The organism is Nocardioides sp. CCNWLW216 (assembly GCF_037120545.1).
Classification (GTDB): domain Bacteria; phylum Actinomycetota; class Actinomycetes; order Propionibacteriales; family Nocardioidaceae; genus Nocardioides; species Nocardioides lianchengensis.
This window is the reverse complement of the sequence record NZ_JBBBBJ010000004.1, coordinates 87,334-313,618: the sequence shown is the minus strand read 5'-3', so window position 1 is coordinate 313,618 and position 226,285 is coordinate 87,334. Positions and strand designations below refer to the sequence as shown.

Annotated in this window: 219 protein-coding genes and 1 tRNA gene (2 of these 220 running past the window's edge); 82 read left to right on the top strand and 138 right to left on the bottom strand. The window is 72.7% G+C overall.

Annotation, left to right across the window (positions count from 1 at the left end; translation table 11 throughout):
* The 4 genes in view from V7S47_RS11680 to V7S47_RS11665 are tightly spaced (at most 20 nt apart) and all read right to left on the bottom strand, a layout consistent with a single transcriptional unit that may run on beyond the window.
* On the bottom strand, positions 1–357 hold the 5' portion of the coding sequence (locus V7S47_RS11680; RefSeq protein ID WP_336561701.1) for a hypothetical protein. It extends 186 nt beyond the left edge of the window; the window shows 357 of its 543 coding nt (coding positions 1–357); its start codon is at positions 355–357; its stop codon lies beyond the left edge, outside the window.
* Between the two features lie 20 nt (positions 358–377).
* Positions 378–743, bottom strand: coding sequence for a hypothetical protein (locus V7S47_RS11675; protein WP_336561700.1), 366 nt, complete (start codon positions 741–743; stop codon positions 378–380).
* Between the two features lie 14 nt (positions 744–757).
* Positions 758–1,327 (bottom strand): GNAT family N-acetyltransferase, encoded by a 570-nt coding sequence (locus V7S47_RS11670; protein WP_336561699.1) that lies wholly within the window; start codon positions 1,325–1,327, stop codon positions 758–760.
* 17 nt (positions 1,328–1,344) lie between these two features.
* Positions 1,345–1,752 carry a secondary thiamine-phosphate synthase enzyme YjbQ gene (locus tag V7S47_RS11665; RefSeq protein WP_336561698.1) on the bottom strand — a complete coding sequence of 136 codons (408 nt, stop codon included), beginning with the start codon at positions 1,750–1,752 and terminating at the stop codon, positions 1,345–1,347.
* A gap of 26 nt (positions 1,753–1,778) precedes the next feature.
* On the opposite strand from V7S47_RS11665, the gene V7S47_RS11660 reads away from it, so the two are divergent.
* Positions 1,779–2,570: a GNAT family N-acetyltransferase gene (locus tag V7S47_RS11660; protein ID WP_336561697.1), complete on the top strand. Its 792-nt coding sequence runs from the start codon at positions 1,779–1,781 to the stop codon at positions 2,568–2,570.
* 74 nt (positions 2,571–2,644) lie between these two features.
* Positions 2,645–3,022, top strand: coding sequence for a hypothetical protein (locus V7S47_RS11655; RefSeq protein ID WP_336561696.1), 378 nt, complete (start codon positions 2,645–2,647; stop codon positions 3,020–3,022).
* On the opposite strand, the gene V7S47_RS11650 is transcribed toward V7S47_RS11655, so the two are convergent.
* From V7S47_RS11650 to V7S47_RS11605, 10 genes are all read right to left on the bottom strand, one after another.
* On the bottom strand, positions 3,019–3,699 hold the full coding sequence (locus V7S47_RS11650) for a DUF3105 domain-containing protein (RefSeq protein WP_336561695.1): 681 nt from the start codon (positions 3,697–3,699) through the stop codon (positions 3,019–3,021). The genes V7S47_RS11655 and V7S47_RS11650 overlap by 4 nt on opposite strands.
* Complete coding sequence (locus V7S47_RS11645) at positions 3,699–3,998, bottom strand: thiamine-binding protein (protein WP_090855013.1); 300 nt, start codon at positions 3,996–3,998, stop codon at positions 3,699–3,701. Before V7S47_RS11645 ends, V7S47_RS11650 begins: the two co-directional genes overlap by 1 nt.
* On the bottom strand, positions 3,995–4,498 hold the full coding sequence (locus V7S47_RS11640) for a SigE family RNA polymerase sigma factor (RefSeq protein ID WP_336561694.1): 504 nt from the start codon (positions 4,496–4,498) through the stop codon (positions 3,995–3,997). The genes V7S47_RS11645 and V7S47_RS11640 overlap by 4 nt, the downstream gene beginning before the upstream one ends.
* Positions 4,485–5,792, bottom strand: coding sequence for a hypothetical protein (locus tag V7S47_RS11635; RefSeq protein WP_336561693.1), 1,308 nt, complete (start codon positions 5,790–5,792; stop codon positions 4,485–4,487). The genes V7S47_RS11640 and V7S47_RS11635 overlap by 14 nt, the downstream gene beginning before the upstream one ends.
* Positions 5,793–5,872: 80 nt before the next feature.
* Complete coding sequence (locus V7S47_RS11630; RefSeq protein WP_139175482.1) at positions 5,873–6,487, bottom strand: hypothetical protein; 615 nt, start codon at positions 6,485–6,487, stop codon at positions 5,873–5,875.
* A 60-nt stretch (positions 6,488–6,547) separates the two neighbouring features.
* On the bottom strand, positions 6,548–9,361 hold the full coding sequence (locus V7S47_RS11625; protein WP_090855000.1) for an aconitate hydratase: 2,814 nt from the start codon (positions 9,359–9,361) through the stop codon (positions 6,548–6,550).
* 200 nt (positions 9,362–9,561) lie between these two features.
* On the bottom strand, positions 9,562–10,131 hold the full coding sequence (locus tag V7S47_RS11620) for a hypothetical protein (protein WP_336561692.1): 570 nt from the start codon (positions 10,129–10,131) through the stop codon (positions 9,562–9,564).
* A gap of 85 nt (positions 10,132–10,216) precedes the next feature.
* Complete coding sequence (locus tag V7S47_RS11615) at positions 10,217–11,059, bottom strand: SDR family oxidoreductase (RefSeq protein WP_336561691.1); 843 nt, start codon at positions 11,057–11,059, stop codon at positions 10,217–10,219.
* 34 nt (positions 11,060–11,093) lie between these two features.
* Positions 11,094–12,197, bottom strand: coding sequence for a class I SAM-dependent RNA methyltransferase (locus V7S47_RS11610; RefSeq protein ID WP_336561690.1), 1,104 nt, complete (start codon positions 12,195–12,197; stop codon positions 11,094–11,096).
* The gene (locus tag V7S47_RS11605; RefSeq protein ID WP_336561689.1) at positions 12,194–14,239 is read right to left on the bottom strand and encodes an APC family permease; all 2,046 of its coding nucleotides are present in this window, start codon (positions 14,237–14,239) and stop codon (positions 12,194–12,196) included. The genes V7S47_RS11610 and V7S47_RS11605 overlap by 4 nt, the downstream gene beginning before the upstream one ends.
* 73 nt (positions 14,240–14,312) lie before the next feature.
* On the opposite strand from V7S47_RS11605, the gene V7S47_RS11600 reads away from it, so the two are divergent.
* Complete coding sequence (locus tag V7S47_RS11600) at positions 14,313–14,960, top strand: potassium channel family protein (RefSeq protein WP_218856499.1); 648 nt, start codon at positions 14,313–14,315, stop codon at positions 14,958–14,960.
* 9 nt (positions 14,961–14,969) lie between these two features.
* The gene (locus V7S47_RS11595; RefSeq protein WP_090854979.1) at positions 14,970–15,641 is read left to right on the top strand and encodes a potassium channel family protein; all 672 of its coding nucleotides are present in this window, start codon (positions 14,970–14,972) and stop codon (positions 15,639–15,641) included.
* 111 nt (positions 15,642–15,752) lie between these two features.
* Here the strand turns inward: V7S47_RS11595 and V7S47_RS11590 are convergent, their stop codons facing one another.
* The 4 genes from V7S47_RS11590 to dut are packed head-to-tail and all read right to left on the bottom strand — an operon-like array spanning position 15,753 to position 18,015.
* Complete coding sequence (locus V7S47_RS11590) at positions 15,753–16,499, bottom strand: DUF3159 domain-containing protein (protein ID WP_336561688.1); 747 nt, start codon at positions 16,497–16,499, stop codon at positions 15,753–15,755.
* Positions 16,496–16,858: an OB-fold nucleic acid binding domain-containing protein gene (locus V7S47_RS11585; RefSeq protein ID WP_090854976.1), complete on the bottom strand. Its 363-nt coding sequence runs from the start codon at positions 16,856–16,858 to the stop codon at positions 16,496–16,498. Before V7S47_RS11585 ends, V7S47_RS11590 begins: the two co-directional genes overlap by 4 nt.
* 7 nt (positions 16,859–16,865) lie before the next feature.
* Positions 16,866–17,507 carry a DUF3710 domain-containing protein gene (locus tag V7S47_RS11580; protein ID WP_336561687.1) on the bottom strand — a complete coding sequence of 214 codons (642 nt, stop codon included), beginning with the start codon at positions 17,505–17,507 and terminating at the stop codon, positions 16,866–16,868.
* 49 nt (positions 17,508–17,556) lie between these two features.
* A complete protein-coding gene (gene dut, locus V7S47_RS11575) occupies positions 17,557–18,015 on the bottom strand; it encodes a dUTP diphosphatase (RefSeq protein ID WP_336561686.1) in 459 nt (152 codons plus the stop codon).
* A 37-nt stretch (positions 18,016–18,052) separates the two neighbouring features.
* On the opposite strand from dut, the gene V7S47_RS11570 reads away from it, so the two are divergent.
* Together V7S47_RS11570 and V7S47_RS11565 are read left to right on the top strand one after the other, a co-directional pair.
* Positions 18,053–18,529, top strand: coding sequence for a DUF3093 domain-containing protein (locus V7S47_RS11570; RefSeq protein ID WP_336561685.1), 477 nt, complete (start codon positions 18,053–18,055; stop codon positions 18,527–18,529).
* 9 nt (positions 18,530–18,538) lie between these two features.
* Positions 18,539–18,829 (top strand): DUF4235 domain-containing protein, encoded by a 291-nt coding sequence (locus V7S47_RS11565; RefSeq protein WP_090854964.1) that lies wholly within the window; start codon positions 18,539–18,541, stop codon positions 18,827–18,829.
* Between the two features lie 78 nt (positions 18,830–18,907).
* Here the strand turns inward: V7S47_RS11565 and V7S47_RS11560 are convergent, their stop codons facing one another.
* From V7S47_RS11560 to V7S47_RS11550, 3 genes are all read right to left on the bottom strand, one after another.
* Entirely contained in the window at positions 18,908–19,198 is a 291-nt protein-coding gene (locus tag V7S47_RS11560) for a DUF4193 domain-containing protein (protein ID WP_090854961.1), read from the bottom strand.
* Positions 19,199–19,352: 154 nt separating this feature from the next.
* Positions 19,353–20,171, bottom strand: coding sequence for an inositol monophosphatase family protein (locus V7S47_RS11555; protein ID WP_336561684.1), 819 nt, complete (start codon positions 20,169–20,171; stop codon positions 19,353–19,355).
* Positions 20,168–21,268: a ferrochelatase gene (locus V7S47_RS11550; RefSeq protein ID WP_336561683.1), complete on the bottom strand. Its 1,101-nt coding sequence runs from the start codon at positions 21,266–21,268 to the stop codon at positions 20,168–20,170. Before V7S47_RS11550 ends, V7S47_RS11555 begins: the two co-directional genes overlap by 4 nt.
* A 66-nt stretch (positions 21,269–21,334) precedes the next feature.
* Here V7S47_RS11550 and V7S47_RS11545 point away from each other — a divergent pair, with 66 nt between their 5' ends.
* The 3 genes from V7S47_RS11545 to V7S47_RS11535 are packed head-to-tail and all read left to right on the top strand — an operon-like array spanning position 21,335 to position 25,532.
* Positions 21,335–22,525, top strand: coding sequence for an MFS transporter (locus V7S47_RS11545; protein ID WP_336561682.1), 1,191 nt, complete (start codon positions 21,335–21,337; stop codon positions 22,523–22,525).
* A 10-nt stretch (positions 22,526–22,535) separates the two neighbouring features.
* Positions 22,536–24,212, top strand: coding sequence for an AMP-binding protein (locus tag V7S47_RS11540; RefSeq protein WP_336561681.1), 1,677 nt, complete (start codon positions 22,536–22,538; stop codon positions 24,210–24,212).
* 18 nt (positions 24,213–24,230) lie between these two features.
* Positions 24,231–25,532: a D-arabinono-1,4-lactone oxidase gene (locus V7S47_RS11535; protein WP_336561680.1), complete on the top strand. Its 1,302-nt coding sequence runs from the start codon at positions 24,231–24,233 to the stop codon at positions 25,530–25,532.
* Between the two features lie 260 nt (positions 25,533–25,792).
* On the opposite strand, the gene V7S47_RS11530 is transcribed toward V7S47_RS11535, so the two are convergent.
* Together V7S47_RS11530 and V7S47_RS11525 are read right to left on the bottom strand one after the other, a co-directional pair.
* The gene (locus tag V7S47_RS11530; protein WP_336561679.1) at positions 25,793–26,629 is read right to left on the bottom strand and encodes an ABC transporter permease; all 837 of its coding nucleotides are present in this window, start codon (positions 26,627–26,629) and stop codon (positions 25,793–25,795) included.
* The gene (locus V7S47_RS11525) at positions 26,626–27,603 is read right to left on the bottom strand and encodes an ATP-binding cassette domain-containing protein (RefSeq protein ID WP_336561678.1); all 978 of its coding nucleotides are present in this window, start codon (positions 27,601–27,603) and stop codon (positions 26,626–26,628) included. The genes V7S47_RS11530 and V7S47_RS11525 overlap by 4 nt, the downstream gene beginning before the upstream one ends.
* 117 nt (positions 27,604–27,720) lie before the next feature.
* On the opposite strand from V7S47_RS11525, the gene V7S47_RS11520 reads away from it, so the two are divergent.
* The gene (locus V7S47_RS11520) at positions 27,721–28,248 is read left to right on the top strand and encodes a SigE family RNA polymerase sigma factor (protein ID WP_336561677.1); all 528 of its coding nucleotides are present in this window, start codon (positions 27,721–27,723) and stop codon (positions 28,246–28,248) included.
* A gap of 4 nt (positions 28,249–28,252) precedes the next feature.
* Positions 28,253–29,332 carry a hypothetical protein gene (locus tag V7S47_RS11515; protein ID WP_336561675.1) on the top strand — a complete coding sequence of 360 codons (1,080 nt, stop codon included), beginning with the start codon at positions 28,253–28,255 and terminating at the stop codon, positions 29,330–29,332.
* Here the strand turns inward: V7S47_RS11515 and V7S47_RS11510 are convergent, their stop codons facing one another.
* Positions 29,333–29,950, bottom strand: a complete 618-nt coding sequence (locus V7S47_RS11510) for a trimeric intracellular cation channel family protein (protein WP_090854929.1) — start codon at positions 29,948–29,950, stop codon at positions 29,333–29,335. It abuts the gene before it with no gap.
* Positions 29,951–30,038: 88 nt separating this feature from the next.
* On the opposite strand from V7S47_RS11510, the gene sepH reads away from it, so the two are divergent.
* Both sepH and V7S47_RS11500 read left to right on the top strand, forming a co-directional pair.
* Positions 30,039–31,058, top strand: a complete 1,020-nt coding sequence (gene sepH, locus V7S47_RS11505; RefSeq protein WP_336561674.1) for a septation protein SepH — start codon at positions 30,039–30,041, stop codon at positions 31,056–31,058.
* Positions 31,059–31,086: 28 nt separating this feature from the next.
* Positions 31,087–33,075 carry an SDR family oxidoreductase gene (locus V7S47_RS11500; RefSeq protein ID WP_336561673.1) on the top strand — a complete coding sequence of 663 codons (1,989 nt, stop codon included), beginning with the start codon at positions 31,087–31,089 and terminating at the stop codon, positions 33,073–33,075.
* Here the strand turns inward: V7S47_RS11500 and V7S47_RS11495 are convergent.
* Positions 33,056–33,880, bottom strand: a complete 825-nt coding sequence (locus V7S47_RS11495) for a sulfurtransferase (RefSeq protein ID WP_336561672.1) — start codon at positions 33,878–33,880, stop codon at positions 33,056–33,058. The two genes, V7S47_RS11500 and V7S47_RS11495, sit on opposite strands and share 20 nt — an antisense overlap.
* A 106-nt stretch (positions 33,881–33,986) precedes the next feature.
* On the opposite strand from V7S47_RS11495, the gene V7S47_RS11490 reads away from it, so the two are divergent.
* Positions 33,987–34,640 (top strand): thymidine kinase, encoded by a 654-nt coding sequence (locus V7S47_RS11490; RefSeq protein ID WP_336561671.1) that lies wholly within the window; start codon positions 33,987–33,989, stop codon positions 34,638–34,640.
* A 202-nt stretch (positions 34,641–34,842) separates the two neighbouring features.
* Here the strand turns inward: V7S47_RS11490 and V7S47_RS11485 are convergent, their stop codons facing one another.
* The 3 genes from V7S47_RS11485 to V7S47_RS11475 are packed head-to-tail and all read right to left on the bottom strand — an operon-like array spanning position 34,843 to position 39,272.
* Positions 34,843–35,961, bottom strand: a complete 1,119-nt coding sequence (locus V7S47_RS11485; protein ID WP_336561670.1) for an alkaline phosphatase family protein — start codon at positions 35,959–35,961, stop codon at positions 34,843–34,845.
* Positions 35,962–35,965: 4 nt separating this feature from the next.
* The gene (locus tag V7S47_RS11480) at positions 35,966–36,550 is read right to left on the bottom strand and encodes a DUF5998 family protein (protein ID WP_090854911.1); all 585 of its coding nucleotides are present in this window, start codon (positions 36,548–36,550) and stop codon (positions 35,966–35,968) included.
* A gap of 25 nt (positions 36,551–36,575) precedes the next feature.
* A complete protein-coding gene (locus V7S47_RS11475) occupies positions 36,576–39,272 on the bottom strand; it encodes a bifunctional acetate--CoA ligase family protein/GNAT family N-acetyltransferase (RefSeq protein ID WP_336561669.1) in 2,697 nt (898 codons plus the stop codon).
* A 67-nt stretch (positions 39,273–39,339) separates the two neighbouring features.
* Here V7S47_RS11475 and V7S47_RS11470 point away from each other — a divergent pair, with 67 nt between their 5' ends.
* From V7S47_RS11470 to V7S47_RS11455, 4 genes are all read left to right on the top strand, one after another.
* Entirely contained in the window at positions 39,340–41,811 is a 2,472-nt protein-coding gene (locus V7S47_RS11470; protein ID WP_336561668.1) for a DNA gyrase/topoisomerase IV subunit A, read from the top strand.
* Positions 41,812–41,816: 5 nt separating this feature from the next.
* Complete coding sequence (locus V7S47_RS11465; RefSeq protein ID WP_336561667.1) at positions 41,817–42,521, top strand: LppX_LprAFG lipoprotein; 705 nt, start codon at positions 41,817–41,819, stop codon at positions 42,519–42,521.
* Entirely contained in the window at positions 42,518–44,284 is a 1,767-nt protein-coding gene (locus V7S47_RS11460; RefSeq protein ID WP_336561666.1) for an MFS transporter, read from the top strand. Before V7S47_RS11465 ends, V7S47_RS11460 begins: the two co-directional genes overlap by 4 nt.
* Before the next feature lie 206 nt (positions 44,285–44,490).
* Entirely contained in the window at positions 44,491–44,982 is a 492-nt protein-coding gene (locus tag V7S47_RS11455; RefSeq protein WP_442945344.1) for a beta-class carbonic anhydrase, read from the top strand.
* A gap of 156 nt (positions 44,983–45,138) precedes the next feature.
* Here V7S47_RS11455 and V7S47_RS11450 read toward each other — a convergent pair whose 3' ends face one another.
* On the bottom strand, positions 45,139–47,202 hold the full coding sequence (locus V7S47_RS11450) for a DNA gyrase/topoisomerase IV subunit B (protein WP_336561884.1): 2,064 nt from the start codon (positions 47,200–47,202) through the stop codon (positions 45,139–45,141).
* A gap of 465 nt (positions 47,203–47,667) precedes the next feature.
* Between V7S47_RS11450 and V7S47_RS11445 the strand changes: the two genes are divergently transcribed.
* Entirely contained in the window at positions 47,668–47,913 is a 246-nt protein-coding gene (locus V7S47_RS11445) for a DUF7455 domain-containing protein (protein ID WP_211752860.1), read from the top strand.
* An 89-nt stretch (positions 47,914–48,002) separates the two neighbouring features.
* Positions 48,003–48,842, top strand: a complete 840-nt coding sequence (locus tag V7S47_RS11440) for a DMT family transporter (RefSeq protein ID WP_336561665.1) — start codon at positions 48,003–48,005, stop codon at positions 48,840–48,842.
* A gap of 18 nt (positions 48,843–48,860) precedes the next feature.
* Here V7S47_RS11440 and V7S47_RS11435 read toward each other — a convergent pair whose 3' ends face one another.
* From V7S47_RS11435 to V7S47_RS11420, 4 genes are read right to left on the bottom strand one after another with little or no spacing between them, the layout of a single operon-like run.
* Positions 48,861–49,415, bottom strand: a complete 555-nt coding sequence (locus V7S47_RS11435) for a hypothetical protein (RefSeq protein ID WP_336561664.1) — start codon at positions 49,413–49,415, stop codon at positions 48,861–48,863.
* A gap of 34 nt (positions 49,416–49,449) precedes the next feature.
* A complete protein-coding gene (locus V7S47_RS11430) occupies positions 49,450–50,718 on the bottom strand; it encodes a hypothetical protein (RefSeq protein ID WP_336561663.1) in 1,269 nt (422 codons plus the stop codon).
* A 47-nt stretch (positions 50,719–50,765) separates the two neighbouring features.
* A complete protein-coding gene (locus tag V7S47_RS11425; protein WP_336561662.1) occupies positions 50,766–50,954 on the bottom strand; it encodes a hypothetical protein in 189 nt (62 codons plus the stop codon).
* A 20-nt stretch (positions 50,955–50,974) separates the two neighbouring features.
* A complete protein-coding gene (locus V7S47_RS11420) occupies positions 50,975–52,393 on the bottom strand; it encodes an RNA polymerase sigma factor (RefSeq protein ID WP_336561661.1) in 1,419 nt (472 codons plus the stop codon).
* A 267-nt stretch (positions 52,394–52,660) separates the two neighbouring features.
* On the opposite strand from V7S47_RS11420, the gene V7S47_RS11415 reads away from it, so the two are divergent.
* On the top strand, positions 52,661–52,843 hold the full coding sequence (locus V7S47_RS11415; RefSeq protein WP_336561660.1) for a hypothetical protein: 183 nt from the start codon (positions 52,661–52,663) through the stop codon (positions 52,841–52,843).
* Positions 52,844–52,848: 5 nt separating this feature from the next.
* Here V7S47_RS11415 and V7S47_RS11410 read toward each other — a convergent pair whose 3' ends face one another.
* Positions 52,849–53,421, bottom strand: coding sequence for an HhH-GPD-type base excision DNA repair protein (locus tag V7S47_RS11410; protein WP_336561659.1), 573 nt, complete (start codon positions 53,419–53,421; stop codon positions 52,849–52,851).
* 71 nt (positions 53,422–53,492) lie between these two features.
* Here V7S47_RS11410 and V7S47_RS11405 point away from each other — a divergent pair, with 71 nt between their 5' ends.
* Positions 53,493–53,642 (top strand): hypothetical protein, encoded by a 150-nt coding sequence (locus V7S47_RS11405; RefSeq protein ID WP_336561658.1) that lies wholly within the window; start codon positions 53,493–53,495, stop codon positions 53,640–53,642.
* 277 nt (positions 53,643–53,919) lie between these two features.
* Here the strand turns inward: V7S47_RS11405 and V7S47_RS11400 are convergent, their stop codons facing one another.
* Positions 53,920–54,321, bottom strand: a complete 402-nt coding sequence (locus tag V7S47_RS11400; RefSeq protein WP_336561657.1) for a universal stress protein — start codon at positions 54,319–54,321, stop codon at positions 53,920–53,922.
* A 123-nt stretch (positions 54,322–54,444) separates the two neighbouring features.
* Here V7S47_RS11400 and V7S47_RS11395 point away from each other — a divergent pair, with 123 nt between their 5' ends.
* Positions 54,445–54,867, top strand: coding sequence for a hypothetical protein (locus tag V7S47_RS11395; RefSeq protein ID WP_336561656.1), 423 nt, complete (start codon positions 54,445–54,447; stop codon positions 54,865–54,867).
* A gap of 16 nt (positions 54,868–54,883) precedes the next feature.
* On the opposite strand, the gene V7S47_RS11390 is transcribed toward V7S47_RS11395, so the two are convergent.
* From V7S47_RS11390 to V7S47_RS11380, 3 genes are read right to left on the bottom strand one after another with little or no spacing between them, the layout of a single operon-like run.
* Positions 54,884–56,350, bottom strand: coding sequence for a glutamate--cysteine ligase (locus V7S47_RS11390; RefSeq protein WP_336561655.1), 1,467 nt, complete (start codon positions 56,348–56,350; stop codon positions 54,884–54,886).
* A 9-nt stretch (positions 56,351–56,359) separates the two neighbouring features.
* Complete coding sequence (locus tag V7S47_RS11385) at positions 56,360–57,493, bottom strand: carboxylate-amine ligase (RefSeq protein ID WP_336561654.1); 1,134 nt, start codon at positions 57,491–57,493, stop codon at positions 56,360–56,362.
* A gap of 28 nt (positions 57,494–57,521) precedes the next feature.
* Positions 57,522–58,478, bottom strand: coding sequence for a DUF4192 domain-containing protein (locus V7S47_RS11380; protein ID WP_336561653.1), 957 nt, complete (start codon positions 58,476–58,478; stop codon positions 57,522–57,524).
* A gap of 115 nt (positions 58,479–58,593) precedes the next feature.
* Between V7S47_RS11380 and V7S47_RS11375 the strand changes: the two genes are divergently transcribed.
* The 10 genes from V7S47_RS11375 (at position 58,594) to V7S47_RS11330 (ending at position 71,236) form a co-directional block, all read left to right on the top strand.
* On the top strand, positions 58,594–59,910 hold the full coding sequence (locus tag V7S47_RS11375) for a DNA polymerase IV (RefSeq protein WP_336561652.1): 1,317 nt from the start codon (positions 58,594–58,596) through the stop codon (positions 59,908–59,910).
* 530 nt (positions 59,911–60,440) lie between these two features.
* Positions 60,441–61,685: an ammonium transporter gene (locus V7S47_RS11370; RefSeq protein ID WP_336561651.1), complete on the top strand. Its 1,245-nt coding sequence runs from the start codon at positions 60,441–60,443 to the stop codon at positions 61,683–61,685.
* A 97-nt stretch (positions 61,686–61,782) separates the two neighbouring features.
* Positions 61,783–63,084, top strand: a complete 1,302-nt coding sequence (gene glnT, locus V7S47_RS11365) for a type III glutamate--ammonia ligase (RefSeq protein ID WP_336561650.1) — start codon at positions 61,783–61,785, stop codon at positions 63,082–63,084.
* The gene (locus tag V7S47_RS11360; RefSeq protein ID WP_336561649.1) at positions 63,084–63,980 is read left to right on the top strand and encodes a hypothetical protein; all 897 of its coding nucleotides are present in this window, start codon (positions 63,084–63,086) and stop codon (positions 63,978–63,980) included. Before glnT ends, V7S47_RS11360 begins: the two co-directional genes overlap by 1 nt.
* The gene (locus V7S47_RS11355) at positions 63,968–64,648 is read left to right on the top strand and encodes a hypothetical protein (RefSeq protein WP_336561648.1); all 681 of its coding nucleotides are present in this window, start codon (positions 63,968–63,970) and stop codon (positions 64,646–64,648) included. Before V7S47_RS11360 ends, V7S47_RS11355 begins: the two co-directional genes overlap by 13 nt.
* A gap of 11 nt (positions 64,649–64,659) precedes the next feature.
* A complete protein-coding gene (locus V7S47_RS11350) occupies positions 64,660–65,994 on the top strand; it encodes an FMN-binding glutamate synthase family protein (RefSeq protein WP_336561647.1) in 1,335 nt (444 codons plus the stop codon).
* A complete protein-coding gene (locus tag V7S47_RS11345; protein ID WP_336561646.1) occupies positions 65,984–67,129 on the top strand; it encodes an FAD-dependent oxidoreductase in 1,146 nt (381 codons plus the stop codon). The genes V7S47_RS11350 and V7S47_RS11345 overlap by 11 nt, the downstream gene beginning before the upstream one ends.
* Positions 67,126–67,773 carry a helix-turn-helix domain-containing protein gene (locus V7S47_RS11340; RefSeq protein ID WP_336561645.1) on the top strand — a complete coding sequence of 216 codons (648 nt, stop codon included), beginning with the start codon at positions 67,126–67,128 and terminating at the stop codon, positions 67,771–67,773. Before V7S47_RS11345 ends, V7S47_RS11340 begins: the two co-directional genes overlap by 4 nt.
* Before the next feature lie 178 nt (positions 67,774–67,951).
* Complete coding sequence (locus V7S47_RS11335; RefSeq protein WP_336561644.1) at positions 67,952–70,087, top strand: S9 family peptidase; 2,136 nt, start codon at positions 67,952–67,954, stop codon at positions 70,085–70,087.
* 192 nt (positions 70,088–70,279) lie between these two features.
* A complete protein-coding gene (locus tag V7S47_RS11330) occupies positions 70,280–71,236 on the top strand; it encodes a sigma-70 family RNA polymerase sigma factor (protein ID WP_090854828.1) in 957 nt (318 codons plus the stop codon).
* 63 nt (positions 71,237–71,299) lie between these two features.
* Here V7S47_RS11330 and V7S47_RS11325 read toward each other — a convergent pair whose 3' ends face one another.
* Positions 71,300–71,803, bottom strand: coding sequence for a hypothetical protein (locus tag V7S47_RS11325; protein WP_336561643.1), 504 nt, complete (start codon positions 71,801–71,803; stop codon positions 71,300–71,302).
* A complete protein-coding gene (locus tag V7S47_RS11320) occupies positions 71,796–72,101 on the bottom strand; it encodes a hypothetical protein (RefSeq protein ID WP_336561642.1) in 306 nt (101 codons plus the stop codon). The genes V7S47_RS11325 and V7S47_RS11320 overlap by 8 nt, the downstream gene beginning before the upstream one ends.
* Before the next feature lie 51 nt (positions 72,102–72,152).
* On the opposite strand from V7S47_RS11320, the gene V7S47_RS11315 reads away from it, so the two are divergent.
* Positions 72,153–72,608: a GNAT family N-acetyltransferase gene (locus V7S47_RS11315; protein ID WP_336561641.1), complete on the top strand. Its 456-nt coding sequence runs from the start codon at positions 72,153–72,155 to the stop codon at positions 72,606–72,608.
* Here the strand turns inward: V7S47_RS11315 and coaE are convergent.
* Positions 72,589–73,182: a dephospho-CoA kinase gene (gene coaE, locus V7S47_RS11310; protein ID WP_336561640.1), complete on the bottom strand. Its 594-nt coding sequence runs from the start codon at positions 73,180–73,182 to the stop codon at positions 72,589–72,591. The genes V7S47_RS11315 and coaE overlap by 20 nt on opposite strands.
* 9 nt (positions 73,183–73,191) lie before the next feature.
* Entirely contained in the window at positions 73,192–73,608 is a 417-nt protein-coding gene (locus V7S47_RS11305) for a MarR family winged helix-turn-helix transcriptional regulator (RefSeq protein WP_336561639.1), read from the bottom strand.
* A gap of 140 nt (positions 73,609–73,748) precedes the next feature.
* Here V7S47_RS11305 and V7S47_RS11300 point away from each other — a divergent pair, with 140 nt between their 5' ends.
* Positions 73,749–75,482, top strand: coding sequence for an ABC transporter ATP-binding protein (locus tag V7S47_RS11300; RefSeq protein WP_336561638.1), 1,734 nt, complete (start codon positions 73,749–73,751; stop codon positions 75,480–75,482).
* A 3-nt stretch (positions 75,483–75,485) separates the two neighbouring features.
* Here the strand turns inward: V7S47_RS11300 and V7S47_RS11295 are convergent, their stop codons facing one another.
* Positions 75,486–76,439, bottom strand: coding sequence for a GlxA family transcriptional regulator (locus V7S47_RS11295; RefSeq protein WP_336561637.1), 954 nt, complete (start codon positions 76,437–76,439; stop codon positions 75,486–75,488).
* A gap of 93 nt (positions 76,440–76,532) precedes the next feature.
* Between V7S47_RS11295 and V7S47_RS11290 the strand changes: the two genes are divergently transcribed.
* Positions 76,533–76,682, top strand: coding sequence for a hypothetical protein (locus V7S47_RS11290; RefSeq protein WP_170867015.1), 150 nt, complete (start codon positions 76,533–76,535; stop codon positions 76,680–76,682).
* Between the two features lie 93 nt (positions 76,683–76,775).
* Here V7S47_RS11290 and rpsA read toward each other — a convergent pair whose 3' ends face one another.
* On the bottom strand, positions 76,776–78,260 hold the full coding sequence (rpsA, locus tag V7S47_RS11285) for a 30S ribosomal protein S1 (RefSeq protein ID WP_090854810.1): 1,485 nt from the start codon (positions 78,258–78,260) through the stop codon (positions 76,776–76,778).
* Between the two features lie 390 nt (positions 78,261–78,650).
* Here rpsA and V7S47_RS11280 point away from each other — a divergent pair, with 390 nt between their 5' ends.
* Complete coding sequence (locus tag V7S47_RS11280; protein ID WP_336561636.1) at positions 78,651–81,881, top strand: hypothetical protein; 3,231 nt, start codon at positions 78,651–78,653, stop codon at positions 81,879–81,881.
* Between the two features lie 18 nt (positions 81,882–81,899).
* Here the strand turns inward: V7S47_RS11280 and V7S47_RS11275 are convergent, their stop codons facing one another.
* Positions 81,900–82,769, bottom strand: a complete 870-nt coding sequence (locus V7S47_RS11275) for a phosphotransferase family protein (RefSeq protein ID WP_336561635.1) — start codon at positions 82,767–82,769, stop codon at positions 81,900–81,902.
* 41 nt (positions 82,770–82,810) lie between these two features.
* Here V7S47_RS11275 and V7S47_RS11270 point away from each other — a divergent pair, with 41 nt between their 5' ends.
* Positions 82,811–83,377, top strand: a complete 567-nt coding sequence (locus V7S47_RS11270) for a hypothetical protein (RefSeq protein ID WP_336561634.1) — start codon at positions 82,811–82,813, stop codon at positions 83,375–83,377.
* Between the two features lie 5 nt (positions 83,378–83,382).
* Positions 83,383–84,258 carry a class I SAM-dependent methyltransferase gene (locus V7S47_RS11265; RefSeq protein WP_336561883.1) on the top strand — a complete coding sequence of 292 codons (876 nt, stop codon included), beginning with the start codon at positions 83,383–83,385 and terminating at the stop codon, positions 84,256–84,258.
* Here V7S47_RS11265 and V7S47_RS11260 read toward each other — a convergent pair.
* Genes V7S47_RS11260 through V7S47_RS11250 form a run of 3 tightly spaced genes read right to left on the bottom strand, consistent with a single transcriptional unit; the run spans position 84,169 to position 87,419 of the window.
* Complete coding sequence (locus V7S47_RS11260) at positions 84,169–85,317, bottom strand: acyltransferase family protein (protein ID WP_336561633.1); 1,149 nt, start codon at positions 85,315–85,317, stop codon at positions 84,169–84,171. The genes V7S47_RS11265 and V7S47_RS11260 overlap by 90 nt on opposite strands.
* A 17-nt stretch (positions 85,318–85,334) precedes the next feature.
* The gene (locus V7S47_RS11255; protein ID WP_336561632.1) at positions 85,335–86,486 is read right to left on the bottom strand and encodes an acyltransferase family protein; all 1,152 of its coding nucleotides are present in this window, start codon (positions 86,484–86,486) and stop codon (positions 85,335–85,337) included.
* Between the two features lie 15 nt (positions 86,487–86,501).
* Positions 86,502–87,419 carry a DUF3068 domain-containing protein gene (locus V7S47_RS11250; protein ID WP_336561631.1) on the bottom strand — a complete coding sequence of 306 codons (918 nt, stop codon included), beginning with the start codon at positions 87,417–87,419 and terminating at the stop codon, positions 86,502–86,504.
* A gap of 130 nt (positions 87,420–87,549) precedes the next feature.
* Between V7S47_RS11250 and V7S47_RS11245 the strand changes: the two genes are divergently transcribed.
* Positions 87,550–88,809 carry an acyltransferase family protein gene (locus tag V7S47_RS11245; protein ID WP_336561630.1) on the top strand — a complete coding sequence of 420 codons (1,260 nt, stop codon included), beginning with the start codon at positions 87,550–87,552 and terminating at the stop codon, positions 88,807–88,809.
* 8 nt (positions 88,810–88,817) lie between these two features.
* On the opposite strand, the gene V7S47_RS11240 is transcribed toward V7S47_RS11245, so the two are convergent.
* Entirely contained in the window at positions 88,818–89,666 is an 849-nt protein-coding gene (locus tag V7S47_RS11240; RefSeq protein ID WP_090854794.1) for a 2OG-Fe(II) oxygenase, read from the bottom strand.
* A 118-nt stretch (positions 89,667–89,784) separates the two neighbouring features.
* Here V7S47_RS11240 and V7S47_RS11235 point away from each other — a divergent pair, with 118 nt between their 5' ends.
* From V7S47_RS11235 to V7S47_RS11225, 3 genes are read left to right on the top strand one after another with little or no spacing between them, the layout of a single operon-like run.
* Complete coding sequence (locus V7S47_RS11235; RefSeq protein WP_336561629.1) at positions 89,785–91,317, top strand: bifunctional glycosyltransferase/class I SAM-dependent methyltransferase; 1,533 nt, start codon at positions 89,785–89,787, stop codon at positions 91,315–91,317.
* Positions 91,314–93,362, top strand: a complete 2,049-nt coding sequence (locus V7S47_RS11230; protein ID WP_336561628.1) for a hypothetical protein — start codon at positions 91,314–91,316, stop codon at positions 93,360–93,362. The genes V7S47_RS11235 and V7S47_RS11230 overlap by 4 nt, the downstream gene beginning before the upstream one ends.
* Positions 93,363–93,373: 11 nt before the next feature.
* Positions 93,374–94,492: a glycosyltransferase family 4 protein gene (locus V7S47_RS11225; RefSeq protein ID WP_336561627.1), complete on the top strand. Its 1,119-nt coding sequence runs from the start codon at positions 93,374–93,376 to the stop codon at positions 94,490–94,492.
* Here the strand turns inward: V7S47_RS11225 and V7S47_RS11220 are convergent.
* Both V7S47_RS11220 and V7S47_RS11215 read right to left on the bottom strand, forming a co-directional pair.
* Positions 94,470–94,619, bottom strand: a complete 150-nt coding sequence (locus tag V7S47_RS11220; RefSeq protein ID WP_170867011.1) for a hypothetical protein — start codon at positions 94,617–94,619, stop codon at positions 94,470–94,472. The genes V7S47_RS11225 and V7S47_RS11220 overlap by 23 nt on opposite strands.
* A gap of 48 nt (positions 94,620–94,667) precedes the next feature.
* Positions 94,668–96,392 (bottom strand): hypothetical protein, encoded by a 1,725-nt coding sequence (locus V7S47_RS11215; RefSeq protein WP_336561626.1) that lies wholly within the window; start codon positions 96,390–96,392, stop codon positions 94,668–94,670.
* A gap of 25 nt (positions 96,393–96,417) precedes the next feature.
* Between V7S47_RS11215 and V7S47_RS11210 the strand changes: the two genes are divergently transcribed.
* Positions 96,418–97,128 (top strand): class I SAM-dependent methyltransferase, encoded by a 711-nt coding sequence (locus V7S47_RS11210; RefSeq protein ID WP_336561625.1) that lies wholly within the window; start codon positions 96,418–96,420, stop codon positions 97,126–97,128.
* A gap of 24 nt (positions 97,129–97,152) precedes the next feature.
* Complete coding sequence (locus V7S47_RS11205) at positions 97,153–98,442, top strand: polysaccharide biosynthesis protein (RefSeq protein WP_336561624.1); 1,290 nt, start codon at positions 97,153–97,155, stop codon at positions 98,440–98,442.
* On the opposite strand, the gene V7S47_RS11200 is transcribed toward V7S47_RS11205, so the two are convergent.
* On the bottom strand, positions 98,426–99,820 hold the full coding sequence (locus V7S47_RS11200; protein WP_336561623.1) for a hypothetical protein: 1,395 nt from the start codon (positions 99,818–99,820) through the stop codon (positions 98,426–98,428). The genes V7S47_RS11205 and V7S47_RS11200 overlap by 17 nt on opposite strands.
* 91 nt (positions 99,821–99,911) lie before the next feature.
* The gene (polA, locus tag V7S47_RS11195; protein ID WP_336561622.1) at positions 99,912–102,602 is read right to left on the bottom strand and encodes a DNA polymerase I; all 2,691 of its coding nucleotides are present in this window, start codon (positions 102,600–102,602) and stop codon (positions 99,912–99,914) included.
* 42 nt (positions 102,603–102,644) lie between these two features.
* Between polA and V7S47_RS11190 the strand changes: the two genes are divergently transcribed.
* Positions 102,645–103,076, top strand: coding sequence for a PaaI family thioesterase (locus V7S47_RS11190; RefSeq protein WP_336561621.1), 432 nt, complete (start codon positions 102,645–102,647; stop codon positions 103,074–103,076).
* A gap of 7 nt (positions 103,077–103,083) precedes the next feature.
* On the opposite strand, the gene V7S47_RS11185 is transcribed toward V7S47_RS11190, so the two are convergent.
* Positions 103,084–103,662: a GNAT family N-acetyltransferase gene (locus V7S47_RS11185; RefSeq protein WP_336561620.1), complete on the bottom strand. Its 579-nt coding sequence runs from the start codon at positions 103,660–103,662 to the stop codon at positions 103,084–103,086.
* A 119-nt stretch (positions 103,663–103,781) separates the two neighbouring features.
* Between V7S47_RS11185 and V7S47_RS11180 the strand changes: the two genes are divergently transcribed.
* Together V7S47_RS11180 and V7S47_RS11175 are read left to right on the top strand one after the other, a co-directional pair.
* Complete coding sequence (locus V7S47_RS11180) at positions 103,782–104,528, top strand: DUF554 domain-containing protein (RefSeq protein WP_336561619.1); 747 nt, start codon at positions 103,782–103,784, stop codon at positions 104,526–104,528.
* Positions 104,529–104,684: 156 nt separating this feature from the next.
* Complete coding sequence (locus V7S47_RS11175) at positions 104,685–105,998, top strand: ABC transporter substrate-binding protein (protein ID WP_336561618.1); 1,314 nt, start codon at positions 104,685–104,687, stop codon at positions 105,996–105,998.
* Between the two features lie 420 nt (positions 105,999–106,418).
* Here the strand turns inward: V7S47_RS11175 and V7S47_RS11170 are convergent, their stop codons facing one another.
* The 6 genes from V7S47_RS11170 to V7S47_RS11145 form a co-directional block, all read right to left on the bottom strand.
* Positions 106,419–107,189, bottom strand: a complete 771-nt coding sequence (locus V7S47_RS11170) for an ABC transporter ATP-binding protein (protein ID WP_336561617.1) — start codon at positions 107,187–107,189, stop codon at positions 106,419–106,421.
* Positions 107,186–108,091, bottom strand: coding sequence for an ABC transporter ATP-binding protein (locus V7S47_RS11165; protein WP_336561616.1), 906 nt, complete (start codon positions 108,089–108,091; stop codon positions 107,186–107,188). Before V7S47_RS11165 ends, V7S47_RS11170 begins: the two co-directional genes overlap by 4 nt.
* Positions 108,081–109,076, bottom strand: coding sequence for a branched-chain amino acid ABC transporter permease (locus V7S47_RS11160; RefSeq protein ID WP_090854766.1), 996 nt, complete (start codon positions 109,074–109,076; stop codon positions 108,081–108,083). The genes V7S47_RS11165 and V7S47_RS11160 overlap by 11 nt, the downstream gene beginning before the upstream one ends.
* 13 nt (positions 109,077–109,089) lie before the next feature.
* A complete protein-coding gene (locus tag V7S47_RS11155) occupies positions 109,090–110,253 on the bottom strand; it encodes an ABC transporter permease subunit (RefSeq protein WP_442945347.1) in 1,164 nt (387 codons plus the stop codon).
* A 328-nt stretch (positions 110,254–110,581) separates the two neighbouring features.
* Positions 110,582–111,193, bottom strand: coding sequence for an ANTAR domain-containing response regulator (locus tag V7S47_RS11150; protein WP_336561614.1), 612 nt, complete (start codon positions 111,191–111,193; stop codon positions 110,582–110,584).
* Positions 111,194–111,231: 38 nt separating this feature from the next.
* Positions 111,232–111,417 (bottom strand): hypothetical protein, encoded by a 186-nt coding sequence (locus V7S47_RS11145; RefSeq protein WP_336561613.1) that lies wholly within the window; start codon positions 111,415–111,417, stop codon positions 111,232–111,234.
* 90 nt (positions 111,418–111,507) lie between these two features.
* Between V7S47_RS11145 and V7S47_RS11140 the strand changes: the two genes are divergently transcribed.
* Together V7S47_RS11140 and V7S47_RS11135 are read left to right on the top strand one after the other, a co-directional pair.
* Positions 111,508–111,580: transfer RNA gene (locus V7S47_RS11140), tRNA-Leu, on the top strand.
* Between the two features lie 40 nt (positions 111,581–111,620).
* Entirely contained in the window at positions 111,621–112,361 is a 741-nt protein-coding gene (locus V7S47_RS11135) for a helix-turn-helix domain-containing protein (RefSeq protein ID WP_336561612.1), read from the top strand.
* 3 nt (positions 112,362–112,364) lie between these two features.
* Here the strand turns inward: V7S47_RS11135 and pyk are convergent, their stop codons facing one another.
* The 8 genes from pyk to trpC all read right to left on the bottom strand — a co-directional run bounded on the left by pyk (position 112,365) and on the right by trpC (position 124,445).
* Complete coding sequence (gene pyk / locus V7S47_RS11130) at positions 112,365–113,837, bottom strand: pyruvate kinase (protein ID WP_090854761.1); 1,473 nt, start codon at positions 113,835–113,837, stop codon at positions 112,365–112,367.
* A gap of 71 nt (positions 113,838–113,908) precedes the next feature.
* On the bottom strand, positions 113,909–115,378 hold the full coding sequence (locus tag V7S47_RS11125) for a glutamate synthase subunit beta (RefSeq protein ID WP_090854758.1): 1,470 nt from the start codon (positions 115,376–115,378) through the stop codon (positions 113,909–113,911).
* Complete coding sequence (gene gltB, locus V7S47_RS11120; protein ID WP_336561611.1) at positions 115,371–119,915, bottom strand: glutamate synthase large subunit; 4,545 nt, start codon at positions 119,913–119,915, stop codon at positions 115,371–115,373. The genes V7S47_RS11125 and gltB overlap by 8 nt, the downstream gene beginning before the upstream one ends.
* Before the next feature lie 171 nt (positions 119,916–120,086).
* On the bottom strand, positions 120,087–121,007 hold the full coding sequence (gene lgt, locus V7S47_RS11115; protein WP_336561610.1) for a prolipoprotein diacylglyceryl transferase: 921 nt from the start codon (positions 121,005–121,007) through the stop codon (positions 120,087–120,089).
* Between the two features lies 1 nt (position 121,008).
* Positions 121,009–121,611, bottom strand: a complete 603-nt coding sequence (locus V7S47_RS11110) for an SCO family protein (protein ID WP_336561609.1) — start codon at positions 121,609–121,611, stop codon at positions 121,009–121,011.
* A complete protein-coding gene (gene trpA / locus V7S47_RS11105; RefSeq protein WP_336561608.1) occupies positions 121,604–122,401 on the bottom strand; it encodes a tryptophan synthase subunit alpha in 798 nt (265 codons plus the stop codon). The genes V7S47_RS11110 and trpA overlap by 8 nt, the downstream gene beginning before the upstream one ends.
* Entirely contained in the window at positions 122,398–123,666 is a 1,269-nt protein-coding gene (trpB, locus tag V7S47_RS11100; RefSeq protein WP_336561607.1) for a tryptophan synthase subunit beta, read from the bottom strand. Before trpB ends, trpA begins: the two co-directional genes overlap by 4 nt.
* Complete coding sequence (gene trpC, locus V7S47_RS11095) at positions 123,663–124,445, bottom strand: indole-3-glycerol phosphate synthase TrpC (RefSeq protein ID WP_336561606.1); 783 nt, start codon at positions 124,443–124,445, stop codon at positions 123,663–123,665. The genes trpB and trpC overlap by 4 nt, the downstream gene beginning before the upstream one ends.
* A gap of 145 nt (positions 124,446–124,590) precedes the next feature.
* Here trpC and V7S47_RS11090 point away from each other — a divergent pair, with 145 nt between their 5' ends.
* Complete coding sequence (locus tag V7S47_RS11090) at positions 124,591–124,902, top strand: DUF4190 domain-containing protein (RefSeq protein WP_336561605.1); 312 nt, start codon at positions 124,591–124,593, stop codon at positions 124,900–124,902.
* A 30-nt stretch (positions 124,903–124,932) separates the two neighbouring features.
* Here V7S47_RS11090 and V7S47_RS11085 read toward each other — a convergent pair whose 3' ends face one another.
* The 6 genes from V7S47_RS11085 to V7S47_RS11060 are packed head-to-tail and all read right to left on the bottom strand — an operon-like array spanning position 124,933 to position 130,169.
* Entirely contained in the window at positions 124,933–125,364 is a 432-nt protein-coding gene (locus tag V7S47_RS11085) for a DUF2752 domain-containing protein (protein WP_336561604.1), read from the bottom strand.
* A gap of 7 nt (positions 125,365–125,371) precedes the next feature.
* Positions 125,372–125,572, bottom strand: a complete 201-nt coding sequence (locus V7S47_RS11080) for an HGxxPAAW family protein (protein ID WP_090854736.1) — start codon at positions 125,570–125,572, stop codon at positions 125,372–125,374.
* Between the two features lie 44 nt (positions 125,573–125,616).
* The gene (locus V7S47_RS11075) at positions 125,617–126,240 is read right to left on the bottom strand and encodes a Trp biosynthesis-associated membrane protein (RefSeq protein WP_336561603.1); all 624 of its coding nucleotides are present in this window, start codon (positions 126,238–126,240) and stop codon (positions 125,617–125,619) included.
* Entirely contained in the window at positions 126,237–126,572 is a 336-nt protein-coding gene (hisI, locus tag V7S47_RS11070) for a phosphoribosyl-AMP cyclohydrolase (RefSeq protein ID WP_090854730.1), read from the bottom strand. Before hisI ends, V7S47_RS11075 begins: the two co-directional genes overlap by 4 nt.
* Positions 126,573–126,576: 4 nt before the next feature.
* The gene (locus V7S47_RS11065) at positions 126,577–128,376 is read right to left on the bottom strand and encodes an ABC transporter ATP-binding protein (RefSeq protein WP_336561602.1); all 1,800 of its coding nucleotides are present in this window, start codon (positions 128,374–128,376) and stop codon (positions 126,577–126,579) included.
* Positions 128,373–130,169: an ABC transporter ATP-binding protein gene (locus V7S47_RS11060; protein WP_336561601.1), complete on the bottom strand. Its 1,797-nt coding sequence runs from the start codon at positions 130,167–130,169 to the stop codon at positions 128,373–128,375. The genes V7S47_RS11065 and V7S47_RS11060 overlap by 4 nt, the downstream gene beginning before the upstream one ends.
* A 110-nt stretch (positions 130,170–130,279) precedes the next feature.
* Between V7S47_RS11060 and V7S47_RS11055 the strand changes: the two genes are divergently transcribed.
* A complete protein-coding gene (locus tag V7S47_RS11055) occupies positions 130,280–130,906 on the top strand; it encodes a TIGR03085 family metal-binding protein (protein ID WP_336561600.1) in 627 nt (208 codons plus the stop codon).
* An 11-nt stretch (positions 130,907–130,917) separates the two neighbouring features.
* Here the strand turns inward: V7S47_RS11055 and V7S47_RS11050 are convergent, their stop codons facing one another.
* Positions 130,918–131,805, bottom strand: coding sequence for a hypothetical protein (locus V7S47_RS11050; RefSeq protein WP_090854722.1), 888 nt, complete (start codon positions 131,803–131,805; stop codon positions 130,918–130,920).
* Between the two features lie 244 nt (positions 131,806–132,049).
* On the opposite strand from V7S47_RS11050, the gene V7S47_RS11045 reads away from it, so the two are divergent.
* Positions 132,050–132,496, top strand: a complete 447-nt coding sequence (locus tag V7S47_RS11045; RefSeq protein ID WP_336561599.1) for an SRPBCC family protein — start codon at positions 132,050–132,052, stop codon at positions 132,494–132,496.
* 7 nt (positions 132,497–132,503) lie between these two features.
* Here the strand turns inward: V7S47_RS11045 and V7S47_RS11040 are convergent, their stop codons facing one another.
* Genes V7S47_RS11040 through hisD form a run of 9 tightly spaced genes read right to left on the bottom strand, consistent with a single transcriptional unit; the run spans position 132,504 to position 138,883 of the window.
* Positions 132,504–132,872: a hypothetical protein gene (locus V7S47_RS11040; RefSeq protein WP_090854716.1), complete on the bottom strand. Its 369-nt coding sequence runs from the start codon at positions 132,870–132,872 to the stop codon at positions 132,504–132,506.
* Complete coding sequence (locus V7S47_RS11035; protein WP_179714431.1) at positions 132,869–133,408, bottom strand: MOSC domain-containing protein; 540 nt, start codon at positions 133,406–133,408, stop codon at positions 132,869–132,871. The genes V7S47_RS11040 and V7S47_RS11035 overlap by 4 nt, the downstream gene beginning before the upstream one ends.
* Positions 133,405–134,166 (bottom strand): imidazole glycerol phosphate synthase subunit HisF, encoded by a 762-nt coding sequence (hisF, locus tag V7S47_RS11030; RefSeq protein ID WP_090854713.1) that lies wholly within the window; start codon positions 134,164–134,166, stop codon positions 133,405–133,407. The genes V7S47_RS11035 and hisF overlap by 4 nt, the downstream gene beginning before the upstream one ends.
* Positions 134,163–134,897: a bifunctional 1-(5-phosphoribosyl)-5-((5-phosphoribosylamino)methylideneamino)imidazole-4-carboxamide isomerase/phosphoribosylanthranilate isomerase PriA gene (priA, locus tag V7S47_RS11025; protein WP_090854709.1), complete on the bottom strand. Its 735-nt coding sequence runs from the start codon at positions 134,895–134,897 to the stop codon at positions 134,163–134,165. The genes hisF and priA overlap by 4 nt, the downstream gene beginning before the upstream one ends.
* Positions 134,898–134,910: 13 nt before the next feature.
* Positions 134,911–135,243 carry a hypothetical protein gene (locus tag V7S47_RS11020; protein WP_336561598.1) on the bottom strand — a complete coding sequence of 111 codons (333 nt, stop codon included), beginning with the start codon at positions 135,241–135,243 and terminating at the stop codon, positions 134,911–134,913.
* 7 nt (positions 135,244–135,250) lie between these two features.
* Positions 135,251–135,889: an imidazole glycerol phosphate synthase subunit HisH gene (hisH, locus tag V7S47_RS11015; RefSeq protein ID WP_336561882.1), complete on the bottom strand. Its 639-nt coding sequence runs from the start codon at positions 135,887–135,889 to the stop codon at positions 135,251–135,253.
* On the bottom strand, positions 135,886–136,494 hold the full coding sequence (gene hisB / locus V7S47_RS11010) for an imidazoleglycerol-phosphate dehydratase HisB (protein ID WP_090854699.1): 609 nt from the start codon (positions 136,492–136,494) through the stop codon (positions 135,886–135,888). The genes hisH and hisB overlap by 4 nt, the downstream gene beginning before the upstream one ends.
* Positions 136,491–137,588: a histidinol-phosphate transaminase gene (locus V7S47_RS11005; RefSeq protein WP_442945346.1), complete on the bottom strand. Its 1,098-nt coding sequence runs from the start codon at positions 137,586–137,588 to the stop codon at positions 136,491–136,493. Before V7S47_RS11005 ends, hisB begins: the two co-directional genes overlap by 4 nt.
* Positions 137,579–138,883: a histidinol dehydrogenase gene (hisD, locus tag V7S47_RS11000; RefSeq protein WP_090854693.1), complete on the bottom strand. Its 1,305-nt coding sequence runs from the start codon at positions 138,881–138,883 to the stop codon at positions 137,579–137,581. Before hisD ends, V7S47_RS11005 begins: the two co-directional genes overlap by 10 nt.
* 69 nt (positions 138,884–138,952) lie before the next feature.
* Here hisD and V7S47_RS10995 point away from each other — a divergent pair, with 69 nt between their 5' ends.
* Positions 138,953–139,618 (top strand): LON peptidase substrate-binding domain-containing protein, encoded by a 666-nt coding sequence (locus V7S47_RS10995; protein ID WP_336561596.1) that lies wholly within the window; start codon positions 138,953–138,955, stop codon positions 139,616–139,618.
* A gap of 133 nt (positions 139,619–139,751) precedes the next feature.
* Positions 139,752–140,246 (top strand): Cys-tRNA(Pro) deacylase, encoded by a 495-nt coding sequence (gene ybaK / locus V7S47_RS10990; RefSeq protein WP_336561595.1) that lies wholly within the window; start codon positions 139,752–139,754, stop codon positions 140,244–140,246.
* Between the two features lie 7 nt (positions 140,247–140,253).
* Here the strand turns inward: ybaK and V7S47_RS10985 are convergent, their stop codons facing one another.
* Genes V7S47_RS10985 through dnaE form a run of 3 tightly spaced genes read right to left on the bottom strand, consistent with a single transcriptional unit; the run spans position 140,254 to position 146,303 of the window.
* Positions 140,254–142,182 carry a DUF3352 domain-containing protein gene (locus V7S47_RS10985; protein ID WP_336561594.1) on the bottom strand — a complete coding sequence of 643 codons (1,929 nt, stop codon included), beginning with the start codon at positions 142,180–142,182 and terminating at the stop codon, positions 140,254–140,256.
* Positions 142,183–142,191: 9 nt separating this feature from the next.
* On the bottom strand, positions 142,192–142,764 hold the full coding sequence (locus V7S47_RS10980; protein ID WP_336561593.1) for a hypothetical protein: 573 nt from the start codon (positions 142,762–142,764) through the stop codon (positions 142,192–142,194).
* Positions 142,749–146,303: a DNA polymerase III subunit alpha gene (dnaE, locus tag V7S47_RS10975; protein ID WP_336561592.1), complete on the bottom strand. Its 3,555-nt coding sequence runs from the start codon at positions 146,301–146,303 to the stop codon at positions 142,749–142,751. The genes V7S47_RS10980 and dnaE overlap by 16 nt, the downstream gene beginning before the upstream one ends.
* A gap of 159 nt (positions 146,304–146,462) precedes the next feature.
* Here dnaE and V7S47_RS10970 point away from each other — a divergent pair, with 159 nt between their 5' ends.
* Positions 146,463–147,167 carry a DUF6891 domain-containing protein gene (locus tag V7S47_RS10970; protein WP_336561591.1) on the top strand — a complete coding sequence of 235 codons (705 nt, stop codon included), beginning with the start codon at positions 146,463–146,465 and terminating at the stop codon, positions 147,165–147,167.
* A gap of 13 nt (positions 147,168–147,180) precedes the next feature.
* Here V7S47_RS10970 and V7S47_RS10965 read toward each other — a convergent pair whose 3' ends face one another.
* From V7S47_RS10965 to mraZ, 21 genes are all read right to left on the bottom strand, one after another.
* On the bottom strand, positions 147,181–147,888 hold the full coding sequence (locus tag V7S47_RS10965) for a GNAT family N-acetyltransferase (RefSeq protein ID WP_336561590.1): 708 nt from the start codon (positions 147,886–147,888) through the stop codon (positions 147,181–147,183).
* A complete protein-coding gene (locus V7S47_RS10960; RefSeq protein WP_280139634.1) occupies positions 147,878–148,813 on the bottom strand; it encodes an RluA family pseudouridine synthase in 936 nt (311 codons plus the stop codon). Before V7S47_RS10960 ends, V7S47_RS10965 begins: the two co-directional genes overlap by 11 nt.
* Complete coding sequence (gene lspA / locus V7S47_RS10955) at positions 148,810–149,370, bottom strand: signal peptidase II (protein WP_336561589.1); 561 nt, start codon at positions 149,368–149,370, stop codon at positions 148,810–148,812. The genes V7S47_RS10960 and lspA overlap by 4 nt, the downstream gene beginning before the upstream one ends.
* Positions 149,343–150,050: a TraR/DksA family transcriptional regulator gene (locus V7S47_RS10950; protein ID WP_336561588.1), complete on the bottom strand. Its 708-nt coding sequence runs from the start codon at positions 150,048–150,050 to the stop codon at positions 149,343–149,345. The genes lspA and V7S47_RS10950 overlap by 28 nt, the downstream gene beginning before the upstream one ends.
* Before the next feature lie 166 nt (positions 150,051–150,216).
* Positions 150,217–150,975, bottom strand: a complete 759-nt coding sequence (locus V7S47_RS10945) for a DivIVA domain-containing protein (RefSeq protein WP_336561587.1) — start codon at positions 150,973–150,975, stop codon at positions 150,217–150,219.
* A gap of 116 nt (positions 150,976–151,091) precedes the next feature.
* Positions 151,092–151,385, bottom strand: coding sequence for a YggT family protein (locus V7S47_RS10940; RefSeq protein ID WP_090854665.1), 294 nt, complete (start codon positions 151,383–151,385; stop codon positions 151,092–151,094).
* 42 nt (positions 151,386–151,427) lie between these two features.
* Positions 151,428–151,958 carry a cell division protein SepF gene (locus V7S47_RS10935; RefSeq protein ID WP_090854662.1) on the bottom strand — a complete coding sequence of 177 codons (531 nt, stop codon included), beginning with the start codon at positions 151,956–151,958 and terminating at the stop codon, positions 151,428–151,430.
* 61 nt (positions 151,959–152,019) lie between these two features.
* Positions 152,020–152,718: a YggS family pyridoxal phosphate-dependent enzyme gene (locus tag V7S47_RS10930; RefSeq protein WP_336561586.1), complete on the bottom strand. Its 699-nt coding sequence runs from the start codon at positions 152,716–152,718 to the stop codon at positions 152,020–152,022.
* Complete coding sequence (gene ftsZ / locus V7S47_RS10925; protein WP_090854655.1) at positions 152,715–153,896, bottom strand: cell division protein FtsZ; 1,182 nt, start codon at positions 153,894–153,896, stop codon at positions 152,715–152,717. Before ftsZ ends, V7S47_RS10930 begins: the two co-directional genes overlap by 4 nt.
* 129 nt (positions 153,897–154,025) lie before the next feature.
* Positions 154,026–154,787: a cell division protein FtsQ/DivIB gene (locus V7S47_RS10920; protein ID WP_336561585.1), complete on the bottom strand. Its 762-nt coding sequence runs from the start codon at positions 154,785–154,787 to the stop codon at positions 154,026–154,028.
* Positions 154,780–156,129 carry a UDP-N-acetylmuramate--L-alanine ligase gene (murC, locus tag V7S47_RS10915; RefSeq protein WP_336561584.1) on the bottom strand — a complete coding sequence of 450 codons (1,350 nt, stop codon included), beginning with the start codon at positions 156,127–156,129 and terminating at the stop codon, positions 154,780–154,782. Before murC ends, V7S47_RS10920 begins: the two co-directional genes overlap by 8 nt.
* Positions 156,126–157,211, bottom strand: a complete 1,086-nt coding sequence (locus V7S47_RS10910) for a UDP-N-acetylglucosamine--N-acetylmuramyl-(pentapeptide) pyrophosphoryl-undecaprenol N-acetylglucosamine transferase (protein WP_336561583.1) — start codon at positions 157,209–157,211, stop codon at positions 156,126–156,128. Before V7S47_RS10910 ends, murC begins: the two co-directional genes overlap by 4 nt.
* A 13-nt stretch (positions 157,212–157,224) precedes the next feature.
* Positions 157,225–158,457, bottom strand: coding sequence for a putative lipid II flippase FtsW (gene ftsW, locus V7S47_RS10905; RefSeq protein WP_090854644.1), 1,233 nt, complete (start codon positions 158,455–158,457; stop codon positions 157,225–157,227).
* A 40-nt stretch (positions 158,458–158,497) separates the two neighbouring features.
* Positions 158,498–159,454: a hypothetical protein gene (locus V7S47_RS10900; RefSeq protein WP_336561582.1), complete on the bottom strand. Its 957-nt coding sequence runs from the start codon at positions 159,452–159,454 to the stop codon at positions 158,498–158,500.
* A complete protein-coding gene (mraY, locus tag V7S47_RS10895; RefSeq protein WP_090854638.1) occupies positions 159,451–160,542 on the bottom strand; it encodes a phospho-N-acetylmuramoyl-pentapeptide-transferase in 1,092 nt (363 codons plus the stop codon). The genes V7S47_RS10900 and mraY overlap by 4 nt, the downstream gene beginning before the upstream one ends.
* Positions 160,539–162,044, bottom strand: coding sequence for a UDP-N-acetylmuramoyl-L-alanyl-D-glutamate--2,6-diaminopimelate ligase (locus tag V7S47_RS10890; protein ID WP_442945345.1), 1,506 nt, complete (start codon positions 162,042–162,044; stop codon positions 160,539–160,541). Before V7S47_RS10890 ends, mraY begins: the two co-directional genes overlap by 4 nt.
* Before the next feature lie 94 nt (positions 162,045–162,138).
* Positions 162,139–163,935, bottom strand: coding sequence for a peptidoglycan D,D-transpeptidase FtsI family protein (locus V7S47_RS10885; RefSeq protein ID WP_336561580.1), 1,797 nt, complete (start codon positions 163,933–163,935; stop codon positions 162,139–162,141).
* Positions 163,936–163,952: 17 nt separating this feature from the next.
* On the bottom strand, positions 163,953–164,507 hold the full coding sequence (locus V7S47_RS10880) for a hypothetical protein (protein ID WP_336561579.1): 555 nt from the start codon (positions 164,505–164,507) through the stop codon (positions 163,953–163,955).
* 10 nt (positions 164,508–164,517) lie between these two features.
* Positions 164,518–165,483 (bottom strand): 16S rRNA (cytosine(1402)-N(4))-methyltransferase RsmH, encoded by a 966-nt coding sequence (rsmH, locus tag V7S47_RS10875; protein WP_336561578.1) that lies wholly within the window; start codon positions 165,481–165,483, stop codon positions 164,518–164,520.
* A gap of 7 nt (positions 165,484–165,490) precedes the next feature.
* A complete protein-coding gene (locus V7S47_RS10870; protein ID WP_170867000.1) occupies positions 165,491–165,628 on the bottom strand; it encodes a hypothetical protein in 138 nt (45 codons plus the stop codon).
* A gap of 182 nt (positions 165,629–165,810) precedes the next feature.
* Positions 165,811–166,236 carry a division/cell wall cluster transcriptional repressor MraZ gene (gene mraZ / locus V7S47_RS10865; protein ID WP_090854621.1) on the bottom strand — a complete coding sequence of 142 codons (426 nt, stop codon included), beginning with the start codon at positions 166,234–166,236 and terminating at the stop codon, positions 165,811–165,813.
* Positions 166,237–166,617: 381 nt separating this feature from the next.
* Between mraZ and V7S47_RS10860 the strand changes: the two genes are divergently transcribed.
* The 3 genes from V7S47_RS10860 to V7S47_RS10850 are packed head-to-tail and all read left to right on the top strand — an operon-like array spanning position 166,618 to position 171,260.
* Complete coding sequence (locus V7S47_RS10860) at positions 166,618–167,601, top strand: AAA family ATPase (protein ID WP_336561577.1); 984 nt, start codon at positions 166,618–166,620, stop codon at positions 167,599–167,601.
* 3 nt (positions 167,602–167,604) lie between these two features.
* Positions 167,605–168,864, top strand: coding sequence for a DUF58 domain-containing protein (locus tag V7S47_RS10855; RefSeq protein WP_336561576.1), 1,260 nt, complete (start codon positions 167,605–167,607; stop codon positions 168,862–168,864).
* Positions 168,861–171,260, top strand: a complete 2,400-nt coding sequence (locus V7S47_RS10850) for a DUF3488 and transglutaminase-like domain-containing protein (RefSeq protein ID WP_336561575.1) — start codon at positions 168,861–168,863, stop codon at positions 171,258–171,260. The genes V7S47_RS10855 and V7S47_RS10850 overlap by 4 nt, the downstream gene beginning before the upstream one ends.
* 442 nt (positions 171,261–171,702) lie before the next feature.
* On the opposite strand, the gene V7S47_RS10845 is transcribed toward V7S47_RS10850, so the two are convergent.
* From V7S47_RS10845 to V7S47_RS10820, 6 genes are all read right to left on the bottom strand, one after another.
* A complete protein-coding gene (locus tag V7S47_RS10845; protein ID WP_336561574.1) occupies positions 171,703–172,146 on the bottom strand; it encodes a DUF3040 domain-containing protein in 444 nt (147 codons plus the stop codon).
* 129 nt (positions 172,147–172,275) lie between these two features.
* Complete coding sequence (gene dinB / locus V7S47_RS10840; RefSeq protein ID WP_336561573.1) at positions 172,276–173,499, bottom strand: DNA polymerase IV; 1,224 nt, start codon at positions 173,497–173,499, stop codon at positions 172,276–172,278.
* 24 nt (positions 173,500–173,523) lie between these two features.
* Positions 173,524–174,252, bottom strand: coding sequence for a methyltransferase (locus tag V7S47_RS10835; protein ID WP_336561572.1), 729 nt, complete (start codon positions 174,250–174,252; stop codon positions 173,524–173,526).
* A gap of 135 nt (positions 174,253–174,387) precedes the next feature.
* Positions 174,388–175,578, bottom strand: a complete 1,191-nt coding sequence (locus V7S47_RS10830; RefSeq protein WP_336561571.1) for an endonuclease — start codon at positions 175,576–175,578, stop codon at positions 174,388–174,390.
* Between the two features lie 110 nt (positions 175,579–175,688).
* Positions 175,689–176,147, bottom strand: a complete 459-nt coding sequence (locus V7S47_RS10825) for an SAV_6107 family HEPN domain-containing protein (RefSeq protein ID WP_336561570.1) — start codon at positions 176,145–176,147, stop codon at positions 175,689–175,691.
* A gap of 155 nt (positions 176,148–176,302) precedes the next feature.
* Positions 176,303–176,797, bottom strand: coding sequence for a hypothetical protein (locus V7S47_RS10820; protein WP_336561569.1), 495 nt, complete (start codon positions 176,795–176,797; stop codon positions 176,303–176,305).
* Between the two features lie 46 nt (positions 176,798–176,843).
* Here V7S47_RS10820 and V7S47_RS10815 point away from each other — a divergent pair, with 46 nt between their 5' ends.
* Genes V7S47_RS10815 through V7S47_RS10805 form a run of 3 tightly spaced genes read left to right on the top strand, consistent with a single transcriptional unit; the run spans position 176,844 to position 179,904 of the window.
* Complete coding sequence (locus V7S47_RS10815; protein ID WP_090854598.1) at positions 176,844–177,317, top strand: YbaK/EbsC family protein; 474 nt, start codon at positions 176,844–176,846, stop codon at positions 177,315–177,317.
* A 3-nt stretch (positions 177,318–177,320) separates the two neighbouring features.
* Positions 177,321–178,583, top strand: coding sequence for a hypothetical protein (locus tag V7S47_RS10810; RefSeq protein ID WP_336561567.1), 1,263 nt, complete (start codon positions 177,321–177,323; stop codon positions 178,581–178,583).
* Between the two features lie 10 nt (positions 178,584–178,593).
* On the top strand, positions 178,594–179,904 hold the full coding sequence (locus V7S47_RS10805) for a phytoene desaturase family protein (protein ID WP_336561566.1): 1,311 nt from the start codon (positions 178,594–178,596) through the stop codon (positions 179,902–179,904).
* On the opposite strand, the gene metF is transcribed toward V7S47_RS10805, so the two are convergent.
* Positions 179,901–180,791, bottom strand: a complete 891-nt coding sequence (gene metF / locus V7S47_RS10800) for a methylenetetrahydrofolate reductase [NAD(P)H] (protein ID WP_090854589.1) — start codon at positions 180,789–180,791, stop codon at positions 179,901–179,903. The genes V7S47_RS10805 and metF overlap by 4 nt on opposite strands.
* A 77-nt stretch (positions 180,792–180,868) precedes the next feature.
* Here metF and V7S47_RS10795 point away from each other — a divergent pair, with 77 nt between their 5' ends.
* Entirely contained in the window at positions 180,869–181,936 is a 1,068-nt protein-coding gene (locus V7S47_RS10795) for a polyprenyl synthetase family protein (RefSeq protein WP_336561565.1), read from the top strand.
* A 146-nt stretch (positions 181,937–182,082) separates the two neighbouring features.
* Here the strand turns inward: V7S47_RS10795 and V7S47_RS10790 are convergent, their stop codons facing one another.
* Together V7S47_RS10790 and V7S47_RS10785 are read right to left on the bottom strand one after the other, a co-directional pair.
* Complete coding sequence (locus V7S47_RS10790; RefSeq protein ID WP_336561564.1) at positions 182,083–182,340, bottom strand: hypothetical protein; 258 nt, start codon at positions 182,338–182,340, stop codon at positions 182,083–182,085.
* Positions 182,341–182,378: 38 nt separating this feature from the next.
* Entirely contained in the window at positions 182,379–182,747 is a 369-nt protein-coding gene (locus tag V7S47_RS10785; protein ID WP_090852226.1) for an Rv2175c family DNA-binding protein, read from the bottom strand.
* Positions 182,748–182,874: 127 nt separating this feature from the next.
* Between V7S47_RS10785 and pknB the strand changes: the two genes are divergently transcribed.
* From pknB to V7S47_RS10745, 8 genes are all read left to right on the top strand, one after another.
* Positions 182,875–184,914, top strand: coding sequence for a Stk1 family PASTA domain-containing Ser/Thr kinase (pknB, locus tag V7S47_RS10780; protein ID WP_336561563.1), 2,040 nt, complete (start codon positions 182,875–182,877; stop codon positions 184,912–184,914).
* A gap of 17 nt (positions 184,915–184,931) precedes the next feature.
* Positions 184,932–185,813, top strand: coding sequence for a deoxyribonuclease IV (locus tag V7S47_RS10775; protein WP_336561561.1), 882 nt, complete (start codon positions 184,932–184,934; stop codon positions 185,811–185,813).
* A complete protein-coding gene (locus V7S47_RS10770) occupies positions 185,810–186,700 on the top strand; it encodes a DMT family transporter (protein ID WP_336561560.1) in 891 nt (296 codons plus the stop codon). Before V7S47_RS10775 ends, V7S47_RS10770 begins: the two co-directional genes overlap by 4 nt.
* A gap of 83 nt (positions 186,701–186,783) precedes the next feature.
* A complete protein-coding gene (locus V7S47_RS10765; protein WP_336561559.1) occupies positions 186,784–187,452 on the top strand; it encodes a DUF6461 domain-containing protein in 669 nt (222 codons plus the stop codon).
* Between the two features lie 231 nt (positions 187,453–187,683).
* Positions 187,684–188,721: a 3-deoxy-7-phosphoheptulonate synthase gene (aroF, locus tag V7S47_RS10760; RefSeq protein WP_336561558.1), complete on the top strand. Its 1,038-nt coding sequence runs from the start codon at positions 187,684–187,686 to the stop codon at positions 188,719–188,721.
* A 58-nt stretch (positions 188,722–188,779) separates the two neighbouring features.
* Positions 188,780–189,808 (top strand): zinc ribbon domain-containing protein, encoded by a 1,029-nt coding sequence (locus tag V7S47_RS10755; protein ID WP_336561557.1) that lies wholly within the window; start codon positions 188,780–188,782, stop codon positions 189,806–189,808.
* Positions 189,805–190,971 carry a M48 family metalloprotease gene (locus V7S47_RS10750; protein ID WP_336561556.1) on the top strand — a complete coding sequence of 389 codons (1,167 nt, stop codon included), beginning with the start codon at positions 189,805–189,807 and terminating at the stop codon, positions 190,969–190,971. Before V7S47_RS10755 ends, V7S47_RS10750 begins: the two co-directional genes overlap by 4 nt.
* Complete coding sequence (locus V7S47_RS10745) at positions 190,971–195,923, top strand: AAA domain-containing protein (RefSeq protein WP_336561881.1); 4,953 nt, start codon at positions 190,971–190,973, stop codon at positions 195,921–195,923. Before V7S47_RS10750 ends, V7S47_RS10745 begins: the two co-directional genes overlap by 1 nt.
* Here V7S47_RS10745 and V7S47_RS10740 read toward each other — a convergent pair.
* From V7S47_RS10740 to V7S47_RS10710, 7 genes are all read right to left on the bottom strand, one after another.
* Complete coding sequence (locus V7S47_RS10740; protein WP_336561555.1) at positions 195,920–197,752, bottom strand: hybrid sensor histidine kinase/response regulator; 1,833 nt, start codon at positions 197,750–197,752, stop codon at positions 195,920–195,922. The genes V7S47_RS10745 and V7S47_RS10740 overlap by 4 nt on opposite strands.
* Before the next feature lie 163 nt (positions 197,753–197,915).
* Positions 197,916–198,653 carry a response regulator transcription factor gene (locus tag V7S47_RS10735; protein ID WP_090852249.1) on the bottom strand — a complete coding sequence of 246 codons (738 nt, stop codon included), beginning with the start codon at positions 198,651–198,653 and terminating at the stop codon, positions 197,916–197,918.
* 37 nt (positions 198,654–198,690) lie between these two features.
* The gene (locus tag V7S47_RS10730) at positions 198,691–199,935 is read right to left on the bottom strand and encodes an RNA polymerase sigma factor (RefSeq protein ID WP_336561554.1); all 1,245 of its coding nucleotides are present in this window, start codon (positions 199,933–199,935) and stop codon (positions 198,691–198,693) included.
* A gap of 7 nt (positions 199,936–199,942) precedes the next feature.
* Positions 199,943–200,362 carry a YciI family protein gene (locus V7S47_RS10725; RefSeq protein ID WP_336561553.1) on the bottom strand — a complete coding sequence of 140 codons (420 nt, stop codon included), beginning with the start codon at positions 200,360–200,362 and terminating at the stop codon, positions 199,943–199,945.
* 95 nt (positions 200,363–200,457) lie between these two features.
* A complete protein-coding gene (locus tag V7S47_RS10720) occupies positions 200,458–201,450 on the bottom strand; it encodes a threonine aldolase family protein (protein ID WP_336561552.1) in 993 nt (330 codons plus the stop codon).
* A 116-nt stretch (positions 201,451–201,566) separates the two neighbouring features.
* Entirely contained in the window at positions 201,567–202,910 is a 1,344-nt protein-coding gene (locus V7S47_RS10715; protein WP_336561551.1) for a class II 3-deoxy-7-phosphoheptulonate synthase, read from the bottom strand.
* A 148-nt stretch (positions 202,911–203,058) separates the two neighbouring features.
* On the bottom strand, positions 203,059–204,516 hold the full coding sequence (locus V7S47_RS10710; RefSeq protein ID WP_336561550.1) for an APC family permease: 1,458 nt from the start codon (positions 204,514–204,516) through the stop codon (positions 203,059–203,061).
* A gap of 113 nt (positions 204,517–204,629) precedes the next feature.
* Between V7S47_RS10710 and V7S47_RS10705 the strand changes: the two genes are divergently transcribed.
* Both V7S47_RS10705 and V7S47_RS10700 read left to right on the top strand, forming a co-directional pair.
* The gene (locus V7S47_RS10705; RefSeq protein WP_336561549.1) at positions 204,630–205,187 is read left to right on the top strand and encodes a TetR/AcrR family transcriptional regulator; all 558 of its coding nucleotides are present in this window, start codon (positions 204,630–204,632) and stop codon (positions 205,185–205,187) included.
* The gene (locus V7S47_RS10700) at positions 205,184–206,683 is read left to right on the top strand and encodes an MFS transporter (protein WP_336561548.1); all 1,500 of its coding nucleotides are present in this window, start codon (positions 205,184–205,186) and stop codon (positions 206,681–206,683) included. The genes V7S47_RS10705 and V7S47_RS10700 overlap by 4 nt, the downstream gene beginning before the upstream one ends.
* A gap of 3 nt (positions 206,684–206,686) precedes the next feature.
* Here the strand turns inward: V7S47_RS10700 and V7S47_RS10695 are convergent, their stop codons facing one another.
* Positions 206,687–207,715: a 6-phosphofructokinase gene (locus tag V7S47_RS10695; protein ID WP_336561547.1), complete on the bottom strand. Its 1,029-nt coding sequence runs from the start codon at positions 207,713–207,715 to the stop codon at positions 206,687–206,689.
* A 58-nt stretch (positions 207,716–207,773) separates the two neighbouring features.
* Entirely contained in the window at positions 207,774–208,451 is a 678-nt protein-coding gene (locus V7S47_RS10690) for a hypothetical protein (RefSeq protein ID WP_336561546.1), read from the bottom strand.
* A 43-nt stretch (positions 208,452–208,494) separates the two neighbouring features.
* Between V7S47_RS10690 and V7S47_RS10685 the strand changes: the two genes are divergently transcribed.
* A complete protein-coding gene (locus tag V7S47_RS10685) occupies positions 208,495–209,313 on the top strand; it encodes a DUF1028 domain-containing protein (RefSeq protein ID WP_336561545.1) in 819 nt (272 codons plus the stop codon).
* A 7-nt stretch (positions 209,314–209,320) separates the two neighbouring features.
* On the opposite strand, the gene V7S47_RS10680 is transcribed toward V7S47_RS10685, so the two are convergent.
* Positions 209,321–209,809 carry a hypothetical protein gene (locus V7S47_RS10680; protein ID WP_336561544.1) on the bottom strand — a complete coding sequence of 163 codons (489 nt, stop codon included), beginning with the start codon at positions 209,807–209,809 and terminating at the stop codon, positions 209,321–209,323.
* A gap of 35 nt (positions 209,810–209,844) precedes the next feature.
* Here V7S47_RS10680 and V7S47_RS10675 point away from each other — a divergent pair, with 35 nt between their 5' ends.
* Positions 209,845–210,447 carry a hypothetical protein gene (locus V7S47_RS10675; protein WP_336561543.1) on the top strand — a complete coding sequence of 201 codons (603 nt, stop codon included), beginning with the start codon at positions 209,845–209,847 and terminating at the stop codon, positions 210,445–210,447.
* Positions 210,448–210,544: 97 nt separating this feature from the next.
* Here V7S47_RS10675 and V7S47_RS10670 read toward each other — a convergent pair whose 3' ends face one another.
* From V7S47_RS10670 to V7S47_RS10645, 6 genes are all read right to left on the bottom strand, one after another.
* Positions 210,545–211,426, bottom strand: a complete 882-nt coding sequence (locus V7S47_RS10670) for a hypothetical protein (RefSeq protein ID WP_336561542.1) — start codon at positions 211,424–211,426, stop codon at positions 210,545–210,547.
* A gap of 7 nt (positions 211,427–211,433) precedes the next feature.
* Positions 211,434–212,285, bottom strand: coding sequence for an arylamine N-acetyltransferase family protein (locus V7S47_RS10665; RefSeq protein ID WP_336561541.1), 852 nt, complete (start codon positions 212,283–212,285; stop codon positions 211,434–211,436).
* A complete protein-coding gene (locus V7S47_RS10660; protein WP_090852294.1) occupies positions 212,272–212,934 on the bottom strand; it encodes a response regulator in 663 nt (220 codons plus the stop codon). The genes V7S47_RS10665 and V7S47_RS10660 overlap by 14 nt, the downstream gene beginning before the upstream one ends.
* A 9-nt stretch (positions 212,935–212,943) precedes the next feature.
* Positions 212,944–213,468, bottom strand: coding sequence for a flavin reductase family protein (locus V7S47_RS10655; protein WP_336561540.1), 525 nt, complete (start codon positions 213,466–213,468; stop codon positions 212,944–212,946).
* Entirely contained in the window at positions 213,465–214,529 is a 1,065-nt protein-coding gene (gene macS / locus V7S47_RS10650; RefSeq protein ID WP_442945343.1) for a MacS family sensor histidine kinase, read from the bottom strand. Before macS ends, V7S47_RS10655 begins: the two co-directional genes overlap by 4 nt.
* A gap of 80 nt (positions 214,530–214,609) precedes the next feature.
* On the bottom strand, positions 214,610–215,338 hold the full coding sequence (locus tag V7S47_RS10645) for a lysophospholipid acyltransferase family protein (RefSeq protein WP_336561539.1): 729 nt from the start codon (positions 215,336–215,338) through the stop codon (positions 214,610–214,612).
* Positions 215,339–215,406: 68 nt separating this feature from the next.
* Here V7S47_RS10645 and V7S47_RS10640 point away from each other — a divergent pair, with 68 nt between their 5' ends.
* Both V7S47_RS10640 and V7S47_RS10635 read left to right on the top strand, forming a co-directional pair.
* A complete protein-coding gene (locus V7S47_RS10640; protein ID WP_336561538.1) occupies positions 215,407–216,177 on the top strand; it encodes an alpha/beta hydrolase in 771 nt (256 codons plus the stop codon).
* A gap of 32 nt (positions 216,178–216,209) precedes the next feature.
* Entirely contained in the window at positions 216,210–216,626 is a 417-nt protein-coding gene (locus V7S47_RS10635; RefSeq protein WP_336561537.1) for a hypothetical protein, read from the top strand.
* Between the two features lie 40 nt (positions 216,627–216,666).
* On the opposite strand, the gene V7S47_RS10630 is transcribed toward V7S47_RS10635, so the two are convergent.
* Genes V7S47_RS10630 through V7S47_RS10610 form a run of 5 tightly spaced genes read right to left on the bottom strand, consistent with a single transcriptional unit; the run spans position 216,667 to position 220,600 of the window.
* Positions 216,667–217,692, bottom strand: coding sequence for an ROK family protein (locus tag V7S47_RS10630; protein WP_336561536.1), 1,026 nt, complete (start codon positions 217,690–217,692; stop codon positions 216,667–216,669).
* A 4-nt stretch (positions 217,693–217,696) separates the two neighbouring features.
* Positions 217,697–218,620, bottom strand: a complete 924-nt coding sequence (locus tag V7S47_RS10625; RefSeq protein ID WP_373366987.1) for an ROK family glucokinase — start codon at positions 218,618–218,620, stop codon at positions 217,697–217,699.
* Positions 218,621–218,634: 14 nt separating this feature from the next.
* Positions 218,635–218,967, bottom strand: a complete 333-nt coding sequence (locus V7S47_RS10620; RefSeq protein ID WP_336561535.1) for a hypothetical protein — start codon at positions 218,965–218,967, stop codon at positions 218,635–218,637.
* A complete protein-coding gene (locus V7S47_RS10615; protein WP_336561534.1) occupies positions 218,964–220,157 on the bottom strand; it encodes an ArsA family ATPase in 1,194 nt (397 codons plus the stop codon). The genes V7S47_RS10620 and V7S47_RS10615 overlap by 4 nt, the downstream gene beginning before the upstream one ends.
* Before the next feature lie 5 nt (positions 220,158–220,162).
* Positions 220,163–220,600: an SRPBCC family protein gene (locus tag V7S47_RS10610; RefSeq protein WP_090852322.1), complete on the bottom strand. Its 438-nt coding sequence runs from the start codon at positions 220,598–220,600 to the stop codon at positions 220,163–220,165.
* A gap of 111 nt (positions 220,601–220,711) precedes the next feature.
* Here V7S47_RS10610 and V7S47_RS10605 point away from each other — a divergent pair, with 111 nt between their 5' ends.
* From V7S47_RS10605 to V7S47_RS10585, 5 genes are all read left to right on the top strand, one after another.
* On the top strand, positions 220,712–222,499 hold the full coding sequence (locus V7S47_RS10605) for an AMP-dependent synthetase/ligase (RefSeq protein ID WP_336561533.1): 1,788 nt from the start codon (positions 220,712–220,714) through the stop codon (positions 222,497–222,499).
* Positions 222,500–222,706: 207 nt separating this feature from the next.
* Positions 222,707–223,429, top strand: a complete 723-nt coding sequence (gene cpaB, locus V7S47_RS10600) for a Flp pilus assembly protein CpaB (RefSeq protein ID WP_336561532.1) — start codon at positions 222,707–222,709, stop codon at positions 223,427–223,429.
* 6 nt (positions 223,430–223,435) lie between these two features.
* Entirely contained in the window at positions 223,436–224,608 is a 1,173-nt protein-coding gene (locus V7S47_RS10595; protein ID WP_336561531.1) for an AAA family ATPase, read from the top strand.
* A 3-nt stretch (positions 224,609–224,611) separates the two neighbouring features.
* Positions 224,612–225,985, top strand: a complete 1,374-nt coding sequence (locus tag V7S47_RS10590; RefSeq protein WP_336561530.1) for a CpaF family protein — start codon at positions 224,612–224,614, stop codon at positions 225,983–225,985.
* Positions 225,982–226,285, top strand: the beginning of a protein-coding gene (locus V7S47_RS10585; protein WP_336561529.1) for a type II secretion system F family protein. Its footprint extends 677 nt past the window's final position; only the first 304 of its 981 coding nucleotides appear in the window; its start codon is at positions 225,982–225,984; its stop codon lies off the right edge, out of view. The genes V7S47_RS10590 and V7S47_RS10585 overlap by 4 nt, the downstream gene beginning before the upstream one ends.

Sequence of the window (226,285 nt, the reverse complement as noted above, 5' to 3'; positions counted from 1 at the left end):
CGTGGCGTCGTCGATCGGCGCGCCGCCTCGACGGAGCAGCTGTCGGGCCTCGAGCCGGGCCAGCCGGACCTCGGGGTCGAGGGTCAGGAACACCACGCCGTCGCACCGCTCGACGATCTCGTCGCCCCACCCGAGCATCGAGCCCGACAGCACCCACGCGGGGCGCGGCACGAAGATCTCGTTCATCAACCGGAGCCGATCGGCCGGTTCGCGCTGCTCGACGTACGCCGGGCTGGTCGGGACCCAGAAGTAGTCGTCGGCGTCGGCGTGCGGGACGGACAGCGCACCGGCCACCGCCCGGCCCAGGGTCGTCGTGCCGGCACCGCTCGCGCCTGTCAGGTGGAGGCGGCAGGTCATGGTCCGACCCTAGGACGTCGTCACATCCGGGCCGCGAACCGCCGCCCGCGCAGCGCCTGTTCGACCAGCCCGACGGCCCGTCGTACGCCGGCGAGCCGCGCCTCCTCGGTGAGCCAGGCCTGGACCGCCGCGTCCACCACGTCCGGCGGGACGACGTCGCGGAGCTCGGCCCGGGCTTCGCTCAGCGCCCGCCGGGTGGTGGCTTGGCAGGCCTCGACGTGGAGCACGCCGAACCGGGCGAGCACGAGGGCGTGGCGGCGCAGCACGGCGTACGAGCGGTACTCGGGCGGGCACTGGTCGAGCAGCCAGTCGACGGCCGTCCGCTCCCAGTCGGGAGCATCGGGAGGGCGGACCCCGGCGGGCCAGCCGGGAGGAGCGACGGACATGCCCCCACCCTAGCTCACGAGTCGAACGCCTGTTCGAGATCGGCGAGGAGCGGATCGCGGAGGCCGACCGCGTCGAGCGCCCAGAACGGGTCGCAGTAGACGAGCTGCCCGACCATCCACGGCTCCCAGGCCTCGAACGTGATCACCTGGAACGCCGGCTCGGGGATCCGGGTCGAGGGCCGCACGAAGCCGAGGCCGCTGGCCCGGGCCCAGCCCCGGGGGCCGTAGTAGTCGGGCGAGCCCTCCAGGAACACGGCCGGTACGCCGGTCCCGCGCGCGGACGACACGGCGGCCTCCAGCAGGTCGGCCCCGATCCCCCGCCCCTGGTACGGCGGCTCCACGGCCAGCGGGCTGAGCACCAGCACCTCGACCAGCGCCTCCCGGGCGTCGACCCACGACTGGCTCAGCTGCACGTGCCCGACCACGACCCCGTCGGCCTCGGCGACCAGGCTGGCCCGGGTCCGACCCGCCGCGTCGAGCGCCCGCACCAGCTCCGCGACGTGCGCGCCGTCGTCACCGAACGCCTCGGCGACGATCCGCTCCACCTCGGCCCGGTCGTCGGCCGCCTCGGGCCGGATCTCCATGCCGCTCCGCTCGCCGTTCACGCCGACGCCAGGAAGCTCAGCCGCACGTCGCGGTCGTGGTTGTCGACGTTGAGGTCGACCAGGCAGATGCTCTGCCAGGTGCCGAGGGCCAGCTCGCCCTCGATCACCGGAACGGTCGCGTACGGCGGGATCAGCGCCGGCATCACGTGCGACCGGCCGTGGCCGGGCGTGCCGTGCCGGTGCCGCCACCGGTCGTCGGCGGGCAGCAGGTCGGCGAGCGCCGCGAGCAGGTCGTCGTCGCTCCCCGCCCCGGTCTCCAGGACGGCGATCCCGGCCGTGGCGTGCGGGACGAAGACGTGCAGGAGCCCGTCCCCCCGACCCGCCACCCACGACGCGCAGTCGCGCGTGATGTCGAGGACGGCGTCCCGGTTACCCGTGCGAAATCGCTTCGTCTCCGTGTGCATACCGCGATGCTAGATAGTGCGGTCCCATGGAGGTCCTGTCCCGCGCCTGGCGCACCGACCTGGCGCTGCTCGAGGGCTCGGGCAGCGTCGTCGAGCACCACGGCACGTACGTCGTCGTCCGCACCCCGGACAACCCGGGCTTCCGGTGGGGCAACTTCCTGCTGCTGCGGACCTCGCCGAAGCCGCGCCAGCTCGACCGCTGGCTGGAGGTCTTCGCCGACGTGCTCCCCGACGTCCGGCACCGCACCTTCGGCGTCGACGACCCCGCCGGCGGCCGGGCGGCCCTGAAGGTCTTCGCCGACCGGGGCTACCGGACCAGCGAGTCGACGGTGCTCACCGCCGACGACGTGCACCCGCCGCGCCACCCCAACCACGCCGTCGAGCTGCGACCGTTGGCGACCGACGACGACTGGGCGCAGCGGGTCGACCTGGCCATCGCCTGCAACACCGACAGCGCCGGGCCGGCGTTCGAGACGTTCGCGAGGCGCCAGGCCGAGGCCGAGCGCCGGCTGGCGGCGAGCGGCAGCGGCGCGTGGTTCGGGGCCTTCGACCGGGGCCGGATGCTGTCCGGCCTCGGCATCTTCCGCGCCGGCCCCGACCTGGCCCGCTTCCAGAACGTCGAGACCCATCCCGAGAACCGCGGTCGCGGCCTGGCCGGCACCCTCGTCCACCACGCCGGCCGGCACGCGCTCGACACCCTCGGGGTCTCGGCGCTGGTGATCGTCGCCGACCCCGACTACCACGCCCTGCGGATCTACCAGGGCGTCGGCTTCCGCGGCTCCGAGACCCAGCTGCAGGCCGAGCTCGACGCGGTGTGAAACCGCGGACATCCCTGCCCCGGGCGTCTATCGTCGTCCGCGACCACCCGGTACCGCCTGCGAGGAGCACCTCCGTGATCAAGGACGTCGTGATCAAGGACGGCGAGCTCCGGACCTGGGTCCTCATCGCGTCCTCCGCCCTGCTGGGCTGGGCGTTGCCACTCGGAGGATGGTCGACCACCCTGAGCGCCGTCGCCTACAGCGCCCTGCTCCACCTCGCGTCCGATGCCCTCATGCGGGCAGCGCGCCCCGGCTTCGACCTGGAGTCCGTCTCGGCCCACGCCGTCGGGATCGGCGCCATCTGCGGGCTGGCGGCCCACCAGCTGCCCTCGCCGGCGGTGGTCGGCGTCGGGGTGTCGACGCTCGTCGTGCTGGTGCTCGCTCTGGAGACCGTCTCCCGCCTGAGCAGCCGGCGCCGTCCCCGCGTGGTGCCGGTCCCGGCGAGCCGCTAGACCGCGGAGCCCGTCCCGCCGGTCGGGTTCGGCGTGCCCCCGGCGCAGGTCACGCCCTGCTCCGGTGCGGTGACACCGCCGCCGTACTCCTCCAGGAAGAGCGCGAGCCGGTCGTCGTCGGCGCCGTCGAGGCGCAGCTGGCGGCCCCACACCGTGACGACCACGGGCGCGGGCAGGTCGTCGTACGGCGAGAGGATGCCGTTCTGCGGCAGCACCTCGGCCAGCGCCGCCACGTCGTCGTCGGACAGCCCCGGTCGGTAGGTGATCCACACCGTGCCGTGCTCGAGGTCGTGGACGACGTTCTCGTCGCGGACCGGGACGTCGTACACGCCGCAGTCGAGCCAGACCTCGTCGTGCGGTCCGCCCATCGGCGGCGTCGTCGGATACGACTGGTCGCCCGTGACGTGGTCGGTCCGCAGGTCCTCGGCCACCACGACCTCGTCCAGGTTCGCCGGCCCACGCTCCGGGTCGTCGGCGAGCAGCGCCACCGGCAGCGCGACCGCGCCGACGACCAGCGCCACGGCGGCGACCAGCGCCACGACCAGCCGGCCGGTACGCCGGGGCGGCGGCGTCTCGCCCAGCGACTGGAGGAACACCTCCCCCGGCGGCGCCGGCGGCGGCGGCGCCGTCGGGAACGGCTGGTACGGCGGGGGCGGCGGGGGCCCGTCGTGCGACATCAGGCCTCGAGCGCCCGCTCGATGCGCTCGACCTTGGCCGTCAGCTGGCCGTCCCACCCGGGCCGGATGTCGGCCTTGAGCACCAGGCCGACCCGCGGGGAGACGGCCGCGACCACGTCGACGGCGCGCTTCACCACCGCCATCACCTCGTCCCACTCACCCTCGATGTTGGTGAACATCGCGTTGGTCTCGTGGGGCAGCCCGGACTCGCGGACGACGCGCACGGCCGCGGCGACGGCCTCGGTGACGCCGCCGGTCTCGTCGGCGGTGGTGGGGCTGATGCTGAAGGCCACGATCATGGCTCCACGGTAGCCAGCGCGTCGGCGGCGTCCGGCACCAGCGTCCGCAACCGGGCCAGGGCGTCGCGAGCCTGCGACTTGACCGTGCCCACCCCGATGCCGAGCACCTCGGCCGTCTGCCGCTCGGTGAGGTCCTCGTAGTAGCGCAGCACGAGCACCGCTCGCTGCCGCGGGGCCAGCCGCAGCAGCGCGGCCCGGAGCACCTCGCGGTCGTCGAGGTCGGGTCCGGCGACCGGCCGGTCGGGCAGCACGTCGGCCGAGTGCTCGCGCCACCGCCGCCCCCGCCAGCGGCTGACGTTCTCGTGGACCAGGATCCGGCGCACGTAGCGCTCCGGGTCGTCCGCGATACGCCGCCACTTCGGCACCGCCTTGACCAGCGCCACCTGGACCAGGTCCTCGGCGTCGGCGTGCTGACCCGTCAGGAGGTACGCCGTCCGCAGCAGCGCCCCGCGCCGGGCCGCGACGTACTCCTCGAACCCGCTGCGGTCAGGGGCGAACACGACGCCTCCACAGGAGGAGGGCGCCGGATCCGACGCCCAGTACCACGACCAGCCACACCAGGAGGTCGTGGCGCGGGCCGGGCACCACCGGAGGCTCGACCCCGTCCACGAGCGGCGCGGACCAGAGGTCCGCAGCGTAGACCGGGGCCATCCCCTGGTCGGGACCGGTCGACAGTCGCTCCTCGACGGACTCACCCGTGACGACGTCGACGATCCTGACCGCTCCCTGGAAGTCGTCGACCACGACGCGCCGCGAGTCCCGCCACCCGAGGATCCGACCGGGCTCGATGTCGATCTTGATCTGCCGTCCCGATGCCGCTGCCGGGGTGTGCCCCGCGTAGAGGAACCAGTCGGTCGCCACATCCGCGGCCACCTTGCGATGGCCGATGTAGGCGAACCCGCGACCATGCGGGGCGAACGACGCCTGAACCACCTCTTGGGGCACCACGACCCGCGACGTCGTGCGCGAGACGGGATCGAGCGTGAAGGTCGTCGTGCTGCGGGACCACACCACGCCGTGCGGTCCGGCGCCCATGTTCGGCAGCCAGTACTTGCCGGGTGCCTCCGCCTCCAGGGGCTCTCCCGTCTCGACGTCCCAGACGACCAGTGCGTCCGTGCGGTTCGTGACCGGGAGCTCCTTCGAGTAGCTCGTCGCCAGGAAGCGTGAGTCCCCGGTGAAACCGAGGTCGACACCTTCCGACTGCTGAGGAGCCGGCATCTCCGGATCCTCAAGCTTCCTCGCCCGGCCCGTGGTGTTGTCGTAGACCGCCCACCCCGCCACCGCGACCTCGCCGTCGGACCCGGCCACGAAGCGGGTGTAGCCGATCCTCGTGCCGTCCGGGGACAGGGTGAGACTTCCCGACCCCAAGCCCAGGCGGGCCTCCGGTGTGGTCAGGAAGGGCAGGTCGATCCAGCGCGCACTCCCGTCCACCGCGGACACCCCGAACACCGAGGGGGCCGTTCGCATCCCCGTCAGTCCGTCCCGCCACTTGCGCATCCCGACGGCGATCGCCGCCAGCGGACCGGGAGGTCCTACCTCGTCCGAGCCTGGCGCCCATCCGCTCGGGGCGTGCACCGTCCGCGGCAGATTGCGCTCGGTGCGGCCCAGGTCCACCGGATCCGGCCCCGCGAGGTGGCGCGGACCGAGCATCAACGCACCTGCCGCCACAGCCACGACGACGAGACACCAGGCCGCGGCCGCCTCCACCCGACGCCGGCGCCCGTAGCGCCGTCCCCGATCCCACAGCTCGGGCTCGGGGCCGCCCTCGGGGGCGGTGTCGGCCAGGTCGGCCAACCGGTCGTGCAGGGTGCTCATCGACGTCCTCCAGGAGTGGGTTCACCCCTCACACGCGACGAGGGCCCCGGACGGAGGGGTCAGAAGACGACGTACTCCTTCGGGCGGGCGAAGAAGCCCGCCTCCGAGGAGAGGCTGATGCAGAGGATGCCGCCGAGGTCGTTGAGGCACTGGACGTCGCCGGCGCGGGCGGCCTCGCCCGGGTTGAGCACGTCGGGCATGTCGCCGCGGATGGTGTCGGTGTTGCACACCGGCTGCACCCGGCCGTCCTGGAACTCCAGGCGGCCCACCTTGGTGGTCAGCGCCTCGCCGCAGACCTCCGGGTCCTCGGCGCCGTCGCGCTCGCCGAGCTCGCAGCCGGGGAACAGCTCCTTGTCGTCGAGCACGCAGTAGATGTCGGTGTCGGTCTGGAACCGGCGGTACGACGCGGGCTCCTGGCCGAGCGCGTCGAAGCGCTCCACCGCGTCGTCGTACGACTGCGGCACCTCGGTGGGCGCCGGCGGCTCCTCCGAGGGTTCCTCCGACGGCGTCTCGCTCGGCTCCTCGGACGGCGTGGGCTCCGGGGTGGGTGACGGGCTCGGCGTCTCCGTGACCGTCACCGTGGCCGACGGCTCCTCGGCCGTCGACGACGCGTCGTCCCCACACCCGGCGAGCGCGCCGCCCAGGAGAACGACCCCGCAAATGACCTGTGCCACCCTGCTCCGCTTCACAGAGAGCAAGGGTGGCACAGGTCAGAGGTGGATCAGCGGAGGCGCTCAGGCCTTCCGCAGGTTCCGCAGGACGTACTGCATGATGCCGCCGTTGCGGTAGTAGTTCGCCTCGCCGGGGGTGTCGATCCGGACCACGGCGTCGAACTCGACGTCGCCGGCCTTGACCTTGACGGTCTTCGGCGTGCGGCCCTCGTTGAGCTCGGTGATGCCGGTGATGGAGAACTCCTCCTCGCCGGTCAGACCCAGCGACTCGGCGCTCTCGCCCGCGGGGTACTGCAGCGGGATCACGCCCATGCCGATGAGGTTGGAGCGGTGGATCCGCTCGTACGACTCGGCGATGACCGCCTTGACGCCCAGCAGCGAGGTGCCCTTGGCCGCCCAGTCGCGCGACGAGCCGGAGCCGTACTCCTTGCCGGACAGCACGACCAGCGGGATGCCCGCGGCGATGTAGTTCTCCGAGGCCTCGAAGACCGAGGTGACCTCGCCGCCGTTGGTGAAGTCACGCGTGACGCCGCCCTCGGTGCCCGCCGCCAGCTGGTTGCGCAGCCGGATGTTGGCGAAGGTGCCGCGGATCATGACCTCGTGGTTGCCGCGGCGCGAGCCGTAGGAGTTGAAGTCGCGGTTCTCGACACCGTGCTCGGCCAGGTAGCGGCCCGCCGGGGAGTCCTTCTTGATCGCGCCGGCCGGGCTGATGTGGTCGGTGGTGACCGAGTCGCCCAGCTTCAGCAGCACCCGCGCACCCGCGATGTCGGAGACCGGCTCGGGGGTGTCGGGCATCCCGTCGAAGTAGGGAGGCTTCCGGACGTACGTCGACTCCGGGTCCCAGGCGAAGGTCTTGCCCTCGGGGGTCGGCAGCGACTGCCACTGCTCGTCGCCGGCGAAGACGTCCTGGTAGCTGTCGCCGAACATCTCCGAGTTGATCGCCTGCGCGATCGTCTCCTCGACCTCGGACGGCGACGGCCACACGTCCTTCAGGAAGACGTCGTTGCCGTCCTGGTCCTGGCCCAGCGGGTCGGTGAACAGGTCGACGTCCATCGAGCCGGCCAGCGCGTAGGCGACGACCAGCGGCGGCGACGCCAGGTAGTTCATCTTGATGTCGGGGTTGATCCGGCCCTCGAAGTTGCGGTTGCCGGAGAGCACCGAGACGACCGACAGGTCCTTCTCGTTGACCGCGGCGGAGACCTCGGGGATGAGCGGGCCGGAGTTGCCGATGCAGGTGGTGCAGCCGTAGCCGACCAGGTTGAAGCCGAGCTTGTCGAGGTACGGCGTGAGGCCGGACTTCTCGTAGTAGTCGGACACGACCTTGGAGCCGGGGGCCAGCGTCGTCTTGACCCACGGCTTGCGCTGCAGGCCCTTCTCGACCGCCTTCTTGGCCAGCAGGCCCGCGCCGATCATCACCGACGGGTTGGAGGTGTTGGTGCACGACGTGATCGCCGCGATCGTCACCGCCCCGTGGTCGAGGGTGAACTTCGTGCCGTCCTCCAGGGTGACGTCGACGGGGCTGCTCGGCCGGCCGCCGTCCTTCGCCGCCGCGGAGAGGTGGTTGCTCGGCGGCGCGGAGGTGCCGTGGCCGTTGCTGGTGGCCGGGTCGGACGCGGGGAAGGTCTCGGCGACGGACTCGTCGTACCCGTCCTCCTCCTCGCCGGCGACGTAGTCCTTCAGCGAGGCGCGGAAGGACTGCTTCGCGTCGGTGACCTGGATCCGGTCCTGCGGGCGCTTGGGGCCGGCGATGGACGGGACGACGGTCGCCAGGTCGAGCTCGAGCTTCTCGCTGAAGCGCGGCTCGGCCTGGGGGTCGTGCCACAGGCCCTGGGCCTTGGCGTAGGCCTCGACGAGCGCGAGCTGCTCGGGCGAGCGGCCGGTGAGCTCGAGGTACTTGGTGGTCTCCTCGTCGATCGGGAAGACCGCGATGGTCGAGCCGAACTCGGGGCTCATGTTGCCGATCGTGGCGCGGTTGGCCAGCGGCAGCGCGGAGACGCCCGGGCCGTAGAACTCGACGAACTTGCCGACGACGCCGTGCTTGCGCAGCATCTCGGTGATCGTGAGCACCAGGTCGGTGGCGGTCGAGCCCTCGGGCAGGTCGCCCGACAGCTTGAAGCCGACCACGCGCGGGATCAGCATGGAGACGGGCTGGCCGAGCATCGCGGCCTCGGCCTCGATGCCGCCGACGCCCCAGCCCACCACGCCGATGCCGTTGACCATCGTGGTGTGGGAGTCGGTGCCGACGCAGGTGTCGGGGTAGGCCTGCAGGGTGCCCTCGACCTCGCGGGTGAAGACCGTGCGGGCCAGGTGCTCGATGTTGACCTGGTGGACGATGCCGGTGCCCGGCGGGACCACCTTGAAGTCGTCGAAGGCGCCCTGGCCCCACCGCAGGAACTGGTAGCGCTCGCGGTTGCGCTCGTACTCGATCTCGACGTTGCGGCCGAAGGCCTCGGGCGAGCCGAACACGTCGGCGATGACGGAGTGGTCGATGACCATCTCGGCCGGCGCGAGCGGGTTGATCTTGGACGGGTCGCCGCCGAGGTCGGCCATCGCCTCACGCATGGTGGCGAGGTCGACGACGCAGGGGACGCCGGTGAAGTCCTGCATGATCACGCGCGCCGGCGTGAACTGGATCTCCTTGTCGGGCTCGGCCGTCTCGTCCCAGCCGGCCAGCGCCTTGATGTCGTCGGCGGTGATGTCGGCGCCGTCCTCGGTGCGCAGGAGGTTCTCCAGCAGCACCTTCAGGCTGAACGGGAGGCCCGCGACGTCCAGGCCCTCCCCCGTGACCGCGTCGAGGCGGAAGATCTCGTAGGACGTCCCGTCGACGTCCAGGGTGCTCTTCGCACCGAAGCTGTCCTTGCTGGCCAAGGCCTTCATCTCCTCATTCGGATCTGCACGTCTGCGGGTCTCTCCCGCCATCTTGCCGTCGCCGGTCGTCACGGAAAAAGGAAGGCTGACCTAACTTGGTCCGGCCTGAGCGACGGGGATATCTCTTGACGTCAAGATACACGACGTCGAGCAGAAATGCGGACAACCCCGGCGGTCGGTCCGGGGTTGTCCTGCTCGGGAGGGAGCGGTCAGCAGACGACGACCACCGAGAAGGAGCGCTGCGCGGCGGCGCCCGCGCTGTCGGTGGTGGTGACGAAGAGCCCGTTCGGCACGCCAAGGCGGCCGGTCACCGTGGCCTGCCCGTTCCCGGGGTCGCCCGCGCCGGGCGCGCTCATCGAGACCACCGCCGCGCAGTCGGTGATGTCGGTGTTGAAGCGCACCTCGTAGCCGAACAGGGCGGGACCCGACGACGTCGCACCCAGCGACTGCCCCGGCACCAGGCTGCCGTCGGCGTTGACCAGGGCGGCGAGCACGTTGCCCGCCCGGCCCGCGGTGGTGGCGAACGCCGCCGAGGGCACCTCGCCGAGGGTGGACTCCTTCACGTCCGCCCCGGTGAGGGAGTCGTTCTTGACCCTGGTGGACGTGACGGCGTTGCGGGCCAGGTCGGGGTTCTTCACCGCGCCCGCCCGGATCTGCTTGGACCCGACGGAGTTCTTGGCGAGGGCGCCGGCCGCGACGGCGGTGCCCCCACCGCCGAGCACGAGGACCAGGGCGAGGGTGGAGGCGACGTTGGCGTAGGTGAACCGGGAGGAGGTCATGGCCGTCAACCTAGGAACGCGGCCCCGGCCCCCGGCATGGCCCGCACGGGTCATGGCGCGGGGGCCGGGCGTCGTACTCGGGGGCTCAGCCCTGGGCGAGCTCCGCGACGTGCTGCCACTGCTCCCAGCCGGCCAGCCGGCCCTCATAGTCGGCCTTGGCGATCCCGAGCGGCGCGGCCCCGAAGAACACCCGCAGCGGCGGCTCGTCCGCGTCGACGACGGCCAGCACGGCCTTCGCGGAGGCGGTCGGGTCGCCCGGCCCCGCTCCGGCCGACGACTGCTGACGGCGCTGCTCGGCCCGGCGCTCGCGCGCGGCGTCGTACGCCGGCAGCGGGGTGGCGTGCTTCGCCGAGGGGCCGCTCCAGTCGGTCGAGAAGCCGCCCGGCTCGATGAGCGTGACGTGGATGCCGAACTCCCCCACCTCGGCGGCCAGCGACTGGCTGAAGCCCTCCAGGGCCCACTTGGACGCGTGGTAGGCCGACAGGTTGGGGAACGCCGAGATGCCGCCGATCGACGACACCTGCAGGACGTGGCCCGAGCCCTGCTCGCGCAGCAGCGGCAGCGCGGCCTGGGTGACCCACATGGCGCCGAAGACGTTGGTCTCGATCTGCGCGCGCAGCTCCTCCTCGCTGAGCTCCTCGACCATGCCGAACTGGCCGTAGCCGGCGTTGTTCACGACCACGTCGAGGCGACCGAAGTGGTCGTGGGCCCGCTGGACGGCGGCGAAGTCGGCCGCCCGGTCGGTGACGTCGAGCTCGAGGACGAGCAGCGCGTCGCCGTACTGCTGCACGAGGTCGTCGAGGGTGGTGGTGTCGCGGGCGGTGGCGGCGACGCGGTCGCCGCGGTCGAGGGCGGCGACGGTCCACTCGCGACCGAAGCCGCGGGACGCGCCGGTGATGAACCAGGTCTTGCCGGATGAGTCGGTCATGTCCTCGAACGTACGACCTGGAGCGCACTCACACTCAAGCCGGCACGAGCCGGGCGACGCACTCCACGTGATGGGTCATCGGGAACAGGTCGAAGGCGCGCAGCCCGGCGACCACGTAGCCGTGCTCGGCGAAGATCGCCACGTCGCGGGCCAGTGCGGCGGGGTCGCAGGCGACGTAGGCGACGGCTCGCGGGGACCGTGCGACGACCTGCTCCACGACGGCGCGCTTCGCCCCCTCGCGGGGCGGGTCCAGGACGACCAGGTCGAAGGGGTCGTCGTACGACGTGGCGAGCACCTCGCCGACGTCGCCGGCCCGCACTTCGGCGGTCGGGACGTTGCGGGTGGAGAGGGCCGAGGCCCGGGCGTCGCCCTCGACGGCCACCACCCGACCCTCGGGGCCGACGGCCTCGGCGAGGAAGCGGGCGAAGAGCCCGACCCCGGCGTACAGGTCGAGGCAGCGGTCCCCCGGCTGCGGCGCGAGCGCCTCCACGACGGCGGTGACCAGGGTGTCCGGCGCTCCGGGGTGAACCTGCCAGAAGCCGTCCTCGGCCACCGCGAAGGCGTGCCCGAGGGCGGTGTGGTCCGACGGCGCGGGCGCCTCGAGGAGGCACTCGTCGACGGCCACCAGCCGGTGCGAGCGGTGCTGGCGCATGGCCCGGCGACCGTCCGGGAGGGTCGCGTAGCGCTGGCGGGTGCGCCAGTGCAGGCCGGCGTCGTCGCCGGGGACCGCCTCCACCACGACGTCGAGCTCCAGGCGCGCCAGCCGCGAGAGCTGCTCGCGGACCACGTCGGCCTTCAGGGCGCGCTGCCGGTCGAGCGCGACGTGCTGGAAGTCGCAGCCCCCGCAGCGGCCGGGGCCGGCGTACGGGCACGGGGCCTCGACGCGGTCGGCGGACGCGTCGAGGACCTCGACCGCGTCGCCGCGCCAGAAGCGGTCGCCGTCGGTGCCCTCGGTGATCACCAGGACCACCCGCTCGCCCGGGACGGCGTGCCGGAGGAAGACCACGCGGCTCTCGGGCTCGGGGAGTCGGACGATGCAGTGGCCGCCGTGGGCGACCGGGCCGACCTCGGCCTCGAAGCGCTCGCCGACGCGGGAGCGCCCGCGGGCCTTACGGGCTCGGGGGTGACGCGGGCTCACCGCGGGACCTGGCCGTCGTCGCGCTTGTCGACCTGGCCGCGGCGCAGGTCACCGGGGCGGACTCGGAAGTCGTCGCGCAGCTCCCGCTCCTGGGCGATCCGGGACGAGCGCAGCTGGTAGGGCACCGAGATGACCATGACGCCGGGGGTGAACAGCAGGCGGCCCTTGAGCCGCAGGGCGGTCTGGTTGTGGAGCAGTTGCTCCCACCAACGGCCGACGACGTACTCGGGGATGTAGACCGCGACCACGCCGCGCGGGTTGGCGCGGCGGATCTCAGTGGCGTACTCGACCACCGGCCGGATCAGCTCCCGGTACGGCGAGTGCAGCACCTTCAGCGGCACGTCCATGCGCCGCTCGTCCCACTCGTCCAGCAGCCGGTTCGTCGCTGCCGGGTCGGCGGCGACGTAGATGCCCTCGAGGATGTTGGGCCGGGTGGCCTTGGCGAAGGCCAGGGCCCGCAGCGTCGGCTTGTGCAGCTTGGAGACCAGGACGATGGCGTGCACCCGGGTGGGCATCAGCTTGTCGTCCTCGTCGGCGGCGAGCTCCTCGGCGACCTGGTCGTAGTGGGTGCGGATGCCCCGCATCAGCAGGAAGAATCCGATCATCGCCAGGATGGTGATCCAGGCCCCGGCGAGGAACTTGGTGATCAGGATGATGACCAGCACGACCGCGGTCATGGCCAGGCCGATCGTGTTGATCACCCGCGAGCGGGCCATCTTGCGCCGTACGGCGGGGTCCTTCTCGGTCGCGAGGTGCCTCGTCCAGTGCCGGATCATGCCGAGCTGGCTGAGGTTGAACGACACGAAGACGCCGACGATGTAGAGCTGGATCAGCTTGGTGGTCTCGGCGTCGAAGGCCAGGATCAGCGCGATGGCCATCGCGGCCAGGAAGACGATGCCGTTGCTGTAGGCCAGCCGGTCGCCGCGGGACCCGAGCGCCCGCGGCGCGAAGCCGTCCTGGGCGAGGATCGAGCCGAGCACCGGGAAGCCGTTGAACGCCGTGTTGGCGGCCAGCACCAGGATCACGCCGGTGACCGTGACGACGAGGTAGAAGCCGGGCGAGAAGTCGCTGAAGACGGCTCGCGCGATCTGGGCGATCACGGCGTGCTGCTCGTAGTCGCTGCCGACCGGCGTGCCGTCGCCGTACGTCAGCCGGTCGAGGTCGTGCGGGTCGACGTACCGGATCCCCATCTGGCGGGCCAGCACGATGACGCTGACCATCATCGTGATCGCGATCATCCCGAGCAGCAGCAGCGTCGTCGCGGCGTTCTTGCTCTTCGGCCGCTTGAAGGCGGGGACGCCGTTGGAGATCGCCTCGACCCCGGTCAGGGCCGCGCACCCCGACGAGAACGCCCGGGCCAGCAGGAGCAGCAGGCCCAGCGTCGTGAGGGGCTCCTCGAGGCCCGGCTCGGGCTTGATGAGCAGGTCGGCGCTCTCCACCGCGGGCAGGTCGCCGAGCAGCATCCGCAGGAACCCGTACGCGCACATGCCGAGGATCGCCACCATGAACGCGTACGTCGGGACCGCGAAGACCCCGCCCGACTCGCGGATGCCGCGCAGGTTGATGGCCATCAGCAGCACCACCGCCACCGACGCGGCGGTCGCCTCGTGGCCCTGCAGCGCCGGGATCGCGGACGCGGCGTACTGGGCGCCGGAGGAGATCGACACCGCGACGGTCAGCACGTAGTCGACCAGCAGCGCGCTGGCCACCGTGGTGCCGGCCGTCCGGCCGAGGTTGACGGTCGCGACCTCGTAGTCGCCGCCCCCGCTCGGGTAGGCGTGCACGGTCTGGCGGTAGGAGGCGATCACGACCGCCATCACCAGGGCGACGGCGAGCCCGATCTTCCAGGAGAAGGAGTACGCCGACACGCCCGCGAGCGAGAGCATGATGAAGACCTCGTCGGGGGCGTAGGCCACCGAGGAGAGCGCGTCGCTGGCGAAGACCGGCAGCGCGATGCGCTTGGGGAGCAGCGTCTCGCCCAGCTGGGAGCTGCGCAGCTTGCGCCCCAGCAGGATCCGCTTGGAGACGTCGCCAGCACCCACGAGGCGGAACGCTACGGGACTCGGCGTGATTGCGGCGCCTTAGGGATACGGTTCATGCGTGCATGTCGTGATCATGGGCTGTGGCCGCGTCGGTTCGACGCTCGCCCGCAGCCTCGAGGACCGCAACCACACGGTGTCGATCATCGACAGCGAGCCCGACGCCTTCCGGCGCCTCGGACCCGGCTTCAACGGCGACAAGGTCACCGGCATCGGATTCGACCAGGAGGTCCTGGAGAAGGCCGGCATCCGCCGCGCCGACGCGTTCGCGGCCGTCTCCTCGGGCGACAACTCCAACATCATCGCCGCCCGCGTGGCCCGCGAGACGTTCGGCATCCAGCAGGTCGTGGCCCGGATCTACGACCCGGGCCGCGCCGAGGTCTACCAGCGCCTCGGCATCACGACGGTCGCCACCGTGAAGTGGACGGCCGACCAGGTGCTGCGCCGGCTGCTGCCGGCCGGTGCCGAGCCGGACTTCCGCGACCCGTCCGGCACCATCCGCCTCGACCAGGTCCCGGCCCCCGAGCCGTGGGTCGGCGAGCGCACCGTCGCGTTCCAGGAGCAGACCCGGAGCCGGATCGCGTGGATCGACCGGCTCGGCGAGGGCATGCTCCCGACCCGCGAGAGCGTGATCCAGGAGGGCGACCTGCTCCACCTGGTGATGCGCGAGGAGAACGCGGCCCACGCCTACCGCGTCGTCGAGCGCGGACCCGAGGAAAGCTGAGGCCCTGACATGCGCGTAGCCATCGCCGGAGCCGGCGCCGTCGGGCGCTCGATCGCCCGTGAGCTGATCCAGAACGGCCACCAGGTGCTGCTGGTCGACAAGAACCCGGACTCGATCAAGCCCGAGCGGGTCCCCGACGCCGAGTGGCTGCTGGCCGACTCCTGCGAGCTGTCCTCGCTGGAGGAGGCGCGGCTCGACAAGTGCGACGTCGTCATCGCCGCCACCGGCGACGACAAGGTCAACCTGGTGACCTCCCTGCTGGCCAAGACGGAGTTCGGGGTCCCCCGCACCGTCGGCCGGGTCAACCACCCCAACAACGAGTGGCTGTTCAGCGAGGCCTGGGGGGTCGACGTCAACGTCTCGACCCCGCGGATCATGTCGGCCCTGGTCGAGGAGGCCGTCACGGTCGGCGACCTGGTCCGGCTGTTCACGTTCCGCCAGGGCAAGGCCAACCTGGTCGAGATGACCCTCCCCGCGGACTCGCCGTACGTCGGGAAGCCGACCGGGCTGATCCCGCTCCCGGAGAACTGCGCCCTGGTCACCATCCTGCGCGACGGCCAGGTCTACGTGCCCGACCCGGAGCAGCCCGTCGAGTCCGGGGACGAGCTGCTGTTCGTCGTACCGGCCGAGGGTGAGGACGCGCTGGAGCGGCTGCTGGCTCCGGAGAGCCACCCCGGCTAGCGCCTCGGCAGATCGCGCTCGCGACCCGGAACGGGGTCCCGACACGCGACTTCGTTCCTCAGTCGCGCCGCTCGCTCGACCACCATCGGGAGGTCCGCTGGTGCGTCCCTCCTACTCCGCGGTGAGCCCATGGTGCGGCTGGTCCTCGATCGGCGTCGCGTCGCGGGCGAGCAGCCAGATCATCGCGCCCCAGGAGCCGATCCGCAGCGCCCAGCCCAGGCCGAGCCGGAGGATGCCCAACAGGGCCACGGCCAGGTCGACGTCGATGGTGTCGCTCCAGCCGAGCAGCCAGATCGGGCCCTGGATCGCGACGCCGACGGCGCCGGGCAGCAGGAACAGCCAGGTCAGCCGGGTGCACAGCCGGACGACCTGCTTGTCGGCGTGCCAGGCGGTCGGGTCGCCGGTGACGCTGCCGAGCATGAACCCGACGAACGGCCAGCCGACCAGGCAGGACGCGGTCATCACGACGGTGTAGCCGAGGCTGATCAGGATGCCGGGCAGGAAGAAGGCCAGCGCCTGGTCGGACTCCGAGCCGCCCGAGCTGGCGGCGATCCGGACGAAGACCCAGCCGATGGCGATCGCGAAGAAGGCGTTCAGGACGTACTGGACCGTGCTCCGCTGCACGAGCCGCAGGACGAGGCAGACCGCAGCCGCCGCGACGCTGACCACCAGCGCCAGCTGGAGCTCCTTGGTGGTGAGCCAGAGCAGCGTGAACAGGATGCCGGGGACGCCGGCCTCGAGCATCCCGCGGCGGCCGCCGAGGGCGCTGGCCATCTGGGCCCGGACCAGAGCCTCGACGGTGTCGACCGAGACCGTCGGCTTGGCCGCCGCCGAGGACGGCTGCTGCTCGGCGGTCACGGCATCAGCTCGTAGCGCGGGTTGTAGAGCACCCGGACCCCGTCGTGCTGGCCGATCCGGCCCTGCACCTGGATCGAGCGGCCCGGCGCGATGCCGGCGATCCGCCGCCGGCCGAGCCAGACCAGGGTGATCACGCCCGAGCCGTCGAACAGCTCCGCTTCGAGGGCGGGGACGCCGCCGCGGGGGCGCAGGGTGACGGTCCGCAGAGTGCCGCGCAGCTGGACCCGCTCGCGGTCCGGGGCGGTCGCGATCGTGTCGTGACCCGCGTCGGCGTAGGTCTCGCGCATGTCACGGGCGTGCTGGTCGCTGCTGTTGGCCCAGCGACTGATGCTGCGGCGCAGCCGGCTCTTCTCCGCCATCACCGGCTCACGGGGTGGGCGGCTGGGCCGCGGGCTGGTCGACCTTGCGCGCGTTGGCGGGCAGGACGACCGGCAGCGGCTCGCCGACCGGCATCGCACCGACACCGCGCTGCACGGCGACGCTGCGAACGGTCTCGATCCACTCCTCCGGCAGCGACTCCTCCAGGGCCGGGCGGCCCATCACGGTGGCGCGCAGCAGCCATCGGTCGCCGTTCACCCCGACGATCACGGACGGCTGGGTGGCGGTGCTGCCGTCGGGACGGCGTACCTGCAGCTGGCAGACCAGCTCGGTGCCGAACTCGCCCTCGCGCTCGGAGGCGGTGCCGCCGCGGCGGGCCATGTCGGCCGCCAGCTGGGGACGCACCTCGGACCACAGGTCGCCGTTGCGGGGCGCGGCGAAGGCCCGGAGCTCCACGGCGCCCTCGGGGGCGGCGAGCAGCACCGACTGGACCGTGCCCGAGGCCTCGTCGACCTGCAGGCGCAGCTCGCGGCCCTCCTGGGGCGCGACCAGCAGCGACCCGAGGTCGACCCGCTCCACCCCGTCCTCGGGGAGGTCGGCGGCGTCGAACGGCCCGACCGGGGCCGGGACGTCGGCGGCGTCGGTCGACGGCTCGGCCGGGGTGGTGTCGGACTTGCGACGGAACTTCACTTCGAGCTGCTCCTCGGTGCGGGGCCCTGCGACGGGTGGGTCGGGCGGCTCAGGATCTGCCGAACCCGCCGGTAGAACCGTAGCCCCCGTCGCCACGGACCGACGCGGGGAGTTCGGAGACCTCGACGAACCGGGCCCGTTCGAACCGCTGGACGACGAGCTGGGCGATCCGGTCGCCCCGCCGCAGCTCGATCGGCTCGGCCTGGTCGTGGTTGACCAGGAGCACCTTGATCTCGCCTCGGTAGCCGGCGTCGACGGTGCCCGGGGTGTTCACGATCGACAGCCCGTGCCGGGCCGCGAGGCCGGACCGCGGGTGCACGAGGGCGACGTACCCGTCCGGGAGGGCGAGGGCCACGCCGGTCGGGACCAGCGCCCGCTCCCCCGGCGCCAGCGTCACGTCGACGGTCGTGAGGAGGTCGGCGCCGGCGTCGCCGGGGTGGGCGTACGACGGCAGCGGGAGGTCGGGGTCGAGACGCAGCACCTGCACGTCGAGGTCGGGGTGGGGCACTCGCGGAGCGTACCGACCGGGATGGGAAACTCTCCTCGTGCCCGACTCCCCTGCCCCCGGCTACGACGAGCGCCTCGGCGTCCCGCTGCGCTGGTGGGTGCAGGGGTTCATGTTCACCGCGAGCCTCTGGCTGGCCGTCCTGGCGGCCCTCCCCGAGGCCGCCGCCTGGGCGGCCACCGGTGTCGTGGCCGCGCTCGTGTCGGCCCTGTTCCTGGCCTACGGGTCGGCCCGGATCAGCGTCCACGACGGTGTGCTGCGGGCCGGGCGGGCGCGGATCGAGGCCCGGCACCTCGGCGCGGTCGAGGCCCTGGACCCCGAGGAGGCCCACCGGGCGGCCGGTCGTGAGGCCGACGCCCGCGCCTACCTGCTCCTGCGGCCCTACCTGAAGCGCGCGGTCCGGGTCGCCATCACCGACCCGGCCGACCCGGCGCCGTACTGGCTGCTGAGCACCCGTCGTCCCGACGAGCTGGCCAAGGCCCTGGCCTCGCTGTCTGACGCTCCGACCGCTGGGTAATGTCCTGCCATGGCCAAGGACAGCTCCAAGATCTGGTCGGCCTTCTCCCTCGTCTCGGCCCTCGGGGCCGCGGCACTGGCGAAGAAGGCCGCTGACGCCACCTGGAAGGTGACGACCGGGAGGAAGCCCCCGGAGAACCCCGCCGACCCCGATGTCGAGATCTGGGAGGCGGTCGCCTGGGCGGTCACCAGCGGCGTGCTGGTCGGCCTGGCCCGGATGCTCGCCCAGCGGCGGGCGGCGTCGTACTACGCACGCTCCACGGGTCACCTGCCGCCCGAGCTGCGCCGCGACGGCGAGTAGCCCCCGGCAACAGACCCCGACACGACAGAAGGCCGCGACCCCCGAGGGGGTCGCGGCCTTCGGGCGTCGCGTCCTGGATCAGGCGCAATCGCGGCAGATCATCTTCTTCTCGTCGGCCAGCTGCGACCGGTGGTGGACCAGGAAGCAGCTCATGCAGGTGAACTCGTCATCCTGCTTCGGCTTCACCTCGACCGCGAGCTCCTCGTGGGACAGGTCAGCACCGGGGAGCTCGAAGGACTCGGCCGCCTCGGTCTCGTCCTCGTCGACCTTGCCGGAGTTCTTGTCGTGACGTCGCGCCTTGAGCTCTTCGATGCTCTCCTCGGACTGGTCTTCCTCGTTCTTGCGCGGTGCGTCGTAGTCGGTCGCCATAGCGTCACTCACTCCCCTCGTCTGTGCTGCCCCGTGTACCGGTCACCCGCGAGCCGCGTCGGCTCACGTCGTCGGCGCCAGATTGTGCACCATGCGCCCCCTCGAGCGCACACCGGTCGGGTGATGCGCCCCCACAACGCCGTCCGCTGAGCGGCTATTCCCCCTCCTCGGCGGCGAACCCTGCGGACACCACGGCCGTGTGGAGCTCGTCGTACGAAGGTGCCGGAGCACACACGATGAGGCTCAGTCCCCCGGCGCCGACCAGGAGCTCCCAGCGCGCCCCGGCGGCCTCGGCCACCAGGGCGCCGGCCGCGTGGTCCCACAGGTTGACGCCCTCCTCGACGTAGGCGTCGACGGTGCCGTCGGCCACCCCGCAGAGGTCGAGGGCGCAGGAGCCGAGCCGCCGGATGTCGCGGATCCGCGGCAGCAGGTCGAGCCAGGCGGTGACCTGCGCTCGTCGTACCTCGCGGTCGTAGGAGAACCCGGTGGCGATCAGCGTCTTGTCCAGGGGCACGGCGACGCGCGGCCGCACCGCCTCGCCGTCACGGGTCGCCAGCGGCCGGCCGTCCGGCTCGCGGTGGGCGACGTGCTCGGTGCCGGTGGCGACGTTGAGGACCACCCCCGCGACGACCGCTCCGTCGACCTCGGCGGCGATCGAGACGGCGTACTGCGGGATGCCGTAGAGGAAGTTCACGGTGCCGTCGATCGGGTCGACGATCCAGCGCACCCCCGAGGTGCCGGCGACGTCGTCGCCCTCCTCGCCCAGGAACGCGTCGTCGGGGCGCTGCTCGCGCAGCAGGGACCGGATCAGCTCCTCGCTGGCCCGGTCGGCCTCGGTCACGACGTCCACGTCGCTGGACTTGGTCGCGGCGACCGAGACCCCGGCGGCGCGTCGCGAGCGGACCAGCTCGGCGGCCCGCCGGGCCACGTCGAGCGCCAGGGCCGCGAGCTCCTGACCGGTCGGTGGCCTCATGCTCCGCACAGCGTCGGCTTGTCGGCCCGGGCGTTGGCGCAGCAGCCCACGGGGCAGGCGTCCCACATCGGGCCGATCGCCCCGGTCGACGCGCGGGCGACCTCCTGGCCCCGCTCGACCGCGGCCCGCTCCACGAGCAGGTCGCGCACGGCCGCGACGAAGCGCGGGTCCGTGCCGGCGGTCGCCGAGCGGCGGGCGGGCAGTCCGAGCTCCTCGGCCGTGGCCAGCGCCTCGGTGTCGAGGTCGTAGATGACCTCCATGTGGTCGGAGACGAAGCCCACCGGCACCATCACCACGGCCGGCGCACCGGCCTCGTGCAGCGACGTGAGGTGGTCGTTGACGTCGGGCTCCAGCCACGGGATGTGCGGAGCACCCGAGCGCGAGCAGTAGACCAGCTCGTGCGGGTGCTCGACCCCCGTCTCCTCGGCGACCCGGGCCACGACGGTCGCGGCGACGTCGAGGTGCTGCGTGACGTAGGCCCCGCCGCCCTGCTCCGGCGGGCCGGAGGCGTCGTTCATCGACAGCGGGATCGAGTGGGTGACGAAGGCGAGGTGGGCGCCGGCGCGGGCCTCCTCGGGCAGGTCGGCGAGCGCCGCCAGCACGCCGTCGACGACCGGCTCCACGAAGCCCGGGTGGTTGAAGTAGTGGCGCAGCTTGTCCAGCCGCGGCGCGCCGTCCAGACCGTCGACGGCGTCGAAGAGGTTCTCGCGGTACTGCCGGCACGAGGAGTACGACGAGTAGGCGCTGGTGACGAAGCAGGCGGCGCGGGTCACCCCGTCGGCGGCCATCTGCGCGAGCGTGTCGGTGAGGTAGGGGTCCCAGTTGCGGTTGCCCCAGTAGACCGGCAGGTCGATCCCGGCCGCGGCGAGGTCCGTGCGCAGCCCGGCCAGGAACTCCCGGTTCTGGTCGTTGATCGGCGACCTCCCCCCGAAGAGGAAGTAGTGCTCGCCGACCTCCTCGAGCCGCTCGCGCGGGATGCCCCGGCCGCGGGTCACGTTCTCGAGGAAGGGGACGACGTCCTCGGGCGCCTCGGGTCCGCCGAAGGAGACCAGGAGCAGGGCGTCGTACGGCGAGACGTCGGGGGCATCGGTTGGCATGTCGCCATCGTAGGGAGGCGTGCGAATTGGCTGGGCGGCGCTCCCGCGCTCTACCTTGCGACTGCCATGGCCGCTCTCACGTCGTACCGCCGGGTGCTCGCGCAACCCGGCACCGCCCGGTTCAGCCTCGCCGGGCTGGTCGGCCGCCTTCCCATCTCGATGGTCGGCCTCGGCATCGTGCTGCTCGTCGAGGACCAGTCCGGCTCGTACGGCGTCGCTGGCACCGTGACCGCCACCTACACGGTGGCCGGCGCCGGCCTGGCCATCGCCCAGGGCCGGCTGCTCGACCGCCTCGGTCAGCGCCTGGTGCTCACCGTGGCCGCCACGCTGTTCAGCGTCGCCATGGCGCTGCTCGTCTGGTCGGTGCAGGAGGACTGGCCGCGGGCGGCGACGTACGTCCTGGCCGCCGTGGCGGGCGCGACGCTCCCCCAAGTCGGCTCGTGCGTGCGCGCCCGCTGGTCGCACGTCCTCGACCGGTCCACCGACGTGCAGACCGCCTTCGCGCTCGAGGCGGTCCTCGACGAGGTCGTCTTCGTCGTCGGCCCGATCCTCGCGACCGTCCTCGCGACCACCGTCGACCCCGTGGTCGGTCTCGCGGTCGCCGTGGTGAGCGGGCTGGTCGGCTGCCTCGGGCTGGCCCGGCAGCACGCCACCGAGCCGCCGACCCACGTGCACGACCACGCCACCGGGACGCGCCCGGCGATGCCCTGGCGCACGGTGGCGCCGCTGACCGTGGTCAGCGTCGGGCTCGGGGTGCTGTTCGGCGCGGCCGAGGTTACGACCGTCGCGTTCTCGGAGGAGCGCGGCGCCGAGGCGTACGCCGGCGCGCTGCTGGCCGTCTGGGCGCTCGGAAGCCTGCTCTCGGGCGTCGTCACCGGGGCGGTCAGCTGGCGTCGCGGCCCGTCGTACCGGGTGCGGGTCGGGGCGCTCGCCATGGCGGTGTCGATGCTCCCGCTGTTCCTGGTCGACTCGATGTGGACGATGGGCGTGCTGCTGCTGGTCGGGGGCTCGGCCACCGCCCCGACCCTGGTGGCCACGCTCTCGATGGCAGAGCAGGTCCTGCCGCGGCCCCGGATGACCGAGGGCCTGGCCGTCCTGCACACCGGCTTGGTCGCCGGGGTGGCCCCGGGGGCGGCGCTCAGCGGCTTCGTGGTGGACCATCACGGGGCGTCGGCGGCGTACCTCGTCAGCGCCGGGGCGGGCGTGCTCGCCGCCCTGGCCGCGCTGGCCCTCCCGCGGCAGGGGCGCACGACGTAGGTTCGGCGGCGTGACGCAGACCACACTGCCGCCGATCGAGCACCCCACCCTGGCCGGGATCCTCCTCGCCCGCGCGACCGACGACGCGACCGCGCTGCTCTTCGAGGACCGGCGCTGGAGCTACCGCGAGCTGCTCGCCGAGGCCGCGGTCCGGGCCGGCATCCTCCGGGACCTGCGGCCCGAGGGCCGGCCCTGGCACGTCGGCGTCCTGCTCGACAACTCGCCCGAGTACCTCTTCCTCGTCGCGGGCGCCGCGCTCTGCGGGGCGAGTGTCGTCGGCATCAACCCCACGCGCCGCGGCGCCGAGCTGGCGACCGACATCCGCTCGACCGACGTCCACACGATCGTGTCCGCACCCGAGCACCTCTCCCTGCTCGCCGGCCTCGACCACGGGGCCGCTCGGGTCCTGGTCGCCGGCTCCGAGGAGTACGACGCCCTGCTGGCCGGCCGCGCCGACGCCGAGGTGACGGCGACACCGGAGGCCCTGGACCCGACCACCCGGCTGCTGCTGCTCTTCACGTCCGGCTCGACGGGCGCGCCGAAGGCGGTGGTCTGCTCGACCGGCCGGATGGCGATGATCGTCCAGCTCAACCCGCTCGTCCTCGAGCGCGACGATGTCGCCTACAACGCGATGCCGATGTTCCACGGCAACGCCCTGATGGCCTCGTGGGGGCCGTGCCTGCGCCGCGGCGCGGCCTTCGCCACCCGCCGCCGGTTCTCGGCCTCGGGCTTCCTCCCGGACCTGCAGCGCTTCGGTGCCACCTACGTCAACTACGTCGGTCGCTCCCTCGCCTACGTGCTGAGCCGGCCCGAGCACCCCGGCGAGCGGGACAACCGGCTGCGGGTCGCCTTCGGCACCGAGGCCTCGGCCCGCGACCGCGCGGAGTTCGAGCGCCGCTTCGGCTGCCCGGTCGTCGAGTCCTACGGCTCCTCGGAGGGCGCCGTCGCCATCCGTCCGGTCGAGGGGACTCCGCCGGGCGCGCTCGGACTCCCCCAGACCGGGTACGCCGCCGAGGTGCTGGCCCCCGACGGCTCGGTCTGCCCGCCGGCCCGGTTCTCCCCCGACGGCCGGCTGCTCAACGCCGACGAGGCGATCGGCGAGATCGTGGGGATCGACGCCGCCGCCCGGTTCGAGGGCTACTACCGCAACCCGGAGGCGGCCGCGGAGCGGGTGCGCGGTGGCGACTACTGGACCGGTGACCTCGCCTACCGCGATCAGGACGGGTGGTTCTGGTTCGCCGGCCGTACGGCGGACTGGCTGCGGGTCGACTCGGAGAACTTCGCCGCCGCCCCGGTCGAGCGGATCCTGGCCCGCCGGCCGGACGTCGCGGTGGCCGCGGTCTACGCCGTACCCGACCCGCGCACCGGGGACCAGGTGATGGCCACCCTCCAGGTCGCGGACGACCCGGCCGGATTCGACGTCGACGGCTTCGCGACCTTCCTCGACGCCCAGCGCGACCTCGGCACGAAGTGGGCACCCCGGTTCCTGCGCATCACCCGTGACCTCCCCACGACCGCGACCCGCAAGGTCGACAAGCCCGCGCTGCGCCGGCGGCTCTGGTCCGGCGACGACCCGGTCTTCGAGCGGGTCGACGGCGCCTACCGCCCGCTCACCGCCGACCGGACGGCCGCGCTGGCCACCGAGTTCGAGCGGCACGGCCGGGCGCACCTGCTCCACGGGAGCTGACTGACTACGCTGCGCGTCGTGGAGTGGAGCAACTGGTCGGGCCTGGAGTCCGCACGTCCCGCCCGGACGGTCACGCCGGGGACCGTCGCCGAGGTCGTCGCCGAGATCGAGCGGGCCCGCGAGGACCGGTCGACGGTCAAGATGGTCGGCACCGGCCACAGCTTCACCGCGATCTCGGCGCCCGAGCACACCATGCTGCGGCCCGGCGCGATGACCGGCATCGTCGGCGTCGACCGCGAGGCGATGACCGTCACCGCGCTCGCCGGCACCCAGCTCAAGGTCCTCAACGCCGGCCTCGAGCAGCTCGGGCTGAGCCTGCACAACATGGGCGACATCGCCGAGCAGACCCTGGCCGGCGCGACCTCGACCGGCACCCACGGCACCGGCGGGATCGCGGCGGGCCTGGCCGCGCAGCTGGCCGGGCTGGAGCTCGTGACCGGCACCGGCGAGGTGCTGCGGGCCAGCGAGAGCGAGAACCCCGACGTCTTCGCCGTCGCCCGGGTCGGCCTGGGCGCGCTGGGCGTGCTCACCCAGGTCACCTTCAAGGTGGAGCCGCTCTTCGTGCTGGAGGCCAGCGAGCAGCCGATGTCGTGGGACGAGGCGCTCGGCTCCTTCGACCAGATGACGGCCGAGAGCCACCACGTCGACATGTACTGGTTCCCCCACACCGACCGAATATCGGTCAAGCGCAACGAGCGGCTCGACGTACCGGTGGCCGAGGCGGAGCCGCTCTCGGCCGCCCGTGCCTGGTTCGACGACGACTTCCTGCAGAACGACGCCTTCGGCGCGCTCTGCCGGGTGCTCAACAGGGTCCCCGCCGCGATCCCGCGGGTCAACCGGGTCAACGCGCGGTTGATGGGTGCCCGCACCTACAGCGACGCCGCCCACCGGGTCTTCACGGCCCGGCGCGACGTCGTCTTCCGCGAGATGGAGTACGCCGTCCCGCGCGAGGCCGGGCTGTCGGTGCTCCGCGAGGCGCGGGCCGCCGTCGATTCCAGCGGGCTGCGGATCAGCTTCCCGGTGGAGATCCGCACCGCCCCCGCCGACGACGTGGCGCTGTCGACCGCGTCCGGCCGGGACTCGTTCTACCTGGCCTTCCACACCCACCGCGACGCCGACCACCGCGCCTACTTCGACCTCCTCGAGCCGATCCTGCGCGCCCACGACGGCCGACCGCACTGGGGCAAGGTGCACACCCGCACCGCGGCCGACCTGGCGCCGGCGTACCCGCGCTTCGAGGAGTTCCTGGCGGTGCGCGACCGACTCGACCCGGACCGGGTGTTCGCCAACGACTACCTGCGGCGCGTGCTCGGGGACTGACGCCTCACCCAGTTTCGCTGGTCGAGTAGCGAGCGAGTGGCAGTTTCGCTGGTCGAGTAGCGAGCGAGCGGTGGCCTCGCTGGTCGAGTAGCGAGCGAGTAGCAGATTCGCTGGTCGAGTAGCGAGCGCCAGCGAGCGTATCGAGACCCCTCGGTCAGTGTCTCGATACGCCCGTCGCGACCTCCTTCGTCGGTCGCGGGGCTACTCGACCTGGCGCCTGCTCTCGTCGGGAGCTCCTTCGTCGCTCCCGACGAGGGCGCTCACTTCGTGTTGTAGAGCCGGAGCGCGATCGGCGCGAAGACGGCCGTGATGACCGCCGAGAGCACCAGCACGATCAGGATGTCGCCGCTGTCGGGGGCGTCGTCCATCAGGCCGCGGGCCGCCTCGCAGAGCAGGGTCACCGGGTTGACGTCGACGAAGGCCTGCAACCAGCCCGGCATGGTCTCCGGCGGGGCGAAGACCGAGCTGATGAAGGTGAGCGGGAAGAGCACCATCATCGAGGTGCCCATCACGGCATTGGGGCTGCGGACCTTCAGCCCGACGATCAGCCACAGCCAGCTGAGCGAGAAGCAGAAGACCAGCAGCAGGAGCACGGCCAGGATGACACCGAGGAAGCCACCGGGCGCGCGGTAGCCGATCAGCACCCCCACGACCAGGACCATGAACGACGCCAGCCCGTAGCGCAGCGTGTCGCCGAGCAGCGCCCCGACCAGCAGCGAGGCCCGCCAGACCGGCAGCGACCGGAACCGGTCGAAGACGCCCTTGTCGATGTCGGTGTTGATGGTCAGGCCGGTGTACATCGTGATGAAGACGACGGTCTGGGTGAGGATGCCGGGCAGCGCGTACTGGAGGTACTCCCCCGTCGAGCCCGAGATGGCACCGCCGAAGACGTAGGTGAACATCAGCGTGAAGAGGATCGGGAACATCGTCACGTCGAAGAGCTGCTCGGGGACGTGCTTGATCTTCAGCAGCGCCCGCCACCCGAAGGTGAGCGAGGAGCTGACCGCGTTGGCCCGCGGCGGGCGCTCGGCGGCCCCGAGCGCGGCGATGACGCTGGCGTCGAGCGAGCGGGTCGGCTCGCGGGTCTCGGTGGTCATGCGGGGACCTCCTGGTCCTGGGTCTCGGTCGCGCTCTCCTCGGCCGGACGGCCGGTGAGGGCCAGGAACACCTCGTCGAGGCTGGGCTGGCCGAGGCTGTACTCGTTGATCCGCAGGCCGCGGTCGCCCACCCGCTGCAGCGCGCCGGCGACGGCGGTCGGGTCGTCGACCCGCAGCGTCACCGTGGTCCCGTCGGGCTCGAGGACGGGCTCGGCCGCGAGCGTCTCGCCCAGCAGCCGGGCCACCTCCTCCCGGTCGCCGGGGTCGGCGACCCGGACCCGGACCGCGCCGGAGCCGACCGAGGCCTTCAGCTCGCCGCTGGTGCCCTCGGCGATCACCCGCCCGTGGTCGATCACCGCGATCCGGTCGGCCAGCTGGTCGGCCTCCTCGAGGTACTGAGTCGTCAGCAGGATCGTGGTCCCCGCCCCGACCAGCCCGCGCACGATCTCCCAGACCTGGTTGCGGCTGCGGGGGTCGAGCCCGGTCGTGGGCTCGTCGAGGAACATCAGGTCGGGCCGGACCACGATCGACCCGGCGATGTCGATGCGCCGACGCATGCCGCCCGAGTAGGCCTTCACCTGCTTCTTCGCCGACTCGGCGAGGTCGAAGGCCTCCAGCAGCTGCATCCCCCGCTCCTTGGCCGCGGCCTTGCCGTAGCCGTAGAGGCGGGCCAGCAGGACGAGGTTCTCCAGGCCGGTGAGGTCCTCGTCGAGGGACGCGAACTGCCCGGTCATCGCGACCCGGGCGCGCACGTCGGCGGCCTCCCGGACCACGTCGTGGCCCAGCACCGTCGCCGTGCCACCGTCGGGCACCAGCAACGTCGCCAGCATCTTGATGGTGGTGGTCTTCCCGGCGCCGTTGGGGCCGAGGACGCCGTAGACGCCGCCCGCCCGGATGGCGAGGTCGACGCCGTCGACGGCGCGGTTGTCTCCGAAGGTCTTGACGAGCCCGTGGGTCTCGATCGCGAGGTCCATGCCTCATTCGACCGCACGGCACCGACAGAATCATCGGACTTTGGTCGAACCTTTCGGGGTTCCCGGCGCGTCTGGGTGGCGACGGGGCAGCAAGCCCCGCGAGAGTGAGGAGTTCGCATGGCCCGGGACCGGGAGGCCTTCGCGGAGTTCACGGTGGCCCGAGGCAAGGCGCTGCAGCGCGCGGCGTACCTCATGGTGGGTGACGCCGCCCTGGCCCAGGATCTGGTCCAGGAGGCCCTGACCAAGACCTACGTCGCCTGGCCGCGGCTGCGCGACCCGGCCAACGCCGAGGCCTACGCCCGCAAGGCGATCACGACCACCGCCATCAGCTGGTTCCGACGCCGGAGCTGGTCCGAGCGTCCGACCGGCCAGCTGCCCGAGATCGTGTCGAGCGGCTCGGTGGCCGCGGTCGACGAGCGGGTGTGGCTCTGGCAGGCGCTCCTCGAGCTGCCCGTGCGACAGCGCGCCGCTGTGGTCCTGCGCTACTACGAGGACCTCACCGAGGCGCAGACGGCCGAAGCCATGGGCTGCGCGGTCGGGACGGTGAAGAGCCAAGTCTCGGCCGGCCTCGCCAAGTTGCGCGCCCGCCTCGGCGACGACCCCGCCCTGCTGCCCCTCGACGACCTGATCACAACCGGACGGTGACGCGATGCCCGAGAAGCTGAAGAGCCTGCTCGACGAGCAGGTGGAGCGCGCAGGTCTCCTCCCGCCCGCACTGGACGTCATCACCGCCGCGGGCGACCGACGGCTGCAGCGACGCCGGCTGACGATCTCTGCCGGGGGCCTCGCGGTCGTGCTGGTCCTCGCCGGCGGCGTGTTCGCGATCCAGCATCGCGACAGCGGCCGGTCCCCCGAGCCCGCGCGGCAGGGTCTGGGTCCTTACGCCGAGCCGCGGCCGACGTGGGCGGTCGGGTCTGCTCTCCACTACGGCGATCTGGTCATCGACTTCGGCCGACAGGTGGACGCCTTCGTCCGCACGGGTGCCGGCTTCGTCGCGGTCTCGTCCGGGGAGGTCTGGTCCGTCGACGACGACGGCGCGACCGGCGTGGGCAGAGTCTCCCAGGGGGCCCCGCAACCGGTGACGGACGGCGAAGTCGGTCTGGCGGCCTGGACCGAGGGCGAGTCGCCCGACCGGGAGGTGGTGGTCCTGGACCAGCGCAGCCGCAGGGTCGAACGTTACGCCGAGGGCGAGGACGCTGAGGTCCTGGGCATTGACAGCCGGTGGGTCTACTGGCGGACGGCAGCCGGTGTCGTCTCGCTCGAGCTGGACACGGGAGAGGAGGACCTGCAGGTGCGTGGCGACCCCGCCCGCGCCATCGCCGCCTCCAGTGCCGAGATCGCGCGCACCGTGGACCACGGCCTTCGGCTCGTCGAGGGCGGGACGTCGACCCTGCTCCGAGGAGCGGGCACCGAGCTGATGAGCTTCGCCCCGGACAGCCGATGGGCCGTCTCGTCCACCGGCGCCGGACGACCGGTCGTCCACGACCTCCACACGGGTCGCGTCATCGAGGTGGACCTGGACGGGTGGGAGTTCGGTCTCGGGCAAGGCTGGCTCGACCAGCGGCATCTGCTCGTCGGAGCACGACGTGCCGGCGGCGACGGGACCGTTGAGCTGCTCGAGTGCCAGATCCCGCGCGGTGTGTGCGCGCCGGTGGCGTCCATCAGCCCCACCGAGCAGGCGACGTACGGCTACGCACTGCCCTGGCGGACCCCGGGAGAGGCCGGCTGATCACACGCTGGCGGGCCCCGTGGGCATCGGGGCCTGCCAGTTCCGCCAGATGGCGAGCAGCCGCCAGACCAGGCAGACCGATGCTCCGGCGATCGTGACGAGCACCTCGGGCAGCTCCGCGCGGGTGCCGAGGACGGCGACCATCGCGCCGGCCAGGGCCGGGATCGCGTAGAGCTCGCCGCGGAAGACCACGGGCACGCGGCCGGCCAGGAGGTCGCGGAGCATCCCGCCGCCGATGCCGGTGACCATGCCCATCAGGGCCGCCGGGAGCGGGCTGAGACCGTAGTCGAGCGCCTTGAGCGCGCCGGCCACACAGAACAGCGCCAGACCGAAGGCGTCGAAGACGTTCACCGTCCGCTCCAAGCGCCCGAGCGTCGGGTGGAAGCGGAAGACCAGCAGGCCTGCGCCGAGCGGGACGAGCAGGTAGCGCCAGTCGGCCAGCGCCGCCGGCGGGGTCGCGTCGATGAGCACGTCGCGCAGGAACCCGCCGCCGAGGCCGGTCGTACCCGCCAGGACCAGGACGCCGAAGACGTCGAGGTCCTTGCGCACCGCGACCAGCGCGCCGGAGATGGCGAAGACGAAGATGCCGACGAGGTCGAGCACGACGAGGGTCGGCACAGGGCGAGGCTACCGAGCCCGGGACCCCCGCTGGCGTAGGCTCGGCGAACCGAAGACGAGCATCGACCGGGACGGAGCCGACCACCTCATGGCGCACCTCACCTTCGTGGGCGTCAGCGAGGACGGGAAGCTCCTGCTGATGGTCGACGACACCGGGGAGGAGTTCACCCTCGACGCCGACGCCCGCCTTCGGGCCGCCCTCCCGGGCGGTCCCCCAGCACGACCCGCACAGGGAGAGGTACGCATGGACAGCACGCTGCGCCCCCGGGACATCCAGGCCCGGATCCGGGCCGGTGAGTCCGCAGAGTCCGTCGCGCAGGCGGCGGGCAGCACGGTCGAGAAGATCATGCCGTTCGCCGGGCCCGTCCTGGCCGAGCGGCAGCACGTCGCCGAGCGCGCCCAGCGCTCGTCCGTACGTCGCTCCGGCGAGTCCTCCGGGTCCGCGCGCACCCTCGGCGACGCCGTGGCCGCCCAGCTGCGCCCCCTCAACGTGCGCGCCGAGACCGTCGAGTGGGACGCCTGGCGCCGCGAGGACGGCCGCTGGACCCTGGCCGCCGAGTACGCCTCGAGCGCCCGCTCCGGCACCGCCCACTTCACCTTCGACGCCCCCGGCAACTACGTCGTCCTCGACGACGAGGACGCCCGCTGGCTGGTCGGCGACCTGATCGCGACGGTGCCGGCCGACGTCCCCACCCCCCGCGACGACCTCGAGCGGGCGCGCCAGCGCCGGCAGGCCACTCCCGCCGCCGACGAGCTGCCGCTGGGTGACGACGTCATCGGGCTGGTACGCGACGAGCGCCGAGACGAGCGCCGAGACGAGTCCCGAGACGAGCCCCGAGACGAGCCCCTGCTGGAGCAGCCTCTCGAGGCGTTCCTCGACGACCAGCCCGGCGTCGACGAGTCGGCGGTCGCCGACGAGGCGGCCGACGCCGCGGCCCAGGACCCCGACCCGGAGCCCACCGAGCCGGAGCCCACCGAGCCGACGCCCGCCGAGCCGACGCCCGCCGACGACGAGCCGCCCGCGCGCCGCCCGGTGCGCAAGAAGGGTGGGCGGGCGTCCGTGCCGAGCTGGGACGAGATCATGTTCGGCGGCGGCAAGCAGGACTGAACCCGGCCCGGGGGCCTACGCTCCGGTCATGTCGTACTTCGTGACCGGCGCCACAGGGTTCATCGGGAGGCATCTCGTCCGGCGGCTGCTGGACGAGCGGACCGGCGAGGTCTTCGTCCTGGTCCGTGCGGGCTCCCGCGACCGGCTCGACGCGCTGGTGCGCGGCTGGGGCAGCGACCGGGTGGTGCCCGTCGTCGGCGACCTCACCGAGCCGGGACTCGGGGTCGACGACGCCTGGGTGACCGCGCACGCGGGCGGGATCGAGCACTTCTTCCACGTCGCCGCGGTCTACGACATGACCGCCGACGACGCGACCAACCAGACGATGAACGTCGACGGCACCCGGCACGCCCTCGACCTCGCCGAGGCCCTCCGGGCGGGCTGCTTCCACCAGGTCTCCTCGGTCGCCGTGGCGGGCGAGTACGCCGGCCGCTTCGACGAGACCATGTTCGACGAGGGCCAGACCCTGCCCTCGCCGTACCACCGGACCAAGCACGAGTCCGAGAAGCTGGTGCGCTACTCCTCGGCGGTGCCGTGGCGGGTGTACCGCCCGGCGATCGTCGTCGGCGACTCGCGCACCGGCGCGATGGACAAGGTCGACGGGCCCTATTACTTCTTCCCGCTGATGAAGCTGATGCGCGACCGGCTGCCCGCCTGGCTGCCGCTGGTCGGCGTCGATCTGGGCGACACCAACGTCGTCCCCGTCGACTACGTCGTGCAGGCGATGGACCACCTCGCGCACCTGCCCGACCGGGACGGCGAGACCTTCCACCTCGTCGACCCCGACCCGCAGCCGGTCGTCGACCTGGTCAACGCGTTCTGCGCCGCGGCCGGCGCACCCCGGTTCGCGACGCCCGTGGACCGCTCGGTGACCCGGCTCCTGCCCCGGGTGCTGCAGCCGGCCGGCCTGTTGAACGCGATCGCCAAGGTCGGCCCGGTGCAGGGCGCGCTGGACCTGCTCACCCGACAGGTCGGCATCCCCGCGGAGGTGCTCGCCCACACCGCCTTCGTGCCGGCCTTCGAGGCGACCCGCACCTTGAGGGCGCTGTCCGGCTCCGGGATCGCCCTGCCGGTCCTCGACTCCTACGCGCGCACGCTGTGGACCTGGTGGGAGGAGCACCTCGACACCTCCACCGCCGACGACCCGGCGACCTGCGCGGCCCTCGCGGGCAAGCACGTCGTCATCACCGGGGCGTCCTCCGGCATCGGCCAGGTCACGGCCCTGAAGGTCGCCCAGGCCGGCGGGATCCCGGTGCTGGTGGCCCGCGGCAAGGACAAGCTGGAGGACACCCGGGCGCTCATCGAGCGCGCCGGCGGTACGGCGTACGTCTTCCCGTGCGATCTCTCCGACCTGGAGGCCATCGACGCACTCTGCGAGCAGCTAGCCGCCGAGCTCCCGTCGGTCGACGTCGTGGTCAACAACGCGGGCCGGTCGATCCGGCGCTCGCTGCGGCTCTCGCACGACCGCTTCCACGACTTCGAGCGGACCATGCAGCTGAACTACTTCGGCGCGATCCGGCTCGTGATGGGGCTGCTGCCGCTGATGCGGGAGCAGGGCCGGGGGCACGTGGTCAACGTCAGCTCGATCGGCGTGCAGACCAACCCGCCGCGGTTCTCGGCGTACGTCGCCTCCAAGGCCGCGCTGGACTCGTGGAGCAACGTGGTCGCGTCCGAGCTGGTCGGCGACGGCGTGACCTTCACCGGCATCCACATGCCGCTGGTGCGGACGCCGATGATCGCGCCGACCAAGCTCTACGACAAGTTCCCCACCATCTCACCCGCGCAGGCGGCCGACCTGGTGGTCCGGGCGATGGTCGAGCGCCCCCACGAGATCAACACGCTGCTCGGCAACGCCGGCGCCGTCGTCCACACCGTCGCGCCGAAGCTGGCCTTCCGGGTGCTCAACATGGCCTACCACGTGTTCCCCGACTCCGCGGCGGCCAAGGGCGAGTCGTCGGGCGGGCGCGAGTCGGAGCAGATCATGCTGGCCCGCGTCCTCAAGGGCGTGCACTGGTAGCCACCGGGCGGGCCGGGTCGCTGACCCACTCGCTCCAGCTGCCCGGGTAGAGCGCCGCCGTGATCCCGGCGGCCTCGAGCGCGAGGACGTCGTGGGCCGCGGTGACCCCGGAGCCGCAGTAGACCGCTGTCTCCTGCTCCCCCGTCACGCCCTCCACGGCGTAGAGCGCCCGGAGCTCCTCGGGACTGCGGAAGGTCCCGTCGGCGGCGATGTTGACCGTCGTCGGCACGTTCACGGCACCGGGCACGTGCCCCGCCACCGGGTCGACCGGCTCGACCTCGCCGCGGTAGCGCTCCGGCGCCCGCGCGTCCACCACCACCGGTACGTCGAGCAGCCCGTCGGCGTCGACCACCGGCATCGCTCCCGGGCGGGCCGTGAAGTCACCCGGCAGGATCTCCGGCTCCACCCGGCTGGCCTCCCCGCCCGCGGCCAGCCAGGCCCGCCAGCCGCCGTCGAGCACCTGCACGTCGGTGTGCCCGTGGTGGCGCAGCAGCCACCAGGCCCGCGCCGCCGCCCGACCCTGCCAGTCGTCGTAGATCACGACGGGGGCGTCCTCGCGGACCCCGGCCCGCCGCATCGCGGCCTGGAACGCCTCGGGGTCCGGCAGCGGGTGCCGGCCGCGGCTGCCGTCGCCCACGGGCGCGGCCAGGTCGGTGTCCAGGTCGACGTACACGGCGCCGGGGACGTGGCCGGCGTCGTACTCCTCACGGCTGGGAGGCCCGCCCAGGCGGTAGCGGACGTCGAGGACGGCGACGCCGCCCAGCAGCAGGCGCAGCTCGATGCCGGAGATCAGCGGTTGGCTCATGCTGGGGCCCCCGCGGAGGCGCGAGCGACGCGAGTGGCTTCGTGGGGATAGCTCATGGGACCATCCTGCCGGTCGGTCCCGTGCGGTCCGTGAAAGGATCCCGCCCGTGGCGGAACTGCACTTCTTCACGGGCACCATGGACTCCGGCAAGAGCACCCTGGCGCTCCAGACCAACCACAACCACGCGGCCCGCGGCCGCGCCGGTCGGATCTTCGTGACCCACGACCGCGCCGGGACCGCCACCCTCTCCAGCCGCCTCGGCCTGACGCACGAGGCGATCGAGGTCGCCCCCGAGTTCGACTTCTGGCAGTACGTCGTCTCCACCCTCACCCAGGGTGGCCGGATCGACTACCTGATCTGCGACGAGGCCCAGTTCTACACGCGCGACCAGGTCGACCAGCTCGCCAAGATCGTCGACGAGCTGCAGATCGACGTCTTCGCCTTCGGCATCCTCACCGACTTCCGCACCGCCCTCTTCGAGGGCAGCCAGCGACTGGTCGAGATCGCCGACCGGATGAACGTCCTCCAGGTCGAGGCGCTGTGCTGGTGCGGCAAGCGCGCCACCCACAACGCCCGCACCGAGGACGGCATCATGGTCGTCGAGGGCGAGGTGATCGTCGTCGGCGACGTCGACGACCAGGGTGGCCCGCCCGCCGAGGTCGCCTACGAGGTCCTCTGCCGCCAGCACCACCGCCGCCGCCTCACCGCTGCCCGCGCCAAGGCCGTCTCGCTCGCCCCTGAGCCGCTGCCGTTCGGGTGAGGGCGCCCGCGGGGGCCGATGAGAGTTTCATCGGCTGGCCGATGAACCTCACGCCTGGACGATGAAGCTTTGCCGTCCCGGCGGGAGCTTTGTCGGCCAGCCGATGAAACTCCCATCCCGGCCCCGGGCGCGCCCGACGCCAGGCGATCCGGCCGCCGCCGCCGCGTCGTACGACGTCGCGCGGACCATCCGACCGACGCGCTCAGCCCACCAGGATCGGGATGAGCATCTCGTCGCGGGTGAGCGAGCCGTGCAGCCCGACGAGGGTCGTCTCGTAGGCGAAGTCGGTGGAGGAGAAGACGGCGTGGTCGCCGCGGGAGGCGACCAGGACGTCGCCGAGCCGCGGACGGACGGACGGCTGGACCGTGCCGAACCAGCCTCGATCGACCGCGTCGTCGCGGGTCAGCACCAGGGCCGCGTCGCCGAGGACCGAGCGCCAGGTCGCGACGACGTCGGCGACGGCGCCGCGGTGGCAGTAGAGGTGGCGGAACCGGGCCTCGCCGCCGAGGAGCAGCAGCCCGTCGCGCAGCTCCAGCCGTTCGTCGACGTCGATGCGGTGCTCGGGCGGGGCGTCGACCATGCCGTGGTCGGCGACGACCACCAGCCGGGTCGACGGCGGCAGCGACTCGCGCAGCTGCTCGGCCTCCGCGTCGATGATCGACAGCTGCTGCAGCCACTGGCTGGAGGCGACGCCGTGGCGGTGACCGGTCCAGTCGAGGTCGCCGTCGTACAGGTAGGTCAGCGACGGACGCTCGGCCGAGGCCGTCACCGCGGCGGCGATCCGCTCCCCGACCTTGTCGGCACCGACGTAGTCGACCCCGCGGTGCGCGGCGACGGTCAGCCCGCTGCCCTCGAACTCGCGCTTGTTCACCACCGTCACCGACACCCCGGCCCGGCGCAGCGTCTCGAACGCGGTGGGGTGCGGCTGCCACTCGACCGGGTCGACGTCCTTGCTCCAGAAGAGCGCGTTGAGCAGCTTCTCCGTGCCCGGGACCCGCGAGGTGAATCCGACCAGCCCGTGCGCCCCGGGCACCAGGCCGGTGCCGAGGGACGTGAGCGAGGTGGCGGTGGTCGATGGCACCCCCGCTGTGCCGGCCTCGGCGCCCTCCGCGAGCGCGGAGAGGTACGGCGCCGCGTGCGCGTAGCGCTGCAGCAGCTCCGAGCCGAGCCCGTCCACGAGGAAGACGACGTACGACGGCGCGTCCGGCAGGACCAGCCCGGTCGGGGCGTCGAGCACCGGGACGCCGAGCGCCGCGCCGACGGCGGGCACGACGTCACCCAGCGACCGCGCGCCGTACGCGGGCTCCAGGAAGCCGGTCATCGCCTCAGCCGGTGTGCGTGCGCGCGGAGAGCGACTCGGCGAAGGCCAGCAGGCCGGCGACCGCGTCGGGACCGTCGGCGGCGGAGCTGACCCGCAGCGAGAAGTCGTCGGAGGCGAGCACGCCGGTGTAGCCGTGGTCGGCGTCGCAGTCGGGGTCGCTGCAGCCCGCGGGCTCCAGGTCGACCCGGCTCACGCCGCCCCACCCGATGGTCATCACGGCCTCGGCGGGGAAGGACGGCCCGGACGCGGGGTTGGCGATCATCCGGGTGACCACGACCGACTTCACGGCGTCGAGGCGGATCGCCTCCGTGGAGGTGGAGGTGTAGGGCTCGGGCAGCAGGTCGTCGCCGGCGTGCTCGTCGGTGTGGGCGAGGACCAGGCGGGTGGGGGTCAGCACCACCACGCTGAGGTGGCGCCGGACCTCGTCCCGCTCGAACGTCGGCTCGTGGTGGACGTAGAACGAGACCACCTGCTCCCCCGCGACCGCCGAGCTGACGCCGTCGGCCACCACCTCGGGGTAGTAGCCCGTGCGGTGGATGGCCTCGCGGAGCTCGAGGGCGTGGTCGCGATCGTCGGTCCTGCTGCGCATGGCTGCAGTGTGTCACCACGGCCGTCTAGCCGGGGAGCGTGTCCCCCGCCAGCGACGGCATCCGGCGCACGAACCAGTCCGAGCGGGGGTCGGCGACGGGCTCGATCCGGGCCGCCGCGGTGAGCACCGTGGCCCCGGTCGCGCCGGCCAGGACCAGCGACAGCTCGAGCGAGCGGACCTGCGGGAGGTCGTTCTGGAGCTGGGCCACCCGCCGGATCAGCCGCTCCACCTCGGCGACGTCGACGACCTCGCTGCCGCGGTAGCCGAAGAGCATCGGCGAGGACTTGATCTCCCGCACCATCGACGCTGCGTCGCGCCGGGTCAGCGGCGGGATCCGGAACGCCCGGTCGCTGAGCAGCTCGGTGAGCGGCCCGGAGATGCCGAACGAGACGACCGGCCCGAAGAGCGGGTCCTCGATACTGCGGATCGAGATCGGGACGCCGGGACGCGCGTTCTTCTGCACGATGAATCCGGCCCGCTCGGGGTCGCCCACGATCTCGGTCAGGGAGGTCCAGGCGCTGCGCATCTCGCCCGGTCCCTCGATGTTGCGCCACACGTGGGCCAGGTCGGGGCGCTCGCGCACGTGGTCGGCGGTCGCCTTCAGGACGACGTCCCAGCCGTCGGCCTCGCCGGCGGCCACGGCCTCGTCGTACGACGCGACGGGGCGGGCGGGCCACAGCGCGATGTCGTAGGCCCCGAGCAGCTTCGCGAGCGTGTCCTGGTCGAGGTCGGTGCCCTCGGGGTGGGCGCCCAGGGTCTCGTTGACCAGCCGCTTCGCCGTGCGGTGGTCGACCGTCTCCGGCTCGTTGGTCTCGCCGTCGGGCGTCCGCAGCCACACGGCGTAGTCGACGACGTGGGCCAGCGCCCGCACCGCCGCCTCGACCGCGGGGTACGACGGCACCGAGCCGCGACCGGCCGTGGAACCGGCGACGTCGGGCACCCGGAGTAGCTCGGGCACGCCCTCGGCCCCGAGGAACGAGGACACCAGCGGCTTGTCGGACTGCTCGCCGACGGCGGCCAGCACGTTGGCGACGTCCTCGCCGGAGACGTTCAGCGGCGGGATGTAGACCGCGACCACGGCGTCGACCTCGGGGTCGTCGATGGCCGCGTCGAGCGCGTCCTCGAAGTCCTCGGCGCTCGGTTCGGCGTTCAGCGCGACCGACTTGTTGACCACCAGGCCGACGGCGGCGGCCGCATCGGCGGCCAGCAGGCCGAGAGCGTCGGAGTTGCCGACGATGGCGACCCGGCGCCCGCGGGGCAGCGGCTGGTGGGCGAGCAGCTGGGCGACGTCGAACATCTCCTCCAGCGACTCGACCTGGATCACCCCGGCCTGCCGGAACATCGCGTCGACCGCCTGCGGCGGCGCCGCGATCCGTCGTACGGCGTGGCCCATGGGCACGCCCTGCGTGGTGCGCCCCGACCGCACCGCGATGATCGGCTTGCGCTGCGAGACCCGGCGGGCGATCCGCGAGAACTTGCGCGGGTTGCCGATCGACTCCAGGTAGAGCAGCACGACCTCGGTGGAGTCGTCCTCCTCCCAGTACTGCAGGAGGTCGTTGCCGGAGACGTCGGCCCGGTTGCCGGCGCTGACGAAGGTCGACAGGCCGAGGCCCCGGTTGTTGACCTTCTCCAGGATCGCCGAGCCGAGCGCGCCGGACTGGCAGAAGAACCCGGCCCGGCCGCGGGGCGGCATCAGCGGCGCCAGCGAGGCGTTGATCTTGACCGTCGGGTCGGTGTTGATGACGCCGAGCGCGTTCGGGCCGATCAGCCGCAGGCCGTACGAGCGCGACAGCCCCACCAGCCGCCGCTGGCGCTGGCGGCCCTCCTCGCCGGTCTCGGCGAAGCCCGACGAGATGACCACCAGCCCGTGCACGCCCTTGGCGGCGCAGTCGAGGACGACGTCCTGCACGGCGTCGGCCGGGACGGCCACGATCGCGACGTCGACCTCGTCGGGGATCTCGTTGACCGACTTGTACGCCGGCAGCCCCGACACGGCCGCCGAGGACGGGTTGACGGCGTACACGCGGCCGGTGAAGTCGCCGGTCACCAGGTTGCGGACCAGGGCCTGGCCGATCGTGTCCTGACGGCGGCTGGCGCCGATGACCGCGACCGAGCGCGGGTTGAAGAACTTGTGGATCGAGGCGGCCTCGGCCTGGTGCTCGCGGTTGAGCATCACCCCGATGGCCGTGTCGGTCGGGTCGATGGGGAACTCGAGAATGAGGACGCCGTCCTCGTACTCGCTCGCCACCCGGTAGCCGGCGTCGCGGAAGGTCTGGATCATCCGGGTGTTGTCGGGCAGCACCTCGGCGACGAACCGCTCGACCCCGCGCTCGCGGGCCGCCTGGGCCAGGTGCTCCAGCAGCAGCTGCGCGATCCCGCGGCCCTGGTGCTGGTCCTCGACCAGGAACGCGACCTCCGCCTCGCCCGGACGCACCACGTCGTACCGGCCCACGGCGATCATCCGCCCCTGCAGCGTCAGCACGAACGCGACCCGGTCGACGTGGTCGACCTGGGTGAAGCGGGCGACGTCACGGTCGGAGAGCCGCGGCATGGGCGAGAAGAACCGGTAGTACTTCGACTCGTCGGACACCCGCGCGTAGAACTCGACCAGCAGCTCCGCGTCCTCGGGGCCGATCGGGCGGATGTGCGCCGTTCGTCCGTCCCGGAGCAGGACGTCGGCCTCCCAGTGCTCGGGGGCGGCGGGGATCTCCTGCTGCGTCACGGGGCGCAATCTACCCGGACGGCGAGTCCGCGCCGGTCCGTCGGTGCCTCCAGGGAGAATGACGGCCATGGCCCGCCGCACCACTCCCGATCTTCCCGATGACTTCGAGGAGCACATCCTCGACACCGACATCAAGCAGGAGATGGAGTCCTCGTTCCTCGAGTACGCCTACTCCGTCATCTACTCCCGCGCGCTCCCGGACGCGCGCGACGGCCTGAAGCCGGTCCAGCGGCGGATCCTCTACACGATGAACGACATGGGACTGCGGCCCGACCGCGGCCACGTCAAGAGCGCCCGCGTCGTCGGCGAGGTCATGGGTCGCCTGCACCCCCACGGCGACGGCGCGATCTACGACGCCATGGTCCGGATGGCCCAGCCGTGGTCGATGCGGGTGCCGTTCATCGACGGCCACGGCAACTTCGGCTCTCCGGACGACTCCCCGGCGGCCATGCGCTACACCGAAGCCCGGATGGCGCCCGCCGCCGTGGCGATGACGGCCTCGATCGACGAGGACACCGTCGACTTCAAGCCCAACTACGACAGCCGCGAGCTCGAGCCCACAGTCCTCCCCGCGGCGATCCCCAACCTGGTCGTCAACGGGACGACCGGCATTGCGGTCGGCATGGCCACCAACATGGCCCCGCACAACCTGGTCGAGGTGGTTCAGGCCCTGCGCCACCTGATCACCCACCCGAAGGCCACCCTCGACGACCTGATGCGGTTCATCCCCGGCCCCGACCTGCCCACCGGCGGCAAGATCGTCGGCCTCGACGGCATCCGCGACGCCTACGAGTCCGGCCGGGGCAGCTTCAAGATGCGGGCCACGGCCCGGGTCGAGGCGATCGGGCGCAAGAAGGGCATCGTCGTCACCGAGCTGCCCTACGGCGTCGGGACCGAGAAGGTCGTCGAGCGGATCAAGGTGCTGGTCCAGGGCAAGAAGCTGCAGGGCATCTCCGACATCAAGGACCTCACCGACCGCGAGAACGGCCTGCGCCTGGTCATCGAGGTCAAGAACGGCTTCGTCCCCGAGGCGCTGCTGGAGCAGCTCTACCGCCAGACGCCGCTGGAGGACTCCTTCGGCATCAACAACGTCGCCCTGGTCGACGGCCAGCCCCGCACACTCGGACTGAAGGAGCTGCTGCGGGTCTTCCTCGACCACCGCTTTGAGGTCATCCGCCGGCGCTCGCAGTTCCGCCGCAACAAGCTGGCCGACCGCCTGCACCTCGTCGACGGACTGCTGATCGCTCTGCTCGACATCGACGAGGTCATCCAGGTGATCCGCACCAGCGACGACGCGGCCGCCGCCCGGGAGCGGCTGATGTCGGTCTTCGACCTCTCCCAGCTGCAGGCCGAGTACATCCTGGACCTGGCGCTGCGCCGGCTGACGAAGTTCAGCCGGATCGAGCTGGAGAAGGAGCAGGAGGAGCTGCGTCGTCAGATCGAGGAGCTCGACGCGATCCTCCACGACGACAAGCTGCGCTGGAAGGTCGTCTCCGACGAGCTCGCCGAAGTCGCGAAGACGTACGGCACGCCCCGCCGGACCGTCCTGCTGGAGTCGGCCGGGGTCGCCGTGACCGCCTCCGCCGTCCAGCTCGAGGTCGCCGACGACCCCTGCTACGCGTTCCTGTCGTCCACCGGCCTGCTGGCCCGCACCTCCAACGCCGAGCCGGTCGGCTCCGGCGAGAGCCGCACCAACCACGACGTGGTCGCCTCCGTCGTCCGGACGACGGTCCGCGGCGAGATCGGCGTGCTGACCTCGCGCGGCCGGCTGCTGAAGCTCGGGGTCCTCGACCTGCCGGCCCTGCCGGCCTCGGCCAACGACCCCAACCTCCAGGGCGGCCTCCCGCTGAGCGAGATGCTGCAGCTGGAGTCCGGGGAGCGGGCGCTCGCGCTGTGCACCCTCGCCACCGAAGGCCCGGGTCTCGCGCTCGGCACCCGCCAGGGCGTCGTCAAGCGGGTCAACCCCGAGGTCCTCGGCCGCGACGAGTGGGACGTGATCCGACTCGAGGACGGCGACGAGGTGGTCGGGGCGGTCGAGCTCACCACCGGCACCGAGACCCTCTGCTTCATCACCTCCGACGCCCAGCTCCTCCACTTCGGCGCCGACGGCGTCCGTCCGCAAGGGCGCTCCGGTGGCGGCATCGCCGGCGTACGCCTGGCCGTCGCCCAGTACGTCGTCTCCTTCGGCGCGTTCGACGCCGAGGCGGGCGAGGGGGCGGTCGTGGTGACCGCGTCCGGGTCCTCCACCGCGCTGCCCGGCACCGAGCCCGGGCTGGTCAAGGTGGCGCCGTTCAGCGAGTACCCCGGCAAGGGACGCGCCACGGGCGGTGTCCGTTGCCACCGGTTCCTCAAGGGCGAGGACGTACTGGTCTTCGCCTGGGCCGGCCCGGCGCCGGCCCGGGCCGCCGCGTCCAGCGGGGCTCCGGTCGACCTGCCCGACGCCACCGGTCGCCGGGACGGCTCCGGGGTGCCCGGCAGCCAGCCGATCGCCGCGTGCGCGGGCCCGGTCGCCGTCCGACTCCCGGTCGTGGAAGGCTGACCGCCGTGACCCGGATCCTCGCCGCGACCACCGCCGCCCTGCTCGCCCTCACGCTCGCCGCCTGCAGCGGTGACGACGAGGGCTCCCCCGGCGGCGACGACAGCACGCCGACCGAGGTCCTGGAGCTGGCCAAGACGACCCTCGACGAGACGAGCGGGGTCCAGATCACCCTCGAGGCCGACAACCTCTCGTCGAGCGTCACCGGCATCCGCAAGGCCACCGGGGTGGGCGTGCACCCCCCGGCCTTCGAGGGCAGCTTCGACCTGAGCGTCAACGGCATCCCCGCGACCGCCGAGGTGATCGCGGTCGACGGCAAGGTCTACGCCAAGAACTCGCTGCTGCTCCCCCAGTGGACGGCCATCGACCCGGCCCAGTACGGTGCGCCCGACCCCAACCAGCTGATGGGCGAGGACGCCGGCTTCTCGAGCCTGCTCACCGCGACCACCGACGTCGAGCAGGGCGAGCGGGTCCGCGGCGGCGAGGGCAACGACGAGATCTTCACCTCCTACACCGGCACGGTGCCCGGCGACGTGGTCGCCAACATCGTGCCGAGCGCGGCGGGCGACTTCGACGCGTCGTACACCATCAGCGAGGACGGTGAGCTGCGCGAGGCCCGGCTGACCGGCGTCTTCTACGAGGGCGACGACGACATGACCTACACGATGACGTTCGACGACTACGGCACCGAGAAGGACATCGTCGCGCCGTGACCGCCTCGTCGGGGCGCTCCCCGCGGGCGCTGCTCGGCCTCGCGGCCGTCGCCGTGGCGTTCGCCGCGGCCGACACCTACGTCGTCGTCCTGGCCCTGCCGGAGCTGATGGCGAGCGCCGCGATCCCGATCGACGAGCTGCAGCGCGCGGCGCCGATCATCTCCGGCTTCCTGCTCGGGTACGTCGCGATGCTGCCGCTCATCGGCCGGATCGCCGACCTGCGTGGCCGGGTCCCGGTGCTCACCGCCGCCCTGGTCGTCTTCGCGTTCGGCTCGCTGGTGACCGCCCTGGCCTACGACCTGCCGAGCATGGTCACGGGCCGGTTCCTGCAGGGGCTCGGGGGCGGCGGACTGGTCCCGGCGACCCTCGCCCTGGTCGCCGACCTCTACCCGCGCGAGCGCCGCGGCGTCCCGCTGGGACTGGTCTCGGCCGTGCAGGAGATCGGCAGCGTCCTCGGCCCGCTCTTCGGCGCCGTCGTCCTCGCGGTGGCCGACTGGCGCGCGATCTTCGCGATCAACCTGGCCGTCGGCCTGCTGCTCGCGGTGGCCATCCAGGCCACGTCGAGCGCCGCACCCGGGCACGAGCGCGCCAGGATCCACCTGCCCGATCCCGTCGGGGTGCTGCTGACGCTGGTGGTCCTGGCCGCCGGTGCGCTGGTGTTCCTCGAGCCGTCGCAGCTGATGGCCGACCTGACCTGGGGCGAGCTCTTTGTCCCGATCGCCGGTGAGGGCCGCTGGCTGACCCCCCTCGGCCTGACCACGATCGTCGCGACGGCGCTGCTGGTGCTGCGCTGCGCGACCGCGAGGCACCCGCTGGTCGACCTGCGCTCCTGGGCCCGCAGCGCCCGCGAGGCGGACCTCGTGGGAGCGCTCTTCCTGGCCGCGGCGCTGGGCGGCGTGATCCTGGCCTTCGCGACCGCCGACCCCGAGGTGCAGGTCTTCTCCGACCAGGGCCTCTGGTACCTGCTCGGCGCCGCGGTCGCCGCCGGCGCGCTCGTGGTCCACCTCCGACGGGCCTCGTCGCCCCTGGTGCCGCACGGGGCGCTCCGGGCCCGGCCGGCCTGGGGCGCGGTCCTGGTCAGCTTCTTCGTCGGCGCGGCCCTCATCGCGGCGCTGGTCGCCGTCCCCCTCTTCGCGCGCTCCACGTCGTACCGCGACAGCCAGCTGATGGCCGCGCTGGTCCTGGTCCGCTTCCTGGTCGCGCTCCCGGTCGGCGCCGTGCTCGGCGGCTACCTCACCCGCCGCCACTCCGCCGGCGTCATCACGGCCGTCGGCATGGTGCTGGCCGCGGTCGGCTTCGCGCTGATGTCGCAGTGGAGCTCCGACGCGCTCGAGGGCTGGACCTGCAACATCGCGCTGGTGGTCGGCGGCCTGGGCTTCGGCCTGGCCCTCGCCCCCGTCAACGCAGCGGTCCTCGCCAGCACCGACGACGACGTCCACGGTCTGGCCAGCGCCCTCGTCGTGGTGGCCCGGATGGTCGGCATGCTCGTCGGCATCTCCGCCCTCACCGCCATCGGCCTGAGCCGCTACTACGACGCCCAGGAGAGGCTGCGCACCGTCGCCGAGATCTGCGGCGCCGACGCCACCAAGGTCTGCCAGGCCTACCGCACGCAGCAGCTCGACGCCGCCATCACCCAGGAGCAGACCGTCTTCCTCGGCGCCGCCGTCTCCGCCGTCATCGCCGCCGCCCTCGCGCTCCTGCTCTTCCGGGGCGCCGCCACCCGGGCCGTCTCCGCCGGCGACCTGCTGCGCTCGGCCGGCTGATCGCGCCCGCTCCCCGCCGGCCCCGGTCCGGCGGTGAGCAGTCCACCGTCCGACGGGCCCCACCGGTGGATCCTGCACCGCCGGTACGGCGAGTCGCGGCGAGTCGCGGCGACCCGCCGTACCGGCGGTGGGTGAGCCACGGATTCACCGGCCGGATCGGTGGACTGCTCACCGCCGCCCGGAGGCATCTCGCTACGCTGCGGTCCGTGGCCTTCGACGACCTTCTCGCCGCCAACCGTGACTTCGCCGCCGACTTCGCCTACGGCGGGTTCGACGGCGTCGCGCGCGCCGGCGTCGCCATCGTGACCTGCATGGACTCGCGGATCGACCCGCTCGGCATGATCGGGCTGAAGCCCGGCGACGCCAAGATCTTCCGCAACCCGGGGGGCCGGGTCACCGAGGCCGCCCTCGAGGCGCTCGTCCTCGGCGTCCACCTGCTCAACGTCCAGCGCGTGCTCGTGGTCCCCCACACCCGCTGCGCCGTGGCGAGCAACTCCGAGGAGGTCATCCGCGACCGGATCTCCGAGTCCGCCGGCGTCGACGCCTCCTGGCACCGCTTCCACGTCGTCGACGACCAGCGCCGCGCCCTGGAGATGGACGTCCGCAAGGTGCTCAGCCACCCCCTCGTCCCCGACTCCGTCGAGGTCGGCGGCTTCCTGTACGACGTCGACACCGGCCTGCTCGACCGGCTGGTCTGAGGGCCGGGTCACCTGCCCCGGTCCGCGGTGAGCTGGCACCCGTCGTCCTGCGCGATCGGTCGCCTACGCTCCGCCGGCCGCTCCTGCGGAGCGGGATGCTTCGGCCGTCCAGCGCGAGCTTCACCGGCCGGCCGGTGAATCGTCCGGACGCTCGGCTCAGGCGTCCAGCGCGTCCACGTCCACCTCGTAGGCACCCTGCACGATGAACTCCTTGCGCGGAGCGACGTCGGAGCCCATCAGCAGCTCGAACACGCGCGAGGCGTCCTCGGCGTCGTCGACGGTGATCCGGCGCAGCGTGCGCTGCCGCGGGTCCATCGTGGTCTCGGCGAGCTGGTCGGCGTCCATCTCGCCGAGGCCCTTGTAGCGCTGCACCGGGTCCTTCCAGCGCACGTTCTTCTTCTTCAGCTCGGCCAGCTTCCGCTGCAGCTCGTCGTCGGAGTAGGTGTAGACGTACTTGTCCATGCCCTTCTTCGGGTTGGACAGCTCGATGCGGTGCAGCGGGGGTACGGCGGAGTAGACCCGCCCCTCGGCGACCAGCTCGGGCATGTACTTGAAGAACAGGGTCGCCAGCAGGCAGCGGATGTGGGCGCCGTCGGAGTCGGCGTCGGCCATGAAGATGATCCGGCCGTAGCGGCGGGCGTCGAGGTCGAAGGTGCGCCCGGAGCCGGCCCCGACGACCTGGATGATCGAGGCGCACTCGGTGTTCTTCAGCATGTCGCCGACCGAGGCCTTCTGGACGTTCAGGATCTTGCCGCGGATCGGCAGCAGCGCCTGGAACTCCGAGTTGCGGGCCAGCTTGGCCGTGCCGAGCGCCGAGTCGCCCTCGACGATGAAGAGCTCGGTGCGGTCGTTGTCGTTGTTGCGGCAGTCGGCGAGCTTCGACGGCAGCGCGGAGGACTCCAGGGCGTTCTTGCGGCGCTGGGTCTCCTTGTGCTGACGAGCGGCGATCCGGGTCTTGGCCGCGCCGGCGACCTTCTCCATGACGAGCTTGGCCTGGGCCTTCTCGCCGCGCTTGGTCGAGGTGAGGAACTTCTTCAGCTCCGCCGACACCACCTTGCGTACGACGCTCCGCGCCGCCGGCGTCCCGAGGATCTCCTTGGTCTGGCCCTCGAACTGCGGCTCCGCGAGGCGCACCGTGACCACCGCGGTCAGGCCCTCCAGGACGTCGTCCTTGACCACGTCCGCGTCGTTGACCTTCAGCACCTTGGCGCTGCGCATCACGTCGTTGAACGTCTTGGTCAGCGCCTGCTCGAAGCCGCTCAGGTGGGTGCCGCCCTTGGGGGTGGCGATCACGTTGACGTACGACCGCAACTCGGTGTCGTAGCCGGTCCCCCAGCGCGCCGCGATGTCGACGACGAGCTCGCGCTCGATCTCCTGCGGCGTCATCTGACCGTCGTCGTCGAGCAGCGGGACGGTCTCCTTGAAGGTGTCCATGCCCTCGAGCCGGAGTACGTCGGTCACCGGCTCGTCGTGGGCGAGGAAGTCGACGTACTCGGCGATGCCGCCGTCGTGGCGGAACTTCTCCTCGACGGGGGTGTCACCGCGCAGGTCACGGATCACCAGCTCCAGGCCCGGAACGATGAACGACGTGTGCCGGGCACGGCCGAGCAGGCCCTCGAACTCGAAGGTCGCGTCCTGGGTGAAGATCTGGCGGTCCGGCCAGAACCGGATCCGGGTGCCGCTGCGCCCCTTGGCGACCCGGCCGCCCTTGCGGGTCAGTCCGGAGCGGGCCTCGAACCCGGCCGTCGGTGCCTCGCCGTCGAACACGCCGGGGGTGCCGCGGCGGAACGACAGGCCCTGGCTCGACGGCGACCGCTCGACGTCGATGTCCATCCGGCTCGACAGCGCGTTGACGACGGAGAGGCCGACGCCGTGCAGGCCGCCGGTGGCGACGTACGAGCCGCCGCCGAACTTGCCGCCCGCGTGCAGCTTGGTGGCCACCACCTCGACGCCCGGGAGCCCGGTCTTGGGCTCCTTGTCGGTGGGGATGCCACGACCGTCGTCGTGGACCTCGGCCGAGCCGTCCGGGTGGAGCGTGACCTCGACCCGGTGGGCGGCACCGGCGAGCGCCTCGTCCACGCCGTTGTCGATGATCTCCCACAGGCAGTGCATCAGGCCCCGGGTGTCGGTCGAGCCGATGTACATGCCGGGCCGCTTGCGCACGGCCTCCAGCCCCTCCAGGACGAGGAGGTGCGCGGCGTTGTAGGTGTTGTCGGCGATGACGGGACTCCTGGTCGGAACAACGGACGTGAAACACGGAGGAAATCCGAGTGGTGGAACTGCTCCGAATCTACCTGCGACACGCCGATGGACGGTGCAGGCACGCCTGCTCCTCCGAGGAGTACGACGGGTCTACGGTGGGCACCACTTCCCCAGAGGCTCAACCCAGCAGCACCGCTCCACCGGCAGCAACACGCACAGCAGGACCACCGGCGTGGGTGACGTCACGATGTGGACACGATCGGACTCGGGTTCGGGAAACGCATCTCGGCGACGCCCGTTCCACGTCAGACTGGATGAGGCACCAGGTCTCAACCGCGGAGAGTGACCTTCGGTCCCGGACATCGTTGTCCAGGGCATGGGAAACCCGCCAGCGGGGAACGACTGTCCGTGATGGGATGACGTGTCGGGCACCACGCTCCGGTGGGAATCTTGAAGCCCACCGCTACGTTGTGCAAGACACCGATGATCAGAGATGAGGCCGAAGTGAACACTGCAGTTGCCCCGAGCACGCCGCTCACCGCAGTCGACCGCTGCGACCGGTGTGGCGCGCAGGCCTACCTCCGCGTGGAGCTCCAGTCCGGCGGCGAACTCCTGTTCTGCGCGCACCACGCCCGCGAGCACGGTGACAAGTTGAAGGAGATCGCGGCCAACGTGGTCGACGAGACCCACAAGCTGGGTGGGTCCACGCCCTCCCCTGCCGCCGACTGACCGCACCGCGACCAACTTCACCGAAGGCCCCGGACCACGTGTCCGGGGCCTTCGGCGTCTGCGCATGAGCGCTGTGCCAGGGTGGGCGCGTGAGCGTGCTCCTCTCGCTCGTCGCCGCGGCGGCGTACGGCCTGGCCGACTTCAACGGCGGACTCGTCTCCCAGCGCGCCAGCGCCTGGTCCGTCGCTCTCACCGCCCAGCTCGGCGGCGGCGCCCTGGTGCTGCTGGTGGTCCCCTTCGTCGGCGGCTCGCCCACCCACGACGACCTGGTCTGGTCAGTGGTCGCGGGGGTCGGCAACGGCCTCGGTACGGCGTTCCTCTACCGCGGGCTCTCCTCCGGCCGGATGGGCGTCGTGGCCCCGGTCTCCGGCGTCGGCGCCGTGCTGGTGCCGGTGGTGGTCGGCCTCGTGACCGGCGAGCGGCCAGGCCCGGTCACCGGGCTCGGCATCGCGCTGGCCCTCCCGGCGATCTGGCTGGTCGCGCGGGAGTCCGGGGAGGCGGCCGCACCGAGCTCACCGCGCTCCTCGGGCGCCGTCGACGGCCTGTTGGCCGGCCTCGGCTTCGGCACCCTGTTCGCGGCGCTGGCCCAGGTCTCCGAGGGGGCCGGGCTGCTGCCCCTGGCGCTCAACCAGCTGCTCGCCGGCGTCGTCATCGTCGGGGTCGCCCTGCTGCTGCGCGTCCCGTGGGTGCCGAGCACCCGCTGGGCCTGGGCCGGCGTCGTGAGCGGCGTGCTCGGCGCGACCGCCACCGGGCTGTTCCAGGTCGCGACCCGGGGCGGCCACCTGACGGTGGCTGCCGTCATCACCTCGCTCTACCCCGCCGTCACCGTGCTCCTCGCGGCCACGCTGTTGCGCGAGCGCGTGCACCCGCTGCAGGCGGCCGGGCTGGCCCTCTGTGCAACCGCGGTCGTGCTGGTCGCGACCGGCTGACGGACCGTCCGCCCGGGCTCAGGCGCCCGCCAACCAGGGTGTGTAGCGCCGCGGGCCCCGGAACCAGTCGGTCACCGGGTGCGACCCGTCGTACTGGTCGACCATCCGTACGGCGACCCGGACCCGCTCCGGGTCGCGCAGGCACGACCGGGCCACCCGGACCCGAGCGAGGTCGCGGGCCGGACGGAGCCGCACCGAGTGGTCGCAGGTGAGCGGCTCCCCCACCAGCTTCCACCGGCGCACCCGGAGCAGCTGGTAGTCGGTGCCCTCCTGCAGCCCCGTGACCAGCGCGAGCTCGGGACCACGACGGTCGGGGTTCGCATCGACGAAGACCGTCAGCCCGGACGGCCCACCGTCCGAGGTGGCCCGGAGGTCGGTGAACCCGACCGCGACCGTCACCCGCTCAGCCCCGTGCGCGACGCGGACCTCCCGGATGTCGGTCAGGGACGCCTGCGTGTCGGCCGGGTCCGGATAGGCGCCCCGCTCGGCGACCGCCGGTGCGGCCACGGCCAGGCCGGACAGCAGGGCGGTCGCCACGACGGTCGCGCGGCGGAGGGCGAGGAGAGTGGTCATCCTCCAGGGTGCGCCCTCGCCGCGACCCTGGCAATCAGGGCACCAGGATCGAGCCGTCCGGCTGCCGGCTGCAGGTCAGCGCCGTACCGCCGCGGGTCCAGGCCGCGGCCAGGCACTGACCGAGAACCTGGTGCCCGCTCGCGTTCGGGTGCCACGACTCCTGGCAGGTCTGGTAATAGTCCGAGCAGGTGTCGGTGACCCGCTTGATGTCCAGCTTGTCGAACGGACCGAAGCTCTCGACCTTGACGCCGCTCGGCCCGTCCATGACCCGCAGCGGCGTCGCCAGGGCGTTGCCCGGGCTCCCCGGCTGCTCGCAGAGGCGGGCACCGTCGAAGGCGGCCTGCACGTTCAGGTAGGTGACGTCGACGCCGGGACGCTCCGCCTGCAGTGTGCTCGCCACGCCGCCGACCAGGTTGCCGAGGCCCTGCGAGAAGCGGTGGGCGGGCGCGAGCGAGGCGACGTCGGCCGGGCACCCGGCGGCGTACCGCTCGTCGACCAAGGCACGGTACTTGTCGCGCTCGTCGTCGCGGCCGTCCTCCTCCAGGTAGTCGGCGGCGTAGGACGGCGCCAGCGGGTTGATGTAGTCCTGGAGCACGACACGGTGCCGGCCGTCGGCGTCGACCTCATCGAGCACGTCGAGGATCTGCCGGACGGCGGCCGTGGTGTCGGCCTGGGCGGCGGAGAGCTGCTCGGGGCTGGCCAGGTCGGCGTCGGTGCACGGGTCCTCGTTGAGCTCGGCACCGGTCACCCAGTTGATGACGTCGATCCAGACCTCCCACCAGCCCGTGTAGCCGTCACCGACGAACCGGCCCGCACACTCGGCGGCCACGGTCCCGAAGGTGAAGTGGGAGTTGTTGGAGCCCAGCCCGACCAGGACCAGGTCGACGTCGCCGGTCTGGGCGACCTGGCGCAGCTGGTCGAGCTGCGCGGCGACGGCGCGGCCGGACTCGCGAGCCGACGACGGGCTCGCGATGTCGCCCGGCTGGGCGCCCGAGCAGGCGAGGTTGACCCGCTGCTCGATGCCGGGCAGGTCGGCCACGGCGATGGAGGCGTGCGGCGAGCGGTGGCAGAAGTACGGATTGCTGTTGGAGCTGTCCCAGCCCGGGAAGCCCTGGGTCACGCCCGACTGGTCGACGACCGCGTCGTAGTCGCCCGCACCCTCGCCGCTGATGAAGCTGTCACCCATCGCTACCGCGGTGGGTGGCAGGGCTGTGGGTGCGGGATCGGCGGTGGCCGGCGGCGTCGTACCCAACAGGGAGACGACCAGCCCGGCGGCGATGGCGAGCGCGAGTCGAGGAGTCATCCCCCGATGCTGCTCGCTCCCCCGCCCCGCGGCGACCGGAAGGTTCCTCAGTGCCGCAGCCGGCGCCAGGCCAGGCGCAGGCACAGCAGCACCGCCGCGGCCTGCGGCAGCCAGACCCGCCAGCCGCCGTCGTACCGGACGAGGGTGACGTAGGCGACGGCCACGCACAGGACCGTCAGCGCGATCTCGACGCGCTCGCCGAGCGGGATCGCTCGCCAGCGGTCACGGAACCCCACCGGCGAGCGACCCCGACCGATCAGTCGAGGTAGTCGCGCAGGACCTGCGAGCGCGACGGGTGCCGCAGCTTCGACATGGTCTTCGACTCGATCTGGCGGATCCGCTCGCGGGTCACGCCGTAGACCTTGCCGATCTCGTCGAGCGTCTTGGGCTGGCCGTCGGTGAGGCCGAAGCGCATGCTGACGACGCCCGCCTCGCGCTCGGAGAGCGTGTCGAGCACGGCGTGCAACTGCTCCTGGAGCAGCGTGAACGAGACCGCGTCGGCCGGGACGATCGCCTCGGAGTCCTCGATCAGGTCGCCGAACTCGGAGTCGCCGTCCTCGCCCAGGGGCGTGTGCAGCGAGATCGGCTCGCGGCCGTACTTCTGGACCTCGATGACCTTCTCGGGGGTCATATCGAGCTCCTTGGCGAGCTCCTCCGGGGTGGGCTCGCGACCCAGGTCCTGGAGCATCTGGCGCTGTACACGGGCCAGCTTGTTGATGACCTCGACCATGTGCACCGGGATGCGGATGGTGCGGGCCTGGTCGGCCATGGCGCGGGTGATGGCCTGCCGGATCCACCAGGTGGCGTAGGTCGAGAACTTGTAGCCCTTGGTGTAGTCGAACTTCTCGACCGCACGGATCAGGCCGAGGTTGCCCTCCTGGATTAGGTCGAGGAAGAGCATGCCGCGGCCGGTGTAGCGCTTGGCCAGCGAGACGACGAGACGCAGGTTGGCCTCGAGGAGGTGGTTCTTCGCGCGACGACCGTCCTCGGCGATCCACTCGAGCTCCTCGTGGAGGCTGGGCTTGACCTTGCCGCCCTTGCCGAGCTTCTCCTCCGAGAACAGGCCGGCCTCGATCCGCTTCGCGAGCTCGACCTCCATCTCGGCGTTGAGCAGCGGGACCTTGCCGATCTGCTTGAGGTAGTCCTTGACCGGGTCGGCGGTCGCGCCGGCGACCATGACCTGCTGCTCGGGCTCGTCGGTGTCGTCGGCCGCGGAGACCACGAAGGTCGCGGACTTCTCGTCCTCGACGATCGTCGGGTCGGTCGCGACGTCCTTCTCGAACTGCTCGTCGGGCACGTCCGGCAGGACCTTCTTGCCGTCGGGGCCGACCACCGGCTCGGCCACGGCCGGGGCCGCCGCCGTCTTCGCCGCGGCCGCCTTCTTGGCCGGGGCGGCCTTCTTGGCGGTGCTCGCGGTCGTGGTCTTGCGCGCGGTGGTCGCCGCCACGGCACGCGTGGTGCTCGCGGCGCCGATGTTGACGGAGATGCCGAGGTCGCTCAGGTGCCCCAGCAGGGCCTTGAGGTGCCGTGGCTCGACGGCCGCGTCCTCACTGGCCCGGCGGACCTCCTCCGGCGAGAGACTGCCGGACGGCGTCCCGCGGTCGATGAGGGCCACGACGGCCGGGTGCGACAGCACCTCGGCAGGGATCTTGCGCGCGGTCGAGGACACGTACACCTCTCGTCAGCAGAGCGTCAGAATTGACTCATGGGCGCGGCCAGGCCCGGTCACGTCAAGAGCCGCAGTCACATTCTGCCACGGGCCCCCTGAGGTACGCGTATCGCCACCCGGTCGGCCATCCGCGCGTCGTCGCGGCGTCGTCCCCGGGCGTCGATGACGTCACACGTGTGACGGGTGGGCAAGGTGGGTACTCGCCGCCCATCTCGGGGTTCGGAAGTCACAGCTGAGTCCTGGGGGGACCCGTTGAGCCAGAGGATCGAGACGATGCAGGTCGACGGACGGTGGGTCGTGCTCGCCGGGCGTGCCGTCGTCGGTGAGTACCCGTGCCGGTCCTCGGCCGTCGAGGCCGGCTGGCAGCTGGCCCCGGCCCGCGAGGTGGAGCACGTCGTCCACTACGCCCAGCGCGTCGTGCCGGACGACCCGCGGGGCTTCGAGTCGGTCGCCTGACCCGCTCAGCCGGCGGCCTGTGCCTTGGCCGCCGCCTTCTTCTGCTTCTTGAAGTCCCGCACCTTCTGCAGACTCGCCGGGTCGACCACGTCCGCGACCGACCGGTGACCCGCCAGCGAGTAGTCCCCCACGACCGCGTCCCATCCCTCGGGGCGTACGTCGAGCTGCTTGGCCAGCAGCGCCACGAAGATCTGGGCCTTCTGCTTGCCGAAGCCGGGCAGGGCCATGACCCGCTTCAGCAGGTCCTTGCCGCTGGTCGCCTCGGTCCACAGGCGCTCGGTGCGGCCGTCGTACTCCTCCTCGACGAGGCGGGCGAGCTCCTGCAGCCGCGCGGCCATCGAGCCCGGGAACCGGTGGATCGCCGGCGGGGTCGAGCACAGCGCCGCGAACTCCTCCGGGTCAGCCGCCGCGATCCGCGCCGGCTCCAGCGTGCCGAAGCGGTCCAGCACCTTCGCCGGACCCCGGAAGGCGTGCTCCATGGGGTACTGCTGGTCGAGCATCATCCCGACGAGCAGCGCGAAGGGGTCGTCGGTCAGCACCTGGTCGGCGGCTTCGTCGCCGGTGATGTGGATCGCCATGGCCGCCATCCTGCCGTAGGGCGACCGGTCGGCGCTCAGCCGGCGAGGCCGGATCCGAGAGCCCCGGGGTCGTGCCGGTCGGGGCGGGCCGGGCGGACGGCGCGGGTCGGGAGACCGCGGCGGGCGGCGGCGGCCCCGCGGGCGGCGTCGCGGCGTACGGCGATGGCGGTCCGCTCCCGGGCGGTGACCAGGTCGCCGGGAGCCAGATGCCGCCCAACTGACCGAAGCCGGCGGTCTGGCCGACGACGACCCGGCGGCCGATGAGCAGGTGCGAGACGGCGTCCTGGTAGCCGAGGACCGTCCCCAGGTCGCGATACTGGGCATCGGCCCCGACCGCGATAACGGGCACCACCAGGCCCCCCCCATCCGTCGACGTCCGGCGCCGTACGGTCACGTGCGGACCCGGCCCTGGACCGTCGTCCTGGCGAACGCCGGAGGTCGAGGGCTTCGCTTCGGCCGAACCCTGAGGTGGTGGACTGAACCAGTCGGGGTGAGGAGTCAGTCGGCCTTGACGGCCAGCACCGGGCAGTGCGCGTCGAGCAGGATCCGCTGGGCGTTGCTGCCGAGGATCAGCTTGCCGACCGGCGAGCGGCGACGGAGGCCGATGACGATCAGCTCGGCGTCGTTGGCCTCTGCGATCGAGATGAGGTCCTCGGCGGGCTCGAAGCCGCGCACCAGCTGTCGCAGGTCGTGCTCCACCCCGGCCGCGTCCAGCTTGGCCTTGACGGCCTCCATCTCGGACTCGGCCCGGCGGGCGGCGTCGGCGTCGAAGTCCTGACCGCCCCGGTGGGAGTTGACGACGACCAGCTTGGTGCCGCGGAGCCTCGCCTCCTCGATCGCCTTCGTGAGGGCGGCCTCGCCCTCCGGCTTCGGCACGTACCCGACCACCACGGTCCCCATCGGCTTACATCCCTTCGTCAGCCGGCAGCGCTGCCGGTCTCCGCAACCTATCGAACTCCCGTACCCGATGGGGGCCTGTGGACGCGCGCGGCGGCGGCCGCGCCGCGCGGGCAGGGTGGGGGCATGGACCCGGGCCTCGTCGAACCGCTCGCGCCGCGGCTGGCCGCGCTGCTGCGGCGCGCGGTGCTCGACCACGCGACGTCGGAGCCCCGACGAATCTTCCCGGCCCGGCTGCACGTCGGGACGCCGGGCGGGAAGCAGCGGGTCCTCGCGCTCGACGCCGACGAGACCGACCACGCACTGCGGACCGACGTGGTCGCCGCGATGCTGGGGCGGGCGGTGGACACCGACGAGGGGCCGCTGGTGTGGCTGACCCGCCCGGGCGAGCTCGACCTGCAGGACGTCGACGCCCAGTGGCTGGCCGCGGCCCTCGCGGCCTGCGGGGAGGCCGGACGGCCGCTGACCCTGGTGATCGTCAACCGGCACGGCTGGCGCGACCCGCGCAGCGGTACGGCGCGGCACTGGAAGCGGCTGCGACGCCGCTGATCCGGGGGGACCGGGCTCAGTCCCAGGTGTGCACCGGCTCGTTGGTGTGCATCCGCTCGCGGTAGTCGAGCAGGGTGGCGCGCAGCGCGTCGTACCGGTCCTGGTCGGCGCGCTTCCCCATCCGGCGCACGAACCACTCGGCGCCGTTGACCCCGGTCAGGCAGCGCTGCTCGACGATGTCCATCAGCCGGTCGGCCTCGGCCGTCGGGACGCCCCAGTCGGCGAGGCCGTGCCGGGCCAGCGGCAGCAGCCGGCGCAGCACCAGCTCGGTGGCCCGGACCTGGCCGACGCCGGGCCAGTAGAGCTGAGCCTCGATGCCCTGCTGGGCGGCGACATGGAAGTTCTCCTCGGCGGCCGAGAAGGACATCTGCGACCACAGCGGCCGCTGGCTCTCGGCCAGGGCCCGCACCAGGCCGAAGTAGAACGCGGCGTTGGCCATCGTGTCGGCGACCGTCGGACCGGCGGCCAGCACCCGGTTCTCGACCCGCAGGTGGGGAACGCCGCCGGCGATGTCGTAGACCGGGCGGTTCCAGCGGTAGATCGTCCCGTTGTGGAGGCGCAGCTCCGAGAGGTTGGGGGTGCCGCCGCCCTCCAGCACCGCCAGCGGGTCCTCGTCGTCGGTGATCGGGAGCAGTGCCGGGAAGTAGCGGACGTTCTCCTCGAACAGGTCGAAGACCGAGGTGATCCAGCGCTCGCCGAACCACACCCGGGGCCGCACCCCCTGAGCCTTCAGCTCCTCGCTGCGGGTGTCGGTGGCCTGCTCGAACAGCGGGATGCGGGTCTCGCGCCACAGCTCCTTGCCGAGGAGGTACGGCGAGTTCGCGCCGATCGCCAGCTGGACCGCGGAGATCGCCTGGGAGGCGTTCCAGTAGGCGGCGAACTGGTCGGGCGAGGTCTGCACGTGGAGCTGGGTGCTCGTGCACGCCGCCTCGGGCAGGATCGAGTCGGCGGTGGTCCGCAGCCGCTCGGCGCCACCCTCGATCTCGATCGAGATGTCCTCCCCGCGCGCGTCGAGGATCTGCTCGCTGAGCAGCCGGTAGCGGGGGTTGCCGCTGATGCTGTGGACGCCCATGTGGCCGTCAGCGAGTGTCGGCAGGATGCCGATCATCACCAGGTGGGCGCCGACGTCGGCGGACTTGTGCTCGGCGTCGTTGAGGCTGCGCCGCAGGTTGGCCTCGAACGTGGCCAGCCCGCCCTCGCGCAGCCGGGCCGGCGGCACGTTGATCTCGATGTTGAACTGGCCCAGCTCGGTCTGGAAGTCGGGGTCGGCGATGGCGTCGAGGGCCTGCGCGTTCTTCAGCGCGGGGTCGCCGACCTCGTCGATCAGGTTGAGCTCGACCTCGAGACCCGTCATCGGGTCGTCGGTGTCGAACCGTGCGTCGCGCAGCATCCGCGCGAACACGTCCAGGCACCGCCGCACCTTCTCGCGGTGACGGGTGCGATCAGCGCGCGTGAACTCCTGTGCCTCGACCTCTTCACCCATGCCGGAACCCTAGGCCCCTTCCCATGAGGAGCGCGTTCGCGCGAGGAGGTCGTCGACGACGCCGTCGACGCTGCCGGTGCGCTCGTGGGCGGCCCGCTGGCGCGACGACCCGCCCGCGGCCAGGACCCGGCGTACGCCGTCGCGCACCAGGTCGGCGTCGCCGGCCTCCTCCAGCGCCGGGCGGACCCGCTCGACCAGGGCGGCCAGCACCTCGGCCACCGGCGCGAGCCCACGCTGCTCCGGGTGCACCAGCCGGCCGGAGACGCCGTACCGCGCGGCCCGCCAGTGAGCGGCCCGGAGCGCCTCGGCCCGCCACGGCGGAACCGGGGTGCCGGCGGCGTGGTCTCGGGCGAGGGTCTCGACCAGCGCACGCGTCAGGGCGGCCACCAGGACGGTGTCGAGCGGGTCGGTGCACACGTCGGCGACCCGGACCTCGAGCGTGGGCTGGTGGGCGGCGAGCCGGGCGTCGAGGTAGAGCATCCCCTCGTCGAGCGCCGCCCCGGTCGCGATCAGCGCGGCGCACGCCGCCCGGTAGCCCTCGACCGACCCGAACTGCTCGGTCGGACCTGCGCTGGGCCAGCGGCCCCACACCTGCGAGCGCCAGGAGGCGTACGACGTGTCGCGGCCGTCGTGGATGGGCGAGTTGGCGCTGACCGCGCGCAGGACCGGCAGCCACGGGCCGATCCGGTCGAGGACCCCGACCCCCTCGGCATCGCTCGCGATGTCGACGTGGACGTGCATGCCGCAGGTGCCGCCGGTGAGAGCGACCGCGCCGAAGGTGTCGACGATCGCGCGGTAGCGGTCCCCCGGCGAGACCACCGCCTCCTCGAGCGCGCTCGGCACGATCCCGCAGGCGGCGACCGCCAACCCGCCGGCCGCGGCCGCCTCCCCCGCCGTACGGCGGGCCGCGCGCACCTGGTCGAGCTGGTCCGCGGTCGACGCGGACGGGTCCGTGCGGGTCTCCAGCTGGTGGCGGAACAGCTCGGGGTCGAGGTCGTCCGTGGCACGGGTGCGCTCGGGACCGCGATCGTGAAAGTCCTTCAGCACCTGGGTCGCGCGGGAGGTGACCCGCCGGGTGGCCGGGTCGACGAGCAGCAGCTCCTCCTCGAGGCCGATCGTGCGGGGTGTTCCCGAGCCGCTCATGCCCGGGAGTACCCCTGCGGGCCGCCGGTCACCACCACGGATCGACGGCACCGGCCTCCTGCAGCTCGTCCAGCGTGTCGGGCGGCACGGCCCGCTGCAGCGCCTCGGCCACCAGCCGGGCCAGCGAGTTGTCGGGGTCGACCTGCTGGCACCGGTCGATCGCGCACCACGCCAGGGCGCCGTCGCCCGAGATCCACGCGACCATCGCGAGCACGGCCGCCGCTCCCCCGCGCACCTCCGCGGGCGCGCGGCGGACCGCGTCGCTCCAGAGTCGGACGTGGTCGCGCGCGACGGCGCGCCGGACCGGCACCCACGCGGCATCGCGCACGGCGGGGTTCCGGATGCCGAGGAGCACCGCCGCCAGCACGCCGTCGGGCAGGCGACCGGCGTCGAGGTGGCGGGCGACGGCCGCCGCCACGGCCGAGCCGGTGGCCCGCACCGGGCGGGCCAACCGCGAGGCGATGACGGCCATGCCGTCCGGATCGGGGTCGAGGACCCGCTCCAGCTCGCCGCGCGAGGCGAGCAGGGCCCGACCGTCGAGCACGGCCTGCGCCGTGAACTGGTGGCTCGAGACGTCGTACGGGACGCCCTCCTCGGGGACCCCCTCACGTCGTCCGAGCAGCGGGTGCCACCGCTCGCCGTCGGCCCAGAGTGCGTCGACCACGTCGATGCCGGCGCGCTGGAAGGCCCGCACCAGCGGCCCGCCGAGCCGGTGGACCGTCGTCGCTCGGGACGGCGCGGCGTAGACGACCACGGCGACGCGGGCGACCTCGTGGTGGCGCGCCGGCTCGAGCAGGGCCCGCACGATGTCGGCGTCCTCGGTGGGCGAGGCCGGCAGGTCGATGCGAGCGTGGAACGGCCGCGCGGCGCCGAAGGTCAGCAGCGCCACGGAGTCGGCCGGCTGGAAGCCGAGGACGACCGGGACCATGGCGAGCAGGTCCTCGGAGGTGCGGGCGGTCAGGCGGGTCGGGGACGGTGTCGTCATGCCGGGGACGCTCCCCGGGCGCACGGACAGCCAGGCCGAGGCCGCACGGGCCTGTGGAGAAGGCCGTCCGGAGGCGCGCCTGTGGACGGTCGGCGGCGCGGAGTACGGTCCGTGCGTGCGTGTCCAGGCCTCCGTGCTCCACCTCGACCTCGACGCGTTCTTCGCGGCGGTCGAGCAGCGCGACAAGCCCTCGCTGCGCGGCAAGCCGGTGGTCGTCGGCGGGGTCGGCGGACGGGGCGTGGTCTCGACCGCCTCCTACGAGGCCCGGCGGTACGGCGTCCGCTCCGCCATGTCCACCCGCGAGGCCCGGTCCCGCTGCCCGCACGCTGCCTTCCTCAGCGGACGGTTCCACGCCTACCGCGAGGCGAGCCGGGCGGTGATGGGGCTGCTGCGCTCGGTCAGCCCGCTGGTCGAGCCGCTCTCGCTCGACGAGGCCTTCGTCGACCTGCAGCGGGCCGACCTGCCCGACCTCGAGGTGGCCACGGTCACCGCCTTCGCCGAGGAGCTGCGCGGCCGCGTCACCGAGGCCACCCGTGGCCTCACCGCCTCCGTGGGCGTCGGCACCTCCAAGTTCATCGCCAAGGTGGCCAGCGACCTCGACAAGCCCGACGGCCTGGTGGTGGTGCCGCCGGGCACCGAGCAGGACCTGCTGCGCCCGATGCATGTCACCGTCATCCCGGGCGTCGGACCGGCGACCGCCGAGCGGTTGCGCCGGGCCGGCATCCACACGGTCGCCGAGTTGGAGCAGGTCGACCTGGACGAGCTGGTCCGGCTGGTCGGCAAGGCCCACGGCGGTGGGCTCTTCCAGCTCGCCCGCGCGCTCGACGACCGGCCGGTGGTGCCGGAGCGCGAGGCCAAGTCGGTCAGCGTGGAGGGCACCTACGACACCGACCTGACCGACCGGAAGCTGATGGAGGGCCTGCTGACCCGCCAGGCCGGCGAGGTCGCGGCCCGGCTGCGCAAGAGCGGGCTGTCGGGCCGCACCGTGTCGATCAAGGTGCGCCTGCACGACTTCACGACCCTGAGCCGGTCGAGCACCCTGGGCTCGCCGACCGACGCGGCCGGCACCATCGCCCGGCTGGCCCGCTCGCTGCTCACCGACCTCGACACCTCCGGGGGCGTGCGCCTGCTCGGGGTCGGGGTCTCCGGCCTGGCCGACTGGGTCCAGGAGGACCTGTTCGGCGACACCGCCGAGGAGGAGCCGGAGCTGCCCGAGATCGAGGTCCCCCACCACTCCCGGCGTACCTGGGCGCCCGGGATGGACGTCGAGCATGACGAGCTCGGCCGGGGTTGGGTCTGGGGGTCGGGCCGCGGCGTGGTGACCGTCCGCTTCGAGACCGCGACCTCGCCCGCCGGACCGGTGCGCTCGTACGCCGAGGACGACCCGGCGCTGCGGCCCTGGACGCCCGAGCCGGCACCCGAGGACGAGTGAGAGCCCAGGCCGGAGATGAGCTGAAATGAGGGAGGGCCCCGCGACGGTATGAGCGTCACGGGGCCCTCGCTGAGGGGCGGAGACGGTGACGCCCACCCCGACCCGACCGGACCTCCGACCCCGCCGTCCCCGTCACCGGGCCGACGCCGCGAGTTGCCTCGTGGTGCGGATCCTCGTTCCTGTCTGGTCACCAGCCCCTCCCCTGCCTTGCGGCCAGTTCCGAGCTGGTGAGGAGAGTTCTACGTGGTCCCGGCCAGGCCCCACAAGACGTTCCGGTGCTTCCACAGGCCCCTCCACCGAACCGACTCCCCCTTCCACAGGAACCGTCCTCGTTCCACAGGGTCCGGTCCAGACCTGTGCACGCCCCTGTGGACAACCGTGACGCCCGTCACTCAGATGTCGGCGGCGGTCGTCGCACGGGTTCATCCAGCTGTTACACGACTGCGAAGTCGACGCAAAGTGGACCGGGTCAACTACGGGGAGACATCTGCCGGGCCGCTCGGGAGGCCCCGACCACGAAGGACTCCTCGATGGACACAGGCACCACTGCCTTCATGCTGGCCTGCATCATCGGCCTGACGATGATGATTCCCGGCCTCGCGCTCTTCTACGGCGGCATGGTCAGCGTCAAGAGCAGCATCAACATGATGATGATGACCTTCGGAGCCGTCGCCGTCGTCGGCGTCCTTTGGGTCTTCTTCGGCTACTCGATGGTCTTCGGCAACTCCTACGGCGACGCGGGGCTCCTCGGCAGCATCACCGAGTACGCCGGCCTCGGGGAAGCGATCGCCGACGGGGAGGTCGCCGTACCCCTGGCGCTCTTCGCGGTCTTCCAGGCCCTCTTCGCCGGCATCACCGTCGCCCTGATCTCGGGCGCGGTCGCGGACCGGATGAAGTTCGGCGCCTGGATGGCCTTCGCGGCGATCTGGGCCGTGCTCGTCTACTTCCCGGTCGCGCACTGGGTCTTCGCGTTCGACTCCGCCGACGGCAGCGTCATCGGCGGCTGGATCGCCAACGACCTCAAGGCCATCGACTTCGCCGGCGGCACGGCCGTGCACATCAACGCCGGCGCGGCGGCCCTGGCCCTCGCCGTCATCCTCGGCAAGCGCGCCACCTGGGGCCAGGCCCCCCGCCCCCACAACGTCCCGCTGACCCTGCTCGGTGCGGGTCTGCTGTGGGCCGGCTGGTACGCCTTCAACGGTGGCTCGGCCCTGGCCGCCAACAACGCGTCCTCGGTGGTCATGCTGACGACCTTCCTCGCCACCTGCGCCGCGGTCCTGGCCTGGCTGGGTGTCGAGCAGCTGCGCACCGGCCACACCACCGGCATCGGCGCCGCCTCCGGCGCCATCGCCGGCCTGGTCGCGATCACCCCGTCCTGCGCCGCGGTCTCGCCGATGGGCTCGATCGTGGTCGGCCTGGTCACCGGCGGCCTGTGCCAGCTCGCGATCGGCCTGAAGGACAAGCTGGGCTACGACGACACGCTCGACGTGGTCGGCGTGCACCTGGTGGGCGGCATCATCGGCACCCTGATGATCGGCCTCGTCGGCAACGCCGACATGCCGAGCGGTGTCGACGGCCTCTTCTACGGCGGCGGCCTCGAGCAGCTCGGCCGGCAGGCCGCGGCGGTCGTCGCGGTCCTGGCCTACACGCTGATCGTGACCTCGGCCATCGCCCTGGCCCTGAAGGCCACCATCGGCATCCGGATCTCCCCGGAGGACGAGGAGGCCGGCATCGACGCCAAGTCGCACCGCGACCCGGCGTACGACCTGGTCTGACGCTCCGAGAAGCGGCCGCCTCCGGGCGGCCGCTTTTCTCGGCCCAACGGGTCCACTCTCCGTGGTTGTTGATTCTTCGTAGTAGACAAGGAACAGCATGACCGACCTCCAGACCCTCGCCCGCGAGAGCGGGACGACGTTCCTCCTCGCGCTCTTCGTCGACCTTCGCGGCAAGCCCTGCGCCAAGCTCGTGCCGGTCGAGGCGGTCGACGCGCTGGCCACCGAGGGCGTCGGCTTCGCCGGGTACGCCGTCGGCGCGATCGGCCAGGAGCCGAAGGACCCGGACCTGATGGCCATCCCCGACCCGGCGTCGTTCACGCCGGTCCCCTTCGTGAAGCCGGGCCTGGCGATCGTGCACTGCGACCCGCACGTCGAGGGGAGGCCGTGGCCGTTCGCCCCGCGCAACATCCTGAGGGCGGTGCTCGCGCGGGCCGCTCAGGAGGGGCTGGCGCCGTACGTCGGCGCGGAGGTCGAGTACTTCCTGGTCGACCGCGACGAGCAGGGCCGGCTGCGCACCGCCGACCCGGCCGACACCGCCGCCCAGCCCTGCTACGACGCCCGCGGCGTGACCCGGATGTACGACCACCTGACGACGATCTCGCGGGCCATGAACGACCTCGGCTGGGAGAACTACGCCAACGACCACGAGGACGGCAACGGCCAGTTCGAGCAGAACTTCGCCTACGCCGACGCGCTCACCACCGCCGACCGGGTGATCACGCTGCGCTACCTGCTCAGCGTGCTCGCCGCCGAGCAGGGCATGACCGCCACGTTCATGCCCAAGCCGTTCGGCGACCGCACCGGCACCGGCCTGCACCTGCACGTCTCGCTGCAGCGCGACGGCGCCAACGTCTTCCCCGCAGCGGACGACGCCCGCGGGCTGGGCCTGTCGCCGACGGCGTACTCCTTCGTCGCCGGCGTCCTCGAGCACGCCTGCGCGCTGCAGTCGGTACTGGCGCCGACGGTGAACTCCTACAAGCGCACCGGCGCCCTCACGACCGCCTCGGGCGCGTCCTGGGCACCGCGGCGGGCGACCTACGGCGGGAACGACCGCACGCACTACGTCCGGGTGCCCGACGACCAGCGGGTGGAGCTGCGGGGGGGCGACGGGTCGGCCAACCCCTACCTGGCCATCGCCGGCGCGGTCGGCGCGGGCCTGGACGGCGTCGCGCGGGCCCTCGACCCGGGCGACCCCGGCGCGACCAGCAGCGAGCCGCTGCCGCTGACCCTGCTGCACGCGGTCGAGGCGCTGGAGGCCGACCCGGTGCTCACCGGCGTCCTCGACGCGGCCGGTGACGGCGTGGCGTCGTACTTCGCGGAGCTGAAGCGGACCGAGTTCTTCACCTGGCACAGCCAGGTCTCCCCCTGGGAGATCGACCAGTACCTGGAGGCGTTCTGATGTGCGGCATCGTGGGACTGCACCTGCGTGACCCCGACCTGTTCCCCCGGCTCGGCGAGCTGCTGACCGGGATGCTCGGCGAGATGGAGGAGCGGGGCGCCGACTCCGCCGGCGTCGCGGTGTACGGCGACCCGCGCTGGTCCCCAGCCGGGCACGCGACCGTGTCGGTGCTGGACGCGTCCGCGCCGGCCGACGAGCTGGCGACCGCGCTGACCGCGGCGACCGGTGCCGAGGTGAGCGTGCTGCCGCTGGGGTCGACGTACGTCGTGCACGCGCCGGGGGACGTCGAGCCGCTGCTCGCCGCCGTCCGGGCGGCCGCGCCGGAGGCCCTGGTCGCCGGATTCGGGGAGGACCTGGCCGTGCTCAAGGACGTCGGCCACCCGCGGGCGCTCGCCGCGCAGTGGGGCCTCGCCGAGGCGCAGGGCTGGCAGGGCGTCGGGCACACCCGGATGGCCACCGAGTCGGCCGTGACGCCGTCCGGCGCGCACCCGTACGCCGTCGGCCCCGACCAGTGCCTCGTGCACAACGGCTCGTTCGCCAACCACGCCACGATCCGGCGCGAGCTGCGCGCCCGCGGCGTCGCCTTCGACAGCGAGAACGACACCGAGGTGGGCGCCCGCTACGTCGCGCAGGCGCTGGCCGACGGCCTCGACGTCGAGACGGCGCTGAAGGGCCTGTGCGCCGAGTTCGACGGCTTCTACACGCTGCTCGTCTCGAACCGCGACTCGTTCGCGGTCGTGCGCGACGCGATCGCCTGCAAGCCCGCCGTGGTCGCCGAGACCGACGCGTGGGTGGCGATGGCGTCGGAGTACCGCGCCCTCGCCCACCTCCCGGGCGTCGAGGGCGCCCACCTGTTCGAGCCCGAGCCGGAACGGATCTACGCATGGACACGATGAGCAGCACCCAGCTCGACCTCGGCACCCTCTCGCTGCGCGAGGTCAACCGCGCCCTGCACGAGATGACCGACGGCGAGGTCGTGGTGACCAACCCCCGCGGCGCGCACAGCGTCGCTGCCGGGCTGACCGCTCCGCTGCAGGTGACGATCGCGGGCCACTGCGGCTACTACGCGGCCGGGATGAACCAGCTCGCCGACGTGGTCGTCGACGGCACCGCCGGCGTGGGCGTCGGGGAGAACATGATGAGCGGCTCCGTGCGGGTCCGCGGCAACGCGTCGCAGTCCGCGGGCGCCACCGCGCACGGCGGGCTGCTGGTCGTCGAGGGCGACGCGGCGGCCCGGTGCGGGATCTCCATGAAGGGCGTCGACATCGTGGTGGGCGGCAGCGTCGGCCACATGAGCGCGTTCATGGCCCAGGCCGGGCGGCTCGTCGTACGAGGGGACGCCGGGGAGGCGCTCGGCGACTCGATCTACGAGGCCCGGCTCTACGTCCGCGGTCGGGTCGCCTCCCTCGGCGCCGACTGCGTCGAGAAGGAGATGCGTCCCGAGCACCTCGCCGAGCTCGGCGACCTCCTCGCCCGCGCCGGGTACGACGACGACCCCGCGTCGTACACCCGCTACGGCTCGGCCCGCGGGCTCTACCACTTCCACAGCGACAACGCGTACTGACAGGACCACCGATGAACCACGCCAGCCACGGCCTCCGTGAGTCCGCCACCTTCGACCGGGCGACCATCCACGCCATCCAGCGCGCGGCCTCGACCGGGGTCTACGACATCCGCGGCTGGGGCGCCAAGAGAGCCCTCCCGCACTTCGACGACCTGCTCTTCCTGGGGGCGTCGATGAGCCGCTACCCGCTGGAGGGCTACCGCGAGTCCTGCGGGACCGACGTCGTCCTCGGCAGCCGGTACGCCGAGCAGCCGCTGCACCTCGACATCCCGGTCACCATCGCCGGGATGAGCTTCGGCGCGCTGTCCGCCCAGGCCAAGGAGGCGCTCGGCCGCGGCGCCTCCGAGGTCGGCACGTCGACCACCACCGGCGACGGCGGCATGACCCCGGAGGAGCGCGGCCAGAGCAGGCACCTCGTCTACCAGTACCTGCCCTCGCGCTACGGCATGAACCCCGACGACCTGCGCAAGGCCGACGCGATCGAGGTCGTCCTCGGCCAGGGCGCCAAGCCCGGCGGCGGCGGGATGCTGCTCGGCCAGAAGATCAGCCCGCGGGTGGCGGCGATGCGCACGCTGCCCGAGGGCATCGACCAGCGCAGCGCCTGCCGGCACCCCGACTGGACCGGGCCGGACGACCTGACCATCAAGATCGCCGAGCTGCGCGAGATCACCGACTGGCAGAAGCCGGTCTACGTCAAGGTCGGCGCCACCCGCACCTACTACGACGTGAAGCTGGCCGTGCACGCCGGCGCCGACGTGGTCGTGGTCGACGGGATGCAGGGCGGCACCGCCGCCACCCAGGACGTGTTCATCGAGCACGTCGGCATCCCCACCCTGGCCGCCCTCCCCCAGGCCGTGCAGGCCCTCCAGGAGCTCGGCGTGCACCGCAGGCCGGACGGCGTGCAGCTGATCGTCTCCGGCGGCATCCGCACGGGCGCCGACGTCGCCAAGGCGCTGGCCCTCGGAGCGGACGCAGTCGCGATCGGCACGGCCGCGCTGGTCGCCATCGGCGACAACGACCCCCGCTACGCCGCGGAGTACGAGGCCCTGGGCTCGGCCGCCGGCTTCTACGACGACTACCAGGACGGCCGCGACCCGGCCGGCATCACCACCCAGGACCCGGAGCTCGCGGCCCGCCTCGACCCGGTGCTGGCTGGACGCCGACTGGCCAACTACCTCAGGGTGCTCACCATGGAGGCCCAGACCATCGCCCGGGCGTGCGGCAAGGCGCACGTCACCCACCTCGAGCCGGAGGACCTGGTGGCGATCACCCTCGAGGCCGCCGCGATGGCGCGGGTGCCGCTGGCCGGCACCTCCTGGATCCCGGGGACGACGAGTGGGTTCTGAGCCCTCCCGCCGGTACGACGTCTGCGTGGTCGGGGCCGGCCTCGCCGGCGCGGCCGCCGCGCGCGAGCTGACCGCGCGGGGCCGGTCGGTGCTGCTGCTGGAGCAGCACGCGGTCGGCCACGTCCACGGGAGCTCGCACGGGTCGTCCCGGATCTACCGCCGGGCCTACCTCGACCCGTTCTACGTCGGCCTCACCGGCCGGGCCGCCGACGAGTGGGACCGCCTGGAGTCGGACGCCGGCGTCCCGCTGCGCACCGTGACCGGCGGCCTCGACACCGGCACCGAGCGGGCCCGCGGCGTGCTCGACCTGCTCAGGGCGACCGGCCTGCCGGTCGAGCTGCTGGGCGGGGCGGAGGTCGCCGAGCGCTGGCCCGGCATCGAGCTGGCCGGCGAGGCGGCGTTCCACCCCGACGCCGGCCACCTCGACGCCGACGCGACCGTCCGGGCCTGCGTCGACCTGGCCGTGGCCGCCGGGGCCGACCTGCACGAGCGGACCACGCTGACCCGGCTGGAGCCGGCGGCCGGCGGGGTGGTCGTGCACACGGAGGGCTGGTCGGCCCACGCCGATACCGTCGTGGTCGCGGCGGGCGCGTGGCTGCCGGAGCTGCTCGGGGGGCTCGCGGTCGCCCCGACGCTGCCGCCGCTGTGGGTCAAGCAGCAGGAGCTCTTCCACTTCGCGCACCGGGACCCGTCCGCGGCCTGGCCGACGCTGGTCGACAAGGGCCGGGTCGAGCTCTACATGCTCGGCTCCGGTCCGCGCGACGGCGGGCCCGCGCCGTCGTACAAGATCGGGCAGTTCGACAGCGAGTCCGCCACCACCGCCTCCACCCGCGACGGGGTGATCGACGACCGGGCGCGCCGCGTCGTCCGGGCGTACGTCGAGCAGCACCTGCCCGGCCTCGACCCGGACCCCACCGAGGAGGCGAGCTGCCTGTTCACCATGACCGGCGACGGCGACTTCGTGCTCGACCGGGTCGGGCCGGTCGTGATCGCGTCGCCCTGCTCGGGACACGGGGCGAAGTTCGCGCCGCTGCTCGGCGTGCTGCTGGCCGACCTGGTCGACGGCGGCGCGCCCGAGCCCCGGTTCGCCTTCCGGGGCGCCGGCCGGACGACCGGCGTCGGGGCGGGCCAGTGAGCCGCCGCCTGATCCGCAACACCACCGGCACCGCCCGCCGTCGCGATCCCTCGCAGCCGCCCCCGGAGAGCAGCCTGGAGGACACGATCGCGCGCAACGTGCGGGCCCTGCGCCTCCAGGCGGGCCTGTCGGTGGCCGACGCCGCGGACCGGATCGGCATCTCGAAGGCGATGCTGTCCAAGATCGAGAACTCGCAGACCTCCTGCAGCCTGGCCACCCTGACCCGGCTCGGCCTCGGTCTCGACGTGCCCGTCACCTCGCTCTTCCGCGATGCCGACGGCGAGCGCGAGGCCGTGCACACCCCGGCCGGCCAGGGGCCGCGGATCGCCCGCGAGGGCACCCAGGCCGGCCACGACTACGAGCTGCTCGGCGCGCTGCGCGGCCAGCACAAGCGGCTGGAGTCGCTGATGGTCACGCTGACCGCGACAAGCGACACCTATCCCCTCTTCCAGCACCCCGGCACCGAGTTCATCCATCTCCTCGAGGGCGTCATGGACTACGGCCACAGCCGCACCGTCTACCGTCTCGAGCCCGGCGACTCCCTCCAGTTCGACGGCGAGGGTGCCCACGGCCCGACCGCCCTGGTCGAGCTCCCCATCCGGTTCCTGTCCGTCATCGCCTTCCCGGACACCACCACCAAGTAGGGCCACCGGACCCGACGCTGATCGAGGTGCGAAGGACGAAGTCCTGAGCCTCGAAACCCGTATTACCGACCGACAGCCTCGATCACGGCCGACTCCCGACCCACCGGGTTTCGAGGCTCGCTCCGCTCGCACCTCAACCAGCGTGGAGGGGCCAACCGCGCCCGGATAGGTTCGGGGCATGCAACCGCCCGTCGCCGAGAAGCGCCCCACCACCCGCGAGATCCACGGCCACACCCGCGTCGACGACTACGAGTGGCTGCGCGACAAGGACGCGCCGGAGGTCACGGCGCACCTCGAGGCCGAGAACGCCTACACCGAGCACCGGACGGCTCACCTGGCCGACCTGCGGCAGTCGATCTTCGACGAGATCAAGGCCCGCACCCGCGAGACCGACCTGTCGGTGCCGACCCGCAACCGCGGTCACTGGTACTACTCGCGCTCCTTCGAGGGCAAGGAGTACGGCGCCAGCTGCCGCGTGCCGATCAGCGGGCCCGACGACTGGACGCCCCCGCAGCCCGCCGCCGAGGCGAAGCCCGACGAGCCCGCCCTCCCCGGCGAGCAGGTCCTGCTCGACCTGAACGAGCTGGCCGAGGGCCACGAGTTCTTCTCGCTCGGCGGCTCGGCCATGACCCTCGACGACACCCTGCTCGCCTATGCCGTCGACACGGTGGGCGACGAGCGCTACACGGTGCGCTTCCAGGAGGTCGCCACCGGCGCCCTGCGCGACGACGAACTGACGGGGGTGATGGGTGGCGTCGTCTGGCACCCGAACGGGCTCGACTGCTACTACTCCACGATCGACGACTCCTGGCGGCCCGACAAGGTGTGGCGGCACCGCCTCGGCACGCCGCAGGCCGACGACGAGCTGGTCCTGCACGAGCCCGACGGCCGGTTCTGGACCGGCATCGGCCGCAGCCGCAGCAACCGGTTCCTGATCACCGCCACCGGCTCGAAGACCACCTCCGAGTACCGCTACCTCGACACCGCCGACCCGGACGCGCAGTGGGTGCTGTTCAGCGAGCGGCGCGAGGACCTCGAGTACAGCCTCGAGCACGCCGTCCTCGGCGGCGAGGACGTCTTCCTGGTCCACCACAACGCCACCGGACCCGACTTCGAGATCGGGGTCGCGCCGGTCGCCCCGACCGCGCCGGAGGACTGGCGGGCGCTGGTCGCCCACGACCCCGCCGTACGCCTCGAGGGCGTGGACGCCTACGCCGGCCACCTGGTGATCCACCAGCGCAGCGACGGCCTCACCCAGCTGCGCATCGTCGAGCTGGGTCCCGACGGCGCGGGCGATGACTACCTCGTCGAGTTCGACCACGAGGTCTACACCGTCGGCGCCGGCGGCAACCCGGTCTTCGACCAGCCGACCGTGCGGCTGGGCTACACGACCATGGCGGTGCCCTCGTCGGTCTACGACTACGACGTCCGCACCCGCGAGCTCACCCTGCTTCGCCGCGCTCCCGTGCTGGGCGGCTACGACCCCGCCGACTACGAGGAGCACCGGCTCTGGGCCACCGCCGAGGACGGCGAGCAGGTCCCCATCTCCGTCGTCGTGCGCCGCGGGGCTCGCGAAGGGGTCGGAGGCGGCACCCAGCCCGTCCCCACCATGCTCTACGCGTACGGCGCCTACGAGATCTCCACCGACCCCTACTTCTCCGTGGCCCGCCTCTCCCTGCTCGACCGCGGCGCGGCCTTCGCGATCGCCCACGTCCGCGGCGGCGGCGAGCTGGGCCGCCGCTGGTACGACGACGGCAAGCTGTTCTCGAAGCAGCACACGTTCGGCGACTTCATCGCCTGCGCGCAGCACCTGGTCGACACCGGCTGGTCGACGCCCGAGACCCTCGTCGCCGAGGGAGGCAGCGCCGGCGGGCTGCTGATCGGCGCGGTGGCCAACCAGGCGCCCGAGCTGTTCGGCGGCTTCGTCGCCGAGGTGCCGTTCGTCGACGCCCTCACCACGATGCTCGACGCGACGCTGCCGCTCACCGTCACCGAGTACGACGAGTGGGGCAACCCGGAGGCCGATCCCGAGGTCTACGACTACATGGCCCGCTACGCGCCGTACGACAACGTCGCGCAGCGCGCCTACCCGCCGATCCTGGCCGAGACCTCCCTCAACGACACCCGGGTCCTGTACGTCGAGCCGGCCAAGTGGGTGGCCCGCCTGCGGGCGGTGACCGGCAACCCCGACGTGCTGCTGCGCACCGAGATGTCGGCCGGCCACGGCGGCGTCTCGGGTCGCTACAAGTCCTGGCACGACCGCTCCTTCACGCTCGCCTGGATCCTGGACCGGATGGGCCTGGCCGACCGCTGAGCGTCGCCTCGTCGGGGTGGGGCCCTGAGAAGTCCCTGAGAGTTGGGAATCCCGGCAACTCGTAGGCCTTCCCGCACGTCGTCTCAGGTGTAGGCCCCGTCGGGTTTGGCCAGGGAATCCTCTGGTCACCTGGGGCGTTGACGACGATGTGGGCCGGCAAACAGCCGGGGTCACAGAAGCTAGGAGGGCCCCATGGCAACACGAACCGCACCTGCGGGGGGACGCGAGATCGAGGGTCGCGACAGCGTCGGCCTGTACCTCGACGAGATCGCCCGCAACGCGCTTCTCGACGCGGCCTCCGAGGTCGAGCTCTCCAAGACGATCGAGGCCGGGCTGATGGCCGAGCACCTCCTCGCCGAGGGTCGGGTCGGTCGCCGCAAGGGCGGCGCCCCGATGACGGCCACCCAGGAGGAGCTCGAGTGGCTCGCCGAGGAGGGCCAGAAGGCGATCGACACCTTCATCACCGCCAACCTCCGCCTCGTCGTCTCCATCGCCCGCAAGTACGGCCGGGCGCAGATGCCGATGCTCGACCTGATCCAGGAGGGCAACACCGGCCTGATCCGGGCGGTCGAGAAGTTCGACTACACCAAGGGCTACAAGTTCTCGACCTACGCCACCTGGTGGGTCCGCCAGGCGATCACCCGCGGCATCGCGCAGCAGGCCCGCGTGGTCCGACTGCCCGTGCACGTCGTCGAGGAGCTCAACCAGGTCGGCGGCGCCCGTCGTACCCTCGAGCGCCAGCTGGGCCGCGACCCGGAGCCGCACGAGATCGCCACCGAGCTCGGCATGGACGTCGACCGGGTCCTCGACCTGATGGCGTGGGGTCGCGAGCACGTCAGCCTTGACTCCCCCGTCGACGAGGACGGCGACACCAGCCTCGGCGACCTGATGGCCCAGGAGACCTCGCCCGGTCCCGACCTGTCATTCCTCGACGTGGAGGCCCGCGACCGTCTGAACAGCCTGGTCGGCCACCTCGACGACCGCGCGGCCGACATCATCCGATCGCGCTACGGCCTGGTCGACGGTCGCCAGCACAAGCTCGCCGACATCGGCGCCAAGCACGGCATCTCCGCCGAGCGGGTGCGCCAGCTCGAGCGGGAGGCGCTGCAGAAGCTGCGCCGCATCGCCGACCCGGACCTCGCGGCCTGACCGGTCACAGATCCTCGGCACCTGACGGACGCCCCCGCCCACCGGCGGGGGCGTCCGTGCGTCTCAGGACCGCTCGAGCAGCGCCCGGCGCAACACCGCGCCATCGGCGTCGACGAGCTCGACGACCGCCTCACGCGTGGCCAGACCCTGATCCCAGATGAGGATGGCGACCCCCGCCTCGACCCGGTCCTCCACAATCCGACCGGAAGGATCGGTGAGGCGCACCAGGGCCGCCGTCGGATCGGCGACCCAGCCGCCACGCACCCCGGCCTCGGCGGCGCCGGGCGGATCCGACCCCCACCCGCCCCAGGCCGCCCAGATCGCCTCCGGTCCGACGCCGTCGGGTGCTCCGGACGACCACCCGCCGGACGAACGCCAGATCCCGTCCTCCCGGCGCCGCAGTCCCGCGAAGCCGCGGAACGACGAACCGTCGCTACGGCGACGCGCGATGTAGGCGACGGCCGCCATGTCTCCGTGCTGACGCTCGCGGACGACCTCGACCTCCTGCGGCAGGACGCCTCGCTGCGCGACCACGCTTCCGACAGCCAGGCCGCGGAGGTCAGTCACCGGCGCCCTCGCGCCGCTCGTGCAGCCGCTGCTGCGCGGCCTCCAGGTAGGTCAGGCAGGGCGCCTCGGCGCCGGGGTGCTTCTCGACCAGGTGGAAGGTCCAGCGGTCCATGGCCGCCATGAACCCGTCGTCGCCCTGCCGGTGCGTCGACCAGGGCTTGTCGCCCTTCGAGGTGCAGGTGGTGCAGCTGATCTTGTAGAGGAACTGCTGCTCTCCGCCGAGGTCGATCTTGACCTTCGCCAGCGGCCCGGCCTCGACCGCGGCCTTCCGCTCGCGCGCGGACCGGCTCGCCACCATCGTCGTACCCCTCGTCGTCGGAGCAGCCACCCTAGTCGGGAGAATGGCCGCGTGCAGATCACGCCCGACCCGCTGACCTCCCCGGAGATCGTCGCCTTCCTCCAGGCCCACCTCGACCAGATGCGGGCCACCTCCCCCGCGTGCAGCGTGCACGCGCTCGACCTCGCGGGACTGCAGGCGCCCGGCATGCGGTTCTGGTCGGCGTACGACGACGGCGAGCTGGTCGGCTGCGCGGCGCTGAAGCGGTTGACCGACGACCACGCCGAGCTGAAGTCCATGCGCACCGCGCCGCACCGCACCCGGCAGGGCATCGCGGCCGCCGTGCTGGCCTTCGTGCTGGACGAGGCCCGGGCGGCGGGGTTCGCCAGGATCAGCCTCGAGACCGGCTCGCAGGACTTCTTCGCCCCGGCACGGGCGCTCTACGCACGGCACGGGTTCACGGTCTGCGAGCCGTTCGGGGACTACCGGCCGGACCCGAACAGCACGTTCATGACCCGGCTGCTGTGAGCTCCGCGTGGACCGCTTGCACCCGGGCCCGCAGGTCCGCGAGCGTGCCGGTGTTGTCCAGGACGTGGGTGGCGATCGCCAGCCGCTGCTCCCGGGTCGCCTGGGCGGCGATCCGGGCCTCCGCGTCGGCCCGCTCCATGCCGCGGTCGTCGACCAGTCGCTGGACCTGCGTCTCCACCGGCACGTCGACCACGAGCACCGCGTCGAAGGTGTCGGCCCGACCGGACTCGGCCAGCAGCGGGATGTCGTGGACGACCAGCGCCCCCGCGGGCGCCGAGGCCTCGAGCGCGGCGTACCGCTCGAAGACCAGCGGGTGCACGATCCCCTCGAGCACCTTCCGCCTCGCCTCGTCGGCGAAGACCACCTTGCCGAGCGCCGGCCGGTCCAGGTCGCCCTCGGGCGTGAGCAGCTCCGCGCCGAACGCCTCGACGACGGCGGCCAGGCCGGGGGTGCCCCGCTCGACGACCTCGCGGGCGAGCTTGTCGCCGTCGATGATCACGGCACCGTGCTCCTCGAGCATCGCCGAGACCGTGCTCTTGCCCGAGGCGATGCCGCCCGTGAGTCCCACCCGCATGGCGCGATCCTAGGAGGCGTCCACCAGCAACCGGAGGATCCGGTCGAGTTCGGCCCGGTCCTCGGCGGCGAGCGGCGCGAGCAGCTCGCCGGCCGCCGCGTGCCGGGCGTCGTCGAGCAGCCCGCGCAACCGCAGTCCCTCGGGCGTGGGTACGACAGTCGTCGCCCGCCGGTCGGCGGGGTCGGGGCGCCGCTCCACCAGCCCGCGCGTCTCCAGCGCGTCCACCACCTCGGTCGCCGAGCGGGCCGCGATGTGCAGCCGCTCGGCGAGCGCGGAGAGCCGGGCCCCGTCCATCTCGACGACTGTGCGCAGGGCCCGGGACTGGCCCGGGGTCACGTCCCACTCGGCCAGTGCGGCGCCGTACCGCTGGCGCAGGGTGCGGGCGAGCACCATCAGCAGGTCACCGGTCGAGTCGGTCGCGGGCACGGGAATGATCCTAGCAATGCGACAGTTACCCTCATGTTGAGGAAGCCTCAGTAAAGAATCGAGGTGGTCGAGTGCCACGCCCCTCCACGCACACCCCCGAATCCCGCCGCGCCGATCGGCGCCAGCTGGCCGAGTCTCCCGTGTCCCTGCGCCGCATCGCGCGGCTGTTCGCGCCGTACCGCCGCCGGCTCGCCGTGGTCGTCGCGCTGATCGTGGTCAGCTCGCTCGTCGGTCTGGCCCAACCCTTCCTGGTGCGGCACGTCATCGACGAGGCGCTCCCCCGCCAGGACGTCCGGCTACTGCTCCTGCTCGTCGCCGGGATGGTCGGCGTCGCCGTCGCGACGGCCGCCCTCGGCGTCGTGCAGACCTGGCTGTCGACGACCGTCGGCCAGCAGGTCATGCACCGGCTGCGCTCGGACCTGTTCGGCCACCTGCAGCGCCAGTCGGTCGGGTTCTTCACCCGGACCCGCGGCGGCGAGGTGCAGTCGCGCATCGTCAACGACATCGGCTCCATGCAGTCGGTGGTGACGAGCACGGCCACCTCGGTCGCCGCCAACGTCACCGTGGTCCTTGGCACCGCCGTCGCGATGGTCGCGCTCAGCTGGCGCCTCGCGCTGATCTCCCTCGTGGTGCTGCCGCCCGCCGTCGTCCTGACCCGCCAGGTGGCCCGGATGCGGCACGCCGTCACCGCCGCCCGCCAGGCCCGGCTCGCCGACCTGCACGTCCAGGTCGAGGAGGGCCTCTCGGTCGGCGGCGTGCTGCTCACCAAGACCCTCGGCGCCGGCCCGGCGCTGTCTCGCCGCTTCGACGACACCTCGGCCGACCTGGTCGGGCTGGAGGTGCGCTCCCAGCTCGCGGGCCGCTGGCGGATGGCCACCATGAGCATCGTCTTCGCCGCCGTCCCGGCCGCGCTCTACCTCGCCGCCGGCCTGCCGGCCACCTCGGGCGGGATGACCATCGGCACCCTGGTGGCCTTCGTGGCGCTGCAGAGCGCGCTGTTCCGCCCGCTCATGGGCCTGCTCAACGTCGGAGTCGACCTGACGGCGTCGCTGGCCCTGTTCAGCCGGATCTTCGAGTATCAGGACCTCCCGGTCGAGATCGCCGACCCGGCCGACCCGACGCGTCTCGGCGACGTCCGCGGCGAGGTCCGCCTCGACCACGTCACCTTCTCGTACGGCGGCGCCGACGTGCTCCACGACGTCGACCTGGTGGTGCCCGCCGGCACCTCGCTCGCCCTGGTGGGTGCGACGGGCAGCGGCAAGAGCACCCTGGCCGGTCTGGTCGCGCGACTGCACGACCCGACGGCCGGCGCCGTACGTCTGGACGGGGTCGACCTGCGCGACCTGGCCCTCGCCGACGTCGCGTCCGCGGTCGGCGTCGTCACCCAGGAGAGCTACCTGCTGCACGCCTCGGTCCGCGACAACCTGCGGCACGCGAAGCCGGACGCCACCGACGCCGAGATCGAGGCGGCGGCTCGGGCCGCCCGCATCCACGACCTGGTCGTCTCGCTGCCCGAGGGCTACGACACCCTGGTCGGCTCCCGCGGGCACCGGTTCTCCGGCGGCGAGCAGCAGCGGCTGGCCATCGCCCGCACCCTGCTCCGCGACCCGCGGGTCCTGGTCCTCGACGAGGCCACCAGCGCGCTCGACAACACCACCGAGCGCGCCGTGCAGGCAGCGCTCGACGAGCTCGCCCACGGGCGGACCACGATCACCATCGCCCACCGGCTCTCGACGGTCCGCGACGCCGACCAGATCGCGGTCCTCGACCACGGCGCGGTCGTCGAGCTCGGCACCCACGAGGAGCTGCTCCTGCGCGGCAGCCGGTACGCCGAGCTGGTGCGCGGCGGCCTCGAGCAGCCCGTCGCCGCGTGAGCCCTAGGCCGAGAACGCGCGCCGGTACTGCTGCGGACTGACCCCGCGCACGCGTGAGAAGTGGTGCCGCAGGGTGGCGGCGTTGCCGAAGCCGACGTCGTCGGCGATCCGCTCGATCGAGCGCTCGGTCTGCTCGAGCAGCTGCTCGGCCCGCAGCACCCGCTGTCGGGTCACCCAGGCGTGCGGGGTCGCCCCCACCTCGTCACGGAAACGCCGCGCGAAGGTCCGCGGCGACATCAGCGCCCGCCGGGCGAGCGAGTCGACGTCGAGCTCGTGGTCGAGGTTCTCCACGACCCACTGCTGCAGCGCCCCGAACGTCTCGCCCGTGCAGTCGGGCACCGGGCGCGCGATGAACTGGGCCTGCCCCCCGTCCCGATGCGGGGGTACGACGATCCGCCGCGCGGTCGTGGCCGCCACGCGGGCGCCGTACAGGTCGCGCATGAGGTGCAGCGACGCGTCGATGCCGGCGGCCGAGCCCGCCCCGGTGAGGATCGGGCCGTCGTGGCAGTAGAGCACGTCCGGGCAGACCAGTGCCTCGGGGTACATCGACGCCAGCCGGTTCGTGTAGCGCCAGTGCGTGGTGCACTCGCGCCCGTCGAGCAGGCCCGCCGCGCCGAGCTCGAAGACGCCCGAGCAGTGTGCGTAGAGGATCGCGCCGCGCTCGTAGGCGGCCCGGATCGCCTCCAGGACCGCCGGGTCGTGGTCGAGGAAGTCGTACTTCGGGCTCAGGCAGACCAGGTCGGCGCTCGCGACGGCGTCGAGGCCGCGCTCGACGTACAGGTCGAAGTCCGAGCGCCCGCGCACGCGCCCGGGGCGCGGGGTGCAGACCTGGAAGTCGAAGACCGGGTTGTCGTCGTCGGCGTGGTAGGGCTCGCCCCACACCTCGACGAGGGACCCGAGCCCGAAGGCCTCGGCACCGTCCTGGACCACGACCGCGACCGTCTGCACCTGTTGCACGGCACCGATCCTCGCACAGGTCTGGCAGAAAAACGACGGAGAGTGACTTTTCTGCCACTGTGGCAGGAAGTCAGGGAGGCGCAAGATACTGCCATGACCTTCTTCTACCTGCTGCTGGCCCTCGCCGCCACGCTCGCGTTCCTGACCATCCGGACGATGATCCACGACAGCCGGGGCACCCGGCGTCCCCCGCGCTCCCACTACGACGACCCCGCGTTCCACGGCCCCGGCTACCTCGTCTGAGGTGCCGCCGCCACCGAGCCCCGAGACGCCGAAGGCCCGGCCACCGTGAGGTGGCCGGGCCTTCGTGCGTGTCGTGCTAGGTGGAGCTGGCGATCAGCTCGCGCCGCCGGTCAGCTTCTCGCGGAGCGCCTGCAGCGCCTCGTCCGAGGCGAGCGAGCCGCCCTCGGCCGCGCCACCGGTCTCGACGTCCACGTCGCCACCGCTGGAGTACGACGTGGCCTCGCCGGCCTCGACCTCGGCCTGCTTGGCCTCGGCCTGCTGCTTGACGTGGGCCTCCCAGCGGGCGTGCGCCTTGGCGTACTGGTCCTCCCAGGTCGCGCGCTGCTCGTCGAAGCCCTCGAGCCACTCGCCCGTCTCGGGGTCGAAGCCGTCGGGGTAGACGTAGTTGCCCTGCTCGTCGTACGTGGCCGCCATGCCGTAAAGGGTCGGGTCGAACTCCTCCACGTCGGTCGCGGCCGCGGTCTCGTTGGCCTGCTTGAGCGACAGCGAGATCCGGCGACGCTCGAGGTCGATGTCGATGATCTTGACCATGACGTCGTCGTTGACCTGGACGACCTGCTCCGGGATCTCGACGTGACGCTCGGCGAGCTCGGAGATGTGCACCAGGCCCTCGATGCCCTCCTCGACGCGGACGAACGAGCCGAAGGGCACCAGCTTGGTGACCTTGCCCGGCACGATCTGGCCGATCTGGTGGGTCCGGGCGAAGTGCTGCCACGGGTCCTCCTGCGTCGCCTTCAGCGACAGGGAGACACGCTCGCGGTCCATGTCGACGTCGAGGACCTCGACGGTGACCTCGTCGCCCACGGCGACGACCTCGGACGGGTGGTCGATGTGCTTCCACGACAGCTCGGAGACGTGCACGAGGCCGTCGACGCCGCCGAGGTCCACGAACGCACCGAAGTTGACGATCGAGGAGACGACGCCCTTGCGGATCTGACCCTTCTGGAGCTGGGTCAGGAAGCCGTGGCGAACCTCGGACTGGGTCTGCTCGAGCCAGGCACGGCGCGACAGGACCACATTGTTGCGGTTCTTGTCGAGCTCGATGATCTTGGCCTCGAGCGTCTGGCCGACGTACGGCTGCAGGTCGCGAACGCGCCGCATCTCCACCAGCGAGGCGGGGAGGAAGCCGCGGAGGCCGATGTCGAGGATGAGGCCGCCCTTGACGACCTCGATGACGGTGCCCTCGACGACGCCGTCCTCCTCCTTGACCTGCTCGATGGTGCCCCAGGCGCGCTCGTACTGGGCGCGCTTCTTGGACAGGATCAGGCGGCCTTCCTTGTCCTCCTTCTGGAGAACGAGGGCCTCGACCTCGTCACCGACCGAGACGACCTCGGACGGGTCGACGTCGTGCTTGATCGACAGCTCGCGCGAGGGGATGACGCCCTCGGTCTTGTAGCCGATGTCGAGGAGGACCTCGTCGCGGTCGACCTTGACGATGGTGCCGGCGACGATGTCGCCGTCGTTGAAGTACTTGATCGTCTCGTCGATGGCGGCGAGGAAGTCTTCTTCAGAACCGATGTCGTTGATCGCGACCTGGGGCGCGTCGTAATCGGGAAGAATCGAGATGGTGCTCGTCATAAGGGAAGTGATTCCTTGGTGGGCAGAAGTCGTGCGGGCACGCTGAGAAGTCCTGTTTCACTACCGATGGAGTCGTGCGCGGCCCCGGATGACGGGAGCGGGCGGGCGATAGCGAGCGAGAGTCCGCTCCGTCCGGGACGCAGGCAGACCTCTGGCGCAGAAGCCAGCGTACGCCGCTGCGATCACCTGCGTCCAACCAGCGTGACCCCTGCGGGACACCGGAGTCCCGACCGGTGACGGCGTGGTGAGGATTTCCTTCGCATGGACCCCGGGACGAGGGGTACCGCCCCCGCGGCACCGGACGACGCATGGGACCTCAGCGCCGAATGTCGGGGGTGAGGGTGTCGGTCGGGGCCGGCCCATCCCGACTGCTGTCTGGAGCTCCCTCCAATGCCACTTCGTCGACCCCTCGCCGCTGCCGTCGCCCTCGCGACCGCCGGCTTCATCACCGTCGTCGCGGTCCCGGCACCGAGCGCGTCCGCCGCGCCGCTGCCCGCGCCGTACGACGCCTCCGCCTCGGGCGAGATCGTCCGCCTCGACGCAGACCTCGCGACCTTCGACCTCGCCGACATCGGGATCGGCCACGCCGACGCCGACGCCGACAGCGAGCGCGACGGCGGCGACACCACGGCCCGCAGCAGCAACCTGTCCGCCGCGGTGGCCGGGCTCCCGCTTCCTCTCGACGAGGTGACCTCGGTCGCCCCGCCGACCGGCAGCAGCGCCGACGAGATCCCGACGGCGAACATCCCCCCGCTGCTGCGCCTCGGCGTGGTGGAGGGCGAGACGACGGCGCGCTACGACTCCGACCAGGCGTGCCCCACCGACTCGGGTGACGGGCGGCTGCTCTCCCACGCGCGGACCCGGCTCGCCGGCACCACGGTCGGCAACCTCCAGCTGGCACCCGGTGTCGGGACGACCGTCGCCGCGATCGGCGCCTCGACCACGACCTCGACGACGCGACTGGTCGACCGCGACGGCGGTGGGCAGGCGGTCCGGTCCCAGGCCACCAGCGAGATCGGCGACATCGCGCTGCTCGGCGGACTGCTGACGGTGAACGTCGCCGATCCGGTGACCCTCACCGCGACCTCGGACGGCAGCGCCGGCACCACGACCAGCAGCACCCCGACCGCGACGGTCGAGCTGGCGGGCGGGGAGGTCATCGACCTCGCCGACCAGCCGAACCAGACGTACACCACCGACCTGACCGTGGCCGGCCTGGCCAGCGCCGCTGTCTCGATCGGGCTGGTCACCGCCGAGGACACCTCCTCGGGGGCCACCGGGTCCGGCCGCCTCGACGCCGTCCTCTCCATCAGCGTCGACCTGGACCTGCTGCTCGGCGCGGTCGACCTCGCCGACGTGAACCTGGACGTCTCCCCCATGGCCGTCGACGCGACGGCTCCCGCGGGCGGGGTCGAGTGCACCCCCGCACCCCCGGCGACCGACACCGACGGCGACGGCCTCAGCGACGAGCAGGAGACCTCGGGCTCGGAGAACGACGCCCACGACAACGAGCCCACCGACCCCGACGACGCCGACAGCGACGACGACGGGATCGACGACGGCGACGAGATCGCCGACGGTACCGACCCGAACGACCCCAACGACCCGGTGACGCCGCCGGGACCCGACACCGACACCGACGGCGACGGCCTCACCGACGCCCAGGAGCTGAGCGGCGCGGCGAACGACGCCTTCGGTGGCGCCGCGACCGACCCGCTCGACGCGGACTCCGACGACGACGGCACGGTGGACGGCGCCGAGACCGACGGCTCGGCCAACACCGCGTTCGACGGCGAGCCGACGAACCCCCGGGCGGCCGACACCGACGGGGACGGCCTCACCGACACCGAGGAGACCACCGGTTCCGCGAACGACGCCCACGACAACGAGCCCACCGACCCGAACTCCGCGGACACCGACGGCGACGACTCCACCGACGCCACCGAGGTCGCGGCCGGGACCGACCCGAACGACCCTGCCGACCCGAGCGGCACGGACCCGGGCACGGACTCGGACGGGGACGGGCTCAGCGACGTCGAGGAGACGTCGGGCTCCGAGAACGACGCCCACGACAACGAGCCCACCGATCCGGAGGACGCGGACAGCGACGACGACGGCACGGAGGACGGCGCCGAGACGGACGCCGGCACCGACCCGAACAACGCCGACACCGACGACGACGGCCTCACCGACACCGAGGAGACCTCCGGCTCCGCGAACGACGCCCACGGCAACCAGCCCACCGACCCCACGGACGCCGACAGCGACGACGACGGGATCGAGGACGGCGCCGAGACCGACAACGGCACCGACCCCAACGACGCGGGCGACCCCGAGGACCCGGGCACGGACTCCGACGGTGACGGGCTCACCGATGCCGAGGAGATCTCGGGCGTGCAGAACGGCGCGTACGACAACGAGCCGACCGATCCCGACGACGCCGACAGCGACGACGACGGGGTCGAGGACGGCGCCGAGACCGACGCCGGTACCGACCCCAACAGCGCCGACACCGACGCCGACGGCCTCGACGACGCCGAGGAGGGGCCGCTCGGCACCGACCCGACCGACGCCGACACCGATGACGACGGGCTGAAGGACGGTCAGGAGACGACCGGCTCCGAGAACGACGCCTACGCCAACGAGCCCACCGACCCGGTGGACGCGGACAGCGACGACGACGGGCTCACCGACGGCCAGGAGACCTCGGGCTCCGAGAACGAGGCGGGCGGCTTCGAGCCGACCGACCCGAACGCGGCCGACAGCGACGGCGACCAGGTCGGCGACGGCACGGAGGTCGTCGGGGGCACCGATCCCAACGACCCGACCGACCCTGGCGACCCGACGGGTCCCGGCACGCCGGGCGACACCGACGGCGACGGTCTGAGCGACCTCGAGGAGGTCGCGGGCACCGCCAACACCCAGTACGGCAACCAGCCGACCGATCCGAACGACGCCGACAGCGACGACGACGGCGTCCCGGACGGCCAGGAGATCGCCGACGGGACCAACCCCAACAACCCCGACACGGACGGGGACGACGCCGGTGACGGTCAGGAGGGGACGATCGGCATCGACCCGACCAGGGCCGACACCGACGGCGACGGCCTCGCCGACGGCGAGGAGCTGAGCGGCTCGCGCAACACCCGCTACGGCTCCAAGCCCACCGATCCCAAGCGCCGCGACACCGACGGCGACGGGTTCACCGACGGCGTCGAGGTGCTGGGCAGGATCCGGGTGCGCGACCGGGTGACGTCCTGCACCGGACGGACCCGGACCATCGGTCGGGTGTTCACCAACCCGCGCAGCACCGACACCGACCGCGACGGACTGCGCGACCGTCAGGAGGTCCGCGGTTGGCGGATCAAGCAGAAGGTCGTGGTCAGCAAGGCCGGCCGGAAGGTGAGGATCGGCGTCGTCCGGACCAACCCGGCGGTGCGCGACACCGACCGCGACCGGCTGACGGACCGCGAGGAGATCAGGGGCAGCCGGAACCGGAAGTTCGGCCGCGCCAAGACGGACCCGGGCCGGTGCGACACCGACCGCGGCGGCGTGTCCGACGGTCGCGAGGTCCGACGGGGCACCGACCCGGCCGACTGGGGCCTGGGCCGCCCCCAGTGACGACCGGGGCGTGGGACGTCAGACCCCTCCGTCCCACGCCCCGGCCTCGCCGGTCGCGCCGATCACCCGCACCAGACGGTCGGCCCTGGCAGCGACCGGGTTCGCCTCCGGGCGCGCCGCCAGGTCGACCAGCGCCCAGAGGTCGGCGGCCCGGGCGAGGGCGAGCGCATCGGCCGGGTCGACGTCGCGGCGCTCGCCGTACTCCTGGAGGACGGCGGTGGTGAGGACCGGGTCGCGCTCGAACCGCAGCAGGTTGCCGAGGTCGGTGAACGGGTGGCCGGCATGGGCGAACTCCCAGTCGACGAGCCCAGTGACCTCGAGCGTGTCCGGGTCGACGAGCAGGTTCTTCGGGTTCAGGTCAGCGTGCACGAGCACCCGCCGCGAGACCGTGTCGAGCAGGTCCTGCGCGTCCGCCGCCACGGCGCCCAGCTCCGGGCGCACCGTCGCGACCAGCTCGGGCAGGCCGTCGGGCAGGCCCCAGTCCCCGATCCGCAGGTCGCCGTCGACGAACGGGCCGTCACTCAGTTGTGGCATCCCGCCCAGGTCGGCGACCAGGCTCCCGAGCCGACGCCCCAGCAGCCGACGGCCCGCCTCGTCCAGGTCCGGCAGCAGCAGGTCGCCCCGGACCCCGGGCAGGTACGACGTCACCAGCAGCGCCGGCATGCCGCTCGCCGGGTCGGCCCGGCGCAGCTCGAGCACCTCGGGCACCGGCAGCAGGCCGCGCACCAGCCGCAGCAGCGCCGCGTCGACCTCGGCGGCGGCCGGACCGCGGTGGCCGTCCTCGGCGTACACGCGGACGACGGAGCGCTCCCCCGCGACCTCGGCCAGAAAGGTCTGGCCCGACCAGCCGCCCGGGAGCGGCTCCAGCGACGCAGCGGCGAGGTCCACGACGCGATGCTGTCACGACCGCCGGGGGCTACCGTCGTCCCATGCACCCGATCGTCGGCGCCGCGCTCCTCCCGTGGCGCGTCGGCCACGCCTTCACCCTGACCACGCTCCAGCTCGGCCGGCTCGCGGCCGCCGACGGACCGCTGCGCCGACCCGGCGGGTACGCCGAGCAGCTCGGCCGGCTGCTGGACCGGCTGCTCGCCGAGGGCGGCGCGCTCGACCGGCTGCTGGCCGAGGGCGGGGCGCTGGACCAGCTCGTGCAGCGCGAGGGCGCGCTGGACCGCCTGCTCGCCCCGGGCGGCGCGCTGGACCGGCTGACCACCCCGGGCGGCGTCCTCGACCGGGTCCTCGAGCCCGGCGGGCTGGCCGACCGGGCGCTCACCGAGGACGGCTTCGTCGAGAAGCTGGTCTCCGAGGGCGGCACGCTCGAGCAGCTGATCGGCCTGGGCGAGACCCTGGAGGCGATCCGGCCCCAGCTCGCCGAGCTGGCCGCGCTGATCCCCTCGCTCGGCGAGTCCGCGGACGCCCTCGGCCGGGTGGTCGGCCCGCTGGGCGACCTGGCCGGGCGGATCCCGCTGAGCCGCCGCAAGGTGGGGGCCGGCGCGTGAGCGCCATGCTCGGCGACGCCGGCGCGCCCGACTCCCGCCACCACCCCGACCTGCCGCCGTTCCGGGCCGAGCGGCGCAGCGTCGGCGAGGACGAGTCACGGCGGGCCAACGGGCCGGACTGGGACCGCTACGCCGACGAGTACCAGGCCACCCACGGCGCCTTCCTCGGGGACGCCGGCTTCGTCTGGGGCCCCGAGGGCCTCACCGAGGCCGAGGCCGGGGTGCTCGGCCCGGTCGCGGGCCGCGACGTCCTTGAGATCGGCTCCGGCGCCGGGCAGTGCTCGCGCTGGATCCGGACGCAGGGCGGCCGGTCGATCGGGCTGGACCTGTCCCACCGCCAGCTCCAGCACGGCCGCCGCCTCGACGACTCGACCGGCGTGGGCGTGCCGGCCGTGCTCGGGACGGCCACCGCACTGCCCTTCGCGGACGGCTCCTTCGACGTCGTCTTCTCGTCCTTCGGCGCGCTGCAGTTCGTGCGCGACCTCGACGTGGCGGTCGCCGAGGCGGCCCGGGTGCTGCGCCCGGGTGGCCGCTTCGCCTTCTCGATCACCCACCCGACCCGGTGGATGTTCCCCGACGACCCGACCGAGGACGGCCTGGTCGCGAGCCAGTCCTACTGGGACCGGACGCCGTACGTCGAGGTCGACGACGCCACCGGCGACGTCACGTACGTCGAGCACCACCGCACCCTGGGCGACTGGGTGGAGGTGCTGGCCGTCGCCGGCTTCCGGATCAGCCGGCTGCTGGAGCCCGAGTGGCCCGCCGGCCACGACCGGGTGTGGGGCGGCTGGTCAGCCGTGCGCGGGCGGCTGACCCCCGGAACGGCGATCGTCGCTGCGGACCTCGGCGATCAGTCGACGGCGACCCACGTCGGCCGCTGACCACGCCGTCCCGGCTCGGCTGGCGACCTGGCCCAGCAACCAGGCGCTTCCCGCGACGAGGGCCACCGTCGCCAACACCGCGACGACCGCCGCCACGCCGGTGGGCTGGTCGACGAGGCGTCGACCGACCGTCACCGCCACGAACGGCGACCAGGCGACGAGCAGGTACCAGTGCCGTCCGGGCACCGCGACCGCGTCCCTCCCGAGCAGGTCGACGGCCAGCGTGCGCGGGTCCGGCACCTGGACCGCGGCCAGGGCCGCGAGCGCCGTGAGGACGGCCACGGTGGGGGCGAGGACCCTGAAGGTCTCCTCCACCGTGACCATGGACGCCGCCAGGACCGTCCCCACGAGCACCAGAGACGATCCGCCGAGCACGGCGGCCGCCGTGGCCGGGGACGACCGGAACCGCATGCTCAGCGCTGCAGCCGCGGCCCCGAGGAAGAAGGCGTCACCGCGCGTCACCGTGCCGAGGGAGACGGCGAACCACCCCTCCTGGTCCAGGACGACCACCCGCTCGACCGCGCAGGCGACCGCGGCGACGCCCAGTACGGCCGCCAGCGCGATCGGTCGGCGTCCGAGCACGGCGACGAGGACCAGGACGACCAGCATCAGCTGGACGAGGACGCTGAAGAACCACAGTGACGTCAGGTCGGCTCGCCCCGATCCCGGGTTGTCCCGCAGCCACAGGTTCCACCCGAAGGAGAGGACTCGCAGGACCGACCGCGAGGTGGTCGACCAGTCCGCACCGTCGCTGTCGTCGGTCGCGTCGACCACCACGGCCCCGGCACACACCAGGGCGACCGCCGCGACCACGAGGCCGAGGTCGCCGGCCCCGCGGCGCAAGGCCGGCAGCGGCCCTCGGGGTCGTGCCTGCAGGACCCGCGTGGCGAGACTGAACCCGGCCAGGGCGAGCAGCATGGCGACCGCCACGTTGCCCCCGGTGACCAGGGCGTCGAGCGGGCGCGCCGCCGCCCAGGTCTCGGTGGGGACCAACCGACCCGCCTGGGCCAGCACGTAGAGGACCGCCGCACAGCCCTGCAGCGCCAGTACCAGTCGCAAGCGGGACCCACGCGCCGTCATGAGCGGACCACGTCCGGTGTGCTCGCGGCCGGCGTGCCGACGCGGAAGACGGGCCGGGTGGCGAGCAACCGGCGCACCGGCTCGTCGACGTACCGCTCCATCACCAGGACGACCACCACCAGGATGGCGAGCGCCAGCAGCGCCCGAGCCTGCCACCGCCAGTCGGGCGTGTGCTGGGTGACCACGAGGATGATCGGCAGGTGCCACAGGAAGATGGCCAGGGACGCCTTGCCCAGCCGTCGCAGCGGAGCCCAGGCGAGCAGCCGGGAGACCCTCGTGGGCTCGTCCAGCTGCCAGATGGCCAGCACCACGATCCCGGACACCGCGGTGAAGGCGACGGACCACGGACCGAGGTAAGCGAAGTCGGCGAGCTCGGGCAGCACCAACTTGAGCACCGCCAGGGCCAGTGCAGAGATCCAGAGCAGGTGACGCCAGCCCCGCAGCTTCGCCGCCACCGGGATCAGCAGTGCGACCACCACTCCCCAGACCAGTCCATCGGCCCGCGTCGTGGTCAGCGAGGAGGCCACCACCCAGCCGCGCTCGTCGAGCGTCTCCTGACGCCACCAGTAGATGACCCCGCAGAGGACCGTCAGGGCGACGACCAGGAACCAGCGGTACCGGCGCACGAGGATCGGCGCCAGCAGCAGCGGCAGCACCAGATAGCACTGCTGCTGCACGCTGAGGTACCAGAGGTGCCCGAGCTCGCTGCGCACCGAGAAGAAGTCTGTCTGGCCGTACTCGTTGTAGGTGTAGGTGAGCACGTGCAGGACGTTGTTCGCCATCACCTCGCCCGACGGTGGGTCGGGGTCGAACTGCACGGCCACCGCCACCGCAGCGCAGAGCAGCACCAGTTGCGCACCGAGCCGGACCAGGCGACGCAGATAGAACCGCCACGGGTCGAAGGTGCCGCGCTCGCGCTCACGCACGAGCCCATGGGTGACGATGAACGACCCGACCACGAAGAAGACGATGACGGCGCCGCCCCCGAGCAGCCCGTTCAGGACCGGGACGTCGTACACCGACCCGTGGGGCCAGAGCACCCCGCCGGCGTGGTTCACGACCACGGAGACGATGACCAGTCCCCGCAAACCGTCGAGGGCGGCTACCCGGGTCGCCCCACGGGGCGCCCGAGCAGCCGCCTCTGACATCGCAGCAGCGTACCCCTAGGCCTTGGTCAGCTCGGACTGACGAGCCCGGTTCTTCGGGGCCGGCGTCTGGTTGCGGCCGAGGATCAGCAGCGCCAGACCGATCAGCAGGAGCGGGATGCCGACGATGTAGGCGATCAACGGGACGGTCGACGTCGCCAGCTTCAGCAGGTCGGCGTCACCCCCGATGTCGTCGACGTTCTCCTTCACCTGGGCGTCGGTGAACGAGAGGTTCAGGGTCAGGAACGGCTCGTCGTTCGCCGTCCGGACCTGCTCGCTCACCTGGTCGACGATCTGACCGGTACGCGGCTCGATCCACAGGTCGGTGGTCTCCTGGTAGGTGCCCTCGAGACCCTCCGCGATCGTGATCGGCGCCGGCTCGGTCTCCACGTGGAACACGTAGGTCTCGAGTCCGTCGACCTTCTCGGTCTTGGTGTACTCCGCGGTCGCCGTGCCCGGACCGATGAAGTAGGTGTAGTCCTTCTTCTCGGTGTCGAAGGGGAACTTGTTCACCTGTCCCTCGTGCTCCTCGGCGTCCGCCGGGAGGTACTTGGGGTCGTTCACCGCCTCACCGGTGGTCCGATCGGTGGCGAAGTCGTCGAAGCTCGCGCTGAGCAGGCGGTTCAGCGGGTCGTCGGCCGAGACGCAGTCCCCGACGTCGTTGGTGTCCTTGACCAGGCAGGTCGACGTCTTGAAGACGACCACCTCGTCGTCCGACTTCTCAGAGTCCGCCTTCGTCGTGCTGGTGGCCTTCACCGCGAAGGGCGAGATGCCCTGGGCGGTGTACTGGATGGCGTCTCCAGAGAGACGGGTCACGGAGTCCACGTCGAGCGGCGTCTTCTTCAGCTGCCCGGCGGCCCAGGTCTGGGCGAGGATCGCAACGATCACGAGAAAAGCGCCGAGGAACGCACAGACGGCACCGATGGATTTGCGCACGAAAACCCCTCCCAAAGCACGTGCAAGGTCGGCTGACAGTAGCAGCCGTCACACTCTGCTGGTACGCATTGCGCAACTTGTTGTTCACATGTCGGAGATGCCCGATGCGCTCCCCGCTTAGGGTGCAGCCATGACCATCCCCGTGCCGGAGCGCCCGTCGCAACGGATCGCCTTGTTCGACGGCTTGCGCGGCATCGCGCTGGTGCTCGTGGTGCTCTCCCACGTCTGGCACATCTCGCCGTGGTTCCTGCAGCGGATGTTCGACGCCGAGGGCGAGACGGGCCACGCCTGGTCGCAGTTCCTCGGCTACCTCTTCAGCGCCGGCAACTACGCCGTGTCCATCTTCTTCGTCATCGGCTCGTTCCTGGTCACCCGCGCGATGCTGCGCCAGGCCGCGTCAGCGACCGGCCTGCTGCCGGGCGTCAACGTGGTCCGGCGGTTCACACGGCTCAGCGGGCAGCTGTACTTCCTGCTCCTGATCTTCGTCCTCTACACCGCGATCGAGCAGCCGACCGAGGACGGCACGTCGACCAGCGGTTCGGTGCTCAGCGCAGCCACGTACACCTGGAACATCTACCTGCACGACAACCTGGAGGCCGCGCGCGCCGACATCGGCCAGCTCTGGTACCTCTCGGTCGACTTCCAGGTCTTCCTCCTGGTCCTGGCCCTGGTCTGGCTGCTGCGCCGGCACCCGGGAGGGCTCGTCGTGGCGCTCGCCGCCGCCTGGTTCGGTCTGGTCCTGTGGCGCGCCGACATCCAGGAGTACGACGGCTTCTGGGCCCTGACGCGCACGTGGGCCCGGGGCGACGCCCCGGTGGCCGGCGCTCTCGCGGCCGCGGCCATTCCCTATCTGGGTGCGGTTCGCCCCTGGGCCCGACCCGCGACCGTGGTCGCGACGCTCTCCCTGGTGCCGCTGGTCCCGTGGACACTCGGCCTCGAGGCCTACTTCGGCCTTCCCGGCGTCCTGCTCGACGTCGTGCTGATGATCATCGTCGTGGGAGCGACGCTCGTCGCACCTCCACGGTGGCTGGTGGCCGGCGTCGGATCACGACCGCTGGCCTTCCTGGGACGACACTCGCTGAGCATCTTCCTGTGGCACCTGCCGATGATCTTCCTGGTCTCGCGGCACACCGACGACTGGCGGGAACCGGCCAGGATCCTCCTCGCCCTCTTCTTGACCCTGATCGGCGTGCTCGCCAGCGAGCTGCTCGTCGAGCGTCACGTGCAGCGCTTCCTCGACTCGCCCCGATGGGGCGAGACGGACCAGGGACTGCTCCGGTTCGTGGTCCGGGTCCTCGACCGCCGGCTGTCGCGGGGAGCCACGCCGACCGGCTCGCTCGATCCCACTGAACGGGACCGAGCGCGGCCGAGCAGCGGCTCCGAGGTCTGAGCGACCTCTCAGCGCTTGCGGCGCAGCCTGTCGACGCGCGCGAGCGCCTTCTGGACCCGTTCGTCGGAGATGCCCAGCCGACGCTTCGCCCGGTCGTAGAGGTCCAGCGCCGTCCGGTCCGCGGCGATCGCGGCCTTGCGGGCGACGCTCTCCTCGGGGCGGGCCTGGTAGTTGGTCGAACGCCGGACGGCGTTCTCCTCCTCGGTGAAGTAGTAGAGCGCCATCGACCGGCGGGCCACGTCGGGCGGACAGGTGAGGCCGTCGGGGTGACCGTGGAAGGTGTCGACATCGGTGGTGAACACCAGCATCCGGTTGCCGGCCGGCGTGACCCGGGCCTGGCAGGACGTCATGTCCTTGTCCCAGAGCTCCAGCTTGCCGCCCCACTCGTCGCGCCACTCCTCGTTGAGGTAGAGCAGGATGTTGACCCGCCGCGCCCAGTTCTCGTGGTCGTGGTGCGTGGTGAAGTCGGCGTGCACGTTGAGGTGACCGCCGCGCAGGGTCTGGTGCAGGCCGCCGCCGTCCATCGACCAGTCCGGCATCAGGTTCTCGATGCCGGTGAGCTTCTCCAGGAACGCCACGAACTCCGGCGAGCAGAACTCCTTCGCCACGTCGTGCAGGGTCGGGCCCCACACGTCGGGCTGGGTGTGGGAGTACTTCGTCTCGTTGACGTGGATGTAGCCCTTCCAGAACGGGTCCTCGATCCCGGGGAACTCACCCATGGCCTTGTCGAAGGCGGCCGGGGTGAGGACGTCGTCGAGAACGATGTGCGGGAAGGGCGCCGCCGACTGGTAGGCAGCGGCCTGGGAGTCGATGTTCGCTCCGAGCCGGGCGAAGTCGATCAGCGTCAGGTCAGGCATGTGTCGATGATGCCACCGAAAACGGACAGGTGACGAAACTTCCGAGTAACATCCGGGAAGGCACCTACGAGGGACTCCGCTGCGGCCGCGACCGGCTCGGCGGGGTGAGGGAGAACAGATGCTGCACGATGCTCGCGCCGTCGAGACGGCCAACCCGGGGACCTCCGGGCCCAACACCGTCGTCGTCACCGACACGCCGTCCGACGTCGAGCGTCCACGCCTGCGCGTCGGGGTGCTCGTCGTGGCCTACAACGCGGCGACCACCCTGGCCCAGACACTCTCGCGCCTGCCCGCGTCGTTCGTCGAGACCGTCGACCACGTGCTCGTGTCCGACGACGCCAGCTCCGACGACACCTACCAGGTCGGCCTGCAGTTCAAGAGCGGCTCGACGCTTCCGATGACCGTCGTCCGTCACGAGCGCAACCTCGGCTACGGCGGCAACCAGAAGACCGGCTACGCCTGGGCGATCGAGCACGAGCTGGACGTCGTGGTCCTGCTGCACGGCGACGGCCAGTACGCCCCGGAGTGCATCGGCGACCTGGTCGCCCCGCTCGCCCGCGGCGAGGCCGACGCGGTCTTCGGCTCGCGGATGATGAAGCGCGGCGACGCCCGGGCCGGTGGCATGCCGATGTACAAGTACCTCGGCAACCGGGTGCTGACCCGGATGCAGAACAAGCTCGCCGGCCTCGACCTGACCGAGTGGCACAGCGGCTACCGCGCCTATCGCGTCGACGCGCTCGCCGACCTCGACCTCGCGTCGTACACCGACGACTTCGACTTCGACACTCAGATCATCCTGGGGCTGCACGCCCAGGGGAAGAAGATCGCCGAGGTGCCGATCCCCACCTACTACGGTGACGAGATCTGCTACGTGAACGGCATGAAGTACGCCAAGGACGTCACGATCGACGTGGTGAAGTTCCGCCTCGGCGAGATGGGCTTCGGCGAGACCTCCTCGACCGGCCCGGACACCGAGGCCTACGAGCTGAAGCCGAGCGAGCACTCCTCGCACGGCGTCCTGCTGCGCTGGTTGCGCACCGTCGCGCCCGCGCGGGTGCTTGATGTCGGCTGCTCCGACGGTCAGTTCGCCGGGCTGGTCGGCCGGATGGGTCACCGTGTGACGGGCGTCGACCTGGTCAAGCACGTCGGCATCGCCGACCGGGTCGACCAGTTCGTCGAGGCCGACCTCAACGCGGGACTGCCCGCGGACGCCGGTCGCGACTACCGCGTCGTCGTCGCTGGCGACGTCCTCGAGCACGTCATCGATCCGGCCGCGCTGCTGCTCGACATCGCCGACCGGCTGGCGCCCGACGGCGAGGTGTTCGTCTCCGTCCCGAACTTCGCCCACTGGTACCCCCGCGCCCGGGTGGTCGCCGGACGCTTCGACTACGACCAGCGTGGCCTGCTCGACCACGGCCATGTCCGGTTCTTCACCCGACGCAGCTTCGAGCGTCTCGTGCAGCAGTGCGGCCTGCGCATCGTCGAGGCCGAGACGGTGGGCTCGCCGTTCGACGTCCTGGAGCGCGGAGCGGGTGGGGAGAGCCGACTCGCGCGGATCGCCGGTAGGGTCGCGGTCGCCGACCGGGCCGCGACCCGGACCTGGCCGACCCTGTTCGGCTACCAGTTCCTCTACCGCCTGGAGCGCGCTTGAGCGACCGTCGTCCCGACGGCCCCCGCAGCACCGACGAATCCCGCCGTCGCGCCGTCGCGACCGGGCTCGGTCTCCTGGTCGGCGCGGTCGCCTACGGCCTGACCCTGGTCGACTACAGCACCCGGTTCGGGCGTACGGCGAACTCACTCGGCTACGCCTCGGGGTTCTTCGACGCCCAGGGCCGCGCCTTCCTCGACGGCCACCTCGACGTACCTCCGGGCACGCTCGGGATCGAGGGCTTCCTCGAGGACGGTCGCGAGTACATGTACTTCGGGCCGTGGCCGGCGATCCTGCGCCTCCCCGTCCTTCAGACCACGACGGAGTACGACGGCCGCCTGACCGTGGCATCGATGGCGCTGGCCTTCGTGCTGCTGGCCGTCATGGTCACCAAGCTGACCTGGCTGGTCCGCGACCTGATGCGTCCGGACGAGCCCGTGACCCGCTTCGAGGCGGCCTCGATGGGCGTCTTCATCGCGCTGGCGACCGGAGGCACCAGCCTCACCTACGTGGCGGCCCTCCCCTGGACCTACCACGAGGTCTACGCCTGGGCGGTGCCGCTCGCACTCGGCGCGATGTACTGGATGCTGCGCGTGTTGCGCTCTCCCGACCCGTCCGCGATCGCCTGGCTCCTGGTCTTCGACGTCGCGACGGCGCTGACCCGCACGACGGGCGGTTGGGCGGTCTGCCTGGCCACGGTCGGCGTCGGCGCGTGGCTGCTCACCGGCCGGGTCCATCCCGAGCGCCGACGTGCCGGCGCGGCGGTGGTCGCCGGCGGCGTGCTGATGCTGTTCGTCGGCATCGTGCTCAACTGGGTCAAGTTCCGCCACCCCTACCTGTTCCCGCTCGAGGACCAGGTCTGGACCCAGCTCAACGAGCACCGACGCCAGGCGCTGGACGCGAACGGCGGCACGATCACCGGACCGCAGTTCTTCCCGACGGCGTTCATGGCCTACTTCCGTCTCGACGGCGTCCGGATCGTCGACTACTTCCCGTTCGTCACGCTGCCGGCGCACCCCGCGCCGTCGTACGCCGGGGCCTTCGTCGACCAGAGCTACCGGACCGGCAGCGTGACGGCGTTCATGCCCTGGCTCCTCGTGCTGACCATCATCGCGGTCGTCGTGCTCTTCCGGCCCGGCGTCGACGCGGCCCGCCGGTGGCTGCGCGTCCCGCTCGTCACCGGCGTGCTCATCACCGGCGGCGTGATGGCCTACGGGTACTTCGCGCACCGCTACACCGCCGAGTTCGTGCCGGCCCTGATCATGGGTGGAGCCGTCGGCACTTGTGCGTTGACCCGCTGGCTGCAGCAGCGTCGGACCGCGATCGCCCGGGCCGGGCTCGTCCTGGCCGGCCTGCTGACCGCGTGGTCGGTCGCCGCCTCGATGCTGGTCGGCTACTCCGCAGCCGCGTTCACCGGTGGTGGGCCCCACCTGGCCCGCTACCTCGACGCGCAGCACCGACTCTCCCCCGGCGCCCAGGCCGACCTCGTGACCTTCTCCGACGATCTCCCGTCGGGCGGGGACACGGACGACCTGTGGATCCGAGGCGACTGCGAGGCCCTCTACCTCAACACCGGCGACACCTACGACACGTGGCAGCTGGTCGAGCGCCGGAGTCTCGTCATCGACCTCCGGGTCGCCGAAGGCGGGGAGGCCGGGCGGGTGCAGCTCGCCCGGGCCCTCACCGACTTCCCGAAGTCGGTGTGGCTCCAGCTCGACGGACGCGGCCGCGCGCGGGTGCAGCTGGTGAACGAGACCGGGACCTTCTCCGGCGGGTGGTTCGACCTGGTCGCCCCCCGGGAGATCCGGATCGGCATCCGTGACCTGGCCGAGCTCGGGTACGCCGAGGTCAGCTCCAACCCCGGCGGGTACGTCGGGTTGATGCGCACCTTCGAGTGGGGCGACGACTGGATCTCGTCCCCGACCGAACTGGAGTTCGTCCAGCCGCCGGCCGGCGAGCTCGCCGCTCTGGGCGTCGAGATGAGCACCGGGTTCGGGCTGGCGCCTCCGTTGTGCACGCGTATCGCCGCGACCGCGCGCGGTCGCTGAGGGCCGGGGACATGCGGGTCGTCTTCCTGACGTGGCGGGACTCGACGCACCCCGACGGCGGCGGCTCGGAGGTCTTCGTCGAGGAGGTCGCGCGCGAGCTGCACCGTCGCGGTCACGAGGTGACGATCCGGTGTGCACGCTCCGACGGCGCGACTGCCGAGGCGGACCTGGACGGCGTCCGTCTGCTCCGTGCCGGCGGACGGCTCACCGTCTACCCGCGGGCGCTCGGCTGGCTGGTCCGACACCGGCGTCGGGTCGACGTGGTGGTCGACGTCATCAACGGTCTCCCCTTCGGCGCGCCGCTGGTGCGCCGGCGCGGCGTGGTGGGACTGGTTCACCACGTCCATCGACGCCAGTGGCAGATCATCTACCCCGACGTGCGGGGGCGGTTCGGATGGTTCGTCGAGCGTCGACTCACGCCCGCGCTGTACCGGCGGACCCCGATCCTGACGGTCTCCGACGCGAGCCGCGACGACCTGGTCGCGATCGGGTTCGACCGGGCGATGCTGACCGTCGCCCGCAACGGCGTCGGTGGCTCGCCCGTCGATGCCGACCGATCACCCACCCCGAGGATCTCGGTGCTGGCACGGCTGGTGCCGCACAAGCAGGTCGAGCATGCGTTCGCCGTCGTCGAGCGGCTGCTGGCCGACTATCCCGACCTGCACCTCGACGTCATCGGTGACGGTTGGTGGCGTCCGGATCTGGAGGCGGCCCTCGCCCGCCACGGGGTGGCCGATCACGTCACCCTGCACGGGCACCTGCCCGCGAGCACGCGCGATCGGCTGCTCGCGCAGTCGTGGCTAATGCTGCTGCCCTCGGTCAAGGAGGGCTGGGGTCTCGCGGTGATGGAGGCGGCGGTCCAGGGCACGCCGACCGTGGCCTACCGAGAGGCGGGCGGCGTCGCCGAGGCCGTGGCGGACGGGCTGACAGGCGAGCTCGCCGACGATCTCGATGACCTGGTGGCGCGCACGAGCGCCCTGTTGAACGACCACGACCGCCGGCGGGCGATGGGCACGCGGGCGGTCGAGAGGTCAGCGACGTTCACCTGGACGGCGACCGCTGACGTGGTGGAGGAGGTCCTGCGACGGACCACGCCTCACGATCAGATCAGGACTGGTCGCCGTAGTTGATGATCTCGGTCTGGGCCGGGTTGCTGTCGGGGGGGCTGGTCTGCACCTGGACAGCGCCGAAAGTGACAGCAGCAGCGGTGGCGCCGCCGATGAGCGCCGGCGCGAGCAGCTTGACGAAGATCAGCACGTTGGTTCTCCCTCTTCCAGTACTGAGCAGACCATAGCAGCCACAGGCCTAGCGCGGAGGCTTCCGGGCACGCCGCGCCGAAACGGCGACAGCGGCCGTTCCGCTGAGCAGGACGAGGAGGGCCAGCGAGTCCGCCGCGAGCACGACGGTCCTGGCCAGGGAGGTGGGCGCTGGACCGGGCTCCGCTCCGGGAACGCGGAGCAGGAGCAGGTCGTCGTCGGCGTAGACCTCCTCCAGACCCCCGAGGTCGAGGTCCGGCGTCGCCGGGTCGTCGCGGTAGACCAGTGCCCAGCCGACCCCTTCGGCCGCCAGGGCAGGTGCCACCGGGCCGGCCGCGAGCGCCACCCCGATCCGGTGCGACCGGGCGCTCTCGCCCCGCACGACCTTGTCCCCCACGACGAGGTCGTCGGAGACCACCACCCCACGGTCGAACCACCGGACGGCCGGGTCCGACGAGACCTGGCCGTGCCCCCAGGCGAAGCGCCGGTAGGACCGCCACGGAAGCGTGGCCACGTCGCCGCTGCCCTCGGCGTCCAGCCGCTCGGCCACGGCGTCGAGGCCGGACGGGTAGGTGACCGGGTCGACGGTGGGCCAGGTCTCCCCGGCCCCGTCCGGGAGGAGCACCAGGGGCGCCACGACCGCCAGCGTCGCCACCCCGAGGAGCACCTCGGGCCCACGAGCAGCAACCGCCCGGACCGCACGGTGGGCAGTGGCCCCGGCCGCGACCGCCACCAGCACGACGTACGGCGCCAGGAACTTCTGCGCGTCACGCAGCAGGCCTGCGCCGGGGACGTGCTCCACCAGGGTCTCCATCAGCGACTCGCCGCCCGGCAGGCTCGAGGCGAGTGCCACGGCGAGGCCCCCCGCGGCCAGGCCGGCCAACCGACGCAGCTCGAGCACGTCCCGCAGCAGTCGACGGCCGAGGAGCAGGGCGACCAGGGCGGCGACGGCGGCCAGGGGGCCCCAGACCAGGTCGCGGCTGGCGGGCACGCTGCCGGCATCCCAGATCCCACCGCCACCGACCAGCGCGACCACGGTCCCGAGCAGGCCCGGCGGGCCCTCCGCCCCAGCGGCGAAGAGGGCGACTCCGGCGGGATCGGAGGTACCACCGCCTCCCGTTCCGACGAGCGACGGCACCACCCACGGCAGCTGCAGGAGCACGCACGCGGCGACCAGCCAGCCGGTCCGGCGAGCACGCCCGGTCCCGGCCACCAGGACCGCTGCACACCCGAGCAGCCCCCCGGTCGGTGTCAACGACCCAACGGCCAACCAGCAGACGGTGCCGCCCAGGTCGCGGGCGCGACCGTCCTCGCGGAAGCGCCGGGCCGCGACGAGCAGCCACGGCAGCGCGGCATAGCCCAGGAGCAGGGCCCACTGACCGAGCGAGGTCCGCTCCACGACGTACGGGTTCCAGACGGCGGCGCCCCCGGCGACCAGCCGCCCCACGGTGCCGAGTCCGCGCACCAGCCGGTGCGTGCCCCAGCCCGCGAGCGCCAGGCCCAGCGGCAGGACGATCCGCGCCAGCACTCCCCCGTCGACCACAGCGGTGAGCAGCGAGACCACGGCGTCCAACGGGACCGCACGGGGCGCCGACTCCCCCAACCCGATGCTGGCGTCGGTCCACGGCTGGCGCGGGACGAAGACCAGGTCGCGGGCGAGCGGGTGCCCCGCACCAGCCAGGAGGGGCCAGCAGAGCACCACCGCGAGCACGGCCGGCCACACGTCGAGGACGACGGGGCGCCAGGGGAGGGACGTCCGCGGTGTGTCGGTCATCAACGCCCCTCCCTATGCTGCGCGGGTGCAGCCTAGAGGTCTCTCCGTCACCGAGGCGTACGCCGTCGCCGAGCGGTTGCCCGGGTGGCTGACCGAGGACCAGGCACGGTGCCTGTACGACGCCGCGGCCGCCGTACCTCCCGGCTCGACCGTGGTCGAGGTCGGCAGCCACCACGGGCGCTCGGCCGTGATGCTGGCCGCCGCGCTGCCCCCCGCAGCCCGGCTGGTCGCGGTCGACCCGTTCCCGGACGACTGGCGCTACGGCGCCGCCGGCACGGAGGCCGCGTTCCGGGCCAACCTCGCGGGAGCCGCCCTCGCCGACGTCGTCGACCTCCGGGTGGCGACGAGCGCCGAGGTCCGCGCCGGCTGGCACGGCGCGCTCCACCTCGTCTACGTCGACGGCAAGCACGACTACTGGACCTGCCGGGACGACCTGCGCTGGTCCGAGCACGTCGTCGCGGGCGGCACCGTCCTGGTGCACGACGCGTTCTCCTCCTTGGGCGTGACCACGGCGCTGGTGCGCGAGCTCGCGACCAGCGACACGCTTCGCTACTGCGGACGGGTCGGCTCGCTCGCCCGACTGGAAGTGGCCCCGCCGCATCTCACCGACCGGCTGCGCGTGCTGAAGGAGCTGCCCTGGTGGGGTCGCAACCTCCTCGTCAAGGTGCTCCTGAGACTGCGTCTCACGGCCCTGGCCCGCGCGCTGGGCCACCACGACCAAGCGGACCCTTACTGACAGGCCCGGCCGTACGATGAGCCGGTGACGACGACGACCGACCGTCCCGCCCCACGTCCGGGCGGGCTGAGAGGCCTACTCCGCGGAGGCGCCGGCATCGCCGTCGCGATGGCGGTCATGAACATCTCGACCTACGGCTACCAGCTGGTCGCGGCCCGTCGTCTCGGCCCGACCGAGTACGGCGCGGTCGCCAGCCTGATGGCGCTGTTGATGGTGCTCGCCGTGGTCCAGCTCGGCCTCCAGGCGACCGCGGCCCGCCGGATCTCGGCGACCCCGGCGAACGTGGCGCAGATCGAGCGGGTCATCATGGCCGTCACCTACCGGGCGGCGCTGGTGGTGGGGGCGGTGATGCTGCTGGCGGCTCCCCTGGTCCACCGCGTGCTGCGTCTCGACAGTGTGTGGCCGGCCGTCTTCATCGCGCTCGCCGCGGTACCGCTCACCATCCAGGGCGGCCAGGCCGGCATCCTGCAGGGCGAACGGCGCTGGCTGCCGCTCGGGCTCGTCTACCTCGGTGTCGGTGTCCCGCGGCTGCTCATCGGCTCGATCTGCATCGCGATCGAGCCCAGCGAGAGCGCGGCGATGCTCGGCGTCCTCCTCGGCCTTCTCGCCCCCGTCGCGGCCGGGTGGATCGCACTCCGCCGCCCGCGCGACGCGGGCGAGCACAGCCCCGAGCACGCCGGTCGGGCGGTGACCCGGGAGACCTTCCACGCCTCGATGGCCCTGCTGGCCTTCTTCGTCCTGAGCAACATCGACATCCTGGTCGCCCGCAACGTCCTGGACTCCCACGACGCGGGTCTCTACGCCGGCGGCCTGATCCTCACCAAGGCCACCCTGTTCCTGCCCCAGTTCGTCGTGGTGGTCGCCTTCCCGGCGATGTCGACGGTCAGCGAACGCCGCGCGACCCTGCTGCGCAGTCTCGTGCTCGTCCTCGCGCTCGGCATCGCCACGATGCTCGGAGTCCTGCTGCTCCCCGACCTGGCGATGCTCTTCGTCGGCGGCCACGAGTACGACGAGGTCAGCTCGCTGCTGTGGCTCTTCGCGATGCTCGGGACCTTCTTGTCCATGCTCCAGCTGCTGGTCTACTCGGTGCTGGCTCGGCAGGGCACCCGGACCGCCTACCTCATCTGGGCGGCCGTGGTGGTGCTGGTCGCCGTCGGTGCCGCCCTGGGCTCGCTCGGCGGGCTGCTGGCGACCGTCGCGCTGGTCGACGGCGTGCTGCTCGTCGGCCTGCTGGTGCTGAGCCTGTGGAGGATGAACCGCCTGGTCTCGGTGCCCCCCGGCGGGCTGGCGCCCGGGGTCAGCCCTCCGGGCTGACCGTCCCTGTCGGCGACGGGCTCTGGCTCGCGGATTCGTCGCTCGAGGACTCGCTGGGGCTCTCGCTCGAGCCTTCGCTCGGGCTCTCGGATCCGTCCGCCCCGGACGGCGTGCTCCCCGGGTCCGTGCTCTCCCCGGCCTCGAAGGCGGGCAGGAACACCGCGACGTCCTGGTAGAGCAGCACCCCGCCCCAGTCGTTCACCGCGACCGGGCCGGCACCGGTGTCACTCGCGACGTCGGCTCCGGTGCGTGCGTTCAGGACGACCCCGACCCCGCTGTCCAGGAGCCCGTAGACGAGGTCGTCCTGGACCAGCGTGACGAGCGGCGCGAACCGCTCCTCGTCGGGCAGCGACCACGCAGGCTCTCCCGCCTCGAGGTCCCATCCGACGACGTCGTCGTCGTCGGCCATGGTGCACACCCGCACGGTCCCCGAGGTCGCACCGCACGCCCAGTTCCAGCGGGCGGTCTCGGTCGGAGCGCCGGGCTGGCCCGTCTCGAGGTCGAGCGGGACGATCGCCGGCTCGGTGCCGGCGCCGAGCGAGCGCACCACCGTCACGGCGTCGTCGGTGTGACCGATCGCGGTGGCGTCGACGGTGCCGCGCAGCGAGCGCCACTCCGTGTCGCCCGACTCGAGCCCGACCGCCTCGACGGCCCCCGGCCGCTGCGCGAGACCGGTGTTGAGCACCACCACGTCGTCGGTGACGTCGAGGACCCGTGCCGGGCGCTGGCGCCACAGTACGTCGTCGAGCTCGATGTCGACCGCGAGCGTTGCCCGGCTGCCGGTCTGCCCGACCGCCGTCTCGATGACCACGACGTCGCCGGTGACGCCGGCGATGCGAGCGGTCGCCGGCAGCGCCTCCCCTTCGGGATCCTGCGGCAGTACGGCGGTCGCGACGTCGAGCAGCTCACCGCTCTGGAGGTCGAAGCGGGTGATCGTGAAGGTGTCCTCGCCGATGTAGGTGCCACTCCCTGCCTCGTTGGCCGCCTCCAGGAGGATGCCGACGCCGGCCGCGCGATCGACCTCGAGGTCGGTGAACTGACCACCGGTCGTGGTGAGCGTGTAGGCCGACTTCAGGGACGGCAGCACCCGTCCGATGGCGCTGCCGGCCGACACGGTGATCACCGTGTCCTCACCGGCACCGACCGCCAGCACGCCCGTCTCGTCGAAGGTCGTCGAGCCCGGGCTGTTGAAGGCGGTGGGCACTGCTGTCGGTCGCTCGTCGGGCAGCGGCTGCGCCGAAGTCGACGCCGAGGTCTCCGCGTCCGGCTGGTCCGCGTCCGGGTCCTTGACCCAGCTGCACCCGGCGAGGGACACCGTCACCAGGAGGGCGATCAGCCCTGCCCCGCCGGTGCGTCCCCGTGCAAACGTCGTGCCCACGACTCCTCCTGTCCTGGTGGCGCCTCCGCGCGCCGCCCCACCCTAGGCGGGGACTCCGTCATCCGGGGCCGAACCCGCCGTAGCCGTCGACTCAGTGGGCGGCCTCGTGCCAGCTCCGGCCGGTGCCGACGGAGACGTCGAGCGGGACCGCCAGCTCGGCGGCACCGCCCATCTGGGCGCGGACGAGAGCGTCCAGCTCCTCCCGCTCCCCCGGGGCGACCTCCAGCACGAGCTCGTCGTGGACCTGCAGGAGCATCCGGGACTGCAGTCCGGCGGCCCGGATCGCGCGCTCGACGTCGAGCATGGCGATCTTGATCAGATCGGCGGCCGAGCCCTGGATCGGGGCGTTGAGGGCCATCCGCTCCGCCGACTCACGGCGCATCCGGTTGTCGCTGGTGAGGTCGGGCAGCTGACGTCGGCGGCCCATGATCGTCTCGGTGAAGCCGGACTTGCGCGCCTCGTCGACCACACCCTGGAGGTAGTCGCGGATGCCGCCGAAGGTCTGGAAGTACTCGTCCATGAGTCCCCGAGCCTCGGCCGGCTCGATGCCGAGCTGGCCGCTCAGACCGAAGGCGGACAGGCCGTAGGCGAGCCCGTAGTTCATCGCCTTGATCTTGGCCCGCATCTCGACCGTGACCGCATCGGCCGGGACGTCGAAGACCCGAGCGGCGGTGATGGAGTGGAAGTCCTGACCGGACCGGAACGCCTCGATCAGCAGCTCGTCCTCCGAGAGGTGGGCCATGATCCGCATCTCGATCTGGCTGTAGTCGGCCGTCATCAGCGACTCGTGGCCGGGACCGACGACGAAGGCCTCTCGGATCCGGCGGCCCTCCTCGGTGCGGATCGGGATGTTCTGCAGGTTGGGGTCGGTGCTGGAGAGCCGACCGGTCGCCGCGATCATCTGGTTGAACGTCGTGTGGATGCGCCCGTCGGGCTGCACCGTCTTGAGCAGACCCTCGATGGTCTGGCGGAGCCGGATCACGTCGCGGTGGCGGAGCAGATGGAGCAGGAACGGGTGCTCGGTCTTCACGTAGAGCGCCTGCAGCGCATCTGCGTCGGTCGTGTAGCCGGTCTTGGTGCGCTTGGTCTTGGGCATGCCGAGCTCGTCGAAGAGCACGACCTGGAGCTGCTTGGGCGAGCCGAGGTTGATCTCCTTGCCGATCACCGCGAACGCCTCGTCGGCCGCCTGCCGCACCTCGGCGGCGAAGTGACCCTCCAGCTGCTCCAGGTGATCGGTGTCGACCGCGATGCCGGTCGTCTCCAGCTGGCCGAGCAGCTGGACCAGCGGAAGCTCGACCTCGGCGAGCAGGCGGGTGCCCCCGGCCTGCTCGACCTCACCGTCCAGCGCCTCGGCCAGGTCGATGACCGCCCGGGCGTGCAGCATCGCCGTCTCCGCGACGTCGTCGCCGCCCTCGACCGGCTCGTCGAAGAGCATCCCCTGGTCGGGCTCGCTCTCGGTGCGCAGCTCGCGGCGCAGGTAGCGCAGGGTGAGGTCGCCCAGGTTGTAGGAGCGCTGGTCGGGCTGGACCAGGTAGGCGGCGAGCGCGGTGTCGCTGACCAGGCCGGCCAGCGTCCAGCCCTGGGCGGCCAGGGCGTGCCGGGGACCCTTGGCGTCGTGGAGCACCTTGGGTCGCTCCGGGTCGGCCAGCCAGGCCGCCAGCGCGGCGTCGTCCTCGGGGGTCAGGTCAGCCACGTCGACGTATGCCGCGAGCCCGCTGACGTCGGCGATCGCGAGGCCCTCGACCGCACCGGTGCCGGACCCCCAACTGCCGCGCACGTGGACCCCGACGTGCTGGGCACCCAGGCCGCCGAGGAAGTCGGCGACCTCACCGGCCGGCAGGCGGCGACCGGACAGCTCGAAGCCCCCCTCGTCCACGGGGGCCTCCTCCTCCGGGCTGAGGGTGTCGATGGTGCGCTGGCGCAGCTCGCCGCGGAACTCCAGATCGTCGAAGAGAGTGAGCGCGGCCTGGCGGTCCCAGGGGGCGAGGACCAGCTCGCTGGGGACCTTCTCCAGGTCGAGGTCGCGGACCAGGGCGTTCAGCTGGCGATTGCGGATCACGTCGCCGAGGTGCTCGCGCAGCGACTCGCCCTTCTTGCCGGTGATCTGGTCGGCGTGGGTGATGACGTTGTCGAGGCCGTCGTAGGTGTTGATCCACTTCGCCGCGAAGCCCTGGCCGACGCCGGGCACGCCGGGCAGGTTGTCGGAGGTCTCGCCGACGATCGCCGCGAGCTCGGGGTAGCGGTGGGGCGGCACGCCGTACTTGGTCTCGACCGCCTCGGGCGTCATCCGGGCCAGGTCGGAGACCCCGCGCATGGGGTAGAGCACGGTCGAGTCGGCGGTCACCAGCTGCAGGGAGTCGCGGTCGCCGGTGAGGATCAGCACCTCCATGCCGTCCGCGAGCGCCTGCGTCGTCAGGGTGGCGATGATGTCGTCGGCCTCGAAGCCGTCCTTCTTCAAGAAGGTGATGCCGAAGGCGTCCAGGACCTGCTCGAGGATCGGCAGCTGGCCGCTGAACTCCCCCGGGGTCTTGTTGCGCTTCGCCTTGTACTCCGAGTACTGCTCGAGCCGGAAGGTCTGGCGCGAGACGTCGAAGGCCACCCCGACGTGGGTCGGCTGCTCGTCGCGCAGCACGTTGACCAGCATCGAGACGAAGCCGTAGACGGCGTTGGTGTGTTGGCCGGTGGTCGTGGAGAAGTTCTCCACCGGCAGCGCGAAGAACGCGCGGTAGGCCAGCGAGTGGCCGTCGAGGAGGAGCAGGCGCGGACGGGTCGACTCAGGCACCCGCCGACTCTAGCGGCGCCCGCCGACAGGCAGGATGGGGCCATGAGCGAGCAGCTGTCGATCGAGGAGTACGTCGCCGCGATGCCCGAGGGCATGGGCGGGCTGAACGAGAAGATGGGCATCGAGCTCGTCGAGATCTCCGCCGAGCGGGTCGTCGCGACCATGCCGGTCGCCGGCAACACCCAGCCCTACGGCCTGCTGCACGGGGGCGCGTCGGTCGTGCTCGCCGAGACGCTCGGCTCGATCGGCTCGGCGATCCACGCCCACCCCGACAAGGTCGCCGTCGGCGTCGACATCAACGCCACCCACCACCGCTCGGCCACCGGCGGGCTCGTCACCGGCGTGGCCACCGCCATCCACCTCGGTCGCTCCTCGGCCGCTTACGAGGTCGTGATCACCGACGAGCGCGGCAAGCGCGTCTGCACCTCGCGCATCACCTGCTCGCTGATCCCCCGCGAGCGCGTGGGGCTGTAGCGCCGGCTCAGCCCGCGTCGGGCGCAGCCTGCGAGCGCCTGAGCGAGCGCCGGGCGGCCAGCACCTGGCCGAGCTGGCGACCGCCGCCCCGGTGCAGGCTGGGCCGCTGGGCGACCAACCGCGCCCGGACGGCGTGGGTCGGGGCGACCCGGAGGACCGCCTGCGGTCCCAGCGCCAGCCGCGCCATGAAGCGGTTGCCGTCGCGCGAGCTCGAGGCCGCCGCCGTGGCGACCTGGCCGATGCCGAGCTCCTCGGCGAAGCTGACCGCCGCCTCCATGAGGGTGCGTCCGACACCGTGGCGCCGGTACTCGGGCAGCACGTGCGGCGACAGCGCCTGCACGGTCGGCTCCAGGTTGAGGGCGCTGAGCGTCGTGAGCCGCAGGTAGACCGCACCCGCGGGACTGCCGTCGTACTCGGCGACGACGAGCCTCTCGTCCGGTGACTGCGTCGCGTTCTTGATGATCACCTCGAGATCGGCGATCTGCTCCTGGCGGTCGGCCCGGCGGAGCGTGTCGGCCCACAGGGTGGCCAGGAACGGCGCATCGGTGATCGCGGCACTGCGCAGCGTCACCAGTGTGCGCATCATCGGTCCATCGCCTTCCACGCCTTCCTGGTGTGGCGAGCGCGCTGTCTGTCCCCGTGAACGCGGCTCCTCGGGGGCGAGGCTACTCTCTGCAGGCCGCGGACGGCAGAGGAGGGTGTGGGGTGATCCCAGGGATCGGAACGGTCGTGAACGTGGCGACCGTGCTGGTCGGTGCGCTGCTCGGCCTGCTGCTCGGCAACCGGCTGCCGACCCGCACCCGTGAGGTGGTCACCGACGCGCTCGGCCTGGTCACGCTGCTCATCGCGGCGACGTCGGCGACGGCCGTGCTGGACCCCGCGTTCTCGGACGAGGTCGGGGACAGCGCCCCGATGCTCATCGTGCTCGGGTCGCTCCTCGTCGGCGGGATCGTCGGCTCGCTGCTCGGCATCGAGCGCGGCGTCGGCTCCTTCGGGGGCTGGCTGCAGCGCCGCCTCGTCGGCCAGACCGGATCCGCCGAGCGGCAGCGCTTCATCGAGGGCTTCGTGGCCTCGTCGCTGCTGTTCTGCACCGGACCGCTGACCATCCTGGGATCGCTGAACGACGGACTCGGCAACGGCGCCGACCAGCTGTTCCTGAAGTCGGCGCTCGACGGCTTCGCGGCGATCGCCTTCGCGGCGTCCTTCGGCTGGGGCGTCGCGGCCAGCATCGTGACCGTCGTGACCGTGCAGGGCGGCCTGACGCTGCTCGGGCTGGCGCTTGGCGACGTGCTCCCCGACGCGCATCTGGCCGCCGTCACCGCGGTCGGCGGACTGCTCCTGGTGGGCGTGGCACTGCGGCTGCTGCGGGTCCGGGAGGTGGCGGTGGCGGACCTGTTGCCCGCCCTGCTCATCGCTCCGGTGCTGGTGACCACGGTCGCGGCCTTTCACTGAGTCAGAGCTCTGCGGCTTCAAAACATCCTGCTTGGTCACAAAACGGCCACAAAAGGGTTCAGGTCACAGACCCGGCTCCCAAACCCCTCCCACCGCACTACGGTGCTTGCTGGTGCCCATGCCCGCATGGTGCTTCGTGAGAACCCCGGAGGATAGATGAAGCGCAATACCCTGACTCTTCGCCTGGCGGCCGTGACCGCCGCGAGCGCCCTGGTGCTGGCCGCCTGCGGCAGCGAGGACAGCAGCAGCGACGCCGAGTCGAACGACTCGCCCAGCGAGAGCAGCAGCAGCTCGGCCGAGCCCGTCGCCGAGGGCGACGGCACCCTGACGTTCGGCTCCCTGCTGCCGGCCACCGGCAGCCTGGCCTTCCTCGGCCCGCCGGAGTTCGCCGGTGTCGACCTGGCCGTCAAGGAGATCAACGAGGCCGGTGGCGTGCTCGGGAAGGACGTCAAGCACGTGCGCGGCGACTCCGGCGACGCCGACTCGGGCATCGCCCCCGCCGAGTCCGACAAGCTGATCGACGCCGGTTCCGACGTCATCGTCGGTGCGGCCTCGTCCGGTGTCTCGTTGACCGCCATCGACAAGATCATGTCGGCGGGCGTCGTCATGTACTCCCCCGCGAACACCTCCACGGCGTTCGACGAGGGCGACTACGCGGAGCCCGACCTGTACTTCCGCACCGCTCCGTCCGACATCCTGCAGGGCGCGGTCCTCGCGAACCTGCTGGTCAAGGACGGCCGCAAGAACGTCGCGATCCTGGCCCGCCAGGACGCGTACGGCGAGACCCTCGCCTCGGAGATCAAGAAGAACCTCGAGGCCCAGGGCTCCGCGGTCGCCGTCACCGAGTTCTACGGCGAGAAGGCGCAGACCTTCGACACCCAGGTGCAGGAGATTGCCGGCGCCGGCGCCGACGCCGTCGTCCTGGTCGCGTTCGAGGAGACCACCTCGATCGTCCCGCAGCTCGTCTCCGCGGGTGCCGGTCCGAAGGACCTGCCGACCTACTTCGTCGACGGCAACACCGCCGACTACAGCAAGGACTCGGACGTCCCGCTGCCCGACGGCACGCTCACGGGCACCAAGGGCACCATCCCCGGCGCCGAGACCGCGGGAGACTTCAAGGACCGGCTCAAGGGCGTGGACCCGAAGCTGACCGACTACTCCTACTCGGCGGAGTCGTACGACGCCGTCGTCACCTCGGCCCTGGCCGCCATCGCCGCCCAGAGCGACGCTGGTGAGGCCATCGCCGGCGCCCTGGTCGACGTGACCAAGGGTGGCGAAAAGTGCAGCACCTTCGCCGACTGCGCTGCTCTCCTCGCGGAGGACCCGTCGACTGACATCGACTACGACGGTGTCTCCGGCCCGATCGAGTTCAGCGACCTCGGCAGCCCCACCGCCGCGTCCATCGGCATCTACGAGTACGACGCCAAGAACAAGATCTCCCCGGTCGAGTACATCGCCGGCAACATCTGATCCCAGCAGTACTCAGCAGCACCCAGCACCACCCGAAGGGCCCCGGAGCACCGCTCCGGGGCCCTTCGCCATGCCCGGGCACCCATTGCCCACCCGGGCGCTGCGGTCGGCCCCTCCCCCGGGTTGAACGAGCCGCGCAGAGAGTTTCATCGGCTGGCCGATAGACCTCACGCCTGGACGACGAAGGTTTGTCGTCCAGGCGTGAGCTTTGTCGGCCAGCCGATGAAACTCTCATCCCGGCCCGTAAGCCGCGACCGACAGGGGGCAGGAAGACCCCGGACGGGCTAGCCCTAGCCCGTCCGGGGTGCCTGCGTACGCGGGACGTCGTACAGTCGTGGCGCACACGGCCGGGAACGCCGCAGGGCCCGGGAGCGATGCTCGCGGGCCCTGCGTGGTGGTGCTGCGTCGTGCGGTGCTGCCTCAGCTGGCCGCGCCAAGGGTGCCGAGGTAGAGCTCGATCACCTTCGGGTCGCCGGCCAGCGACTTGCCGGTGCCGCTGTAGGCGTTGCGGCCCTGGTCGAGCACGTAACCGCGGTCGCAGATCTGCAGGCAGCGGTTGGCGTTCTGCTCAACCATGATCACGGAGACGCCGGCCTTGTTGATCTTGCGGGTCTGGACGAACACCTCGTCCTGCATGACCGGCGAGAGCCCCGCGGAGGGCTCGTCGAGCAGCAGCACGGAGGGGTTCATCATCAGGGCACGGCCCATCGCGACCATCTGCCGCTCGCCGCCGGAGAGCGAGCCCGCGCGCTGCTTGCGGCGGGTGCCCAGGGTCGGGAACAGGTCGGTCACGAAGGCGAACCGGTCGGCGAACGTGCCGGGGGCCTGGTAACAGCCCATCTCGAGGTTCTCCTCGATGGTCAGGCTCGGGAACACGTTGTTGGTCTGCGGCACGAAGCCGATCCCCTTGGTGACCAACTGGTCGGCGCGCTGGTTGGTGATGTCGTCACCCTTCAGCAGCACCTGCCCGGTGTGCACCTTGACCAGGCCGAAGAGAGCCTTGAGCAGGGTGGACTTACCGGCACCGTTGGGGCCGATGATGCCGACCAGCTCGCCGGGCTGGCAGTAGAGGTCGGCGCCGTTGAGGATGTTGACCCCCGGCAGGTAGCCGGCGATCAGGTTGTCGGCCCGGAGTACGGCGCCGTCGGCGTGCGCGAGGTGGTTCTCGCGCTCGGCGTTGGTCTCGCTCATGCCTGCTCCTCCTTGATCTCGGCCTCGACCTCGGCCTCGAGCACGGCCTCGTCGAGCTCGCTCAGGTCGGTGTCGTGGTGGGCGCCCAGATAGGCGTCGATGACCCGCTGGTCGGCCATGACCGACTGCGGGGTGCCCTCGGCCACGATCTGCCCCTGAGCCATGACGATCACCCAGTCGGAGATGTGACGGACCATGTCCATGTCGTGCTCGACGAACAGCACGGTGCGGCCCTCGTCGCGCAGCGACTGCACGTGTCCGAGCAGCGACTGCTTGAGCGCGGGGTTCACGCCGGCCATCGGCTCGTCGAGCATGATCAGCTCGGGGTCGACCATCAGCGCGCGCGCCATCTCGAGGAGCTTGCGCTGACCGCCGGAGAGCGAGCCCGCGAAGTCCTCCCGCTTGGCGTCGAGCTTGAAGCGGGCGAGCAGGTCGTCCGCACGGGACGTGATCTCGTCCTCCTGGCCCTTCCAGAGCCACTTGAACGGCGCCAGCCAGAACTTCTCGCCCTTCTGGCCGGTCGCACCGAGACGCATGTTCTCGATGACCGTCAGCTTGGCGAGCACCTTGGTCAGCTGGAAGGTGCGCACCATGCCGAGCCGGGCGACCTTGTAGGCCGACACGCTCTGCAGGGCGTTGCCGTTGAAGCTCCACTGGCCGCTGTTCGGCTCGTCGAAGCCGGTCAGCAGGTTGAACAGGGTCGTCTTGCCGGCACCGTTGGGGCCGATCAGCGCGGTGATGACGCCCCGCTGGATCTCGATGTGCTCCACGTCGACGGCCTTGAGCCCGCCGAAGGTGCGGGTGATCCCGCTGCCGACGACGATCGGGTCCGGCTTCTTGGCGCCCGGGTCGGTCGCCACCTGCGCGAGCGCGGCCTGTGCCGCGGTGAGTTCAGCGGCCATCGATCGCGATCTCCCTTCGATCGCCGAAGATCCCCTGAGGTCGGAAGATCATCAGCAGCATGAGTGCCAGTCCGGTGACGATGAAGCGGGTCAGGCTGGACTGGGACGAGTCCATCAGCCAGGTCGGCAGGATGGGGTCGGGCCCACTGGTCATCTGGCCGAACGTCGCGCCGAGGCCCGACAGCAGGAACCACAGGATGACGCCACCGACCACGGGCCCGAGGACCCGCGCCGCGCCGCCGACGAGCAGGGCGGTGTAGGCGAGGAAGGTCAGGTTGGTGTTGTAGTCGGTCGGGACCACCGAGGCCTGCTTGAGCGCGAAGAAGAGACCGGCGAGCCCGCCGATCATGCCGCCCAGGATCAGCGCCTGCATCTTGTAGGCGAAGACGTTCTTGCCGAGCGAGCGGACGGCGTCCTCGTCCTCACGGATCGAGCGCAGGACGCGGCCCCAGGGGCTGCGCATGAGCGCCCACACCACGAGGCAGCAGATCGCCACCAGGCTCCAGCCGACCGTGATGTTCCACAGGTCGTCGCGCCGGTAGCTGATGAAGCCGAGGTCGATCCCGTCGGAGTACGGGTTCAGGTCCTTGTAGACCTTCGAGTAGCCGGTCAGGCCGTTCGAGCCGCCGAAGGTGTCCTTCATCTCGACCGAGCCGAAGACGAGCCGGAGCGCCTCGGAGGTCGCGATGGTCACGATCGCCAGGTAGTCGGCGCGCAACCGGAGCGTCGGCAGGCCCAGGACGATGGCCAGGGCCAGCGCCGCGACGAACGAGACCGCCACGCCGAGCCAGAACGACCCGTCGAGGATGACCACGGTCACCGCGAGGCCGTAGGCGCCGACGGCCATGAAGCCGGACTGGCCGAAGTTGAGCAGCCCGGTGTAGCCGAAGTGCACGTTGATGCCGATGGCCGCCAGCACGTAGACGATGGCCGTCGGACCGAGCGCCTGCTGCAGGGCAGTGCGGAGAATTTCCAGGAAGTCCATGTCCGTGTCCCCTCTACCCGATCCGCTCTCGGCGGCCGAGGATGCCTTGCGGCCTGACCAGCAGGATGAGGATGAGCACGACCAGCGCGCCGACCTCCTTGATGGACGACGGAACGCCGAACGTCGGACCGACCTCGACGATGATGCCGATCACCAGCGACCCGAGCAGGGCGCCCCAGATCGTGCCGAGGCCACCCAGGGTCACCGCGGCGAAGACGAGGAGCAGCATCCGACCGCCGTTCTGGAAGCTGACCTGGCTGTTGAGCCCGAGCAGCACGCCGGACAGACCGGTCAGGGCCGTGCCCAGGATCCAGGCGTTGCGGATGACGCTGTCGACCCGCATGCCGGACGAGGCCGACAGCGCCGGGTTGTCCGACACGGCTCGCATGGCCTTGCCCATCCGGGTCTTCATCATGGCGATGCAGACCGCGGTGATGACGACCAGCGAGATCACGATGATCGCGATCTCCTTGTCGTTCAGGTGGATCGGGCCCCACGAGTGGCGGACCTGGGCGACGTACTGGTCGTAGGTCTGGGTCGACCCGCCGAAGGTGTACTGGAAGATGCTGCGCAGGAAGAGGGCGAAGCCGATCGAGACGATCATCATCGCGATCAGGCCGGTGCCACGCCGCCGCAGCGGTCGCCACAGGACCCGGTCCTGGGCGTAGCCGAAGAGCGCGGACGCCAGCACCGCGGCCACGCCGGCGAGGATCACCGGCAGTCCGGCGTCACGGTTGAACCAGTAGGTCACCACGCCACCGAGGGTGATCAGCTCGCCGTGGGCGAAGTTGGTGAGCCCGGTCGCCCCGAAGATCAGCGACAGACCCAGCGCGGCGAGCGCGATGATCAGGCCGAACTTGATGCCCGAGACGATCGAGTCGATCAGCTTCGTGGTGAAGCCGGTCGTGTCGGCCGCCTGGACGCCGATCGGGAAGGCCGCGATGGTGGCCGATCCGCTGATGAGGACGCGGACCTCGAGCTCGGTGCGGGTCTTGCTGTCGAGCTCGATGCCCTCGGGGAGCGTGTCCTCGTCCAGCGTCACGGTGTAGGTGCCACCGCCCGGCAGCGGGATACTGGCCTTGCCCTCGGCGTCGGTGACGTCCTCACCGACCTCGGTGCCGTCGTCGGCGGTGACAGTGAGTGTCACGCCCTCGATCGGCGCCGGCAGGCCGTCCACCTTCTTCGAGTCATCGCTCAGGGTGACGTCGATCGCCGTACCGTCCCCCACGGGAGCGTCGGCCGGGGCCGACGGACTCGAGGAGGGACTCGGCGATGACGTCTCGTCGGCGAACGCAGCGGCCGGGGACAGCAGGGCTGCTGTCACCACCGCCAGCGCTATCAGTCGCGAAACCACACACAACTCCGTTCGTTCCACGCACCAGCGGCGAGGGTGGATGCAGTCTAGGGGTCCACAGGGCGAGACGTGTCACATCCGTGAGTGTCGACCGAAGGGAGATGCGGGCTTTACCTGCCCGTGACCTGGGGCGACGCGGGCGTGATGCTGCTCAGGCCCCGGCGATGCCCGGCCCGTGCTCGACGACGCCCTCAGCGACCTGGCGCATCGAGAGCCGCAGGTCCATGGCGGTCTTCTGGATCCAGCGGAATGCCTCGGGCTCGGTGAGGCTGAGCTGCTGCTGCAGCACGCCCTTGGCCCGGTCCACCGCCTTGCGGGTCTCCAGGCGCTCGGTGAGGTCGGCGACCTCGGCCTCCAGCTGGCCGAGCTCGGCGAACCGGCTCACCGCCATCTCGATGGCCGGCACCAGGTCGCCCTTGCTGAACGGCTTGACGAGGTAGGCCATCGCCCCCGCGTCACGGGCCCGCTCGACCAGGTCGCGCTGCGAGAACGCCGTGAGGATGACGACCGGGGCGATCCGCTGCCCGGCGATCGCCTCGGCCGCGGCGATCCCGTCGAGCACCGGCATCTTCACGTCGAGGATGACCAGGTCGGGACGGAGGTCCTGGGCCAGCTCGATCGCCTTGGCCCCGTCGCCGGCCTGGCCGACGACGTCGTACCCCTCCTCGGTGAGCATCTCCGCGAGGTCCATCCGGATGAGCACCTCGTCCTCGGCGATGACGACGGTGCGGGTCGAGGGAGTCGGCTGAGCGGGCTCGGTCACACGGCCCAGGCTAGCGCCGCCCGCCGACGGCGCCGGGATCAGGCCAGGTGCTGGGCGGTCGCCGCGGCGCGCACGACCGGCTCCCGGTCCGCGGCGCGAGCAGCCACGAACGCGTCGGCCTCAGCCCGCTCGACGCGTCGGCGCGAGCACTCGACGGAGGCGAGCCGCGCGTTCTCGACCGCGCGCAGGTTGCTGGTGCTGGCCCACCGCCACGGCTGCCACATGGCTGCCTCCCGAAGTCCCGAGATCGTCCGACAACGAAACTCTAGTACTTCAGTCTACTTAAGCCAAGGGTAGGGTGGCGCCGCCTCCCGGCCCCGGTAGTCCAACGGCAGAGACAGTGGTCTCAAACACCATCCAGTGTGGGTTCGAATCCCACCCGGGGCACACGACCGATCCTGTCGGTGGCAGGCGAGAGACTGCCGGCATGTACGACGACTCCACGAGAGCAACCGCTCTCAAGCTGCTCCAGGGCATGACGCTCAGCGACGCGAGTCGGGCCACCGGAGTCAGCCGGTCGACCCTCAGGGCTTGGCGTGACGCCACCGGGCCAGCCCCGACGCCCGGGTGCCACCGGTGCGCAGGGAGATCGCCGCCGGCCAAGCCCTACGCCGCTTTGCTGGGCTACTACCTCGGCGACGGATGCCTCTCGCGGCACCCTCGCTACTTCGCGCTCCGAGTGAGCTGCGACCAGACGTACCCCGGGATCGTCGACGACGTGGTGGAGCTCATCGAGTCCGTGCGCCCCCACCGACGGGTCTTCCAGGTGATGGCTCCTGGAGCCGTCGTGGTGCAGTCCAACTGGGTGCACTGGCCGTGCCTCTTCCCGCAGCACGGGCCAGGGCGCAAGCACGAGCGCGCGATCATGTTGGAGGACTGGCAGAGGGTGGTGGTCGAGGCGTACCCGGCCGCGTTCTTGTGCGGGCTCTTCCACTCCGACGGCTGTCGGGTTCGCAACTGGGCGACGCGGCTCGTAGCGGGCCGCAAGAAGCGCTACGACTACCCCCGCTGGCAGTTCGTCAACGCCTCGACCGACATCCGTGAGACGTGTTGCTGGGCACTCGATCTGGTCGATGTCACCTGGCGGCAGTCGAGCACTCGCACCATCAGCGTCTCGACCCGCGCGGGCGTAGCCCGCCTGGACGAGCTGATCGGACAGAAGAGCTGAGCGTCAGCTCCGCTGGTACGCCGGCGCGACGCCGTTGATCGCGTCGCCCATCCGGTGGATGCGCAGCGCGTTGGTCGAGCCGGGGATGCCGGGAGGGGCGCCCGCGATGATCACGACGAGGTCGCCCTCCTGCACGCGACCGATCCGCAGCAGCTGGTCGTCGACCTGGCGGACCATCTCGTCGGTGTGCTCGACGGTCTGGGTCTTGAAGGTCTCGACGCCCCACGACAGCGAGAGCTGCGAGCGCACGGTCGCCTCCGGGGTGAAGGCCAGGAGCGGCACCGGGCCGCGCAGCCGCGACATCCGGCGAGCGGAGTCGCCGGACTGGGTGAAGGCGACGACGTACTTGGCGCCCACCCGCTCCGCGACCTCGGCAGCCGCCTTGGCGATCACGCCACCGTTGGTGTGCGGGTCCCACTCGATGGTGTCGAACACGCCGACCCCGGAGGAGCGCGCTGCCTCGAGCGCGTGCCGCTCGGTGGAGGTGATGATCCGGGCCATCGTCTCGACGGTGTGGATCGGGAACTCCCCCACGCCGGTCTCGCCGGAGAGCATCACCGCGTCGGCGCCGTCGAGAACGGCGTTGGCGACGTCGGAGGCCTCGGCGCGGGTCGGCGACGGGCTCGAGATCATCGACTCCAGCATCTGGGTCGCGACGATGACGGGCTTGGCGTTGAGGCGGGCCTTGCGCACGATCTGCTTCTGCAGGAACGGCACGTCCTCGAGCGGGCACTCCACGGCCAGGTCGCCGCGGGCGACCATGAAGCCGTCGAACGCCGCGATGACCTCGTCCAGGTTCTCGATGGCCTGCGGCTTCTCGATCTTGGCGATGACCGGGACCAGGACGCCCTCCTCGCGCATGATCGCGCGCACGTCCTCGGCGTCCTTGGCGTCGCGCACGAAGCTGAGCGCGATGAAGTCGACGCTGAGGCTCAGCGCGAAGCGCAGGTCGCGGATGTCCTTCTCGGACAGCGCCGGGACGGAGACGGCCACACCGGGCAGGTTGATGCCCTTGTTGTTGCTGACCTTGCCACCGACCAGCACCTCGGTGTGCACGTCGGTGCCGTCCTCGACCCCGGTGACCCGGAGTCGGACCTTGCCGTCGTCGATGAGGATCGGGTCGCCGACCTTCACGTCACCGGGCAGGCCCTTGTACGTCGTCCCGCTGATCTTGTCGTCGCCGTCGACGTCCCGGGTGGTGATCGTCCAGGCCTGGCCCCGGCGCAGCTGCACCGGACCGCCCGAGAACTTCTCCAGCCGGATCTTCGGCCCCTGGAGGTCGGCGAAGATCCCGACCCCGTGACCGGCGGCATCGGCCGCCTCGCGGACGAGCCGGTAGGCCTCCGCGTGGTCCTCGTGGGTGCCGTGACTCATGTTCAGCCGGGCGACGTCCATCCCCGCGTACACGAGTTCGCGGATGCGCCGCGGGGAGGAGGTGGCCGGGCCGAGGGTGCAGACGATCTTGGCTCTACGCACGAGAGAAGAGTCTACCGTGACTTTGATCGTTCAAAGACCGAACCCCCGGCCCGACCGGTGTTGTTCGCCGTTCAGACCACCAGCGGACGGTCGGTGGGCTTGATCGGTGCGGGCAGCGTGGTCGACCCGGTCAGGAACCGGTCGACGTTGGCGGCCGCGGCGCGACCCTCCGCGATGGCCCAGACGATGAGCGACTGGCCGCGACCGGCGTCGCCGGCGACGAAGACGCCCGGCACCGACGAGGCGTACGACCCGTCGCGAGCGACGTTGCCGCGCTCGTCGAGCTCCACCCCGAGCTGGTCGACCAGGCCGTCCTTCTCCGGACCGACGAAGCCCATCGCGAAGAGGACCAGGTCCGCCGGGATCTCCCGCTCCGTGCCCTCGACCTCGGTGAGCTTCCCGCCCTCGAAGAAGACGTCGACGAGCTTGAGCGCGCGCACGCGGCCCTCGTCGTCGCCGATGAACTCCTTGGTGGAGACGGCGTACACCCGCTCCCCCGCCTCCTCGTGGGCCGAGGAGACCTTGAAGGTCATCGGGTACGTCGGCCACGGCTGGCCGGCCGGTCGCGCCTGAGGCGGCTCGGGCATGATCTCCAGCTGGGTGATCGACGCCGCGCCGTGCCGGGTGGAGGTGCCGAGGCAGTCCGCGCCGGTGTCGCCGCCGCCGATGATGACGACGTGCTTGTCGGTGGCCAGGATCTGGCCCTCGACCTCCTCGCCGAGCGCGGCCCGGTTGGCCTGCGGCAGGAACTCCATCGCCTGGTGGAGGCCGGCGAGCTCCTTGCCGGGCACGTCCAGCCCGCGCGGGATCGTCGAGCCCATGGCGAGCACGACGGCGTCGTACCGCTCCCGGAGCCGCTCGGCGGTGAGGTCGCCCTCGCCGACGGTGACGCCGGCCCGGAAGACCGTGCCCTCGCGGCGCATCTGCTCGAGGCGCTTGTCGAGGTGCTTCTTCTCCATCTTGAACTCGGGGATGCCGTAGCGCAGCAGGCCGCCGACCTTGTCGGCCCGCTCGTAGACCGCCACCGTGTGACCGGCGCGGGTGAGCTGCTGGGCGGCGGCGAGACCGGCCGGGCCGGAGCCGACGACGGCGACCGTGCGGCCCGAGAGCCACTCCGGCGGCTGGGGCCGGACGAAGCCGGACTCCCACGCCTTGTCGATGATCGAGACCTCGACGTTCTTGATCGTCACCGGGTCCTGGTTGATGCCCAGGACGCAGGCGGTCTCGCACGGGGCCGGGCACAGCCGACCCGTGAACTCCGGAAAGTTGTTCGTCGCGTGCAGGCGCTCGATGGCGCCCTCCCAGTCATCGCGCCAGACCAGGTCGTTCCACTCCGGGATGATGTTCCCGAGCGGGCAGCCCTGGTGGCAGAACGGGATGCCGCAGTCCATGCAGCGGCCGGCCTGCTTGCTGATGATCGGCAGCAGGGCGCGGCCGATGCCGCCCGGGTAGACCTCGTCCCAGTCCTGGACCCGCTCGTCGACGGGCCGGCGCGAGGCGACCTCGCGGCCCTCCTTCAAGAAACCCTTCGGGTCAGCCATTGAGGGCTCCCATCATCGCGTTCGCAATCTCGTCCTCGCCCAGGCCCTCGGCCTCGGCCTTGGCCTTGGCCTCCAGCACCAGGCGGTAGTCGCGCGGCATCACCTCGGTGAAGCGGGTGAGCGCGTTCTCCCAGTCGGCCAGCAGCTCCGCCGCGATCTCGGAGCCGGTCTCCTCGGCGTGCGCGCGGACGAGCTCCTCGAGCTCCACCGCGGCCTCGCCGACGACCGGACCGAGCTCGACGAGCTCCTTGTTGACCCGGAACTCCTTGAGGTCCAGGACCCAGGCGATGCCGCCCGACATGCCGGCCGCGAAGTTGCGGCCGGTCTTGCCGAGCACGACCACCCGACCGCCGGTCATGTACTCGCAGGCGTGGTCGCCCACGCCCTCGGTGACCGTCCAGGCACCGGAGTTGCGGACGGCGAACCGCTCGCCGACCCCGCCGCGGATCAGGATCCGGCCCGAGGTGGCGCCGTACGCGATGGTGTTGCCGGCGATGATCTGCTCGTGCGACTTGAACGTCGCCGCCCGGTCGGGCCGGATCACGATCCGACCGCCGGAGAGGCCCTTGCCGACGTAGTCGTTGGCGTCGCCCTCGAGGCGCAGCGTGACGCCCTGCGGCACGAACGCGCCGAAGGACTGGCCCGCCGAGCCGGTGAAGGTGATGTCGATGGTGCCCTCGGGGAGACCCTCGCCGCCGTACCGCTTGGTGACCTCGTGGCCGAGGATCGTGCCGACGGTGCGGTGGACGTTGCGGATCTCCACCTGCGCCCGGACCGGCTCCTTGCTCTCGAGGGCCGGCGCGGCGAGCGGCACCAGGGTGGTGACGTCGAGCGACTTCTCGAGGCCGTGGTCCTGGCCCGTGGTGTTGCGCAGCGCCGCCCCCTCGGGCAGCTCGGGCTGGTGGAAGATCGGGGTCAGGTCGAGCCCGGCCGCCTTCCAGTGCTCGATCGCCCGCGCCGTGTCGAGCGCGCCGACCTGGCCGACCGCCTCCTCGATCGAGCGGAAGCCCAGCGCCGCGAGGTGCTCACGGACCTCCTGGGCGATGTACTCGAAGAAGTTGACGACGTACTCGGCCTTGCCGGAGTAGCGCTCGCGCAGGACGGGGTTCTGCGTCGCGACGCCCACCGGGCAGGTGTCGAGGTGACACACCCGCATCATGATGCAGCCGGAGACCACCAGCGGGGCGGTGGCGAAGCCGAACTCCTCGGCGCCCAGGAGGGCGGCGATGACGACGTCGCGACCGGTCTTCAGCTGGCCGTCGGCCTGGACGACGATCCGGTCGCGCAGCCCGTTGAGCAGGAGGGTCTGCTGGGTCTCGGCCAGGCCGAGCTCCCAGGGACCGCCCGCGTGCTTCAGCGAGGTGAGCGGGGACGCGCCCGTGCCGCCGTCGTGGCCGGAGATGAGCACCACGTCGGCGTGCGCCTTCGAGACGCCGGTCGCGACCGTGCCGACGCCGACCTCGGAGACCAGCTTCACGTGGACGCGGGCCGACGGGTTGGCGTTCTTCAGGTCGTGGATCAGCTGCGCCAGGTCCTCGATCGAGTAGATGTCGTGGTGCGGCGGCGGGCTGATCAGGCCGACGCCCGGCGTGGAGTGCCGGGTCTTGGCCACCCACGGGTAGACCTTGTGGCCGGGCAGCTGGCCGCCCTCGCCGGGCTTCGCGCCCTGCGCCATCTTGATCTGGATGTCGTCGGCGTTGGTGAGGTAGTCGGACGTGACGCCGAAGCGCCCGCTCGCGACCTGCTTGATCGAGCTGCGGCGCTCGGGGTCGTAGAGCCGCTCGACGTCCTCCCCGCCCTCACCGGTGTTGGACTTCGCGCCCAGCCGGTTCATGGCGATGGCCAGGGTCTCGTGCGCCTCCTGGCTGATCGAGCCGTACGACATCGCGCCGGTCGAGAACCGCTTGACGATCGCCGAGACCGGCTCGACCTCGTCGATGTCGATCGGCTGGCGGCCGCCGTCCTCGGCGTCCTTGAACCGGAACAGCCCGCGCAGGGTCATCAGCCGGTCGGCCTGCTCGTCGACGCGCGAGGTGTACTGCTTGAAGACGTCGTAGCGACCGGCACGCGTGGCGTGCTGGAGGCGGAAGACGGTCTCGGGGTCGAAGAGGTGCGGCTCGCCCTCACGGCGCCACTGGTACTCGCCGCCGATCTCGAGCTCGCGGTGGGCGGGCAGGATGCCGCCGCGCGGGTACGCCGTGGCGTGCCGGCGGGCGACCTCCTCGGCGATCGTGTCGATCCCGATGCCGCCGAGCTTCGACGTGGTGCCGGTGAAGTAGCGGTCGACCACCGACGAGGACAGCCCGAGCGCCTCGAAGATCTGGGCCCCGGTGTACGACGCCACCGTCGAGACACCCATCTTCGACATCACCTTCAGCACGCCCTTGCCGAGTGCCTTGATGAGGTTCTTGACCGCGACCTCGGGGTCGGTCGTGACGTAGTGGCCCTCGCGGGCCAGGTCCTCGACGGACTCCATGGCGAGGTAGGGGTTGACCGCGGCCGCGCCGTACCCGACGAGGAGCGCGACGTGGTGCACCTCGCGGACGTCGCCGGCCTCGATGATCAGGCCGACCTGGGTGCGGGTCTTCTCGCGGACCAGGTGGTGGTGGACCGCGCCGGTGAGCAGCAGCGACGGGATCGGCGCCAGCTCGGCGGTGGAGTGCCGGTCGGACAGCACGATGATCCGCGCGCCGCCGGCGATCGCGGCGCTGACCTCGGCGCAGATCTCCTCGATCCGCGCCGTCATCGCAGCGCCGCCGCCCTCGACGTCGTAGAGACCACGCGACACGTGGCTGATGAAGCCGGGAGCGTCGCCGTCGCGGTTGATGTGCCGGATCTTGGCCAGGTCGTCGTTGGAGATGACCGGGAAGGGCAGCACGACCTGGCGGCACGAGGCGGGCGTCGGCTCCAGGAGGTTGGCCTCCGGGCCGATGGTGCCGTTGAGCGAGGTGACGAGCTCCTCGCGGATCGCGTCGAGCGGCGGGTTGGTGACCTGCGCGAACAGCTGCGCGAAGTAGTCGAACAGCAGGCGCGGCTTGGCGCTCAGGGCCGCGATGGGCGAGTCGGTGCCCATCGAGCCGAGCGGCTCGCCCCCGGTGTTGGCCATCGGGGTGAGCAGGATCCGCAGCTCCTCCTCGGTGTAGCCGAAGACCTGCTGACGACGGGTCACCGACGCGTGGGTGTGCACGATGTGCTCACGGTCGGGGATGTCGTTGAGGTGGATCAGGCCGGCGTGCAGCCACTCGTCGTACGGGTGCTCCGCGGCGAGGCCGGACTTCACCTCCTCGTCCTCGATGATCCGGTGCTCGTCGGTGTCGACGAGGAACATCCGGCCCGGCTGGAGGCGGCCCTTGCGGACGACCGTGGCCGGGTCGAGGTCGAGCACGCCGACCTCGGACGCCAGCACGACGAGGCCGTCGTCGGTGACCCAGTAGCGCGAGGGGCGCAGACCGTTGCGGTCGAGGACCGCACCGATCTGGGAGCCGTCGGTGAAGACCACCGCGGCCGGTCCGTCCCACGGCTCCATCAGCGCGGAGTGGAACTCGTAGAAGGCGCGCCGCTTGGCGTCCATCTCGCCGTGGTTCTCCCACGCCTCGGGGATCATCATCAGCACCGAGTGCGGCAGCGAGCGACCGCCCATGTGGAGCAGCTCGAGGACCTCGTCGAAGGAGGCGGAGTCCGACGCACCGGGGGTGCAGATCGGGTACAGCCGGTCCAGGTCGCCCGGGATCAGGTCGGAGTCGAGCAGCGCCTCGCGGGCCCGCATCCAGTTGCGGTTGCCCATCACCGTGTTGATCTCGCCGTTGTGGGCGATGAACCGGAACGGGTGGGACAGCGGCCAGCTCGGGAAGGTGTTCGTCGAGAACCGCGAGTGGACGACGGCGAGGGCCGAGGCCACCCGCTCGTCGACCAGGTCGGGGAAGAAGTTGTCGAGCTGGTCGGTCGTCAGCATGCCCTTGTAGGCCATGGTGCGCGACGACAGCGACGGGAAGTAGACGTCGGTCTCGCGCTCCGCGCGCTTGCGCAGGCAGAAGGCCAGCCGCTCCAGGGCCATGCCCGTGACGCGCTGGCCGGCACCGGCCACGAACAGCTGGACGAACGTCGGCATCACGCCGAGCGCGGTCTTGCCGAGGATGTCGGGGTTGACCGGGACGTCGCGCCAGCCGAGGACCGCGAGGCCCTCCTCGGTCGCGATCTCCTCGATGCGGGCGCGGGTCGAGGAGACCTCGTCGGCGTCACCGGGGAGGAACGCGGTGCCGACGGCGTACGCGCCGGCGGCCGGCAGGTCGAAGCCCGCGACGGCCCGGAGGAAGGCGTCGGGGACCTGCATCAGGATGCCCGCGCCGTCGCCCGAGTTGGGCTCGGCCCCCGCAGCACCACGGTGCTCGAGGTTGCGCAGGGCGGTGAGGGCCTTCGCCACGATGTCGTGACTGGCCACGCCGGTCAGGGTCGCCACGAAGGCCACGCCACACGCATCGCGCTCGTGGCGGGGGTCGTAGAGCCCTTGGGGCGGCGGGAACGCGTGCTGGTACGGCACGGATCCTCCCGTCGTCGTCAGCGCCGGAGGTGGCTCGCGGGGAGTCCCCTGGCCGGCGGAATCGGCAATGCAGTTGGGATCTGGCAGATGGTGATCTGGACCCAGATCGGCAGGGGACGACACTGGCCCACGCGGAGGGGCTTAGGTTACCAGCACGTTGCGGCGCTCGTGCTACTCGCGATCGTCGGCGGACGTCCTGGGGACGTCGTGGGGCTCCTCGACCGGCTCGTCGACCGACTCCCCGGCGGGCTCGGCGGCGGACTCGTCGTACACCTGCTCCTCGCGGCCGGGGTGCGCCCGGAGGCTCCAGACGAAGTACGCGGCGGCCAGGACGAAGAGCACGATCGAGGTCCACACGTTGAAGCGCAGGCCGCCGACGTCGGAGAGCTCGACGTTGTCGATGCGCAGCATCTCGATCCAGCCGCGCCCCAGGGTGTAGGCCATGACGTAGAGCGCGAGCACCCGGCCGTGGCCGAGGCGGAAGCGCCGGTCGGCCCAGACGATCAGCGCGAAGGCGGCCAGGCACCACAGGCACTCGTAGAGGAACGTGGGGTGGAAGGTGGTGCCGGCGGCGTAGCCGGCGTCGCGGGCGGTGTCGTCGCTGACCTCGAGGGCCCAGGGCAGGTCGGTCGGCTTGCCGAAGAGCTCCTGGTTGAACCAGTTGCCCCACCGGCCGAGCGCCTGGGCGACCAGGACACCGGGCGCGAGCGCGTCGAGGACGGGCAGCAGCCGGATCCCCTTGACCTTGGCGCCGACGACGATGCCCAGCGCGCCCGCGGCGATGCCGCCCCAGACGCCGAGTCCGCCCTCCCAGACGTAGAGCGCGCGCCACGGGGTACGGCCCTCGCCGAAGTAGAGGCCGTGGTCGGTGGCGACGTGGTAGATCCGGGCGCCGACGATGCCGAAGGGCACCGCCCAGATGGCCAGGTCCTGCACCTCCCCCGCCTTACCGCCCCGCGCGATCCAGCGACGCTCGCCGATCCAGATGGCGGCGACGATGCCGAGGATGATCGCCAGCGCGTAGCCGCGCAGCGGGACCGGACCGAGGTTCCAGACCCCGGAGTCGGGGCTCGGGATGGCCAGGATCGTCATGTCAGTCCTCTCCCAGGAGCATCTCGATGTCCGCGGCGTACTCCGCCGAGGAGGTGTCCTGGCCCCAGTAGACCGGGACCTCCCCCGAGCCGTCGAGGGCCAGCACCTGGGTCCCGTGGCCGCCGAGCTCCTCGTCGGTCAGGGGCTTGCCCTCCTCGCCCTCGACGACGTAGATGCCCACGGTCTTGCCGAGCTCGGCCACGGTCGCGATGTCGCCGGTCAGCCCGACGAACGACGGGTCGTAGCGGTCGAGGTAGCGGCGCAGGACCGGCGCGGTGTCGCGGGTCGGGTCGGTGCTGACGAAGGTCATCCCGACCTGCTTGCGGTCCGCGTCCGAGAGCCGGGTGAGCGCCGAGGCGATCGTCTGCATCGTCGCCGGGCAGATGTCCGGGCAGTGCGTGTAGCCGAAGAAGACCAGGGTCAGCCGGGCGTCGGCCCCGTCGGCCAGCGACACGGGCTCACCGTCGGTGTCGGTCAGCTGCTGCGCGCCGATCTCGAACGGCCGGTCAGGTACGACGGTCGCGCTCAGCTCGCCCTCGGGCGTGTCGCTGCCGCAGCCGACGAGCAGGAGCAGGCTCGCCAGCAGGATGCCTGCCCTACGCACGTCGGACGCCGCCCGCGAGGTCTTCGGTGAGCGCGGCGAGGGCGCGCAGGCCCGCCGCCCGGTCGTCCGCGTGGTCGAGCAGGGTGCGGACGAAGGCCGAGCCGACGATCACGCCGTCGGCGTACGCGGCGATCTCGGCCGCCTGGTCGCCGTTGCTGACCCCGAGACCGACGCCGACCGGCAGATCGGTGGCGGCCTTGGTCCGCGCGACGAGCGGTCCCGCGAGGTCGCTGGTCGAGGTGCGGGCTCCGGTCACGCCCATCACCGCGGTGGCGTAGACGAAGCCGCGGCAGGCGGCCGTGGTCATCGCGATCCGCTCCTCGGTCGACGAGGGCGCGACCAGGAACACCTTGTCGAGGTCGTGGGCGTCGGCGGCGGCGATCCACTCAGGCGCGAAGTCGGGGGTCAGGTCGGGCGTGATCAGGCCCGCTCCGCCGGCGCCGGCCAGGTCGGCCGCGAACCGCTCGACGCCGTACTTCTCGACGGGGTTCCAGTAGGTCATCACCAGGGTGGGGGTGCCGGTGGCCGCGACCGCCTCGACCGTGCGGAGCAAGTCGGCGGTGCGGACGCCGCCCTCCAGGGCGGCCTGCGCCGCCGCCTGGATGGTCGGGCCGTCCATGACCGGGTCGCTGTAGGGCAGGCCGATCTCGATGACGTCGCAGCCGGCGTCGACGAGCACCTTCAGCGCGTCGATGCCGCCCCGGACGTCGGGGTAGCCGGCCGGCAGGTAGCCGACGAGCGCGGCGCGGCCGTCGACCCTGGCCTTCTCGAACGCAGTGGCAGTCGTCATCCGACCGGGTCCTCCGTCACCTTGTCGGGGTCGCCCAGGCCGAAGTACTCGATGGCGGTGCCCATGTCCTTGTCGCCGCGGCCGCTGAGGTTGATCAGCACGGTGGCCTCCGGCCCCTTCTCGGCGGCCAGCTGCTCGGCCACCTTCAGCGCGCCGGCGACCGCGTGCGCGGACTCGATCGCCGGGATGATCCCCTCGGTGCGGCTCAGCAGCGCGAGCGCCTGCATCGCCTCGTCGTCGGTGACCGGGAGGTACGACGCCCGCCCGGTCGCCGCGAGATGGGCGTGCTGCGGACCCACCCCGGGGTAGTCGAGGCCGGCGGAGATCGAGTGGGACTCGACGGTCTGGCCGTCCTCGTCCTGGAGCACGTAGGTCCGCGCGCCGTGCAGCACGCCCCGGTCACCGGCCCAGATGGTCGCCGCGTGGCGGGGCGTGTCGACGCCGTCGCCGCCCGGCTCGAAGCCGTAGATCGCCACGTCGGCGTCGTCGAGGAAGGCGGTGAACAGGCCGATCGCGTTGGACCCGCCACCGACGCACGCGGCGATCGCGTCGGGCAGCACGCCGTACCGCTCCAGGCACTGGGCGCGGGCCTCGTCGCCGATGCCGCGGGTGAAGTCGCGGACCAGGCTCGGGAACGGGTGCGGACCGGCCGCCGTGCCGAAGAGGTACGCCGTGTGGTCGACGCTGGCCACCCAGTCGCGCATCGCCTCGTTGATCGCGTCCTTCAGCGTCGCGCTGCCGGAGTCGACCGGGACGACCTTGGCGCCGAGCAGGTTCATCCGGGCCACGTTGAGCGCCTGGCGGCGGGTGTCGACCGAGCCCATGTAGACGGTGCAGTCGAGTCCGAAGTACGCCGCGGCCGTGGCGCTGGCGACGCCGTGCTGGCCGGCGCCGGTCTCGGCGATCACCCTGGTCTTGCCCATCCGCTTGGTGAGCAGGGCCTGGCCGAGCACGTTGCGGATCTTGTGGGCGCCGGTGTGGTTGAGGTCCTCGCGCTTGAGCAGGACCCGGCAGCCGACCCGGTCGCTGAGCCGCTGCGCGTGGAAGAGCGGGCTCGGGAGCCCGGCGTACTCGCGCAGGATGGTGTCGAAGTCGTGGACGAAGGCCGGGTCGGCCATCGCCTCCTGCCAGGCGACCGTGAGCTCGTCGAGGGCGGCGATCAGGGCCTCGGGCATGAAGCGGCCACCGAACCCCTCTCCGGCGCCTCCGAACCAGCCCTGCTCGTCCGCGTCGTACGACGTCGTCCGCTGCACCTCGGTGGTCATGCTTCCACTCCCGTCATGGCGGCCACCGCTGCGCGGGGGTCTCCGTCCTTCACGAGCGCCTCGCCGACGAGCACCGCGCGGGCACCCTCGGAGACGAAGCGCTTGACGTCCTGCTCCGAGAAGATCCCGGACTCCGCCACCTTGACGCGGTCGTCCGGCACCAGCGGCGCGAGGCGGCCGAAGGCGTCGGTGTCGATCTCGAGCGTCTTGAGGTTGCGGGCGTTGATGCCGACGAGCTCGGCCCCGAGGGCCACGGCCCGCTCGGTCTCCGCCTCGTCGTGCGCCTCGACCAGCACGGTCAGGCCCAGCTCGCGGGCCTCGTCGTAGAGCCGGCGCAGCTCGTCGTCGTCGAGCGCGGCGACGATCAGGAGCGCCAGGTCGGCACCGGCCGCGCGGGCCTCGACCAGCTGGTAGCTGGTCACGATGAAGTCCTTGCGCAGCACGGGGACGTCGACTGCGGCCCGGACGGCGCGCAGGTCGTCGAGGCTGCCCCCGAAGCGGCGCTGCTCGGTGAGCACGCTGATCGCGGCCGCGCCGCCGGCGGCGTACTGCGCGGCGAGGGCTGCGGGGTCGGGGATGTCGGCGAGCGCTCCCTTGCTGGGGCTCTTGCGCTTGACCTCGGCGATCACGCTCGAGCCCGGCGCCCGGAGGTGGGGCATCGGGTCGAGGGCCGGCGGTGCGTCGGCCAGGGCGGCCCGCAGGTCGGCCAGCGGGACGGCCGCCTCGCGCCCCGCGAGGTCGGCCCGGACCCCGGCGACGATGTCGTCGAGCACGGACATGCGAGAGCCTCCGGAACAGCGGGCGGGGTGGACTCGTCCAGTCTCTCACCCGGGCCATGCGTGAGGTTTGGCCGGGCCGCAGGACGGTACGTTCCCCCCAGCCGACCGGGTCCGTGCCGGTCCACTTCGACGAAGGGTCTCCCCCGTGAGCTACTCCGCACCGCCGCCTCCGCCCCCCGAGTACGGCGCCCCACAGCCGTCCTACGGCGGGGCTCCGCAGAACCACCCCCGCGGCACCCTGATCCTCGTGCTCGGCATCCTGAGCCTGGTCTGCTGCGGTCTGTTCACCGGCATCCCGGCCTTCATCATGGGCCGCTCGGCGCTCGCCGAGATCGACGCCAACCCCGTGCCGACCGCCAACCGCGGCCTCATCAAGGCCGGCTACATCTGCGGCATCATCGGCACCGTGCTCTCGATCGTGGGCCTCATCGTCCGCCTCACCCTGATCGGCAACTGAACCGTTCCCCGGCGCCCTGGCCCTGCGGGGTCAGGGCGCCAGCCAGTGCCCGACCGCGAGGTTGCGCAGCACGGTGAAGGCCGCAAGACCGGCCAGCAGGACGAAGACGGCGTGCTGACGACGCTGCCAGTCGACCTGGACCGTCGTGCCGCGCCAGCGTCGTACCGTCCAGAGCGCGAGCGCGGCCACGATGAACGGCAGCGCGACGACGAAGGCCAGGTTGCTCGACGCGGCCGCGACGACGTCGAGGTTCGTCAGGTCGTTGACCGCACGGAGACCGCCGCAGCCGGGACAGGCGAAGCCCAGGGCCGCGGTCGGGCACTGACCCCACGACCCGCTCGCGTGGGGGTCGCGCAGGTGCAGCGCGAGCGTGGCGGCGGCGAGGCCGCCGAGGGTGAGCACCGGCGCGACCATCCGCTGCCGCCGCGTCTGCGGCGGAGGCGGGGCGAGCTGCTGGCTCACCGGTCGCTCAGTGGCTGGTGCCGTGCAGGCCCAGCTTGTCCATGATCACGAAGACGACTCCCGCGGCGACGACCAGGCCGACGCCGACCCAGAAGACCACCCAGCTGGCGGGGTCGAGCATCAGGGCGATGCCGCCGACCAGGAACCCGAGCAGCGCGATCACGACCGCGGTCCAGGCTGCGGGGGTGTTGCCGTGGTTGGCGCTCATCGGTGCTGGCTCCTCGGGGTGGGGCGGGTGTGTCGCGGTGGAGTCTAGTGGTCGTCGTCGCGGTGGCGGTCGGTCGGGTCGTGCCCCTCGTCCAGGGCCTTCCACAGCTCGAGGTTGGACTGCTCCTCGGGCGCGGCGTCCGGACGGCCCTCGACCGCGCCCGCCGCGGGGGCGTCGTACCGCCGGCCCATCTCGGGCCAGTGCGGCACCAGCCGGACGGCGAGCGCCGCGGCCGAGACCGAGACGAGCGAGGTGACGACCGCGACCCAGAACCAGACGGTCCGGCCGACGTCGGGGTCCAGGCCGGACTGCGCGAACGCGTCGCGGATGCCGTCGGCCGCCGGACCCCAGCCGACGAGGCTCGTCACCAGGAGGCCGAGCGCGGCCACCAGCGCGAGCACGGTCACGGCGCGGCGGACCCGACCTCGGGTCACGAGCACGACGCCCCAGCAGGCCAGGACCACCAGCGCGAGGGCGCCGGCGAGCGGAACCTCGCCCGCCGAGTCGGACAGCGAGTAGCCGACCAGGGGCGCCTGACCGGAGACCGCGCCACCGCTGTCCCAGTCGACCCAGGCCTTGCTGCCGGCGACGGCGGCGAGGGCGCCGGCGCCCAGGCCGAGCAGGACCACCGGACCGAAGCTGCGCCGGGCGCGCGAGCGGGTGCTCACAGCAGGCGGTCGGCGTCGAAGCAGGTGCGGTCGCCGGTGTGGCAGGCGGCGCCCTCCTGGTCGACCTTGACCAGCAGCGTGTCGCCGTCGCAGTCGAGCCGGACCTCCTTGACCCACTGGACGTGGCCGGAGGTGTCGCCCTTGACCCAGTACTCGCTGCGCGAGCGGGACCAGTACGTCGCGCGCCCGGTGGTGAGCGTGCGCTGCAGGGCCTCGTCGTCCATCCAGCCGAGCATCAGCACCTCGCCGGTGTCGTGCTGCTGCACGACGGCGGGCACCAGCCCGTCGGCGGTGCGCTTGAGGCGGGCCGCGAGGGCGGCGTCGAGAGACATGCCCTCAGTGTCCCATCTGAGCGGTCCACGAGGCGTGCAGCCCGGCGTACACAGAGTCCGCCTCGGCCGCGAGCACCGAGTGGTGCCCGCGCTGGACGACCCGGCCCCGGTCGACGACCACGACCTCGTCGGCGCTCTCGGCCGTGGAGAGCCGGTGGGCGATGGTGACCGAGGTGCGCCCGGACATCAGCCGCTCGAGAGCCCGGCCGATGCGCATCTCGAGCGCCGGGTCGACCGAGCTGGTCGCCTCGTCGAGGACCAGCAGGTCGGGGTCGGCGAGGTGGGCGCGCAGCAGCGCGACCAGCTGCCGCTCCCCCGCCGAGAGCGACTCGCCGCGCTGGCCCACTCGGGTCTCGAGGCCGCGCGGCAGGCCGGCGAGCCAGTCGCTCAGCCCGAGCTCCTCGGCGCTGGCCAGGATCTCGGCCTCGCTCGCCCCGAGCCGGCCGTAGCGGACGTTCGCGGTCAGGGTGTCGTCGAACAGGAAGCCTTCCTGCGGCACCAGCACGACGCTGCGACGCAGGGAGGCCTGGCCGACCTCGCGGACGTCGATGCCGTCGAGCAGCACCGCACCCTCGGTCGGGTCCATCAGGCGGGTCAGCAGCTTCGCGAAGGTCGACTTGCCGGAGCCGGTCTCGCCGACGATCGCCACCCGGGTGCCGGCGGCGAGGTCGAGGGTGACCTCGCGCAGCACGGGCGGGCCGCCGGGGTAGGCGAAGGTCACGCCCTCGAACCGGACGTCGACCGGGCCGCGTGGCAGCTCGCGGCCCTCCGGGCCGGGGTCGACCAGGTCGGCGGGGGTGTCGAGGATGCCGATCACCCGCCGCCAGCCGGCGATCGCGTTCTGGGCGTCAGTGAGGATCTGGGTGCCCATCTGGACCGGGCCGACGAACAGGGTCACCAGGAAGGCGAAGGCCAGGACCTGGCCGGCCGTGATGTCGTCGGCACCCGGCACGACCCCCTGGCCCAGCCAGATGCCGACGATCAGCACGCCCGCGTTGGCCAGGCCGGCCGAGAGGCCGCCCAGCGAGAACGAGACCGCGGTGAACCCCTGGGCACGGGTGCTGGCCGCCTGATGGATGCCGATCGCCTCGTCGATCCGCCCCTGGGTGCGGGCCTCGACGGCGTACGACTTGACGACGGCGGCGCCCACCACGGGCTCGGAGATCGCCGAGAGCATCAGCCCGACCTGGCGGCGGACCACGCCGTACGCCGCGGAGAGCTTGCGCTGGAAGAACCGCAGCGAGGCGAACAGCGGCAGGAAGCAGACCCAGACGACGATCGTCAGCTGCCAGCTGTAGATCAGCATCACGACGGTCGCGACCAGCACCTGGCCGACGCTGACGATGAGCAGCAGGCCGCCGAAGACGAGGAACTGGCTGACCTGGTCGACGTCGCTGGTCACCCGCGAGACCAGCGCGCCGCGGCGCTCGGTGTTCTGGGTGAGCAGCGGGAGGTCGTGGACGTGGCGGAAGGCCTTGATGCGCAGCGTGGCCAGCCCGCGCTCGGAGGTGGTGAACAGCCGGCTCGTCATGGCGTACGACGCCCAGCTGGTGCCGACGATCGCCAGCGCCGCGAGCACGCCGGTCCAGACGGTGAACGGCACGTCGGGCCCGCCGTCGGCGCCGAGCCCCTTGTCGAGGACCTGCTGGACGGCGACCGGGACGACCACCTGCCCCACGGAGGCCAGCACCGCGAGCAGCAGGGTGACCCTGATGCCCTCGACGAGCTCGGGCGAATAGTGCACCCCGCGGCGCAGCGTGCGCAGCGCGGAGATGCTCTCGCCGGTGTCCATGACCGTGCTCATGCCTGCACCTCCCCGGCCAGCTCGTCGTGCTGCTCGTAGGCGTTGACCAGCCGGGCGTACGACGGGCTGCGCTCCAGCAGCTCGGCGTGCGTGCCTCGGTCGGCGACCCGGCCGTCCTCGAGGTGGACGACCTCGTCGGCCAGCCCGATGGTGGCCTTGCGGTAGGCGACGACGACCAGCGTCGCGTCGGAGTCACCCTCGCGGAGCGCCGCGAGGATGCGGGCCTCGACCTCCGGGTCGACCGCCGACGTGGCGTCGTCGAGGACCAGGAGCCGGGGCCGTCGCACCAGGGCCCGGGCCAGGGAGATGCGCTGGCGCTGACCACCGGACAGGGAGGTGCCGCGCTCGCCGAGCCGCGCGTCCAGTCCGCCGTCGAGGGCGGCGACGAAGCCGTCGGCCTGCGCCGCGCGCAGCGCCGCCCACACCGCCTCGTCGCCCACGTCGGCCCCGAGCGCGACGTTGCCGCGGACGGTGTCGTCGAAGAGGAAGGCCGCCTGCGGCACCACGCTGACCACCCGGGCCAGCTCTCCGGCGGCCAGGTCGCGCACGTCGGTCCCGTCGAGCAGGACCCGGCCCCGGTCGGGGTCGACCAGACGGGTCAGCAGGGTGGTCAGCGTGCTCTTGCCGGAGGCGGTGGCGCCCACGACGGCGACGGTGCGGCCGGGCTCGGCGGAGAAGGTCACGTCGGTCAGCAGCTCGCGGTCGGCCTCGTAGGCGTAGGCGAGGCCGTCGACGTCGAGTCGGGCGCCGCCGGCGGCCACGCCGACGGTGCGGTCGCCGTACGGCATCTCGCCGGTCTCGTCGAGCACCGAGCGCACCCGGCGGTAGCCGACCACGCTGCGCGGCAGCTCGCCGAGCAGCCAGCCGATCGAGCGGATCGGGAACGAGACGATGGTCAGGAGGTAGGCGACGGTGACCACGGCGCCCGCGTCGGTCTGGCCGTTCAGGACCCGCGAGACGCCGACGGCCAGGACGATCAGCACGCCGATGTTGGGCAGCGCGGCCAGGGCCGGGTCGAACGCGGCCCGGATCCGGCCGGCGCGGATGTTGACGTCGCGGAGCTCGCGGGCCTTGGCGGCGAAGCGGTCGGTCTCCTCGCCCTCGCGGCCGAGCGTCTTCACGACCAGGGCCCCGTCGAACGACTCGTGGGCGATCTCGCTGACCTCGGCGCGCAGCTGCTGGGCGCGGGTCATCCAGCCCTGCGCGAGGCGCTGGTAGGCGACGTTGGCCGCCATCACGGCCGGGAAGACCAGCAGCCCGACCAGGGCCAGCACCAGGTCGGCGACGAGCATCTGGACGACGGCGATCACCATCATGGCGACCGTGCCGACGGCCATCGGCAGCGGTGCGATCGGCCCCCAGGCGGCCTCGACGTCGGAGTTGGCGTTCGACAGCAGCTGGCCGGTGGGGTGGCGCTGGTGCCACTCCATCGGGAGGGCGAGGTACTGCCGCGTGACCGCGCGGCGGGTGTGGGCCTGCATGCGGTACTGCATGATCCCCGCGCCCAGGCGTCGCGCGACGATGCCGACGGCGCGCAGGATCGCGACGCCGACGAACAGCGCGAGCACGGACAGCAGCATGTCGCCGCCGATCTCGCCGGTCTCGAACGCCGGCAGCACGACGTGGTCGGTCGACCAGCCGAGCACCCAGGCGTCGGCGACGGTCAGCGCGCCGAAGAGCAGGCTGCCGATCGTGGAGACCGTGAAGATCCACGGCTCCCGCTTGATGGCGACGAGGAGTACGGCGAACCCGGCGCCCGTCGACCCGCGCCCACTCGTCCGTTCGTCCGTCACCTGCGCCTGCACCCCGTCCTTCGCCCCGCCGCAACCCCGCGGGCCCGCCAATGTATTCCCGGCCGCCGACAGCGACCCAATCCCAGGACCTGCTCCCTAGGCTCGGAGGCATGAACCTCGCACGCCGCGAACGACTCGCGCTCTGCGACCTCGCACAGGAGGTCGGGCGCTCCGCCGGCACGCGGTGCGGCGTCTGGGACGCGGGCGACCTGGTGGCCCACCTGCTGGTGCGCGAGCGCAGCCCGCTCGGCGCGCTCGGCATCGCCGTCGGACCGCTCTCCGGGCTCGCCGACCGGGCGATGGCCCGCCTGCAGGAGCAGCCGTACGACGTGCTGGTCGAGCGGCTCCGCTCCCCCGGGCTCACGCCGTACGCCCTGCCTCCGGTGGAGGTGCTCGCCAACACGCTGGAGTACCTCGTCCATCACGAGGACCTGCTCCGCGGGCAGCCGGACTGGGCACCGCGCTCGCTCGCGGCGGCCGACCTGGACCTGGTCTGGCGGTTGGTGGGCGTGTCCGGCCGGATGCTGGTGCGACCCGCGGACGTGCCGGTGCGGGTGGTCCGCTCCGACACCGGCGCGAGCACCACGCTGCGGCGGGGCGCCGACCCGGTCGTGGTGACCGGGCCGGTGGTCGAGGTGACGCTGTTCCTCTTCGGCCGCGCCGCCGTACGCGACGTCGTCCTCGACGGCCCGGACGACCGGGTCGACGCGCTGCGGTCGGCCAGCCTCGGGATCTAGCGCCCGCGGATCTAGCGGTAGGCCCGTCGGGCTCCGGTGAAGGCCCCCACCGGATCCGGTCCGACCACGGTGCCCCAGACCACGGTGTCGACCCGGTCGCCGAGCAGGTCGAGGACCGCCGGAGCCTCCCGTCTCCGGCTGGCCGCGACTAGGCGGGCGGCGATGCTGCTGGCCGCCTCCACGTGGTCGGCCTCGTCGGCCCGCGAGGCCTCCAGGTAGCCCAACGCCGGTGGCAGCGCCTCGGTCAGCATCTCCTCGGCCACGTCGGTCCGCTCGCGGCGCAGCTGGCTGAGGGCGGCGTACGCCGGCAGCAGCACCAGGCGGCTCTGCGGCGCGATCTCGGCCGACGTCACGGCGAAGTCCCAGGACTCCTCCAGGCTGCCGAACCAGCGCGACGACAGCAGCTCGACCGCGGTGGAGCGCCAGGCGAAGCCGGCGGGCGCGGCCGTTGCCGCCTGCGTGATGACGTCGTGGATACGCAGCGGGCCGGCCTCGCTGGCGTGCGCGAGCTCCAGCGCGGTCGACCACGTGGTGGGGTCCTCGGGCGCGCGGCTGATCGCGGCCTCGACCACGAGGGACGCGTCCTGGAGCCGCTCCTCCGCACCCTCGGCGGCCCGGGCGATCCGCAGCGCCGTGACCGCGCGGGCGACCAGGGCGTCCGGGTCGCCCGGCGCCCAGCCGGCCCAGGTCTCGATCCAGCCCGTCCCCCGGTCGGCCCGGGCGGCCCGGGCGACCAGCTGGTGCCGGTGGTGCCAGCGGCCCTCCTGGCGCAGCACGCTCAGCCTCTCGGCGAGGCCGTGGGCGTCGCCCTCGTGCGCGGCGCTGATCAGGGGCAGGTCGGCGGCGAGGTGCGGGTCGACCTGGACGGGGGTGTCGGGTCGGCGGGAGAAGAGCGGCACAGCAGAGGAGGGTACGGCGCCGCTCCTGAGGCAGGTGCCTCAGTCTGGTCTGTCGGGTCGCGGCCTGCGGGCTGCTCCCTGCGGCCCACGACCGGAGGGATGACGCGGGCGGTCGGGAGTAGGAGCCACCTGGCCCCCACTCACTACCTCCTGTCCGGCACCGACGTACTGACCACTGCCTCTGACGACTCCTCACCCGCACCCACCCCGCCGGAGCGCGAGGACGATTGCCTAGGCTCCCGCCATGCGCACCGACGTGGCCGTGACCCAGGAGCGCCTGATCCCGGCCGGTCAGGCCGCGGTGTGGAGCGTCATCGCCGACCCCGCGATGCACGACCGGCTGGACGCCCGCGTCCGCCTGGAGTCGAGGTCCGGGGATGACGGGGAGGTCGGGTCGGGGTACGTGCTGGCGATCCGGGCCGCGCCGCTGGTCAAGGTGCGGCTGACGTACGACGTCGTCGAGGCCGAGCCCGGGTCCCGCCTGGTCGCCCACGTGACCCGCAAGGGAGTCCGGTACGGCGAGCAGCACGCCGAGCTCACCAGCGGGCCGGACGGCACGCTGCTGCGCTGGACCGTGGTCGTGTCGGTGGGTCCGGTGACAGCACGGATCGCGGAGCAGTCCGTCGCGCAGCAGCTCACCCCATGGCTGGACGCCGTGGCGCGCGAGGCGCAGGCGGTCGGACCGGCCTGAGCACGACTCAGCCGCGCCGGCGGTCGCGCACCAACGCGGCCGTGTTGAGCGCGGCGTAGCCGAGGGTCACGGCCAGCACCTTCGCGCGCACCTTGTTGTCGGGCGCACGCGAGCCGAGCACCACGGCGTCGGCGAGATCGCCGACGATCCGCAGTCCCATCGCTACCTGGACCGCCTTCGGCGACGGCCCCAGCAGGCCGAGACCGCCGATGACGACGTCACGGACGCCGTACGCCTTCGCGATCTTGTCGTACGTCGGCTGCTCGAAGGCGTCGGACTCCATCGCCCGGCCGAGGTGCTCGGGCCTGACCAGCGAGAACACCGCGTAGCCCAGCGTCAACGCCGAGACGCCGCGGCTCAGCACCTGGCCGCTCACAGGTCGTCCTTCGGCTCGGAGTCCAGCTCGGTGACACTGGGGTCGGAGTAGTGCGGGGTGCCGTGCTCCTCGGCCTCGTCCATCTGCTCGCTCTCGGGCTGCTGCTCAGTCATGAGCACCCGGTACCCGTCGCCGACCCGGACGACGCCACCCGAAAGAGCACGGAGGACCGAGCCACCTCGCCGGCGCAGCGCCGCGGCGCCGCCCGGCCCGAGGGAGTCGTCCATGATCCGGCACGGCGCCGCCACCCGGACCACCTCGAGCAGCACGTCGCCCAGTCGGACCCGGGCGCCCGGCGCGGTCGGCACCGGCCCGTCGACCGTGACGTTGCGACGGGTGGCGGTCACCAGGAAGCCGCGACCGAGCTCGCGCTGCGCGGCGACCAGATCCTCCAGCGACTGCACGGTGACGTGCCGGTGCCGGGTGCCGTGCCAGCGGTCGCCGACGATGCCGGCGCCGGCCACGACCTGGATCGCGTCGACCTCGTGCATCGGCGCGTGCCGCTCGGGCGCGACCGCGAGGGCGAGCACCCTCACCGGACCGGGTGGCCCGCCCCGGCCAGCGCGGCCTTCACGTCGCCGATCCGCAGGGTGCCGAAGTGGAAGACCGTGGCGGCCAGCACCGCGTCGGCCCCGGCCTCGACGGCCGGCGCGAAGTGCTCGGTGGCCCCGGCGCCGCCGGAGGCGATGACCGGGATCGTGACCTCCCGTCGTACGGCGCGCAGCAGGTCGAGGTCGAAGCCGTCCTGGGTGCCGTCGGCGTCCATCGCGTTGAGCAGGATCTCCCCCGCCCCCAGCTCGGCCGCCCGGACGGCCCAGGCGATCGCGTCCAGGCCGGCCGACTGCCGGCCGCCGTGGGTGGTGACCTCGAAGCCCGAGTCGGTGCCGGCGGCCCGGCGCGCGTCGACCGAGAGCACCAGGACCTGGTTGCCGAACCGGTCGGCCACCTCGGCGATCAGCTCGGGACGGCGGATGGCGGCGGTGTTCATCGCCACCTTGTCGGCCCCGGCGCGCAGGAGCCGGTCGACGTCCTCGACCGAGGACACGCCCCCGCCCACGGTCAGCGGGATGAACACCTGCTCCGCCGTCGCCGAGACGATCTCCATCGTCGTGGCCCGGCCCTCGTGCGAGGCGGAGATGTCGAGGAAGGTCAGCTCGTCGGCGCCCTCCGCGTCGTACACCTTGGCCAGCTCGACGGGGTCGCCGGCGTCGCGCAGCTGCTCGAAGTTGATGCCCTTGACCACCCGGCCGCCGTCGACGTCCAGGCACGGGATGACGCGTACGGCGAGGCTCACGCCCGGGTGCCCTTCGTGAGCGCCAGCGCGTCCTCGAGGGTGAATCGACCCTCGTAGAGCGCGGTGCCGGCGATCGCGCCCTCGACGCCGGCCGGCACCAGCCCCATCAGCGCCTCGATGTCGGCCAGCGTGGTCACCCCGCCGGACGCGATGACCGGGGCATCGGTGACCGCACACACGTCCTGCAGCAGCTGCAGGTTCGGGCCGGCGAGCATCCCGTCCTTGTTGACGTCGGTGACGACGTAGCGGGCGCAGCCCTCGGCGTCGAGGCGGGCCAGCGTCTCGTAGAGGTCGCCGCCCTCCTTCGTCCAGCCGCGGGCCGCAAGGGTGGTGCCGCGGACGTCGAGGCCGATGGCGATCCGGTCCCCGTGCTCGGCGATGATCCGCGCGCACCACTCGGGCTGCTCCAGCGCGGCGGTGCCGATGTTGACCCGCCGGCAGCCGGTGGCCAGCGCGGCCTCCAGCGACTCGTCGTCTCGGATGCCGCCGCTCATCTCGACCTGGATGTCGAGGGCGCCGACGATCTCGGCCTGCAGCTCGCGGTTGGTGCCACGACCGAACGCCGCGTCCAGGTCGACCAGGTGCAGCCACTCCGCGCCGGCGTCCTGCCAGCGGCGGGCGGCGGCCACGGGATCGCCGTACACGCGCTCGGAGCCGGCGACGCCCTGGGCGAGCTGGACGGCCCGGCCCTCGGTGATGTCGACGGCGGGGAGGAGCTGAAGGTAGGACATGGAGGGATTCCTTCTAGGTACGGCGGCGGAACAGCATCGTGTACAGGACGGGGGCGGCCAGCGGGGTGATCGCCAGGGCCAGCGCGCGCTCGGCCCAGCCGGTGGAGAACGCAACGACCAGCACGTTGGCGAGGAGGAGCAGCAGCCCGGTCGCCCAGACCTGCTTGCGGCGGCGCTCGGCGAGCACCCCGCCGGCCCGGGTACGACGGCGCGGCAGCCGCGAGGTCACCACCCGCAACCGGGCCTCCCGCCGCTCGCGTCGCTCGGCCTCGGCGGCCCGGGCGGCCGCGACGACGGCCGCCTCGCGCTCGCGCTCGGCGCGGCGGAGCTGGCGCTCCTTGCTCACGGCCGGCTCACAGCGACTGGACCCAGTTGCGCAGCAGCGCGGCGCCGGCGTCGCCGGACTTCTCCGGGTGGAACTGGGTCGCCGAGAGCGGCCCGTTCTCGACGGCCGCCACGAACCGGTCGCCGCCGTGCTCGGCCCAGGTGACCAGCGGGGCCTTGGTCCGGTCGTTGGTGACCAGCGTCCAGTCGCGGACGCCGTACGAGTGCACGAAGTAGAAGCGCTCGTCCTCGACCCCGGCGAACAGCGTGGTGCCGGGCTGGGTCTCGACGGTGTTCCAGCCCATGTGCGGGACGACCGGCGCCTGCAGCCGCTCGACGACCCCGGGCCACTCGTCGCACCCCTCGGTCTCGACGCCGTGCTCGACGCCGCGGGCGAAGAGCACCTGCATGCCCACGCAGATCCCCAGCACCGGGCGCCCGCCGGCCAGCCGGCGGCCGATCAGCCGGTCGCCCCTGACCTCGCGCAGGCCGGCCATGCAGGCGGCGTACGCCCCGACGCCCGGCACCAGCAGGCCGTCGGCCTCCAGGCAGGTGTCGAAGTCCGACGTCAGCTCGACCTGCGCCCCGGCGCGCTCGACCGCCCGGACCGCGGACCGGAGGTTGCCGGAGCCGTAGTCGAGGACGGCGACCCGGGGCTGGGCGCTCAGAGCGCGCCCTTGGTCGAGGGGATGCCGGTCTCGCGCGGGTCGAACGCGACCGCGTCGCGGAAGGCCCGGGCGAACGCCTTGAACTGGGTCTCCACGATGTGGTGCGGCTCGCGGCCGGCCAGCACCCGCACGTGCAGCGCGAAGTGGGCGTGGAAGGCGATCGACTCGAAGACGTGCTGCGTCAGCGACCCCAGGTACGCCGGCGTCGACCCGCCGAGCTGGACGTACTGCTGCCCCTCCGGCTCGCCGGTGTGCACGCAGTAGGGCCGGCCGGAGACGTCGACGACCGCCTGCACCAGCGCCTCGTCGAGCGGGACGGTGGCGTCGCCGAAGCGGCGGATGCCCTTCTTGTCCCCCAGCGCCTGGCGCAGGGCCTGGCCGAGGGCGATCGCGGTGTCCTCGGTCGTGTGGTGGGCGTCGATCCAGTGGTCGCCCTCGGACTGCACCGTCAGGTCGACCAGGCTGTGCCGCGCGAACGCGGTGAGCATGTGGTCGTAGAAGCCGATGCCGGTGGAGATGTCGTGCCGGCCGGAGCCGTCGAGGTCGACCTCGACGAGCACCTTCGACTCGCTGGTCTGCCGCTCGATGCGTGCGGTCCTGCTCATGGCTTCTCCTCCGTGACCTCGGTCAAGGCCTGCTTGAACGTCTTCATCTCGTCGGCCGTGCCGATCGACACCCGCAGCCAGCCCTCGGGGCCGACCTCGCGGATCAGCACCCCCCGGTCGAGCAGGCCCTGCCACACAGCATGGCGGTCGGGGAACGTCCCGAACAACGCGAAGTTGGCGTCGCTGTCGGCGACCTGGTGGCCCTGGGCGCGCAGCCAGGCGACGGTGTCGTCCCGCTCGGCCCGCAGCTCGTCGACCTTCCCGAGCAGCTCCGGCGCGTGCCGCAGCGCCGCCAGCGCGGTCGCCTGGGTGACGGCGCTCAGGTGGTAGGGCAGCCGGACGACGCGGATCGCGTCGCAGATCGCGGGGTCCGCGGCCAGGTAGCCGAGCCGCAGGCCGGCGGCCGCGAACGCCTTGCTCATGGTCCGGGTGACGACCAGGTTCCGATAGGTCGGCAGCAGCTCCAGCGCGCTCGGCACGCCGGTGCGGCGGAACTCGCCGTACGCCTCGTCGACGACGACGAGGCCTTCCCCGGCAGCCTCGCACAGCGCGCCGACCGCCTCGGGCGGCAGCGCGGTGCCGGTCGGGTTGTTCGGGCTCGGCAGCAGCACCACCGCCGGCCGCTTCTCCCGGACCAGCCTGGCGGCCGCGGCGAGGTCGATCGAGAAGTCGTCCTCGCGCCGTCCCTGGACCCACTCGGTGACCGAGTCGCGGGCGTACTCGGGATACATCGAGTACGTCGGCGCGAAGCTCATCGCGCTGCGACCCGGCCCGCCGAAGGCCTGCAGCAGCTGCAGCATCACCTCGTTGGAGCCGTTGGCCGCCCACACCTGCTCCGCGGCGATGCCGTGCGGCGTGTCCCGCGAGAGGTACGACGCCAGCGCGTCGCGGAGCTCAACGAACTCGCGGTCGGGGTAGCGGTTCAGCGTCGTCGCGGCGTGCGCGACCGCCGTCGCGATGTCGGCCACGCAGGTCGGCGACGGGCCGTAGGGGTTCTCGTTGACGTTGAGCTGGACGGGCACGTCCAGCTGGGGGGCGCCGTACGGCTCGAGGCCGCGCAGCTCCTCCCGGAGAGGCGGGAAGTTCACTCGAATCTCACCCTCACGGCCTGGCCGTGGCCGGGCAGGTCCTCGGCCTCGGCGAGGGTCACGACGTGGTCGGCGACCTCCGCCAGGGCCTGCGACGAGTAGTCGACGACGTGCATCGACCGGGTGAAGGCCCGCACCGACAGCCCGCTGCTGTGGCAGGCGCAGCCGGCCGTGGGCAGCACGTGATTGGAGCCGGCGCAGTAGTCCCCGAGGCTCACCGGGGCGTGCGGGCCGACGAAGATCGCGCCGGCGTTGCGGACCCGGGCCGCCCAGGCGGCGGCGTCGGCGGTCTGGATCTCGAGGTGCTCGGCGGCGTAGGCGTCGACCACGGCCAGGCCCTGCTCCAGGTCGTCGACCAGGACGACCGCGGACTGCGGACCGGTCAGCGCGGTGCGGATCCGCTCGGTGTGGCGGGTCGCGAAGACCTGCTTGTCGAGCTCGACCAGCACCTCGTCGGCCAGCTGCTCGCTGGGCGTGACCAGCACGCTGGCGGCCATCGGGTCGTGCTCGGCCTGGCTGACCAGGTCGGCCGCGACGAACGAGGCCTCCGCGGTCTCGTCGGCCAGGATCGCGATCTCGGTCGGGCCGGCCTCCGAGTCGATGCCGACGACGCCGCGGACCAGCCGCTTGGCGGCGGCGACGTAGACGTTGCCGGGGCCCGTGACCAGGTCGACCGGGGCGCACGAGCCGGCGCCGTGGGCGAACATGGCGATCGCCTGGGCACCGCCGACGGCGTACACCTCGTCGACGCCGAGCAGCGCGCACGCGGCCATGATCGTGGGGTGGACGGAGCCGCCGAAGTCCTTCTGCGGCGGGCTGGCGAGCGCGATCGAGCCGACCCCGGCGACCTGGGCGGGAACGGCGTTCATCAGCACGCTGGAGACCAGCGGGGCCAGCCCGCCCGGCACGTAGAGGCCGACGCGGCCGATCGGCACCTTGCGGTGGGTCACCCGCGCCCCGGGACCGAGGTCGGTGGTGACGTCGTGCTCCAGCTCGGCGGCGCTGGTGATCCGCAGCCGGCGCACCGACTCCTCCAGGCCGGCCCGGATGGCGGGGTCGAGCTCGTCGAGAGCGCGGCGCAGCGCCTCCGGCGCGACCCGGACGTCGTCGAGCGCGACGCCGTCGAACTGCTCGCCGTACTCGCGGATCGCGTCGAGCCCGCGGGTGCGGACAGCCTCGATGATCGGGCCGACCGCATGCGTCGCGGCCTCGACGTCGAGCTCCGCACGCGGCACAGCCGCGCGGTAGTCGACGGGCGCGCCACCGGTGGCGGCGGCCCTGAGGTCGATCCGGCGCATCATGGGACCGATTCTACGAGCGCCGCGCCCACCCTCCCGAAACGACGACGAGGGCTGGACTACGTTGCAGGGGTGACGGAGACGCTGCCGATGTTCCCGCTGAACGCGGTGCTGTTCCCCGGTGTCAGCGTGCCGCTGCACGTCTTCGAGGACCGCTACCGCGCGTTGGTGCACCACCTGCTGCGGGTCGACGACCCCACCGAGCGGATCTTCGGCTCCGTGGGCATCCGCGAGGGCTACGAGGTCGGGGACCACGGGGCGCAGTCGCTCTACCGCGTCGGCTGCAAGGTGCTGCTCACCGAGGTCGAGGCGCAGGCCGACGGCTCGTTCGACGTGGTCGCGGTCGGCCTGGACCGAATCGAGCTGGAGCGGCTCGACACCAGCGGTCCCTTCCCGGTCGGGCACGTCGTCGACCGGCCCGAGGTGCCCAGCCCGGTGGGCGAGCCGGTGCTCGAGGCAGCGCGGGCCACCTTCTCCGCGTACCGGGCCGCGCTGGCCAGCATCCGGGCCGACCCCTACTCGGGCTCGCTCCCCCGCGACCCGTCGTACCTCTCCTGGACGCTGGCGGCGGTCGCTCCGCTGCCGATGCCCGAGCGGCAGTCGCTGCTGGAGGCCGAGGACGCCGGGGAGCGGCTGATCCTGGTCACCGACCTGCTCCGGTCGGAGCTGCGGGCGATGAACGTCATCCCGTCCCTCCCCGCGACCGAGGTCGCCCGGACCCGCTGGAGTCCGAACTGAGCGAGCAGCGGGCACGCGTGGGACGAGCGTGGACGCGTCGTGAGCGAAGATCGAGCGAGCTCTCCGGCAGAGCACGCGAAGCCAGACGGGGACGTCGAGATCGACCGTGGTCCCGCGAACGACGAGGAGACCAGTGGCCAAGAAGCAGAAGCCGGCCGGCGGCACGCCCGCGACCGTCGCCCTGACCGCGGCCGGGATCGAGTACACGCTCCACCCCTATGAGCACGACCCGCGGGCGGAGTCGTACGGCCTGGAGGCGGCCGAGGTGCTGGGGCTCGACCCGGCCCGGGTGTTCAAGACCCTGATGGCCAGCGTCGACGGCCGGCTCGCGGTCGCCGTCGTCCCGGTCTCCGGCCAGCTCGACCTGAAGGCGTTGGCCAAGGCCCTGGGCGCCAGCCGGGCGTCGATGGCCGACAAGGCCGCCGCCGAGCGCGCGACCGGGTACGTCGTCGGCGGGATCTCCCCCGTCGGCCAGAAGCGCCCGCACCCGACCGTGGTCGACGCGACCGCCCTGGGCCATCCGACGATCTACGTCTCGGCGGGCCGGCGCGGCCTCGACCTGGAGATCGCCCCGGCCGACCTGGTCGCGGTCACCGGGGCGACCACGGCCGAGGTCGGCCGGAGCTGATCCCTGCTCAGTCCGTGCTGAGCCGCAGCTCGACGTGGGAGATCCCGTCGTCCTCCCACGAGCTGATCCCGAGGGCGGCCAGCGGGTCCAGGTTGGCGAGGACCTCCTCGTCGGCCCCCATCTCGTCGCCGAGCTGCTCGTTCAGCAGGTCGGTGAGCGCGCCGAGGTCGAGGTAGAGGACCGCCGCCGCGTCGTCCTCGCCGATGACCGACTCGAAGCGCTCCGAATCGCCCAGGTCGCCGTCCCCGGCCACCTTCTCCCGGTACGACGAGCTCGGGCCGACGACGATCACGCCGTCGCCGCTCGAGGACTCGATGACCTGCGCGGCCTCGCCCATCTGGGGGCGCACCTTGTCGAGCACCTTCTCGATCTCGTCGGGGTCGCCGAGCACCTTGACCGCGATCGGGAGGTCGGAGGGGTCACCGGACTCGAAGAGCGCCTCGAGGTCGACGTCGCGGCCCACCGCCAGGGCGGTGGAGTCGCCCAGCAGGGTCTCGGCGTCCTCGGGCAGGGTGAGCCCGGTCGCCTCCTCGGCCTGCTGGAGCAGCTCCTCGACGTCCTCGCCGAGCGAGGGCGCCACGGTGGTGAGGATCTCGGTGAACCAGCCCTGCTGCAGTCCGAACCCGACGGCGGCCAGGGTGTCGGCCGGCAGGGAGCCGACCGCCTCGCCACCACCGTCCCCGTAGAGCTTCTCGGCGTCGGGCCCGGGGTCCGCGGCCACCTCCAGCGCCAGGGCGCCTCCGTCGAAGCGGATCGTCGCTGCGGCGCCCTGGAAGTCCTTCAGCACCGTGGTCAGCTCGTCGGTGACCTCGTCGGGGACCTGGCTGGGCAGCTCCTCGGTCATGCCCTCGAGGTCCTCGGAGCCCGTCGACGGGTCGGACGTCGGGTCCTCGAGACCTGCGAAGTACTCGTCGATCTCCTCCGGGGTCATCGTGGAGAAGTCGGGGATCTCCGAGGGGTCGGGGACCTCCGGGGCCTCGGCCGGTCCGGGCGCCTCGTCCATCCCGGGTACGTCGGCGAACGCTGCGCTGCCCGGCAGGGCGGCGAGGCCGAGCAGGCCCTCGAGGTTCTCGGCGATGAAGGCACCGGCCGCCGGGGCGGCGTACATCGTCACGATGCCGGGGTCGCCCGCAGCCTCGGTCCACTTCTGGTAGGTCTCGTCGTCGGCGAGCGAGCCGTCCGCGGTCGCGTCGACGACCGTCTCGGCGATCTTCGGGGTCTCGGCGACCACGACCCACGAGTCGTCGACCACCTCGATCCCCGGCTTCTCCGACTCTCCGCCGCCGCAGGCGAAGAGCTCGTCCAGCCCGTCCTGCGCAGCGTCGGCGTCGGTCACCTGGAGGACGAAGACCGGCGACGGCTGCTCCTCGCCCGCCTCGACCGCCGCGACCGCACCGCGGTCCCCGAGCCAGGGCTCGAGGTCGCCGTACTTCAGGTCGCAGGGGGCGTCGGCCAGGACCAGGTCGACCAGCACCTTCTTGACGTCGATGTCCCCCAGGTCGCCGCTGAGGTCCAGCTCGTCGTCGATCGCCGGGAACTTCTTCAGGGTGCGCAGCGCGTCGAGCTTCTGCTCCCCGCTCGGGTCCAGGTCGACGCTGACGTAGCCGATGGTGTCGGCGGGCAGGGCCTCGGCCGGCTGGGATCCGGTCGAGAGGTACCACCAGGCCCCGAAGGCGGCGCCACCGACCGCTCCCAGGCCCACCACCGCCCCGGCGAGCAGGAAGAACTTCTTGCGACCGCCGCCGGAGGAGCGCGGCCGACGCTCGGGCGGGATCGGCCCGCCACCGCCGTACTCGAGGGTCTCGGCGCCGGGCGGTGGGCCGGTGGGCGGACCACTGGGCGGGCCACCGGCCGGCGGACCGCTGGGCGGCGGACCAGCGGGCGGTGGGGGCGGCGGAGGGCTGGAGGGCGGCGGGCCGGGAGGAAGGCTGGACACGGCCGGAGCCTATCCCGGTGGGGGCGGGGCCAATCGTGGTTCGGCGGGTCGGTGACCGGGAGTCGCGAGGAAGACCACGAGGACGGCGCCCAGGGCACCGAGAGGCAGCGCGACGTAGGGACTGACGCCGGTGAGGACCAGGTCGCCCGAGAGCTTGGTGCCGTCCTCGGCGGTCTTGGCCAGAACGTCGGGGTCAGCCGGGCCCAGCGCCGAGCCGACGAGCGCCATCAGCCAGGCCGCCAGCGCGGAGCCCACCGCGACCGCGGCCAGGGTCACCACCTCGGCCCGGGCCAGGAGGAACGCGCACACGACGCCACCGAGGACGCCCGCGGCCAGCGCGACCAGCACGTAGATCGCGACCGCGTCGAACTCGGCCGCCTGGCCCGGCATGTAGGGATCGGGGTACCAGGTGTGGTCCGAGACCACCCCCGGTGGTGCGTCCCAGATCCGGAACCAGAGCCATCCCGCGCCGAGGCCCGACGCCGCGAACAGGGCCACGACGGCCACCGCCTGTCCCGCCGGCACCCAGCGACCCGAGCGCGTCGGGCGGACCTGGTGGGTCGCGCTCAGCTGGTCAGACAACCGGGCCCCAGCAGCTGCTTGAGATCGGCGAAGAGCGCCGAGCTCGGGGTGACGCGGTTCTCCAGGGACATGACCAGAGTCTTATCTCGGTTGAGCAAACGCAGCCGCACCTCGGTGGTCCCGCGGTGCGTCCCGAGGACGTCCTTGAGCTGGGCCACCACCGGCGGCGTGCACCGGGTCTGGGGCAGGCTGATGACCACCGGACCGCTCGGCCCGTCGGTGATGTCAGGGGCGCTGACCTCCTGGCCGTGGATCTCCGGCTGGTCCTTGCTCTTGGACAGCCGGCCCTTGACCGTGAGGATCGCGTCCTCGACCAGGTAGGTGCTGGCCAGCTGGTAGGAGCTGGGGAACAGCAGCACGTCGATCGCGCCGTCGAGGTCCTCCAGGGTGATCATCGCCCAGGCGTCGCCCCGCTTGGTGATCTTGCGCTGCACCGAGGTGACCAGGCCGCTGATGGTGATCGGGGAGCCGTCCTGGCGGTCCTCGTCGAGCATCAGCTGGCCGATGGAGCAGTCGGAGGTGTTGGCGAGGACGTGCTCGAGGCCGAGGAGCGGGTGGTCGGAGACGTAGAGACCGAGCATGTCCCGCTCGTGGCCGAGCAGGGTCATCTTGTCCCACTCGTCGATGTCGGGGATGGTCACCGAGATACCGAAGCCGCCGCCGGCGGACTCGTCGAGGCCGCCGAACAGCGAGTCCTGGCCGATGGCCTCGTTGCGCTTGATGTCGACGTACTGGTCGACCGCGGTCTCGTGGATCGCCACCAGCGCCCGGCGTACGTGCTTCATCTCGTCGAACGCCCCGGCCTTGATCAGCGACTCGATGACCCGCTTGTTGCAGACCAGCGCCGGGACCTTCTCCATGAAGTCGTTGAAGTCGGCGTAGCGCCCCTTCTCCTCGCGACCGGCCACGATGCCGTCGACGACGTTCGCGCCGACGTTGCGCACGGCGGTCAGGCCGAAGCGGATGTCGGTGCCGACCGGGGTGAAGTTCGAGGACGACTCGTTGACGTCGGGCGGGAGCACCTGGATCTTCATCCGGCGGCACTCGTTGAGGTAGATGGCCGACTTGTCCTTGTCGTCCTTGACCGAGGTCAGCAGGGCGGCCATGTACTCGGCCGGGTAGTTGGCCTTCAGGTAGGCGGTCCAGTAGGAGACCAGGCCGTACGCCGCGGAGTGCGCCTTGTTGAAGGCGTAGTCGGAGAACGGCAGCAGGATGTCCCACAGCGTCTTGACCGCCGCCGCCGAGTAGCCGCGCTCCTGCATGCCGGCGGAGAAGCCGGCGAACTGCTTGTCCAGTTCCTCCTTCTTCTTCTTGCCCATCGCGCGCCGCAGGATGTCGGCCTGACCCAGGCTGTAGCCCGCGAGCTTCTGGGCGATGGCCATGACCTGCTCCTGGTAGACGATCAGACCGTAGGTCTCACCCAGGATGTCCTCGAGCGGCTCGGCCAGCTCGGGGTGGATCGCCTCGACCGGCTCGCGGCCGGTCTTGCGGCGGGCGTACTTGTTGTGGGAGTCGGCGCCCATCGGACCGGGTCGGTAGAGCGCGCCGACGGCCGAGATGTCCTCGAACTCGTCGGGACGCATGCTGCGCAGCAGCGCCCGCATCGGGCCACCGTCGAGCTGGAACACGCCCAGGGTGTCCCCGCGCTGGAGCAGGCCGTAGGTCGCCTCGTCGGTGAGCGGCAGGTCCTCCAGCACGACGTCGATGTCGCGGTTCATCTTGATGTTCTTGACCGCGTCGTCGAGCACGGTGAGGTTGCGCAGCCCGAGGAAGTCCATCTTGATCAGGCCGAGGCCCTCACAGGTGGGGTAGTCGAACTGGGTGATCATCGCGCCGTCGGCGGGCCGCTTCAGCAGCGGGATCACGTCGACCAGCGGCTCGCTGGACATGATCACGCCGGCGGCGTGCACACCCCACTGACGCTTCAGGCCCTCGATGCCGATCGCGGTGTCGACGACCTTGCGGACGTCGGCGTCGCTGTCGTAGAGCTGGCGGAACTCGCCGCCCTCGCCGTAGCGCTTGTGGCTGGCGTCGAAGATGTCGTTGAGCGGGACGTCCTTGCCCATCACCGCGGCGGGCATCGCCTTGGTGATCCGGTCGCCCATCGCGAACGGGTAGCCGAGGATCCGGCTGGAGTCCTTGACGGCCTGCTTGGCCTTGATGGTGCCGTAGGTGACGATGTAGGAGACCCGGTCGTCGCCGTACTTCTCGGTGACGTACTTGATGACCTCGCCGCGCCGACGCTCGTCGAAGTCGATGTCGAAGTCGGGCATCGAGACGCGGTCGGGGTTGAGGAACCGCTCGAAGATCAGGCCGTGCTCGAGCGGGTCGAGGTCGGTGATCCGCATGGCGTAGGCGACCATCGAGCCCGCGCCGGAGCCACGGCCCGGGCCGACGCGGATGCCGTTGTCCTTGGCCCAGTTGATGAAGTCGGCGACGACCAGGAAGTAGCCCGGGAAGCCCATCTGGGTGATGACGCCGATCTCGAAGTCGGCCTGCTTGCGCACCTTGTCGGGGATTCCCGTCGGGTAGCGGAAGCGCAGGCCCTTCTCGACCTCCTTGACCAGCCAGGAGTCCTCGTTCTCCCCCGGCGGGCAGGGGAACCGCGGCATGTAGGTGCCGTTGCCCTCGGTGAACTCGACGTTGCACCGCTCGGCGATCAGGAGCGTGTTGTCGCAGGCCTCGCGCAGGTCGTACTTGTCGACCCACAGCGCCCGCATCTCCTCGGCGCTCTTGATGTAGTAGCCGTCGCCGGAGAAGGCGAAGCGCTGACCCGGGCCGTCGCCGGCCGGGATGTCCATCGTCGAGCCGGAGTTGATGCAGAGCAGGTGCTCCTGCGACTTCGCGTCCTCGCGGTTGACGTAGTGGGAGTCGTTGGTGGCCAGCAGCGGGATCTGCAGGTCCTTGGCGAGGCGGAGCAGCCCGTCGCGGACCCGGTTCTCGATGTCGAGGCCGTGATCCATCAGCTCCAGGAAGTAGTTCTCCTTGCCGAGGATGTCCTGGAAGTCGCCGGCCGCCTTGCGCGCCGCGTCGTACTGGCCGTAGCGCAGGTGGACCTGGACCTCGCCGGAGGGGCAGCCGGTGGTGCCGATGATGCCCTTGCCGTGCTGGGACAGCAGGTCGCGGTCCATCCGCGGGTGCTTGAAGAAGCCGTCTCGCCAGGCCCCGGTCGAGAGCCGGAAGAGGTTGTGCATGCCCTCAGTGGTCTCCGAGAGCAGCGTCATATGGGTGTAGGCGCCGCGCGCCGAGACGTCGTCGGAGCCGCCGTCGTAGAAGTTGACGCCCTTCTTCTCGAAGCGCGAGATGTTGGGCGCGAAGTAGGCCTCGATGCCGATGATCGGCTTGACCCCGGCCTTCTTGGCCTTGGAGTAGAACTCGTAGGCGCCGAACACGTTGCCGTGGTCGGTCATGGCGATGGCAGGCATCCCCAGCTCGGCCGCACGCTCGGCCATCGGGCCCAGCCGGGCCGCACCGTCGAGCATCGAGTACTCGGTGTGCACGTGGAGGTGGACGAACGAGTCCTTGGATCCGGCCGACATCGTCGCAGTGCGCTCCTCAGGTGGTGCGTGGGCAGGCAGCATCAGCAGCCGGAGGCGTCGGCAATCGATCCTGGGGGAAGGACGTCAGCCTACGCGACCGCTGACCTCGATGGTGGCACCCGGCACCGACAGTCCGAGGAGCGCCGTAGGCTGCGGGACATGGGGCTCTTCGATCGCTTCCGCCGCGGGGACCGGACTCCTCCTGCCGACCCGCCGCCGGCGGCCGGCGCGGCCCGGCAGGAGCTCACCGACTGGCTCCAGGGGCTGGCCGGACCCGGCTTCCTCGGTCACGACGACGTCGTGACGGCGGCGATCGACGCCGTGGAGGGCGACCCCGAGGGCTACCCCGGTCTCACCGCGGCCGAGGCCCGTCGGGTCGCCGACGAGGTGTGGTCCGCGGCCCTCGCCCGGCAGGAGTCGTGGTCCGACGAAGGCGACTACACCCCGCTGTCCGCAGCCTTCGCCGACCTGGCCGAGGCCGGGATCGTGACCCGGATGGACTTCACCTGCTGCCAGACCTGCGGGCACGCGGAGATCGCGGACGAGCGGCCCGACGAGGCCACCTGGGGTTACGCCTTCTTCCACCAGCAGGACTCCGAGGGCCTGGAGCCCGGCGGGTCGGACCTGTTCCTCGCGTTCGGCACCTTCCGACCGGTCGACGGGCTGGATCCCGATCTGGTGGGCCGGGCCCGCGACGGCGATCAGGACTCGCGTCAGGAGGTGGCCGAGCTCAGCGACGTGCGCGTCGCGACCCTCATCGCCGACACCCTGCGCCGTCACGGACTGCGCGTCGACTGGGACGGCACGGCCCGGACCCGGATCTGCGTCACCGGGCTCGACTGGCGCAAGCGACTGCCCGTCTGAGGGGCTGGTCGGGTCAGCCGCGCGAGGCGGCGTCCAGGCTCTCGGCGATGATGACGTCGACGATCCGGGCGGTCCGGTCGACCCCGAGCGCGGGCACCCGCCGGGCGATCGACTCGGCGATCTCCCGCTCGCGGTCGGGGTCGCGCGTCGTGTCGTGCTTGATGTCCTGCACCGCCGATGTGAGCGCCGCCCGTCGGGCGAGCAGGTCACCCAGTTGGGCGTCCACGTCGTCGATCTGGCTGCGGAGGAACCCGAGCGGGTCCTCCCCCGGCCAGGCCACGCGGACGTCCGGCGAGCGCTCCTCGTTGGCGGAGCCGTCGGTGCGCTCGAGCTCCACGAGGCCGTGCCGGGCGTAGAACGCACGGGCCGGCGCGTTCGTCTCGAACACCCAGAGGGAGAAGCCGCTGGGTCGGCGCGCCTTGACCAGGTCGAGCAGGGCGGTGCCGATCCCCCGGCCTGCCTGGGCGGGCACGACGTACAGGTCGTCGAGCCACGTCGGGGTCAGCCGGGCGTAGCCGACGACCGCGCCCTCGGCCTCGGCCAGCCAGACCTCGTCGATCGCCAGCCGCCCCGCGAGCCAGGCCCGCGTCTCGTGCTCCGGGTGCGCCCCGGGCGGCATCGCGCCGGCGCGCTCGGCGGCCCGCCGGGCCGCGAGGTGGACGTCCGCGAGCGCGGCGGCGTCGGCCTCGGTGGCCGGGCGCAGCAGCACCTCAGTGGGCATCTCGGATCACGGCGAGCGCGTGGGTCAGGTCCTCGGGGTACGTCGTCTCGTAGGTGACGTGCTCGCCGGTGTCGGGGTGCTCGAACCCGAGGCGTACGGCGTGCAGCCACTGGCGCTCCAACCCGACCCGCTTGGCCAGCGTCGGGTCGGCGCCGTAGGTGAGGTCGCCCACGCACGGGTGCTTCAGCGCGGCCATGTGCACGCGGATCTGGTGGGTGCGGCCGGTCTCGAGGTGGACCTCGAGCAGGCTGGCGAACCGGTGGGCCTCGAGCGTCTCGTAATGGGTGACGCTCGGGCGACCGTCGGCCATCACGGCGAACTTGTAGTCGGCCTTCGGGTGCCGCCCGATCGGGGCGTCGACCGTGCCTTCCAGCGGGTCGGGGTGACCCTGGACCAGCGCGTGGTAGGTCTTGTCGACGGTCCGCTCGCGGAAGGCGTTCTTGAGCAACGAGTAGGCGTGCTCCGACTTCGCGATCACCATCACGCCGGACGTGCCGACGTCGAGGCGCTGGACGATGCCCTGCCGCTCGGAGGCACCGCTGGTCGCGATCCGGAAGCCCGCCCCGGCGAGGTGACCGACGACCGTCGGGCCGCTCCAGCCCGGTGACGGGTGGACGGCGACGCCGACGGGCTTGTCGATGACCACGATGGAGTCGTCGTCGTGGACGATCCCGATCCCCTCGACCACCTCGGGGACCACCTCGAGCGGGTCGACGGACGCCGGGATCGTCACGTCGAGCAGTGCGCCGGGCAGGACCCGGTCGCTCTTGCCGACCGACTGGCCGTCGACCTGGACCTGACCCTGGGCGATCAGGTCGGCGGCGCGGGTCCGCGAGAGGCCGAACATCTGGGCCATCGCGGCGTCGACGCGCTCGCCCGCGAGCCCGTCGGGCACGGACAGCGTCCGGTGGTCGGCCTGGGTCACGCCTCGGTGTCCTCGTCGCTCGTGCGGGTCCCGTCGAGCCGGACCCCGCGGAAGGCCTGCACGAGGATCAGCCCGGCGGCCACGTTGATGCAGATGTCGGCGACGTTGAAGATGGGCCAGTTCGGCAGCATCAGGAAGTCGACGACGTGTCCGCGCAGCGGCCCGGGGTCGCGCAGCAGCCGGTCGGTGAGATTGCCGCACACGCCGGCCATCAAGAAGCCGAGGGCGACGGCCCAGACCGTGCTCCCGAGCCTGCGGCTGAACCACACCACGGCGACGGCCGCGGCGATCGCGACACAGCTCAGGACGACGGTGTACGACGTGCCGAGGCTGAACGCCGCGCCCGGGTTGTAGACCAGCCGCAGCTGCAGCAGGTCACCCACCACCGAGACGTCGGCGCGACCCTCGAGGTGCTTCTCGGCCTGCCACTTGGACAGCTGGTCGATGGCGTACAGAACTCCCGCGATCACCGCGAACAGGGTCCACCGACGCGGGGACCGGCGGGTGCCGGACGGGTTCTCGATGTCGCTCAGCGACGTTCCTCGCGCTGCTTGCATGTCATGCAGAGTGTCGCACGCGGGAAGGCCATGAGTCGCATCTTGCCGACGGCCTCGCCGCAGGACTCGCAGACGCCGTACGTGCCGTCGTCGATACGGGACAGGGCATGGTCGATCTGGGCCAGTTTCTCCCGCTCCATGGCCAGCACGGTCATCTCGTGGTCCCGCTCGAAGCTGGACGCCCCGACGTCGGCCTGATCCTGGCCCGCCCCGTCGCCTGAGTCGCGCATCAGGCCGGTGATCTCGGCCTCCTGCGAGCTGACGATCTCCGCGCTGTGGGCCCGCTGGTCGTGCAGCTCGGCCAGGACCTCGGCCAGCTCGGACTTGGTCCACGGCGCCTCACCGTCCTTGACCACCAGGGCGCTGACCGGAGCCCGCCGAGCGGCCTTCTTGGCGGGTGCGGCCTTCTTCGCCGGTGCGGCCTTCTTCGCCGGTGCGGCCTTCTTCGCCGGTGCGGCCTTCTTCGCCGGTGCGGCCTTCTTCGCTGGCGCGGCCTTCTTCGCTGGCGCGGCCTTCTTCGCCGGTGCGGCCTTCTTCGCCGGCGCCGCCTTCTTCGCCGGCTCCGCCTTCGTGACCGGTGCCTCGGCGTCGGGGGCCGCCTGGGTGGAGCGGCGCGAGATGACCTTGCGGGCGGCCGTGGCCGCCTGCCCGGCCAGCGACTTCCTGGGGGTGCGAGCCATCGACGGCCTCCATCCGGGGCGGGCACGTGGCCGGGGCCACAGGTGTCCAGGGACAGTAGCCGGTCCGGACCACCCCCTCAATGAGCCACACCGGAGGCGAGGGGTCCCGACATGCGGAACGGCCGGCCCCCGCGGGGGCCGGCCGTCCGGTGGAGCAGGGTGAGGCTCAGGCCTCGTCGTCGCCCAGGATCGAGCGGAGCCGCTTCGGAGCCGGGGGCTCGTCGTTCGGCGCCGCCGTCTCGCCGGAGCCGTTGAGCGACTCCAGCTGCTGCGCGAAGTAGCTCTTGAGCCGCGAGCGGTACTCGCGCTCGAAGGAGCGCAGGGTCTCGACCTCGCCGCTGAGCCGGTCGCGCTCGCGCTCCAGCTCGCCGAACATCTGCTGACGACGCTCGGCCGTCTCGGAGTCCAGCATCTGGGCGCGGGTGCGAGCGTCGGCCTCGAGGCGGTCGGCCTTGGTCTTGGCCTCGGTCTCGAGCCGCTCGGCGCGGGTCCGGGCGGAGCCGACGATCTCGTCGGCCTCGTTCTTGGCCTCCTCGACGAGCTCGTCCGCATTGCGCGTGGCGATCTCCAGGAGGCGGGCCGCAGCGTTGGACGCCTGCGGGACCGTCTCCACCCGGATCGTCTCGACCGGGCTGCCGGCGACCACGGGGGTCGGCGCGGGGGTCGGGACGGGCTCGGGCTCCGGCTCCGGGGTCCGCTCGACGACCGGCGCGGGCGGCGGGGTCGGCTCCGGAGCGGGGGGCACGGGAGCACCCGACTGCGCGGAGGCGAGCTTGGCGCGCAGGTCGTCGTTCTCCTTGGTCAACCGCGCAAGCTCGGCCTCGACCTCGTCGAGGAACTGGTCCACCTCGCCCATGTCGTAGCCCTCACGAAGCCGGACGGGAGTAAACCGCTTGTTACTCACGTCCTCAGGCGTCAGTGGCATGACCTCACCCATTCATTCGTCGAGAAGTAGAACTGTCCGTCGAACAATAGCGCCTGCTGTGGGACTGGTGTGACTCAGCGGCCCCAACCCGGACCAACGCCGGCACCCGCGCGGACTCAGACGCCGAAGATCGAGTGCACCAGGGCGATCAGCACGTAGGTGCAGATCATCACGATCAGGAAGCTGAGATCCAGCGAGACGCTGCCGAGGCGCAGCGGCGGGATGACCCGGCGCAGGGCCTTGATCGGCGGATCGGTCACGGAGTAGACCGCCTCCAGCACGACCAGGAGCGGGCCGCGCGGGCTCCAGGAGCGCGCGAAGACCTGCACCCAGTCGACGATGAACCGGATCCAGAGCATCCCGAAGAACACGTAGAGGATGATCAGAAGAACGTTGCCGACGGCTGTCACCTGAGAACTGCGCTCCTGCGTTGAGGGAGACCGACCCGAGGGTCAGCTCTGGTTGAAGAAGTCGCCCTCGACGATCCGCCGCTTGTCCTCGGCGGTGACGGACACGTTGGGCGGGGAGAGGAGGAAGACCTTGTTGGTCACCCTCTCAATCGTCCCGCGCGTGGCGAAAACGAGGCCTGCGGCGAAATCGACCAGCCGCTTCGCGTCCGAGTCGTCCATCTCGGTGAGGTTCATGATGACCGGGACGCCGTCGCGGAAGTGCTCGCCGACCGTGCGCGCCTCGTTGTAGGTGCTCGGGTGCAGCGTGACGATCCGGGAGAGCTCGGCGACCGAGCCGACGGGCGCCACGGTGGGGCGCCGGCGCTCGGCCAGGTCGGCGACGGGCGCGGGGCGACCTTCCCGGACCTCACGGACCTCGCGGGTCTTGGGGGCACGGGCGGGACGGGCCGCGACGGCCTGCGTCTCCTGGGTGTAGTCCTCATCGCCGTCGTAGGCGTCGTACTCGTCGTCGTACCGGCCGGTGTCCTCGACCAGGCCGAGGTACTCCCCGATCCTGCGCATCGCGCCGCTCATGACTGTCGCCCTCCGGTACTCCGCGTCCCGTGGGCGGGACGCACTGCTGGTGCTTCGGACACTACTGGACCTGCGGCCTCGAACCGAGGACCGCGGAGCCGACGCGCACGTGTGTCGCGCCGGCCTGGATCGCCTGCTCGAGATCCCCGCTCATGCCCGCGGAGAGCCAGTCCGCGGAGGGGTGGTCGTCGAGCAGGTCGCGCCGAACGTCGGCGAGCCGCCCGAACGCCGCTGCGGGGTCCTCCCCCAGCGGCGCGACGACCATCAGACCGCGCAACCGGAGCCCCCCGGCCGCCTCGACCGACCGGGCCAGCCCCGGCAGGTCCGCCGGGTCCGCGCCCGCCCGGCCCTCGCGGTCCGGCGGGTCCAGGCTGACCTGGAGCAGCACGTCGAGCGGCCGACCGGCACGGTCGGCACCGGTGCCGAGCGGCCCGAGGAGCTTGGGCCGGTCGACCGACTCCACGATCTGGGAGTACGACGCCACCGCGGCGGCCTTGTTGCTCTGCAGCCCGCCGATGAAGTGACGCACCAGCGGGAGGTCGGCCGTCTCCTCCGCCTTGGCCGCCGCCTCCTGGTGCCGGTTCTCCCCGACGTGGGTCACGCCCAGGTCGGCGAGGATCCGCACGTCGGAGGCCGGGAAGTACTTGGTGACCACCACCAGCGTCACCTCGTCCCGGTCGCGCCCGGCCGCCGCGCACGCCGCCTCGATCCTTCCCCGGACCGATGCGAGCCCCGCGGCGACCTCGTCGTGGCGGCTCACTTCAGGAAGTCGGGCACGTCCAGGTCGTCGTCGTCGAATTGGACCTGGCGCGGGGCCGGACGCGGCGCGGCCGGCGGGGTGGACGGGGCGGGACGGCTCGCCTCCGCAGGACGGGACTGCGGGGCCGCCGGAGCGGCCGCGGCAACGGTCGCCCGCTCGCGGGTCTCCTCCTGGGTCTGCTGCGGCTTCGGCTCGCGGCGCAGCACGGTGCCCTCGTCGCGCTTCTTCGGCGTGCCGCCGTCGAAGCCGGCGGCGATCACGGTCACCCGGACCTCGTCGCCGAGTGCGTCGTCGATGGTCGCGCCGAAGATGATGTTGGCCTCGGGGTGGACGGCCTGAGCCACCAGCGCAGCCGCCTCGTTGATCTCGAACAGGCCGAGGTCGGAGCCGCCCGCGATCGAGAGCAGGACGCCGTGGGCGCCGTCGATGCTGGCCTCCAGCAGTGGGCTGGACACCGCCATCTCGGCGGCAGCGACCGAGCGGTCCTCGCCCCGGGCGGAGCCGATGCCCATCAGCGCGGAGCCGGCGTTCGCCATGACGGACTTCACGTCGGCGAAGTCGAGGTTGATCAGGCCCGGGGTGGTGATCAGGTCGGTGATGCCGGAGACACCCTGCAGCAGCACCTGGTCGGCCTGCTTGAAGGCGTCGAGCACCGAGACGTTGCGGTCGCTGATCGACAGCAGCCGGTCGTTGGGGATGACGATGAGGGTGTCGACCTCCTCGCGCAGCTGCGCGATGCCCTCCTCGGCGGAGTTGGCGCGGCGCCGACCCTCGAAGGCGAACGGGCGGGTGACGACGCCGATGGTCAGCGCGCCGAGCGAGCGGGCGATCCGGGCGACCACGGGGGCGCCACCGGTGCCGGTGCCACCGCCCTCGCCTGCGGTCACGAACACCATGTCGGCGCCCTTGATGACCTCCTCGATCTCGTCGGCGTGGTCCTCGGCCGCGCGGGCACCCACGTCGGGGTTCGCGCCGGCGCCGAGGCCGCGAGTGAGCTCGCGACCGATGTCGAGCTTGACGTCGGCGTCGCTCATCAGCAGCGCCTGGGCGTCGGTGTTGATCGCGATGAACTCGACACCCTTGAGGCCGACCTCGATCATCCGGTTGACGGCGTTCACGCCACCGCCACCGATGCCCACGACCTTGATGATGGCCAGGTAGTTCTGTGCTGCTGCCACGGTGGCTGCCTTTCGGATCGGGGTGTGTCGGGTCAACTCTGACCCTCAGCCTGAGGGTTATAGTTATGTCAACCTCGCGGTGATCACGACAGTAGGCAGCGCCGGGCCCCCGATGGCGCCGACACGCCGTCAGGAGGTCGGCGGCTTCTCCGACGTGGTGGGTCGCGAGGGCACGCTGACGTCGTACGTCGCGGCGTCCTGCGCGAGCAGCTTCGCCAGCACCTCGGCCTTCAGGTCCGACTCGTCGGCGCTCCCCCACACGACCTGCCGGTCGTCGCGGAGCACCAGACGGATCCCGTCGACGGAGTCGACGTCCAGGCGCAGGACGTCGGCGGCCAGCCCGGCCGGGAGCGACCCGACCACCGTCGCCGCCTCGCGGAGCGTCTCGCTGTCGGCGCCCGACCCGGCCTTCACGAGCGGGAGGGAGTCCGGCACCGAGCGGTAGCGGCGGAACAGCACGCCGTCCTCGTCCATGCCCCGGACCTGGCCGCCGAGCTCGACGACGGCCACCGGCACCCGCTCAACCACCTCGACGCGGACCTGGTCCGGCCACTGACGGGTGACGTCGGCCGAGCGGATCGGCGCGAGCGCCTCGACCCGGGCCCGGATCGCGTTCAGGTCGACGGTCGCGAGCGGATCGCCCTCGGGGACGCGCGCGGCGTCACGCACCACACCGGCCGAGACCGTGCGGGTCCCGGACACCTCGACCCCCTGCACGGAGAGCCAGGCGGAGAAGTAGACGGCGTACACGGTGCCGCCGACCAGGCCGAGCAGCAGCACGATCGCCGCGACGTAGCGCCAGGCGAGCCAGCGGCGCCGCCACTGCCGGCGGACGAACCGTCGCCGGGTGCGCTCCGCGGTGTCGTCCCGGTCGTCGGCCGGCTCAGCCACCGGCTTCCTCGAGCAGCGCGAGGACCTGCGGACCGGTGTGCGTCACGTCGCCGGCGCCGAGGGTGAGCACCAGGTCGCCGGGCCGGGCCCGGGCGACCAGCTCCCGGGCCGCCTCGTCGATGCCGGCCACGTGCACGACCCGCTCCCGCGGGAGGGGTACGGCGTCCGCGACCAGCGCGCCGGTCACGTCGGGGTCGGGGTCCTCGCGGGCCAGGTAGACGTCGAGCACGACGACCTCGTCGGCCGCGCCGAGCGCCGTGCCCATGGCGGTGCCGAAGATGCGCGTGCGTGAGACCAGGTGGGGCTGGAAGGCGACGACCAGGCGCCCCTCGCCGGCCAGCACCCGGGCGGCCTGCAGGTCGCCCGCGATCTCGACCGGGTGATGGGCGTAGCTGTCGTAGACGCGCACGCCGCCGACCTCGCCCTTGCGCTCCATCCGCCGCTTGGTGCCGGTGTACGACGCCAGCCCGCGGACCAGGTCGTCCTCGTCGAGCCCGAGCGTGCGCCCGACCGCGAGGGCGGCGAGCGCATCGGCGAGGTAGTGCTCCCCCGGCGACCAGAGCGCGACGCCGGCCAGGGCGCCGGGCTCGCGCGCGGAGACCCGGACCACCCGGCGACCGGCGGCCTCGTGACGGTCGGCGAGCCGGGCCGCGCCCGGGTCGTCGACCACGCACACGAGGAACCCCTCGGGGTCGAGGGTGTCGGCGAACTCGTCGAAGGCCGCGGCGTACGCCTCCGGGGTGCCCCACTGGTCGAGGTGGTCGGCGTCGACGTTGGTGACGATCGCGGCGTACGGCGCGTAGTGGAGGAAGGCCCCGTCGCTCTCGTCGGCCTCGGCCACGAAGAGCTCGCCGCTGCCCTCGGCGGCGTTGACGCCGGTGGCCGACAGCTCGCCGCCGATGGCGTACGTCGGGTCCGCGCCGGCCGCCTGCAGGGCGACCGTCAGCAGCGAGGTGGTGGTGGTCTTGCCGTGGGTGCCGGCCACCGCGAGCACCCGCCGCCCGGCCATCACGGCTGCGAGCGCGGTCGAGCGCGGAAGCACCCGCAGCCCACGACGCAGCGCCTCGACGTACTCGGGGTTGTCCTCCCGCACCGCCGTGGAGACCACGAGCGTGTCGGCGTCGCCGACCTGCGCGGCGTCGTGGCCGACGTGCACGCGGGCCCCGGCCGCGCGCAGGGCGTCGAGGGTCGGCGAGTCGGCGCCGTCGCTGCCGCTGACCGTGAGGCCGCGGGCGAGCATGATCCGGGCGATGCCCGACAGGCCGGCGCCGCCGATGCCGACGAAGTGCACCCGGCCCAGCCGGTCGGCGGGCAGCACCTCCGCGGGGACGGGGACCCTCATGCGGCGCCCGCCTCGAGCACCAGGCGGGCCAGCTTCTCGTCGGCGTCGAGCGGGATCAGGCCGGCGGCCGCAGCGCCCATGGCGCCCAGTCGGTCGGCGTCGCCGAGCAGGCCGGGGACGTGAGCGCGGACCCAGTCGGGCGTGAGGTCGGCGTCGGCCACCAGGAGGCCGCCGCCGGCGTCGACGACGGGCCGGGCGTTGAGGGCCTGCTCGCCGTTGCCGATCGGCAGCGGCACGTAGACCGCCGGCAGCCCGAGCCCGGAGACCTCGAAGACGGTGTTGGAGCCGGCCCGGCAGACCACCGCGTCGGCGGCGGCGTAGGCGAGGTCCATCCGGTCGACGAAGTCGACGACGACGTACGGCGGGCCCGCCACGCCGGGCGTGGTCGCGGGCTCGGCCCCGCCGTGCTTGCCCTGGACGTGCAGCACCTGGATGCCGGCGGCGGCCAGGTCGGCGGCCGCTCCGGAGACCGACCGGTTGAGACTGCGCGCACCCTGGGAGCCGCCGGTGACCAGCAGCACCGGACCGTCGGCGTCGAGCCCGAAGTGGGCGCGGCCCTCGGCCCGCAGGGCGGCCCGGTCGAGGGTGGAGATCATCCGGCGGACCGGCAGGCCGACGTACCGGCCGTGGCGCAGCTCGGTGCCCGGGAAGCTGGTCGCGACGTGGGTGGTGAACCGGGCGCCCAGCTTGTTGGCGATGCCGGGGACGGTGTTGCCCTCGTGGACCACCAGCGGCAGCCCGCGCTTGCGCGCCGCGAGGTAGGCGGGCACCGAGACGAAGCCGCCGAAGCCGACGACCACGTCGGGCCGGACCCGGTCGACGACCTCCAGGGCGGCCGCGCGGGCGGCCCGGAGCCGGCCCGGCACCCGGAGCAGGTCGGCGCCCGGGCGGCGCGGCAGCGGCACCCGGGGCACGAACTCGAGGGGGTAGCCGGCCGCGGGCACGACGTGGGCCTCCAGGCCCTCGCGGGTGCCGAGGCAGGTGATCTCGACGGTGGGGTCGAGCCGGCGCAGGGCGTCGGCGGTGGCGAGCAGGGGCGAGGTGTGGCCGGCGGAGCCGCCGCCGGCGAGTAGGACGCGCATATCGACCCCGACCCTACGGAAGCCGGCCCGCGGACAGCCCGGCGGAGCGGGCCTTCCGGCGCTGGGCCAGGGCGCGCGCGGCCTCGGGCTCGCGGCGGGCGAAGCCGATGACCAGCCCCAGCGCGACGAGCGAGGGCAGCAGCGCGGAGCCGCCGTAGGAGATGAGGGGCAGCGGGATGCCGATGACCGGCAGCAGCGCGAGGACCATGCCGACGTTGATGATCATCTGGCCGAGCAGCCAGATGACGATGCCGAACGTGGCGTAGCGGACGAACGGGTCGGCGGTCTCGCGGGCGACCCGCAGCGCGGCGTAGGCGATGGTGAGGAAGAGCAGCACCACCAGCAGGGTGCCGACCAGGCCGAGCTCCTCGCCGAGCACCGCGAAGATGTAGTCGGTGTGCGCCTCGGGCAGGGTGCCCCACTTCTGGCGGCTGGCGCCGATGCCCTCGCCGAAGACGCCACCCGACGACAGCGCGTAGAGCCCGTGGGCCGGCTGCCAGCCGGTGTCGTTGAAGTCGCGGAACGGGTCGAGGAAGCCGGTGATCCGGCCCAGCCGCTCCGCGTCGGTCGTCGCCAGCGCGAGGACCACCGTGGCCATGGCCATCAGGCAGATGGTGAAGAAGCGTCGCGGAGCCCCGACCACGAACAGCATCCCGACCAGGATCGCGACCAGGACGAGCGCCGTGCCGAGGTCGCGGCCGACCACGACCAGGCCGGTCGCCATCAGCATGCCGGGCACCACCGGGACGATGACCTGGTGGAGGCTGTCGAGGCGACGCTCCTTGTTGGCGTAGATGTGGGCCGCCCAGATCACCAGCGAGAGCTTGGCGATCTCGGAGGGCTGGATCTCCACGGGGCCGACGGCGAGCCAGTTCTGGTTGCCGTTGCGCTCCACGCCGAAGGCCGCGGTCAGGATCAGCAGCACCAGCGACACCGAGAAGGCCGGGTAGGTCAGCTGCCGCACCCATCGGTGCGGCAATCGGCTGGCGATCCACGCGCAGGGCACGCCGATCACCACCCACACCAGCTGGCGCTTGACGATGGCGTAGGAGTCGCCGGTCCGGCCGAAGGAGTAGACGCTCGAGGAGCTCAGCACCATGATCAGGCCGATGGTGAGCAGCAGGGCCGAGGCCCCGAGCAGCAGGTAGTACGTCGTCAGCGGGCGGTCGAGCGCCTCCCGGACCGTCGCGAGCGAGCGCAGCCGGGGTCGCCGGAAGCTCTGGCCGGGGCCCTCGATCACGGTCACCGGACCATCTTCACCGGCGTCCGCCCGGAAGCCCCGGACCTCAGGCGCGTGTCGTGAAAGCCCGCAGCCCGTCCCGGACCGCGACCTGGTCGACACCGTGCGCACGGGCCAGCGCCGCGGCCACCAGGGCGTCCTGGACCACCTCCGGGGTCAGGTCCGGCAGGTCCTCCACCGAGCACAGCTCGGCGGCGCTCGACCCACGGTCCGCGATGAACGCCCGGTCGACCAGCAGGTCCTCCACCACGCCGAGCATCCCCACGCCCGGGACGCCGAGGGTGATCCCGATCGCCCGGGCGCCCTCGACCACGTCGGCCTCGCGGACCAGGTCCTCGGTCGCCGGGTCGGCGAGCTGGTAGACGCAGGCCTGCTCGACCTGCTCGTAGACCCGGCCCAGGCCCGGCTCGGCGCCCACGTCGAGCACCGCGGCGGAGGCAGCGGCCATCGCCCCGCTGCCCCGCAGCTGGGCGGCGGTGAGTCCGATGGCGAGGGCGTCGTACGGCTCGGGGTCCATGACCGCCTCGACCAGGGGCAGGCCGCCCGCCCCCGCCGGGACGGTACGACGGCCAGCGGCCCGCAGCACCGCCGCGAGCATCAGGACGGCGCGGCCCGGGTCGCGGGCCCCCGTCACGCAGAGCCAGGGGGTGCCGGGGTCGCGCAGCCGCCAGGCCAGCTCGACCTCGCCCCAGACAGGCAGGCCGCGCTCGCGGGCGGCGGCCAGCAACGGCGAGTCCTCCCACCCCGGGGAGGCGACGACCAGGTCGACGTCGTCGGGCAGGGTGGCCGTGGCGCCGGCGCCGAGCCGGATGGTGGCGCCGAGCACCTCCAGGAGCTCGGCCTCCTCCTCGCGGCCCGCCGCGGACTCGTCGAGGGCGGTCACGCCCGCACCCAGGTGGGTCAGGTTGTCGGCGGCCGCGAAGCCGGCGGAGCCGAAGCCCGCGACGACCGCACGGACGCCCTCCCAGGAGTCGTGCCGACCGAGGGCGTCCGGGCCGCTCACGTGCCTGCGACCCACTCGGCGTAGAAGATGCCGAGGCCGGCGGCGACGCAGAGGCCGGTGATGATCCAGAAGCGGATCACGACGGTGATCTGCTCCCAGCCGAGCATCTCGAAGTGGTGGTGGATCGGCGTCATCCGGAAGACCCGCCGCCCGGTGCCGGTCAGCCGTCGGGTGACCTTGAAGGTGGTCACCTGGAGCATCACGGAGACCGTCTCGACGACGAACAGGCCGCCGACGATCACCAGCAGCAGCTCGGTGCGGGTGAGGATCGCCAGGCCGGCGAGTGCGCCGCCGAGGGCCAGCGAGCCGGTGTCTCCCATGAAGATCTGGGCCGGCGCGGCGTTCCACCACAGGAAGCCGAAGCAGGCGCCGGTGATCGCGGCCGCGATGATCGCCAGGTCGAGCGGGTCGCGCACCTCGTAGCACTTGCCGTAGGTGATGTCCTGCTGGCCGCACCACTGGTTGTTCTGCCAGATGTTGACCAGGGTGTAGGCGCCGAAGACCATCACGCTCGCGCCCGTGGCCAGCCCGTCGAGGCCGTCGGTCAGGTTGACCGCGTTGCTGGTCGCGGTGACCACCAGCCAGATCAGGGCCAGCACCACCACGGTCGGCAGGGCCCAGCTCTCGAAGTCGCGGATGAACGAGATGTGGTTCGAGGCGGGGGTCTGGCCGCGGTCGTCCTCGAGGTGGTCGGAGAGGGCGAGGTAGCCGAAGACCAGTGCGATGAGCGTCTGGCCGACCATCTTGGCCTTGCTCCGCAGGCCCAGGCTGCGCTGCTTGTAGATCTTGATGAAGTCGTCGAGGAAGCCGACCAGGCCCATGCCGACGAAGAGGAACAGCAGCAGCATCGCCGACGCCGTCGGCATCGTGCCGGAGACGAGCTTCGCGGCGACGTACCCGAGCAGCGTGGCGAGGATGATGACGACGCCGCCCATGGTCGGCGTGCCGCGCTTGGTGTGGTGGGTCGTGGGCCCGTCGTCGCGGATCTCCTGGCCGTAGCCCCACCGGGTGAACTGCCGGATGGCCAGACGGGTGCCGAGCAGCGAGATCAGCAGGGCCAGTCCCCCACCGACCAGGATCGCTCTCATCGGTCACTCACTTTCGTCTCGGGGGTCGCGGGCGCTGTCGAGCGCGACCCGCCATTCTTGCTCATCCGGGCCAGCTCCTCGCGCACCACCACGCGGTCGTCGAAGGGATGCACGACACCCGCGACCTCCTGGCCGGTCTCGTGGCCCTTGCCGGCCACCAGCACGATGTCGCCCGGGCGGGCCCGGCGCAGCGCCTCCGCCACGGCGGTACGACGGTCGCCGACCTCGACGACCTCGGCGGTGGCGTCGTGGGTGCCGGCCAGCATCGCGGCCCGGATCGCGGCCGGGTCCTCGGTGCGCGGGTTGTCGTCGGTGACGACCAGGACGTCGGCCAGCCGGCCGGCGATCCCGGCCATGATCGGGCGCTTGCCCGGGTCACGGTCGCCGCCGGCGCCGAGCACCACGATCACCTGCCCGGCCGTCAGCGGGCGCAGGGTGCGGATCGCCGCCTCGACGGCGTCCGGCTTGTGGGCGTAGTCGACGACGACCTCGAAGTCCTGGCCCGCGTCGACCCGCTCGAGCCGGCCGGGGACGCCGGACAGACCGGCGATGCCGGCCGCGACGGCGCCGGCCTCGAGCCCGGCCTCCCCCGCCGCCGCGATCGCCGCGAGCGCGTTGGCGACGTTGAACCCGCCGGCGAGCGGCACCCCGGCGGCGATCCGTCGGCCCCCGGGATCGAGCACGACGAAGTCCGAGCCGCTGGGGTGGGCGCTCACCTCGGCGGCGCGCCAGCCGGCGGCCGCGCCCTGCGCCGAGAAGGTCGCCACGGCCAGCGCGGTCTCCCCCGCGAGCCGGCGGCCGTGCTCGTCGTCGGCGTTCACCACGGCCCGCCGGGCGCGCTCAGGAGTGAACAGCGACGCCTTGGCGGCGTAGTAGTCCTCGACCGTCTCGTGGAAGTCGAGGTGGTCGCGGCCCAGGTTGAGGAACACCGCGACGTCGAAGACCACGCCGTCGACCCGGCCCAGCACCAGCGCGTGGCTGGAGACCTCCATCAGGCAGACCTCGACCCCGCGCTCGACCATCAGCGCGAAGAGCGCGTGCAGGTCGGGCGCCTCGGGGGTGGTCAACGCCGTCTTGACGTCCTCGCCCGCGACCCGGGTGCCGAGCGTGCCGATGACGCCGACGGTGACCCCGGCGGCGGCCAGCCCGCCCTCGGCGAGCCGGGTGGTGGTGGTCTTGCCCTGAGTGCCGGTCACCCCGACCATCCGCAGCCGCTCCGTGGGGTTGCCGTAGACCTCGGCGCTGAGCCGGCCCAGGACCCGGCGCGGCTCGTCGACGACCAGGACCGGCACGCCGCTCGGGGCGCGCTCCGCTCCGGCCGGGTCGGTCAGCAGCGCGACCGCGCCGGACGCGATCGCCTGCTCGGCGAAGTCGATCCCGTGGGCCCGGGCCCCCGGCAGCGCGGCGTACAGGTCGCCGGGGCGGACCCGCTGCGAGCTCAGGCTCACCCCCGTCACGACCGCCCCGGCCTCCGGGGCGGGTACGCCGAGGAAGGCGGCCAGGTCGGTCGTCGAGGTGCGGGGCGGGTGCTGGGGGCGCGGGAGGAGGGGGTCGGTCATGACCGGGCGAGGGTATCCGGCCACGACGGACGACCGCTCACCACTCGACCGGCAGCTTCGACGGCTCGGTGCCGGTCGGCGCCACGCCGTACCGCCGCAGGGCGTAGCCCATGATCTTGGAGAACGCCGGGCCGCCGACCGAGCCGCCGCCGCTGCCCTTGGCCGGGTCCTGGACCACGACGTAGACGGTGAACCGGGGGTCGTCGGCCGGGGCGAAGCCGCCGAAGGAGACGGTGGTGCTGCCGTCGTAGCAGCCGCACTCCTCGGCCACCCGCTGCGCGGTGCCGGTCTTGCCGGCCACCCGGTAGCCGGGCACGGCCGCCCCGGGCGCGACGCCGTCCTCGGGGTCGAGGACCCGCTCCATCATCCGCGCCGTCTGCTCGGCCGCCCTCTCGCTGACGACCCGCTCCTTCTTCGCGGTGTCGGTGCCGACGACGGTGCCGTCGGCCATGCTCGCCGAGCCCTTGATGATGTTGGGGTCCACGCGGACGCCGCCGTTGGCGATCGTGTTGACCGCCGCGGCCATCTGCACCGCGTTCACGGAGATCGACTGGCCGAAGCTGATCCGGTCCTCGGCCTGGCTGGTCCAGGCGCCGGGGCTCGGGAGGATGCCCGGCGTCTCGCCGAGCACGCCGATCCCGGTCTTCGCGCCCAGGCCGAACCGCTCCAGGTAGGCCCGCAGCTCGCCGTCCTGGAACTGATCGGTGGCCAGCACGGTGCCGATGTTGGAGGACTTCGCGAGCACCCCGGCCAGGGTCAGCCGGATGGTGCCGTGGTCGAACCAGTCGCCGATCGGCCGGTCCTGGCGGTCCAGGCTGCCGGGCACGGTCAGCCGCAGTCGCGGGGAGACCCGCCCGGTGTCGAGCAGGGCGCTCAGCGAGAGCACCTTCTGCACCGAGCCGGGCTCGTAGGGGTCGCTCAGCGCCCGCGAGATCCGGTTCGACTTCGGGGACTCGGCCGGCTTGTTGGCGTTGAAGGTCGGGTAGTCCGCGACCGTCAGCAGCTCGCCCGTGCGGGAGTCCATGACGATCGCGTAGCCCGACGAGCCGCCGGAGGACTTCACGGTCTGGCGCAGGACCCGCTGGGTGTACCACTGCAGGTCGCGGTCAATGGTCGTGGTGATGTCCTGGCCGTCCACGGCAGGCACGGTGGTGCTCTCCCCGAGGGGGATCTTGCTCCCCGCGCCCCGCTGGTACGACGCCGTCCCGTCCTTGCCGGAGAGCACCTGGTTGAAGGCCAGCTCCATGCCGGCCAGCGGCCGGTCGCGCCCGGCCGCGTCGGGGGTGCCGACGAAGCCGATCAGGTTGGCGGCGACGTCGTCGTTCGGGTAGGTGCGGACCGGGTCGCGCTCGGTGCGGAGCCCGTCGTACCCCTCCTCCTCGGCGGCCTCGACGACCGCGGTGGCCTGGGCGGCCGGGACCTGCCGGGCGATGTACTCGAAGCGACTGCCCTTCTCCCGTTGGCCGCGCAGCCGCGGGAGGATCGTGAAGTAGTCGACGTCGAGGCGGTTGGCCAGGAACTTGGCCAGCGCCGGGGCGTCCGCGGCCGTCAGCGTCGGGTCGGCGACCACCATCGCGCCGTCGACCGAGTCGGCGAGCGGCTCGCCGTTGCGGTCGAGGATCTCGCCGCGCTCGGCCGGCAGGTCGACGGTCTTCAGACCCTCGGCGGCCGCCATCGCGGCGTACCCGTTCGGGTCGAGGCCCTGCAGCTGGACCAGGCGCGCGCCGAAGGCGGAGAGCACCATGGCGATCAGGACGAACCCGATCCGCAGGCGCAGCTGCGGGGACCCGCGCAGGTTCCCACGCCTGGTCGCCGGCTGGCGGTCTCGGCTCACGGTGCTCCCTCGCGCCATCAGCGGGCGTCGTCGTTCTTCGGCTGGTTCTTCTTATCCCCGGCGGCGGGCTGGTTGGCGGAGGGCTCGCCGCGGACCGTCACGACGTTCGGCGGCGGGTCGAGCAGCGGAGGGACCTTCACGTCCTCCGTGTTCACCGGAAGCCTGTTGTCGCCGGTGGTCGTGCACGGCTTGCCGGTGACCTCGCCGGTGACGGTGTCGAGGAAGCCGGTGCAGTCGGGCAGCACCATGCCCTCGCGCTGGGCGCGCTCGCCCAGGGTCTGCGGGTCGCGCTCCTTCTCCAGCTCGGCGGTCAGCTGCTCCTCCCGGGCGGCCAGGCTGGTGGCCCGCTCCTGGTAGGTGCTGATCGTGAACGACGTCTGCTGCATCGAGGTGTTGAACATCAGCAGCCCGACCACGCCCATCAGCAGGATGGCGCTGACGAACAGCACGAACGGCACGCGCGGCGCACGGACGGCGCGGGTGCGGGGGACGACGGTCAGGCGAGCCCGCTCGACGGCGGCGCCGGCGATGCGGGGGACGCGGGACCGCAGCGAGGCGGCGGGCTGGCTCATGCTGCACTGCTCATCTGGTGGCTCCCGGGGAAGAGGGACGGACTCGTTCGACGGCCCGCAGCCGCACGGACGCGGCTCGGGGGTTCTGCGCTGTCTCGGTGGCGTCGGCCTTCTCGGCGCCGCGGGTGACCAGCCGGAGCGCCGGCTCGCTGCCCTCAGGCACGAACGGCAGGTCGGGCGGGACCTCGGAGCGGGTCACGGCGGTGAACGCCTGCTTGACCAGCCGGTCCTCGAGCGAGTGGTAGGACTCCACGACCACCCGGCCGCCGACGCCGATCGCGGCGATCGCGGCAGGCATCGCGCGGCGGAGCACGGCCAGCTCGTCGTTGACCTCCATCCGCAGCGCCTGGAAGGTCCGCTTCGCCGGGTGTCCCCCGGTACGACGGGCCGGGGCCGGGATCTCGTCGTAGAGCAGCTCGACCAGGCGGGCCGATGTCGTGAACGGCGTCCGCTCGCGCTCGCGGACGACCGCGCCGGCGATCTTGCGGGCGAACTTCTCCTCGCCGTAGTCGCGCAGCACCCGGGTCAGCTCGGCGGCCGAGTAGGTGTTGAGAACGTCGGCGGCGGTCGGGCCGGTGCGGCCCATGCGCATGTCGAGCGGCGCGTCCTCGGCGTACGCGAATCCGCGCTCGCGGACGTCGAGCTGCATGGAGGAGACGCCGAGATCGAAGAGGACGGCGTCCACGGTCCTCAGGCCCTGGTCGGCGACGACGTCGGCGATCTCGTCGTACACGGCGAGGACACCGGTGAACCGGTCGCCGTACGGCGCCAGCCGGGCACCGGCCAGCTCGAGCGCCGCGGGGTCGCGGTCGACCCCGATGACGCGCGCGGTCGGCACCCGCTCGAGGACGGCCTCGCTGTGGCCGCCGAGGCCGAGCGTGCAGTCGACCAGCACGGCGCCGTCGCGCTCGAGCGCGGGCGCCAGCAGGGCGACGACCCGGTCCAGGAGGACGGGGACGTGGAGGGGGGAGGCCATGTCCGGGTCAGCGCCCGAGGTGGGTGAGCAGGACGACGGTGAGGGCGGCGCCCACGGACACGACGGCGGAGAACGTCATGAGGACGACGGCGTCGCGCGCCTGGTGGCGCACCCGCCGTCCGTCTTCCACTGGTGTGCTGCTCATCTCGACCCCGTCCGGTGAACTACTGGTGAAGCTGTCCCGAAACGGATCCGCAGGGCCAGGTCCCTGCCCGCTCTCCCGGGGAAGTCGCCGTCTGGAACCGGGGAAGTGATCCCAGCTGGCGGTGAGAGAGCGGGCACGAGACCTGGCCCTGCGCGTCCGTTGTGCTGCTGTGTGTGGTGGAGCTAGGTGGTGCTGGGCTCCTCGTCGAGCTCGGCGAACTTCTGCTGGGCTCCGGTGGAGAACTCCCGCCAGCGGGCGGGGTCCCAGATCTCGATCCGGTCCATGACGCCGATCACGACCACGTCCTTGTCGAGGCCGGCGTACTCCCGCAGGTTCGCGGGGATGCCGATCCGGCCCTGCTTGTCGAGCGCGCCCTCGTCGGCGCCCGCGAAGAGGACCCGCGCGTACTCACGCGCGCTCCGCACGGTCATCGGCGTGGCCCGAGCCCGGGTGGCCTCCTCCATGAAGACGTCCGTGGGCCACACGACCAGGCAGTTCTCCTGACCCTGCGTCACCACGAGCCCCTCTCCGAGTCGGTCCCTGAACTTCGCGGGAAGGAAGAGGCGGCCCTTGTCATCGAGCTTCGGCGTGAACGTGCCCAGGAACACCCGGCACCTCCATGTCGATTCCCTCTTCCCCCACTTCGCTCCACATTACCCCACATCGCCCCACCGTCAACCACATCGAGCGTGTCTGCGCGTCTGTTTCCGGGCCGTTCGGGCGATCTACCCGGCCGGCCCCGCTCCCCCGCACCCGCGCGTCTGCCCAGGTCAGAGGGGTACGACGGCCCTCCGCGGGCCGGTGGTGGGGCGCGGTGGGGGAAACCGACGCCGAGGTGGGGCGTGGGTGGAGGACGGGTGGGGCAACCGAACCGACCCCTCGCGAGTCGTAGGAACGTCAGGTGTGGACGGACCGCACCGCGTAAGTTGCGCGCACGCCCTACGGTTGAGGGACCGAGGTGGGGACGGACGGGGAAGGATCGATCGAGCGTGAGCACGCCGACTGCAGCAGGAGCCGACCTGGAGACGCTGGCCCACGTGGTCGGGCGGATCCGGGGCAACATCGAGTCCGTCATCGAGGGCAAGCCCGACGTGGTGAGCTCAGCACTCGTGGTGCTGCTCGCCGAGGGGCACCTCCTCATCGAGGACGTGCCGGGTGTCGGCAAGACGATGCTCAGCAAGGCACTGGCCCGGAGCATCGACTCGACGGTCCGCCGGATCCAGTTCACGCCGGACCTGCTGCCCTCCGACGTCACCGGCGTGTCGGTGTTCAACCAGGACACCCGGCAGTTCGAGTTCCGCCCCGGGGGCGTCTTCGCCAACATCGTGGTCGGCGACGAGATCAACCGGGCCTCCCCCAAGACGCAGTCCGCGCTCCTGGAGTGCATGGAGGAGCGTCAGGTCACGGTCGACAACGCGACGTACACGCTCGAGACGCCGTTCATGGTCATCGCGACCCAGAACCCGGTCGAGATGGAGGGCACGTACGCGCTGCCCGAGGCCCAGCGCGACCGGTTCATGTGCCGGGTCTCGGTCGGCTACCCGGTCGAGGCCGCCGAGATCGCGATGATCGCGAGCCACACCTCCGCGAACCCGCTCGACGACCTGGAGCCGGTGACCGACGCCGCCGAGATCCGCAAGCTCACCGCCATCGTCGGCCAGGTGCACGTGTCCGAGGCCGTGCAGCGGTACGTCGTCGCGCTGGCCGCGGCCACCCGTCGTACCGACGAGCTGACCCTGGGCGCGTCGCCGCGGGCGACGCTGCACCTCGTGCGCGCGGCCAAGGCGTACGCCGCCATGCACGGACGCGACTTCGTGCTCCCCGACGACGTGCGCGGCCTGGCCCGCCCGGTGCTCGCGCACCGGCTGCTGCCCAGCGTCGAGGCCGCGATGAGCGGGCGGTCCACGGGCACGATCCTCGACGGGCTGGTCGCCGGCGTACCCGTCCCGGACGCGCGGCCGAGCCAGGTCTAGCCGGTGCGCGAGGCACTCGCCGGGCTCACCGTCCGCGGCCGGGCCTTCCTGGCCGCCGGCACCACCGCGGTCGTCTGCGCCGTCGTCCTCGGGCAGCCGGCGCTGACCCGGGTGGGGGTGCTGGTGCTCGCCCTCCCCCTCGTCACCGCCGTCGTCCTCGGACGCAGCCGCTACCGGCTGGCCCTGGTGCGGACCGTGAGCCCGCAGCTGGTCGCGGCCGGGCAGCCGGCCCGGGTCAACCTGACCCTCACCAACGAGGGGCGCACCCCCAGCGGGGTGCTGCTGCTCGAGGACCACGTGCCGTACGTCCTCGGCACCCGGCCCCGGTTCGTGCTGGAGGGCATCGGCCACGGCTGGCGGCGGCACGTCACCTACCAGGTCCGCTCCGACGTCCGGGGCCGCTTCGAGATCGGCCCGATGACGGTGCGGGTCGGCGACCCGTTCGGCTTCGTCGAGCTGGGCCGCGCGTTCCGCACCACCGTGCCGCTGACCGTCACGCCGCGCACGGTCCCGCTGCCGACGATCCCCCTGGGCGGCGCCTGGACCGGGTCCGGCGACAATCGGCCCCGCGCGTTCGCGACCGGGTCCGCCGAGGATGTCACCGTGCGGGAGTACCGCCGCGGCGACGACCTGCGCCGCGTGCACTGGCGCAGCTCGGCCCGGATGGGCGAGCTCATGGTGCGCCGCGAGGAGCAGCCCTGGCAGTCGCGGGCGACGCTCTTCCTCGACAACCGGCTGCGCGCCCACCGTGGTCAGGGCATCGCCTCCTCGTTGGAGGCCGCCGTCTCCGCAGCCGCCTCGATCGCCCTGCACCTCAGCCAGCGCGGCTTCACGGTCCGCCTGGTCACCGCCACCGGCGAGGAGCGCGGCTCCGCCTGGCACCTGCGCGACGCCGACCTCAACGGTGCGGCCCTGCTGGAGGCGCTCGCCGTCGTCGAGGCGGTGCAGGCACCCCAGCTCGACACCGGCTGGCTCACCGAGCAGTCCCACGGCGGTCTGACCGTCGCCGTCCTGGGCGCGGTCGAGGGCTTCGACATGCCGGTGCTGCGTCGGATGCAGCACCACACCGGCTCCGCGCTCGCCGTCGCCCTCGACGTGGAGGCGTGGACCTCGCCGGCCGCGAGCACCGGCGGTGCCACCCCGGTCCTGGCCCAGCAGGGCTGGCGGGCGGTGCCGCTCGGTCCGCGCGACCGGCTGGAGACGGCCTGGCAGGAGCTCGCCCGGCGCAGCACGCGGGCCCCCGACCGAGCGGGCAGCCGATGAGCCGCGCTCCCCGCACCGCCTCCGCCCTGACCGCGTCGCTGCTCACCGCCGCGGTGGCGGCTGCGACCACCTGGGTCGCGATGCTCTCGTGGCGCGGCTTCGCCGAGGACTCGGCCGGCTACCTCCGGCCACTGCTCCTGCTTGCCGCCGTGGTCGCCGCCAGCGGTGCCCTGGGCCGCTGGTACCGGGTGCCCGGCGCCCTCCTCTTCCCCCTCCAGGTCCTGCTCTCCGCGGCGGCGGCCTGCTGGATCCTCGTCGGGTCGCCCGTGCCGCTCGGCCCGTCGTACGCCGAGCTGATCGACGTCTTCTCCGACGCCGGAGCGAGCGCCAACCAGTACGCCCCGCCGGTCCCGCAGCGCGTCCCGCCGATCGACCCGCTGCTGATCGCGGGCGGGCTGGCCTGCCTGCTCCTGGTCGACCTGATCGCGGGCACCCTGCGCCGGGTGCCGCTGGCCGGGCTGCCGCTGCTCGCGGTCTTCACCGTTCCGGTGAGCATGCTCGACGCCGGCCTGTCGTGGTGGATCTTCGCCCTGTGCGCCGCCGGGTTCCTCGCCCTGCTCTTCCTGCACGAGAACGAGCAGATCGCCCGCTGGGGCCGCCCGCTCGGCACCGACCCGACCGTCACCGACCCGAGCACGTTCACCGTGCGCACCGGGGCCGCTCGCGCGAGCGCCGGCGCCATCGGCGGGGTCGCGACCGCCCTGGCCATCGTGGTGCCGCTCGCCATCCCCACCCTCGACCTGCACCTGTTCGACTTCGGTCCCGGCTCCGGGGGCGACGACGAGATCACCCTCGAGAACCCGATGACCGACCTGCGCCGCGATCTCAAGCGCGACGTCGACCTGGACCTGCTCCGGGTGACGACCGACGACCCGACGCCGTCGTACCTGCGGATCTCGGTGCTGAACCGGTTCAGCGACGAGGAGTGGACGTCGGGCGACCGGTCCATCCCGACCGACCAGCTGCCCGACGGCGCGATGCCCCCGCTGCTCGGGGTCGACGACACCGTGCCGCGCGTCGAGCACGACTACTCCATCTCCGTCGGCTCCGCGTTCCGGTCCAGCTGGCTGCCCACCCAGGCCCCGATCAGTGCGATCACGGCCGAGGGCGACTGGCGCTACGACGACGCGACGATGGACTTCATCGCCGGCGACGAGGACCTCGACACCGCGGGGCTGAGCTACGACCTGACGTCGGTCGACCTCGAGCTCGACGCCGCGGACATGGCCGCCGCCCCGCCCTCCGCGGGCCTGGTCGGCTCCGAGTTCACCAGCGTGCCGGACGACCTCACCCCGATGGCCCGCGACCTGGCGCTGGCCGTCACCGAGAACGCCACCTCCCCCTTCGAGCGGGCCGTCGCCCTGCAGCAGTGGTTCCGCGACGGCGGCGGCTTCACGTACTCCCTCGACGTCGACCTCGGCAACGGCGCCGACGACCTCGAGGCGTTCCTCACCGATCGGGTCGGCTACTGCGAGCAGTTCGCCTCCGCGATGGCCGTCATGGCGCGTGAGATCGGCATCCCCGCCCGGGTGGCGGTCGGGTTCCTCAGCCCCGAGCGGGTGAGCCGCTCGACCTACCAGTACAGCTCGTTCGACCTGCACGCCTGGCCCGAGATCTTCATCCCCGGCTCCGGGTGGGTGGCCTTCGAGCCCACCCCGGCCGGCCGGGCCAGCGGCGTCCCGTCGTACACCGACATCGAGGTCGGCGACACGGCCCCGATCCCCACGCCCAGCGCCACTGCCTCGAACCCCGACGACCGGCCCAGCCGTGGCCCGTCGGAGAGCGCCAGCCCCACCGCGGCAGCGGACCCCCGCACCTCGAGCGGTGACGACGCCGGCGGCGGGTTCCCGTGGCTGCCCGTGGGCGGCGGCGTCGTCGGCGCCCTGCTCCTCGCCGGACTCCTCACCCTTCCCCGGACCCTCCGTCGCGCCCGGCGCACCCGGCGCCTCGACGGGGACCCGGAGACCGTGTGGGCCGAGCTGCGGGACAGCGCCGTCGACCTCGGCGTGCCGTGGCCGGCGCAGCGATCGCCGCGCGAGACCCGCGAGCACCTGGCCGGCTTCCTCGGTGACCCCGACGACGAGGGACCCGCCGCGGAGCGCCCGGCGCATGGCCGGCACGTGGCCCCCGGCCCGGCCAGCTCCCTAGACCGGATCGTGATCGCGCTCGAGCGGTCGCGCTACGCCCGCGGCGGGACGGGCGAGGCCGGCCTCCTGCATGAGGACCTCGAGGCGAGCATCGCCGGCCTGCGGGCCGGCGCCACCCCGCGGGCGGTACGACGCGCCGACTGGTGGCCGCGGTCGCTCCTCGGCTCCCCTGCCGCCGACTCGCGGCGGCCCGGAGCCTCCCGGCCGGCCGAGTCGGTGCACGGCGGGGTCGTCGACCACGCGGGCTGATGGTCCCCCCGCTTGCGCCGAGTCGGCACGAGTTGAGGGCCGAGTCGGCAGGAGTTGAGGGCCGAGTCGGCAGGAGTTGAGGGCCGAGTCGGCAGGAGTTGAGAACCGAGTCGGCACGAGTTGAGAACCGAGTTGGCACGAGTTGAGAACCGAGTCGGCACGAGTTGAGAACCGAGTCGGCACGAGTTGAGAACCGAGTCGGCACGAGTTGAGAACCGAGTCGGCGGTGGCGCTTCGTCAGCGAGTCGCCGGATGGGCTGCTGGCGAGAACAGGATGGGTCTCGACACGCCGGATCCGGCTTCGTCCCTCAGCCGGACGGCTCGCTCGACCACCAACGTCAAGGCCGCTGGAGCGTCCCTGACCGACACGCCGGATCCGGCTTCGTCCCTCAGCCGGACGGCTCGCTCGACCACCGACAGCCGATCCGCTGACGCGTCTCGGCTAGAATCCGCCGGACTCGCGGCGACGGCGCCAGCGCTCCTCCATGCGCTCCATGAAGGAGCCGGAGGAACGGGGGGCCCGCAGGGAGCGGCCACGGGGACGGCGGCCGCCCTCGATGACGGTGAAGCCGTGGGAGGGGTGCCCGGAGGTGCGAGCGGCGTCGGCGGCGGCTGCGGCCTGCTGGCCGCGGACGGCGTTCAGGCCGATGATCGCCGAGCCGAGCATGATCACGAAGCCGACGATGCCGACGATCCAGTTGGTCATCGCGCCGGCGAGCAGGACGGCCATGCCGAGCACGAAGACGGCCCCCGCGGCGATCGCCCGGCGACGGGCCGTCCGACGCAGCGACGTGCCTCGCAGCGTGGAGGCGAACTTGGGATCCTCCTCGACGAGGGCGCGCTCCATCTGCTCGAGCAGTCGCAGCTCCTCTTCCGAGAGTGGCACCGGTTCCTCCAACGGGGTCGAACGCGTCAGCCAGGCTCCCCGATCCTGGCGTGGGACCAATTCTAGGCAGGCCCTCACGAACACGGTAGCCGTCATCGACATTTTGCTCCCGAGCGGTTCCCGCTCCGCTCATCCGGCGGCCGATCGACGGGTCCCCCGGTCGTGCCGCAGCAGGCTCGCCGGGCCCACGACAGCGGACCCGAATCGCGCCACCGCGCGGTCCACGGCCCGGTCCGCGTCAGCCCAGCCGTGGTCGGGCTCACCCAGCTCCAACTGGTGATGGACGCCCGCCCGCGGGACCAGTCCCTCGACCCGCACGCCCACAAGCCGCAGGCGGTCGCGGTGAGCGCCGAGGGCGTCGTACAGGCCGACGGCGGTGCGGTAGACCTCCTGGGTGACGTCGGTGGGCTCGGGCAGGGTGCGCGAGCGGTTGAGGGTGCGGAAGTCGGCATAGCGGACGGTGATGGCGACCGTGCGGCCGACCTTGCCGGCGCCGCGCATCCGCCGGCACACGCGGGCGGCCAGTCGCAGCAGCTGGCGGAGCACGAAGCTCCGATCGGCGGAGTCGCGCCCGAAGGACTCCTGGGCGCCCATCGACCGGTCCGGCTCGCCGAGGCCGAACCCCGCGGCGTTGCGCGCCACGACCTCGCTGCAGTCGGTGCCCAGCGCGAGGTCCATCAGGTGGGCGCCGGAGGCGCGGCCGAGGTGGTGCTGGAGCACCTCCAGGGGCATCCGGGCGACGTCGCCGACCGTGTGCAGGCCCAGGGCGCGCAGCGCGCTGCGGGTGCTCTCGCCTACGCCGTACAACTCGCCCACGTCGAGCGGGTGCAGCTGCTCGACCACCTGGTCGGGAGCGATGGAGAGCACGCCGTCGGGCTTGGCTCGCCGGCTGGCCAGCTTGGCGACCGAGCGGGTCGCGGCGAGACCGACGGAGCAGGTGATGCCCTGCTCGTCGTGGATCCGGGCCCGCAGCTGCTCGGCGATCGCCTCGGGCGGACCCAACCGGCGGACCGCACCGCCGACGTCGAGGAAGGCCTCGTCGAGGGAGGCCACCTCGACCAGGGGCGTGACCCGCCGGAAGGTCTCCATGACGGCGCGCGAGACGGTCGAGAAGGCGTCGAAGTCGGGCGCGAGGGTCACCGCCCGCGGGCACAGCCGCCGCGCCTCGGCCCCGGGCATGCCGGAGCGGACGCCGAACGCGCGGGCCTGGTAGCTCGCCGACAGCACGACGCCTCGGTGACCGCCCCCGACGATCACGGGCTGGTCGCGGAGGTCGGGTCGGTCCCGGGTGGCGACGGAGGCGTAGAACGCGTCCATGTCGACGTGCAGGATCGGGGTCACCACGGCCGTCACGGCCGGGCCCGACCAGGGCAGAGGTCAGCGGGTCGCGACGACGTGCAGCTGCGTGGCGAGCGGGAGGTACTCGGGGCGCTGCGCGACGGCCTGCTCGAGCTCGACGAGCGCGGCGGTGGCGCCGGGCTCGAGCTCCAGCAGGGAGCCGGGGACCAGGTCCGCGAAGACCCGGACGCCGTGGACCTGCAGGGCGGCGAAGCCGGCGTCGGCGAGCAGGGCGACCAGCTCGTCGTGAGTGAAGCGTCGCCCGGCCCGGCCGGACGGCGAGGCGTCGTCGAGCAGGGCCAGGGCCTGCTGGAAGTGGCCCGCCATGGCCCGCGCGACCACCGCGGCGTGCCGCTGGGCGACGACGAGGCTGAGCGTGCCGCCGGGACGCAGGACGTCGCGGAGCGTGGCGAGCGCGGCGGCCGGGTCGTCGACCACCTCGAGGACGCCGTGGCACAGCACCACGTCGGCCGCGGCCGTGCCGGTGACGTCGAGCAGGCTCGACAGGTCGCCCTGCTGGCCGGCGACCTCCACCCCACGCTCCCGGGCCCGCCGGTCCAGCGCGGCCAGGGCATCGGGACTGGGGTCGACCACGACGACCCGGTGACCGAGCTCGGCCACCCGGACCGCGAACCCGCCGGTCCCGCCGCCGATGTCGAGAACGTCGAGCCCGCCGTTGGAGGCGTCCAGGACCGGCCGCAGGGCCTCCCACACCACGGCGGTGCGAGCGGCGCCGCGCCGCTCGCTCGGACGCTCGGTCGCTGGCATGACGACCACCCTAGGGGGTGCGGGGGCGCTACGTCGGGCACGGGTCGGTCCGCCTTCCGGCTGGTCGACCCCGGGGCTCACGTCATCGAACAGGTGTTCGATGCGACCACGATAGCGCAGCCCGGGCCGCTGCGGTCAAGCGGCGCTCCCCCAGATCTCGGTCGCCCACTCAGGGTGGTCGATGAACGGGTTCCGGTTGAACTGGTAGCTCTCGAAGATCACGTCGTTGCGGCGCATCTCGAAGGCGTCGACGGGGTCGGCGGCGCTCCAGGCGAGCAACGTCGAGAGCTTGCCGATGTGGGGGGCCGAGCCGTTGCCGGTGACCTCGTTGACCTCCAGGTCGGCGAACCCGTCGTCCCCCTCGTAGCGGACCGACATGTAGAGGATCATCCGGGCGACGTCACCCTTGACGGCGTCGCGGGGCTCCCAGGAGTCACCATCGGCGAAGTTGCCGGGCGCCTCGTCGTTCTCCGTGCCGCCGTTGTCGAAGTCGAGGTTGCCGCGGTCGGAGTTCACCGACACGTCCTCGGGCCGCAGGTGGTGGACGTCGGTGCCCGGACCGGTGGCCGTGCCGAAGTCGCCGTGGCTCTTGGCCCACACGTGCTCACGGTTCCACTGGTCGACCCCGCCGCCGTTGGCGCTCTTGGCGATGCTGTCGCCGGTGTAGAGCTCGATGACGTTGCTCGGGTTGGCGGGATCCTCGTCGGTCTCCTTCAGCGCGTCCCAGACCTGGGCGTACGACAGTTTGGTGACACCGCTCGAGATGATGGAGTGCAGCGCAGCCTCGAGCTCGGGCCCGGTCTTGCCGACTGCATCGGCGTAGTAGGTCTCGTCGTACTCGCCGGTGCCGGGCTGCGGGCCCGCGTCGGGATCCGGGTCCGGCTCGGGATCGACGGCCCCGTCGGCCAGGGCGAAGGCGCTGGTCCCGGTCACCCCCGGCCGGGAGAAGTACGACGCCAGCGCGCCCGTCACGTCGACGCGCCGACCCAGCAGCTCGGGGTGGGACCTCAGCCCCCAGGTGGCGCGGAACGCGCTCGGGACCTGCACGTAGACCATCTGCGAGGTGTCGGTCACCCCGGGCGCGTCGGCGAGCGCCAGCGCATAGTCGGAGGGGTAGCCGCTAGTGACCACGGAGGTCGCGGACGTCGGCTGGCCCACGACGTAGCCGCGGACCGTGGCGACCGAGCCGTCCTGGCCGGCGCGCGCCGAGGCGACGCCAATCTCACCGGCGGCGTGCGCGCCGTCGGAGAACGGGTTGACCAGGGCCAGGACGGCGGCCAGGAGAGGGACGAGCAGCAGGGCCGGCACGCGGGCGGCACGGGACACAGCGGACTCCGATCGGACGGGCGGGAGGGCGCACCCAGTCCAGGGCGTCGCTCCCCCGCCGTCCAGACGGGGAAACCCTTGTCGTCAGGCGGAGTCGTCGGACGATGCCGTCAGCCGGCGCGGCTGACCGGCGCCGCGGAGCCGACGTGGGGCACCAGGCCGAGGGCCCGCTCGACCACCCCGAGGAAGCGGTCGGCGTCGCGCACCAGGTCGTCGGCCTCGCGGGCACTGACCGCGCGGGTCGAGCCGGCCTCGGCTGCGGCCCGCTTGGCGGCCCCGGCGGCGAAGAAGCTCGCCCACTCGGTGAGCTCGGGCGCGACCTCGGTCAGCAGCACCCACGCGTTCTTCTGCGGTCGGCGCCGAGCCGGGGTCGGCCGGGCCCGGGCCGCCAGCAGGGCGGCGGCCGCCCGCAGCGCCGCGACGTGCGCACAGGCGTAGCGGGTCGGGACGTCGATCGCGCCGACGGCCTCGCTCAGCGACTCGGCCGACCGGGCGAGATAGGCGTGGGTGGTCGCCGGCAGGGCGTAGGGGTTGGGGGTGACTCCAGGCATGCTGCGTGCGTCGCTCACGTGCGTCTCCTCGTGCCGCCGACCCCGTGAGGTCCGACGGGAGCGGGGGTCGAGGTCGCTCCCGCCGGACCGTTCGAACATTTGTTCGAACACCTGAACGGTACACCGCGCCACCGACAGTGCGTCAAGGGCAGTGCCGGGAGACGGGAGGAGCCTCAGTCGACCGGGGTATCCGACCGGTCCGCCTCGCGCAGGAAGGCGGTGGTGTCGCGGTGGAACAGGAAGTAGACGAGGACCACCTCGATGACCAGCGAGACCGCCGCGAAGGCGACGTACAGGCCGGGTGGGTCGGTGCGCAGGCCGGCGATGGTGCCCAGCGCGGTGAAGGCGACCAGGACGGCCAGGCAGGTGCGCGCCCAGAGGTGGCCGATCCGGACGAACGCCAGCAGGACGAGGGCCAGGCCGGCGATCACGACGAACAACACCACGGCGACCGGCGCGAACGCCGGGATCTGCACGGGGCTGTCCTTGACCGCGTCGAGACCCCCCTTCTCGAAGGTCTCGCGCACCGACGGGTTGTGCTCGGCCCAGGACCGGATGAGCGAGTCCTCCAGGAACACCGAGAGCACCGCGGCGACGGCCCCGAGGGCCAGCAGCACGCCCAGCACCTGGGTCGTGCGGGTGACGGTGGTCGGATGGTTCCCGGCCATGTATTTCCTTTCGAAGGAGGTCCGGCGAGGACCTAGAGTCCGCAGTATGACCACGGAGCACCCCACGATCACGCGCTTTCGCGACGAGCACGCACGACGCGGGGGCACCGGCGAGGTCGTCATTCTGCCGGACTCGGTCCACACCGCGGCACTCGCCGCCGAGGCGCTCGGCTGCGAGGTGGGCGCGATCGCCAACAGCCTGCTCTTCGACGCCGGCGGTCGGCCGGTGCTGATCCTCACCTCCGGCGCCCACCGGGTCGACACCGCCAAGGTCGCCGCGGACATCGGGGTGGAGCGGCTGAAGCGGGCCACGCCCGAGTTCGTGCGCGAGCACACCGGCCAGGTGATCGGCGGGGTCTCCCCCATCGGCCACCCGGCGCCCGTCCCGACGTACCTCGACCCGTGGCTGCGACGCCACGAGGTGGTCTGGGCGGCCGCGGGCCATCCCGCGGCGGTCTTCTCGACCACCGTGGACGAGCTTCTCGCGCTGACCGAGGCCACCGAGATCGACGTGGCCTAGGAGGTGCGCACCGACCTGGCCGACCCGGCGGTGCGCGCCGCCCTGGCGGCCCGGCTCGGCGAGCGGTACGCCGGCCGCCCGGTCGTGCTCGGTCCGGGGACCCTGGCCGGCTGGACCCCTTGGGTCGCCCGGCTGCGGCGACTCGGCTGCCGGGTCGTGGTCGTCTCGACCGGTCCCGGCGTCGGTGAGCCGCCGCCCGCGGGGTCGTGCACGGTGGTCGAGGTGGAGGCGCCGCCGACCCGGTGGACCACCGACGGGCTCCGGCTCCACGACCGGCTGGTCCGGACCCTGCCGGCCTCGGCCCGGGCCGCGATCGACGCCGTCGACCCGGACCGGCGCGGCTGCTGGGTCACCTCGCCGTTCGTCACGACCGACGAGCCGATCGACGGCCGTCCGGTGACGGGCGGGCGGCCCGCGTCGTACCTCGCCCTGGAGGACAAGTCCCGCGCCGACGCGGTCTGGGTCGCTGCCGGTGTCCCCCACTCCCCGTCCCGCCTGCTGCCCGTCGACGACGAGACCGGTCTGGCCGACGCGACCGCGGAGCTCGCCGACGCGCTCGGCACGGTCTGGTCGGGTGACGGGTTCAGCGGCGGCGGCGACTACGTACGCTGGGTGCGCGACGCCGACGACCAGCGCACGGCCCGGGCGTTCTTCGCCCAGCACTGCACGCGGGTGCGGGTCCTGCCGTTCCTCGACGGGGTCCCGTGCTCGATCCACGGCCTGGTGCTGCCCGACGGCACGGCCGCGTTCCGCCCGGTCGAGATCGCCGTGCTGCGCGACCCCGCCGCGCGGGCCTTCGTGTACGGCGGGCTCGCCACCCATTGGGACCCGCCCGCGACCGACCGGGAGCGGATGCGCGACCTCGTGCGCCGGGTCGGCGCCCACCTGGCCGCCGCGCACGGCTACCGGGGCGCCTTCGGCGTCGACGGCGTGCTGACCGCCGACGGCTTCCGGCCGACCGAGCTGAACTCGCGGATGTCGGCCGGCCTGACCCTCCTCGCGCGCGCCGACCCCGACCTGTTCGCCCTGCTGCAGCCCGCGCTGGTCGACGGCGTCGACACCGGGCTGGGCGTCGCCGACGTGGAGACCCTGCTGCCCCTGCTCGACGCGCAGCGCCACTCCCACGCCGTCGACCTCGGCCCCGGCTCGTTCGTCCCGGTCGACGTCCCCGCACCCGGCCCCGGCGGGCGGCTGGCCGACGTCCTCGCCGCGCTTCGGCCCGACCTCGCGGCGGCTCCCGACGTACGACGCGGGGCGGTGCCCTAGGGTCACGGCCATGGCGCGGGTCGTGGTCGTGGGCGGCGGGTACGGCGGACTGGCCTCGGCGGCCCGGCTGGCCAAGCTCGGTCACCAGGTCACCCTGGTGGAGGCGGCGCCGACCCTCGGCGGCGCGCTGGGCCGGGTCGAGGCAGACGGGTTCACCTGGGACGCCGGGCCGACGTACACGCTGCTCCCGGCGGTGCTGCGCGACCTGTTCCGCAAGTCCGGGCGGCCGCTCGAGCGCGAGCTGGAGCTGGAGCAGCTCGAGGTGGCACGCGAGCACCGGTTCGAGGACGACACCCGGGTCCGGGTGCCGGCCGGGCCGCGCGGCGCGCAGCTGGCGGCCTTCGACGAGCTCGACCCGGGGCTGGGTCAGCGCTGGGTGGACCACGTGGCGTCGTACACGGAGGACTGGGAGGTGCTGCGGCGCGGCTACCTGGAGGTCCCCTGGACGCCGGGGTCGCTGCCCCGCGACGTGGCGGCTCGCCTGGACGGTCGCGAGACGCTGCACAAGCGGCTGCGGAAGGTCTTCAAGGACGAGCGGCTGCGGATGGTCGCCGGCCACCCCTTCGTCGCGGACGGCCACGACCTGCGCAACGTGCCGGCCTGGGCCGGACTCCAGGCGTACGTCGAGCAGCGCTTCGGCGCCTGGACCGTCCCGGGCGGGATGGGCGCGCTCGCGGGGGTGCTGGAGTCGCGGCTCGCGACCCGGAGGGTGGAGGTGCTGACCTCGACGGCCGCGGTCGACGTGCTCGTGCGTTCCGGCCGGGCCGCGGGGGTCGCGACCACCTCCGGCGAGATCGACGCCGACGTCGTCGTCTGCGCCGTCGACCCGCGCCGCCTGCCGGCGCTGGCGTCGTACGTCGACCGCACCATGCCGGCCATCCCGCCGGTGGTCTGCCACGTCGGCGTCGAGGGCGACCTGCCCGCGCTCGACGACGCGCCGGCCGAGCTGGTGCTGCACGGCGACCCGCTGCTCGTCGTCCGGACCGGTGGTACGGCGCCCGACGGCGCCCGCGCGGTCACCGTGCACGGGCGCGGCCAGATCGCCGAGGACCTGCTGCGTGCGCTCGCCCGGCACGGCATCGACCTGCGCCCCGGCCTGGTCACCCGCGTGGACCGATCGCCCCGCGACCTGGTCGAGCAGTGGGGTGGATCCCCGCTCGGGGTGCTCTGGCAGGGCCGCGGCACCGTGCGGCAGCGGCTGGGACCGCACACGCCGATCCCGGGCGTCTACGCCGCCGGCGCGTCGGCCACCCCGGGCTCGGGGCTGCCGCTCGTGGGGTTGTCGGCCGCGCTGGTGGCGCAGGCCGTGGGCGAGGCCTAGACCCCGACGTTGAGCGCCTCGAAGATCTCGAGCGTCGCCTTGGACCGGTTCAGCGTGTAGAAGTGCAGGCCCGGCGCACCGCCGGCCAGCAGGTCCTCGCACAGCTCCGCCGCGACCTTGATGCCCTCGGCTCGCAGGGCGACCGGGTCGCCGTCGTAGGCGGAGATCCGCTCGACGACCTCGGCGGGGACGTCGGCGCCGATCAGCTCGCCCTGGCGGCGGATGGCGTTGAGGTTCAGGATCGGCATGATGCCGGGCAGGATCGGCAGGTCGACACCGCGGGCGCGGACCCGCTCGACGAGGGCGAAGTAGTCACTGGCCCGGAAGAACATCTGGGTGACCGCGAACTCCGCGCCGGCCCGGGCCTTGGCGACCAGCACGTCGGCGTCGTGGTCGAGCGACTCGGCGGTCGGGTGCCCCTCGGGGAATGCGGCCACCGCGACCCGGAAGTCGCCGCGACGCCGGACCAGCTCGACCAGCTCGCTGGCGTAGGTCAGCCCGCCCTCGGTCGGCGTCCACGGCGCTCGGGGACCCTCGCTCGGGTCGCCACGCAGCGCCATCACGTGGGTGACGCCGGCCGCGGAGTAGGTGTCGAGGATGTGCTCGATCTCGGCCTCGGTGTGGCCGACGCAGGTCAGGTGGGCGACCGGCAGCATCGAGGTCTCGCGGGCGATCCGGCCGGTGATCCGCACCGTGGTGCCCCGGGTGGCGCCGCCGGCGCCGTACGTGACGGAGACGAAGGTGGGGCGGTAGGGCTCCAGGTCGCTGATCGCGCGCCACAGCTGCTCCTCGCCGGCCTCGTCCTTCGGCGGGAAGAACTCGAACGAGAAGGAGCGGCCACCCTCGGCGATCAGGTCGGCCAGGCTGCGTCCGTGCTCGATGCTCATGGCACGAAGTCTAGGTTCGGACCCGGGCGAGGGACCGCATCGTCCGACCTCCGGGCGCCTGACCTACGCTCGTCGGCGTGACGGGCAGTGGATGGGACGGCGCCGGCTTCCGCGACCAGGTCCAGGCGGCGCTCGACGACTTCCTCGACGAGCAGACCGCCCGCCTCGCACCGCTGGGCGACGACGCCGGACGGCTGTTGACCGAGGCCCGCGGCGTGATCGGCGGGGGCAAGCGGTTCCGCGCGGCGTTCTGCTGGTGGGGCCACCACGCGATCGCGGCGCCGAGCGACGAGAAGGCGCTGGTGCGGGCGTGCGCCGCCCTGGAGCTGCTGCACGCGAGCGCGCTGGTCCACGACGACCTGATGGACGCCTCCGACACCCGGCGCGGCCGCCCGGCGACGCACCGCGGCTTCGCCACCGCCCACCAGCGCTCGCGCTGGCGCGGCGACCCCGAGCAGTACGGCGCCGCCGCCGCGATCCTGCTCGGCGACCTGCTGCTGTCCTGGTCGGAGGAGCTGCTGCGCCGCTGCGGGCTGCCGCTGGACCAGGTGGCGCCGGCGCTCGCCGTGTTCGACCAGTGTCGGACCGAGGTGATCGCCGGGCAGTTCCTGGACGTGTCGGTACAGGCCCGCGGCCACGCCGACGTCGAGACCGCGATGACCGTGCTGCGTTACAAGTCCGCCAAGTACTCCATCGAGCGCCCGATCCACGTCGGGGCCGCGCTCGCCGGCGCCGGACCGCAGGCGCTGGCGCGGCTCTCGGCCTTCGGGCTGCCGCTGGGCGAGGCGTTCCAGCTGCGCGACGACCTGCTCGGCGTGTTCGGCGACCCGGCGACGACCGGCAAGCCCGCCGGCGACGACCTCGTCGAGGGCAAGCGGACCGTGCTGGTCGCCCTGGCCCTCGACGGAGCGTCCGAGGCTGACGCCGCGCTCCTGGACGGGTCGCTCGGCACCCCGCTCGACGAGGACGAGGTCGCGGTGCTGCGCCGGATCATCGTCGACTCCGGCGCCCAGGAGCAGGTCGAGGCGGTCATCGCGCAGCTCGCCGAGCTCGCCGTCGGCTCGCTGCGCAGCGGCTCGTTCGACCCCGCGGCCACCCAGGTGTTGGAGGAGCTGGCCTCCGCCGTCACGCAGCGGGTCGTCTAGCGGAGCCGCGCCCGCGGATCCGCTGATGGTGGTCGAGCGAGCCGCACGACCGAGCTTGCGAGGTCGTGACCGGCGTGTCGAGGCCTCGATCGGCTCTCGCGGGCGCCGTCCCCAGCGTCGTACGACGTCGTGCTGAGGCGCCTCGATCAGCTCTCGCGGGCGCCGTCCCGCCGGCGTCGTACGTCGGCGCGCAGCGAGGCGCCGGAGACCAGCGCCCCGCACGCGGTGAGGACGGCACCCAGACCCCCGACGACCACGCCCACCCACGCCGACGCGTCACTGCGACGGGTGCCGCCGCGGCCGCTCACGCTCACCCGGGCGTCGCCGTCCTCGGCCAGCGCGAGCGCGGCGTCGAGGGCGGTCCAGGTCAGCAGCACCGCCATCAGGACGCAGAACAGCAGCATCAGGACCCGCCACCAGACGGCGTGCGGACGGTCCTCGCTCAGAGCGCCATCGCCTGCGCGCGCCGCTTGACCTCGGTGCCGCGGTTCTCGCGCAGCGCGTCGATCGGCCGGCCGGGGTAGTCGTCGTCGGTGAACAGCCAGGCGATGATCTCGCGGTCGTCGTAGCGGCCGTCGTGGAGCATCGTCAGCAGGCCGCCGAGGCCCTTGACGACCAAGCCGTCCTGGAGGAAGTCGGCCGGCACCTGCTGGCCGGCCCCGGGCCGCGGGACCGCGGCGGCGAGCTCGTGCTCGCGGATCATCGTCTTCACCTTGGCGACGGTGACGCCCAGCAGCTTGGCGGTCGCGGCCCAGTCGAGCCACTCCGGGACCAGGGTGTCGAGATCGGCGTCGGCGAGTCGGTCGGTCATGGCTCCCACTGTCCCACGCGCGGGCCCGCGCGCCACGCCGGGGACGGGCGAACCGGCCCGGGACGGCGCCCGATCCGTACGATTGGCCCGACGGATCCTTCCCCATCCGTCTCGCAGGAGGGTCGTTGTGGCGTCGGACGGGCACACCCGCACGCCTGCTGGCGCGCCCACGGACGCCCTGACCGGTCGGCTCCTCGACGGCCGCTACCGCGTCGGGCCCCGGGTCGCGCGCGGCGGCATGGCCAGCGTCTACGAGGCCACCGACATCCGGCTCGACCGCACGGTCGCGGTCAAGGTGATGCACCCCGGACTGGGCGACGACGACGAGTTCGCGGCCCGGTTCGTGCGCGAGGCCCGGGCCGCCGCCCGGCTCTCGCACCCCAACGTCGTCTCCGTCCACGACCAGGGCGAGGACGACGGCGTCGTCTTCCTCGCGATGGAGCTGGTCCCGGGCCACACCCTGCGCGACACCATCGGCAAGGAGAGCCCGATGTCGCCGCTGCGGGCGCTCGCGCTGCTCGAGCCGGTGCTCTCGGCGCTCGCCGCCGCCCACCGCGCGGGGCTGATCCACCGCGACGTGAAGCCCGAGAACGTCCTGATCGCCGACGACGGCCGGGTCAAGGTCGCCGACTTCGGCCTGGCCAAGGCGGTCAGCGCCGACACGCAGCACACCGCCACCGGCGGCGTCCTGATCGGCACCGTGTCCTACCTCGCCCCCGAGCTGGTCGTCGACGGCCGGGCCGACGCCCGCGCCGACGTGTACGCCGCCGGGGTGCTGCTCTACGAGCTGCTCACCGGCCGCAAGCCGCACGAGGGCGAGTCACCGATCCAGGTCGCCTACAAGCACGTCCACGAGGACGTCCCGCCGCCGAGCGCGATCGCGCCCGGGCTGCCGGCGTACGTCGACGCCCTGGTCGCCCGCGCGACCGCCCGCGACCGCGGCCAGCGCCCGGCCGACGCCGCGGTCCTGCTCCACCACGTGCACCGGGTCACCCAGGCCCTGGCCGACGGGGTCCGCGAGGACGACGAGCTGACCGCCGACCTGCTCCCCCGCCCCGTGGTCGCCGACGGCCCCGAGCCGACGGTCGCGCTCGAGCGCCGCCCCGGCGACACCGCCCCCGAGATCTGGGACGCCGAGGAGCTCGGCCGGATCCTGGGCCCCCCGGCCACCGAGCCGACCCGGGTCCGGGCCCCGGCCCCGCCGGCCGGTCCCCCGACCGTCCGCACCCCCCGACCCGCTCCCGAGCCGCCGCAGCCCTCGCGGCCCCGTCGACCGCGCCGCTCCCGGCGCGGACTGGTGCTGCTGGTCGTGGCCGTCCTGCTCGCCTCCGGCGTCGGCGCGGGCGCCTGGTGGTTCGGCTCCGGGCGCTACACCGCCGTCCCGGGCGTGGTCAGCCTCCAGCAGGCGGCCGCGGTCGAGAAGCTGGAGGCCGCCGGGCTGGAGACCGAGGTCGGCGACCCGACGTACTCCGAGACCGTGCCCGCGGGCGTCGTCATCGCCACCGACCCCGGCGCGGGCGAGCAGGTCCTCGACGGCGGCACCGTGACGATCACCGTCTCGCGCGGCAAGGAGCGCTACACGCTGCCGGCCCTGGCCGGACTCACCCTCGACCAGGCGACGGCCCAGATCGCCGACCTGAACCTCTCCCTCGGCACGGTCAAGGAACGCTGGTCGGAGACCGTCGCCGCGGGCACCGTGATCGCCAGCTCCCCGGGCGAGGGCAAGGTGCTCGCCCGTGGCGCGAACATCGACCTCGCGGTCAGCAAGGGCCGGCGGCCGATCAAGGTCGGCGACTGGGCCGGCAGGTCGTACGACGACGCGCGGGCCGCGCTCGAGAAGCGCGGCCTGGTCGCGAAGGTCGGCGACGAGCAGTACTCCGACGACGTGCCCGAGGGCGACGTGATCGGGCAGGACCCCCGCGAGGGCACCCTCTTCAAGGGCGAGACCGTCACCTTCACCGTCTCCCTCGGCCCCGAGCTGGTCGAGGTGCCCAACGTCCGCGCCTCCGGCGTCGAGGACGCCCGCGAGCGGCTCGAGGACCTCGGTTTCGTGGTCCGGACCACCGAGGCGGCCGGCTACCTCGGCCTCGGCTACGTCTTCTCCACCGACCCCGGCGCGGGCGAGATGGTCGCCAAGGGCAGCACGATCACGCTCTCGCTCATCTGAGCGTCTAGCCTCGGGCGGTGCGCACGTCCCACGGCCAGCTCCGCAACCCCGTCGGCACCCACGTCACCGTCGGCAAGGGCCTGGTGGCCGGTGCCCTCGCCTCCGCCGAGGAGCTCGGCTGCGAGGCGTTCCAGATCTTCGTGGGCAACCCCCGCGGCTGGGCCCTGTCGGCCGGCAAGCCCGCCGAGGACGCGGCGTTCCGGGCGGCGACGGCCGAGCGTGGCCTGCGCGTGTTCGTGCACGCGCCGTACCTGGTGAACCTCGGCTCGCCGACCCCGGCGACCTACGAGAGGTCGGTCGCCTCGGTGGCCCACAACCTGCGTCGCGCGGCTGAGATCGGCGCCGAGGGCGTCGTCGTGCACACCGGCTCGTTCGTCGACCCGGGCAAGGGCTCGGCCGAGCGGTACGACGCCGCGATGCGCCAGGTCCGCGAGGGCCTGCTGCCGCTGCTCGACGGGCTCTCCGAGGACTCCCCCTGGCTGCTGCTGGAGCCGACCGCCGGGCAGGGCCGGTCGCTGTGCGCGGGCGTCGAGGACCTGGCGCCGTACCTCGCCGCGCTCGACGACCACCCGAGGGCCGGGATCTGCCTGGACACCTGCCACGTCTTCGCCGCCGGCGCTCCCCTGGACGAGCCGGGCGGCACCACCGCCACGGTCGACCGGATCGTCGAGATCGGCGGCTCCGGACGGCTCCGGCTGGTGCACGCCAACGACTCGATGGACGTGCGCGGTGCGTTCAAGGACCGGCACGAGAGGCTCGGCGAGGGACACATCGGGCTGCTCGCGTTCGAGGAGCTGCTGGCCCACCCGGCCACCGCGGGCGTGCCGTTCGTGCTGGAGACGCCGGGCTCGCGGGACGCGGGCGACCCCGGGATCGAGCTGCTGAAGAAGATGCGGTGACGAACCGCCGTACCTCCCTGCTCGCCACCCTGGTCCTGCTGGCCATGACGGCGAGCTGGGGGTCGACGTTCTTCCTCATCAAGGACCTGCTCGACCGGGTGCCGACGCTGGACTTCCTGGCGGTGCGGTTCGCGATCGCCGGCGTGGTGATGGCCCTGGTCGCACCCCGGGCGCTGGCGCGGCTCTCGGCCGAGTCGCGGCGGCGGGCGGCGGTCCTCGGCGGCGTGTACGGCGTCGCCCAGATCCTCCAGACCGCCGGCCTCGCGCACACCCCGGCGTCGGTCTCCGGCTTCATCACCGGCATGTACGTCGTCTGCACCCCGCTGCTCGCCGCCGTGCTGCTGCGGACCCGGATCACCGGCCTGGCCTGGGCGGCGGTCGCGCTCGCGACGACCGGCCTCGGCGTACTCACCCTGGACGGGCTGTCGATCGGGTACGGCGAGGCGATCACCCTCGTCGCGGCCGTGCTCTACGCGCTGCACATCGTCGCGCTCGGCGCCTGGGCCAATGCCCGCGAGGCGCTCGGGATGTCGATCGTGCAGCTGCTGGTGATCGCCGTGATCTGCCTGGTCGCGACGGCGCCGGACGGGATCGTGCTGCCGTCGACCGGGGCGGACTGGCTGTCGGTCGTCTACATGGCCCTGGTCGCCGGCGCCCTCGCGCTGATCGGCCAGACCTGGGCGCAGTCCCACCTGCCCCCGACCCGCAGCGCGATCGTGATGAGCATGGAGCCGGTGTTCGCGGCGTTCTTCGCCGTACTGCTCGGGGGTGAGGCGGTCACCGGGCGGATGGCCGTCGGCGGCCTGCTCGTGCTCGCCGCGATGCTCTTCGTCGAGGCGGCTCCGCGGCGGAAGGTCGAGGGTGAGGTCCAGCACCTGGCGGTGTGAGGAGGGTCAGCGCGCTCCCCTAGGAACGCCTGGTCCTGCCCGTTCGGCCCAACCGCGGCCCCCGGACGTGTGAGCATGTGCGCGTGCGTGCTCGTCTGATCCCCCTCGTCCTGCTCGTCGCCGCCCTGGTCGCGCCGTCGTCATCCGCCACCGCTGCCGACCGTGAGGACTGGCGGGGCGACCGCCAGGCGAAGCCGTCGGCCTACGCGTGGCTGAACGACTACACGCCGAGCGACACCTACACGGTGGCGCTGGTTCGCGGCCTGCGGCCGAAGGCGGTGCTGCGGACGCTGGGGGGCGTGCGGCGAGACTTGGACGGACGCACCCCTCAGGAGGCCGAGGAGTACGTCTTCGACCACATGAGCGACGACTACGAGGGTCCGCCGGTCGTCCAGGTCGAGCGGCACGGCAAGGCCACCGTCGTCTACCTGCCGTACAACTTCGTCCCCGACAGGCTGCTCGCGCGGCTCTCACGCCGCGGCGTCGTGACGGCTTTCTCCACCACCGTCGAGCAGGACACCTACCTCACGGTCGCCAAGAAGGGTCGCATCATCCGGAGGTTCGACGCCGGCTTCCGGCCGCCGCGCAAGGGCGCCCTCCGCCAGGAGAAGGGACTCGACTGGGGCAAGCGGGACCAGAACATCTGGGCCACCGCGTGGGCGTTCAACGAGCGGGTCGGTCGCACCCACGTCAGCCAGGAGTGGTTCCAGGGCGACCACCCGACGTACGTCCTCCGCAAGGACCTGTACTGACGCTGCGGCTGTCCGCACTCTGAAAACCGGCGGCGGCACGAGGCCCGGTCGCCTACGGTTCCTCACGTGGCGCCGACCTACTTCTTTCGACACCTGCCGGGAGCTCCCGTGCAGGCCGTCGTGACGTAGACGCGCCGCACACCACCAACGCCCCCGGCTCACGGCCCGGGGCGTTTCGTCTGTCCGGGGCCGCGCCGGCCAGAGAAGGGAAGCACCAGCATGGTCGTCGTCATGTCCCCGGACGCCACCGACGAGGACGTCGCGCACGTCGTCGCCCGGGTCGAGGGAGTCGGGGGCGAGGCCTTCGTCAGCAAGGGCGTCGTCCGCACCATCATCGGGCTCGTCGGTGACATCGACTCCTTCCACCACCTCAACCTGCGCACCCTGCGCGGGGTGGCGGACGTGCACCGCATCTCCGACCCCTACAAGCTGGTCAGCCGCCAGCACCACGCCGACCGGTCCACGGTCTGGGTCGGTCGCGAGGGCCGCCAGGTGCCGATCGGCCCCGACAGCTTCACCTTCCTCGCCGGACCGTGCGCGGTCGAGACGGCCGAGCAGACCCTGGAGTCGGCGCAGATGGCCAAGTCGGCCGGCGCGACGATCCTGCGCGGCGGGGCCTACAAGCCGCGGACGTCGCCGTACGCCTTCCAGGGGCTGGGGGTGCCCGGGCTGGAGATCCTGGCCGGCGTCGGCGAGGCCACCGGTCTCCCGGTGGTGACCGAGGTCGTCGACGCGCGCGACGTACCGGTGGTGGCGGAGTACGCCGACATGCTGCAGATCGGCACCCGCAACATGGCCAACTTCGGGCTGCTCCAGGCCGTCGGCGACGCCGGCAAGCCGGTGCTGCTGAAGCGCGGGATGACGGCCACCATCGAGGAGTGGCTGATGGCGGCCGAGTACATCGCCCAGCGCGGCAACCTCGACGTCGTCCTCTGCGAGCGCGGCATCCGCACCTTCGAGCCGTCGACCCGCAACACCCTCGACATCTCGGCCGTCCCCGTCGTCCAGGCCACCAGCCACCTGCCGGTCATCGTCGACCCGTCGCACGCGTCGGGCCGCAAGGACCTGGTCGTGCCGCTGTCGCGCGCGGCGATCGCGGTCGGGGCCGACGGGGTCATCGTCGACGTCCACCCGGACCCCGAGACCGCGCTCTGCGACGGGCCGCAGGCGCTGCTCGGCAGCGAGCTGCGCGAGCTCGCCCAGGCGGTACGACGGCTGCCCCCGATCGTGGGCCGGATGGACGCGGGGAGCCTGGTCAGGACCGTCTGAGCCGGTTTCGCCTAATCTTTCGCACGCGAGACCCGCGACGGGCCGGCGAAGGAGCGAGATGACCACCTGCACGAGGTGCGGCCACCGGATCGAGGTGGGCAGGTTCTGCACCAACTGCGGCGCGCCGGTCGGCCCGGCGGGCGCCGGGCCGACCGACACCGCCGAGCGGCCCGCCGTACCGACGGCCGGTCCGACGTCGCCTCCGCCCCCGCTGCCGCCCGCGCCGACCACCGCCCGGTTCCCGCTCTTCGCCGACGAGGTGGGGACGGCCGGGCCGCCTCCGCCTCCCCCGCCGCCGCCCTCGGAGCCGCCCTCGGAGCCGCCCAGTGGGCCTCCGACGACGCCGCCGGCCGGCCGGCCGGCGCACCGCCGTCGTACCGGCTGGCTGGTGTGGGTGGTGACGGCGGCCGTGCTGGTGGTCGTCGCACTCGCGGGCGCGAGCCTGCTGCTCGCGGGCGGTGGCGGCGACGACGACCGCGCCGCCGACCCCGCGGGCTCGTCGAGTACGGAGCCGGCGGAGGAGACGACCCCGGCCGACCCCGGTGCGGACCCGCCGCCCGAGGAGACCCCGGCCGAGGAGGCACCCGCCGGCGAGCCCGAGGACGTGGCCGGCGCCGCGACGGCCGAGGTCCCCGCGACCGCTCCCCCGGGCACCGACGTCGACGGCGCGCGGATCCGCTACGACGCCGGCAAGATGCTGGACGGCGACCCGACGACCTGCTGGCGGATGACCGGCGACGGCACCGGTCGCGAGATCGTCCTGACCCTGGCCGAGCCCACGACCGTCACGGCGCTGGGGCTGATCAACGGCTACGCCAAGACGGCCCGCGACGGCCGCGACCGCCCGCTGAACTGGTACGCCGGCAACCGCCGGATCCTGGCCGTCGAGTGGGAGCTCGACGACGGCACCGTCGTGCCGCAGGACCTCCGGGAGACCCGCGACCTGCAGGCGGTCGAGATCGACCCGGTCGAGACCTCGCGGATCGTGCTGCGGCTGGTCGAGGTGAGCAGTCCGGGCCAGGGCCGGGCGAAGCGCGACAACACCGCCGTCAGCGAGGTCGCCGTGGTGGGCACGCCCGCCGGATGAGCCCGGTCCCGGCGCTGCCCTACCACCGCGCGGTGGCCGACGTCCTGGAGCGCGAGCACCCGGCGTCGGTCGCCGCGCTGACGGCCGGTGCGGGCCCGGACGGTGCCGAGCTGGACCAGTCCCTGCTGAGGTCGACGTACCGACTGGAGCCGGAGGCGCACCCCGAGGTGCACGCCGCGGCGGCCGGAGCCGCCGACGCGCTGGGGGTCGGCGTCCCGGTCGAGGTGTACGCCGTCGAGGGCGCCGCCGCCCCGAACGCCGAGCTGGTCTTCGTCCCGGACCGGGCGATCCTGGTGCTCAGCGGACCGGTCCTGGAGCTGCTGGACGCCGACGAGCTGGCCGCGGTGGCCGCCCACGAGCTCGCGCACCACCTGCTGTGGACGCGGGACGGCGGCCGCTACCTCGCGGTCGCCCGGCTGCTCGACGCCGCCGACTCCGACGCGCGCACGCCGGCGGAGTACCTCGAGACCGCCCGGCGCTACCGCCTGGCGACCGAGCTGTACGCCGACCGCGCGGCCCTGGACGCCACCGGCTCGCTGGTCGGGGTAGTCGGCGGACTGCTGAAGGTCGCGACCGGGATGCGTCAGGTCGACCCGGCGTCGTACCTCCGCCAGGCCGCAGAGGTCGACTTCTCCATGGCCAGCGCCGGCACCACCCACCCCGAGACGGTGCTGCGGGCCTGGGCGCTGCAGCGCTGGTCGGAGGACCCGGAGGGGGCTGACGCTCCCGTCGAGGAGGCGTTCGCGCCGTCGCTCAACCTCGACGCCCTCGACCTCCTCGGCCAGGACCGGTTGCTGGTCCTGACCCGCGAGCTGGTCGCCGCCCGGGTCGCCCTCGACCCCGACCCGGCCCCGGAGGTCCTCGTGACCGCCGAGCAGTACGGCGTCGCGGCAGAGCCGGCGTACCCGCGCACCCCGGGCTCGCTGCTGCCGGACGGGCTGCCCACGGAGACCCGGCGCTACCTCGCCGGGGTGCTCGCCGACCTGGCGACCGCCGATCCCGAGGCCGGTCCGGACGCGCTGGCCCGGACCCTGATGCTGGCCCGCGGCTGCGGGCTCGGTCGCGACCTGGACGCGATGCTCGGCACCCACCTCGGTCTCGACGAGCGGGCCCGTGCCCTGGTCGCGCAGCGCGCCGACGTCCTCGCGACGGGCGGCGAGTGATGCGGGAGGTCGTGGCCCGGGCGGCGGAGCGGGGCGGACTGCCGGTCGACGACGCGCTGGCCCTGCTGCTGCCGCTGGTGGCCCAGGTGCGCGAGACCCACGAGGGGGGTCTGGTGGCCCCCCTGCAGGGCCTGCTGCGGCTGCGCGTCCAGGACCACGCGCTGGGCTTCGCACCCCTGGACGCGCTACCCCCGCGGCGGGCCGACCGCGCGGTCCGCGACGCGGGCCGGGAGACTTCGTCCGCGCTCGAGGTCCGCGCCGACGACAGCGCCACGGAGGCGCGCAGACCGCGGATCGTCGTCGGCTGGCAGCGCTGGGAGCACCTGCTCGGCCACCACGACGAGCTCACCGACATCGGCAGCCTGGGCGAGCTGCTCGCCGCGCTGTGCCTGGGCCTCGACCTCGCGGACCCGGCCGACGTCGAGCAGCTGGCCCGGCACCGGCGCAACCTGTTCGCCCTGCGACCCGACCTGCACCCCGTGGTCGCCGCGGTCGCGACGTCGATGCTCGAGCCGGACCGACACCGGCGGGCCCAGGACCTGGGTGACGTCGCCGTCCGGTTGGCCACCTACCGGGACCAGCCGGAGGACTTCGACCTCGCCCGGGTCCTGACCACCGGAGGCCGCGACCATCGTACCTCGGTGCTGACGCACCTGCGCGACCGGCTCTTCGACCTCACCCGCCGCAACCCGCTGCTGCACTTCCGCGCCACCCAGCGCACCCTGGACCTGACCGAGGCCTCGGTGCCGCTGGTGCTCGACGTCCGCAGCATCCGGCCCGAGCAGCTCTTCACCTGGACCGGCCGGACCGCCCGCCGGCTGGCCGCTGGCCGGGCCGTCGACGTCGGCGCGATGGTGCGGTGGGACGACGCACCGTACGCCGCCGCCTCGTTGGACGCGCTGATCTCGACCGCGCGTCGCGACCGGGCCGAGTACGGCCAGGACCAGCTGCGGCTGATCGTCGCGTTCCTGCGCTGGCACGACGTCAAGGGCGACCCGGCGACCCGGGTGCCATCGCCGCTGGTCCTCGCCCCGGTGACCCTGACCAAGCAGCGCGGGGTCCGCGACTCCTACCGGCTGCAGCTGGTGACTTCCGAGGCCGAGGTCAACCCGGTGCTGCGCCACCAGCTCCGGGAGCTGTACGGCTTCGACCTCCCCGAGACAGTCGATCTGGAGGACGACGAGGCGCTGGCCACCCTCCGGGCGACGATCGAGCAGCAGGCGCGGGTCAGCCAGCCGGGGGTCTCGGTGGCCCTGGTCGACCGCCCGCGGATCGACCTGGTCCGCGCCCGGGCCCGGACCGCCGTCCAGGCCTACCGTCGTCGGCGGAGCAGCGGCCGCCCGACGATCGGCCGGCGCCAGTACGCGTACTCCTACTCCCACCCCGGCTGGGTGCCGCTCGGCCTCCAGGTCTTCCGGGACCAGGTCCTCCGCGGCCCGCTCCCCGTGTCCGTGGAGCTCGGCGACGCCCCCGTGCCGCGCCAGGCGATGACGGAGCGGGAGCTCTACTCGCTCGACGCCGAGGGCGAGGCCAACCCCTACGCCTGGGAGGTCGACCTGTGCTCGGTGACCCTGGCGAACTTCAACTACCGCACGCTGAGCCTGGTCCGCGACTACGACGCACTGCTCGCCACCCCGGTCGAGAACCCCGCCTTCGACGAGCTGTTCTCGACCGCCGCCCGCGACCTGCCGGACCCCGGCCTCGAGATCCCGGTGGAGGACCGCTACCTGGTCGTGCCGGCCGACGACTCCCAGCTCGCGGCGATCGCCCAGGCCCGCGCGGGCGACAACTTCGTCATCCAGGGTCCGCCCGGCACCGGCAAGTCGCAGACGATCACCAACCTGATCGCCGACTACCTCGCCCGGGGGCAGCGGGTGCTGTTCGTCTGCCAGAAGCGGGCCGCCCTCGACGTCGTGCACGCGCGGCTGCGCTCCCAGGGCCTCGACGAGGTCTGCACCCTGGTCCACGACAGCCAGGCCGACAAGAAGGCGTTCGTGCACGGTCTGCGTGACACCTACGAGCGCTGGCAGGCCGCGCCCGATGACCTCGCGTCGGCCGAGGAGGCGCGGACCCGGCTGGTCGGCGAGCTGGCCGCGGCGCGGGCCGAGATCGGGTCCTACGAGCTCGCCCTGACCACCGGCCCCGACCCGCGGGTCGTCGACCTCCTGGACCGGCTGATCGCCCTGCGCGGGACCGGGACCGATCTGGACGCCACCCAGCGGCTGCTGCTCCCCCTGCCGGCCGCCTGGCTGGCCGCGCGTCCCGAGGTCGACGCCCTGGCCGCCGCCCTCACCCGGTACGACGGCGCGGGCACGCTGGCCGGCTCCCCGGTGGGCCTGGTCGATCCCGCCTGCCTCGCCGACCCCCGGGCCGACGCGCTGGTGGCCGAGCGGGCGGGGGCTGCGGCCGGGCTGCTCGACCGGCTGGCCGGCGTCCTGGAGCACGGGCCGACCGGGACCCTCGACGACGCCCGGGCCGTGGCTCGGCTGCACCTGCTCCTCGATCCGCTGGTCGCCCGCGGCCGGCTCGACGTCCTGCGCGCCCGGTCGACCGCGGCCACCGATCTCCGGGGCCGGGCCGCCGACCACGCGGCGGCTCGGGACGCGGCGGACCGGGCGGCCGAGGCCGCCGCCGGCTGGCGGCAGCCGCTCGGGCCCGACGAGGCTCGGGAGGCGCTGGCCGTGGCCCGCGACAAGGAGGGGGCGCTGCTGCGCTTCCTCAGTGGCCCGTGGCGGCGGGTCCGTGACGCCGTCGCGCAGGGGTACGACGAGGAGGCCTCTCCCACCTCCGCGCTGACCCTGCTGGTGGCCCGTTACGACGCCGAGGGACGGCTGGCCGACCTGCGCGACGACGCCGTCCGGACCTGGGGGCACCCCGACCCGACCGCGCTCGAGACCGCGCTCGCGGCCGTCCGCCGGCTGGACGGCGACCGCGCCGCCTGGCGCGACCTGCTCGCCGCCGCCGACGACGCGCTGCGAGACCGCCTCGACACCCTGGCCCCGCTCCTCGACGAGCTCGACGCCGCCGCGACCGGGGTCCTGGAGTTGCGGGGCGAGGTCGCCGGACTCCGCAACGGACTGACCGTGCTCGCCGGGCCCGCGGGGCAGGCCCAGGTACGAGCCGTGGCCCCGGCGCTGCGCGCCCTCGGCGCCACCCCGTCGGTGCTCGACGCGCTTCGTGCCCTCCCGCTCACCCCTGACGCGCTGGAGCACGCCGTGCTGCTCGCGGAGCTCGAACGCCGGCGGGCCGGCGCCCCCGCCCTCGACACCGTCGACGGGGAGCGACTGGCCGACCTGGTGGACCGGGTCGGCGCGCTGGTCCCTCAGCTGCAGCGGGCCAACGCCCGGGTCGTCACCGCACGGCTGCGGGACCGCTTCCGGTCCGGCGTCGAGCTGAGCCAGCGCAGCGTCAGCGGGATGCTGCCCGAGGAGCGCGCGAGCAAGAAGGTGTGGAGCGACGGACGTCGCGTGCTGGAGCACGAGTTCGGCAAGGTCCGCGCCTACAAGTCGATCCGCCAGCTCGCGTCGGCCGAGCCCGGTGCGGTGGTCGGCGCGATGCGGCCGGTGTGGCTGATGAGCCCGTCCTCGCTCTCCGACGTCCTGCCCCTGGAGTCGGTCTTCGACGTCGTGATCTACGACGAGGCCAGCCAGGTTCCGGTCGAGGAGGCGGTGCCGGCCCTCCATCGGGCCGCCCAGGTCGTCGTGGTCGGGGACCGGATGCAGCTGCCGCCCACGACGTACTTCCAGGCCCAGGTCTCCTCGGTGTCCGACGGGGACCCGGACGACGAGACCACCCGCGTGGGGACGGTGCTCGATGCCGACAGCTTCCTGGCGGTCGGCTCGGTGCGGCTGCCGTCGGCGATGCTGCTGTGGCACTACCGCAGCCGCTACGAGGCGCTGATCCAGTTCAGCAATGCCGCCTTCTACGACGGCCGCCTGGCCACCGTCCCCGACCGTCAGCCGCCCGTGGTCGCGCCCGAGCCGCTCGCCGTCGCGGCGGCGGAGCCGGTCGACCTGGTCGACGAGGTGCTGGCCCGCAGCATCAGCCTGGTCCGGGTCACCGACGGCGTCTACACGCAGCGCACCAACCCCGCCGAGGCGACGGTGATCGCCGGGCTGGTCCGCGACCTGCTGCTGCACGGCACCGGGCTGACCCTCGGGGTGGTCGCCTTCTCCGAGGCCCAGCAGGGCGAGATCGAGCGAGCCCTGGAGCGGCTCGGTGCCGAGGACCCCACCTTCGCGACCGCCTACGAGGCCGAGCTGACCCGCGAGGAGGACGGCCAGGGCGTCGGGCTGTTCGTGAAGAACCTCGAGAACGTCCAGGGCGACGAGCGCGACGTCGTGATCATGAGCGTCTGCTACGGCCCGGCCGCCGACGGTCGGATGCGGATGGCCTTCGGGCCGATCAACAACAGCGGCGGCGAGAAGCGCCTCAACGTGATCTTCAGCCGGGCCAAGCGGCACATGGTGCTGGTCTCGAGCATCGATCACACGGCGATCACCAACACCTACAACGACGGCGCCAACACCCTGCGCGGCTTCCTGCAGTACGCCGCCGCCGTCTCCGCGGGTGACCCGTCCGCCGCCACCGCGGTGCTCCGAACCCTCCGCGAGCGCGACCGCGCCGACGGCCAGGTGGCTCGCCCGGAGCCGGCCGTCGTCGAGCAGCTCGCCGAGGCGCTGGCGGCCCGCGGCCTGGAGGTGGCGCGTGACGTCGGCCAGTCCCACTTCCGCTGCGACCTCGCCCTGCGTCGACCCGGCGGCACGTCGTACGACGTCGCCGTGCTCGTCGACCACCCGGCGCGGCTCGCGGCGGCGCCGGCCGACGCGCGCCGGATCGCGCAGCCCGCGGCGCTGGCTGCCGCCGGCTGGCGGGTCGAGCAGGTGGTGGCGACCGAGTGGCTGGAGCGGCCCGGGGCCGTCGTCGACCGGTTGGTGGCCGCGCTGGGCTAAGACGTGCGCTGGCGCTGCGGCGCCCGCGCCAGCGCGGCGGTCAGCGCGTCGAGCACGACCGGCTTGCTGAGGTAGTCGTCCATGCCTGCGGCCAGGAACCGCTCCCGGTCACCACCGAGGGCGTTGGCGGTCAGCGCGACCAGCCACGGTCGGTCCTCGCCCGCCTGCTCGCGGATCAGGCTGGCGGCGCGCAGACCGTCCATGACCGGCATCTGGATGTCCATGAGGACCAGGTCGAAGGAGCCCAGGCGTACGGCGTCGACCGCCTGCTGGCCGTTGACGACCACGGTCGGGACGATGCCCAGCCGGTCCAGCATCCGGGTGATGACCTTGCGGTTGACCGGGTCGTCCTCGACCACCAGCACCGCCTGACCGTCGGGCGGCGGTGGGGACTCGATCGTCGCGGGTGGCTCGCGGGTGCAGGAGCCGTGCACCATCCGGATCTCGACGCGGGTGCCCTCGCCGACCGAGGAGGTCAGGTCGATGCGGCCGCCCATCGCCTCGACCAGCCGGCGCGAGATCGCCAGGCCCAGGCCGGTGCCGCCGTGCTCGCGAGTGGGCGAGGCGTCGACGCGCACGAACGAGCGGAAGAGCTCGGGGACCCGCTCCGCGGGGATCCCGATGCCGGTGTCGCGCACCGTGGTGACCACCTCGTGCCGGCCGTCGGGCAGCTCGCGGGCCGAGCAGTCGATCTCGACGGCGCCGTGCTCGGTGAACTTCACCGCGTTGCCGACGACGTTGACCAGCACCTGCCGGAGCCGAGTCGTGTCGCCGCGGAGGCTGGCGGGGATGTCGGCGGCGCAGCGCAGCACCAGGTCGATGCCCTGGTGGTCGGCGGCCGGGACGAACATCCCGACCGTCTCGTCGAGCAGGTCGCGCATGGAGAACGGCTCGTCGGCGTAGGCCATCCGACCGGACTCGAGGCTGGAGTAGTCGAGGACGTCGTTGATCAGGGCGAGCAGGTGGCTGCCGCTGCGGTGCGCGGTGAGCACGAAGTCGCGCTGCTCGTCGTCGAGCTCGGTGAGCAGCAGCAGGTCGGTGAGGCCGAGGACCGCGTTGAGCGGAGTCCGGATCTCGTGGCTCATGGTGGCCAGGAAGGTGGCCTTCTCCTGCGCCGCGAGCTCGGCCGCCTGCCGGGCCGCCGTGTGCAGCTGCTCCAGCTCGTGGCGCTCGGTGATGTCGGTCATCACCGCGAAGTAGCCCTCGGTCGTGCCGTCCGGCGCGTGCAGCGGCGAGGCGTCGACGCTCAGCCACGACTCGCGCCCGTCGGCGCCCTGCAGCACGACCTCGACCTGCATCCGCTCGCCGCGCTCCATCGCCGAGCCGAGGAGCGCGATGCTCCGCGGGTCGGTGGCCGGGCCCTGGAGGAACTCCATGGCGTGTCGCCCGCGCATCACCTCCAGCGTCCAGCCGGAGGCCCGCTCGAAGGCCTCGTTGACCCACAGGATCAGTCCGTGCTCGTCGGTCGCGGCCAGCGCGCTGTCGGTGGCCCGGACCACCCGGGAGTAGAACGACAGGTCGTCGTTGACCTCTTGCAGCTCACCGAGCGCCTGCTCACGGTGCCGGTCGACCCGGATCAGCAGCCACGCGCCCACGATCGTGAAGGCGATCCCGGAGAGCAGGATCCCGCAGAGCAGCACCAGCAGCCGCACCAGGTCGCCGACCAGCTCGCCGTCGATCGGCGCGGCGTTGTCGAACTGTCGCTCGTGCTCGCGGGCGTCCATGAGCAGGTCGTGGCCCAGCACCACGCTCGCGGCGATCAGCACGAGGCCCAGCAGCCCGAAGCCCGCCGCGACCCACTGCCATCGGCGCGGGGCGCGCCTCAGCACCGCGCCACCGTCGTCGGTCGTACGGCGGCCCGGCGGGCCCGCGAGCGGGCAGCACGGACGTCGAGCATGGCAGTCACGATGTCAGCCGAAGCGCAAGGAAGACCTGAGACTACGTGTGAATTCGATCAAGGTGGGGCCGCCCCCCGGTCGGCCGTCCGGGCGGTCAGGCCCCGGACTGGAGACGGTACCCGAGACCGCGGACCGTCGTGATCGGATCGGGTGAGCCGGGGGCGGCCCGGAGCTTGCGGCGCAGGTTGCCGATGTGGACGTCGACGACCCGCAGGTCGCCCTCGTAGGTGCGGCCCCACACGTCCTCGTGCAGCTCGCTGCGGCTGAAGACCTTGCGCGGCGAGGCGGTCAGCGCCGACAGCAGGTCGAACTCGATCCGGGTCAGCGCCAGCGGGATCCCGGCGACCGTGACCTCGCGGCCCGCGACGTCCAGCTCCAGCGTGCCGACCCGACGTACCTCGGGGGCGCGCGGCGCGCGCGGACGACGTCGTACGGCCTCGATGCGGGCGGCCAGCAGCACCGGCGAGTAGGGCTTGGTGACGTAGTCGTCGGCCCCGAGCCGGAAGCCGATGACCTTCTCGACCTCGGAGCCGTGCGCGGTGACCATCACCACGTGCGCGTCGGTGAAGGTGCGCAGCCGCCGGCAGACCTCGAAGCCGTCCATGCCCGGCAGGGCCACGTCGATCAGGACCAGGTCGTAGTCGTGGACCCGGGCCGCGTCCAGCCCGCGCTCGCCCGACGCGGCCTGGTGCACCTCGTAGCCACCCTGCTCGAGGATGCGCCGGGAGAGCCGGGCGAACTCCTCGGCGTCCTCGATCACCAGCGCGGTCGGCCGGCTCGCGAGCGGCCGCCGGGGCCGGGTGGCGAGCGCGGTCAGGACGGGGGAAGGCATGGGCGATCCATCGGCAGGAGGTGGCCCCGTCTGAGGGTCAACCGTCCAGCGCGGCGATCTTGCGGCGCAGCAGCCGACGCTCGCGCTCCTGCGGGCAGAGGACGACGGCGGCCTCCAGTTCGACGCGTGCCTCGTCGGTCCTCCCGAGTCGGGTCAGCAGCTCGCCGCGGACGCTCGGGAGCAGGTGGGACCCAGCGAGCCGGCCCTCGGCGACCAGCTCGTCGACCGCGGCCAGGGCCGCCGCCGGGCCCTCGGCCATCGCCAGGGCGACCGCCCGGTTGAGGGCGACGACGGGTGACGGGGCGAGGCGGCCGAGCGCCTCGTAGAGCAGCACCACCCGCTCCCAGTCGGTCGCGGCCACCGACGGCGCGACGGCGTGGCACTCGGCGATCGCGGCCTGGACGCCGTACGCCCCGAGGCCGCGGCCGACCTGGCCGGCCCGGGTCAGCGCCGCCCGGCCGCGACGGATCGCGGCGTGGTCCCAGCGGCGTCGGTCCTGGTCCTCCAGGAGGACCGGGTCGCCGGCCGCGTCCAGGCGCGCAGGGAACCGAGCAGCGGTGAGCTCCAGCAGCGCCAGCAGTCCGTGGACCTCCGGCTCCTCGGGCACCAGCCGGGCCAGCACCCGGGCCAGCCGGGTCGCCTCGACGGCGAGGTCGACCCGGATCAGGTCGCGACCGGACGTCGCCGAGGACCCCTCGGTGAAGATCAGGTAGAGCACGCTGAGCACCGGGCCGAGCCGCTCGCGACGCTCCGCGGCGGGCGGCACCTCGAACGGCACCCGGGCGGCCGCCAGCGTCTTCTTGGCCCGGGTGATCCGCGCCTGCACGGTCGCGGTCGGCACCAGGAAGCCGCGGGCGATCTCGTCGCTGGTCAGGCCGCCCAGGACCCGGAGCGTGAGCGCCACCTGCGACTCCGGCGACAGCGCCGGGTGGCAGGAGACGAACAGCAGCGCGAGCGCGTCGTCCTCGATCCGGTCGGGGTCCCAGAGCAGGTCGGGGTCGGCGGGCCGGTCGACCCCCGGGTCGCGGGCGAGCGCGGCGTACCGCTCGTCGCGGGCGGCGCGCCGCCGGAAGCCGTCGATCGCCCGTCGCCGCCCGACGGTGAGCAGCCAGCCCGCCGGGTTGGCTGGTACGCCGTCGCGCGGCCAGCCGACCAGCGCCTCGGCGAGCGCCTCCTGGGCGAGGTCCTCCGCGAGCGCGAAGTCGCCGGTGTAGCGGGCCAGGGTGGCGACGATGTGGGCCGACTCGATGCGCCACACCGCCGCCACCGCCTCCCTGGTCACGACCGGGTCACAGCTGGCCGGTGGCCTCGCGCCAGGCCCGCTCCTTCTGGATCCACGGGTTGTCCTGCGGAAACTCGTCGATGCTCGGGACCCGGCGGATCTCCGTCTTGATCCCCGGCCGGGTCATCGGCAGCCGACGGGCCCACTCGACGGCCTCCTCCTGCGAGGCCACCTCGAGGAGATAGAAGCCGCCGAACAGCTCCTTGGTCTCGCCGTACGGCCCGTCGGTGACGACCGGCGGCTCGGAGGAGTAGTCGACGACGACGCCCTGGGCAGCGTCGTCGAGGCCCTCCGCGGCGAGCAGCACGCCGGCGGCGATCAGCTCCTCGTTGAAGCGGCCCATCGCCTCGAGCATCTGGTCGAAGTCGACGTCGGCATAGCTCGCGACGGCCTCGTCGGTCCCGCGCATGATCAGCATGTACTTCATGGTGCTCTCCTGTCGGATCGGGGTCCCGGTGGGACCCTCTCACCCGTCAGTCGAACGGGGAACGCCGCGATCGACACCGCTCCGGAAGTTTTTTCTCAGAGGCTCGCGAGGACGCTCGCGGCCCGCTCGGCGTCGGCGCGGCTCACGTCGAGGTGCGTGACGAGGCGTACGGCGGTGGGCCCGACCGTGGCCACCAGGACCCCGGCCTCGCGGGCCCGCGCGACGTACGACGCCGCGTCGGGCCGGTCGACCACGACGATGTTGGTGTCGACCGCGTCCGGGTCGCCGCCCGCGGCCTCGGCGAGCAGCCGGGCGTGGGCGTGGTCGTCGGCCAGCCGCTCGACGTGGTGGTCGAGCGCGTGCAGGCCGGCCGCGGCCAGCAGGCCGACCTGGCGCATGCCGCCGCCCATCCGCTTGCGCCACACCCGGGACTCGGCGATCGCGTCGGCCGAGCCGACCACCAGCGATCCGACCGGCGCGCCCAGGCCCTTGGACAGGCAGACGGCCAGCACGTCGGCGACCGCGCCGTACTCCTGCAGCGGCGTGCCGGTCGCGACGTGCGCGTTCCAGACCCGGGCGCCGTCCATGTGCACCTTCGCGCCGGCGGCGGTCGCGAACTCGCGCAGGTCTCGCAGGTCGGCCAGCGGCAGCACCGCTCCCCCGGCGAAGTTGTGGGTGTTCTCGACCGAGATCGCCGCGGTCGGCACGAAGTAGTGCCCCATGTCGGGGGCGAACAGGTCGCGCAGCACCGGCAGGTCGACCTGGCCGCGCGGGTGGATCCAGGTGCGCGAGGTGATGCCGGAGTACGCGCCGTGGGCCCCCAGCTCGGCCCGCACGATGTGGGCCCGCGACTCGCAGAGCACCTCCTGCCCGGGCTGGACGACGGTGCGCACCGCGAGCACGTTGGCCATCGAGCCGGTCGGCGTGAACAGCGCCGCCTCGTGGCCGAACAGCCCCGCGACCCGCTCCTCCAGCGCCCGGACCGTCGGGTCCTCGCCGTACACGTCGTCGCCGACCTCGGCCCGGGCCATCGCCGTACGCATCGCCTCGGTGGGTCGGGTCAGGGTGTCGGAGCGGAGATCGATCATCACTGTCCCTCGGTGGTCGAGTAGCGAGCGCCGGCGAGCGTATCGAGACCGCTGATGGTCTCGACACGCCGCCTCGTTCCTCGACGGCTACTCGACCGACGAAGCGCCCAGAGCGATCAGGGCTTGGAGGACCGCAGCATGTCCGCGACGAGGAACGCCAGCTCCAGCGACTGGACCCGGTTGAGCCGCGGGTCGCAGACCGACTCGTAGCGAGCGGAGAGGTCCATGTCGGTGAGCTCCTCGCCGCCGCCGACGCACTCGGTGACGTCGTCGCCGGTGAGCTCGACGTGCAGGCCGCCGGGCCAGGTGCCGAGCGCGCGGTGCACGTCGAAGAAGCCCTGGACCTCGTCGATGACGTCGTCGAAGCGGCGGGTCTTGTAGCCCGAGCTGGCCTCGAAGGTGTTGCCGTGCATGGGGTCGCAGATCCAGGCGACCTGGAGACCCTCGGCGGTGACCTTCTCGATCAGCGACGGGAGACCGTCGCGGATCCTGCCGGCGCCGAAGCGGGTGATGAAGGTGAGCCGGCCGGCCTCGTTGGTCGGATTGAGCTTGGCGGCCAGCGCCAGGGCGTCGTCGGCCGACGTGGTCGGGCCGAGCTTGACGCCGATCGGGTTCTGGATGTGGCTGAGCAGCTCGACGTGGGCGTTGTCGAGCTGGCGGGTGCGCTCGCCGATCCAGACGAAGTGGCCGGAGACGTCGTACGGGAGCTGGGTGCGCGAGTCGATGCGGGTGAGGGCGTGCTCGTACTCCAGCACCAGCGCCTCGTGACTGGAGTGGAAGTCGACCCGGTGGAACTCGTCGGGGTCGGCGCCGATGGCCTTCATGAAGGTGAGCGCGCGCTCGATCTCGTGGGCCATCGCCTCGTACTGCTGGCCGAACGGCGAGGTCTTCACGAAGTCGGTGTTCCAGGTGTGCACCTGGCGGAGGTCGGCGTACCCGCCGGTGACGAAGGCGCGGACCAGGTTGAGCGTCGCGGCCGAGGAGTTGTAGACGTCGACCAGCCGCTGCGGGTCGGGGACCCGGGAGGCCTCGGTGAACTCGTAGCCGTTGACCGCGTCGCCGCGGTAGGCCGGCAGCGTCACGCCGTTGCGCGTCTCGTTGTCGCTGGAGCGCGGCTTGGCGTACTGCCCGGCGATCCGGCCGAGCTTCACGACCGGCACCGACGCGGCGTACGTCAGCACGACGGCCATCTGCAGCAGCACCCGCAGCTTGTTGCGGACGTTGTCGGCGGTGACGCCGGCGAACGTCTCGGCGCAGTCGCCGCCCTGGAGGATGAACGCCTCACCCCGGGTGACGGCCGCGATCTTGTCCTTCAGCTCGTCGCACTCCCCCGCGAAGACCAGCGGCGGCATCGTCCGCAGCCGGTCGACGGCGGCGTCCACCTTCGCGCGGTCGGGGTAGGTCGGCTGCTGGGCCGGGCCGAGGGCGTGCAGGTCAGCCAGGGAGGGGATGGTGCTCACCCCTCCAGGGTACGGCGGCCCGCCGTACCGCCCCGATTCGTCGCGGGGCCGTGAGACTCGGTCTCGATTCGCTTCCCGCGTCCTCGTCCGTCGGCCGCGTCGCCACTCGACCCGGCACCGGTCTTCCGGGACTCGCCCCGGACGGTGCTCAGTCCTCCAGGTGCTCGATGTCGCGGAAGCCGGTCTTCTTGGCGCGGATGCCGCGGTTGGTCAGCCAGGTGAAGGCCCACAGCACGATGCCGAGGCCGAGCAGTCCGGCGGCGATCTTGTACTGGACCATGTCGGCCTCCAGTCGCGCCCAGGGCCCGAGCAGGAAGGCGCAGCCGATCGCGCCGACGATCGGGATCACCGTGGGTGCGCGGAAGGCGCGCTCGGGCGTGGGGTCGCGGCGCAGGACCAGGCAGCAGACGTTGACGATCGTGAACACCGCGAGCAGCAGCAGCGAGGTGGTGCCCGACAGCGCCGCCACGACCGTGGTGTCCGACTGGGTGCGGACCACGACGATCAGCGCGAGGGCGAGGACCGTGGTGAACAGGATCGCGACCCACGGCGAGCGGCGGACCGGCAGCACCCGGCCCAGGGTCCGCGGCAGCACGTCCTGCTGGGCCATGCCGTAGATGAGCCGGCTGGCCATCAGCATGTTGATCAGGGCGGTGTTGGCGACGGCGAAGACCGTCAGGAACGGGAAGATCTTGTCGATCGGCAGGTCGGGCGCACCGACCCGGACGACGTCGAGCAGGATCCCGGCCTCGGCGTTCTTCGGGTTCGCGATGTCGCCGGGCGGGATGACCGCGACCACGGTGACGGCGACGAGCATGTAGATGACGACCGCGATGCCGAGACCGGTCAGCATCATCCTCGGGAAGATCTTCAGGGGGTCCTTGGTCTCCTCGACCATGTTGACCGAGTCCTCGAAGCCGACCATCGAGAAGAACGCGATCGCGGTGGCCACGGTGACGGCCATGAACAGGCCCTTGTCGTCGGGGCTCTCGAAGACCGTCACCCGGCTCAGGTCGCCGTCGCCGCCGGTCACCGCGTAGAAGCCGATCCCGATGACGATCGCCAGCGCGGCCATCTCGACCAGGGTGAGGATCACGTTGAACTTCACGCTCTCCCCCACGCCGCGCAGGTTGATCCCGGCCAGCAGACCCATGAAGAGCAGCGCGACCACCAGGCTGGCGGTGTCGCTGGTGGGGATCCCCGGCAGCAGCTCGTCGAGGCCGATGAGCAGGTTCTCGGCCAGCAGGCCCGACGAGGTCGAGGCGCTGGTGATGCCCGAGCACACCACCGTGAAGGCGACCAGGAACGTGACGAAGTGGATGCCGAACGCCTTGTGCGTGTAGAGCGCCGCGCCCGCCGCCTGCGGGTACTTCGTCACCAGTTCCAGGTAGGAGTACGCCGTCAGCGTCGCCACCGCGAAGGCGACCAGGAACGGCAGCCACGCGATGCCACCCACCTGGCCCGCCAGGCGACCGGTCACGGCGTACACGCCGGCACCGAGGATGTCGCCGACGATGAAGAGCAGGAGGAGCTTCGGTCCCATCACCCGCTTCAGGTCGGGCTCGGGTCCGTTGACGTCGACCTGGTCGCTGCTGGCTGCGGTCATGGGTGGCCAGTTGCCCTCACCCCTCGGGGCGAAACCTCGCCGGATTGGCGGACCGGACCAGGATGAGACATAATTGTCTCATTCGATCCATTCACGTCTCACGGAGGTACGTCGTGGCCACCCGCGACCAGCTGCTCGACGGCGCGCTTCACCACCTGAACGCCCACCCCGCGACCTCGATGTCCGAGGTGGCCGCGGCCATCGGCGTGGGCCGGGCCACCCTGCACCGGCACTTCGCGACCCGGGCCGACCTGGTGCGGGCCATCGGCGAGCGCAGCATGGAGCGTTGGGAGACGACCCAGGCGACCACCGGCGTGCGCGAGGCGACCGTCTCGGAGGACGCCGACGTCGTCCGCGAGTGCCTGCGCGGCATGCTGGCCGCCCTGACCCGCGACGCCGAGGACTTCGCCTTCGTGCTGACCGACGACTCGATGGTCGAGGACGCCGAGCTGCTCGCGCGGATGACGGCGCTGCAGGCGGTGGAGGTGGAGCTGATGGCCGCCGGTCAGCGGACCGGCGTGCTGCGCTCCGACGTACCGGCGGCGTGGCTGAGCCACCTCGTGTACGGCGTGATGGTCTCGGTGCGCGAGGCGCTGCGCGCGGGAGACCTGGCCCCGCGCACCGCCGCCGACGTCGTCGTCAGCACCTTCCTGTCGGGAGCGTCGGCATGAGCAGCTCGAAGCGGTGGGCCGGCCTCGCCGTCCTCTGCGCCAGCCTGCTGGTCGTCGTCATGGACATGACCATCCTCAGCCTGGCCCTGCCGGCCATCGCGGCCGACCTGCGCCCCGGCGCGGTCGAGCAGCTGTGGATGGTCGACGTCTACGCGCTGGTGCTGGCCGGTCTGCTGGTGACCGCCAGTGCGCTCGGCGACCGCTGGGGCCGACGCCGGATGCTGGTGGCGGGCTTCGCGACCTTCGGGGCGGCGTCGGTCGCCGTCCTGCTGGTCGACAGTCCCGAGGGCGTGATCGCCGTCCGGGCCCTGCTCGGGGTCGGCGGGGCGATGATCATGCCGTCGACCCTGTCGATGGTGCGGGCGCTGTTCACCGACCCGCGCCAGCGCGCCACCGCCCTGGGTTGGTGGGGCGCCACCGCCGCGGTCGGCGCCGCCCTGGGCCCGATCATCGGCGGCGCGCTGCTCGAGGCGTTCAGCTGGCACTCGGCCTTCCTGGTCAACGTTCCGGTGATGGCGGTGGCCATCGTGGCCGCCCTGCTCCTGCTGCCCGAGAGCCGCTCGGACCGGCCCGGCACCCTCGACCCGCTGGCCACCGTGCTCTCGGTGGTCGGGATGGTCGCGCTGGTCTACGCCGTCAAGCACACCGGCGAGCACGGGATCGACGCCGAGGGCGTCGGCACCGCCGCGGTGGCGGTCGCCGCGCTGGTGCTGTTCGTACGGCGCTGCCTGGCCCAGCCCGACCCCGTCCTGGAGGTCCGGCTGTTCCGGAGCCGGGCGTTCACCGCCGGGACCGTGACCGCCCTCTGCACGAGCATCGCCTCGATCGCCGCGCTGCTGCTGCTCAGCCAGTGGCTGCAGCTGGTCCGGGGCTGGTCACCGTTGGAGTCCGGCCTCGCGCTGCTGCCGATGGCGGTCGCGGGGGTCGTGTGCTCGCCCCTCGCACCGGCTCTGGCGGAGCGGATCGGCGCTCGGCCCGTCCTCGCCGGCGGACTCGCGGTCGGCGGACTCGGCTTCCTGCTGGTCTTCCTGCTCCCCGAGCCGCTGTCGTACCTCGGTGTCGCCGCCTCCCTCGTCCTCGTCGGCGCGGGCAGCGGGTCGCTGGCCGTCGCCTCGGCCGCGATCATGTCTGGCGCGCCCGAGTCCAAGGCCGGCAGCGCGGCCGCGATCGAGGAGTCGAGCTACGAGATCGGCGGCGTGCTCGGGGTGGCGGTGCTCGGGAGCCTGGCCGCCGCGGTCTACCGCGCCGACCTCCCGGCCCGCGACCTCGCTGCGGCCGGACTCGACGCCGAGGCGTCGGGCGTGGTCCGCGACTCGCTCGGCGGAGCCCTGGAGGTCGCGGACGTCGCCGGCCCCGGTCTGGCGGCCCAGGCCACCGAGGCGTTCACTCACTCCCTGGCCTGGGCGGGGCTGGCCGGCGGGCTCGTCATGCTCGCGGCCGCGGCGCTGGTCTGGTGGCTGGCGCCGCGCGACCTGGACGTGTCAGCGGGACACTGAGCCTCAGCCGAAGAAGACCTGCGCCTCGGCGTACTCCTCGGGGCTGACCAGCTTCAGCGCGCCGGTGCCCTCGATGAGCGGGAGCCGGACGATCTTCGTGCCCTGCAGCGCCATCATGGTGCCGAAGTCGCCCTCGGCGACCGCGTCGACGGCCTGCAGGCCGAAGCGGGTGGCCAGCCAGCGGTCGAAGGCGGTGGGCGTGCCTCCGCGCTGGATGTGGCCGAGGACGACGGTCCGCGCCTCCTTGCCGGTACGACGCTCGATCTCGACGGCGAGCCGGTCGCCGATGCCGCCGAGGCGGACGTGGCCGAAGGCGTCGACCTCGCCGGGGTGGACGGTCATCGCCCCGCCCTCGACCGGGACCGCGCCCTCCGAGACCACGATGATCGGGGCGTACTGGGTCTGGAACCGGGTCTCGACGTGGGCGCAGATCGCCTCGACGTCGAACGGCTGCTCCGGGATCAGCACCGCGCTGGCGCCACCGGCCATCCCGGCGTGCAGGGCGATCCAGCCGGCGTGGCGGCCCATCACCTCCACGACCAGGACCCGGTGGTGGGACTCCGCGGTGGTGTGCAGCCGGTCGATGGCCTCGGTCGCGATGTTGACCGCGGTGTCGAAGCCGAAGGTGAAGTCGGTGCCGGACAGGTCGTTGTCGATGGTCTTCGGCACCCCGACCACCGCGACGCCGAGGTCGGCCAGGTGGGTGGCGACGCCGAGGGTGTCCTCGCCGCCGATCACGACGAGGGCATCGACGCCGTCGCGGGCCAGGTTCTCGCGGATCCGGTCGACGCCGCCGTCGACCTTCAACGGGTTGGTGCGCGAGGACCCGAGGATGGTGCCACCGCGCGGCAGGATCCCCCGGCACTGCTCGATCCCGAGCGGCATCGTGAGGTCGTCCAGCGGGCCCTTCCACCCGTCGCGGTAGCCCACGAACTCGAACCCGTGGTCGCGGACCCCACGGCGCACGATCGCCCGGATGACGGCGTTCAGGCCAGGACAGTCCCCGCCCCCGGTGAGCACTCCGACGCGCATCTGCTCTCCTCCGCTGAGGCGGGTGGGACGGTTCGCAGCGACCCTAGTGCGACGTGGGTCACACGACCAGCAGCCGCGCGCAGACGAAGCCCAGGGCGGCGCCCGCGAGAAGGCCCAGGACCGCGAACCCCACGATCCCCGACCAGCCTCCGATCACCCTCCGGTCGGTCGGCAGCGGCTGCTCCCAGCGCGGGTCGCCGACCGTGGCGGCGACCTCCCCGGCGCTCACCCGGTCCTCCAGGACGGCGACCTCGGCCCGCTCCGGGTGCACGGCCACGAGCAGCGGCGCGCCCGGTGGCAGCACCACGCCGGCCGGGGCCAGCAGCCCCACCCGGCGCGCCGGTCCGTCGCCGACGGCCGTGACGACGAGACCCACCGCGGCGCCCGGCACCCGACCGCCGGCCAGACCGAAGGCGGGCAGCGCCGGCTTGGTCCGACCCCGGACGACCCGCGCCGGGACCGGCACCGCCACCACGGCCCCCTCCACCAGCTCCTGCGAGCCGGCGACGACCTCGGCCCAGAAGCGGCGCTCCATCCGGCGCACCGTGACGACGTGCCAGACGGCCCAGCCCGGGATCGCCAGGAAGGCGACGAGCATCAGGCCCAGCTCCCCGCGTCCGACCTCGTCGTTCAGCGGGAAGAGGAAGGCGCCCAGCAGGCCGCCCGTGACGAACCCGGGAGCGAGCATCTGCAGGAGGACGGAGGTGCGAGCGAAGCGGGCCAGGTCGTTGAGCACGTGCGCTCCCTACCCGCACGCCGCGCGCCGCTACCCTCCCGGCATGACGTTCTCGATCGTGGCCCGGTCCGCCGACGGAGAGTCCTGGGGGGTCGCGGTCGCCTCCCGGTTCCTGGCCGTGGGCGCCGCCGTACCCGCTGCGGTCGCCCAGGTCGGGGCGATCGCCACCCAGGCCGACGCCAACGTCGCCTACAAGGGCCTGGCCCTGTCCCACCTCGACGACGGCGCGACCGCGTCGGTCGCGCTGCAGCGGCTGCTGGAGGAGGACGACGGCCGCGACCACCGCCAGGTCGGCATCGTCGACGTCGACGGCGGCGCCGCCACCCACACCGGGACGGCCTGCCTCGACTGGGCCGGCGGGGTGACCGGTGACGGGTACGCGATCCAGGGCAACGTCCTCACCGGCGAGGAGGTCGTGCTCGCCATGCGCGACGCCTGGGAGGCCTCGGCCCCCGACCTGCCGCTCGCCCACCGGCTGCTCGCCGCCCTCACCGCCGGTGACGAGGCGGGCGGTGACCGGCGCGGGCGGCAGTCGGCGGCGCTGCTCGTCGTCCGCGACGAGGCCGGGTACGGCGGGCTCGACGACATCGCGGTCGACCTGCGCGTCGACGACGCCGCCGCGCCGATCCCCGAGCTGGCCCGGCTGCTCGCCCTCAACGACCTCTACCTGACCGCGTCGACCGAGGACGAGAAGGTGCCGGTGACGCCCGAGCTCGAGGCCGAGCTGGCCGCCTTCGCCGAGGCCCGGGGGCACCGCGACTTCCTGGCCTGGGTCGGCACCGAGAACTACGAGATGCGGGTCGCGCCCGACCTGTCCTGGATCGACGAGCAGGTCCTCGCGATCGTCCGCGCCTCGGCGTAGACCTCGCTCAGTGCCAGTTCCGGATCGCGATGCGGCGGCTGACCAGCCAGGTCTCCTCCGGCTCGGCCAGGCTCAGTCGGGCCGCGGCCGCCAGCACCTCGTCCTCGGTCGGGCACGCAGCACGGCGCTCGGCCCGCTCCTCCCGCGACCGCGCCACCACCCAGTGCTGCGGGTGGACGGCGTAGGCCAGGTGTCCGACGGCGCCCCACTGGCCGAACCAGGTCACCGCGCTGCTCCGCGCGCCGGCGTGCACCAGCTCGCCGTCTCGCAGCAGCGCGATCCGCTCCCGCACCTCCACGACCTTGTAGCCCATCGGCACCCGCTGCTCGAAGTCGCTGTACGACCCGAAGTCGCGCAGGTCCCCCGCCGGCCAGGCCCGCCCCCAGTGGCCCGCGCCGTCCGCGAGCAGCCACAGCGGGTCGGGGGCGGCCGCGTCGAACGGGTCGGCACCGTCGGCCGGCCAGTCGTAGGCGATCCAGGGCGTCGCGTCGCTCACCCGACGATCCTGCCCGACGGCCTAGGGTCGGGTGCATGACCGTCCTGGCCCTCGTCGTGGAGCCGACGGAGGTCACCGCGTCGGTGAGCGCCGACGGTCGGGTGACCACGGCGGCCCGGCTGCCCCTCACCCCGCACCCCGCCGGCCCCGACCGGAACGAGCTCGTGGCGGAGGACCTCTGGCGAACCGTGCTCGGCGTGCTGCGGACGGTCGCGGACGAGGTCGCCGTCTCGGCTCTCTCCGTCACCGGCCCGAGCACCTCGCTCCTCCTCTGGGACACCGAGACCCTCGGCTCCCCCCGGCCCGCCCTGCTCGCGCCCGACCCCCGGGCCGCCGATCCCGCGGCCGGGCTGGCCTGGGTCGCCGAGCACGAGCCGCACACCTGGGCGCTGGTCCTCGACGAGCGATACGCCGCCGGCCCGGTCGCGTCGTACGTCGTCGCCCGGATGACCCGGGGCCTCCAGCACGTCACCACCGACCCGGCCTGGTCCGCCGACCGCGCCGCGGAGCTCGGCGTACCTGCTGAGGTGCTGCCGGAGCTCGTGCCGCCCGGCACCGAGGTCGGCCTGAGCGACCCGCGGCTGGTCCTCGGGATGCGGCTGCCGATCTCGCTCCCGCCTGTGGGCGGGGCCGCGTGAGTTTCATCGGCTAGCCGATGAAACTCACGCCTGGACGATGAACCTCTGTCGTCCCGGCAGGAGCTTCATCGGCTAGCCGATGAAACTCTCTCCGGCCCTACGACAGCCGGTCGAGCGCGGCCCGGGCCGCGTCCCGCTCCCGGGTGGCCTCCTCGAGGACGGTCTCCGCCTCCGAGCGCGCCTCCTCGGCGTCGGAGAGCTCGTCCTCGACCTCCTCGGCGCTCGTCTCGAGCTCGGCGAGCCGGCGACGGAGCTCGTCCATCTCGGACTGGACCTGCATGGTCCGGGCCTCGAGCTCGGCGACCGAGGCAGCGACCTCGTCGAGCTCCTCCTGGGCGGCGTCCACCTCCGCCTGCGCCGACTCCAGCAGCTCCTCGGCGGCGGCGCGGGCCTTGGCGTCGGCGTCGGGGTCGGGGACGACGTGCAGCTCGGGCCGCGGCGGCGGCTCGGCGTCCCGGGCCGTCGCCCGGAAGCCCAGCGCCTCGGGGACGGCCACCGCGGCGGCCAGATCGACCTCGTCGACGCCGGTCGCGGTCAGCGCGGTCACCAGCAGCCCACTGCGTACGGCGGCCGCGCACCCCTCGTCGACCATCGCCGCGGTCAGGGTGGCCTCGACCTGGTCGGCGACCGCCGCGGTCACCTTCAGCCCGTGCTCCTTCGCGACCGCGCGGGACTGGGTGGTCACGGCGGCGGTGAGCTGGCGCCGCTGCTTGGTGAGGGTGCGCAGCTCGTCGCCGGACATCGCCGCCTGGGCCTCGCGCAACGCGGCTCCGACGGCGAGCACCTGGTCGACCTGCTCGGTCTCGTGGCGGACCAGCAGGTTGACCACCCAAGCCGCCGTCGCCGGCTTGCGCAGCGCCTTCACCGGCCCCGCGAGGTCGGTGCCCTTCAGCGCCTTGGCCCGCGCGTCGCGGGCCGGCGTGAACGACGGCAGGTCCAGCCCGTAGAGCTCGTCCGCGATCTGCAGCAGCTCGCTCATCGCGGCGTCACGGCCGACCGGCCGAGGTCCAGGCCTGGTGGGCGGCCAGCGTCCGGTCGAACAGCGCGACCAGCTCGTCGTCCGGCACGTCGTCGAGGGGTACGCCGATCTCCGCGAGCCCGGCCCGCCAGGCGTCGTACGACGTCAGCTCGGACTCGGTGCGTCCGCCCGGCTCCACCCGGGTGCGCACGCACCCGCGCAGCAGGTCGACCCCGGTGGCGTCGCGCCGCTGCACCAGCAGCATCCGGGTGAACCGTCCCTCGGGTGGGGTCGACAGCTCGGCGTGGGCGTCGAGCACGTCGGCCGGCGTGGTCGGCCCGTCGGTGACCTCGATGCCGCCGAAGGAGCCGGCCGCGTCGTGCCGGAAGGACCAGCCCGCCTCGGTCACGTCCGTGAGCTCGTAGCGGAACCCGGCGTCGTCGTACGTGCCGTCGACCAGCGGGAGCGGCTCGGCGAACCCGTCGCCGATGCCCACGTCGGCCCACCAGCGCCCGTCGGGGTTCTCCGGGGTCGGCAGGTCGCGGACCACGAGCACCAGGTGGTTGAGCACGGGCAGCGCGCCGTCGACGCCGGCGGTCCAGACGTGTCCGTGCCGCCGCTCGACCTCGAAGCCGAGGTCGCGCAGCACCAGCTCGAGCGCGCCGTTGTGGTGGAAGCAGTAGCCGGCACGTCCGACCGTGGCGATCCGCTCCAGGCTCGCCGCCGGGTCGACCGAGGGCGGGTTGCCGAGCATGATCCCGAGGTTCTCGTAGGGCACCCGCTCCAGGTGGCGCGCGTGCACCAGCCGCAGCGTCCCGAGCGTGGGCGGGAGCGCGACGTCGTCGAGCCCCAGCCACCGCAGGTACCTACGCGTCGGCATCGTCCAGCCCCTGCTCGATCGCGTAGCGGGTGAGCTCGACCCGGTTGTGCATCTGGAGCTTGCGCAGGGTGTTCTGGACGTGGTTCTGCACGGTGCGGTGGGAGAGGACGAGCCGGTCGGCGATCTGGCGGTAGGACAGGCCCTTGGCCACCATCTTCAGCACCTCCGTCTCCCGCTCGGTCAGCTCGGGGTTGGCGGGGTCGGCGGCCGCGGGCTCACTGAGCCGGCGGTACTCCCCCAGCACCAGCCCGGCCAGGCCGGGGGTGAAGACGGTGTCGCCGGCCGCGACCCGTCGTACGGCGTCGAGGAGCTCCTCGCGGGACGCGGACTTCACGAGGTAGCCGGTCGCCCCGGCCTTCACGGCCTCCAGGACGTCGGCCTGCTCGCCGGAGGCGGAGAGGATGAGCACCCGGGCGGACGGGTCGTGGCGGAGCACCTCGGCGGTGACCTCGACGCCGTTGGGCGCGGGGATCTGCAGGTCGAGCACCAGCACCTGCGGCCGGGCCGCCGGGAACCGCGCGACCGCCTCGGAGCCGTTGGCGGCCACGCCGACGACGTCGAAGCCCGCCGCCTGCAGGTCCCGCTCGACGGCGTCACGCCACATCGGGTGGTCGTCGACGACCATCACGCGGATCGGGGGCTCCGTCATGGCAGGACCCTAGAGGGGAGGCGCCGGGCGCAGCCAGCGCCCCCGCCGGTGGGCCAGCGGGTCGCGCTCCTCGCCGACCTCGACCTCGTCGACGACGCAGGTCAGCAGGCTCGACCAGCCGACCGTGGTGGTCGACTCGATGCTCAGGCCCGCCCACGCGCTGACGCCGACCAGCCGCGGCCCCCAGGCGGTCTGCTCGAAGGCGGCCTGCCGGAACGGACCACCCGGTGCCGGCGCGGTGCCGGCGAAGGCCTCGGCCAGGTCGCGGTGCTCCCACGCGAGCAGCTGGGCCACGCAGCGGCCGGTGTCGGCGACGACGTCGGCGAGGTCGGAGTCCGGGTCGACCAGGGCCAGCAGCCGGGTCGGCTCCCCCGCGGCGATCATCAGCGAGGTCACCGTGAGCCCGGCCCGGCCGTGCTGGTCGGCGAGGTCGCCCGCCGTCCACAACGAGACCGCACCTCCGAGCCGGCCGCGGAGGCGGCGTACCGGGTCGCGGTCGGGGTCGGCGAACGGGTGCGTGCTATGGATGGTCATCGGCCCTCCCGAGGCACGGAGATCTCCCACTCGGTGCCCTCGGGCCCGGTGGTCAGGGTGGCGGTGCCGCCGAGGTCGGCGACCCGGCCGCGGATCGACTCGCTGACGCCGAGCCGCCCCTGGTCGGCGGCCTCGGACAGCCGGCCCTCGGGGATGCCGGGACCGTCGTCGCGGACCGAGACCTCGATCCGGTCGCCCACCGCCTCGAGCAGGACCCAGGCCCGAGCCCCCGGCGCATGCCGCTCGATGTTGTCGAGGCACGCGCGTACGGCGGCCACCAGCTCACGGCCCGCCGACCCCGCCAGCTCGACCGGTACGCCGGGCCCTGCGACCACGACGCCCGGCCGCTCCAGGCGGGCCAGCTCGGCGGCCACGTCGACCGTCCCGGCCACGCCGTCCGCAGGGACCGCGTCCTGGGCGTGGATGAGGCCGCGCAGCACGGTCTCCTGCTCCCCGGCCAGCCGACCCAGCTCGGCCGCGTCGCCGCCGAGCTCGGACCCGCGGCGCTGGACCAGGGCGAGCACCTGCAGCACGCCGTCGTGCACCGCCCGCGCCAACCGGGCGCGCTCGGCCGCGGCCGCCGCCTCCCGCTCCGCGGCGTCGCGCTGCTCGGCCATCCGCTGCAGCGACTCGGCCAGTCCGCCGATGACCACGCCCCCGATCACCAGCAGGTAGGCGTTGCCGTAGTTGGTCTGGCTGACGTCCTCGCGGATCGCCAGGTCGGAGACGGCCAGCACGAGCGCGGCGACCAGGCCGCCGCGCCAGCGCCAATGCACGGCCCAGGCCAGCAGGGCGCCCATCACCCAGAAGCCCGGCACGGTCGCGCTGAAGCCGGCGCCCTTGACCAGCGGCGAGGCCAGCAGCAGGGTCATCGCGACCGCCAGGTCCAGACCGAGGACGACGCGGGTACGGCGCGCGGGGTCGGCGTACGCCCAGACCGTGAAGGCGGTCCAGCCGATCATCACCGCGACCAGGACCAGGCCGGCCGCCGGGCGCTGGTAGTTGTCGGCGCGGTAGACGTTCAGCCCGACGGCGTTCGCCACCAGCACCACGCGGAGCACCGCCAGGGCCCGGAACAGCCGGTCCTCGACGGTCGTCTCGGGACGGCGCCAGCCGACCGGACGGGGATGGGACTCGCGGCTCAGGACGCCTTCTTCTGCTCGTCCGCCTCGCCAGCGGCCTGCTCGGCCGCCTTCTTCTGCTCCTCCTTGGCGCGGGCGGCGTACTGGTCGACGTACTCCTGCCCGGAGAGACGCATGATCTCGTACATGATCTCGTCGGTGATCGACCGGAGGATGTAGCGGTCGTTCTCCATGCCCTCGTAGCGGGAGAAGTCGAGCGGCTTGCCGAAGCGCACGACCGGCTGGACCAGCCGGCCGAACTTCTTGCCGGGCGGCGCGACGACGTCGGTGCCGACGACGGCGACCGGGATGACCGGCACGCCCGACTCGAGCGCGAGCCGGGCCACGCCGGTCTTGCCGCGGTAGAGCTTGCCGTCGTGGGAGCGGGTGCCCTCGGGGTAGATGCCGAACAGCTCGCCCTCGGCCAGGATCCGCTTGGCCGCGCTCAGCGCGCCCTCGGCCGCCGACGCGCCGGAGCGGTCGATCGGCACCTGTCCGGAGCCGGAGAAGAACTGGCGCTGGAACCAGCCCTTGATGCCGGGGGTGGTGAAGTACTCGGCCTTGGCCACGAAGGTCACCCGCCGCGACAGGGTGAGCGGCATGAACAGCCAGTCGGCGTACGAGAGGTGGTTGCTCGCGAGGATCGCGGGCCCCTCCAGCGGGACGTGGTCGGCGCCGACGGCCTGGGGGCGGAACACGACCCGGAGCAACGGCCCGAGCGCGATCCACTTCAGGAACCAGTAGAACACCGCACAACCCCTCCCACGACCGACCGAGACACGCGAACTCTAGCCCCACGCGGACCTACAGTGAGCCCATGACGATCCACCCCATGGCGACCCCCCTCTCGGCCCCCGCCCGCCCCGAGCTCACCGGTGGCCGTCGGGTCGGCGTCCTGGTCAGCCACGGCTTCACCGGCCAGCCCGCCTCGGTCAAGCCGTGGGGCGAGCACCTCGCCGCCCAGGGGTACGCCGTCGAGGTCCCGCGCCTGCCCGGCCACGGCACCACCTGGCAGGAGATGAACCGCACCACGTGGGACGACTGGTACGGCGAGCTCACCCGCGTCTTCGACAAGCTCTGCCTCGACAACGACGCCGTCGTCGTCAGCGGGCTGTCGATGGGCGGCGCCCTGAGCCTGCGCCTGGCCGCCGACCACCCCGACCGGGTGTCCGGCGTCGTCGTGGTCAACCCGGCGGTCGCGACCAAGCGCTTCGACGTCAAGCTGCTGCCGGTGCTGAAGCACCTCCTCCCCTCGATGCCCGGGATCGTCGACGACATCAAGAAGGAGGGCGTGACCGAGCATGGCTACCCCCGGGTGCCGCTGCGGGCCGCCGCCTCGATGTTCGGCGCCTGGCCGGCGCTGACGGCCGAGCTGCCGAAGGTCACGGCCCCGTTGCTGTACTTCCGATCGACGGTCGACCACGTCGTCGATGAGCTCTCCGAGCCGCTGATCACCGGCACCGTCTCGTCGCGGGACGTGCGCGTCGTACGCCTCGAGGACAGCTTCCACGTGGCCACGATCGACCACGACGCCCCGGCCATCTACGACGGCACCACCGAGTTCGTGGCCCGAGTGACCGCGGTCTAGGCCCGCATCCCCCCACGACCTACCCTCGAGGCGTGCAGCGCGACGAGGACGAGGACGCCGTCTGGCGCTCCATCGTCGACAACTACGGGGACCGCCCCGACCTCGAGCCGGAGGCCGCGACCGCGGATCCCGAGCCGGTCGATCCGCCGCTCGACGAGCCGGTCGACGATCCCGAGTGGTTCAGCGCGCCGCTGGCCGCACCCGACGAGGACCGCTTCGTGCCGCCGCCCCCGCCGCCGGTCCCGCGGGCGCGCCTGGACCGACGGATCGCCTGGTTCGGCGTCTTCGGCGCCCCGGTGATCCTGCTGGTCTGCCTGATCATCCGCATCGGCATCCCGCGGCTGCTCGCCTACGGCCTGGTCGCCGCCTTCGTCGGCGGCTTCCTCTACCTCGTGTGGCAGATGCCCCGCGGGCCGCGCGACCCCTGGGACGACGGCGCGCAGGTCTAGCGAGGCCGCGCCGGCGGACTCGCTGATGGTGGTCGAGCTCTCAGTCGTCCTCGGCGCCGAGGCGCCGCGCGACGCGCGCCCCGACCGACGTACGACGGGCGCGGGCCCGCCGCCCCCCGCTGCGAACGGCCGAGCGGGCCTGGTCCGCGGCGCCGACGACGCCGGCCTCGGGGCCCAGCGTGGCCCGCAGCAGCGGCGGTACGGCGCGGTGCCCGGTGCCGACCAGCGAGCGGGTCAGGGCCGCGCGGGCCGGGGCCAGCAGGTGCTCGCCCGCGGCGGAGACGCCACCCGCGATGACGACCACGTCGGGGTCGAAGGCGGCGACCAGGTTGGCCACACCGACGCCCAGCCAGTCGCCGACCGACGCGAACGCCTGGAGCGCGACCTGGTCGCCGCGGTCGGCGGCCTGGGTGACCATCGGTCCGACCAGGCGCGCCGGGTCGCCTCCGCACATCTCGTCGAGCAGGGTCGGGACGCGGCCGAGCTGTGAGCGGGCGTGCCGGGAGAGGGCGTTGCCGCTGCAGTACTGCTCCCAGCAGCCCGAGCCGCCGCACTCGCAGGAGAGCCCGTCCGGCACCACCTGCATGTGGCCGAACTCCCCGGCCATGCCGTTGCTGCCGCGGTGCACGCGCCCGTTGAGGACCACGGCGCCGCCGATGCCGGTGCCGAGGGTGACCACGACCGCGTCGGTCGCGCCCCGTGCGGCCCCGAAGGCGACCTCGGCGCGGGCGGCGCAGTTGGCGTCGTTGTCGAGGACGACGGTGGTGCCCCAGCGCTCCATCAGCCGGGCCCGCACCTGCTCGCCCCGCCAGGGCAGGTGCGGCGCGAACATCACCCGCTCGCCGGCCCGGTCGACGAACCCGGCCGCCGCCAGCCCGACGCCGTCGACGGCCCGCCGTCCGGCGACCTCCAGCACGGCCTCGGTGAGCGCGTCCTCGACGACCGCCGGGTCGACGAGCCGCCCCGGGGTCGAGCGGTGGGCGGTGCGCAGCACCCGGCCTCGGGCGCTGACGGCCGAGGCCATCACCTTGGTGCCGCCGACGTCGACGCCGATGAACAGGGCCATCGGGTCAGCGACGGGCGAGGTCGGCGGCGCCGATCAGCCCGGCCCGGTTACCGAGTCGTGCCTTGCGGATCTCCAGCGACGGCCGGTGGCCGCGACCGGTGAGCTGGGCGGCGAAGGCGGCCCGGGTCGGGGCGAGCAGCAGCTCGCCCGCCTCGCTGACGCCGCCGCCGATGACCACGACCGCCGGGTCGAGGATCGCGGTGAGCGAGGCGATGCCCTCGCCGAGCCACTTGCCGAGCTCGGCGAGCTGCTCGACCGCGAACGGGTCGCCCGCGCGGGCCGCCTCGGTGATCAGCGGGCCGGTGATCTTGTCGGCGTCGCCGCCGGCCAGGTCGAGCACGTGGCGCGCGAGCAGCGAGCCGCCGCGCGCGGAGGTGCGGGCCTCGCGGACCAGCGCGTTGCCGCTGGCGTACTGCTCGAAGCAGCCGTGGTTGCCGCACCCGCACAGGATGCCGTTGGGGACGACGCGCATGTGGCCGATCTCCGCGCCGACGCCGAAGGCGCCGCGGTAGAGCTCGCCGTCCAGGACCACGCCGCCTCCGACACCGGTGCCGACGGTCACCAGCAGCAGGTCGTCGACGTCGTGGCCGGCGCCGTAGCGGAACTCGCCCCAGGCCGCCGCGTTCGCGTCGTTCTCGATCACGACCGGCAGGTCGACGCGCTTCTCGAGCTCGCCCTTCAGGTCGACGTTGCGCCAGGCGATGTTCGGAGCGAACATCACCAGCGCGCGGGCCTTGTCGATGTAGCCCGCCGCACCGACGCCGACGGCCGAGATGTCGTGGCGCGAGCGCAGCTCCAGGACCAGGCCGGCGATGGCCTCCTCGATGGCCTCCGCGTCCGTGGCCGGCGACACCACCCGCAGCTCCTCGACGATGCTGCCGTCCTCGTCGATCACGCCGCCGGCGATCTTGGTGCCGCCTACGTCCACCCCACACGCCAGGGTCATTCGTCCTCCGCCCATCCGTCGTCGGGGACATCCTCGCCGAGGTCGATCCGCTCGACGCCAGCGGCCCGGTCCCGACGCTCCGGCGGCACGTGCGTGGCGAGCAGCCCGGCGGCCGCCTGCACCAGCGAGGAGGCGGCCGAGGCGAGGTGCGCCTTCACCTCGGGACTGGTCTCCCGCACCAGGTGGACGGCCCGGCAGACCGGGCACCACGTGCACTCCGGGTCGTCGGCGGCGACGTGCTGGTCGACCTCGCGGAAGGCGTCGGCGAGCGCGCCGAAGAGCTTCGCGGCCTCCTCGCCGACGCTGCCGACCTGGTCGTCCTCGTTCACGCTCGCTCCTTCTCCGGGGCCGCCACGGTGACCTCGCGGAACCGCACCTGCAGCTCCCCCGCCTCGACCCGGGCGCCGCTGACGCGGAGCCGCGCGAGGCCCGCCGGCAGGCTGAGGACGCGACGATACGACCCCACGGTCACCACCAGGTCGTCGCCGTTGCGGGCCAGGTCCACGTCGGCCCGGGTGGCGTGCGGCAGCGCGAGGTGCAGCACCGCCCCCGAGGAGGTACGGCGGACCCGGAACGGCCCGTCGCCCGCGGGCGGGGCCAGCGGGTCGCTGCCGTCGTACACCTCGCGCGCGAGGTCGGTGAGCGCCGCGACGCCGACCGGCTCGCGGGGCCGGTAGACCGAGCGCCAGACGGGCAGCCCGTCGAACGACTGGTCGACCTGCGCGAGCACCTCGTCCTGGGCGAGCACCCAGCCGGCGCGCCAGTCGTCGGCGCCCTCGGCGGGAAAGACCCGGTTGGCGACCACGCCGTCGACGCGGTAGCCGAAGAGCGAGAGGGTCGTGTAGGAGCGGCGCGCCTCGGCGAGCACGATCGTCTCGGGGGTCAGCACCAGGCGCACGCTGGAGCCCGGGCCGGCCAGCAGCCGGTGCACCTCGTCCAGCTCGCCGTGCAGCCGCTCGACGGCGTCGAACACGCTGTCGCCGGGCATGGGGACGCCGACGGTGCGGTTCAGCACCGGACGCAGCGCCTTGACGATGCGCCGCTCGGCCGGGAAGACGCGGTGCATGTACCAGCCCAGGGCCTCGGGCAGCGCGAGCAGGCGCAGCGTCTCGGCCGTCGGCGCGCAGTCGACCACGATCACGTCCCAGGCGCCGGACAGCGCGTGCAGGCGCAGCTCCAGCAGCGCGAGCACCTCCTCGGCGCCGGGGATCACCGTCAGCTCCTCGGCCGCGACCGGGTCGACCCCGGCGACGTCGAGGACGGACAGCAGGTAGCCCTGGATCTCGGCCCAGGACTGCTGGAACCGCAGCTGGGCGTCGACCTGCTGGACGAAGAGCCGCTCGGCCACCTCGGTCGGCTCGGCGCCGACGGCGACACCGTACGCGTCGGCGAGCGAGTGGGCGGCGTCGGTGGAGAGCACCAGCGTGCGCTGCCCGTCCGCGGCAGCCAGCGCGGCGGTCCCGGCCGCGATGGTCGACTTGCCGACCCCGCCCTTGCCGGTGAACAGGAGGATGCGCACCGGGACTACTGCTGCTCGACGCGCTTCTTGAGCCCCTTCAGCGCGGTGTCGATGAGGATCTTCTCGCCCTTGCGCTTGAGCATGCCGATCAGCGGGATCGAGACGTCGAGGGCCAGGCGGTAGGTGACCTCGGTGCTGCCGTCGCCGCGATCGCGCAGGACGTAGGCGCCGTCGAGCGCCCGCAGCATCTTGCCCTCGACCAGGGTCCAGGTGACCTCGCGGTCGCCGTCCCAGGTGTAGGCCAGGGTGTACTCGTCCTTGATGGGCGAGACGTCGAGCGCGAAGTAGACCTGCTCGGCGCGCCCGTCGGCCCCGGGAACGGTGACCTCGACGGTCTTCATGCCCTTGGCCCAGGTGGGGTAGGCGTCGAAGTCGGCGATCACCGCCATCACGGCAGCGGGGGCGGCGTCGATCACGATCGAGGACGTGGTCTGCTCTGCCATGGCCGGAGCGTACCGGACCTCGGCCCCGCGAGCAGGCGGCGGTAGCCTGCCCGGGGGCGTCCTCCGACGGCGCCCCGACCGAGCCTGACCCAGCGTGAACGAGGAGGCAGCGTGCGGGAGTTCTCGACGCCCCTGACCATCGAGGTCCCCGCTACCGGGAACCTCACCGACGACGTCGTGACGAACGCCCGCGAGGCGGCCGACACCGTCGGCTTCAGCCGGCACACCGACTCGGGGTGGGAGGACGTGACCTGCGCGGAGTTCCTCGCCGAGGTCAGCGCCGTCGCCAAGGGCCTGATCGCCGCGGGCATCGAGGCCGGTGACCGGGTCGCCCTGGTCTCGAAGACCCGCTACGAGTGGACCCTGCTCGACTACGCCATCTGGTTCGCCGGAGCGGTCACCGTGCCGGTCTACGAGACCTCCTCGGCCGAGCAGATCGCCTGGATCCTCCGCGACTCCGCCGCGCGCGCCGTGATCGCCGAGGACGCCGGGCACATGGCTCGGATCACCGAGATCCGCGGCGAGCTGGAGCACCTCAACCACGTCTGGTCGATCACCGACAACGCCGTCGACGTCCTGGTCAGCCTCGGCGAGGACATCAGCGACGAGGAGCTCGAGAAGCGTCGTACGACGGCGACGCCGCTCGACCTGGCGACGCTGATCTACACCTCGGGCACCACCGGCCGCCCCAAGGGCTGCGTGCTGACCCACGGCAACTTCATGTTCGAACTGGGCGTGGCGGTCGACGAGCTGGAGAAGCTCTTCGACACCGAGGGCGCCTCGACGCTCCTCTTCCTGCCGCTGGCCCACGTGTTCGCGCGGATCATCCAGGTGGGCTGCGTGAAGTCCCGCACCCGGCTGGGCCACAGCGCCGACATCAAGAACCTGCTGCCCGACCTGCAGGAGTTCAGGCCGACCTTCATCCTCGCGGTCCCGCGGGTCTTCGAGAAGGTCTTCAACACCGCCTCCCAGAAGGCCACGGCCGACGGCAAGGGCAAGATCTTCGACCGGGCCGCCGAGACCGCGATCGCCTACTCGCGCGGCCTCGAGAAGGGCCGGCCCTCGCTGGCCGTCCGCGCGCAGCACGCGCTCTTCGCCCGGCTGGTCTACGGCAAGCTGCTCACCGCCCTCGGCGGCGCCTGCACCTTCGCGGTGTCCGGCGGGGCGCCGCTGGGCGAGCGGCTCGGCCACTTCTACCGCGGCATCGGCCTGACGGTCCTCGAGGGCTACGGCCTCACCGAGACCACGGCCGCACTCACCGTGAACCTCCCCGACGCCCAGAAGGTCGGCACCGTCGGCCGGCCGCTCCCCGGCACCGCCGTCCGGGTCGCCGACGACGGCGAGCTGCTCTTTCAGGGCGGTCAGGTCTTCGCCGGCTACTGGGACAACGAGGCCGCGACCGCCGAGGTGCTCGAGAGCGACGGCTGGTTCCACACCGGCGACGTCGGCGAGGTCGACGACGAGGGCTTCGTCCGGATCACCGGACGCAAGAAGGAGATCATCGTGACCGCGGGCGGCAAGAACGTCGCCCCCGCCGTGCTGGAGGACCGCCTCCGCGCGCACCCGCTGGTCAGCCAGTGCCTGGTCGTCGGCGACGGCCAGCCCTTCATCGCCGCCCTGGTGACGGTCGACCCCGAGTCCTTCCCCACCTGGGCCGAGACCCACGGCAAGAGCGGCTCGATCGCCGACCTGGTCGACGACCCCGACCTGCGGGCCGCGGTCGAGGAGGCGGTCGAGGACGCCAACAGGGCCGTCTCGAAGGCCGAGGCCATCCGCAAGTTCACGATCCTCCCCGAGGACTGGACCGAGGAGGGCGGCCAGCTCACGCCGAGCCTGAAGCTCAAGCGCTCGGTCGTGATGCGCGAGCAGCGCCAGCAGATCGAGGCTCTTTACTCGTAGTTCCCGTGACGCACCTCACCCCTGCGGTCGAGGTTTAAGCAGAGGTCTTTCGGGCGCATGTCCCTGTCAGCGGCGATCTGCTCAGATTGACTCCGATCGTGTCGAGATTTCTCTACACTTCATGCCGGGGTGGACAGAGTCCCCGGGGGTGTGCGTGGCCTAGACGGTGACCAGAGCCGTCGATCCGCGCGAGTGGAGAGGCTCTTCATGGACCGTCGCAGGATCCTGCTCGTCTCGGCCGTGCTGGTGGCCGCGCTCGGGACCGTCCTCGTCCTCCTCTACGCGCGCGGCGCCGACGCCCGCGCCGAGGAGCGCTTCGAGACCGCTCGCGTGCTCCAGGCGACGGCGCTCATCGAGGCCGGAGAGCCGATCGCCGACGCCCTGGCCGCCGGCAAGGTCGCGCCCGTCGACGTGGCCGTGGGCTCGCGACTGCCCTCGGCCGTCGTCGACAGCAGCGCACTCGCCGGCGCGTCGGTCGCCCTGACGGCCATCTACCCGGGCGAGCAGATCATCGCCGAGAAGCTGGGCGACGCCGCGGCGACCGGGCCCCAGCTGCTCATCCCCGACACCGGCGAGCTGGCCATCTCGGTCAACCTCACCGACCCGGCCCGGGTCGCCGGGTTCGTGACCCCGGGCTCGGAGGTCAGCGTCTTCGTGACGACCTCGTCGTACTCCCGGGTCCTGCTGACGCGGGTCCGCGTGCTCGGCGTCGGCTCCACGACCCCGGTCTCGACGGCCACGACGGACGAGAACGGCCAGGAGACGGTCGAGCAGCTGCCGCGCACCCTGGTGACCCTGTCGCTGACCCAGAAGCAGGCCGAGAAGGTCCTCTACGCCCAGTCCATCGGCGAGCTCGCGGTCGCGCTGCTCACCGACCAGAGCGACGTCGAGCCCGGTCCCGCGACCGGCGCCGGCAGTCTGTTCAGGTGATCTGACATGCCCGTCGTCGTCGATCCCGATCCGACCTCCCTCGCCGCGCTGCTCAAGCCGCTGCCGCCCTGCTCCCACGGCGTCGTCTCCGTGGACCGGATGCTCGCCTGGCTCGACCAGCACCCCGACGAGTACGTCGTCGTCCTCGGCCCCGGTCTCGAGCTGGACGTCGCCGTCGACGCCTGCGACCGGCTGCGCACCACCCGGCCCACGACCAGCGTCGTGCTGGTGCGCGCCGAGGTGGACACCCCGACCCTGACCCGGGCCATCAAGGCCGGCGCCCGGGACGTCGTCCCCCACGACGACCCGCACGCGGTCGAGTCCGCGGTAGCTCGGGCGCACGAGCTGTCGCTCGCGCTGCGCGGCCCGACCGGCACATCCCGGCGCGGCCGGATCGTGACCGTCTTCTCGCCCAAGGGCGGCGTCGGCAAGACCACGGTGGCGGTCAACCTGGCCCTGGCGCTGGCCGACGGCGGAGCCCGCCACGTCTGCCTGGTCGACCTCGACCTGGCGTTCGGCGACGTGGCCATCACCCTGCAGCTGTTCCCGACCCACACCGTCGAGCACGCGATCGGCTCCGAGGACAGCCTGGACCTGCCACAGCTCGAGGGACTGCTGACCCGCCACACCGACGCCCTGTCGGTGCTGGCCGCCCCGGCCCACCCGGACGTCCGCGAGCGCGTCACGCCGGTGCTCGTCGCCCGGCTGCTCCGGACCCTCACCGAGGGCTTCGACCACGTCGTCGTCGACACCGCGCCCGCCTTCGACGAGGCGACCTTGGCCGCCCTCGACGAGACCGACGACTGCGTCGTCGTGGCGACCCTCGACGTCCCGACCCTGAAGAACGTCAAGGTCGCGCTCGAGACCCTCGAGATGCTCGCCGTCGCCCGCGGCCACCGGCACCTGCTGCTCAACCGCGCCGACGACGCCGTCGGTCTCGGTCCCGACAAGGTCGAGGCGATCCTCGGGATGGGCATCGCCGCGGAGGTGACGACGGCGATCGAGATCGCCGCGGCCACCAACGCCGGCCGGCCCATCGTCGCCGGCTCCCCCGACCACCAGGCGAGCGTCGCGATCCGCGGCCTGGCCGCCCGGATCACCGGCGACCAGGTGCCCGTCGACGACGGCTCCCCGGCGCCCGTGGCCCGGTCCACCCGGCGCTTCCGGATCAGGAGGTAGCCCGTGTCCAGCCTCTCCGACCGCCTGGCCGCCGCACGCGGTGACGACGACGCGGCTCCCGCCCCGCAGCCCGAGCCGCGCCGCAGCCTGCTCCCCCAGCACGACCGGATCGAGGAGCTGAAGGCCCGGGTCCACGGCGAGCTGGTTACCGAGCTCGGCCCGCACCTGTACGACGCCGACATGGACCAGGACGAGCTCGACGGGCGGGTCCGCACCGTGCTCGCCGCGGTGCTCGCCGCCCAGGACCGGCCGCTCAGCAGCAGCGACCGGACCCGGGTCACCCAGGAGATCAGCGACGACATCCTCGGCTACGGCCCGATCGAGCCGTTCCTGCGCGACCCGTCGGTCTCCGAGGTGATGGTCAACGGACCCGCGAGCGTCTGGGTGGAGCGCGGCGGCCGGCTGGAGCCGGTCGACGCCCACTTCACCGACGAGGCCCACCTGCGACGCACCATCGACAAGATCGTCTCGCGGATCGGGCGTCGCGTCGACGAGTCCAGCCCGATGGTCGACGCCCGGCTCCCCGACGGCAGCCGGGTCAACGCCGTCGTACCCCCGCTGGCCGTCGACGGCTCGGCCGTGACGATCCGCAAGTTCGCCGTCGAGGCGATGACGGTCGAGGACCTGGTCGCGCTCGGCTCGCTGACCGCGGGCGCCGCCGAGTTCCTGCGGGCCTGCGTCCGCGGCCGCCTCAACGTCGTCGTCTCCGGCGGCACCGGTGCCGGCAAGACCACGACCCTCAACGTGCTGTCGTCCTTCATCCCCGGCGACGAGCGGATCGTCACCATCGAGGACGCCGCCGAGCTGCAGCTGCGCCAGGAGCACGTCGTCCGGCTCGAGTCTCGCCCCGCCAACATCGAGGGCCGCGGCGCGATCACCATCCGCGACCTGGTCCGCAACAGCCTCCGCATGCGGCCCGACCGGATCGTCGTCGGCGAGGTCCGCGACGCCTCGGCGCTCGACATGCTCCAGGCGATGAACACCGGCCACGACGGCTCGATCTGCACCCTGCACTCCAACGGCCCCCGCGACACGCTGGCCCGCCTCGAGACGATGGTGCTGATGGCGGGCATGGACCTGCCGGTCCGGGCGATCCGCGAGCAGGTCGCCTCGGCCGTCGACCTGATCGTCCACCAGACCCGCTTCAAGGACGGCACCCGCCGGGTCACCCACCTGACCGAGGTCGATCGGATGGAGGGCGACGTGATCACCCTCCAGGACATCTTCGTCTGGGACGGCTCGGCCGGCTTCGACGCCGACGGCCGCGCCCTCGGCCGGCTGGCGGCGACGGGGTTGCGGCCGCGGTTCGTGGAGCGGCTGACCCAGGCCAACGTCGAGGTGGATCCGCGGATGTTCGTCCCGGGAGCCGGCCGGTGAGCGGCGACTGGCTGCTGTACGCCGGCCTCGCCGCGATCGGGCTCGGGCTGGCCGGCACCCTGGTGCTCCTGGTCCCGCGCCGTCGTACGGCGATGGCGCCGGACGAGCGGGTCACGGCGTACGCCGGCCTCGACCCGCGGGAGCGGCCCGTCGCCGCTCCGCACGAGCAGGAGGCGGCGCTCGCGCAGGCGGCCGGTGCCGCCGGCCGCGTGCTGCACCGCAACCGCGGGCTCGAGGAGCGGATCGCCGCCCGCCTGGACGCTGCCGGCAGCGGGCTCCAGCCCGCCGAGTGGCTGCTGG

What these genes read in the sequence shown, in the direction of transcription:
- V7S47_RS11675 (WP_336561700.1), bottom strand. Translation starts at nt 743, where the DNA reads ATGTCCGTCGCTCCTCCCGGCTGGCCCGCCGGGGTCCGCCCTCCCGAT.
- V7S47_RS11670 (WP_336561699.1), bottom strand. Translation starts at nt 1,327, where the DNA reads ATGGAGATCCGGCCCGAGGCGGCCGACGACCGGGCCGAGGTGGAGCGG.
- V7S47_RS11665 (WP_336561698.1), bottom strand. Translation starts at nt 1,752, where the DNA reads ATGCACACGGAGACGAAGCGATTTCGCACGGGTAACCGGGACGCCGTC.
- V7S47_RS11660 (WP_336561697.1), top strand. Translation starts at nt 1,779, where the DNA reads ATGGAGGTCCTGTCCCGCGCCTGGCGCACCGACCTGGCGCTGCTCGAG.
- V7S47_RS11650 (WP_336561695.1), bottom strand. Translation starts at nt 3,699, where the DNA reads ATGTCGCACGACGGGCCCCCGCCGCCCCCGCCGTACCAGCCGTTCCCG.
- V7S47_RS11645 (WP_090855013.1), bottom strand. Translation starts at nt 3,998, where the DNA reads ATGATCGTGGCCTTCAGCATCAGCCCCACCACCGCCGACGAGACCGGC.
- V7S47_RS11625 (WP_090855000.1), bottom strand. Translation starts at nt 9,361, where the DNA reads ATGAAGGCCTTGGCCAGCAAGGACAGCTTCGGTGCGAAGAGCACCCTG.
- V7S47_RS11620 (WP_336561692.1), bottom strand. Translation starts at nt 10,131, where the DNA reads ATGACCTCCTCCCGGTTCACCTACGCCAACGTCGCCTCCACCCTCGCC.
- V7S47_RS11615 (WP_336561691.1), bottom strand. Translation starts at nt 11,059, where the DNA reads ATGACCGACTCATCCGGCAAGACCTGGTTCATCACCGGCGCGTCCCGC.
- V7S47_RS11600 (WP_218856499.1), top strand. Translation starts at nt 14,313, where the DNA reads ATGGGCTGTGGCCGCGTCGGTTCGACGCTCGCCCGCAGCCTCGAGGAC.
- V7S47_RS11595 (WP_090854979.1), top strand. Translation starts at nt 14,970, where the DNA reads ATGCGCGTAGCCATCGCCGGAGCCGGCGCCGTCGGGCGCTCGATCGCC.
- V7S47_RS11585 (WP_090854976.1), bottom strand. Translation starts at nt 16,858, where the DNA reads ATGGCGGAGAAGAGCCGGCTGCGCCGCAGCATCAGTCGCTGGGCCAAC.
- V7S47_RS11565 (WP_090854964.1), top strand. Translation starts at nt 18,539, where the DNA reads ATGGCCAAGGACAGCTCCAAGATCTGGTCGGCCTTCTCCCTCGTCTCG.
- V7S47_RS11560 (WP_090854961.1), bottom strand. Translation starts at nt 19,198, where the DNA reads ATGGCGACCGACTACGACGCACCGCGCAAGAACGAGGAAGACCAGTCC.
- V7S47_RS11555 (WP_336561684.1), bottom strand. Translation starts at nt 20,171, where the DNA reads ATGAGGCCACCGACCGGTCAGGAGCTCGCGGCCCTGGCGCTCGACGTG.
- V7S47_RS11550 (WP_336561683.1), bottom strand. Translation starts at nt 21,268, where the DNA reads ATGCCAACCGATGCCCCCGACGTCTCGCCGTACGACGCCCTGCTCCTG.
- V7S47_RS11545 (WP_336561682.1), top strand. Translation starts at nt 21,335, where the DNA reads ATGGCCGCTCTCACGTCGTACCGCCGGGTGCTCGCGCAACCCGGCACC.
- V7S47_RS11530 (WP_336561679.1), bottom strand. Translation starts at nt 26,629, where the DNA reads ATGACCACCGAGACCCGCGAGCCGACCCGCTCGCTCGACGCCAGCGTC.
- V7S47_RS11525 (WP_336561678.1), bottom strand. Translation starts at nt 27,603, where the DNA reads ATGGACCTCGCGATCGAGACCCACGGGCTCGTCAAGACCTTCGGAGAC.
- V7S47_RS11520 (WP_336561677.1), top strand. Translation starts at nt 27,721, where the DNA reads ATGGCCCGGGACCGGGAGGCCTTCGCGGAGTTCACGGTGGCCCGAGGC.
- V7S47_RS11515 (WP_336561675.1), top strand. Translation starts at nt 28,253, where the DNA reads ATGCCCGAGAAGCTGAAGAGCCTGCTCGACGAGCAGGTGGAGCGCGCA.
- sepH (WP_336561674.1), top strand. Translation starts at nt 30,039, where the DNA reads ATGGCGCACCTCACCTTCGTGGGCGTCAGCGAGGACGGGAAGCTCCTG.
- V7S47_RS11500 (WP_336561673.1), top strand. Translation starts at nt 31,087, where the DNA reads ATGTCGTACTTCGTGACCGGCGCCACAGGGTTCATCGGGAGGCATCTC.
- V7S47_RS11495 (WP_336561672.1), bottom strand. Translation starts at nt 33,880, where the DNA reads ATGAGCCAACCGCTGATCTCCGGCATCGAGCTGCGCCTGCTGCTGGGC.
- V7S47_RS11485 (WP_336561670.1), bottom strand. Translation starts at nt 35,961, where the DNA reads ATGACCGGCTTCCTGGAGCCCGCGTACGGCGCGCGGTCGCTGGGTGAC.
- V7S47_RS11480 (WP_090854911.1), bottom strand. Translation starts at nt 36,550, where the DNA reads ATGCGCAGCAGGACCGACGATCGCGACCACGCCCTCGAGCTCCGCGAG.
- V7S47_RS11470 (WP_336561668.1), top strand. Translation starts at nt 39,340, where the DNA reads ATGGCCCGCCGCACCACTCCCGATCTTCCCGATGACTTCGAGGAGCAC.
- V7S47_RS11445 (WP_211752860.1), top strand. Translation starts at nt 47,668, where the DNA reads ATGATCAGAGATGAGGCCGAAGTGAACACTGCAGTTGCCCCGAGCACG.
- V7S47_RS11435 (WP_336561664.1), bottom strand. Translation starts at nt 49,415, where the DNA reads ATGACCACTCTCCTCGCCCTCCGCCGCGCGACCGTCGTGGCGACCGCC.
- V7S47_RS11430 (WP_336561663.1), bottom strand. Translation starts at nt 50,718, where the DNA reads ATGACTCCTCGACTCGCGCTCGCCATCGCCGCCGGGCTGGTCGTCTCC.
- V7S47_RS11415 (WP_336561660.1), top strand. Translation starts at nt 52,661, where the DNA reads ATGCAGGTCGACGGACGGTGGGTCGTGCTCGCCGGGCGTGCCGTCGTC.
- V7S47_RS11410 (WP_336561659.1), bottom strand. Translation starts at nt 53,421, where the DNA reads ATGGCGATCCACATCACCGGCGACGAAGCCGCCGACCAGGTGCTGACC.
- V7S47_RS11400 (WP_336561657.1), bottom strand. Translation starts at nt 54,321, where the DNA reads ATGGGGACCGTGGTGGTCGGGTACGTGCCGAAGCCGGAGGGCGAGGCC.
- V7S47_RS11395 (WP_336561656.1), top strand. Translation starts at nt 54,445, where the DNA reads ATGGACCCGGGCCTCGTCGAACCGCTCGCGCCGCGGCTGGCCGCGCTG.
- V7S47_RS11390 (WP_336561655.1), bottom strand. Translation starts at nt 56,350, where the DNA reads ATGGGTGAAGAGGTCGAGGCACAGGAGTTCACGCGCGCTGATCGCACC.
- V7S47_RS11385 (WP_336561654.1), bottom strand. Translation starts at nt 57,493, where the DNA reads ATGAGCGGCTCGGGAACACCCCGCACGATCGGCCTCGAGGAGGAGCTG.
- V7S47_RS11380 (WP_336561653.1), bottom strand. Translation starts at nt 58,478, where the DNA reads ATGACGACACCGTCCCCGACCCGCCTGACCGCCCGCACCTCCGAGGAC.
- V7S47_RS11370 (WP_336561651.1), top strand. Translation starts at nt 60,441, where the DNA reads ATGGACACAGGCACCACTGCCTTCATGCTGGCCTGCATCATCGGCCTG.
- glnT (WP_336561650.1), top strand. Translation starts at nt 61,783, where the DNA reads ATGACCGACCTCCAGACCCTCGCCCGCGAGAGCGGGACGACGTTCCTC.
- V7S47_RS11360 (WP_336561649.1), top strand. Translation starts at nt 63,084, where the DNA reads ATGTGCGGCATCGTGGGACTGCACCTGCGTGACCCCGACCTGTTCCCC.
- V7S47_RS11355 (WP_336561648.1), top strand. Translation starts at nt 63,968, where the DNA reads ATGGACACGATGAGCAGCACCCAGCTCGACCTCGGCACCCTCTCGCTG.
- V7S47_RS11350 (WP_336561647.1), top strand. Translation starts at nt 64,660, where the DNA reads ATGAACCACGCCAGCCACGGCCTCCGTGAGTCCGCCACCTTCGACCGG.
- V7S47_RS11335 (WP_336561644.1), top strand. Translation starts at nt 67,952, where the DNA reads ATGCAACCGCCCGTCGCCGAGAAGCGCCCCACCACCCGCGAGATCCAC.
- V7S47_RS11330 (WP_090854828.1), top strand. Translation starts at nt 70,280, where the DNA reads ATGGCAACACGAACCGCACCTGCGGGGGGACGCGAGATCGAGGGTCGC.
- V7S47_RS11320 (WP_336561642.1), bottom strand. Translation starts at nt 72,101, where the DNA reads ATGGTGGCGAGCCGGTCCGCGCGCGAGCGGAAGGCCGCGGTCGAGGCC.
- coaE (WP_336561640.1), bottom strand. Translation starts at nt 73,182, where the DNA reads ATGCGGGTGGGACTCACGGGCGGCATCGCCTCGGGCAAGAGCACGGTC.
- V7S47_RS11290 (WP_170867015.1), top strand. Translation starts at nt 76,533, where the DNA reads ATGACCTTCTTCTACCTGCTGCTGGCCCTCGCCGCCACGCTCGCGTTC.
- rpsA (WP_090854810.1), bottom strand. Translation starts at nt 78,260, where the DNA reads ATGACGAGCACCATCTCGATTCTTCCCGATTACGACGCGCCCCAGGTC.
- V7S47_RS11280 (WP_336561636.1), top strand. Translation starts at nt 78,651, where the DNA reads ATGCCACTTCGTCGACCCCTCGCCGCTGCCGTCGCCCTCGCGACCGCC.
- V7S47_RS11270 (WP_336561634.1), top strand. Translation starts at nt 82,811, where the DNA reads ATGCACCCGATCGTCGGCGCCGCGCTCCTCCCGTGGCGCGTCGGCCAC.
- V7S47_RS11265 (WP_336561883.1), top strand. Translation starts at nt 83,383, where the DNA reads ATGCTCGGCGACGCCGGCGCGCCCGACTCCCGCCACCACCCCGACCTG.
- V7S47_RS11255 (WP_336561632.1), bottom strand. Translation starts at nt 86,486, where the DNA reads ATGTCAGAGGCGGCTGCTCGGGCGCCCCGTGGGGCGACCCGGGTAGCC.
- V7S47_RS11245 (WP_336561630.1), top strand. Translation starts at nt 87,550, where the DNA reads ATGACCATCCCCGTGCCGGAGCGCCCGTCGCAACGGATCGCCTTGTTC.
- V7S47_RS11240 (WP_090854794.1), bottom strand. Translation starts at nt 89,666, where the DNA reads ATGCCTGACCTGACGCTGATCGACTTCGCCCGGCTCGGAGCGAACATC.
- V7S47_RS11235 (WP_336561629.1), top strand. Translation starts at nt 89,785, where the DNA reads ATGCTGCACGATGCTCGCGCCGTCGAGACGGCCAACCCGGGGACCTCC.
- V7S47_RS11225 (WP_336561627.1), top strand. Translation starts at nt 93,374, where the DNA reads ATGCGGGTCGTCTTCCTGACGTGGCGGGACTCGACGCACCCCGACGGC.
- V7S47_RS11215 (WP_336561626.1), bottom strand. Translation starts at nt 96,392, where the DNA reads ATGACCGACACACCGCGGACGTCCCTCCCCTGGCGCCCCGTCGTCCTC.
- V7S47_RS11190 (WP_336561621.1), top strand. Translation starts at nt 102,645, where the DNA reads ATGAGCGAGCAGCTGTCGATCGAGGAGTACGTCGCCGCGATGCCCGAG.
- V7S47_RS11185 (WP_336561620.1), bottom strand. Translation starts at nt 103,662, where the DNA reads ATGATGCGCACACTGGTGACGCTGCGCAGTGCCGCGATCACCGATGCG.
- V7S47_RS11175 (WP_336561618.1), top strand. Translation starts at nt 104,685, where the DNA reads ATGAAGCGCAATACCCTGACTCTTCGCCTGGCGGCCGTGACCGCCGCG.
- V7S47_RS11170 (WP_336561617.1), bottom strand. Translation starts at nt 107,189, where the DNA reads ATGAGCGAGACCAACGCCGAGCGCGAGAACCACCTCGCGCACGCCGAC.
- V7S47_RS11165 (WP_336561616.1), bottom strand. Translation starts at nt 108,091, where the DNA reads ATGGCCGCTGAACTCACCGCGGCACAGGCCGCGCTCGCGCAGGTGGCG.
- V7S47_RS11160 (WP_090854766.1), bottom strand. Translation starts at nt 109,076, where the DNA reads ATGGACTTCCTGGAAATTCTCCGCACTGCCCTGCAGCAGGCGCTCGGT.
- V7S47_RS11145 (WP_336561613.1), bottom strand. Translation starts at nt 111,417, where the DNA reads ATGTGGCAGCCGTGGCGGTGGGCCAGCACCAGCAACCTGCGCGCGGTC.
- V7S47_RS11135 (WP_336561612.1), top strand. Translation starts at nt 111,621, where the DNA reads ATGTACGACGACTCCACGAGAGCAACCGCTCTCAAGCTGCTCCAGGGC.
- V7S47_RS11125 (WP_090854758.1), bottom strand. Translation starts at nt 115,378, where the DNA reads ATGGCTGACCCGAAGGGTTTCTTGAAGGAGGGCCGCGAGGTCGCCTCG.
- lgt (WP_336561610.1), bottom strand. Translation starts at nt 121,007, where the DNA reads ATGACGATCCTGGCCATCCCGAGCCCCGACTCCGGGGTCTGGAACCTC.
- trpA (WP_336561608.1), bottom strand. Translation starts at nt 122,401, where the DNA reads ATGACGACTGCCACTGCGTTCGAGAAGGCCAGGGTCGACGGCCGCGCC.
- trpB (WP_336561607.1), bottom strand. Translation starts at nt 123,666, where the DNA reads ATGACCACCGAGGTGCAGCGGACGACGTCGTACGACGCGGACGAGCAG.
- trpC (WP_336561606.1), bottom strand. Translation starts at nt 124,445, where the DNA reads ATGTCCGTGCTCGACGACATCGTCGCCGGGGTCCGGGCCGACCTCGCG.
- V7S47_RS11080 (WP_090854736.1), bottom strand. Translation starts at nt 125,572, where the DNA reads ATGAGCGCCAACCACGGCAACACCCCCGCAGCCTGGACCGCGGTCGTG.
- hisI (WP_090854730.1), bottom strand. Translation starts at nt 126,572, where the DNA reads ATGTCTCTCGACGCCGCCCTCGCGGCCCGCCTCAAGCGCACCGCCGAC.
- V7S47_RS11065 (WP_336561602.1), bottom strand. Translation starts at nt 128,376, where the DNA reads ATGAGCACGGTCATGGACACCGGCGAGAGCATCTCCGCGCTGCGCACG.
- V7S47_RS11055 (WP_336561600.1), top strand. Translation starts at nt 130,280, where the DNA reads ATGAACCTCGCACGCCGCGAACGACTCGCGCTCTGCGACCTCGCACAG.
- V7S47_RS11045 (WP_336561599.1), top strand. Translation starts at nt 132,050, where the DNA reads ATGCGCACCGACGTGGCCGTGACCCAGGAGCGCCTGATCCCGGCCGGT.
- priA (WP_090854709.1), bottom strand. Translation starts at nt 134,897, where the DNA reads ATGTCCTACCTTCAGCTCCTCCCCGCCGTCGACATCACCGAGGGCCGG.
- hisB (WP_090854699.1), bottom strand. Translation starts at nt 136,494, where the DNA reads ATGAGCAGGACCGCACGCATCGAGCGGCAGACCAGCGAGTCGAAGGTG.
- hisD (WP_090854693.1), bottom strand. Translation starts at nt 138,883, where the DNA reads ATGATGCGCCGGATCGACCTCAGGGCCGCCGCCACCGGTGGCGCGCCC.
- dnaE (WP_336561592.1), bottom strand. Translation starts at nt 146,303, where the DNA reads ATGTCGGCCGGATCCAAGGACTCGTTCGTCCACCTCCACGTGCACACC.
- V7S47_RS10970 (WP_336561591.1), top strand. Translation starts at nt 146,463, where the DNA reads ATGGGGCTCTTCGATCGCTTCCGCCGCGGGGACCGGACTCCTCCTGCC.
- V7S47_RS10965 (WP_336561590.1), bottom strand. Translation starts at nt 147,888, where the DNA reads ATGCCCACTGAGGTGCTGCTGCGCCCGGCCACCGAGGCCGACGCCGCC.
- lspA (WP_336561589.1), bottom strand. Translation starts at nt 149,370, where the DNA reads ATGCAAGCAGCGCGAGGAACGTCGCTGAGCGACATCGAGAACCCGTCC.
- V7S47_RS10950 (WP_336561588.1), bottom strand. Translation starts at nt 150,050, where the DNA reads ATGGCTCGCACCCCCAGGAAGTCGCTGGCCGGGCAGGCGGCCACGGCC.
- V7S47_RS10945 (WP_336561587.1), bottom strand. Translation starts at nt 150,975, where the DNA reads ATGCCACTGACGCCTGAGGACGTGAGTAACAAGCGGTTTACTCCCGTC.
- V7S47_RS10935 (WP_090854662.1), bottom strand. Translation starts at nt 151,958, where the DNA reads ATGAGCGGCGCGATGCGCAGGATCGGGGAGTACCTCGGCCTGGTCGAG.
- murC (WP_336561584.1), bottom strand. Translation starts at nt 156,129, where the DNA reads ATGAGGGTCCCCGTCCCCGCGGAGGTGCTGCCCGCCGACCGGCTGGGC.
- V7S47_RS10910 (WP_336561583.1), bottom strand. Translation starts at nt 157,211, where the DNA reads ATGCGCGTCCTACTCGCCGGCGGCGGCTCCGCCGGCCACACCTCGCCC.
- mraY (WP_090854638.1), bottom strand. Translation starts at nt 160,542, where the DNA reads ATGAGAGCGATCCTGGTCGGTGGGGGACTGGCCCTGCTGATCTCGCTG.
- V7S47_RS10880 (WP_336561579.1), bottom strand. Translation starts at nt 164,507, where the DNA reads ATGAGCCAGCCCGCCGCCTCGCTGCGGTCCCGCGTCCCCCGCATCGCC.
- rsmH (WP_336561578.1), bottom strand. Translation starts at nt 165,483, where the DNA reads ATGGCCTCCCCCCTCCACGTCCCCGTCCTCCTGGACCGGGTCGTCGCC.
- V7S47_RS10870 (WP_170867000.1), bottom strand. Translation starts at nt 165,628, where the DNA reads ATGAGCAGCACACCAGTGGAAGACGGACGGCGGGTGCGCCACCAGGCG.
- V7S47_RS10850 (WP_336561575.1), top strand. Translation starts at nt 168,861, where the DNA reads ATGAGCCGCGCTCCCCGCACCGCCTCCGCCCTGACCGCGTCGCTGCTC.
- V7S47_RS10835 (WP_336561572.1), bottom strand. Translation starts at nt 174,252, where the DNA reads ATGCCAGCGACCGAGCGTCCGAGCGAGCGGCGCGGCGCCGCTCGCACC.
- V7S47_RS10820 (WP_336561569.1), bottom strand. Translation starts at nt 176,797, where the DNA reads ATGGCCGGGAACCATCCGACCACCGTCACCCGCACGACCCAGGTGCTG.
- V7S47_RS10815 (WP_090854598.1), top strand. Translation starts at nt 176,844, where the DNA reads ATGACCACGGAGCACCCCACGATCACGCGCTTTCGCGACGAGCACGCA.
- V7S47_RS10805 (WP_336561566.1), top strand. Translation starts at nt 178,594, where the DNA reads ATGGCGCGGGTCGTGGTCGTGGGCGGCGGGTACGGCGGACTGGCCTCG.
- metF (WP_090854589.1), bottom strand. Translation starts at nt 180,791, where the DNA reads ATGAGCATCGAGCACGGACGCAGCCTGGCCGACCTGATCGCCGAGGGT.
- V7S47_RS10790 (WP_336561564.1), bottom strand. Translation starts at nt 182,340, where the DNA reads ATGCTGCTGTTCTGCGTCCTGATGGCGGTGCTGCTGACCTGGACCGCC.
- V7S47_RS10785 (WP_090852226.1), bottom strand. Translation starts at nt 182,747, where the DNA reads ATGACCGACCGACTCGCCGACGCCGATCTCGACACCCTGGTCCCGGAG.
- aroF (WP_336561558.1), top strand. Translation starts at nt 187,684, where the DNA reads ATGTCCCCGGACGCCACCGACGAGGACGTCGCGCACGTCGTCGCCCGG.
- V7S47_RS10755 (WP_336561557.1), top strand. Translation starts at nt 188,780, where the DNA reads ATGACCACCTGCACGAGGTGCGGCCACCGGATCGAGGTGGGCAGGTTC.
- V7S47_RS10750 (WP_336561556.1), top strand. Translation starts at nt 189,805, where the DNA reads ATGAGCCCGGTCCCGGCGCTGCCCTACCACCGCGCGGTGGCCGACGTC.
- V7S47_RS10745 (WP_336561881.1), top strand. Translation starts at nt 190,971, where the DNA reads ATGCGGGAGGTCGTGGCCCGGGCGGCGGAGCGGGGCGGACTGCCGGTC.
- V7S47_RS10735 (WP_090852249.1), bottom strand. Translation starts at nt 198,653, where the DNA reads ATGCCTTCCCCCGTCCTGACCGCGCTCGCCACCCGGCCCCGGCGGCCG.
- V7S47_RS10725 (WP_336561553.1), bottom strand. Translation starts at nt 200,362, where the DNA reads ATGAAGTACATGCTGATCATGCGCGGGACCGACGAGGCCGTCGCGAGC.
- V7S47_RS10720 (WP_336561552.1), bottom strand. Translation starts at nt 201,450, where the DNA reads ATGATCGATCTCCGCTCCGACACCCTGACCCGACCCACCGAGGCGATG.
- V7S47_RS10710 (WP_336561550.1), bottom strand. Translation starts at nt 204,516, where the DNA reads ATGACCGCAGCCAGCAGCGACCAGGTCGACGTCAACGGACCCGAGCCC.
- V7S47_RS10700 (WP_336561548.1), top strand. Translation starts at nt 205,184, where the DNA reads ATGAGCAGCTCGAAGCGGTGGGCCGGCCTCGCCGTCCTCTGCGCCAGC.
- V7S47_RS10695 (WP_336561547.1), bottom strand. Translation starts at nt 207,715, where the DNA reads ATGCGCGTCGGAGTGCTCACCGGGGGCGGGGACTGTCCTGGCCTGAAC.
- V7S47_RS10685 (WP_336561545.1), top strand. Translation starts at nt 208,495, where the DNA reads ATGACGTTCTCGATCGTGGCCCGGTCCGCCGACGGAGAGTCCTGGGGG.
- V7S47_RS10675 (WP_336561543.1), top strand. Translation starts at nt 209,845, where the DNA reads ATGACCGTCCTGGCCCTCGTCGTGGAGCCGACGGAGGTCACCGCGTCG.
- V7S47_RS10670 (WP_336561542.1), bottom strand. Translation starts at nt 211,426, where the DNA reads ATGAGCGAGCTGCTGCAGATCGCGGACGAGCTCTACGGGCTGGACCTG.
- V7S47_RS10665 (WP_336561541.1), bottom strand. Translation starts at nt 212,285, where the DNA reads ATGCCGACGCGTAGGTACCTGCGGTGGCTGGGGCTCGACGACGTCGCG.
- V7S47_RS10660 (WP_090852294.1), bottom strand. Translation starts at nt 212,934, where the DNA reads ATGACGGAGCCCCCGATCCGCGTGATGGTCGTCGACGACCACCCGATG.
- V7S47_RS10655 (WP_336561540.1), bottom strand. Translation starts at nt 213,468, where the DNA reads ATGACCATCCATAGCACGCACCCGTTCGCCGACCCCGACCGCGACCCG.
- V7S47_RS10640 (WP_336561538.1), top strand. Translation starts at nt 215,407, where the DNA reads ATGACGATCCACCCCATGGCGACCCCCCTCTCGGCCCCCGCCCGCCCC.
- V7S47_RS10630 (WP_336561536.1), bottom strand. Translation starts at nt 217,692, where the DNA reads ATGGCCCTGTTCATCGGCGTCGACGTCGGCGGCACCAAGGTGATGGCC.
- V7S47_RS10610 (WP_090852322.1), bottom strand. Translation starts at nt 220,600, where the DNA reads ATGGCAGAGCAGACCACGTCCTCGATCGTGATCGACGCCGCCCCCGCT.
- cpaB (WP_336561532.1), top strand. Translation starts at nt 222,707, where the DNA reads ATGGACCGTCGCAGGATCCTGCTCGTCTCGGCCGTGCTGGTGGCCGCG.
- V7S47_RS10595 (WP_336561531.1), top strand. Translation starts at nt 223,436, where the DNA reads ATGCCCGTCGTCGTCGATCCCGATCCGACCTCCCTCGCCGCGCTGCTC.